262 protein-coding genes, 22 tRNA genes, 3 rRNA genes, 1 pseudogene, 2 riboswitches and 1 other annotated feature (2 of these 291 running past the window's edge) are annotated in these 227,475 nt (G+C 41.4%); of the genes and pseudogenes, 65 read left to right on the forward strand and 223 right to left on the reverse strand.

Translation table 11 applies throughout. From position 1 onward, the window contains the following. A protein-coding gene (locus NSU11_RS14070) for a winged helix-turn-helix transcriptional regulator (RefSeq protein ID WP_003217763.1) crosses the window boundary here: on the reverse strand, positions 1-191 show its 5' portion. The gene continues 181 nt to the left of window position 1, outside the view; the window shows 191 of its 372 coding nt (coding positions 1-191); the start codon lies at positions 189-191; its stop codon lies beyond the left edge, outside the window. A 155-nt stretch (positions 192-346) separates the two neighbouring features. Here NSU11_RS14070 and NSU11_RS14075 point away from each other — a divergent pair, with 155 nt between their 5' ends. Both NSU11_RS14075 and NSU11_RS14080 read left to right on the forward strand, forming a co-directional pair. After that, entirely contained in the window at positions 347-1,534 is a 1,188-nt protein-coding gene (locus NSU11_RS14075; RefSeq protein WP_342493643.1) for an MFS transporter, read from the forward strand. 10 nt (positions 1,535-1,544) lie between these two features. Continuing rightward, on the forward strand, positions 1,545-2,387 hold the full coding sequence (locus NSU11_RS14080; RefSeq protein ID WP_024426204.1) for an aldo/keto reductase: 843 nt from the start codon (positions 1,545-1,547) through the stop codon (positions 2,385-2,387). Between the two features lie 45 nt (positions 2,388-2,432). Here the strand turns inward: NSU11_RS14080 and NSU11_RS14085 are convergent, their stop codons facing one another. From NSU11_RS14085 to NSU11_RS14110, 6 genes are all read right to left on the reverse strand, one after another. Continuing rightward, the gene (locus tag NSU11_RS14085) at positions 2,433-3,932 is read right to left on the reverse strand and encodes an extracellular solute-binding protein (protein ID WP_024424889.1); all 1,500 of its coding nucleotides are present in this window, start codon (positions 3,930-3,932) and stop codon (positions 2,433-2,435) included. Positions 3,933-3,957: 25 nt separating this feature from the next. Continuing rightward, on the reverse strand, positions 3,958-4,818 hold the full coding sequence (locus NSU11_RS14090) for a carbohydrate ABC transporter permease (protein ID WP_087976618.1): 861 nt from the start codon (positions 4,816-4,818) through the stop codon (positions 3,958-3,960). Positions 4,819-5,037: 219 nt separating this feature from the next. Next, entirely contained in the window at positions 5,038-5,790 is a 753-nt protein-coding gene (locus NSU11_RS14095; protein WP_024424891.1) for an NAD(P)-dependent oxidoreductase, read from the reverse strand. A 46-nt stretch (positions 5,791-5,836) separates the two neighbouring features. Beyond that, positions 5,837-6,739, reverse strand: coding sequence for a dienelactone hydrolase family protein (locus NSU11_RS14100; RefSeq protein WP_342493644.1), 903 nt, complete (start codon positions 6,737-6,739; stop codon positions 5,837-5,839). A gap of 130 nt (positions 6,740-6,869) precedes the next feature. Then, positions 6,870-9,284: a leucine--tRNA ligase gene (gene leuS, locus NSU11_RS14105; protein ID WP_024424893.1), complete on the reverse strand. Its 2,415-nt coding sequence runs from the start codon at positions 9,282-9,284 to the stop codon at positions 6,870-6,872. A 97-nt stretch (positions 9,285-9,381) separates the two neighbouring features. Next, positions 9,382-9,603, reverse strand: a binding site (T-box leader). A 103-nt stretch (positions 9,604-9,706) separates the two neighbouring features. Next, complete coding sequence (locus NSU11_RS14110; protein ID WP_008343006.1) at positions 9,707-10,036, reverse strand: DUF4257 domain-containing protein; 330 nt, start codon at positions 10,034-10,036, stop codon at positions 9,707-9,709. A 422-nt stretch (positions 10,037-10,458) separates the two neighbouring features. Between NSU11_RS14110 and NSU11_RS14115 the strand changes: the two genes are divergently transcribed. Continuing rightward, positions 10,459-11,262 carry an STAS domain-containing protein gene (locus NSU11_RS14115; RefSeq protein ID WP_024424894.1) on the forward strand — a complete coding sequence of 268 codons (804 nt, stop codon included), beginning with the start codon at positions 10,459-10,461 and terminating at the stop codon, positions 11,260-11,262. Positions 11,263-11,348: 86 nt separating this feature from the next. Further along, positions 11,349-12,047 (forward strand): hypothetical protein, encoded by a 699-nt coding sequence (locus tag NSU11_RS14120; RefSeq protein WP_024424895.1) that lies wholly within the window; start codon positions 11,349-11,351, stop codon positions 12,045-12,047. A gap of 65 nt (positions 12,048-12,112) precedes the next feature. Here the strand turns inward: NSU11_RS14120 and NSU11_RS14125 are convergent, their stop codons facing one another. The 7 genes from NSU11_RS14125 to NSU11_RS14155 form a co-directional block, all read right to left on the reverse strand. Beyond that, positions 12,113-13,423, reverse strand: a complete 1,311-nt coding sequence (locus tag NSU11_RS14125; protein ID WP_024424896.1) for an ABC transporter permease — start codon at positions 13,421-13,423, stop codon at positions 12,113-12,115. Then, positions 13,413-14,111 (reverse strand): ABC transporter ATP-binding protein, encoded by a 699-nt coding sequence (locus NSU11_RS14130; protein ID WP_024424897.1) that lies wholly within the window; start codon positions 14,109-14,111, stop codon positions 13,413-13,415. Before NSU11_RS14130 ends, NSU11_RS14125 begins: the two co-directional genes overlap by 11 nt. Positions 14,112-14,132: 21 nt before the next feature. Further along, the gene (locus NSU11_RS14135; protein ID WP_024424898.1) at positions 14,133-15,119 is read right to left on the reverse strand and encodes an ABC transporter permease subunit; all 987 of its coding nucleotides are present in this window, start codon (positions 15,117-15,119) and stop codon (positions 14,133-14,135) included. After that, positions 15,113-15,991 carry an ABC transporter ATP-binding protein gene (locus tag NSU11_RS14140; RefSeq protein ID WP_024424899.1) on the reverse strand — a complete coding sequence of 293 codons (879 nt, stop codon included), beginning with the start codon at positions 15,989-15,991 and terminating at the stop codon, positions 15,113-15,115. Before NSU11_RS14140 ends, NSU11_RS14135 begins: the two co-directional genes overlap by 7 nt. Continuing rightward, a complete protein-coding gene (locus NSU11_RS14145; protein ID WP_024424900.1) occupies positions 15,984-16,376 on the reverse strand; it encodes a GntR family transcriptional regulator in 393 nt (130 codons plus the stop codon). Before NSU11_RS14145 ends, NSU11_RS14140 begins: the two co-directional genes overlap by 8 nt. A gap of 17 nt (positions 16,377-16,393) precedes the next feature. Further along, positions 16,394-16,573 (reverse strand): hypothetical protein, encoded by a 180-nt coding sequence (locus NSU11_RS14150; protein WP_024424901.1) that lies wholly within the window; start codon positions 16,571-16,573, stop codon positions 16,394-16,396. Between the two features lie 142 nt (positions 16,574-16,715). Continuing rightward, on the reverse strand, positions 16,716-16,991 hold the full coding sequence (locus NSU11_RS14155; RefSeq protein WP_024424902.1) for a YtzC family protein: 276 nt from the start codon (positions 16,989-16,991) through the stop codon (positions 16,716-16,718). Positions 16,992-17,143: 152 nt separating this feature from the next. Here NSU11_RS14155 and NSU11_RS14160 point away from each other — a divergent pair, with 152 nt between their 5' ends. Together NSU11_RS14160 and NSU11_RS14165 are read left to right on the forward strand one after the other, a co-directional pair. Then, on the forward strand, positions 17,144-18,109 hold the full coding sequence (locus NSU11_RS14160; protein ID WP_024424903.1) for a TIGR01212 family radical SAM protein: 966 nt from the start codon (positions 17,144-17,146) through the stop codon (positions 18,107-18,109). Then, complete coding sequence (locus tag NSU11_RS14165) at positions 18,106-18,678, forward strand: class I SAM-dependent methyltransferase (RefSeq protein WP_024424904.1); 573 nt, start codon at positions 18,106-18,108, stop codon at positions 18,676-18,678. Before NSU11_RS14160 ends, NSU11_RS14165 begins: the two co-directional genes overlap by 4 nt. Positions 18,679-18,857: 179 nt before the next feature. On the opposite strand, the gene NSU11_RS14170 is transcribed toward NSU11_RS14165, so the two are convergent. After that, positions 18,858-19,937 (reverse strand): tetraprenyl-beta-curcumene synthase family protein, encoded by a 1,080-nt coding sequence (locus tag NSU11_RS14170; RefSeq protein WP_024424905.1) that lies wholly within the window; start codon positions 19,935-19,937, stop codon positions 18,858-18,860. Between the two features lie 30 nt (positions 19,938-19,967). After that, entirely contained in the window at positions 19,968-20,747 is a 780-nt protein-coding gene (locus NSU11_RS14175; RefSeq protein WP_024424906.1) for an alpha/beta hydrolase, read from the reverse strand. Positions 20,748-20,792: 45 nt separating this feature from the next. Here NSU11_RS14175 and NSU11_RS14180 point away from each other — a divergent pair, with 45 nt between their 5' ends. Continuing rightward, complete coding sequence (locus tag NSU11_RS14180; protein WP_024424907.1) at positions 20,793-21,308, forward strand: gamma carbonic anhydrase family protein; 516 nt, start codon at positions 20,793-20,795, stop codon at positions 21,306-21,308. A gap of 142 nt (positions 21,309-21,450) precedes the next feature. On the opposite strand, the gene asnB is transcribed toward NSU11_RS14180, so the two are convergent. Both asnB and metK read right to left on the reverse strand, forming a co-directional pair. After that, entirely contained in the window at positions 21,451-23,349 is a 1,899-nt protein-coding gene (asnB, locus tag NSU11_RS14185) for an asparagine synthase (glutamine-hydrolyzing) (RefSeq protein ID WP_024424908.1), read from the reverse strand. A 148-nt stretch (positions 23,350-23,497) separates the two neighbouring features. After that, positions 23,498-24,700 (reverse strand): methionine adenosyltransferase, encoded by a 1,203-nt coding sequence (gene metK / locus NSU11_RS14190; protein WP_024424909.1) that lies wholly within the window; start codon positions 24,698-24,700, stop codon positions 23,498-23,500. A gap of 195 nt (positions 24,701-24,895) precedes the next feature. Further along, a riboswitch (SAM riboswitch) is annotated at positions 24,896-25,030 on the reverse strand. Between the two features lie 226 nt (positions 25,031-25,256). Between metK and pckA the strand changes: the two genes are divergently transcribed. After that, positions 25,257-26,843, forward strand: coding sequence for a phosphoenolpyruvate carboxykinase (ATP) (gene pckA / locus NSU11_RS14195; protein ID WP_151863318.1), 1,587 nt, complete (start codon positions 25,257-25,259; stop codon positions 26,841-26,843). Positions 26,844-26,884: 41 nt separating this feature from the next. On the opposite strand, the gene NSU11_RS14200 is transcribed toward pckA, so the two are convergent. From NSU11_RS14200 to NSU11_RS14225, 6 genes are read right to left on the reverse strand one after another with little or no spacing between them, the layout of a single operon-like run. Next, on the reverse strand, positions 26,885-27,127 hold the full coding sequence (locus NSU11_RS14200) for a DUF2584 domain-containing protein (protein WP_025092385.1): 243 nt from the start codon (positions 27,125-27,127) through the stop codon (positions 26,885-26,887). Between the two features lie 39 nt (positions 27,128-27,166). After that, positions 27,167-27,961, reverse strand: coding sequence for a prolyl oligopeptidase family serine peptidase (locus NSU11_RS14205; RefSeq protein WP_149126357.1), 795 nt, complete (start codon positions 27,959-27,961; stop codon positions 27,167-27,169). 26 nt (positions 27,962-27,987) lie between these two features. Then, on the reverse strand, positions 27,988-29,469 hold the full coding sequence (gene crtI, locus NSU11_RS14210) for a phytoene desaturase family protein (protein WP_149126356.1): 1,482 nt from the start codon (positions 29,467-29,469) through the stop codon (positions 27,988-27,990). Beyond that, positions 29,466-30,593 (reverse strand): glycosyltransferase, encoded by a 1,128-nt coding sequence (locus NSU11_RS14215; protein ID WP_024424914.1) that lies wholly within the window; start codon positions 30,591-30,593, stop codon positions 29,466-29,468. The genes crtI and NSU11_RS14215 overlap by 4 nt, the downstream gene beginning before the upstream one ends. Beyond that, positions 30,578-31,324, reverse strand: coding sequence for a lysophospholipid acyltransferase family protein (locus NSU11_RS14220; RefSeq protein WP_197172588.1), 747 nt, complete (start codon positions 31,322-31,324; stop codon positions 30,578-30,580). The genes NSU11_RS14215 and NSU11_RS14220 overlap by 16 nt, the downstream gene beginning before the upstream one ends. Next, positions 31,293-32,021 (reverse strand): carotenoid biosynthesis protein, encoded by a 729-nt coding sequence (locus NSU11_RS14225; protein ID WP_149126354.1) that lies wholly within the window; start codon positions 32,019-32,021, stop codon positions 31,293-31,295. The genes NSU11_RS14220 and NSU11_RS14225 overlap by 32 nt, the downstream gene beginning before the upstream one ends. 174 nt (positions 32,022-32,195) lie before the next feature. Between NSU11_RS14225 and NSU11_RS14230 the strand changes: the two genes are divergently transcribed. Genes NSU11_RS14230 through NSU11_RS14240 form a run of 3 tightly spaced genes read left to right on the forward strand, consistent with a single transcriptional unit; the run spans position 32,196 to position 34,764 of the window. Beyond that, entirely contained in the window at positions 32,196-33,197 is a 1,002-nt protein-coding gene (locus tag NSU11_RS14230; RefSeq protein ID WP_024426224.1) for an ABC transporter substrate-binding protein, read from the forward strand. Positions 33,198-33,212: 15 nt separating this feature from the next. Beyond that, positions 33,213-33,983: an ABC transporter ATP-binding protein gene (locus NSU11_RS14235; RefSeq protein WP_024426225.1), complete on the forward strand. Its 771-nt coding sequence runs from the start codon at positions 33,213-33,215 to the stop codon at positions 33,981-33,983. Then, positions 33,970-34,764 (forward strand): ABC transporter permease, encoded by a 795-nt coding sequence (locus NSU11_RS14240; protein ID WP_024424919.1) that lies wholly within the window; start codon positions 33,970-33,972, stop codon positions 34,762-34,764. Before NSU11_RS14235 ends, NSU11_RS14240 begins: the two co-directional genes overlap by 14 nt. Before the next feature lie 33 nt (positions 34,765-34,797). On the opposite strand, the gene ytkD is transcribed toward NSU11_RS14240, so the two are convergent. Next, positions 34,798-35,274: an RNA deprotection pyrophosphohydrolase gene (ytkD, locus tag NSU11_RS14245; RefSeq protein WP_025093666.1), complete on the reverse strand. Its 477-nt coding sequence runs from the start codon at positions 35,272-35,274 to the stop codon at positions 34,798-34,800. Positions 35,275-35,522: 248 nt separating this feature from the next. On the opposite strand from ytkD, the gene NSU11_RS14250 reads away from it, so the two are divergent. Further along, a complete protein-coding gene (locus tag NSU11_RS14250; protein WP_056766999.1) occupies positions 35,523-36,134 on the forward strand; it encodes a TerD family protein in 612 nt (203 codons plus the stop codon). 22 nt (positions 36,135-36,156) lie between these two features. After that, the gene (locus NSU11_RS14255; protein ID WP_024424922.1) at positions 36,157-36,942 is read left to right on the forward strand and encodes an AIM24 family protein; all 786 of its coding nucleotides are present in this window, start codon (positions 36,157-36,159) and stop codon (positions 36,940-36,942) included. 28 nt (positions 36,943-36,970) lie between these two features. Here the strand turns inward: NSU11_RS14255 and NSU11_RS14260 are convergent, their stop codons facing one another. From NSU11_RS14260 to NSU11_RS14275, 4 genes are all read right to left on the reverse strand, one after another. Next, positions 36,971-37,279 (reverse strand): hypothetical protein, encoded by a 309-nt coding sequence (locus NSU11_RS14260; protein ID WP_024425787.1) that lies wholly within the window; start codon positions 37,277-37,279, stop codon positions 36,971-36,973. A gap of 43 nt (positions 37,280-37,322) precedes the next feature. After that, entirely contained in the window at positions 37,323-37,727 is a 405-nt protein-coding gene (locus NSU11_RS14265; RefSeq protein WP_149126353.1) for a phage holin family protein, read from the reverse strand. Between the two features lie 151 nt (positions 37,728-37,878). Beyond that, positions 37,879-38,070 carry a hypothetical protein gene (locus NSU11_RS14270; protein WP_024424925.1) on the reverse strand — a complete coding sequence of 64 codons (192 nt, stop codon included), beginning with the start codon at positions 38,068-38,070 and terminating at the stop codon, positions 37,879-37,881. 127 nt (positions 38,071-38,197) lie between these two features. Beyond that, a complete protein-coding gene (locus NSU11_RS14275; protein ID WP_024424926.1) occupies positions 38,198-38,635 on the reverse strand; it encodes a Dps family protein in 438 nt (145 codons plus the stop codon). A 131-nt stretch (positions 38,636-38,766) separates the two neighbouring features. On the opposite strand from NSU11_RS14275, the gene ytzI reads away from it, so the two are divergent. Next, positions 38,767-38,913, forward strand: coding sequence for a YtzI protein (gene ytzI / locus NSU11_RS14280; protein ID WP_003217544.1), 147 nt, complete (start codon positions 38,767-38,769; stop codon positions 38,911-38,913). A gap of 8 nt (positions 38,914-38,921) precedes the next feature. On the opposite strand, the gene NSU11_RS14285 is transcribed toward ytzI, so the two are convergent. Continuing rightward, positions 38,922-39,359, reverse strand: coding sequence for a FixH family protein (locus tag NSU11_RS14285; protein WP_024424927.1), 438 nt, complete (start codon positions 39,357-39,359; stop codon positions 38,922-38,924). 118 nt (positions 39,360-39,477) lie between these two features. Further along, complete coding sequence (locus NSU11_RS14290; protein ID WP_003217624.1) at positions 39,478-39,951, reverse strand: S-ribosylhomocysteine lyase; 474 nt, start codon at positions 39,949-39,951, stop codon at positions 39,478-39,480. 126 nt (positions 39,952-40,077) lie between these two features. On the opposite strand from NSU11_RS14290, the gene yidD reads away from it, so the two are divergent. Beyond that, a complete protein-coding gene (yidD, locus tag NSU11_RS14295) occupies positions 40,078-40,302 on the forward strand; it encodes a membrane protein insertion efficiency factor YidD (protein WP_024424928.1) in 225 nt (74 codons plus the stop codon). A gap of 1 nt (position 40,303) precedes the next feature. Here yidD and NSU11_RS14300 read toward each other — a convergent pair whose 3' ends face one another. Continuing rightward, a complete protein-coding gene (locus NSU11_RS14300) occupies positions 40,304-40,870 on the reverse strand; it encodes a carbonic anhydrase (RefSeq protein ID WP_024424929.1) in 567 nt (188 codons plus the stop codon). Positions 40,871-41,084: 214 nt separating this feature from the next. Between NSU11_RS14300 and NSU11_RS14305 the strand changes: the two genes are divergently transcribed. Next, positions 41,085-42,068, forward strand: a complete 984-nt coding sequence (locus NSU11_RS14305) for a zinc ABC transporter substrate-binding protein (RefSeq protein ID WP_024424930.1) — start codon at positions 41,085-41,087, stop codon at positions 42,066-42,068. A 76-nt stretch (positions 42,069-42,144) separates the two neighbouring features. On the opposite strand, the gene NSU11_RS14310 is transcribed toward NSU11_RS14305, so the two are convergent. Continuing rightward, positions 42,145-42,387: a type B 50S ribosomal protein L31 gene (locus tag NSU11_RS14310; RefSeq protein ID WP_024424931.1), complete on the reverse strand. Its 243-nt coding sequence runs from the start codon at positions 42,385-42,387 to the stop codon at positions 42,145-42,147. Positions 42,388-42,563: 176 nt separating this feature from the next. On the opposite strand from NSU11_RS14310, the gene NSU11_RS14315 reads away from it, so the two are divergent. The 4 genes from NSU11_RS14315 (at position 42,564) to NSU11_RS14330 (ending at position 45,408) form a co-directional block, all read left to right on the forward strand. Further along, positions 42,564-43,895 carry a cytochrome ubiquinol oxidase subunit I gene (locus tag NSU11_RS14315; RefSeq protein ID WP_024424932.1) on the forward strand — a complete coding sequence of 444 codons (1,332 nt, stop codon included), beginning with the start codon at positions 42,564-42,566 and terminating at the stop codon, positions 43,893-43,895. 22 nt (positions 43,896-43,917) lie between these two features. Further along, on the forward strand, positions 43,918-44,964 hold the full coding sequence (locus NSU11_RS14320) for a cytochrome d ubiquinol oxidase subunit II (protein ID WP_197172732.1): 1,047 nt from the start codon (positions 43,918-43,920) through the stop codon (positions 44,962-44,964). A 68-nt stretch (positions 44,965-45,032) separates the two neighbouring features. Next, positions 45,033-45,191 carry a DUF1540 domain-containing protein gene (locus NSU11_RS14325; protein ID WP_008360682.1) on the forward strand — a complete coding sequence of 53 codons (159 nt, stop codon included), beginning with the start codon at positions 45,033-45,035 and terminating at the stop codon, positions 45,189-45,191. A 25-nt stretch (positions 45,192-45,216) separates the two neighbouring features. Next, complete coding sequence (locus NSU11_RS14330; protein ID WP_024424934.1) at positions 45,217-45,408, forward strand: hypothetical protein; 192 nt, start codon at positions 45,217-45,219, stop codon at positions 45,406-45,408. Positions 45,409-45,514: 106 nt separating this feature from the next. Here the strand turns inward: NSU11_RS14330 and menC are convergent, their stop codons facing one another. The 6 genes from menC to NSU11_RS14360 form a co-directional block, all read right to left on the reverse strand. Next, entirely contained in the window at positions 45,515-46,639 is a 1,125-nt protein-coding gene (gene menC / locus NSU11_RS14335; RefSeq protein ID WP_056766985.1) for an o-succinylbenzoate synthase, read from the reverse strand. Beyond that, positions 46,626-48,086, reverse strand: a complete 1,461-nt coding sequence (locus tag NSU11_RS14340; protein WP_197172586.1) for an o-succinylbenzoate--CoA ligase — start codon at positions 48,084-48,086, stop codon at positions 46,626-46,628. Before NSU11_RS14340 ends, menC begins: the two co-directional genes overlap by 14 nt. A gap of 71 nt (positions 48,087-48,157) precedes the next feature. Next, positions 48,158-48,976 carry a 1,4-dihydroxy-2-naphthoyl-CoA synthase gene (gene menB / locus NSU11_RS14345; protein WP_024424937.1) on the reverse strand — a complete coding sequence of 273 codons (819 nt, stop codon included), beginning with the start codon at positions 48,974-48,976 and terminating at the stop codon, positions 48,158-48,160. Between the two features lie 14 nt (positions 48,977-48,990). Further along, positions 48,991-49,818, reverse strand: a complete 828-nt coding sequence (gene menH / locus NSU11_RS14350; RefSeq protein ID WP_197172584.1) for a 2-succinyl-6-hydroxy-2,4-cyclohexadiene-1-carboxylate synthase — start codon at positions 49,816-49,818, stop codon at positions 48,991-48,993. Further along, complete coding sequence (menD, locus tag NSU11_RS14355) at positions 49,800-51,545, reverse strand: 2-succinyl-5-enolpyruvyl-6-hydroxy-3-cyclohexene-1-carboxylic-acid synthase (RefSeq protein ID WP_197172582.1); 1,746 nt, start codon at positions 51,543-51,545, stop codon at positions 49,800-49,802. The genes menH and menD overlap by 19 nt, the downstream gene beginning before the upstream one ends. Beyond that, on the reverse strand, positions 51,538-52,956 hold the full coding sequence (locus NSU11_RS14360) for an isochorismate synthase MenF (RefSeq protein WP_197172580.1): 1,419 nt from the start codon (positions 52,954-52,956) through the stop codon (positions 51,538-51,540). The genes menD and NSU11_RS14360 overlap by 8 nt, the downstream gene beginning before the upstream one ends. Before the next feature lie 380 nt (positions 52,957-53,336). Here NSU11_RS14360 and NSU11_RS14365 point away from each other — a divergent pair, with 380 nt between their 5' ends. From NSU11_RS14365 to NSU11_RS14375, 3 genes are all read left to right on the forward strand, one after another. Beyond that, positions 53,337-54,275: a 1,4-dihydroxy-2-naphthoate polyprenyltransferase gene (locus tag NSU11_RS14365; RefSeq protein WP_024424940.1), complete on the forward strand. Its 939-nt coding sequence runs from the start codon at positions 53,337-53,339 to the stop codon at positions 54,273-54,275. A 118-nt stretch (positions 54,276-54,393) separates the two neighbouring features. After that, a complete protein-coding gene (locus NSU11_RS14370; protein WP_342493645.1) occupies positions 54,394-55,128 on the forward strand; it encodes a TraR/DksA C4-type zinc finger protein in 735 nt (244 codons plus the stop codon). A gap of 86 nt (positions 55,129-55,214) precedes the next feature. After that, positions 55,215-55,691, forward strand: coding sequence for a tryptophan-rich sensory protein (locus NSU11_RS14375; protein WP_197172578.1), 477 nt, complete (start codon positions 55,215-55,217; stop codon positions 55,689-55,691). Positions 55,692-55,768: 77 nt separating this feature from the next. Here the strand turns inward: NSU11_RS14375 and NSU11_RS14380 are convergent. The 24 genes from NSU11_RS14380 to NSU11_RS14495 all read right to left on the reverse strand — a co-directional run bounded on the left by NSU11_RS14380 (position 55,769) and on the right by NSU11_RS14495 (position 63,052). After that, positions 55,769-55,840 (reverse strand) — tRNA-Glu (locus NSU11_RS14380). A gap of 7 nt (positions 55,841-55,847) precedes the next feature. Continuing rightward, a tRNA-Ser gene (locus tag NSU11_RS14385) sits at positions 55,848-55,938 on the reverse strand. A 3-nt stretch (positions 55,939-55,941) separates the two neighbouring features. Next, positions 55,942-56,016 (reverse strand) — tRNA-Asn (locus NSU11_RS14390). A 6-nt stretch (positions 56,017-56,022) separates the two neighbouring features. Next, positions 56,023-56,099, reverse strand: a tRNA-Ile gene (locus NSU11_RS14395). Positions 56,100-56,116: 17 nt separating this feature from the next. Then, positions 56,117-56,190, reverse strand: a tRNA-Gly gene (locus NSU11_RS14400). Positions 56,191-56,201: 11 nt separating this feature from the next. Beyond that, positions 56,202-56,277: transfer RNA gene (locus NSU11_RS14405), tRNA-His, on the reverse strand. A 25-nt stretch (positions 56,278-56,302) separates the two neighbouring features. Further along, positions 56,303-56,375: transfer RNA gene (locus NSU11_RS14410), tRNA-Phe, on the reverse strand. A gap of 18 nt (positions 56,376-56,393) precedes the next feature. Next, positions 56,394-56,470 (reverse strand) — tRNA-Asp (locus tag NSU11_RS14415). Between the two features lie 4 nt (positions 56,471-56,474). Beyond that, positions 56,475-56,551: transfer RNA gene (locus NSU11_RS14420), tRNA-Met, on the reverse strand. Between the two features lie 22 nt (positions 56,552-56,573). Next, positions 56,574-56,666 (reverse strand) — tRNA-Ser (locus NSU11_RS14425). 7 nt (positions 56,667-56,673) lie between these two features. Beyond that, positions 56,674-56,750: transfer RNA gene (locus NSU11_RS14430), tRNA-Ile, on the reverse strand. A gap of 4 nt (positions 56,751-56,754) precedes the next feature. Beyond that, positions 56,755-56,828 (reverse strand) — tRNA-Met (locus tag NSU11_RS14435). A 25-nt stretch (positions 56,829-56,853) separates the two neighbouring features. Then, positions 56,854-56,926, reverse strand: a tRNA-Ala gene (locus NSU11_RS14440). Between the two features lie 8 nt (positions 56,927-56,934). Further along, positions 56,935-57,011 (reverse strand) — tRNA-Pro (locus tag NSU11_RS14445). 7 nt (positions 57,012-57,018) lie between these two features. Then, a tRNA-Arg gene (locus NSU11_RS14450) sits at positions 57,019-57,095 on the reverse strand. A 10-nt stretch (positions 57,096-57,105) separates the two neighbouring features. Next, positions 57,106-57,191: transfer RNA gene (locus NSU11_RS14455), tRNA-Leu, on the reverse strand. 12 nt (positions 57,192-57,203) lie between these two features. Beyond that, a tRNA-Gly gene (locus NSU11_RS14460) sits at positions 57,204-57,275 on the reverse strand. Between the two features lie 30 nt (positions 57,276-57,305). Beyond that, positions 57,306-57,388 (reverse strand) — tRNA-Leu (locus tag NSU11_RS14465). An 8-nt stretch (positions 57,389-57,396) separates the two neighbouring features. Beyond that, a tRNA-Lys gene (locus tag NSU11_RS14470) sits at positions 57,397-57,472 on the reverse strand. A gap of 37 nt (positions 57,473-57,509) precedes the next feature. Beyond that, positions 57,510-57,585, reverse strand: a tRNA-Thr gene (locus NSU11_RS14475). Between the two features lie 33 nt (positions 57,586-57,618). Next, positions 57,619-57,694, reverse strand: a tRNA-Val gene (locus NSU11_RS14480). A 519-nt stretch (positions 57,695-58,213) separates the two neighbouring features. Continuing rightward, positions 58,214-58,329, reverse strand: a 5S ribosomal RNA gene (gene rrf / locus NSU11_RS14485). Between the two features lie 61 nt (positions 58,330-58,390). Further along, positions 58,391-61,321: ribosomal RNA gene (locus NSU11_RS14490) — 23S ribosomal RNA — on the reverse strand. A 182-nt stretch (positions 61,322-61,503) separates the two neighbouring features. Continuing rightward, positions 61,504-63,052 (reverse strand): 16S ribosomal RNA (locus NSU11_RS14495). The 16S, 23S and 5S rRNA genes sit together here, the layout of an rRNA operon. Before the next feature lie 434 nt (positions 63,053-63,486). Further along, positions 63,487-63,588, forward strand: a riboswitch (TPP riboswitch). Between the two features lie 97 nt (positions 63,589-63,685). On the opposite strand from NSU11_RS14495, the gene thiT reads away from it, so the two are divergent. Beyond that, positions 63,686-64,261 carry an energy-coupled thiamine transporter ThiT gene (gene thiT / locus NSU11_RS14500; protein ID WP_024423228.1) on the forward strand — a complete coding sequence of 192 codons (576 nt, stop codon included), beginning with the start codon at positions 63,686-63,688 and terminating at the stop codon, positions 64,259-64,261. 240 nt (positions 64,262-64,501) lie between these two features. On the opposite strand, the gene NSU11_RS14505 is transcribed toward thiT, so the two are convergent. Further along, positions 64,502-65,056, reverse strand: a complete 555-nt coding sequence (locus NSU11_RS14505; protein WP_024423230.1) for a GNAT family N-acetyltransferase — start codon at positions 65,054-65,056, stop codon at positions 64,502-64,504. 171 nt (positions 65,057-65,227) lie between these two features. Between NSU11_RS14505 and NSU11_RS14510 the strand changes: the two genes are divergently transcribed. From NSU11_RS14510 to ftsW, 3 genes are read left to right on the forward strand one after another with little or no spacing between them, the layout of a single operon-like run. Further along, positions 65,228-65,866, forward strand: coding sequence for a helix-turn-helix domain-containing protein (locus NSU11_RS14510; protein WP_024423231.1), 639 nt, complete (start codon positions 65,228-65,230; stop codon positions 65,864-65,866). Between the two features lie 14 nt (positions 65,867-65,880). Then, entirely contained in the window at positions 65,881-67,035 is a 1,155-nt protein-coding gene (rodA, locus tag NSU11_RS14515) for a rod shape-determining protein RodA (protein WP_171464622.1), read from the forward strand. Then, positions 67,032-68,174 (forward strand): putative lipid II flippase FtsW, encoded by a 1,143-nt coding sequence (gene ftsW, locus NSU11_RS14520; protein WP_342493646.1) that lies wholly within the window; start codon positions 67,032-67,034, stop codon positions 68,172-68,174. The genes rodA and ftsW overlap by 4 nt, the downstream gene beginning before the upstream one ends. 30 nt (positions 68,175-68,204) lie before the next feature. Here the strand turns inward: ftsW and NSU11_RS14525 are convergent, their stop codons facing one another. Together NSU11_RS14525 and NSU11_RS14530 are read right to left on the reverse strand one after the other, a co-directional pair. Further along, a complete protein-coding gene (locus tag NSU11_RS14525) occupies positions 68,205-69,752 on the reverse strand; it encodes a flotillin family protein (protein WP_024425881.1) in 1,548 nt (515 codons plus the stop codon). Between the two features lie 11 nt (positions 69,753-69,763). After that, complete coding sequence (locus tag NSU11_RS14530; protein WP_171464624.1) at positions 69,764-70,294, reverse strand: hypothetical protein; 531 nt, start codon at positions 70,292-70,294, stop codon at positions 69,764-69,766. 207 nt (positions 70,295-70,501) lie between these two features. On the opposite strand from NSU11_RS14530, the gene NSU11_RS14535 reads away from it, so the two are divergent. Further along, positions 70,502-70,981: a DinB family protein gene (locus NSU11_RS14535; RefSeq protein ID WP_034624515.1), complete on the forward strand. Its 480-nt coding sequence runs from the start codon at positions 70,502-70,504 to the stop codon at positions 70,979-70,981. 40 nt (positions 70,982-71,021) lie between these two features. Here NSU11_RS14535 and NSU11_RS14540 read toward each other — a convergent pair whose 3' ends face one another. Together NSU11_RS14540 and betB are read right to left on the reverse strand one after the other, a co-directional pair. Then, entirely contained in the window at positions 71,022-72,230 is a 1,209-nt protein-coding gene (locus NSU11_RS14540) for an iron-containing alcohol dehydrogenase (protein WP_342493647.1), read from the reverse strand. A 27-nt stretch (positions 72,231-72,257) separates the two neighbouring features. After that, the gene (gene betB, locus NSU11_RS14545; RefSeq protein WP_149126344.1) at positions 72,258-73,727 is read right to left on the reverse strand and encodes a betaine-aldehyde dehydrogenase; all 1,470 of its coding nucleotides are present in this window, start codon (positions 73,725-73,727) and stop codon (positions 72,258-72,260) included. 206 nt (positions 73,728-73,933) lie between these two features. Here betB and NSU11_RS14550 point away from each other — a divergent pair, with 206 nt between their 5' ends. Continuing rightward, positions 73,934-74,491 carry a GbsR/MarR family transcriptional regulator gene (locus NSU11_RS14550; protein ID WP_034624521.1) on the forward strand — a complete coding sequence of 186 codons (558 nt, stop codon included), beginning with the start codon at positions 73,934-73,936 and terminating at the stop codon, positions 74,489-74,491. Between the two features lie 435 nt (positions 74,492-74,926). Here the strand turns inward: NSU11_RS14550 and NSU11_RS14555 are convergent, their stop codons facing one another. The 22 genes and pseudogenes from NSU11_RS14555 to NSU11_RS14660 form a co-directional block, all read right to left on the reverse strand. Next, positions 74,927-76,045 (reverse strand): aspartate phosphatase, encoded by a 1,119-nt coding sequence (locus tag NSU11_RS14555; RefSeq protein WP_256688615.1) that lies wholly within the window; start codon positions 76,043-76,045, stop codon positions 74,927-74,929. 165 nt (positions 76,046-76,210) lie between these two features. Then, the gene (gene brnQ / locus NSU11_RS14560; protein ID WP_256688616.1) at positions 76,211-77,533 is read right to left on the reverse strand and encodes a branched-chain amino acid transport system II carrier protein; all 1,323 of its coding nucleotides are present in this window, start codon (positions 77,531-77,533) and stop codon (positions 76,211-76,213) included. A gap of 87 nt (positions 77,534-77,620) precedes the next feature. Continuing rightward, positions 77,621-78,082, reverse strand: coding sequence for a hotdog fold thioesterase (locus tag NSU11_RS14565; protein ID WP_256688617.1), 462 nt, complete (start codon positions 78,080-78,082; stop codon positions 77,621-77,623). Between the two features lie 27 nt (positions 78,083-78,109). Beyond that, positions 78,110-78,436: a branched-chain amino acid transporter permease gene (locus NSU11_RS14570; protein ID WP_256688618.1), complete on the reverse strand. Its 327-nt coding sequence runs from the start codon at positions 78,434-78,436 to the stop codon at positions 78,110-78,112. Further along, positions 78,433-79,125: an azaleucine resistance protein AzlC gene (gene azlC / locus NSU11_RS14575; RefSeq protein WP_256689360.1), complete on the reverse strand. Its 693-nt coding sequence runs from the start codon at positions 79,123-79,125 to the stop codon at positions 78,433-78,435. Before azlC ends, NSU11_RS14570 begins: the two co-directional genes overlap by 4 nt. Before the next feature lie 72 nt (positions 79,126-79,197). After that, on the reverse strand, positions 79,198-79,671 hold the full coding sequence (locus tag NSU11_RS14580; protein ID WP_256688619.1) for an Lrp/AsnC family transcriptional regulator: 474 nt from the start codon (positions 79,669-79,671) through the stop codon (positions 79,198-79,200). Positions 79,672-79,853: 182 nt separating this feature from the next. Then, positions 79,854-80,666 (reverse strand): N-acetylmuramoyl-L-alanine amidase, encoded by an 813-nt coding sequence (locus NSU11_RS14585; RefSeq protein ID WP_256688620.1) that lies wholly within the window; start codon positions 80,664-80,666, stop codon positions 79,854-79,856. Positions 80,667-80,722: 56 nt separating this feature from the next. Continuing rightward, on the reverse strand, positions 80,723-80,986 hold the full coding sequence (locus NSU11_RS14590) for a phage holin (protein WP_256688621.1): 264 nt from the start codon (positions 80,984-80,986) through the stop codon (positions 80,723-80,725). A 12-nt stretch (positions 80,987-80,998) separates the two neighbouring features. Further along, the gene (locus NSU11_RS14595) at positions 80,999-81,211 is read right to left on the reverse strand and encodes a BhlA/UviB family holin-like peptide (protein WP_025092921.1); all 213 of its coding nucleotides are present in this window, start codon (positions 81,209-81,211) and stop codon (positions 80,999-81,001) included. 61 nt (positions 81,212-81,272) lie between these two features. Further along, a complete protein-coding gene (locus NSU11_RS14600; RefSeq protein ID WP_106156812.1) occupies positions 81,273-81,461 on the reverse strand; it encodes an XkdX family protein in 189 nt (62 codons plus the stop codon). Further along, positions 81,451-81,798, reverse strand: a complete 348-nt coding sequence (locus NSU11_RS14605) for an XkdW family protein (RefSeq protein WP_106156813.1) — start codon at positions 81,796-81,798, stop codon at positions 81,451-81,453. Before NSU11_RS14605 ends, NSU11_RS14600 begins: the two co-directional genes overlap by 11 nt. A gap of 10 nt (positions 81,799-81,808) precedes the next feature. Further along, positions 81,809-83,002: a hypothetical protein gene (locus tag NSU11_RS14610; protein ID WP_335350964.1), complete on the reverse strand. Its 1,194-nt coding sequence runs from the start codon at positions 83,000-83,002 to the stop codon at positions 81,809-81,811. A gap of 17 nt (positions 83,003-83,019) precedes the next feature. Further along, a complete protein-coding gene (locus tag NSU11_RS14615) occupies positions 83,020-83,403 on the reverse strand; it encodes a phage tail protein (RefSeq protein ID WP_106065091.1) in 384 nt (127 codons plus the stop codon). A gap of 495 nt (positions 83,404-83,898) precedes the next feature. Continuing rightward, positions 83,899-84,339: pseudogene (locus tag NSU11_RS14620) on the reverse strand (YmfQ family protein); the annotation flags it as partial. Continuing rightward, the gene (locus NSU11_RS14625; protein WP_216889111.1) at positions 84,326-85,372 is read right to left on the reverse strand and encodes a baseplate J/gp47 family protein; all 1,047 of its coding nucleotides are present in this window, start codon (positions 85,370-85,372) and stop codon (positions 84,326-84,328) included. The pseudogene NSU11_RS14620 and the gene NSU11_RS14625, both read right to left, overlap by 14 nt. After that, positions 85,365-85,793: a DUF2634 domain-containing protein gene (locus tag NSU11_RS14630; protein WP_335350969.1), complete on the reverse strand. Its 429-nt coding sequence runs from the start codon at positions 85,791-85,793 to the stop codon at positions 85,365-85,367. The genes NSU11_RS14625 and NSU11_RS14630 overlap by 8 nt, the downstream gene beginning before the upstream one ends. Continuing rightward, positions 85,793-86,074: a DUF2577 family protein gene (locus NSU11_RS14635; RefSeq protein WP_335350963.1), complete on the reverse strand. Its 282-nt coding sequence runs from the start codon at positions 86,072-86,074 to the stop codon at positions 85,793-85,795. The genes NSU11_RS14630 and NSU11_RS14635 overlap by 1 nt, the downstream gene beginning before the upstream one ends. Further along, entirely contained in the window at positions 86,071-87,168 is a 1,098-nt protein-coding gene (locus tag NSU11_RS14640) for a phage portal protein (protein ID WP_335350962.1), read from the reverse strand. The genes NSU11_RS14635 and NSU11_RS14640 overlap by 4 nt, the downstream gene beginning before the upstream one ends. 11 nt (positions 87,169-87,179) lie before the next feature. Next, the gene (locus NSU11_RS14645; RefSeq protein WP_144491118.1) at positions 87,180-87,842 is read right to left on the reverse strand and encodes a LysM peptidoglycan-binding domain-containing protein; all 663 of its coding nucleotides are present in this window, start codon (positions 87,840-87,842) and stop codon (positions 87,180-87,182) included. Then, positions 87,835-92,787, reverse strand: coding sequence for a transglycosylase SLT domain-containing protein (locus NSU11_RS14650; RefSeq protein ID WP_342493648.1), 4,953 nt, complete (start codon positions 92,785-92,787; stop codon positions 87,835-87,837). The genes NSU11_RS14645 and NSU11_RS14650 overlap by 8 nt, the downstream gene beginning before the upstream one ends. Before the next feature lie 3 nt (positions 92,788-92,790). Further along, the gene (locus tag NSU11_RS14655) at positions 92,791-92,943 is read right to left on the reverse strand and encodes a hypothetical protein (RefSeq protein WP_226650603.1); all 153 of its coding nucleotides are present in this window, start codon (positions 92,941-92,943) and stop codon (positions 92,791-92,793) included. A gap of 23 nt (positions 92,944-92,966) precedes the next feature. Beyond that, positions 92,967-93,416, reverse strand: coding sequence for a phage portal protein (locus tag NSU11_RS14660; protein WP_144483253.1), 450 nt, complete (start codon positions 93,414-93,416; stop codon positions 92,967-92,969). Positions 93,417-93,602: 186 nt separating this feature from the next. Here NSU11_RS14660 and NSU11_RS14665 point away from each other — a divergent pair, with 186 nt between their 5' ends. After that, positions 93,603-93,659, forward strand: a complete 57-nt coding sequence (locus NSU11_RS14665; RefSeq protein WP_234712501.1) for a putative holin-like toxin — start codon at positions 93,603-93,605, stop codon at positions 93,657-93,659. A gap of 287 nt (positions 93,660-93,946) precedes the next feature. Here the strand turns inward: NSU11_RS14665 and NSU11_RS14670 are convergent, their stop codons facing one another. The 47 genes from NSU11_RS14670 to NSU11_RS14900 form a co-directional block, all read right to left on the reverse strand. After that, positions 93,947-94,390 (reverse strand): phage tail tube protein, encoded by a 444-nt coding sequence (locus tag NSU11_RS14670; RefSeq protein WP_034282378.1) that lies wholly within the window; start codon positions 94,388-94,390, stop codon positions 93,947-93,949. A gap of 1 nt (position 94,391) precedes the next feature. Further along, positions 94,392-95,738 carry a phage tail sheath family protein gene (locus tag NSU11_RS14675; RefSeq protein ID WP_335350960.1) on the reverse strand — a complete coding sequence of 449 codons (1,347 nt, stop codon included), beginning with the start codon at positions 95,736-95,738 and terminating at the stop codon, positions 94,392-94,394. 2 nt (positions 95,739-95,740) lie between these two features. After that, a complete protein-coding gene (locus NSU11_RS14680; protein ID WP_335350968.1) occupies positions 95,741-95,923 on the reverse strand; it encodes a hypothetical protein in 183 nt (60 codons plus the stop codon). A 25-nt stretch (positions 95,924-95,948) separates the two neighbouring features. Then, positions 95,949-96,404, reverse strand: a complete 456-nt coding sequence (locus NSU11_RS14685) for a DUF6838 family protein (RefSeq protein ID WP_335350959.1) — start codon at positions 96,402-96,404, stop codon at positions 95,949-95,951. Positions 96,405-96,408: 4 nt separating this feature from the next. Then, the gene (locus tag NSU11_RS14690; RefSeq protein WP_335350958.1) at positions 96,409-96,915 is read right to left on the reverse strand and encodes an HK97 gp10 family phage protein; all 507 of its coding nucleotides are present in this window, start codon (positions 96,913-96,915) and stop codon (positions 96,409-96,411) included. Beyond that, positions 96,912-97,268 (reverse strand): DUF3599 family protein, encoded by a 357-nt coding sequence (locus NSU11_RS14695; RefSeq protein ID WP_125586417.1) that lies wholly within the window; start codon positions 97,266-97,268, stop codon positions 96,912-96,914. The genes NSU11_RS14690 and NSU11_RS14695 overlap by 4 nt, the downstream gene beginning before the upstream one ends. Further along, positions 97,265-97,657 (reverse strand): DUF3199 family protein, encoded by a 393-nt coding sequence (locus tag NSU11_RS14700; RefSeq protein ID WP_284385250.1) that lies wholly within the window; start codon positions 97,655-97,657, stop codon positions 97,265-97,267. The genes NSU11_RS14695 and NSU11_RS14700 overlap by 4 nt, the downstream gene beginning before the upstream one ends. A 5-nt stretch (positions 97,658-97,662) precedes the next feature. Further along, a complete protein-coding gene (locus NSU11_RS14705) occupies positions 97,663-98,052 on the reverse strand; it encodes a YqbF domain-containing protein (protein WP_268414247.1) in 390 nt (129 codons plus the stop codon). Positions 98,053-98,057: 5 nt separating this feature from the next. Then, positions 98,058-98,987, reverse strand: a complete 930-nt coding sequence (locus NSU11_RS14710; protein ID WP_178897055.1) for a phage major capsid protein — start codon at positions 98,985-98,987, stop codon at positions 98,058-98,060. Between the two features lie 23 nt (positions 98,988-99,010). Beyond that, positions 99,011-100,171, reverse strand: a complete 1,161-nt coding sequence (locus NSU11_RS14715; protein WP_335350957.1) for an XkdF-like putative serine protease domain-containing protein — start codon at positions 100,169-100,171, stop codon at positions 99,011-99,013. Between the two features lie 15 nt (positions 100,172-100,186). After that, positions 100,187-100,738, reverse strand: a complete 552-nt coding sequence (locus tag NSU11_RS14720) for a hypothetical protein (RefSeq protein WP_335350956.1) — start codon at positions 100,736-100,738, stop codon at positions 100,187-100,189. Between the two features lie 42 nt (positions 100,739-100,780). After that, entirely contained in the window at positions 100,781-101,698 is a 918-nt protein-coding gene (locus NSU11_RS14725) for a phage minor head protein (protein WP_335350955.1), read from the reverse strand. After that, complete coding sequence (locus NSU11_RS14730; RefSeq protein WP_335350954.1) at positions 101,695-103,215, reverse strand: phage portal protein; 1,521 nt, start codon at positions 103,213-103,215, stop codon at positions 101,695-101,697. Before NSU11_RS14730 ends, NSU11_RS14725 begins: the two co-directional genes overlap by 4 nt. Then, entirely contained in the window at positions 103,215-104,513 is a 1,299-nt protein-coding gene (locus NSU11_RS14735) for a PBSX family phage terminase large subunit (protein WP_335350967.1), read from the reverse strand. The genes NSU11_RS14730 and NSU11_RS14735 overlap by 1 nt, the downstream gene beginning before the upstream one ends. A gap of 11 nt (positions 104,514-104,524) precedes the next feature. Continuing rightward, positions 104,525-105,409, reverse strand: coding sequence for a phage terminase small subunit (gene terS / locus NSU11_RS14740; protein WP_335350953.1), 885 nt, complete (start codon positions 105,407-105,409; stop codon positions 104,525-104,527). Positions 105,410-105,456: 47 nt separating this feature from the next. After that, a complete protein-coding gene (locus NSU11_RS14745; RefSeq protein ID WP_061419691.1) occupies positions 105,457-105,705 on the reverse strand; it encodes a hypothetical protein in 249 nt (82 codons plus the stop codon). 138 nt (positions 105,706-105,843) lie between these two features. Then, on the reverse strand, positions 105,844-107,121 hold the full coding sequence (locus NSU11_RS14750) for a site-specific DNA-methyltransferase (RefSeq protein WP_335350952.1): 1,278 nt from the start codon (positions 107,119-107,121) through the stop codon (positions 105,844-105,846). Positions 107,122-107,171: 50 nt separating this feature from the next. Further along, entirely contained in the window at positions 107,172-107,636 is a 465-nt protein-coding gene (locus NSU11_RS14755) for a hypothetical protein (protein WP_256688645.1), read from the reverse strand. 67 nt (positions 107,637-107,703) lie between these two features. Next, entirely contained in the window at positions 107,704-108,048 is a 345-nt protein-coding gene (locus tag NSU11_RS14760) for a structural protein (protein ID WP_256688646.1), read from the reverse strand. A gap of 91 nt (positions 108,049-108,139) precedes the next feature. Then, positions 108,140-108,322, reverse strand: a complete 183-nt coding sequence (locus NSU11_RS14765) for a hypothetical protein (protein ID WP_176966944.1) — start codon at positions 108,320-108,322, stop codon at positions 108,140-108,142. A 475-nt stretch (positions 108,323-108,797) separates the two neighbouring features. Beyond that, entirely contained in the window at positions 108,798-109,202 is a 405-nt protein-coding gene (locus NSU11_RS14770) for a hypothetical protein (protein WP_256688647.1), read from the reverse strand. 12 nt (positions 109,203-109,214) lie between these two features. Next, the gene (locus tag NSU11_RS14775) at positions 109,215-110,921 is read right to left on the reverse strand and encodes a T7SS effector LXG polymorphic toxin (RefSeq protein WP_335350966.1); all 1,707 of its coding nucleotides are present in this window, start codon (positions 110,919-110,921) and stop codon (positions 109,215-109,217) included. Between the two features lie 91 nt (positions 110,922-111,012). Continuing rightward, a complete protein-coding gene (locus tag NSU11_RS14780; protein WP_148960592.1) occupies positions 111,013-111,396 on the reverse strand; it encodes an ArpU family phage packaging/lysis transcriptional regulator in 384 nt (127 codons plus the stop codon). Positions 111,397-111,467: 71 nt separating this feature from the next. Then, complete coding sequence (locus tag NSU11_RS14785) at positions 111,468-111,671, reverse strand: hypothetical protein (protein ID WP_106032704.1); 204 nt, start codon at positions 111,669-111,671, stop codon at positions 111,468-111,470. A gap of 154 nt (positions 111,672-111,825) precedes the next feature. Further along, positions 111,826-112,236: a hypothetical protein gene (locus NSU11_RS14790; protein ID WP_256688649.1), complete on the reverse strand. Its 411-nt coding sequence runs from the start codon at positions 112,234-112,236 to the stop codon at positions 111,826-111,828. 14 nt (positions 112,237-112,250) lie between these two features. Beyond that, a complete protein-coding gene (locus tag NSU11_RS14795; protein WP_256688650.1) occupies positions 112,251-112,517 on the reverse strand; it encodes a hypothetical protein in 267 nt (88 codons plus the stop codon). Positions 112,518-112,519: 2 nt separating this feature from the next. Continuing rightward, positions 112,520-112,975 (reverse strand): YopX family protein, encoded by a 456-nt coding sequence (locus NSU11_RS14800; RefSeq protein ID WP_256688651.1) that lies wholly within the window; start codon positions 112,973-112,975, stop codon positions 112,520-112,522. Continuing rightward, a complete protein-coding gene (locus NSU11_RS14805) occupies positions 112,975-113,187 on the reverse strand; it encodes a hypothetical protein (protein ID WP_256688652.1) in 213 nt (70 codons plus the stop codon). Before NSU11_RS14805 ends, NSU11_RS14800 begins: the two co-directional genes overlap by 1 nt. Before the next feature lie 20 nt (positions 113,188-113,207). After that, complete coding sequence (locus NSU11_RS14810; RefSeq protein WP_216099088.1) at positions 113,208-113,408, reverse strand: DUF6877 family protein; 201 nt, start codon at positions 113,406-113,408, stop codon at positions 113,208-113,210. A 110-nt stretch (positions 113,409-113,518) separates the two neighbouring features. Further along, on the reverse strand, positions 113,519-113,743 hold the full coding sequence (locus NSU11_RS14815; RefSeq protein ID WP_047946039.1) for a hypothetical protein: 225 nt from the start codon (positions 113,741-113,743) through the stop codon (positions 113,519-113,521). A 32-nt stretch (positions 113,744-113,775) separates the two neighbouring features. Beyond that, positions 113,776-113,979, reverse strand: a complete 204-nt coding sequence (locus NSU11_RS14820; RefSeq protein WP_034282417.1) for an XtrA/YqaO family protein — start codon at positions 113,977-113,979, stop codon at positions 113,776-113,778. Positions 113,980-114,052: 73 nt separating this feature from the next. Then, on the reverse strand, positions 114,053-114,334 hold the full coding sequence (locus NSU11_RS14825; protein ID WP_256688653.1) for a hypothetical protein: 282 nt from the start codon (positions 114,332-114,334) through the stop codon (positions 114,053-114,055). A 287-nt stretch (positions 114,335-114,621) separates the two neighbouring features. Then, on the reverse strand, positions 114,622-115,323 hold the full coding sequence (locus NSU11_RS14830) for a hypothetical protein (RefSeq protein WP_256688654.1): 702 nt from the start codon (positions 115,321-115,323) through the stop codon (positions 114,622-114,624). Beyond that, positions 115,311-115,760: a RusA family crossover junction endodeoxyribonuclease gene (locus NSU11_RS14835; RefSeq protein ID WP_125586462.1), complete on the reverse strand. Its 450-nt coding sequence runs from the start codon at positions 115,758-115,760 to the stop codon at positions 115,311-115,313. Before NSU11_RS14835 ends, NSU11_RS14830 begins: the two co-directional genes overlap by 13 nt. 202 nt (positions 115,761-115,962) lie before the next feature. Then, positions 115,963-117,255 carry a replicative DNA helicase gene (gene dnaB, locus NSU11_RS14840; protein WP_335350950.1) on the reverse strand — a complete coding sequence of 431 codons (1,293 nt, stop codon included), beginning with the start codon at positions 117,253-117,255 and terminating at the stop codon, positions 115,963-115,965. Continuing rightward, positions 117,227-117,514, reverse strand: a complete 288-nt coding sequence (locus NSU11_RS14845) for a replicative helicase loader/inhibitor (protein WP_256688656.1) — start codon at positions 117,512-117,514, stop codon at positions 117,227-117,229. The genes dnaB and NSU11_RS14845 overlap by 29 nt, the downstream gene beginning before the upstream one ends. After that, positions 117,511-118,365 (reverse strand): hypothetical protein, encoded by an 855-nt coding sequence (locus tag NSU11_RS14850; protein WP_256688657.1) that lies wholly within the window; start codon positions 118,363-118,365, stop codon positions 117,511-117,513. Before NSU11_RS14850 ends, NSU11_RS14845 begins: the two co-directional genes overlap by 4 nt. A 201-nt stretch (positions 118,366-118,566) precedes the next feature. After that, positions 118,567-119,271 (reverse strand): MBL fold metallo-hydrolase, encoded by a 705-nt coding sequence (locus NSU11_RS14855; RefSeq protein WP_256688658.1) that lies wholly within the window; start codon positions 119,269-119,271, stop codon positions 118,567-118,569. Then, a complete protein-coding gene (gene bet / locus NSU11_RS14860; RefSeq protein WP_256688659.1) occupies positions 119,268-120,008 on the reverse strand; it encodes a phage recombination protein Bet in 741 nt (246 codons plus the stop codon). Before bet ends, NSU11_RS14855 begins: the two co-directional genes overlap by 4 nt. Then, complete coding sequence (locus NSU11_RS14865; RefSeq protein ID WP_256688660.1) at positions 120,001-120,246, reverse strand: hypothetical protein; 246 nt, start codon at positions 120,244-120,246, stop codon at positions 120,001-120,003. The genes bet and NSU11_RS14865 overlap by 8 nt, the downstream gene beginning before the upstream one ends. Next, positions 120,243-122,225, reverse strand: a complete 1,983-nt coding sequence (locus NSU11_RS14870; RefSeq protein WP_256688661.1) for an AAA family ATPase — start codon at positions 122,223-122,225, stop codon at positions 120,243-120,245. Before NSU11_RS14870 ends, NSU11_RS14865 begins: the two co-directional genes overlap by 4 nt. Positions 122,226-122,326: 101 nt before the next feature. Continuing rightward, positions 122,327-122,545, reverse strand: a complete 219-nt coding sequence (locus NSU11_RS14875) for a hypothetical protein (RefSeq protein ID WP_256688662.1) — start codon at positions 122,543-122,545, stop codon at positions 122,327-122,329. Beyond that, positions 122,542-122,739, reverse strand: coding sequence for a hypothetical protein (locus tag NSU11_RS14880; protein WP_256688663.1), 198 nt, complete (start codon positions 122,737-122,739; stop codon positions 122,542-122,544). Before NSU11_RS14880 ends, NSU11_RS14875 begins: the two co-directional genes overlap by 4 nt. A 358-nt stretch (positions 122,740-123,097) precedes the next feature. After that, positions 123,098-123,373, reverse strand: coding sequence for a hypothetical protein (locus NSU11_RS14885; RefSeq protein ID WP_256688664.1), 276 nt, complete (start codon positions 123,371-123,373; stop codon positions 123,098-123,100). Positions 123,374-123,375: 2 nt separating this feature from the next. Further along, positions 123,376-123,633, reverse strand: a complete 258-nt coding sequence (locus NSU11_RS14890; protein ID WP_234712496.1) for a helix-turn-helix transcriptional regulator — start codon at positions 123,631-123,633, stop codon at positions 123,376-123,378. A gap of 96 nt (positions 123,634-123,729) precedes the next feature. Beyond that, entirely contained in the window at positions 123,730-123,927 is a 198-nt protein-coding gene (locus NSU11_RS14895) for a helix-turn-helix domain-containing protein (protein WP_061409410.1), read from the reverse strand. 45 nt (positions 123,928-123,972) lie between these two features. Further along, positions 123,973-124,170 (reverse strand): helix-turn-helix transcriptional regulator, encoded by a 198-nt coding sequence (locus tag NSU11_RS14900; protein WP_256688665.1) that lies wholly within the window; start codon positions 124,168-124,170, stop codon positions 123,973-123,975. Between the two features lie 167 nt (positions 124,171-124,337). On the opposite strand from NSU11_RS14900, the gene NSU11_RS14905 reads away from it, so the two are divergent. The 5 genes from NSU11_RS14905 (at position 124,338) to NSU11_RS14925 (ending at position 127,438) form a co-directional block, all read left to right on the forward strand. Next, a complete protein-coding gene (locus NSU11_RS14905; RefSeq protein WP_256688666.1) occupies positions 124,338-124,703 on the forward strand; it encodes a helix-turn-helix transcriptional regulator in 366 nt (121 codons plus the stop codon). A 59-nt stretch (positions 124,704-124,762) separates the two neighbouring features. Further along, the gene (locus tag NSU11_RS14910) at positions 124,763-125,389 is read left to right on the forward strand and encodes a hypothetical protein (RefSeq protein WP_256688667.1); all 627 of its coding nucleotides are present in this window, start codon (positions 124,763-124,765) and stop codon (positions 125,387-125,389) included. A gap of 98 nt (positions 125,390-125,487) precedes the next feature. Further along, positions 125,488-125,991, forward strand: a complete 504-nt coding sequence (locus NSU11_RS14915; RefSeq protein ID WP_256688668.1) for an ImmA/IrrE family metallo-endopeptidase — start codon at positions 125,488-125,490, stop codon at positions 125,989-125,991. Next, positions 125,984-127,267, forward strand: coding sequence for a site-specific integrase (locus NSU11_RS14920; RefSeq protein WP_165379112.1), 1,284 nt, complete (start codon positions 125,984-125,986; stop codon positions 127,265-127,267). The genes NSU11_RS14915 and NSU11_RS14920 overlap by 8 nt, the downstream gene beginning before the upstream one ends. A gap of 98 nt (positions 127,268-127,365) precedes the next feature. Next, a tRNA-Ala gene (locus tag NSU11_RS14925) sits at positions 127,366-127,438 on the forward strand. 356 nt (positions 127,439-127,794) lie between these two features. On the opposite strand, the gene NSU11_RS14930 is transcribed toward NSU11_RS14925, so the two are convergent. The 39 genes from NSU11_RS14930 to NSU11_RS15120 form a co-directional block, all read right to left on the reverse strand. Next, positions 127,795-128,598: an N-acetylmuramoyl-L-alanine amidase gene (locus NSU11_RS14930; RefSeq protein ID WP_149126343.1), complete on the reverse strand. Its 804-nt coding sequence runs from the start codon at positions 128,596-128,598 to the stop codon at positions 127,795-127,797. A gap of 19 nt (positions 128,599-128,617) precedes the next feature. Next, a complete protein-coding gene (locus tag NSU11_RS14935) occupies positions 128,618-128,881 on the reverse strand; it encodes a phage holin (RefSeq protein WP_024423242.1) in 264 nt (87 codons plus the stop codon). Between the two features lie 12 nt (positions 128,882-128,893). Continuing rightward, positions 128,894-129,106: a BhlA/UviB family holin-like peptide gene (locus tag NSU11_RS14940; protein ID WP_008344062.1), complete on the reverse strand. Its 213-nt coding sequence runs from the start codon at positions 129,104-129,106 to the stop codon at positions 128,894-128,896. 56 nt (positions 129,107-129,162) lie between these two features. Next, positions 129,163-129,309 carry an XkdX family protein gene (locus tag NSU11_RS14945; protein ID WP_134817523.1) on the reverse strand — a complete coding sequence of 49 codons (147 nt, stop codon included), beginning with the start codon at positions 129,307-129,309 and terminating at the stop codon, positions 129,163-129,165. Continuing rightward, positions 129,310-129,657 carry a hypothetical protein gene (locus NSU11_RS14950; protein WP_024423243.1) on the reverse strand — a complete coding sequence of 116 codons (348 nt, stop codon included), beginning with the start codon at positions 129,655-129,657 and terminating at the stop codon, positions 129,310-129,312. It abuts the gene before it with no gap. Between the two features lie 2 nt (positions 129,658-129,659). Next, the gene (locus tag NSU11_RS14955) at positions 129,660-131,072 is read right to left on the reverse strand and encodes a hypothetical protein (RefSeq protein WP_024423244.1); all 1,413 of its coding nucleotides are present in this window, start codon (positions 131,070-131,072) and stop codon (positions 129,660-129,662) included. A gap of 121 nt (positions 131,073-131,193) precedes the next feature. Continuing rightward, complete coding sequence (locus NSU11_RS14960; RefSeq protein ID WP_034624530.1) at positions 131,194-131,337, reverse strand: XkdX family protein; 144 nt, start codon at positions 131,335-131,337, stop codon at positions 131,194-131,196. Continuing rightward, on the reverse strand, positions 131,334-131,654 hold the full coding sequence (locus NSU11_RS14965) for a hypothetical protein (protein WP_034624531.1): 321 nt from the start codon (positions 131,652-131,654) through the stop codon (positions 131,334-131,336). The genes NSU11_RS14960 and NSU11_RS14965 overlap by 4 nt, the downstream gene beginning before the upstream one ends. A gap of 12 nt (positions 131,655-131,666) precedes the next feature. Continuing rightward, entirely contained in the window at positions 131,667-133,052 is a 1,386-nt protein-coding gene (locus NSU11_RS14970) for a hypothetical protein (protein WP_024423246.1), read from the reverse strand. 21 nt (positions 133,053-133,073) lie between these two features. After that, positions 133,074-133,373 carry a hypothetical protein gene (locus tag NSU11_RS14975; protein ID WP_024423247.1) on the reverse strand — a complete coding sequence of 100 codons (300 nt, stop codon included), beginning with the start codon at positions 133,371-133,373 and terminating at the stop codon, positions 133,074-133,076. Between the two features lie 11 nt (positions 133,374-133,384). Then, positions 133,385-134,527, reverse strand: coding sequence for a hypothetical protein (locus NSU11_RS14980; RefSeq protein ID WP_024423248.1), 1,143 nt, complete (start codon positions 134,525-134,527; stop codon positions 133,385-133,387). A 13-nt stretch (positions 134,528-134,540) separates the two neighbouring features. Next, positions 134,541-134,924: a phage tail protein gene (locus NSU11_RS14985; RefSeq protein WP_024423249.1), complete on the reverse strand. Its 384-nt coding sequence runs from the start codon at positions 134,922-134,924 to the stop codon at positions 134,541-134,543. Positions 134,925-134,935: 11 nt separating this feature from the next. Then, positions 134,936-135,859: a YmfQ family protein gene (locus NSU11_RS14990; protein WP_024423250.1), complete on the reverse strand. Its 924-nt coding sequence runs from the start codon at positions 135,857-135,859 to the stop codon at positions 134,936-134,938. After that, entirely contained in the window at positions 135,843-136,892 is a 1,050-nt protein-coding gene (locus NSU11_RS14995; RefSeq protein WP_024423251.1) for a baseplate J/gp47 family protein, read from the reverse strand. The genes NSU11_RS14990 and NSU11_RS14995 overlap by 17 nt, the downstream gene beginning before the upstream one ends. Continuing rightward, positions 136,885-137,307 (reverse strand): DUF2634 domain-containing protein, encoded by a 423-nt coding sequence (locus tag NSU11_RS15000; RefSeq protein WP_024423252.1) that lies wholly within the window; start codon positions 137,305-137,307, stop codon positions 136,885-136,887. The genes NSU11_RS14995 and NSU11_RS15000 overlap by 8 nt, the downstream gene beginning before the upstream one ends. Before the next feature lie 14 nt (positions 137,308-137,321). Further along, positions 137,322-137,588 carry a DUF2577 family protein gene (locus NSU11_RS15005; RefSeq protein ID WP_024423253.1) on the reverse strand — a complete coding sequence of 89 codons (267 nt, stop codon included), beginning with the start codon at positions 137,586-137,588 and terminating at the stop codon, positions 137,322-137,324. After that, complete coding sequence (locus NSU11_RS15010) at positions 137,585-138,595, reverse strand: hypothetical protein (protein WP_024423254.1); 1,011 nt, start codon at positions 138,593-138,595, stop codon at positions 137,585-137,587. Before NSU11_RS15010 ends, NSU11_RS15005 begins: the two co-directional genes overlap by 4 nt. Positions 138,596-138,606: 11 nt before the next feature. Then, on the reverse strand, positions 138,607-139,275 hold the full coding sequence (locus NSU11_RS15015) for a LysM peptidoglycan-binding domain-containing protein (RefSeq protein WP_034282467.1): 669 nt from the start codon (positions 139,273-139,275) through the stop codon (positions 138,607-138,609). Continuing rightward, complete coding sequence (locus tag NSU11_RS15020; RefSeq protein ID WP_342493649.1) at positions 139,268-143,395, reverse strand: transglycosylase SLT domain-containing protein; 4,128 nt, start codon at positions 143,393-143,395, stop codon at positions 139,268-139,270. The genes NSU11_RS15015 and NSU11_RS15020 overlap by 8 nt, the downstream gene beginning before the upstream one ends. Further along, positions 143,396-143,533 carry a hypothetical protein gene (locus tag NSU11_RS15025; protein ID WP_095357030.1) on the reverse strand — a complete coding sequence of 46 codons (138 nt, stop codon included), beginning with the start codon at positions 143,531-143,533 and terminating at the stop codon, positions 143,396-143,398. Positions 143,534-143,574: 41 nt separating this feature from the next. Further along, entirely contained in the window at positions 143,575-144,015 is a 441-nt protein-coding gene (locus NSU11_RS15030; RefSeq protein ID WP_012011040.1) for a phage portal protein, read from the reverse strand. Positions 144,016-144,540: 525 nt separating this feature from the next. After that, entirely contained in the window at positions 144,541-144,984 is a 444-nt protein-coding gene (locus NSU11_RS15035) for a phage tail tube protein (protein WP_024423257.1), read from the reverse strand. Between the two features lies 1 nt (position 144,985). Next, on the reverse strand, positions 144,986-146,332 hold the full coding sequence (locus tag NSU11_RS15040; protein ID WP_024423258.1) for a phage tail sheath family protein: 1,347 nt from the start codon (positions 146,330-146,332) through the stop codon (positions 144,986-144,988). A 3-nt stretch (positions 146,333-146,335) separates the two neighbouring features. Next, positions 146,336-146,548 (reverse strand): hypothetical protein, encoded by a 213-nt coding sequence (locus NSU11_RS15045; protein ID WP_003212736.1) that lies wholly within the window; start codon positions 146,546-146,548, stop codon positions 146,336-146,338. After that, positions 146,535-146,990, reverse strand: a complete 456-nt coding sequence (locus tag NSU11_RS15050; protein ID WP_039180991.1) for a hypothetical protein — start codon at positions 146,988-146,990, stop codon at positions 146,535-146,537. Before NSU11_RS15050 ends, NSU11_RS15045 begins: the two co-directional genes overlap by 14 nt. Before the next feature lie 4 nt (positions 146,991-146,994). Beyond that, positions 146,995-147,492: an HK97 gp10 family phage protein gene (locus tag NSU11_RS15055; protein WP_024423260.1), complete on the reverse strand. Its 498-nt coding sequence runs from the start codon at positions 147,490-147,492 to the stop codon at positions 146,995-146,997. Beyond that, entirely contained in the window at positions 147,489-147,845 is a 357-nt protein-coding gene (locus NSU11_RS15060) for a YqbH/XkdH family protein (protein WP_149126338.1), read from the reverse strand. Before NSU11_RS15060 ends, NSU11_RS15055 begins: the two co-directional genes overlap by 4 nt. After that, positions 147,842-148,225 carry a DUF3199 family protein gene (locus NSU11_RS15065; RefSeq protein WP_024423261.1) on the reverse strand — a complete coding sequence of 128 codons (384 nt, stop codon included), beginning with the start codon at positions 148,223-148,225 and terminating at the stop codon, positions 147,842-147,844. Before NSU11_RS15065 ends, NSU11_RS15060 begins: the two co-directional genes overlap by 4 nt. 13 nt (positions 148,226-148,238) lie before the next feature. Then, positions 148,239-149,162 carry a phage major capsid protein gene (locus NSU11_RS15070; protein WP_342493650.1) on the reverse strand — a complete coding sequence of 308 codons (924 nt, stop codon included), beginning with the start codon at positions 149,160-149,162 and terminating at the stop codon, positions 148,239-148,241. A gap of 22 nt (positions 149,163-149,184) precedes the next feature. Beyond that, positions 149,185-150,273: an XkdF-like putative serine protease domain-containing protein gene (locus NSU11_RS15075; RefSeq protein WP_058838048.1), complete on the reverse strand. Its 1,089-nt coding sequence runs from the start codon at positions 150,271-150,273 to the stop codon at positions 149,185-149,187. A gap of 38 nt (positions 150,274-150,311) precedes the next feature. After that, on the reverse strand, positions 150,312-151,769 hold the full coding sequence (locus NSU11_RS15080) for a phage portal protein (RefSeq protein ID WP_039181005.1): 1,458 nt from the start codon (positions 151,767-151,769) through the stop codon (positions 150,312-150,314). Continuing rightward, positions 151,766-153,067 carry a PBSX family phage terminase large subunit gene (locus NSU11_RS15085; protein ID WP_180272438.1) on the reverse strand — a complete coding sequence of 434 codons (1,302 nt, stop codon included), beginning with the start codon at positions 153,065-153,067 and terminating at the stop codon, positions 151,766-151,768. Before NSU11_RS15085 ends, NSU11_RS15080 begins: the two co-directional genes overlap by 4 nt. Positions 153,068-153,075: 8 nt before the next feature. Beyond that, positions 153,076-153,720 (reverse strand): phage terminase small subunit, encoded by a 645-nt coding sequence (terS, locus tag NSU11_RS15090; protein ID WP_024423266.1) that lies wholly within the window; start codon positions 153,718-153,720, stop codon positions 153,076-153,078. Positions 153,721-153,871: 151 nt separating this feature from the next. Beyond that, positions 153,872-154,390: a sigma-70 family RNA polymerase sigma factor gene (locus NSU11_RS15095; RefSeq protein ID WP_044332523.1), complete on the reverse strand. Its 519-nt coding sequence runs from the start codon at positions 154,388-154,390 to the stop codon at positions 153,872-153,874. A 130-nt stretch (positions 154,391-154,520) separates the two neighbouring features. Continuing rightward, positions 154,521-154,727, reverse strand: coding sequence for an XtrA/YqaO family protein (locus NSU11_RS15100; RefSeq protein ID WP_024423268.1), 207 nt, complete (start codon positions 154,725-154,727; stop codon positions 154,521-154,523). Next, positions 154,724-155,125, reverse strand: a complete 402-nt coding sequence (locus NSU11_RS15105) for a hypothetical protein (RefSeq protein ID WP_024423269.1) — start codon at positions 155,123-155,125, stop codon at positions 154,724-154,726. The genes NSU11_RS15100 and NSU11_RS15105 overlap by 4 nt, the downstream gene beginning before the upstream one ends. Positions 155,126-155,175: 50 nt before the next feature. Next, on the reverse strand, positions 155,176-155,418 hold the full coding sequence (locus NSU11_RS15110) for a hypothetical protein (RefSeq protein ID WP_029706250.1): 243 nt from the start codon (positions 155,416-155,418) through the stop codon (positions 155,176-155,178). Continuing rightward, a complete protein-coding gene (locus NSU11_RS15115; protein WP_162860191.1) occupies positions 155,396-155,548 on the reverse strand; it encodes a hypothetical protein in 153 nt (50 codons plus the stop codon). The genes NSU11_RS15110 and NSU11_RS15115 overlap by 23 nt, the downstream gene beginning before the upstream one ends. Further along, a complete protein-coding gene (locus NSU11_RS15120) occupies positions 155,545-155,808 on the reverse strand; it encodes a helix-turn-helix transcriptional regulator (RefSeq protein WP_034624558.1) in 264 nt (87 codons plus the stop codon). Before NSU11_RS15120 ends, NSU11_RS15115 begins: the two co-directional genes overlap by 4 nt. A 159-nt stretch (positions 155,809-155,967) precedes the next feature. Between NSU11_RS15120 and NSU11_RS15125 the strand changes: the two genes are divergently transcribed. The 3 genes from NSU11_RS15125 to bioB all read left to right on the forward strand — a co-directional run bounded on the left by NSU11_RS15125 (position 155,968) and on the right by bioB (position 158,071). After that, complete coding sequence (locus NSU11_RS15125) at positions 155,968-156,345, forward strand: helix-turn-helix transcriptional regulator (protein ID WP_024423272.1); 378 nt, start codon at positions 155,968-155,970, stop codon at positions 156,343-156,345. A gap of 217 nt (positions 156,346-156,562) precedes the next feature. After that, on the forward strand, positions 156,563-156,916 hold the full coding sequence (locus NSU11_RS15130; protein WP_024423273.1) for a hypothetical protein: 354 nt from the start codon (positions 156,563-156,565) through the stop codon (positions 156,914-156,916). 159 nt (positions 156,917-157,075) lie between these two features. After that, complete coding sequence (gene bioB, locus NSU11_RS15135) at positions 157,076-158,071, forward strand: biotin synthase BioB (protein WP_342493651.1); 996 nt, start codon at positions 157,076-157,078, stop codon at positions 158,069-158,071. A 35-nt stretch (positions 158,072-158,106) separates the two neighbouring features. On the opposite strand, the gene NSU11_RS15140 is transcribed toward bioB, so the two are convergent. The 4 genes from NSU11_RS15140 to NSU11_RS15155 all read right to left on the reverse strand — a co-directional run bounded on the left by NSU11_RS15140 (position 158,107) and on the right by NSU11_RS15155 (position 161,312). Then, on the reverse strand, positions 158,107-158,580 hold the full coding sequence (locus tag NSU11_RS15140; protein WP_268428856.1) for a stress protein: 474 nt from the start codon (positions 158,578-158,580) through the stop codon (positions 158,107-158,109). A gap of 170 nt (positions 158,581-158,750) precedes the next feature. After that, positions 158,751-159,584 (reverse strand): undecaprenyl-diphosphate phosphatase, encoded by an 834-nt coding sequence (locus NSU11_RS15145; protein WP_025094210.1) that lies wholly within the window; start codon positions 159,582-159,584, stop codon positions 158,751-158,753. Positions 159,585-159,711: 127 nt separating this feature from the next. Then, positions 159,712-160,854 carry an AI-2E family transporter gene (locus NSU11_RS15150; protein ID WP_048237280.1) on the reverse strand — a complete coding sequence of 381 codons (1,143 nt, stop codon included), beginning with the start codon at positions 160,852-160,854 and terminating at the stop codon, positions 159,712-159,714. A gap of 65 nt (positions 160,855-160,919) precedes the next feature. After that, the gene (locus NSU11_RS15155; RefSeq protein ID WP_342493652.1) at positions 160,920-161,312 is read right to left on the reverse strand and encodes a hypothetical protein; all 393 of its coding nucleotides are present in this window, start codon (positions 161,310-161,312) and stop codon (positions 160,920-160,922) included. A 197-nt stretch (positions 161,313-161,509) separates the two neighbouring features. On the opposite strand from NSU11_RS15155, the gene NSU11_RS15160 reads away from it, so the two are divergent. Next, the gene (locus NSU11_RS15160) at positions 161,510-162,502 is read left to right on the forward strand and encodes a Gfo/Idh/MocA family oxidoreductase (protein ID WP_342493653.1); all 993 of its coding nucleotides are present in this window, start codon (positions 161,510-161,512) and stop codon (positions 162,500-162,502) included. Between the two features lie 72 nt (positions 162,503-162,574). On the opposite strand, the gene NSU11_RS15165 is transcribed toward NSU11_RS15160, so the two are convergent. From NSU11_RS15165 to NSU11_RS15185, 5 genes are all read right to left on the reverse strand, one after another. Next, positions 162,575-163,099, reverse strand: coding sequence for a type 1 glutamine amidotransferase domain-containing protein (locus NSU11_RS15165; protein WP_024423278.1), 525 nt, complete (start codon positions 163,097-163,099; stop codon positions 162,575-162,577). Between the two features lie 90 nt (positions 163,100-163,189). Beyond that, positions 163,190-165,181 carry a methyl-accepting chemotaxis protein gene (locus NSU11_RS15170; protein WP_024423279.1) on the reverse strand — a complete coding sequence of 664 codons (1,992 nt, stop codon included), beginning with the start codon at positions 165,179-165,181 and terminating at the stop codon, positions 163,190-163,192. A 370-nt stretch (positions 165,182-165,551) separates the two neighbouring features. After that, positions 165,552-167,528, reverse strand: coding sequence for a methyl-accepting chemotaxis protein (locus NSU11_RS15175; RefSeq protein WP_185853801.1), 1,977 nt, complete (start codon positions 167,526-167,528; stop codon positions 165,552-165,554). A gap of 173 nt (positions 167,529-167,701) precedes the next feature. Continuing rightward, the gene (locus tag NSU11_RS15180; protein ID WP_185853802.1) at positions 167,702-169,693 is read right to left on the reverse strand and encodes a methyl-accepting chemotaxis protein; all 1,992 of its coding nucleotides are present in this window, start codon (positions 169,691-169,693) and stop codon (positions 167,702-167,704) included. A 125-nt stretch (positions 169,694-169,818) separates the two neighbouring features. Continuing rightward, entirely contained in the window at positions 169,819-171,810 is a 1,992-nt protein-coding gene (locus tag NSU11_RS15185; protein ID WP_122632091.1) for a methyl-accepting chemotaxis protein, read from the reverse strand. A gap of 156 nt (positions 171,811-171,966) precedes the next feature. On the opposite strand from NSU11_RS15185, the gene NSU11_RS15190 reads away from it, so the two are divergent. Next, entirely contained in the window at positions 171,967-172,707 is a 741-nt protein-coding gene (locus tag NSU11_RS15190) for a protein-glutamine gamma-glutamyltransferase (RefSeq protein WP_024423283.1), read from the forward strand. A 21-nt stretch (positions 172,708-172,728) separates the two neighbouring features. Here the strand turns inward: NSU11_RS15190 and NSU11_RS15195 are convergent, their stop codons facing one another. The 6 genes from NSU11_RS15195 to NSU11_RS15220 all read right to left on the reverse strand — a co-directional run bounded on the left by NSU11_RS15195 (position 172,729) and on the right by NSU11_RS15220 (position 176,883). Further along, on the reverse strand, positions 172,729-172,977 hold the full coding sequence (locus tag NSU11_RS15195) for a hypothetical protein (RefSeq protein ID WP_024423284.1): 249 nt from the start codon (positions 172,975-172,977) through the stop codon (positions 172,729-172,731). A 25-nt stretch (positions 172,978-173,002) separates the two neighbouring features. Continuing rightward, positions 173,003-174,031, reverse strand: a complete 1,029-nt coding sequence (locus NSU11_RS15200) for a nitronate monooxygenase (RefSeq protein WP_206534359.1) — start codon at positions 174,029-174,031, stop codon at positions 173,003-173,005. 16 nt (positions 174,032-174,047) lie between these two features. Continuing rightward, positions 174,048-174,449, reverse strand: coding sequence for a secondary thiamine-phosphate synthase enzyme YjbQ (locus tag NSU11_RS15205; protein WP_342493654.1), 402 nt, complete (start codon positions 174,447-174,449; stop codon positions 174,048-174,050). 113 nt (positions 174,450-174,562) lie between these two features. After that, complete coding sequence (locus NSU11_RS15210; protein ID WP_024423287.1) at positions 174,563-175,855, reverse strand: hemolysin family protein; 1,293 nt, start codon at positions 175,853-175,855, stop codon at positions 174,563-174,565. A gap of 48 nt (positions 175,856-175,903) precedes the next feature. After that, a complete protein-coding gene (locus NSU11_RS15215) occupies positions 175,904-176,578 on the reverse strand; it encodes a zinc metallopeptidase (RefSeq protein WP_024423288.1) in 675 nt (224 codons plus the stop codon). 80 nt (positions 176,579-176,658) lie between these two features. Further along, complete coding sequence (locus NSU11_RS15220) at positions 176,659-176,883, reverse strand: hypothetical protein (protein ID WP_024423289.1); 225 nt, start codon at positions 176,881-176,883, stop codon at positions 176,659-176,661. Between the two features lie 126 nt (positions 176,884-177,009). On the opposite strand from NSU11_RS15220, the gene NSU11_RS15225 reads away from it, so the two are divergent. Beyond that, the gene (locus tag NSU11_RS15225) at positions 177,010-177,996 is read left to right on the forward strand and encodes a potassium channel family protein (RefSeq protein WP_206534358.1); all 987 of its coding nucleotides are present in this window, start codon (positions 177,010-177,012) and stop codon (positions 177,994-177,996) included. On the opposite strand, the gene NSU11_RS15230 is transcribed toward NSU11_RS15225, so the two are convergent. From NSU11_RS15230 to NSU11_RS15250, 5 genes are all read right to left on the reverse strand, one after another. Further along, positions 177,993-178,394, reverse strand: coding sequence for a YugN-like family protein (locus NSU11_RS15230; RefSeq protein ID WP_024423291.1), 402 nt, complete (start codon positions 178,392-178,394; stop codon positions 177,993-177,995). The two genes, NSU11_RS15225 and NSU11_RS15230, sit on opposite strands and share 4 nt — an antisense overlap. A 30-nt stretch (positions 178,395-178,424) precedes the next feature. After that, positions 178,425-178,643: a spore germination protein gene (locus NSU11_RS15235; protein ID WP_024423292.1), complete on the reverse strand. Its 219-nt coding sequence runs from the start codon at positions 178,641-178,643 to the stop codon at positions 178,425-178,427. Between the two features lie 111 nt (positions 178,644-178,754). Beyond that, positions 178,755-180,110 (reverse strand): glucose-6-phosphate isomerase, encoded by a 1,356-nt coding sequence (locus NSU11_RS15240; RefSeq protein ID WP_024425924.1) that lies wholly within the window; start codon positions 180,108-180,110, stop codon positions 178,755-178,757. Positions 180,111-180,236: 126 nt separating this feature from the next. Next, complete coding sequence (locus NSU11_RS15245) at positions 180,237-181,409, reverse strand: iron-containing alcohol dehydrogenase (protein ID WP_024423294.1); 1,173 nt, start codon at positions 181,407-181,409, stop codon at positions 180,237-180,239. 121 nt (positions 181,410-181,530) lie between these two features. Continuing rightward, on the reverse strand, positions 181,531-182,694 hold the full coding sequence (locus NSU11_RS15250; protein ID WP_024423295.1) for an iron-containing alcohol dehydrogenase: 1,164 nt from the start codon (positions 182,692-182,694) through the stop codon (positions 181,531-181,533). A 144-nt stretch (positions 182,695-182,838) separates the two neighbouring features. On the opposite strand from NSU11_RS15250, the gene NSU11_RS15255 reads away from it, so the two are divergent. Continuing rightward, a complete protein-coding gene (locus tag NSU11_RS15255) occupies positions 182,839-183,075 on the forward strand; it encodes a DUF378 domain-containing protein (protein WP_003212952.1) in 237 nt (78 codons plus the stop codon). 239 nt (positions 183,076-183,314) lie between these two features. Here the strand turns inward: NSU11_RS15255 and yugI are convergent, their stop codons facing one another. From yugI to NSU11_RS15270, 3 genes are all read right to left on the reverse strand, one after another. Continuing rightward, entirely contained in the window at positions 183,315-183,707 is a 393-nt protein-coding gene (gene yugI / locus NSU11_RS15260) for a S1 domain-containing post-transcriptional regulator GSP13 (protein WP_008345795.1), read from the reverse strand. A gap of 198 nt (positions 183,708-183,905) precedes the next feature. After that, entirely contained in the window at positions 183,906-185,099 is a 1,194-nt protein-coding gene (locus NSU11_RS15265; protein WP_024423296.1) for an aminotransferase, read from the reverse strand. Continuing rightward, complete coding sequence (locus tag NSU11_RS15270; protein ID WP_003213765.1) at positions 185,100-185,600, reverse strand: Lrp/AsnC family transcriptional regulator; 501 nt, start codon at positions 185,598-185,600, stop codon at positions 185,100-185,102. It abuts the gene before it with no gap. Between the two features lie 175 nt (positions 185,601-185,775). Here NSU11_RS15270 and NSU11_RS15275 point away from each other — a divergent pair, with 175 nt between their 5' ends. After that, a complete protein-coding gene (locus NSU11_RS15275; RefSeq protein WP_044332465.1) occupies positions 185,776-186,600 on the forward strand; it encodes an alpha/beta hydrolase in 825 nt (274 codons plus the stop codon). On the opposite strand, the gene NSU11_RS15280 is transcribed toward NSU11_RS15275, so the two are convergent. After that, positions 186,597-186,857, reverse strand: a complete 261-nt coding sequence (locus tag NSU11_RS15280) for a YugE family protein (RefSeq protein WP_024423298.1) — start codon at positions 186,855-186,857, stop codon at positions 186,597-186,599. The two genes, NSU11_RS15275 and NSU11_RS15280, sit on opposite strands and share 4 nt — an antisense overlap. A gap of 83 nt (positions 186,858-186,940) precedes the next feature. Between NSU11_RS15280 and NSU11_RS15285 the strand changes: the two genes are divergently transcribed. Both NSU11_RS15285 and NSU11_RS15290 read left to right on the forward strand, forming a co-directional pair. Further along, positions 186,941-188,116 (forward strand): MalY/PatB family protein, encoded by a 1,176-nt coding sequence (locus NSU11_RS15285; RefSeq protein WP_056765917.1) that lies wholly within the window; start codon positions 186,941-186,943, stop codon positions 188,114-188,116. A 133-nt stretch (positions 188,117-188,249) separates the two neighbouring features. Then, a complete protein-coding gene (locus tag NSU11_RS15290; RefSeq protein ID WP_075621907.1) occupies positions 188,250-189,542 on the forward strand; it encodes a HAMP domain-containing sensor histidine kinase in 1,293 nt (430 codons plus the stop codon). On the opposite strand, the gene NSU11_RS15295 is transcribed toward NSU11_RS15290, so the two are convergent. After that, positions 189,543-189,719 carry a hypothetical protein gene (locus NSU11_RS15295; protein ID WP_171464640.1) on the reverse strand — a complete coding sequence of 59 codons (177 nt, stop codon included), beginning with the start codon at positions 189,717-189,719 and terminating at the stop codon, positions 189,543-189,545. Between the two features lie 91 nt (positions 189,720-189,810). Between NSU11_RS15295 and NSU11_RS15300 the strand changes: the two genes are divergently transcribed. Continuing rightward, positions 189,811-190,203, forward strand: coding sequence for a kinase-associated lipoprotein B (locus NSU11_RS15300; RefSeq protein WP_025094193.1), 393 nt, complete (start codon positions 189,811-189,813; stop codon positions 190,201-190,203). On the opposite strand, the gene kapD is transcribed toward NSU11_RS15300, so the two are convergent. Further along, positions 190,200-190,817 (reverse strand): 3'-5' exonuclease KapD, encoded by a 618-nt coding sequence (kapD, locus tag NSU11_RS15305; protein WP_025094192.1) that lies wholly within the window; start codon positions 190,815-190,817, stop codon positions 190,200-190,202. The two genes, NSU11_RS15300 and kapD, sit on opposite strands and share 4 nt — an antisense overlap. 218 nt (positions 190,818-191,035) lie before the next feature. Between kapD and NSU11_RS15310 the strand changes: the two genes are divergently transcribed. The 3 genes from NSU11_RS15310 to NSU11_RS15320 all read left to right on the forward strand — a co-directional run bounded on the left by NSU11_RS15310 (position 191,036) and on the right by NSU11_RS15320 (position 194,653). Continuing rightward, positions 191,036-192,214, forward strand: coding sequence for an MFS transporter (locus NSU11_RS15310; RefSeq protein WP_220396324.1), 1,179 nt, complete (start codon positions 191,036-191,038; stop codon positions 192,212-192,214). A 108-nt stretch (positions 192,215-192,322) separates the two neighbouring features. Next, complete coding sequence (locus NSU11_RS15315; protein ID WP_051170126.1) at positions 192,323-194,224, forward strand: transglycosylase domain-containing protein; 1,902 nt, start codon at positions 192,323-192,325, stop codon at positions 194,222-194,224. Between the two features lie 18 nt (positions 194,225-194,242). Next, entirely contained in the window at positions 194,243-194,653 is a 411-nt protein-coding gene (locus NSU11_RS15320) for a thiol-disulfide oxidoreductase DCC family protein (RefSeq protein WP_024423304.1), read from the forward strand. Positions 194,654-194,900: 247 nt separating this feature from the next. Here NSU11_RS15320 and NSU11_RS15325 read toward each other — a convergent pair whose 3' ends face one another. Continuing rightward, a complete protein-coding gene (locus NSU11_RS15325) occupies positions 194,901-195,458 on the reverse strand; it encodes a YufK family protein (RefSeq protein WP_024423305.1) in 558 nt (185 codons plus the stop codon). 185 nt (positions 195,459-195,643) lie between these two features. On the opposite strand from NSU11_RS15325, the gene malK reads away from it, so the two are divergent. The 7 genes from malK (at position 195,644) to NSU11_RS15360 (ending at position 204,624) form a co-directional block, all read left to right on the forward strand. After that, positions 195,644-197,242 (forward strand): malate sensor histidine kinase MalK, encoded by a 1,599-nt coding sequence (malK, locus tag NSU11_RS15330; RefSeq protein WP_024423306.1) that lies wholly within the window; start codon positions 195,644-195,646, stop codon positions 197,240-197,242. After that, entirely contained in the window at positions 197,235-197,942 is a 708-nt protein-coding gene (locus NSU11_RS15335) for a response regulator (protein ID WP_024423307.1), read from the forward strand. The genes malK and NSU11_RS15335 overlap by 8 nt, the downstream gene beginning before the upstream one ends. 391 nt (positions 197,943-198,333) lie before the next feature. Beyond that, positions 198,334-199,416, forward strand: a complete 1,083-nt coding sequence (locus NSU11_RS15340; RefSeq protein WP_024425935.1) for a BMP family protein — start codon at positions 198,334-198,336, stop codon at positions 199,414-199,416. Between the two features lie 159 nt (positions 199,417-199,575). Next, complete coding sequence (locus NSU11_RS15345; RefSeq protein WP_024425936.1) at positions 199,576-201,111, forward strand: ABC transporter ATP-binding protein; 1,536 nt, start codon at positions 199,576-199,578, stop codon at positions 201,109-201,111. Beyond that, positions 201,104-202,150 (forward strand): ABC transporter permease, encoded by a 1,047-nt coding sequence (locus NSU11_RS15350; RefSeq protein ID WP_342493655.1) that lies wholly within the window; start codon positions 201,104-201,106, stop codon positions 202,148-202,150. The genes NSU11_RS15345 and NSU11_RS15350 overlap by 8 nt, the downstream gene beginning before the upstream one ends. Continuing rightward, complete coding sequence (locus tag NSU11_RS15355) at positions 202,151-203,110, forward strand: ABC transporter permease (RefSeq protein ID WP_024423311.1); 960 nt, start codon at positions 202,151-202,153, stop codon at positions 203,108-203,110. It begins immediately after the preceding gene. Between the two features lie 176 nt (positions 203,111-203,286). Continuing rightward, positions 203,287-204,624, forward strand: coding sequence for a 2-hydroxycarboxylate transporter family protein (locus tag NSU11_RS15360; protein ID WP_024425937.1), 1,338 nt, complete (start codon positions 203,287-203,289; stop codon positions 204,622-204,624). A 74-nt stretch (positions 204,625-204,698) separates the two neighbouring features. Here the strand turns inward: NSU11_RS15360 and NSU11_RS15365 are convergent, their stop codons facing one another. After that, complete coding sequence (locus NSU11_RS15365; RefSeq protein ID WP_024425938.1) at positions 204,699-204,908, reverse strand: hypothetical protein; 210 nt, start codon at positions 204,906-204,908, stop codon at positions 204,699-204,701. Between the two features lie 219 nt (positions 204,909-205,127). Between NSU11_RS15365 and NSU11_RS15370 the strand changes: the two genes are divergently transcribed. The 7 genes from NSU11_RS15370 to mnhG are packed head-to-tail and all read left to right on the forward strand — an operon-like array spanning position 205,128 to position 210,898. Continuing rightward, complete coding sequence (locus NSU11_RS15370; protein ID WP_342493656.1) at positions 205,128-207,533, forward strand: Na+/H+ antiporter subunit A; 2,406 nt, start codon at positions 205,128-205,130, stop codon at positions 207,531-207,533. Then, positions 207,530-207,961, forward strand: a complete 432-nt coding sequence (locus NSU11_RS15375) for a Na(+)/H(+) antiporter subunit B (protein WP_024423315.1) — start codon at positions 207,530-207,532, stop codon at positions 207,959-207,961. Before NSU11_RS15370 ends, NSU11_RS15375 begins: the two co-directional genes overlap by 4 nt. After that, positions 207,961-208,302, forward strand: coding sequence for a Na(+)/H(+) antiporter subunit C (locus NSU11_RS15380; RefSeq protein WP_048237322.1), 342 nt, complete (start codon positions 207,961-207,963; stop codon positions 208,300-208,302). The genes NSU11_RS15375 and NSU11_RS15380 overlap by 1 nt, the downstream gene beginning before the upstream one ends. Continuing rightward, a complete protein-coding gene (locus NSU11_RS15385; RefSeq protein ID WP_024425940.1) occupies positions 208,295-209,773 on the forward strand; it encodes a Na+/H+ antiporter subunit D in 1,479 nt (492 codons plus the stop codon). The genes NSU11_RS15380 and NSU11_RS15385 overlap by 8 nt, the downstream gene beginning before the upstream one ends. Positions 209,774-209,779: 6 nt before the next feature. Then, positions 209,780-210,259, forward strand: coding sequence for a Na+/H+ antiporter subunit E (locus NSU11_RS15390; RefSeq protein ID WP_024425941.1), 480 nt, complete (start codon positions 209,780-209,782; stop codon positions 210,257-210,259). Continuing rightward, on the forward strand, positions 210,259-210,540 hold the full coding sequence (locus NSU11_RS15395; RefSeq protein WP_024425942.1) for a Na(+)/H(+) antiporter subunit F1: 282 nt from the start codon (positions 210,259-210,261) through the stop codon (positions 210,538-210,540). The genes NSU11_RS15390 and NSU11_RS15395 overlap by 1 nt, the downstream gene beginning before the upstream one ends. Continuing rightward, positions 210,524-210,898 carry a monovalent cation/H(+) antiporter subunit G gene (gene mnhG / locus NSU11_RS15400; protein ID WP_024423320.1) on the forward strand — a complete coding sequence of 125 codons (375 nt, stop codon included), beginning with the start codon at positions 210,524-210,526 and terminating at the stop codon, positions 210,896-210,898. Before NSU11_RS15395 ends, mnhG begins: the two co-directional genes overlap by 17 nt. 92 nt (positions 210,899-210,990) lie before the next feature. Here mnhG and NSU11_RS15405 read toward each other — a convergent pair whose 3' ends face one another. The 6 genes from NSU11_RS15405 to degQ form a co-directional block, all read right to left on the reverse strand. Beyond that, positions 210,991-211,380 carry a hotdog fold thioesterase gene (locus NSU11_RS15405; protein WP_024423321.1) on the reverse strand — a complete coding sequence of 130 codons (390 nt, stop codon included), beginning with the start codon at positions 211,378-211,380 and terminating at the stop codon, positions 210,991-210,993. A gap of 23 nt (positions 211,381-211,403) precedes the next feature. Beyond that, positions 211,404-212,045 carry a response regulator transcription factor gene (locus NSU11_RS15410; protein WP_024423322.1) on the reverse strand — a complete coding sequence of 214 codons (642 nt, stop codon included), beginning with the start codon at positions 212,043-212,045 and terminating at the stop codon, positions 211,404-211,406. An 80-nt stretch (positions 212,046-212,125) separates the two neighbouring features. Beyond that, complete coding sequence (locus NSU11_RS15415) at positions 212,126-214,438, reverse strand: ATP-binding protein (protein ID WP_270127242.1); 2,313 nt, start codon at positions 214,436-214,438, stop codon at positions 212,126-212,128. A gap of 62 nt (positions 214,439-214,500) precedes the next feature. Further along, complete coding sequence (gene comX, locus NSU11_RS15420; RefSeq protein WP_080696376.1) at positions 214,501-214,668, reverse strand: competence pheromone ComX; 168 nt, start codon at positions 214,666-214,668, stop codon at positions 214,501-214,503. Next, a complete protein-coding gene (locus NSU11_RS15425; RefSeq protein WP_025094184.1) occupies positions 214,665-215,579 on the reverse strand; it encodes a polyprenyl synthetase family protein in 915 nt (304 codons plus the stop codon). Before NSU11_RS15425 ends, comX begins: the two co-directional genes overlap by 4 nt. 151 nt (positions 215,580-215,730) lie before the next feature. Continuing rightward, complete coding sequence (gene degQ, locus NSU11_RS15430; protein WP_003213123.1) at positions 215,731-215,871, reverse strand: degradation enzyme regulation protein DegQ; 141 nt, start codon at positions 215,869-215,871, stop codon at positions 215,731-215,733. Positions 215,872-216,376: 505 nt separating this feature from the next. On the opposite strand from degQ, the gene NSU11_RS15435 reads away from it, so the two are divergent. Continuing rightward, positions 216,377-216,733 carry a hypothetical protein gene (locus tag NSU11_RS15435; protein ID WP_024425946.1) on the forward strand — a complete coding sequence of 119 codons (357 nt, stop codon included), beginning with the start codon at positions 216,377-216,379 and terminating at the stop codon, positions 216,731-216,733. Positions 216,734-216,768: 35 nt separating this feature from the next. Here NSU11_RS15435 and NSU11_RS15440 read toward each other — a convergent pair whose 3' ends face one another. The 9 genes from NSU11_RS15440 to NSU11_RS15480 all read right to left on the reverse strand — a co-directional run bounded on the left by NSU11_RS15440 (position 216,769) and on the right by NSU11_RS15480 (position 223,146). After that, a complete protein-coding gene (locus NSU11_RS15440) occupies positions 216,769-217,995 on the reverse strand; it encodes an HDOD domain-containing protein (protein ID WP_342493908.1) in 1,227 nt (408 codons plus the stop codon). A gap of 137 nt (positions 217,996-218,132) precedes the next feature. Beyond that, complete coding sequence (locus tag NSU11_RS15445; protein WP_024423327.1) at positions 218,133-219,605, reverse strand: nicotinate phosphoribosyltransferase; 1,473 nt, start codon at positions 219,603-219,605, stop codon at positions 218,133-218,135. A gap of 17 nt (positions 219,606-219,622) precedes the next feature. Then, the gene (locus NSU11_RS15450) at positions 219,623-220,174 is read right to left on the reverse strand and encodes an isochorismatase family cysteine hydrolase (protein WP_024423328.1); all 552 of its coding nucleotides are present in this window, start codon (positions 220,172-220,174) and stop codon (positions 219,623-219,625) included. A gap of 60 nt (positions 220,175-220,234) precedes the next feature. After that, a complete protein-coding gene (locus NSU11_RS15455; protein ID WP_024423329.1) occupies positions 220,235-220,642 on the reverse strand; it encodes a YueI family protein in 408 nt (135 codons plus the stop codon). Positions 220,643-220,669: 27 nt separating this feature from the next. Then, on the reverse strand, positions 220,670-220,918 hold the full coding sequence (locus tag NSU11_RS15460; RefSeq protein ID WP_024423330.1) for a YueH family protein: 249 nt from the start codon (positions 220,916-220,918) through the stop codon (positions 220,670-220,672). A gap of 96 nt (positions 220,919-221,014) precedes the next feature. Then, positions 221,015-221,236: a spore germination protein gene (locus NSU11_RS15465; protein WP_024423331.1), complete on the reverse strand. Its 222-nt coding sequence runs from the start codon at positions 221,234-221,236 to the stop codon at positions 221,015-221,017. 98 nt (positions 221,237-221,334) lie between these two features. Further along, positions 221,335-221,556 carry a spore germination protein gene (locus NSU11_RS15470; RefSeq protein ID WP_342493657.1) on the reverse strand — a complete coding sequence of 74 codons (222 nt, stop codon included), beginning with the start codon at positions 221,554-221,556 and terminating at the stop codon, positions 221,335-221,337. 66 nt (positions 221,557-221,622) lie between these two features. Continuing rightward, complete coding sequence (locus NSU11_RS15475; protein WP_041088455.1) at positions 221,623-222,726, reverse strand: AI-2E family transporter; 1,104 nt, start codon at positions 222,724-222,726, stop codon at positions 221,623-221,625. A gap of 183 nt (positions 222,727-222,909) precedes the next feature. After that, positions 222,910-223,146, reverse strand: a complete 237-nt coding sequence (locus NSU11_RS15480; protein ID WP_024423334.1) for a YuzF family protein — start codon at positions 223,144-223,146, stop codon at positions 222,910-222,912. A gap of 176 nt (positions 223,147-223,322) precedes the next feature. Here NSU11_RS15480 and NSU11_RS15485 point away from each other — a divergent pair, with 176 nt between their 5' ends. Beyond that, complete coding sequence (locus NSU11_RS15485; RefSeq protein WP_235354773.1) at positions 223,323-224,810, forward strand: alpha/beta hydrolase; 1,488 nt, start codon at positions 223,323-223,325, stop codon at positions 224,808-224,810. Here the strand turns inward: NSU11_RS15485 and NSU11_RS15490 are convergent. From NSU11_RS15490 to esaA, 4 genes are all read right to left on the reverse strand, one after another. Then, complete coding sequence (locus NSU11_RS15490) at positions 224,807-225,340, reverse strand: HD domain-containing protein (protein WP_024423336.1); 534 nt, start codon at positions 225,338-225,340, stop codon at positions 224,807-224,809. The genes NSU11_RS15485 and NSU11_RS15490 overlap by 4 nt on opposite strands. A 299-nt stretch (positions 225,341-225,639) precedes the next feature. Further along, complete coding sequence (locus tag NSU11_RS15495; protein ID WP_342493909.1) at positions 225,640-226,383, reverse strand: (S)-benzoin forming benzil reductase; 744 nt, start codon at positions 226,381-226,383, stop codon at positions 225,640-225,642. 99 nt (positions 226,384-226,482) lie between these two features. Beyond that, on the reverse strand, positions 226,483-226,968 hold the full coding sequence (gene essA / locus NSU11_RS15500) for a type VII secretion protein EssA (protein WP_342493658.1): 486 nt from the start codon (positions 226,966-226,968) through the stop codon (positions 226,483-226,485). Then, positions 226,958-227,475 carry the end of a type VII secretion protein EsaA gene (gene esaA, locus NSU11_RS15505; RefSeq protein WP_342493659.1) on the reverse strand. 2,392 nt of this gene lie beyond the right edge of the window, so 518 of the gene's 2,910 nt are visible here — the last part of the coding sequence; its start codon lies off the right edge, out of view; it ends in the stop codon at positions 226,958-226,960. The genes essA and esaA overlap by 11 nt, the downstream gene beginning before the upstream one ends.

Here is a 227,475-nt window from a genome sequence, read left to right on the forward strand (position 1 = left end):
ATGACCCCATCACTTTCAAGCTCTCTCAGCTGCTGCGTCAGCATTTTTTGTGTGATGTTTGGCATGAGCCGCTTCAATTCGCTCGTCCGTTTTTTCCCGTGTGTCAAATGACATAAAATCACACACTTCCACTTCCCGCCTATGACCTCAAGCGTTGCTTCCACAGAGATATTATATTTTTTCTTTTCCATCGAATGTTCACTCCTCTTTGTACGAACAGGCACTTTTTAGTACCTATATTACAAAAAAGTACGTACTTTTTTTTTCGTCATCTATGTTAGATAATAACTCTTGCCGATCGGCTTCGTCTATCAAAATTTCATCACAGAAGGATGTGAACTTACTTATGAAAAAAAAGCAAAACCATTTTGCTCTTCTCGCACTAGCGATTAGTGCTTTTGCTATAGGAACAACTGAGTTCATTAGTGTCGGTCTTTTGCCAATGATCTCAGAGGACTTTGGAGTGAGCGTCAGTCAGGCGGGCTGGACTGTCTCTTTATATGCACTTGGTGTGACATTTGGCGCGCCTATATTGACTTCCCTTACTTCCACGATGAAAAGAAAGACATTGCTTTTGCTCATTATGCTCGTCTTTTTGATTGGTAATACACTTGCCACCATTGCCCCGACTTTTTCAGTGCTGTTAATCGGCCGGGTGATTTCAGCCTTGTCCCATGGAATCTTCATGTCCATCGGTTCTACGATTGCTGCAAGCCTTGTCGTGAAAGAAAAACGGGCAAGCGCGATTGCCTTTATGTTCACTGGTTTAACAGTAGCGACTGTGACAGGTGTGCCATTCGGGACATTTCTTGGTCACGAGTTCGGCTGGCGGACATCATTTGGTGTGATTGTGATCATTGGTCTGATCGCACTGATATCCAACTATTTTCTTGTGCCGTCTCAATTAAAGCAGGGTGTGAAAACATCTTTTAAGGATCAAGCTGTCCTATTAAAAACAAAAAGAATTTTGCTTTTATTTGTCATTACAGCCACAGGGTATGGAGGAACATTTGTCGTCTTCACGTATCTATCTCCTCTCTTGCAGCATGTGACAGGTCTTGCGCCTGGGGCTGTGGCCTTGATCCTTCTTTTATACGGAATCACGATTGCAGCCGGAAATGTCATTGGCGGAAAAGCTGCTAATGCACAGCCAATAAAAGCACTGATCTATATGTTTATTATTCAAAGCATCATCTTGTTTATCCTAAGCTTCACTGCAGGATTCACAGTATTAGGCATTGGAACCGTCATGCTGATGGGGCTGTTTGCTTTCATGAATGTGCCTGGGCTGCAAGTAGCTGTCGTTGATTTTGCAGAAAGATACACACCTGGAGCGGTCGACGTCGCATTAGCTATGAATATCGCTGCCTTTAATGCCGGTATTGCCATTGGATCATTTTTAGGAGGCATCGTGACAGATACACTTGGTCTTGTGCATACAGGATGGGTCGGCGGCATCATGGTCCTCATCGCAGCCATTCTTACGATGATCAGCTATCAAATGGAACAAAAAGAACAAACACAAACCATTTAAAGGAGTTTTTATGATGGAACATTTACAAAGTACAAAAACATTAAACAATGGGGTCCTCATGCCAGGCTTTGGCCTTGGTGTATTCAAGGTGGAAGATGGAGCTGAATTAGTTGATGCTGTCAAAACAGCCATTCAATTAGGCTATCGCAGTATTGATACAGCGGCTATTTACGGAAATGAAGAAGGTGTTGGACGAGGCATACAGCTTGGTTTAGCAGAAACAGGACTGCGCCGTGAGGACATCTTTGTCACCTCAAAAGTGTGGAATGCCGATTTAGGATATGAATCTACTCTAAATGCATACGAAGAAAGCTTAAAAAAGCTTCAGCTTGACTACCTTGATCTGTATTTAATCCATTGGCCGGTTGAAGGAAAATACAAAGAAGCTTGGCGTGCACTGGAAACCTTGTATCGTGAAGGAAAGGTCAGAGCCATCGGAGTGAGCAACTTCCAGCCGCATCACCTAGACGAGCTATTAAAAGATGCAGACATCAAACCAGCGATCAACCAAGTAGAATTTCATCCAAAACTAACGCAGGAAACACTCTATACGTATTTGAACTCTCATGGAATTCAAATGGAAGCTTGGTCACCGCTGATGCAGGGTGAACTGCTGCATCACCCGCTGATCACAGAGCTCGCAGACACATACGGTAAAACACCTGCTCAAATTATTTTGCGCTGGGATGTACAAAAAGGTGTCATCACCATCCCAAAATCAACGAAAGCACATCGTTTAAAGGAAAACGCTGATATATTTGATTTTGTCTTATCTGATGAAGATATGAAACGTCTTTCTGACTTAAATGAAAACAAACGTATCGGTCCAGATCCAGATAACTTCGACTTTTAATGAAAACACCCCCGCTTTTTTTCTTTGCGGGGGTGTTCCTATTGGTCATTTTGATTTTTTAAAGGAAGCTTCATATTCTTCTATGATTTTATTCCCACCATTTGATTTCCACTTCTCTACATCTTTCTTAAATTGATCTTCACTGATGTCACCAAGGATGAACTTATACGTCGCATCATCGATGATTTTCTTCAATTCGTTCCCACGCTCTGATGCTGTTTCTGAATACAGGCTTTCAGCAGGATTGGCAACGATGATGTTTTGATTGTCTTCTTCTAGCTCTTCATATTTAGAACGAACTGCATCCCCTTTATTTTTCAAGTAACGTTTATCAATTCCTACAAGACTGACAAGCGGCTGTACGTCTGTCTGCCAGCCTTTCACTTGGCTTTCTTCCCTGACAAATGTATTCCCTTCTTCTTTCTTATAATGCTTGCCATCTATACCGTACGTCATGAGACCATATACATCTTCTTCGGCAATACGGTCAAAGAAGGCCAAAATCCGCTTTAATTCCGCCTCTGATTTCACGCTTGTTTTAGGGAATGCGAAGATGCCATTATGCCCCCCTGATGCCCACACACGTTCTTTGCCATCTGGGCCTTTGATTCGGTTGATAATATCTACTTTCATGTTTTTATCTGTCGCATCATCTCTCAAGTTCACGGCATCTACCATATTTCCAACATAGATACCTGCTTTTCCTTGTGAGAATAATTCCTGCTGCTGTGTTTTGCTTGTCACTGGGAAGTCTTTGTTGATATAGCCATTGTCGCGCAGCTTTTTCATGTATTTCATTGTATTCATGTACTCATCTGTCATAAAGTCAGGCGTGAATTTCCCGTTTTCTTCTTTCCAGTCTGTCGGCATTCCTTCATATGAACCAAGCGTTTTAAATGCGCCATAAATTAAATCGTTCCGATCCGTAAAGCCAATTGTATCGGCTTTTCCGTTTTGATTCGGGTCTTTTTCCGTAAAGGCTTTGGCTACTTCATACAGATCATCCAATGTTTTTGGTGTATCCAAATTTAAATTTTCAAGCCAATCCTTTCGAATGACAATCCCTTGTCTTGAAAGTGGTCTTTCTCTATAGATCCCATAAAGCTTACCGTCTATAGAAGCATTTTTATTAATCAGTTCGTTCATCTTACTTAAATTTGGATAATCCTTTAAATACGGACCGACTTCCCAGAACATGCCTGATCTGAACGCATTAATCGCAGACGAATTTTTAATGTCTTGAATCGTCACAATTTGTGGCAAATTCCCTGCTGCAAGTGCGGAATTTAAACGATCTTCCTTCACAGCATCAGGTACCCATGTAATATCAAGCTCTGTATTTGTGAGCTTCTCAATCTCTTTTAAAACGGAATCCTTCGGCGGCTGCTGATGATACAAAATCGCCATCCATGTCAGCTTTACCTTTTTGTCTAAATCAACCTTCTCATCTGATGAGTTTGCCCCTTTACTTGAACATGCTGACAGAATACCGCTTGCTGCAAATAACAGAACAAACACAATCAGCCATAATTTCTTTCTCCCCATAAGATCCCTCCGTTGTTCCATCTTTTTAACCCTTTACAGAACCTAGTAATGCCCCTTTGTTGAAATGCTTTTGAATAAATGGATAGACAAGCAGAACCGGAATGGTTGCCACAACAATGACAGCCATTTTAATCGTCTGGTCTGGCGGTGGTGTGGATGAGCCCATATCCGACATATCTCCCTGCATTCCGCTTGAGACAATGACAATCTGTCTCAGCAGCACTTGAATCGGCCACTTCACTGAATCATTTAAATACAGAATGGCAGTCATGTACGTATTCCAATACGTCACGGCATAAAAAAGTGAAATCGTAGCAATGGCAGGCAAAGAAAGTGGGAGCACAATTTTAAAGAAAATCCCTAAATCGTTACAACCGTCCATCTTCGCTGATTCCTCAAGGCTTGCCGGTATGTTTTGAAAGAAGTTTTTCAAAATGATTAAGTTGAACGCATTGATTGCAACCGGTAGAATAAGTGACCAATACGTATCAAGCAGACCAAGTGTTTTCACCACAATAAACGTCGGAATCATACCTCCGCTAAACAGCATCGTGAAAACAACGAGAAACATCAGTGTTCTTCGGCCTTTTAGCTCCTGACGAGACAGCCCGTATGCCATAAGCGAGGACAAAAACATGCTGACAGCTGTTCCAACGAGTGTCACAAGAATGGACACAATGAGGCTGCGATACACAATATCTGTAGAGAAAATGTATCGATATGCCTCTAGAGAAAACGTCGTCGGGAACAAGATAAATTTCTTCGTGATGACCTCTTCTACTGTTGCAAAAGAGGCGGCAATGACATGGATGAACGGAAGCACACATATTAATGCGAACATGAGTAGAAAAGAGTAATTAAATAAATTGAACAATCGGCCTTTAATAGAACGATCTATGTTCATCACGCCCTTTCTTTGAAAGCGTTATCATTTCATCTGAAAGTAAGCTGCAGCCTGTGACGATATCGTGATTAAAATGTAACAAACGGGGGAAGAAAGCGTCTATAATCATTTTGACAGACCAACTGGATAGATCATATCAGCCGTGCTTTTATGCTCATGAAACAAAAGAATAAGATCATTAGCTCATGACATGATTATGCCTTATGCTCGATCATTTTCTTCGAGGATTTCCGTCGTATTGACATCTGGTTCATAGCCTAACTCCAGCTTCGTTTTCTCAGTAGACCACGGCTTTTCTTCATTCTCTGATACTGCATAATAGGTCCCAAAGGGAATATCCGATTCAACCGCTGCCTTTATCATACCTGTAAGATCCTCATGTGACAGCAGAGTTCTTTTTGTTCTTTGCTTTTTGTGCAATGCCTTCATCTCATCTGTTACAACTGTTCCAATTCTTAAATTGATGACAGACATTCCCGATTGATCGTGGAACAAACGTCCCAGCTGTTCGGAAGCAAACTTTAAAATGCCATAGACATTTTTAGTCGCAGGCACATCGTCAGTTGTAATCTGCCGTCCAAGTAAGGAGCGTCCATCCTCTTCATAACGATCCGTCACATGGTTGCTGCTTGCAAAAATGACTTTTCGTATGCCAAGCCGCGCGGCTGAACGAAACATATAATAGGTACTCCTCCAAAAAATATCAGTCATTTTTGCAAATTCTTCATGATCCATCACATCATGCGTCATGTGCATGTTTAGAAGATGCAAGATCACATCTGTATCCCGCGGAATTGCCTCATATACATTCTGTTCATTCGCTGCATCGGCTAAAATGACTCCTTCTACACAGCTTGTTAGATCAATAATCGTGACGCTGTACTCAGCAGAGAGCGCTTTTGTTAAAAGACGTCCAATCACACCGCATCCGCCAATGATGGTGATTTTTTTCATCTGTCTCCTCCTTTCTTTTGACGTAGTATGTCCAAGCGTTTCTTGATTACAGCCACTTTTTCAAAAATCGTGTCGCCTCGTGACGCATAGCGGCTGTTTCAAAATGACCTGCATGAAGACGGGTAAGCTGATAACGTTCTTTCAATGAAGCAGCTTGATAGGTTTGATTCAATACCTTTTGAATCCTTCCAACGCCTTCAGCAGGCGTGAGCTGATCAAGTTTTCCAACTAAGCTTAAATGCGGTCTCGGAAAAATCATTTCTTGAATGTCCGCTGCTGTAAAATGCTTCGCCAAGCTCGGTACATAGTAATAATAGCCATGTCTGTCCAAATTGTTCGTTTCAATTAATGTATGATGGTCCACCTGTGCACAAAGATCAATACACACACTGACCCTCTCATCAAGTGCAGCTGTCCACCAGGAAAGAAGACCGCCCATTGACATCCCAAAGACAGCTAACCTGTCCGCCAGCACATCAGATCGAGACAGCAAATAATCAATCGCACACATACTTTCATACAGCATCATGCCCCACATCACTTTTCCTGTTATAAGCATTTCCTTAAAAATTTCACTTTCTGTTCTCCCTCTTCTCTCACCAAACCCTGCATGATCAATGGCCAGTACACTATATCCTTTAGACGTAAACTCTTTTGCATATGAAGGCGTTTGCAAATAATGAGCACCTTTGAACAACTCTTCCTTCCCATTCACGTAATTCCCGCCATGAGAGTGCTGGAACAGTACTACGGGTCTTTTTTTCACTGTATCCTTCGGTTTCACAAAATATGCAGGGACTTCCTCTACACCATTCATGGAGAGAATGAGAGTTTCCACTACATATGATTCACGTTCTTCCATTTTTAACGTATAAGCCTCCACGCGATGACGTTCTGGCATTTCTCCTAACAGACTGAGCAGTTGTTCACGTTTGCTTTCCTTTTCCATTGACGTCACTCCTCATTTTCTTGATCACCTGTTAAAATACGAGACCGATGCGGGAATCACCTTGTTTTCGACAAAATTATGTCCCGGGAAATAAAGAACACCCACCGGTTCATACCGATGGGTGTCATCATTAGTTCGCAACAATATTGACAAGCTTCCCAGGAACTGCAATCACTTTACGAATGGTTTTCCCTTCAAGCTGTTCTTTTACACGTGCATCATTTTTCGCAAGCTCTTCTAACTGCTCCCTTGTTGCATCAGCAGGAACGGTTAATTTTGCTTTTACTTTACCGTTAAGCTGTACAACAATTTCTACTTCATCGTCGACAAGCTTTGACTCATCATATTGAGGCCATGCTTCATAAGAAATAGATCCTTCATGACCAAGTTTATTCCAAAGCTCTTCTGCTAAATGCGGTGCAATTGGAGAAAGAAGCTTTACAAAGCCTTCTGCATATTCTTTCGGCAGTGTATCCGCCTTATAGGCATCGTTGATAAACACCATTAATTGTGAAATTCCTGTATTGAAACGCAAGCCTTCATAATGATCCGTTACCTTCATAACTGTTTCATGATAGCTGCGTTCTAATGCGCCGCCAGATTGCTCTGTCACTTTATCACTGAGTGAACCATCTTCATTTGTAAAAAGACGCCATACACGATCAAGGAAACGACGAGCGCCATCAAGTCCTGTTTCAGACCAAGCAATTGATGCATCTAAAGGTCCCATGAACATTTCATAAAGTCGTAATGTATCCGCACCATGAGATTCTACGATATCATCTGGGTTGACCACATTTCCTTTTGACTTACTCATTTTTTCATTGTTTTCCCCAAGAATCATACCTTGGTTGAACAATTTCATGAAAGGTTCTTTTGTTGGAACAACACCGATATCATACAAGAACTTATGCCAGAAGCGTGCATATAGAAGATGTAGTACAGCGTGTTCTGCTCCGCCGATATACACATCAACTGGAAGCCATTTCTTCAACTTTTCAGGAGAGGCAAGCTCTTCTGTGTTATGAGGATCAATATAACGTAAGAAATACCAGCAGCTGCCTGCCCATTGCGGCATTGTATTCGTTTCGCGGCGGCCTTTTTTACCTGTAACAGGATCTACAACCTCAACCCAGTCTTTAATATTGGCTAATGGTGATTCACCTGTCCCACTTGGCTTAATCTCTGTCGTCTTAGGCAAGATCAGTGGAAGCTCTTCTTCTGAAACAGCTGAAGATGTTCCATCCTCCCAATGAATGATTGGAATCGGCTCACCCCAGTAGCGCTGACGGCTGAACAGCCAGTCTCTTAAACGATATGTGACTTTCTTTTCACCTTTTTGATGTTCTTCAAGCCATGCAATCGCTTTTTCAATCGCTTCTTCTTTTCCTAAGCCATTTAGGAAATCAGAGTTAATGTGCTTTCCATCACCTGTGTAGGCTTCTTTTTCAATGTCTCCGCCTTCTACAACTTCTTTAATTGGAAGATCAAAGGTTTTGGCGAATTCATAGTCACGTTCATCATGGGCAGGAACCGCCATAATGGCTCCAGTTCCATAAGTCGCCAGCACGTAATCGGCAATCCAGATCGGCATCTTTTCACCATTTAAAGGATTGATGGCATACGCTCCTGTGAAAATACCTGTCTTCGTTTTAGCAAGATCTGTCCGCTCTAAGTCACTCTTTGATTGAATCTCTTTGATATACGCTTTGACAGCTTCTTTTTGAGCATCTGATGTAATTTTTTCAACAAGTGCATGCTCTGGTGCAAGTACTGCATATGTTGCGCCAAATAGTGTATCAGGACGCGTTGTGAAAACCGTAAACTGTTCGTCATGTCCTTCTACTTCAAAATGAACGTGCGCACCTTCAGAGCGTCCGATCCAGTTACGCTGCATATCTTTTATGCTTTCAGGCCAATCAATGTCCTCTAAATCTTCTAACAGCCTGTCCGCATATGCTGTAATCTTTAGCATCCACTGCTTCATAGGACGTCTTTCAACAGGATGGCCTCCGCGTTCACTTTTTCCATCAATGACTTCTTCATTTGCAAGCACTGTGCCAAGCGCTGGGCACCAGTTCACTGGTACTTCATCGATATAGGCCAATCCTTTTTCGTACAATTTTAAGAAAATCCATTGTGTCCATTTGTAGTAATTCGGATCTGTCGTGTTGATTTCTCGATCCCAATCATACGAGAACCCTAGTGATTGAATTTGGCGGCGGAAGTTATTGATGTTCTCTTCTGTAAAGGCCGCCGGGTCATTTCCTGTATCAAGTGCATACTGTTCTGCCGGGAGACCAAATGCGTCCCATCCCATTGGATGAAGAACATCATATCCCTGCATACGTTTCATGCGTGATAGAATATCCGTTGCTGTATAGCCCTCAGGGTGCCCGACATGAAGCCCTGCTCCTGATGGATATGGAAACATATCAAGTGCATAAAACTTCGGTTTATCTTCCGAGTCAGATGTGGCGAATGTTTTATGTGTCAGCCAATAATCCTGCCACTTCTTTTCAATTTCCCGATGCTGAAAACTCAATGTGAAAACCTCCTTTAATATGTACGGCTTTATCTGCTTAGATGACCACTGCAAGAATTCAGATTTTTCTAAAATCAACAAAAAACCCTCATCCCTGGAAAGGGACGAGAGATTTTTTGGTTCCCGCGGTACCACCCTTGTTAGCGTAACATGCTGTTCATACGCTCACTTAATATCTTTAACGCAGACATGCGACAGAAGCTTTAACGCAACTGCAACTCTGAGGCGAGTTCAGAAGCAGATTTGATTGACTTTCACCAGCCGTCAATTCTCTAAAGACAAATACTGCTTTCCTACTACTCCTCTTCACTGTTCTTATCGTAACCGTCATCTAAGTAGTATTTTATAGAATTATGATCATAAGTGCAAGCAGGTTTGTATACAATGGGAATGTACCCTAGACTAGGGTAAAGTAGAGGATATTATTCGTGTGGAGATCGGTTATGACGGTTGGAGCCTGCATCCTGTGAACGTTCTTCTCTCACAAAATCGAAGCTTCGCAGAACTGCTTCTCCTCCGTAACCTGAAATAATGGATAAGATGATCAAGTGCAGACTAGATTCGGGATTTGAGGATAAGACAAGCAGTGTAGCGGCAATCATCCCAACGAGCCAATCTTCAATAAACCCTAAGTAAATAAACTTTTTTGTCATTCTGGGCTTCTCTAGCCTGCCTTTTTTCTTTACGTGACCGAGAATGCCCATGACCCCTCCAATGGCGCAAGCAATAATGACTTGTTGCAGCATTTTCATCACCTTCCTAAAGCCCTTAGAATAGTAAAGCGACTTCAGGCTGTCCAGCCCCCTGTAATGCCATTCTGCTGTTCCGTCATAATCCATGTAAAAGGTCTATTCTCTCTAACGAAGAAAAAAAGCTTGTTTCTTCCATTATATGTGAATGACCTAAAAACAATCTTGATGCATTGGAATCATTTTCATCTAATCCATATTAACTATTTTTGTCATTTTATGAATGATGAGTAATTGATTCCTTCTTTTTCTAATGAAAAGTCTTCTTACTTACTCTATTCTAATGGAGGACAAACTATGATGACAAATTTAACAAAGCGTTTGCAATCGTTGAAACAGAACATATGTTATGTTACGTTTAAAAGGATTCATTTGGTTGAAAAGACAACCATTTGATATGTCTTATAGCAGCAAAGGAGGGTAATATGGTCAGCTCGAACATTTTCGGCTTTCAAAAACAGCTTGAACTCATCAAAAAAGCGCTGGATCATGCGCGGATCGGTGTTGTCATTACAGACCCTTCCTTAGAGGATAACCCTATCGTTTATGTGAATCACGGCTTTACACAAATGACTGGATACAAACCAGATGAGATTCTTGGTCGTAATTGTCGATTCCTTCAAGGAAAAGACACGGATCAAAAGCAGCTTGCTTTAATTCGTCATGGAATTCAAAACAAAACACCTATTACCACACAGCTAAAAAATTATAAAAAAGACGGTACTTTTTTTTGGAATGAACTCAATATAGATCCTCTATACATTGAACAAGATGACAAAACATTTTTCATTGGTTTTCAAAAGGATATTACGAAACAGAAAGAATATGAACAGCTCCTAGAAGATTCCTTACAGGAAGTCACCTCTCTTTCGACGCCAATCGTCCCAATCAAAAATGGTGTATCTGCTCTTCCGCTTATCGGAAAATTATCTGAAGAACGCTTTGATGCCATTGTCGCTAAGTTAACCTGTATATTAGATGATTCAAAGGATGATTATTTAATTGTCGACCTTTCTGGTTTAATCGATGTCGATGATTCCGTCGCAGCACGCATTTTCAAACTGCATCATCTCCTCAATTTAACTGGAACCGAACTAATCATCACTGGGATCAAGCCGCAGCTTGCACTGAAAATGAAAGACCTCGATACAGATTTCCAGAATACGATCACTTATTTGACAGTAAAAGAAGCCATAAAAGGATTACCATTAGCTGAAAACCCTGTGTAAACAGGGTTTTTTTAATTGAACCGCTCCCCAAAATGGAAAAATGAGGTATGATAGGTGTAAATAGCAATTTAGGGGGGCTGTTAGATATGTTTTTACTCATATTAGGTCTTTTATGTGTTTGTTTTGCCATCGGGTATGCTGTCAATTTCTTCTTACTCAAACGCAAGAACGAGCTGATTTTTTCAAAGAAACTTTTTTATCCTTTTTTGATCATTGGTCTCTTCTTTTCCATTATGTCATTACCGCTTACTGCTGGAAATGCGCCAAAGGCACAAGCCGATCCATCTTCCGAACAGCTGTTAAAGGATCAAAAGGAACTCTCATCTGACATTTCGCGCTTAAAAGCTGATAAAGAGTCGCTTACCTCCTCTTTAGAAGAAACGGAGAAGGAAAAAGAAAAGCTGGAAAAAAAGCTAGAAACCATCACCTCAGAAAAAGAAACGGTCAAGCAGCAAGAGAAGACCATTCAATCGCTTGAAGAGAAAATAGACAAGATCACCTCCAGCAATGAAACACTCAAACAAGAAATCAAGAATAGCAGCAGCGATACGAAGTCTTCCACCGTCCAGCGCTCCGCACCTAAAGATGAAGGAAAAAGCACAGGCGGTCATGAATCACAAAAGGAAACAAAAAAAGAATCGGCTGCCTGTAACATTAAAGGGAGTGTCAATGGTATTTACCACACACCAAGCAGCAGATACTACTCTAGAACAAAGAATGTAACCAAAATGTTCTGCTCAGTAGAAGAAGCAGAGCGTGCCGGATACAGGGCACCTAAGCAATAGCAATGTTTAATTAAGATAAAAAAGAACCTCCTGAGCGCCCAATCGGGTTTACAGGAGGTTCTTTTTTAGATTTCTCTTCTTAAAGCTGCTAATACATTCGTTTTTGTTGCCTTACGTGCCGGGTTAAGCCCTGAAATGATCGCTACCCCTGCGCTGATCACTGTCGCTGTAATGACAAGGCTGAGTGGAATATAGGAAAAAGTAATCGAGAATTGATCGCTTGATCCTCCCTCAGACATGGACGACAAAATGGCTGGGATGATTAAATTAACGGCGAAACTAATCAAATATGAGATGATAATACCGATGATTGATCCGATGACTCCAATATAAGCACTTTCCATTAGGAACATCCGCTTGATAATGGATGGATTCGCGCCAATGGCTTTCATAATCCCAATCTCTTGTGTTCGCTCTGTTACCGCCATGGTCATCGTATTGAAAATTCCGATGGCAGAAATAATGACTGCAATACATCCGACAAAAATGAGTCCAATTTTGAAGACCGTAAAGAACATATCCATTCCTTCAAGCTGGTTCGTCACAGAGATAACTTGATAGCCCTCATCTGTCAGTTTATTCGTGAGCGTACCGACATTGTCGAATTTATCTGCATAAACAGAAGTCATTTTCTCGACATTTCCTGCTTCAGGAGACAGGTCGAGTATTTGACCAAATTCTTTTTCATAAGCATTCGGAATCAGAATTTTATGATCCTCCTGCCACTCCAAATTCGGCTTTTTCAAAACACCTACTACACGGAAATCAAATGTTTTTTCTTTAACGACTTCACCTTCTTCATTTAGTTTTGGCACTTTGATTTGAATCACTTTATTTAAAATATCCTTCGTGTAGCCTTTTGGCTCCTTCGGTGTTTCTTCCCCATTTGACGTCTGGTTTAATTCTTTTTCATAGGCTTCGCGTTCTTTTTTTGTCCACAGTTGCTGCGCCATATGATACCCAACCACAATTTCGTTCGCTGATGTTGGGACTTTTCCTCGGTCTAGCTCAAGCCCTGCTTCTTTTTCCTCTTTCATATCAGTCAAAGCAGCCTGCGTTTCACTTGAACGGTTATCGAGCTCGACGTTAACCGATGGATTGATTGCCGTTCTTGAGACGACAGATTTCACATGATCATATTTCTTTAAATCATCAATCTTAACGTCTCCTTTTTCTTTTCCTAACACTTTAATTTCAGTGATGATTTGCTGTTTCATAATTTCATCTTGAGCTGATTTTTGCAAACCAAAACCGACAGACGCTAGAACGATTAAGAAAGAGCATGCCATTGTCGTCGCAAGAATGGTCATAAACACACGCAATCTATTTTTCTTCATATTTCTTCTAATGAATTTGACCTGATCTCTAAATTTCAATGGATTGTTCCCCTTTCTTTAATACACCGTCGTGAAGCTGGAACGTTGTGTCTGCGATTGAAGCGACTTCATCGTCATGTGTAATGATGACAAATGTAATTCCTTTTTCGCGATTGAGCTGCTGGATAAAGGCTAAAATTTCTCCTTCAGTTTCTGAATCCAGACTCCCAGTTGGTTCATCCGCTAAAATAATAGATGGATTTAAAATCAAGGCTCTTGCAATACTCACACGCTGCTGCTGTCCGCCTGACAGCTCATTTGGGTAATGTCCTGCGTGATGTTCAAGTCCTACTCGCTTCAGCATTTCTTTTACTTTCGCCTTTCGTTCAGACGGCTTCACACCTTTTAAAGTAAGCGGAAGTTCAACATTCTCATACGTTGTTAAGCTCCCGATCAACTGAAAGCTTTGAAAGATAAAGCCAAAGTGATCTAAGCGAAAGTCTGCCCATTCTTTTTCATTAAAGCCGGTCACATCGGTGCCATCAATGACAATTTTTCCGCTCGTTGGCGTAATATAGCCTGATATTAAGTTTAATAAAGTCGATTTCCCCGAACCACTTCGTCCAACAATACAAGCAATATCGCCTCTTTTGATGGACAGGTCAATCCCTTTCAGTACAGGAATTTCATTTTCCCTGCCCTTTTTACCAATTTTAAATACATGATCTAATGCTTGAATCTGAATCATCTCTACTCCCCTGCTCTCTGTTTATCTTTTTCTATAGATTAAAAAATAACTCGTTAAAGCGCCTACGACTCCACCGATGAGCATACCAACGATATAACCAAATATGGAATTATCTGAAGAAAAACCAAACCATCCAAACCCTAGAACACCGAAGACAATGACCATAATCTGAATAGGTCTATCCATACTTGAGTAAAGGAAGAAGCGGCCATTTCTTTCAATTGGATGTTTTATAAAGCTAATTAAGCCAATTAGATAAAACAGAACCACCATGACAATAGGTATAATGATTTTTTCGCCTGAGAACCAAAGAGGATAATCAGATCGGAAAGGTTCATCTATAATATAGTTGATTGGAGATATAGGCGATATCAAATAAGCGAAGCTCTTATCTAACCAACTCCCACTTGTCTTTATAATAAAATCTACATGAACAAGCGGTAATCCGATCACTAAAAAGGGTAAAATAGCTGTGCTGAACCCAACGATTGCTTGCGAAATGGAACTTCCGGTTAAAGTACCCGCTGCAAAAAACAAACTATAAAACATCAAAGAGGACACAAGCGAAATGATATAACCGTTATGAAAGCCTGGTGTCTCTAGTGGATTAAGTCCTAAAATAAGTAAATAAGTAAGAACATAAGAAACGGCATGAGCGACTGCAATGATTCCAGCACCTAAGAAAAACTTTGTGTGATAGATTGTACTCCTGCTAAATGGTAAGGATAAGGTAAAATCCATCTGCCCTTTATTTCTCTCAAATCCAAGCTGCATGACAGCAAAGAAAATTCCCATTAGCCATGAAAGAGAGAGGAAAGGATCCGTCTTAAAGATATAAGAAAAACGTGGTGCATCCGTAATACAATCTGTATCATTTAGGCACGTTTGAAAAGAAGAATATTCCATTAAGAATGCGAAAGGCGTCGCAAGCGCAGCAACAAGCATCACTAAAATGAATGTCAGCTCAGATTGCTTCCACTCCTTATATAATAATTGCCGCTTTACCATCTGCGTTTCCCTCCAAACTTCGCAATGAATACTTCTTCTAAATTCACAGGCAGTTCATGCCATACTTTTGGCTTCAGTGACTTCAAGTACTCTTTAGCTTCTTCGTCGGTTTTTAGAACAAGCGCTGTATAGAAAACGCCCGCTTGATCCAAAATCGCAACGCCATTTTTTCGAATACTTAAGTTCATATCTTCTTCAAAGGCCATTTGGATTTTGACATAGTCATTCTTTAATTCATCTAAATCCATGACACTTGTGAGTTCATTTCCTTCTAAAAATCCAATTCGATTACACATACGCTCAATGTCCTCTAAGCGGTGAGATGTAATTAAAATCGTTGTTTGTCGTTCTGCCACCTCGTCAATCATCAGCTGAAGAACGTCATTTCTTGTGACGGCATCAATACCATCAGTCGGCTCATCTAATAAAATGACCGCTGGTTTGATGGCAAAGCTTAAAATTAATGACAGCTGTTTCTTTAACCCTGTCGACAATTCACGATACTTCACTTTTTCCGGAATTTCATAGCGGTTCACAAGCTCATTGGCATAGGTCACGTCAAACTTTGGATATATATGCTTTAACAGCTGGACAAGCTGTCCGTAATTGTATCTGTCAAAGTAAGGATTCACGACTGGCATGAATACAATATTTTGCTTTACTAAAGGGTGGTCTTTCACCAGTACGTCTTTAAAATAAATCTCTCCTTCATCCGGAAGAAGAATTTGCTGAATCAATCTGAGAAGTGTTGTTTTCCCAGAGCCATTCCGACCAAGCAGACCGAAGATCTCACCTTCGCCTATTTTGAAGGAAACGTCGCTGAGTACTTCGCGTCCATTTAATTTCTTCGATACATTTCTGACCTCAATCAACTTGTTTTCCTCCTTTTAGACTTGAGCCGATCTCTTCCAGCCATTCCTTAAGCTGATGAATATCAATACCAGCATGATGAGCTTCTATGATGAGTTGTCTTAACTGTTCTTTCATCTCGAGCACCTTCCCTTCATTCAGCTTTAACTGGGCACCTTCTGTTACATACGTACCGCGGCCCCGCAGAGTTTCAATAATCCCTTCCCGCTCCAGCTCTTTATACGCTTTGCTGACGGTGTTTGGGTTGGCAATAATAATGGTGGCGAGCTCTCTGACAGAGGGCAGTTTGTCACCTGGCTTCATCACGCCTTTTAAACATAAAATTTTGAGCTGCTCAATGATTTGTTCATATATTGGCGCAGCGCTTCTTGGATCTATTTGAATCATGATGACTCCCTCTTTCCTCATTCATGCTTTTGCAGTCCTATCGCTTGATCATGTCCTTGCATTAAAGGAACTGAATTGGGTATCAAATCTTTTTGAACTTCAAAACCAATGAAAACAAGAACGAAAAAAAATGTACATGCTAACGCAACAGCCAGCACCATCCACTTCAAATTGATTGGCTTTTTTTCTTTTTTCATGGTTGAACACCTTTCTTCACTTTTTAAGTGTCTGTAGTGTATTAGTTGATGTAGTACACTTAATACAATAAAGACACCCGGTATAAAAGTCAATAGCTTATTAAAAAATAAAAAACAGACCCTTAAAAGAAGGATCTGTTCATCATTCATTATCGTAGGAAATCCCTAAAATCATTTGATTTTGCAAGCTCTGAATTTGAACACGCGCCCTGTCTAACCGTTCTCTTTGCTGGTCATTGGCGACATCTTTTAATTTTTCTAATTCGTTGACCGTATTCTCAAGCATGAGCTGTGCTTTTGAAAACTCTTCCTCATTATAATGTTCCTGACGTGAGCTCAAATCAAATTGTTCATTTGCAAACTCAAGGGTTTCCGTACTTTTTTGGATAAATTCATCGATCGACTGCCTTGTTGCCATCTTACATTCCCTCCATTTCATCATCGCTCCCGCCTATTTTGCCCATGTAACGCTTTTTCACTAAAGAAAATGTTGGACAGATTCAATTGTCCTCCTTCGTGATTTTTGTTAAACTTTAAGGATGCCTATTATTATGCAAGGAGGTTACTGACTTGGATCAGCATAACCCTTTTTTATATTCAAACAGCGAAAAACGTTATCACACGTGGAACTACCATTTGCGTGAACACTTTGGTCATAAAGTATTTAAAGTAGCCTTAGACGGCGGCTTTGACTGCCCAAACCGGGATGGTACTGTAGCCCACGGCGGCTGTACATTTTGCAGTGCCGCTGGATCTGGTGATTTTGCAGGAAACCGGGCTGATGATCTCATCACACAATTTAACGAAATCAAAGACCGGATGCATACAAAATGGAAAGACGGAAAATACATGGCGTATTTCCAGGCGTATACAAACACACACGCTCCGCTACCTGTCCTAAAAGAAAAATATGAAACCGTCATGAATCTGCATGGTGTCGTAGGTCTATCCATTGCAACAAGACCTGACTGTCTGCCGGATGACGTAGTGGAGTATTTAGCCGAATTAAACGAACGCACTTACCTGTGGGTAGAGCTTGGTCTTCAAACGGTACACGAACGGACAGCTATGCTCATCAACCGTGCTCATGATTATGAATGCTACGTTGAAGGTGTAGAAAAACTGAGAAAACACGGAATTCGTGTCTGCTCACATATCATCAATGGATTGCCTCTTGAAAATCGGGACATGATGATGGAAACAGCAAAAGCTGTTGCGGATTTAGATGTGCAGGGAATTAAAATTCATTTGCTTCACCTTTTAAAAGGGACTCCAATGGTCAAGCAATATGAAAAAGGAAAGCTTGAGTTTTTAAGCCAGGAGGAATATGTTCAGCTTGTTTGTGATCAGCTGGAGATTCTGCCGCCAGAAATGATAATTCACCGTATTACAGGCGACGGCCCAATTGAATTAATGGTTGGTCCAATGTGGAGTGTTAATAAGTGGGAAGTACTCAATGCCATTAATGCCGAGCTCGAAAGACGTAACAGCTACCAAGGGAAACGTTTCGTCAGATTGGAAGAAGCAGCCAAATGATTTTGAAACGCATGCTTCCTTTTAGTAAAGAGCTGTTAGAACGCGCTTGTCAAAAAGGCGACATCGTTATAGATGCAACAATGGGCAACGGCCACGATACACTCTATTTAGCTGACCTTGTAGGAACTGATGGACAAGTGTTTGCATTCGACGTGCAAGAGGAAGCCTTGCAGCAGACAAGCAAAAGGCTTGGCGATCAATATCCTTACGTTCACCTCATCCATGATGGGCATGAAAAACTGGCGGATCATCTTCCGAAGGATGCTTATGGACAAATAGCCGGTGCAGTGTTTAACCTTGGGTATCTGCCCGGAGGCGATAAAGCCGTCACCACTCAGGCTCATACAACCATTGAAGCCATCAAGCAGCTCCTCGAATGGCTCAAACCCGGAGGTCTGATCGTCCTTGTGATCTACCACGGACATCCCGAAGGAAAAAGAGAAAAAGAAGTGCTTCTCGACTATTGCAGATCACTGCCTCATGAAGAAGTACAAGTTTTATCATATCAATACATGAATATTCAAAACGACCCGCCTTTTGTGGTCGCTATTGAAAAAAAGCTAAAATGATGTGCATTTTAGCTTTTTTTCTTCTTTTCAGCGTGATAGAAAACCTTTGCAGCCCTAGGAAGGGCAAGCACCGGAACGGAGCGAATTTGACATTCGTGAGTACCGGCGCGCAGACCTGACACTGAATGCGAGGGTTTGTCTACATGCTAAAGCTCAAATCCTAAAGGATTTGAGCTTTTTTATGATGATTTCATCCAAGGCATTTTCTGATAGGTCCGATAGGCTCTTCCGTTAATATAGAAAAAGAACGATGTTTTCCCGCTTGATTTGATCAGCCGCTTTGCCAGCTTGTTCATCTCTTTTTGGGCTGTCACTTTTTCATCGGACAAATAGACCGCCAGTAACCCTCTGTTAATCAATTTGTGAAAGTTTTCATGCGGAATACCTTTCAGCTGCTCATCCGCTTTTTCGATAAAATGCTGAAGTCTATCCATCATCTCATGATGAGAATCATAGTATGAGCAAAAGTTCAGATCTCCCCCAAGCCGGTCCTCTTCTTGGTCTATTAAATAATCGAGTAAAATGTGCAGACCTTGAATATAAGGGAAATAGCTTTCGTAAATTTGCTTCGCCTGCTTTTCTGTAAAATCAGGCTGCAGCGCATACGCCACAAGACAGAATATTCCTAACGTTGATCCCGCACAAGCTGAAAACTCATACCATTCCATCTTCGGCAAATCTTTTTCATATTGGCGGAACCATGACTCTAGCCGTGGTACACGCTCATGGGGAACGACGTGCTTATGTACTTGCAGGTCACTATAGTAATCACACAGCGTGTGTAAATATGGCTGAATGATCGGATAATGCCGAACGCGCGTAAGCACGTCTTGACATGTGCGGACAAGCGCATGTAAATATCCATGATCCTCTTGATCATCACGGAACTGATAGTATGGCTTGAGCTCAGCATGAATATCAAGCGCATCTCTCATCGCTTGATGCAGCATATGAAAATCCTTAGGATCAAGCGACGTGCTGCGGTCACATAGGTTATCTAAGTAGTCACTGATGGTTTGATACGCCACAATGAATTCAATGCACGTTTCTTTCTCTTCGCCTGCTAGAAGAGATAAAATGCCTCCGCCTTCACAGTGAAACGTTTTACTCGATATGCTCGCTAGTGCCTGCGTTCTCAGTTCTTCATTTTCAATCATTTCTGCATGAGCCCGCCACTTTTTCAGCTCCTGATGAACAAGCGGAAAAATATCTTTATACACCTTTGTCATCAGTGCAAAAGGACGCTCTGGTACTGACAAATCACTCCACCCCCAACTTAAAGCTCACAATCAAATATATTGATCTGTAAAGGCTCTTGCCGCCTTAAACACATCTTCTCTTTCTGGTTCATTAAAAATTTCGTGATACAGCTCTTCCCATTCACGGTATGATTTATTGGTTGATTCTATGCCATTGAACCATTTAATCACCCTCGTTTTATCGACGATCTTATCATCTCCCGCCTGCATTAAAAGGAGCGGGATCGATTTAAAGACATTCGTCGGCTGCATCGCCGCATCGATATTTTTGATCAGCTCTCTATACCAGCGAACCGACACCTTTGTCACGTAAAGAGAGTCATTTGAGTCTGCCTCAATGACCGCCTGATTTCGTGTCGCTAGTTCAATCGACAGACCAGACTCCACTTTAAAAGACGGTGCCAGCACATTTAGACCTTTTGACGCAAAATCCATCAGCTTCTTCGGTTTAAATTGCAGACCTAAACAAGGTGATGATAAAATAAGGCCATTCAACTTCGTATGGGTATACTGCTTCATCCACTCAATTGAAATGAGTCCACCCATACTGTGTCCAAGTAAAAAAGTAGGAAGTCTGAATGATTTCGCATGTTCGATCCATTCATCGACTGTATCAATGTATTCTTGAAACGAACGAATGTGGCCTCGCGCACGTGTCGATGTGCCTTGTCCAGGCAAGTCACCCATGACGACGTGATAGCCTGCATTCCGCCACATTTCAATCAGCCATTTATATCGGCCGTGATATTCACTCGCACCATGTACAATCACAATTGTACCAACTGGTCTTTCAGCATGCCAAGTCCACAAAGTAAACACCTCACAAATGTTGTATTAAGAAAGGAAGTCGAAAAAGTGATTTATCCATATCATCAGTTTACACCTGAGATTCATGAATCGGTCTTTGTCGCAGATAACGCCACCATTACCGGTGATGTCATAATTGGAGAATATTCGAGCGTGTGGTTTCAAACCGTCATCAGAGGCGATGTTGCACCTGTGAGAATTGGAAAGAACGTCAACATTCAAGATTTATCGTGCCTGCATCAAAGTCCTGGAAAAACACTTCTTATTGAAGATGGTGCTACCATTGGACACCAAGTCACATTACATAGCTCAATCATTCGAAAAAATGCCCTCATTGGCATGGGGTCTATCATTCTCGATGGTGCGGAGATTGGCGAAGGCGCCTTTATCGGTGCAGGAAGTCTTGTCCCTCAAGGAAAGGTCATTCCAAAAGGATCACTCGCTTTTGGCCGTCCAGCCAAAGTCGTTCGGCTGTTAACAGATGAAGATATCCAAGACATGGACCGAATCCGCAGAGAATATGTAGAAAAAGGACAATACTATCGTTCCCTTTTATCTCGTTAACATCATACGTGTATCTTCACTTTATCATGTTTTTTTCAGGATATTAAGCAATAACTATGAACCGCTAGTTATTTTACCCTTTTCCACCCCTTTCTATCATGACAAAAAAGGTTTTCAGCACAAAGCTGAAAACCTTTTTTCATTAACTGAAGATGACTTCTTTCGGTTGATGATTCAATTGCTCTGGATCAATACTGCGCTCGACATAAATGCTGTGCCAAATCATAAAGATCAGGACAGTCCAAATCTTACGGCTATGATCTGCTTTACCAGCACAATGTTCATTTAATAAATCAAGCACATACGCTTTATTAATATATTCGTCAGTTTGACTGTTTTTAATGATGTCTTTCGCCCAAGCGTTCATCTCATTTTTCAGCCAATGACGAATTGGAACAGGGAAGCCCAGCTTCTTGCGGTTTAACACATGGTCAGGCACAATGCCTTCTGCTGCTTTACGCAATAAATATTTCGTTGTGCCATCTTTTGTTTTCAGCTCTTCTGGAATTTTAGAAGCCGCTTCAAATACGACCTTATCAAGGAAAGGAACACGAAGCTCAAGAGAATTCGCCATTGTCATCTTATCTGCTTTCAGTAAAATGTCCCCGCGCATCCACGTATGAATATCAACATATTGCATTTTGTTAATATCACTGTAGCCTGCACTTTCCTCGAAGTATGTCTTCGTCACATCACGATACGTAATGTTCGGATCATACTGCTTTAAGAGGTTTTTCTTTACTGGCTCTTCAAAGATTTTCGCATTACCGATATAACGTTCCTCTAATGGTGTACAGCCGCGGACGATAAAGCTTTTTCCTTTCATTCCTTCTGGCATTAAGCGCGCCAGACGAAGAAGAAGCTTTTTCAGCATAGATGGAACAGATTCAAATGGTTTAAGAGAAAGCGGCTCACGGTAAATATTATATCCACCGAACAGCTCGTCTGCTCCCTCACCAGAAAGAACAACCGTCACTTGTTTCTTCGCTTCCTTTGCCACGAAGTACAATGGAATCGCCGCCGGATCAGCTAAAGGATCATCTAAATGCCAAACAATTTTCGGAAGCTCATTCATATATTCCTCAGGAGAAATCACCGCGCTGAAGTTTTGTAAGCCAAGCTTATCAGCCGTTTCCTTCGCTACATCAACTTCACTAAAGCCATCCTGCTGGAAACCAACAGAAAACGTCTTCAGCTCAGGATGAAATTCCTTTGCAACAGATACGATGAAAGAAGAATCGATACCACCTGATAGGAATGAACCAACAGGTACATCACTTCTCATATGAATTTTCACAGAATCATAGATTGCATCGCGGACTTCTTCAATCAGCTTTTGTTCTTGTGTTTGCTCAGGCTTGAATTGAACTTTCCAGTAAGTCTTAAATTCAATCTCCTGTCCTGGGCGTAAAGTAAACTGATGACCTGGCTCTACTTTGTGCACCTTTTGATCAAGTGTATTTGGCTCAGGTACGAACTGGAATGACATATATTGCTGTAAGGATGTCTCATCAAATAAAATGTTCTCGCTTACTGCCATCAAGCTTTTGCGTTCAGACGCAAAGTACACTTGCTCATCCATTTGTGTAAAATAAAGCGGTTTGATGCCAAAAGGATCTCTTGCGCCATATAATAATTGCGCTTCCTTATCCCAAATTAAAAATGCAAACATGCCGCGAAGCTTTGAAGCCGCTTCTTCTTTATAATGACGGTATGTGGCAAGAAGTACTTCCGTATCAGAATCTGTGCTGAACGTATAGCCTTTTTTCACAAGCTCTTCCTTCAGCTCCACATAGTTATAAATTTCTCCGTTGAAAATAATCCAATACTTTTCATCTTCATAAGAAAGCGGCTGCTTTCCGTGCTCAACATCTATAATACTTAAACGTCTAAATCCAAATCCTACATGCTCATCATGAAAGTAACCCTCATCATCCGGACCACGATGAACGATGAGACGATTCATTTGTTTAATTAGCTCTTCCTGTTCAGTAGTTTCGGACAATGGACGGTGATTAAATACACCAACAAACCCACACATATTATTGCCTCCACGTTATGTTATTTCTTAAAAGTAGACCTATAATTAGACAGTATTTTGTCCGATTTTGTTTCACATTTTTTCGCTTTTTGCATATTTTTTTTTAATCAAAAGGAAAACCGCTTAAAATAAGCGGTTTTTTATGTTGTTATTGTCCCAATGCTTCTTTGCGAAGTGTATCGGCTTTATCCGTTTTTTCCCAAGGAAGATCTAAGTCGTGACGGCCGAAATGCCCGTATGCAGCTGTTTGTTTGTAGATCGGACGGCGCAGGTCAAGCATTTTAATAATGCCAGCTGGACGAAGATCAAAGTTTGCACGAACCACTTCAATTAATTTTTCTTCAGAAGCTTTTCCTGTTCCGAATGTATCAATTGAAATCGATACAGGCTGTGCAACACCAATTGCATAAGCAAGCTGTACTTCACAAGAATCTGCAAGGCCGGCAGCTACGATGTTTTTCGCTACGTAACGTGCAGCGTATGCCGCAGAACGGTCAACCTTCGTTGCATCCTTACCTGAGAAAGCACCGCCGCCATGACGAGCGTATCCGCCATACGTATCAACGATGATTTTACGTCCAGTTAAACCAGCATCCCCTTGAGGTCCACCGATCACGAAACGGCCAGTTGGGTTAATAAAGTATTTTGTCTGTTCATCAATCAGTTCACTTGGAACGACAGGACTGATGACATGTTCTTTTAAGTCACTTTGAATTTGTTCAAGCGTCACTTCTGGTGCATGCTGCGTAGAAATAACCACTGTGTCAATACGAACTGGTTTGTTTTGCTCATCATATTCAACTGTGACTTGTGTTTTTCCGTCTGGACGAAGGTATGCAAGTGTTTCATTCTTGCGTACTTCTGTTAAACGGCGAGATAATTTATGCGCTAGTGAAATTGGCAGCGGCATGAGCTCTTCGGTTTCATTATTGGCAAAACCAAACATCAATCCTTGGTCACCTGCACCAATCGCATCAATTTCTTCTTCAGTCATTGTTCCTTCACGTGCTTCAAGCGCTTTGTCTACACCTTGCGCAATATCAGCAGACTGTTCATCAATTGATGTAAGTACCGCACATGTTTCCGCATCAAAACCATATTTCGCACGTGTGTAGCCAATTTCCTTAATTGTGTCACGCACCGTCTTTGGAATATCGACATAAGTAGACGTTGTAATTTCACCGCTTACTAATACGAGACCGGTTGTAACAGAAGTTTCACAGGCAACACGTGCATTTGGATCTTTCTTTAAAATTTCATCCAAAATGCTGTCTGAAATTTGGTCACAGATTTTATCTGGATGTCCTTCTGTCACTGATTCTGAAGTAAATAAACGACGATTTTGACTCATAATGGCTATTTCCTCCTGTACAAGACCACATCATCCCAAGATGAGGCCTCCAATATGATACGGAACTCGTTCCCTCTTATATTTGAAAACGTTTATATTAGAGATGTTATTGGCAATTTGTTCATATGATATCCCAAAAATAAAAAAACCATTTCCTTCATTGCGAGGAAAGGGTCTGAGATCGCATGCCTTTCACTCTTATCGCTCAAGGTGTTCTTGTACCTTGCATCAGGTTAGCACCTTGGTTTCTCAGCATTTTCATGCCTTTTTCATAAGAAACCGGTTGCTGGGCTTCATCGGGCCTGTCCCTCCACCAACTCGGGATAAGAGTATCCGTTCAATAAGATATCTTATCTTAAACCCTTGCGTCATGTCAATGCTTCATAAGAATTATCTCCCTCTTTTTTCTCCTCACCATTAGCATCACCAAAAAGCATATTTTCATAGCAGAAATGAAAAAACACACACAAAAATTTTTAAATAGTATAGACTATTATTATTAATGTGTTATACTAATCGAAACAAACAAATTCAACGGTAAAGGAAGGGTTTTTTTATGAACTCAGTGGATTTAAAAGAAGATTTGCAGTCATTGCTCTCATTAGAAAATACGCACCAAAATTTATCTGTTCCGAAACTTGTTGAAAAGATTTTGGCACGTAATGAAGGCGTTTTAACATCAACAGGAGCTGTCCGCGCCACAACTGGAGCCTATACAGGACGTTCGCCTAAAGATAAATTTATTGTCAAAGAAGAAAGCTCTGAACATAAAATCGATTGGGGTCAAGTCAACCAGCCGATCTCCAAAGAAGCATTTGACCGTTTATATACAAAGGTTGTGTCATACTTAAAAGAACGTGATGAACTATTCGTCTTTGAAGGGTTTGCAGGCGCTGATGAAAGATATCGTATGCCGATTACAGTTGTAAACGAATTCGCATGGCACAATCTTTTTGCCAAGCAGCTATTTATCAGACCTGACGGGTCAACACCTTCTTCAAACGAAAAACCTTTCACCATCTTATCTGCACCGCACTTTAAAGCAAATCCTGCAACAGATGGCACAAACTCTGAAACGTTTATCATCGTTTCTTTTGAAAAACGCACGATTCTTATCGGTGGAACAGAATATGCAGGAGAAATGAAAAAGTCCATTTTCTCTGTGATGAACTACCTGCTTCCTGAGCAAGACATTTTATCCATGCACTGCTCAGCAAACGTAGGTCAAGAAGGCGATGTGGCCCTATTCTTCGGACTTTCAGGCACTGGGAAAACGACGCTTTCTGCAAGCGCAAGCCGCAAGCTGATCGGAGACGATGAACACGGCTGGTCTGGCACAGGGGTCTTCAATATCGAGGGCGGATGCTATGCGAAATGTGTGAACTTAAGTGAAGAAAAAGAACCGCAGATCTACAAAGCGATCAGCTTCGGATCAGTTCTTGAGAACGTTGTGCTTGATGAAGAAACACGTGAAGCGGATTATGATGATACCTTCTTTACTGAAAATACACGCGCAGCTTACCCAATCGAAATGATTGATAACATCGTGAAACCAAGTATCGCAGGACACCCATCTGCCATTGTCTTCTTAACAGCTGATGCGTTTGGCGTCTTACCTCCAATCAGCCGTTTAACAAAAGAGCAGGCAATGTACCATTTCTTGAGCGGGTACACAAGTAAATTAGCTGGAACTGAGCGCGGTGTCACATCACCAGAAACGACATTCTCTACTTGCTTCGGTTCACCATTCCTTCCACTTCCAGCTCACGTCTATGCTGAAATGCTTGGCAAAAAGATTGATGAGCACGGTGCAAAAGTATTCCTTGTGAATACAGGCTGGACTGGCGGAGGCTACGGTACAGGCAAACGAATGAATCTCGCTCATACAAGAGCAATGGTGCAGGCAGCAATCGAAGGTGACCTTGACAATGCCGAGATGATTACTGATGACATCTTTGGCTTACACATCCCGCTTCATATTCCTGGTGTACCAGATGAAGTGCTTCAACCTGCTAAAACATGGGATGACCAAGAGGCTTATCAAGAAAAAGCACACTTCCTTGCCAATGAATTTAAAAAGAACTTCCAAAAATTCAGCCACGCGGCAAGTGACATTGAAGCCAAAGGCGGACCACTCGTATAACCAAATGAAAAAAGCTGAGGAGATTCAATCCCTCAGCTTTTTTAGTTGGTTGAATGCAATGACACAAGACGGTACGTCACCTTCGTGACATTGTCTGTCAGCTCCAGCTTTTCAACATGTGCTGTCCCAGTTTTTTCTCCGTCTTTCGTTTTGCGCACCTCAAGTGGAATATTTAACGGATAAATGCGGTATCCATCCTTCATGAGTTCAAATACATTTTCTTCAATTCTTGTCTCTTTTCCCTTTGTGACAATCATTGTATTAAATTCAACAGGCATTCCCATAATGAAAATCCCCCTACTTTCTATATTTCGTTATACTGCTTATTTTACCACATTTCCGCTTTTTCGGCTGTGCATCCATGTGGTCAGCCTTCTCACAATTTCTCGATTATGCTGCGGCGGGAAGTAGTGGTTGTATCCGTGGAAATACCATGTCTCCACGGACTTTCCGTGCTGGCGCAGCGCATCTTCTAACAAATACGCATGCTCAATCGATACATTTTGATCTTCTTCTCCGTGGATGATGAGGACAGGTGCTTCAATTTTATCCACATCATTTAAAGGGGTTCTGTTCTCATATGCCTCTGGCACCTTATGCGGCGGTCCGCCAATCACACGCTTCATCATCCGTCTCATATCCACCCGCTCTTCATAAGTCAGTTTCATGTCACTGACGCCTCCCCATGTGACAAAGGAAGCCGCCTCTTGTTTCATTTCAACAGCGGTCCAAATGCCCATAATACCGCCTCGCGAAAAACCAAAGATATGAATGCGGTCCTTCTTCACTTTTTTGTGCTGTTTTAACAGCTGAAAGGCAGCGAACGCATCTTTTCGATCTTCTCCGGCAAAATCTTCGTTCCCTTCGCCTCCTTGGTTTCCTCGGTAAAAGGGAGCAAAGACGACAAAACCCTGCGCGGCAAATTGCACAATCCGGCCTGGTCTGACCATCCCCACATTTTTAATGCCGCCTCGTAAATACAAAAAGCCGTCGTAGAAACCTTCTCCGGCCGGTTCAGCGAGCAGCCCTTTCATCCGAAGTCCATCTGCCTCATAGGTCACTGTATATAAGTGAATATGCTGATGGGGCGACGGAAACCTTCTTTTTTCCACAATCACTCGATTTCTCTCCTTTTCATCTTTGATTACGTCCATTGCTTCAGCATCGCTTCTGCGACAAGCTGGCCTGATTTTGTCACCATCGGCGTGCCGCCGCCTGGATGACTTGTTCCTCCAACAAACCAAAGTCCTTCAATATCTTTTGACTGATTATTGATGCGAAAAAACGCCTGTTTGAACGAGTTTGAAGACATGCCATAAATAGCTCCACGATATGCCCCCGTTTTCTGCTGCAGATCGAGCGGGGTTTGAACCGCTTCATATTCAATAAGCTCATCCAAATCAAAAAGACCTTTTTCCATTAATTTGTTTTTTACATGCTGACGATATGTCTCCTTTAGCATGTCCCAATCTTGCTCATTTGTCACATAAGGTGCATTGGCCAGTACAAACAGATTGCTTCTTCCCGGTCCTCCGCTTAAAGCTGGTTCTGAATGGCCTGAATAGCATATGTAAAGTGTCGGGTCTTGAGGCAGTTGTTTTTTCTGAAAAATATCCTTGAATTCTTGCTCATAATCCTCAGGGAAAAACACATTGTGATGGACCAGCTGTTCATAGACTTTAGGTACCCCTAATAAGAGAACAAAGCCCGACAACGACGGTTCAATGCCAGACAGTTTTTGATTTAAAAAACGAGGACGGTCTTTTTCATCTATGAGTTGACGGTATACAGTCAGCGCATCTGCTCCTGCAATGACTTGATCTGCCTCATACATCTGCTGATCCGTCTCCACTCCTTTGATCCGCCGATCCTTCACATGAATCTTGTTCACTTGTTCATTGAGGTAAATCTGAACGCCTAATTCTTTTGCCAGTGTCTCAAATGCCTCAACTAAACGATATGTACCGCCTTGTATTCCATAAATCCCTTTCTCTCCTTCTAAATACGCCATCATATTAAAAATAGCCGGCGCCTCGTAGGGAGAAGAGCCAATATAAGTGGCATACCGTCCAAACATCGCCAATGTATGGGGATGACGGAAATATTGACGCAGCAGGCGCTGAACCGATGTGAATGGTTTGACAGCAAGAAGTGCTTTCATCAGCTTTACATCCGCCTTATCCTTCCAGCTCAATAACAAACGATTTAAAAACTGCTCCTCTGCCTTTTGAAAAAGCACCTTTGATTCCTGCAAAAATGCACGGTATTGCTTCGCATCTTCAGGACTGAATGCAGCAATTTGTGATTCCATTTGCTCAATATTCGGCGTAAACTCGACCGTATGTCCATCTGGAAAAATATTTTTGGTAAGCGGTGAAATCGGATAAAAAGTCACATAATCCTCCATCCGTCTATGACAGGATGTAAACACTTCTTCAAAATAGGCCTTCATTGTAATGGTGCTCGGTCCTAAATCAAAAGAGTAGCCTGCCTCGTGATGGCGCTGCAATTTCCCCCCTAAAGCCGCTTCTTTTTCTAAAATGGTGACCTGAACCCCGTGTGACTGTAGACGGATCGCGGCTGATAATCCGCCAAGTCCGCCGCCGATGATGATCACTTTTTTCATTCGTACCTTCTCCCTTTCCATTCATACCCTTCTTTTTTCAGACCGATTTTCATTGAAGCAAAGCCAATGGCAATCAGGCTTAAAATACTGACCGGCAATAAAAAAGCCATCGCAGATGTCCGCCCATTTTCAGTATCTATTGCCGCTTTAATCGATACGCCCAGCCCATAGCAAAGAATGGCTAAGCATATGCTCAAAACATCCAGCTGAAACAATGCGATCATGAAACAAATGACAGGAACCAAATAAAGGAGGGTGTATAAACAAAAGACACTGCTTAATAAAGCAATGCTTCGATTCACACCTGGGAATAAATTTTTCCGGAAACCTTCCCAAACCTCTTGTCCACTTTCATACATTCTCATATACACAAATGGATGAATGCTTGCAAGTGTGAACGGAAAGCCTTTTTCCTTCACCCGTCTAGCCAAGGCCATATCATCAACGAGTGAATCCTTGATCGCTTCATGCCCGCCAATGTCGTGATAACAATTCTTTTCAATGGCCATAAAACCACCATGTGCTGCGGCAAAAGCGGGGTTCTTAGATTTTCTTACCCATTTCACTGGCAGATGACAGCCAATGGTAAACATCATCATAGGAACGACAAGATGCTCAAAAAATGTACCTGTTTTTTGTTCTGGAAAACCTGACAGCATGCCCGTTTTTTGCATACATAACTGCTTGTATACTGATTCAACTGCCCCTTTTTTTAACCGGACATCCGCATCTAAAAATAGCAGCCAGTCAGAATCTGCTGCCTCTGCGAGCTGAGAACAGGCATATGATTTACCAAGCCAGCCCCGCTTTAATGGCTGACCTGACTGGACTCGAATCCACGGATATGTTTCTGCGAAGCGCTCTACCAGCGCTCTTGTCTGATCTGTCGAATGGTCATCAAGGACGATAAGCTCTTTCGGATAAAGACGTTGATCAACGATCGACTGAAGACAAGCTTCTATTCGGTTTTCCTCATTTCTCGCTGGAATCAGAATTGATAATGAAATAGGTTCACCCGGCGAAAAGGGTACTGGCTTTAAAACAGGAAGCTGCTTCATATTCCATATGGTGAAAATAAACTGACAGAGCAAGAGTACACTGATTACGATTAAGAAGACCGCCATGTTTTCACCCACTTTTTAAAGGAATCAAACGCATCACTTGTTGACTGACTTGTCCTCGTCACCTGTCTAAATTCTTGATTAGTTGAAAAATCAGGATCTGCGATGACCTGTGCTTGATGTGCGTTTAGCTGCGTTTCAAGCAGATCTCTAAGCAGATGCGTCACGTCCTTGCTTCGAAGTTCTCCGCCAGATACTAAGGTATCTTCACCAAACACAGCAGATACTGTCGGTTTTTGAAATTGATTAAATGTATAATGCAAGGTCACAGGCTTCACGACAACTTGCTCAAATTGTCTCACTAAAAATGAAGCCCCGCCCTCCAATTCAAGCGGCCGCATATCCTGATGCATGATTTCCCCCTGTGGAAAAAGCCATACAGCCCCGCCAGCCTGCATGTTCTCTTTTGCCGTCATTAATGCTTGCTTCACACTTTTCAGATTCTCTTTCTGAACCGGAAACGCACCAAGCTTTCGGAAAAAGGCATATTGCTTCAGCTGTTTCTCTTCCATCATCATATAGTGATCGAGTTCGGACGCTTTTTCTGTTAAAAGAAAGATGATCAGTCCATCCCACCATGAGCTATGATTGGCGATATAAAGAACAGGCAGCTTCTCGTTTGGGTCCACAGTGCCTTTCATCATCACAGAGCGGAAATGTTTATGAAGTAAATACCGCTCAAGATAAAAAGAAAATATACGTCTAAACGATCGGCTTTTGTCGCTTTCTTTCAAATTGAACCCTTCCTTCACACAAAATAACAATGATCAGTGCTAAATAAAAAATGACATCGAGCCCTCCCTTTAATGCCAGCACACCAAAAAAGAACACCATTGCCTGATAAATACGGCTCGTCCAGCTCAGGGCCTTTTGACCAACCTGAACAAGCGGGAAGAGAAAGGAAAGTCCTGCTCCAATCATACCCCAGCTCACAAAATTCTCAAAAGGAATACCATAAAAACCACCGCCGTCATACCACACCCAAAATTTCCGTTCAGCCGCTACTGGGTCTAATATGAGGTCAAGCAAGACAATCCATATCCCCGTTTCGACAGCTCGTTTCCATTTCGACTGCTGATTGGCTAAAAAAAGGCTGTTTAAAAACACACCAACCCACGCAAAAGCAATGGTTAAAGGCACCCCTGCCACTAGAAAACCTAACGTCGGATAATAGTCATAGGCCCCGAAAGGAAAACCGGTTGTGATCCCTATCCATTCAATCGTAAATGTCAGCACCCCGACAATAGCAGCCCTTTTGATCACAAACCCCCATGATCCATAAATATTTCGCCCAATTTCTATCACACAGCAGGCATACAGCACAAGGAAAATGCCATTTGCAAACTGAAGCCATGCTGGCACTTCAAAAGAGACCATTAATATGAGTCCTACTAAATACCATCCAAGAAATACCCAACTCACTCTATACACGAAACCGCCCCTTTATTTCTGCCAAATTCAAGAAAGTATTCATGCTTCTAGTATAGAAAAAAAGACACGTTCTATAAATAAACAATGCGCTTCTTATTTTCATCTAGGCACTCACCAAAAATCCCTTTTGACATACTTTAATTAGTGATCTAGAACAAAGGAGGCGAATTACTCTTGAATCGTTCCATCAAAGTCAGACTGGCATTCATCGTCGTTGTCCTGCTCTTTATTCCATTTGTCGCCTGTAAAAAAGAACAAGAGCAGACCGTACAAGTAGCCGAGGTGACCCATTCGGTTTTTTATGCTCCGCTATATGTTGCCTTATCTGAGGATTTCTTCAAAGAAGAAGGGCTAGAGGTTGAATTAAAAACGACTTGGGGCGGCGATAAAACGATGACAGCTCTCTTATCCGGCGGTGCAGATATCGCCCTGACCGGATCTGAATCCTCTATCTATGTAGAGGCTCAAGACACAAAAGACTCTGTCATCAACTTTGCACAGCTGACACAAACAGACGGTACATTTCTTGTTTCAAGGGAGAAAGTGAGCGAATTCTCTTGGGATCAATTAAAAGGAAAAGACTTTCTTGGACAGCGGAAAGGCGGCATGCCGCAAATGGTCGGTGAATATGTCCTGAAAAAGGAAGGCATTGATGTAAAAAAGGATCTCCGCATGATTCAAAATATTGATTTTGCCAACATTTCAGGTGCTTTCTCCTCTGGAACTGGCGATTTTGTGCAGTTATTCGAACCGACAGCATCCTTAATTGAAAAAGAAGGCAAAGGGTACATTACCGCCTCCTTTGGAGAAGCTTCCGGAAAGGTGCCGTATACCACCTTCATGGCAAAGAAGAGTTACTTAGAGGAAAACAAAGAAACAGCTGAAGCCTTCACTCGCGCCATTTACAAAGCGCAGAAATGGGTAGAAGCCAAGCAGCCGGAGGAGATTGCCAAAACCATTCAATCTCATTTTCCTGACACAGAACTTGATGTTTTATCAACTGCCATTAAACGCTACAAACAGCAGGACTCCTATGCAACAGATCCCCTTCTGAATGAAGAGGAATGGAACAAATTGCAAGAAATCATGAAGGAGAGCGATGAATTGCCGAAATTTATCCCGTACAAACAACTTGTCAATTCATCCATTGCAAAGAAGGTCACAGAACATAAATAGAATAGGAGGTAGCACATGTCTTTCCTTCAAATTGACCATGTGACCCACACGTACTTCTCTTTAAAAGAAAAAACAACGGCCATACAGCATATCAATATGGAGATAGACCAAGGAGAATTTATCTCATTTATTGGTCCCAGCGGCTGCGGAAAAACCACCCTGCTGTCTATCATTGCAGGAATCACGCCGCCCTCTGAAGGCCGAATTTTAATCGAAGGAAAAGAACCGAATCAAAAAGAGCATCAAATCGGCTACATGCTCCAGCAAGATTATTTGTTTCCTTGGAAAACCATCAAGGAAAATATCATTCTCGGGTTAAAAATCACCAAGCAAGATTCACATGAAGCCACCTCCGCCGCTCTTGGCTTACTGCCTAAGCTTGGCCTTCATGATGTAGAGGAAAAATACCCGAAGGAGCTGTCAGGCGGTATGAGGCAGCGTGCGGCTCTCGCCCGAACGCTTGCAGTGAATCCCGGTCTGCTTTTACTAGATGAACCCTTTTCAGCTCTAGACTATCAAACCAAACTCACTTTAGAGGATCTCGTCTTTCATACACTCAAAAACTATCAAAAAACAGCGGTCCTTGTGACACATGACATTGGCGAAGCCATTGCGATGAGTGACCGCATTTTCTTATTCTCTAAGCATCCTGGCTCAATCAAGAGAATTTTTACCGTTCCAGATGAACTGAGGACTCTTTCTCCTTTCGATGCAAGACAGACCCAGAGTTTCCAAGAGCTCTTTCAAACGATTTGGAAGGAGCTGAAAACAGTTGAAACACAGTGACCTTTTGCATGAAGCCTATCGCAAAAAATACCGAATGGAAAAACGCATGACCCGAATCTATCAGTTCATTATTTTCGCCAGCTTCTTTTCGCTTTGGGAGCTTGCCAGTCATTTTCGTCTTATCGATCCACTGATATTTAGTTCACCATCAGCAGTCTGCCAATTGTTTGTACAAAAAATATCCGATGGATCTTTAATGAATCATATGAGTATTACATTATTTGAAACGGTGCTCGGATTTCTACTCGGTACCTTTTGCGGCATTTTGCTCGCTGCCGCCTTATGGTGGTCCACCCGCCTGGCAAACGTTCTTGATCCTTATTTAGTCATTTTAAATGCCATGCCAAAAGTTGCCCTCGCCCCGATTTTAATTGTTGCCCTTGGGCCTGGCATGATCAGCATCGTTGCCATGGGCGCAATCATTAGTGTAATCATTACGACGATCGTCATATATACAGCCTTTCAAGAGGTCGATGAGAATTATTTAAAGGTGATGAAAACCTTTGGTGCGAAAAAAAGCGTCGTCTTTCGCGAGGTCATTTTGCCAGCTAGTATTCCAACAATGATTTCTGCCATCAAGGTCAATGTCGGCCTTTCTTGGGTTGGGGTTATTGTAGGGGAATTTCTTGTTTCCTCAAAAGGGCTCGGCTACATGATCATTTACGGCTTTCAAGTCTTCAACTTTACACTCGTGTTCTTAAGTCTTTTCATTATTGCCGTGTTTGCGACCATCATGTACCAGCTTGTGGAATGGCTCGAACGCCGTTTTCTTCAAAAATAAAAAAGCACAGGGATTGTCACCCCTGCGCTTTTTTTAACGAATCAAGCCGTTCTTTTCTAAATAAGCAAGACTTTGTCTTAACACATCATCTTTCATAATAAAACTGAAATTCTTATTTTTGGCGATGGATCTTGGCAAGTCTGCGAAAAGAACGGGTCCTTTCGTTTCAAAATACGTGTCTTGCTTCACTAGCTTTTCAATATCAGCGAAATAAATATTTTTGACAATGACCTTTTCTCTGCCCAGCACCTGATATTGACCAATATACGTTAATTCACGAACAACAGCACCCGTCTCTTCTTGAATCTCCCGTATAGCGGCTTGGTCTGCTTCTTCATCCGGCTCAACTTTCCCTCCTGGAAACTCATAGCCCCGATCCTCATGTTCAGTGAGCAGCCATTTCCCTTGGTAGCGGCAGATGGCCCAAACATGCTTAGGATGACTTGAAAAAGGCTTCTCCTCAAAAGAGAGCTTGACCGTATTATGATAATAGTCTTTAAATACATGCATGTGAAATCCCTCATATCCTGTCCTTGCTTCTTGTAAAACATCATACCACAGATCACATTTATCTGAAGAATTTTTATCAAAAGTGAAACAAACGAGTGGTTCCAACTCGTCTGTATCTAAAATGAGGTATTGTTGCTAAAACCTTTTTATCATCTCCAACTTCACCCAATTTTAATCATGAAACCTTTTATCCCTATATGACGTAAATGAATCAGTGTTTGTCCTATGACAACGAGGAGGAAATCAGCATGAGTATAAAAAATGGGTCAAAACAAGACGCACCCCATGAGGTGATCAAGAAACACCTCGTGAAAGGGCAAAAGTTAGATTTAACAAAAGACAATCCAGCGGTCGACCAAATTCATATCGGGCTTGGCTGGGACCTGGCTGGTCAGCCAATTGATTTAGATACGCAAGTCTTTCTTTTAAATGAAGAGGACAAGCTGTTGTCTCCTAAGCATCTGATCTATTATCACCAGCAGCAAAGCTTAGATGGAGCTGTTCGTCATCTTGGTGATCATCAATTTGGCGGAGGGTATCGAGACAATGAAATGATTATTATGCAATTAAGCAGAGTCTCACCTGATATTCATAAAATTGTCGTCACAGCCACGATACATGATGCACACGAACGCCAGCATCATTTTGGACAAGTCACCAATGCCTACGTGCGACTTACGGATCAAATCTCGCAGCAAGAGATTTGTACCTTTCAGTTAACAGAGGATTATTCGTATTGTACATCCATTATATGCGCTGAACTCACGAGAGATCAGGAGGAATGGAAAATCACAGCGACCGGGCAAGGGACTACTCTAGATTTAAATGATTTATGCCGCATCTACGGATTTACATCTTGACGCAGGAAAGGAGCCGGCACCTATGGGATTTCATTTCAACACGATAGAAGAGCTTACCTTACAAGCAGAAGGCAGCGGAATCTTTTTTGCCAAAAAAGGCGCCATGATTGCTGATCAAGGAAGTTTTCAATACCGCAAGCGATTACTTGGAACGAATAAAGGAAATATGGTCAGCCAAGTATTTAACCATATCAGCAGGAAATTCACAGGTGAAAACCTTGAGATGATGGAAGTGAGTGGACAAGGTACTTGCTACTTGGCGGATGCAAGCGAGCATGTAACAGTGATTAATCTTGAGCCAAGCGGTCCTTGGCAGCATGTAAGTGTAGAAAGTGAAGATTTACTTGCCTTTACTGAGGAATGCCATTACGGCGTCACACCAGTAGGCGTTGGTATTTTATCACAGAAAGGACTGTTTACATCAAAACTCTCTTATCAAGGGCACGGAGCGCAAGTCGCCATTAAAACGAATGGAAATCCGCTCATTTTAAAAGCCCCCTGCCGTGTAGACCCTGACGCAATTGTTGCTTGGACAGGCAAAGCACCGAAGGTCAAACTAGATGTGAACTGGAAAACTTTCATTGGACAAACATCTGGCGAATCCTACTTATTTGAGTTCCAGGAACAAGATCAAATCGTCATTATCCAGCCATCTGAGCGCACATCTGGCTTACGGGTGGGCTTAGATGATAATCGCTACAAACCTCAGAGCCAGAGCTCCTCTCATGAATTCACCAATTCACAGCAAGAAAATAGAGGCGGCGGGATCAGTGATTTGATCGGAGGCATTTTACAACCGCGAAAATAAAGCATGTAGAGATTCTCTACATGCTTTTTCAATTCATCAAACCATTTGTCTCAATAAAGCTCCTTGTTTCTTCATTGCCGAGCTCATAAATCATTGTGTAAATCTCTTTTCTTTTTCTATCCATTTCATCATTTGGACTATCATAATGATATTCAAGAAACGGAACATGCGCCCGAAAAAAGCCTTTCCAATCTGTCATATACTGTTCATCGAAGTAGTCTCTCAGCTGCAAAATTTGATCATCATCTGCTTCTATTTGAAATTGCCAAGCCGCTGCATCTCTATGCTGCGATATTGATCCATCTTGTACGGATACATAGTATGTGTGTCTCGCCATCTGAATCATCCTTTTTTCTTTAGTATGACCAGATATGAGGAAATTACGGCTTTTTGCGCAATTTATTTTTCAACATGTCCAATACATCAATAAACAACTGTGGAATGGGAACTCCAAGGGCTCTGGCTGTCGAGACGATTTGGTAAGATTCATAAATAATATAAAAGATGATCGCTAAATCCTTAATCGTCCCAGTGGTCTTCAGCATGACATCGAAGAAATGTGCCATAGATATTAAGGAGACTGTCACGACCTTTCGAACAAGCCGCGTTAAAAACCGCTTCATTGTGAGCTGCCCAGTCAAAGATTCTCTTAGGCTTGAACAAATTAATTCAATAGCCATCAACGTCACTAAAATCATCAGTAAATATCCTGCTCCACCAAACAGAAAGCCCATCGCCGACAAACTCACTGTAACCAACGAAAAGATGCCTAAATCCTTGCTCACTTGGCATCAACATCCTTTCAAAGTGGAACTCCTTACCTCAATAGTATATGCCGAATTCTCGCAATAGCTTGGACGACAAAAAATAAAGGCGCTGTTATGTATTCAGGGAGACGAATGAGACCAAAAAAGCCGCCCATGAGGCGGCTTCTTTTTAGACTCTGACATCAATAAATGAAGCATCTGAATCCTTTGGCTGAACAGCTTGAGGCTGCTGCTGCACTTGATCCAGCATCACCATAGCTTGTGCTGTATTCGTAGCAAGCTGTGAATTCAACAAACTAATATTGAGTGTCTTTTGAATGCTCGCTACTTGCTGACTCATCATTCCTGCAATAGAAGACATCTTCTTCCCTCCCTTCTCTTTTCTCTTCGGCTGAAAGCCCTATGATTTCAATGGGCTGTCTGTCCCGATTCCAATAAAAAAAGAATGTCGGTCTATTGATGACCGACATTCTTTTCACATACGTGTATTATCCTAAATATGCTTTAAGCATCCAGTTGTGTTTTTCAATGGATTGATGAATCGCAAGCAGCATATCACCTGTAGTTTCATCGCCAACCTCTGCAGCCAGCTCCATTCCTTGCTTTAATTCCTCAGCGATATTGGAGAAATCATCATATAGATTTTTCACCATTTGCTCCGCTGATTCTTTGCCTTCTGCTTCTTGAATGCTGGAAATTTCTAAGCACTCTTTCATTGTCGCAACAGGCTGTCCATTTAAAGCAAGCATACGCTCAGCCAAATCATCAATATATGTAGCTGTTTCTGTATATAGTTCCTCAAATTTCTCATGGAGTGTAAAGAAATCTTTCCCCTTTACATACCAATGATAGTTATGTAATTTCACGTAAAGCACAGTCCAATCAGCTACTTGTTTATTGACGACGTTTAATAATTGTTCAGACATATTTATTCCTCCTTATGTAATTGCGTTTAGTATGAGAATACCCTTTTCTTATTATACTGAAACCTGCCGTCAATTTCTTCTATTTTGACTGCATGAAATATATGTTAATATGGAAATAAGGAGGGAGTTAGATGCTGTTACTTGGGATTATCAGTTTTATCATTATCTCAATCGTTGTCTTTTTATCATTGTGGACGACATCGAAAGCTTATGAATATAAGCATAAAGTCGATTCACCACAGGATGCAGAACCAAATCAACGTCCTAATCCAAAATAAATCCGCTTTTAATGATGTGAGGTTTCTTCTTCTGCAGTAGTTGAACTCTCTTTTTTCACCTCACCTACGTGGATGTTCGTTTTCGGCATATTATGCTGCTGTTTAGCTGTCACATGGACTTGTATGATATAAAGGCCATCTTTTTTGAAGGCTGTGTGCAATTCGTATACACCTTTGTTTTCTTTCTTTGGCTGAATCATCTTGCTGTTATCCTTGTCGCCATCTTTCCACACTTCAAATTGAACATCATCTGCATCATCAACAGGCGTATCACCGTATGTGACAGCTGCTTTTACTATAACGCTTTCATTTTTCTCCACTTGCTCAGGTCCTGTGAGCTTTACTTCTAACAGCTCAGGCACTTCCCCTTTGCCGCTATTTGCTGCAGAGTTTCCACATGCACTCAATAACGTGAGCATCAGAATCATTCCCAACATTTTTCGCATCCTGCGTTTCCCCCTTCTTTTACTGACATGTCCATTTTAACAAATATCCCCTATTTTGACATCTCTGTTTGAATTCAAATAAAAAACCGGACATCTCAATGTCCGGTTCATCATTCTATTAACCAAATACTTTTAAAAGCTCTTCTTGATCCTGAGAAAGCCAGAAACGCATTAAACGTTTTGCCCCTTCAAGATCATGAAGCTTCGCTTGGCCGCATTGCTCTTCGTTTGCAGCAGGAATTTCTGTTACTTCAACCGCATCCTTGAATGTTGCATCAAGAAGTTCAACGATCTCTTTTGGAGTTGGTGCACCACTGACAACTAAATAGTAGCCTGTCTGGCAGCCCATTGGAGAAATATCGATGATATCAAAATGATCATATTTCTCTGAGTGTGTTCTAATATTAAACGCAAGCAAATGCTCTAATGTATGAATCGTATCAGGTTTCATCGCCTGCTTGTTGGGCTGACAAAAACGAATATCGAATTTATTTACTTCCCCATCTGATCCCACTTTATGAACGCCGCAATGACGAACATATGGCGCTTTTACAGCATTATGATCAAGTTCAAAGCTTTCGACTGAAGGCATAATCACCACTCCTATAATTGCAATTTCCTATATTATAACATATTTCTCCGACCAGTTTAGTTTATAAAACTTTCCTTCCTTGTTCTTTTTTCTTATACTGTGAAAGACAGACAAGGAGGAACCTCTATGAAACAAATTTTTATCGGCATGATACGCTTTTATCAAAAATGTATTTCCCCTCTGACACCGCCAAGCTGCCGGTTTTATCCAACATGCTCAAACTATGGACTAGAGGCAATCAAAACGCATGGCGCGGTCAAGGGCGGCTGGCTCACCATAAAACGGATTTTGAAATGTCATCCGCTTCACCCTGGCGGCATCGATCCTGTTCCGCCTAAAAAAGAAAAGTAACTTACTTTTCTTCATATCCGTTGACAACTAAGTCAAGCTTCCCTGTTCCAGGGTCAATGACAAGCCCGTGTACAGGTACATCTGATGGAAGAAGCGGGTGATTTTTTACTACAGACACACTGTCCTTCACGCTCTCTTCAACTGAACTAAAGCTTTTGAGCCACTGTTTAAAATCAATTCCTGAGTATTCCAGTACTTCAATACGTTTTTCTGGAATACCGCGCTCAACGGCTTTATTTAAAAGTGTCTGGCTGTCTATTTTGCTCATCCCGCAATCATGGTGCCCAATGACATATACCTCGTCAGCATTTAATTCGTAAACAGCAACTAAAATGCTTCGCATAATACTTCCAAATGGATGAGAAACAAGCGCCCCAGCACTTTTGACAATCTTAATATCACCATTTTTCATGTTCATGGCACGCGGAAGCAGTTCAACAAGTCTTGTATCCATACATGATAGAATGACAGCTTTTTTCTGTGGAAACTTTGTTGTTGTAAATTCTTCGTATTTCTTTTCTTCAATAAATTGTTGATTATATTCGATGATTTCATCTAAAAGTTTCATACGTTTGTCCATTCCTTTATCTTTTTTTAAAAATAAATATAGCACAATGTAAGAAATTTCGTCACGTGTTGCTGCTTATTTTTTTAGAGGAAACATCTGCTGACGAAAATTTTTTATTTTCCTCTTTTCAAATCGTAATTATTACGATACAATAACTCAGGACATTAAATCGTAATCATTTCTATCTATTAGATTGAGAGGAGACATTTTCTACATGAAAAAAATCTTTTTTATTTTAACAGCTGCTTTATTCGCGATCGGTCTTGCCGCTTGCTCAAGCAGTGCGGGCACTAATGCTTCAAAAGGAAAGGCAGACGGGAAACTAATCATTTACACCACGATCTTCCCAATCCAAGATTTCACTGAAAAAATTGGCGGCTCTCACGTTCATGCTCAAAGCGTGTATCCTGCAAATGCAGATGCACACAGCTTTGAACCAAGTTCAAAAACAATGGTTGAAATGGCTGAAGGTGATGCCTTTATCTACAGCGGCACAGGGGCTGAAGCATTCGCAGACAAAACTGCTGCCACTTTAAAAGACCAAGGTGTGAAAACAGTCAAAGCAGCCGAAGGCATCAAATTGTTATCGACAAATGAAGAACATGCACATGAAGAAGGCGAAGATCATGACCATGAAGGTGAAGACCATGATCATGACGGGCACGATCACGGAGATAAAGACCCTCATGCATGGTTAGACCCGGTTTATGCACAGCAAATGGCGAAAAACATTAAAGACACACTCGTCTCTTTAGATCCAGATCATAAAGACGAATACACAAAAAACTATGAACATCTAAAAAAAGATTTGCAATCGTTAGATCAAGAATTTAAAACAACGTTATCTAAAGCGAAACATAAAGAAATTCTTGTTTCTCACGCAGCTTATGGTTATTGGGAAAAGCGCTATGGCATTGAGCAAATCAGTGTTTTAGGGTTATCCGCTTCTGAGGAGCCATCACAAAAACAGCTCGAAAACATTGTACAAAAAGCAGAAAAGCATCACATTCAATACGTTATTTTTGAAAACAACGTCAGCAGCAAAGTATCAGATACAATCCGCAGTGAAATTGGGGCAAAAAGCTTGACCCTTAAAAATCTAGAATCCATTACTGAGGATGATGTCAAAAATGGCGAAAGCTACGTCAGCTTAATGAAACAAAACTTAAAGACCTTAAAAACTGCATTAAATGATTAATGCTTTGAACCCCGGTTGATCAACCGGGGTTTTTTGCTGTAAAAAAAGCACACCGTTATCAGGCGTGCTTTTTTGATTACATTTGATATTTTTTCTTAAACTGCTCAGCTCTTCCGCCTTTTTCTCCGAATTTTTGACGTCCTGTATAAAAAGGATGCGTATCAGAGCTTGTTTCTACTTTAATGACAGGATACGTTTTCCCATCTTCCCACTCTACTGTCTCGTTTGATGTCTTTGTTGATCTACTCAAGAAGCGGTAACCGCTGTTTACGTCCATAAATACAACTTCATGTGAGGTTGGATGAATATCTCTTTTCAATGTCAAAACTCCTTTCGTTAACAAAACGTAATTGTTACGTTTTATATTTATATTCTACTCCCTCTTTTACAACTTGTCAAAAAACAAGCTTTCTTAGTCAGGAAGAATAATCTAAAAATGGTGGAGAATAATAAGCATCATGAAAAAGAGAAGCGATAAGAAAGGCGGAGAAAAAATTGACTGATCTCGTTTTAGCTAGAAGCCTGTTCGGCACAACCATGGGCTTTCATATTATTTATGCCTCGCTCGGCGTTGGCATCCCGCTAATGATTTTGTTAGCTGAACTCATCTTTCAAAAAACGAAGGACCCGCATTATGCCATCATGGCCAAGCGGTGGACAAAAGCACAGGCTGTTCTGTTAGGGGTCGCCATTCCAACAGGTACTATTGCTGGTACGCAGCTTGCCCTTTTATGGCCAGGTTTTATGGAGGTCATCGGAAAGGTCATGTCACTGCCATTCCAGATTGAAATCTATGCGTTCTTTATAGAAGCATTATTTATGTCTATTTATGTGTACGCAGCGGATCGCCTATCAAATGCAATGCGCATCATTACGGTTATTTTTATCGTCATTGGTGCAGCTGCATCAGCGATTCTAATTACAAACGTACATGCTTTTGAAGGGACACCTGCCGGCTTTCAGATGGTGAATGGAGAAATCACAAATATAGAGCCTTGGAAGGCCTTTTTCAATCCAAGCTTTGCTGTAACTGCTACACATGTTGTGCTGTCTGCTTTTACAACAGGTGCTTTTGTGATTGCTTCAGTTGCAGCTTTTAAAATGCTCAAAACGAGAAAAAATGAGAAGCTCTATACATTTCATCGAAAAGCCCTTTTTCTTGGACTCATTGTAGGAGGACTTTTCTCTTTTCTAACAGCCTTAAATGGCCACGAATCCGCTCAGCTTCTGTATGAATATCAGCCTGAAAAGCTGGCTGGAGCTGAAGGTTTATTTGAAACGCAATCACATGCGCCTCTTGCAATAGGTGGTTTTACGGATGCTGATTCACAGGAAATTAAAGGTGCGATCGAAATTCCTTGGGCGCTCAGTTTTCTGGCAGGAAATAGCTTCGATACAGTGGTCAAAGGCTTAAATGATTTTCCTCGTGACGAGTGGCCGCCTTTATTTATACACACATTATTTAACGGCATGGTCATTATTGGATCGGTGCTCATTCTATTTGCGGTATTAGCGCTGCTTTACCGTAAAATTTTAAAACGGGACAAATTTCCGAAGTGGCTTCTTTTTCTTTACTTATTCGGCGGGCCTCTTAGTCTTTTGGCTATTGAATTTGGCTGGATTTTTGCTTGTACAGGCCGCCAGCCATGGGTTATTTATCGAATGCTCAAAACCTCAGAGGTTGTCACATCATCAGGCTCGATCGGGACACTTTTTATCCTTTTTGCCATTGTCTATCTCATCTTAGGCATAGCAACCGTCATAGTGCTGACTTACTACTTTAGGAAACATACGATTGAAGAAGACCTACGGTTAACAGAATCTTAAAAAGGGAGCGATCTTGATGCAAATGGATGTTACAACTGATGCGCTCATTGCAATCACCATCTTATGGGGATTCGTTTTTATCTATGCAGTGATGGCATCAATGGATTTCGGCGCAGGATTTTGGTCGATGATTTATATGAATAGAGAACAAACAAAGGCAGCTAATATCGCGAATAAGTATCTTTCTCCAACATGGGAAGTGACAAACGTCTTTATTGTCGCCATCGTTGTCGCATTGTTCAGCCTGTTTCCAGGTGCGACCTTTGTACTTGGTACCGTTTTATTAATACCCGGCAGCATTATTTTATTGCTTCTTGCACTGCGAAGCGGGTTTCTCGTGTTTTCTCATTCACTGCCTAAGAAATACCGAAAAGCGGTGACGTATATTTCAGGGATCAGCGGCTTTATCATTCCGTCCATCCTGATCATGGTTCTCCCAATCACCCATGGTGGCTTTATCTTTCAGGAGAACAACGTCTACTCATTAGATCTTGGACTAGTCTTTACAAGTGCAAATGTCTATTCTTTTATCGGCTTTGCCATTTTCAGCACCCTTTTTCTTTCGTCCTTGCTTTTAGCTGATTTCTCTAATGTTGCTGATGAAGATGAAGCTTACAGCATTTATAGAAGAGGAGCGCTCATTACGGGTCCACTTTCACTCATGATGGCCTTTTTTATCATGCTGACATTACGAAGCGAGGCCAATTGGCTGTTCACAAAAATGATGCAGAACATTCCTATTCTTCTTGTATCTCTCTTAATGTTTTTGCTCGCAGGACTGGCTCTATTTTTACCAAACAGCCGGTTTAAGCATCGGAAAGGGAGACCACGCCTTGCCGTCATTGCGATTACCATTCAATATTTCTTAGCAAGCTATGTGTATGGGCGTGCCCATTTGCCTTACATGGCTTATCCAGATATTACAATCATGTCTGGATTTACAGACCCTGTCACATTTAGGGCATTATTTATCACCTATATTGTAGGGTTTATCATCTTGTTTCCCGGATTTTATTTCTTCTGGAAATTATTTATGAAGGATAAGCGCTATATTCGTCAGGAAGATTAACATGAATGGACGAGCTTCATTTCGGTTACATTATAGATGAAAGACATACTCAAAAGGAGGTCATCTGTATGAGTCAAAAAATCCTTTGTGAAGTCAATAACTGTTCCTATTGGAATGCTGGAAACCGCTGTGGTGCAGATGCAATCTATGTCGTCAGCCACACAGGAAATACGGCTGAGAAAAGTGAAGAAACGGATTGTAAAACGTTTAAACCACAAGACCTTTAAGTCTCATTAAAGGAGGCGCTTCAATTTGAAACACGATCGGCTGCTTCAAACGTTTTTTGACGAAATTCATGACGCGGATGAAGCCGCATTCCACCAAGCCGCTCACTCCTTTTTAAATCTTTGGGATTATGAATATGGACATGCATCAAACATGCCAAGTGAAATTCATCAGTATATCGGACAGCTTGCTTATGACAGCGAGCTGGTTGAAGAGTAAGAAAGAGCGGATCACCGCTCTTTCTTTTTTGTTCAGACAGGAAGGAAAAACTTTCTCTCACTATACCTAGATTCTATTTGGGATGCAAAAGGTGATTGCTTCGTTTTTATCTCACAAAATCATGTTTTGTAAACACGTCGATTTTATCAGAAAACGAACGGAGCGCTTGGTAATCAACTTCCACGCCCATTCCTGGTGAACGAGGCACCTCAATAAACCCATTTTCAACCTTAATTTCAGGAAAAATGATATCCTGCTCCCAAAATTTTGACGAAGCTGAAATATCACCGGGAATCGTAAATTGAGGAAGCGAAGCAAGTGCTACGTTCTGCGCTCGGGAAATACCTGTTTCAATCATTCCTCCGCACCATAACGGAATTTGATGCTCCTTACTGAACGTATGAATTTTAAGAGCCTCTGTCAATCCGCCAACTCGTGAAGGCTTCACATTAATAATTTGACAGCTGCCAAGCTCTACAGCTTTTCTAGCATCATCTAAAGAACAAATACTTTCATCTAAACAAATCGGCGTTTTTAAATGCTTTTGCAAATGGCGGTGGTCCACAATATCATCTGCTGCTAAAGGCTGTTCAATCATTAATAAACGAATATCGTCGAGCTGCTTAAGCTTGCTAATATCTTTTAATTCATAAGCAGAGTTTGCATCTGCCATTAATGGCAGATCAGGAAAAGACTCTCTGATCTTTTGAAGAAGTCCAATATCTTGACCTGGTTTAATTTTCACCTTCACCCGCTGATAGCCTTGGTCAACAAATTGCTGAATTTGCTCAAGCATATCGTCAATAGGGCCTAACCCCGCCACAACACCAGATGGTATTTTATCTTTTGTACCGCCTAATACATCGCGTAAAGACTTATTCTCACGCTTCGCATAAATATCCCAAACAGCCGCTTCAATGCCTGCTTTCGCCATCCTATTGCCTTTAAATTGATACAGACTGTCAGGGATTTCTGAAGGATGTGTAAAGGTGCGCGTCAGCACGTTCGGGATAAAGAAAGCCCTCAGCATATGATAGCAAGTCTCAATTGTTTCTTCTGTATACCACGGAGAAGAAAAAGCAGAGACTTCTCCCCATCCAGTCAATCCTGTCTGATCTTTGACTTCAACAATAATAAACTCACGCTCTGAAATGGTTCCAAGACTTGTTGTAAATGGCTGTTTAAGCTTCATCGTGACATGATATAAAATTACTCGTTCAATTTGAATCATTTGAAAACCCCTTTGATCTGAGTCTGTGCCTTTGCAATTTATTCGACGCATTTCTTGGCAGCTCGTCCACAAAGTGAAAAGCGGCGGGCCATTTATATTTGGCTAAATGCGACCCACATAAAGCATAGAGCTCATTCTCCGGTATCTTATCATCTGTTACAAGGAAAGCAGCAGGTACCTCTCCCCATCTATCATCATACATACCCGTTACTCCGGCTTCCTTGACATGCGGATGTGTTAGCAGAACCGCTTCAATTTCCGCAGGATAAATATTTTCTCCGCCAGAAATAATTAAATCTGAACGGCGGTCAAGCACAAATAAAAACCCTTCCTCATCCACATAGCCAATATCGCCCGTTTTCAGCCAGCCCTCATCAAAGGCAGCCGCAGTCGCTTCTTCACGGTAAAGGTATCCTTTCATCACATTTGCACCTTTCACCATAATTTCGCCATGCTCAAAAGGACGGCAAATGCGATCACCGTCTTGAATTTTCAGCTCACACCCAAAAAGAGGTTTTCCCGCTGACCCAAGCTTCTCTACACTAAATTCGGGCGCAAGGGTCACAATTTGTGAACAGGTTTCCGTCATCCCGTACGATTGAAAGACAGGAAAGCCCTTCTCTTTGCTTTCTTGAAGCATCGCATAAGCCGCAGGTCCTCCGCCTAATAAAAGACAGCGCAAAGAAGACGGACATTCTGCCAATCTGCTTAACAAACGAGATAACATCGTCTGCACAACAGAAATCATCGTTACACGATGCCGTTCAATAGAATGCTTTACTTCATCGACGTCAAACTTCTGATGAAGCACGACTGTCATTCCATATATCACAGACTTAAATAAAGCAGATAAGCCGCTAATATGAAAAAGAGGCAGGGCAATGAGCCAGCGGTCATCCTCTCTGAGACCCAGATTCAGTGCAGAGGAAACAGCACTATGAAAATGATTGCCAAACGTTTGCTCTACCCCTTTTGGACGTCCTGTTGTCCCAGATGTATACATGATGGTCGCTGTTTCATTCAAATCAAATTCACTCTCGATCTTGTTGACATGGCCTTCCCCTGGTTCAGGTAAAGTTTCCATTGTATAAACGGGTAAATCACCCTCATGGTCGCTTGCATAACTAGATTCTGTTAATAACGCCGCGGCTTTTGCATCTTCTAGCTGATAGCGCCTTTCAGCTTTTGTCAGCTTATTATTCAATAGCACAATTTTTAACCCTAATAAAAAACAGGCATGTACAAGCATCACCATATGAGGATGATTGTTCATCAAAAGCGCAACCGTTTCCCCTTTTTTCAATGATGTCTGAGCAAGTCTATTTGAAAGCTCTTCCGCTTCTTGAGTTAATTCGTGAAATGTCCACTCTTTCTCTTGATAAATGAGTGCGACTCGATCTGGCGTTAAATAGGCACGGTGCAGCAGCCAATTAGGTTGCTTCATCATGACACCTCCTTTTCGTAAAAGAAAACAGCTTAGTCTGATGCACTAAGCTGTTGTTCATTGATATCATTGAATCAAGGGAAACGCGGGAACTGGCCGAAGTCCGGCTTGCGTTTTTCCTTAAAGGAATCGCGTCCTTCTTTTGCTTCATCTGTTGTGTAATAAAGAAGTGTCGCATCTCCTGCAAATTGCTGAATTCCAGCTAATCCATCCGTATCTGCGTTAAATGCAGCCTTCAAGAATCGTAAAGCAGTCGGGCTCTTTTCTAGCATCTCCTCACACCACTTCACCGTTTCCTCTTCAAGCTGATCTAATGGGACAACTGTGTTAACAAGTCCCATATCAAGCGCTTCTTGTGCATTGTATTGACGGCATAAGTACCAGATTTCTCTTGCTTTCTTATGACCAACAATACGTGCAAGGTAGCCTGAACCATAACCAGCATCAAAGCTGCCTACTTTTGGACCTGTTTGTCCAAAAATCGCATTATCTGCTGCAATCGTCAGGTCACACACAACGTGAAGAACGTGGCCTCCGCCAATCGCGTAACCTGCTACCATTGCGATAACTGGTTTTGGAATGACACGAATCAAACGCTGCAAGTCTAATACATTTAGACGTGGAATTTGATCGTCTCCTACATAACCGCCATGGCCGCGAACTTTTTGGTCTCCACCAGAACAGAATGCTTTTCCGCCAGCACCTGCAAGTACGATCACACCAACTTCTGAATTATCACGAGCCCGTGAAAATGCATCAATTAATTCACTAACAGTCTTTGGGGTAAACGCGTTATGTACGTGCGGACGATTAATCGTAATCTTTGCGATCCCATTGTACGTTTCATATAAAATTTCGTCATACTGACGCTCAGTTTGCCATTCAATAGCCATCAATATTTCCTCCTCTAATCTTGCGCTAAAATAAACTCACTTACTATTTTACCAAAAAAATGTGGTTGTTCCACATGAACTGTATGCCCAGCATGCTCAGCCACTATAAATTGACTTCCTTTCAGCTCCTGCTGCATACGTTTGCCGATATGGCAGAACTTTTCATCAAGCGTTCCGCAAATGAACAAAGCAGGCAAATGAATATGCTTTAACGCCTTCCAAACAGACGGCTGTGAACCTGTTCCAATTCCCTCTAAGCTGCGAGCCAGTCCAAGAGGATTGGCTTTTAGTCTTCCCTCTCTCAGCTCAGTCTGCCTTTCCGCTGATAAAGTTTTCTGCGACGCAAACAAAGGAATGCTTTCCCAAAAATCCACAAACTTCACTAAGCCTTCATGTCTAATCTTTTGAGCAAGCTGATGATCATGCTTTAGTCTTGCCATCCGCTCTTTAAAAGTGCGAAGCCCAGGAGATGTACTCTCAAGAATCAATTTATTGACACGATCTGGATAACGAGCGGCAAATGATAAAGCAATACGTCCTCCCATAGAATATCCGAGAATATTCACTTTGTGAAGCTTTAATTGGTTTAAAATCTCCACAAGATCTGCCAGCTGCTGAGACATGGCATATCTTCTCACACTTTCTGGCGAGTCCGTACGCCCATGTCCAAGCAAGCTGATCTGAATCAGTCTTGTATTCTCCAAATAAGCATTCAAGAACGTCCAAGACGCTGCACTTCCAGTGAAGCCGTGTAAGCATAATGTGGCGTTTGCTGCCGAAGGGTTCTGGTCCACCACTTCGTACGCTACCCCATCACGCATTCTTATGATGAGAGAAAGCATTCTTTTTTCACTTCTTCCAATATGTCATCCATCATTTGACGATGCTTGTCTACACGGGAATGACGATCTGTTTCAATTTCAATTAAATGAAGCCCTGGTTCATCGATATGCGCCATGTACACATCATGTAACTCTTGTTTCGTTGACGGTTTCGAATAGGTTCCCCCATATAACTTCGATGCATACTCAAAATTCAGTCCTGTCGGCGTACCGAAGAGCTTTTCATAATAAGGTTTATCAGACGCCTGCGGAAGGAAAGAAAAGATACCTCCCCCATCATTGTTTATCAAAACAACTGTCAGCGGAATGTCCATCAGCTTAGCTGCAAGCAGACCGTTCATATCATGGTAAAATGATAAATCTCCAATGACTAAAGTGACTGGCTGCTTCAATGCTGCATACGTGCCAAGTGCTGTGGACACAACGCCGTCAATGCCATTTGCTCCGCGATTCGCCATCATTCGAAAAGGCTTGGACTGAGTTTCAAAAAATGTATCTACATCACGAATCGGCATACTATTTCCGATAAAAAGGACACTCTCCTTTGGCAAGAGGTACTGAAGCTGACGGTACACATTCCCTTCAAAGGACAAATCCTCATCTGAATAGCGGGCTGCATGCGTTCTGAATGAAGAATTAGCATTCTGCCAGCAGTTTAAGAAACTTGTCTCTTTACGCTGTACTACTTGATTTAATGCTGCTTCTACAAAAGCAGAGACAGTACTTTCAATGACGTATGAAGCACTTAACCCTGGATCACGAAAACCTCCGGCAGCATCTACAACAATCTGCTGCACTTCCGCATGTTTTTCCAGCCACTTGAATAAGGGCTTAGACACAGGCATCGGTCCAAAACGAATGACCATATCCGGCAATAGGTGCTGCTGCAATGCTTCATCTTTCAATAAAGAATCATACGCATCGATGATCAGATCTTCATTTTCATGTCCGTTGCGCAAAAGAGACAGCGGGTCAGCTAAAATAGGTAAATGCAGAGCTTTCGAAAGGCGTAAAACTGCCTCTTTTTCTTCCTGTGTATGAAGTTCACCAGCCACAATCAGTCCCTTTTTTGATTGATTCATGACGGTTACGATTTCAGACATCACTCGTTCATTTGGGAAAGCATGACCTGATGCTAATACCTTTTTCGTGTCTGATTCTTCTCGCGCGAAAGGGTCAATAGACAGATCAGGAAGCAATGGTTCTCTCAGAGGTACATTGATCTGAACAGGCCCCTTTGGCTCCTGCATCGACATGTGATTTGCTCTCGCAGCTGCTGTCTGAACATAACGCAGCATCGTTTGACTTTCCTCTGGCAATGCTAAGTCTGTGAACCATTTAACAAACTTACCGAATAAGAATTGCTGATCAATCGCTTGAGGTGCCCCCACTTCCCTCAATTCGTGCGGCCGATCAGCAGTTAAAACAATAAGAGGTACACGAGAATAATGCGCCTCTACAATGGCAGGATAAAAGTTAGCAGCTGCTGTACCTGATGTACAAATGAGCAGCACTGGTGATTGACTTGCTTTTGCAAGACCAAGCGCATAAAAAGCAGCAGACCGTTCGTCCACTAAAACATGGACATGGATGTCTTGATGAGCAAGGGCCAGCATCGCAAGCGGAGTTGAACGAGAACCAGGACAGACAACTGCCTCTTTCACACCACCTTGGACGAATTCATCCATCAATCTGCCTATATATGTTGTCATGATGTGATTATTCAATAGGATGACCTCCAAGAGCAGACAGCATTGGTCTTAACTTCACTTGTGTTTCCTCATACTCCTGCTTTGCAAGGGAATCCTCTACAATTCCGCAGCCAGCGAACAAACGAACACGATCTTCCTCAATAAGACCTGACCGAATGGCTACAGCAAATTCTCCATTATCCTGAGAATCAATCCAGCCTACCGGCGCTGCATACCAGCCGCGCTTAAGCGGTTCGATTTCACGAATCACTTCAACCGCCTTTTCCTTAGGATATCCGCCTAATGCCGGCGTCGGATGAAGCTGCTCAATTAATGAAAAGAGGGAACAGCTGCTTTTGATTTCTCCCACAATCGGTGTAAACAAATGCTGAATGTTTTTTGTTTTATAAAGACTTGGTTGATTTGGTTTATGCACATGAAGGCAATTCGCTTTAAATGCTTGCTCAATCATATTGACGACAATTTGATGTTCAATCAAATTCTTCTCATCATGCAGCAGTTCCTCGCCTAATGCCTGATCCTCCGCTTCATCTTTTCCACGAACAATGGAACCTGCTAAACAGGATGAAAAGACCTCTCCGCCGCTTTTTTTCACTAAGCGTTCCGGCGTGGCTCCGACAAATGCTTGTCTTCCCTGTTCAACCGCAAATACATAACTCGTTGTTTGGTGCTTTAATAATTCTGCTAATAGTGGAGCAAGTTCAATTTGATTTTTATAGTGAAGCAAGACTTCTCTTGCTAAAACAACCTTTTCATATTCGTTTGCACGAATGTGGTCTGTCGCTTCTTGGATCGCCTTCATCCATTCGTTCACATCCAGCTCTTCCATATGAACAAGTTCAGCTTGTCCACCAGTCCGTACTGGCAATGTCTCGAAACGGGAGGCTTTTTGTTCTAATTCTTGAATAAGCTGATGAACATTCCCGTCCACCTGCTTCCACTCATTGATCGTAAGAAAACTGCCTTCTTTTGAGACAGTCAGCATGATCGACGGCACAAAAAAATGAGCTTCGCCAAATGCTTCCCAATGGCGCGCCTTCTCTTCGTGCGGATCAAACGAGAATCCTCCAAATAAAAGGGGACCAACAGCCGCTTGCTTTAACTCCTTCTCATCATGAAAATGGAACATGTGCTGTTTTAGCTGTTCCCATTCTTGATGGACTATATCGAATCGTTCCTTGCCTTGCTCAGATGATTTAATGACGGCCGCTCTGCCAAGTCCAGAAAATATCATTTGGCTTTCTGGATCAGACCAAAAAAACCGCTCGCCTAAAAAATCCGCTTCGCCGCTTTGGAAAAAGGCAAGAGGATCCAGATCGTCAACTCTTCTGGAGTAGCTTATCAAAACAGCATGGTTGACGTTATTCGCTTCTTCTAATGTCGCGAGCGCTTCCTGCCGGAAAGTACTTTGCACTGTTGTCACCATGATACATTCCTCCAAAATCCATGAAATAACATAAAAAATAAAACCATAACAAAAAAATACATGAACATTCGAATATGTCGAATGACCTGCTTTTCTATTATAAACCTTAACAGATGAACTTAGTAAAGAAAACAGCTTTTAAAACCTCGAATCCTTATTATATCACGCTTTCAAGATTTTTTCGCTCCTGTTTATTGAAACGAGAGCATCAAAGGTAAAATGGCAGGTCCTGTTCTAAAATCAAGCTTTCCTTCGATATGGCAACGATTAGCAAACATCTTTTTCCCGATTCATCGCATCAATATATTGACACCTTTTTGAACTTTGCTAAACTGGAATTTGGACGTGTACGTATTTTTTTATTTAAAGGAGTATATTTTATGCAGCATCAATCGATATCAGATCAGCTTTCACCAATAAAGCCTGATAAAAACTGGCGAATTTGGTGGAATTTACTACGACCGCATACACTAACAGCGGCATTTATTCCCGTTACTTTAGGAACTGTTTTAGCACTTCCAAGTGGTCAAATACATGTTGGGCTGTTTTTAGCCATGCTGTTTGCATCTATGTTTATCCAAATCGCAACAAACATGTTTAATGAGTACTTTGATTATGTTCGCGGGCTTGACAACGAGAAATCTGTCGGCATCGGCGGAGCCATTGTAAGAAACGGTGTGAAGCCAAAGACAGTCCTCAGCCTCGCTTATGCACTATTTGCGCTTTCTTTATTACTTGGGGTATATATTTGCATGATGTCTAGCTGGTGGATTGCACTAATAGGACTTATTTGTATGGCAGCAGGCTATTTCTATACTGGCGGCCCTGTACCAATTGCATATACACCGTTTGGAGAACTTGTTTCAGGTGCTTTTATGGGATTAGGAATCATCTTGATTAGTTTCTATATCCAAACAGGCACACTGACGTCTAAAGCGGTTCTCATCTCACTACCAATTTCTATTTTAGTTGGTGCCATCTTACTATCGAACAATATCCGTGATTTAGACGGGGATAAGGAAAATGGACGAAGAACACTTGCCATTCTTGCTGGACGCAAAGCTGCAGTGAACATTTTACTTTCCATGTTTTTGGTATCATATGTACTCATTTTTGTTTATATCTTCACAGATATCGTCGGTCTTTGGAGTCTTCTTGTTTTACTGAGTGTGCCAAAAGCCTATACAGCCATTAAAGAGTTTAAACAAAAAGAAAAGCCGATTGAATTAATGAATGCCATGAAATCTACAGCTCAAACCAATACATTTTTTGGTTTTCTGCTGACGATCGCTTTGATCTTACAATACTATATCGCGTAACAAAGAACGCCTGCAGCCGCAGGCGTTTTTTTAATAAGGAATTGCTTCAAATTGGAACTAGTCTTACATACAAAATTGCTCATACTAACAATATGTTTGATATGAAAGGATGATCGCTTTGTTGTCTAAAGACGAATTACATCATTTGAAGCAGCGCCTTCTCGATGAAAAGAAAGAACTTGAAGCCAAAAGCCATGACGATGAACAGAAAGTATCCTTTCCTTACGATTCAATCGGTGAATTGTCTGCCTATGATAACCACCCTGGTGATCAAGGGACAGAGCTGTTCGAACGTGGGAAAGATATTGCTTTAAACAGCTTGGAACATGAACATATGTTAGACATCAATGAAGCACTCCAAGCCATTGCAGACGGCTCTTATGGTCTGTGCAAGGTCTGTAAAGCCCCTATTCCAAAGGAACGCTTAGAAGCCTTGCCTACTGCCGTCACATGCACAGAGCATTCAAAAGAACAGACCGTTTCACAAAACCGTCCGATTGAAGAGGATTTATTAAGTCCTCCCGCGGGACAATTTGAAAATGAAGAAAGTGCTGCGTACGATGGAGAGGATGCCTACCAAGACGTAGAACGCTACGGAAACTCTGAGACCCCATCTGATATGGAATTCCCTCCTCTGACATACGATGATGTATATACACAATCAGAAGATGAAGATTATGTGGAGGACTACGAAGGATTCGCAGCTGCTGATATTGAAGGAAAAGCAAGCAAGGTGTATCCGAACAAAGCACACGAGGCCTATGAAGAAGCACTAGACGACGAAGGTGTCATGACGGTATTTGGTGACTTGAAACCGTACGAGGAAGAACCTTATACAGAAGAAAATCATTAGTCCCCTCATATTGGGGGCTTTATGTTTATATCATGTAATTATTGGGAAATCATTTTAAGAGTGAATTTGATTGGAGGAGATTTTTGATGGCTAGAAAAAGTATCATTTGGGCGATTGTCGTCTTCTTTATTACATACGCACTGTTCTCTATTGCCGGATTCTTGTTCCCCATCGACAGAGAATGGTATGACGCATTGAATAAACCAGAATGGACGCCTGGTGGCGGTGTGATTGGTGCTGTATGGGCTGCCTTATTTGCACTCATCTCATTGTCCGCAGCGATCATTTATGGAAAATATGGATTCCAAAAAATTACTTTACCATTTTGGATTCTTTTCCTTTTAAATTATGTTTTCAATCAAGCCTTTAGCTTTTTTCAATTTATACAAAAGGATTTGTTTGTAGCTACAATCGACTGCCTTCTCGTCGCACTGACAGCACTTGCACTTGTCATCGTCTCACGTAAACTAAGCAAAGTCGTTCCAATTTTACTGATTCCTTATGTCTTATGGGGCTTCTTTGCCACATACTTGTCTTATACGATCTATTCCATGAATATGTAAAAAAAAGACCGCCATGATGCGGTCTTTCGTTTTGGAGAAAATAAAAAAGAGATCTTTAACAAGATCTCTTTTAAAAATGACCCGTACGGGATTCGAACCCGTGTTACCGCCGTGAAAGGGCGGTGTCTTAACCGCTTGACCAACGGGCCAGATCAATGGCGGAGAAGGAGGGATTTGAACCCTCGCGCCGCTTACGCGACCTACACCCTTAGCAGGGGCGCCTCTTCAGCCACTTGAGTACTTCTCCATTTGGCTCCGCAGGTAGGATTCGAACCTACGACCGATCGGTTAACAGCCGATAGCTCTACCACTGAGCTACTGCGGAAGATCATGGTGGGCCTGAGTGGACTCGAACCACCGACCTCACGCTTATCAGGCGTGCGCTCTAACCAGCTGAGCTACAGGCCCATGAACAGATATACAAATGGAGCGGGTGATGGGAATCGAACCCACGACATCAGCTTGGAAGGCTGAGGTTTTACCACTAAACTACACCCGCAAAAATATGTATGGGGCGATTGATGGGAATCGAACCCACGAGTGCCAGAGCCACAATCTGGTGCGTTAACCACTTCGCCACAACCGCCATACTATGAATATTTTTATAAAAGTGGCTCGGGACGGAATCGAACCGCCGACACACGGATTTTCAGTCCGTTGCTCTACCAACTGAGCTACCGAGCCAAGTATTCTTTTGAAAAATGGCGGTCCGGACGGGACTCGAACCCGCGACCTCCTGCGTGACAGGCAGGCATTCTAACCAACTGAACTACCGGACCATTTTGGTTGCGGGGGCAGGATTTGAACCTGCGACCTTCGGGTTATGAGCCCGACGAGCTACCGAACTGCTCCACCCCGCGATGATATGGGTTTTAAAAAATATGGCGGAGGAAGAGGGATTCGAACCCCCGCGGGCTTTGACACCCCTGTCGGTTTTCAAGACCGATCCCTTCAGCCGGACTTGGGTATTCCTCCGTATAGATGGTGGACCTTGTAGGACTCGAACCTACGACCGGACGGTTATGAGCCGTCTGCTCTAACCAACTGAGCTAAAGGTCCTTTATAGCGGCGGAGGGGATCGAACCCCCGACCTCACGGGTATGAACCGTACGCTCTAGCCAGCTGAGCTACACCGCCATGATCAAAATAATCTTTTAAAAAGTGGAGCCTAGCGGGATCGAACCGCTGACCTCCTGCGTGCAAGGCAGGCGCTCTCCCAGCTGAGCTAAGGCCCCATAAAAGATGGTCGGGAAGACAGGATTCGAACCTGCGACCCCTTGGTCCCAAACCAAGTGCTCTACCAAGCTGAGCTACTTCCCGATCTTAATGGCGCGCCCGAGAGGAGTCGAACCCCTAACCTTTTGATCCGTAGTCAAACGCTCTATCCAATTGAGCTACGGGCGCTTATTTATAATGCCGAGGGCCGGACTTGAACCGGCACGGTAGTCACCTACCGCAGGATTTTAAGTCCTGTGTGTCTGCCAATTCCACCACCCCGGCGTGGATGGTATAAGCGGAAGACGGGATTCGAACCCGCGACCCCCACCTTGGCAAGGTGGTGTTCTACCACTGAACTACTTCCGCATTACAGGATTTTTTCATTTTATTTGGCAATGCGGGTGAAGGGACTTGAACCCCCACGTCATAAAGACACTAGATCCTAAGTCTAGCGCGTCTGCCAATTCCGCCACACCCGCATGAAACATGGTGAGCCATGAAGGACTCGAACCTTCGACCCTCTGATTAAAAGTCAGATGCTCTACCAACTGAGCTAATGGCTCGCTTTAAAAGCGACTTGTCTATCTTACCATATGAAAGTGGTGCCGGCAAGAGGACTTGAACCCCCAACCTACTGATTACAAGTCAGTTGCTCTACCAGTTGAGCTACACCGGCTTTATCTATCCTAACATTATGTAAGAATAAATATGGTGGAGGATGACGGGCTCGAACCGCCGACCCTCTGCTTGTAAGGCAGATGCTCTCCCAGCTGAGCTAATCCTCCACTATGTAGGAATCTCTCGATCCGACAAAGATTATTATATACAGGTTTTAATCATTTGTAAAGGCTATATTAAAAAAATTTTATTTCAATTTTCATTGCGTATTTCTTTTAACAAATGATCGTCATTTCACCTATTCAAACAGCTGCTGTTCCACGTTCAGCAGCTCAACTTCTCTCTTCTATATTCTCTTTTAAAACGTTCGATTCCTTCAGAAATATTAGCAGTCCCTCATTTTTATACTTTAATGATATATGTAATCTCTTTAGCCGTAAGCATTTATAAAAATCATATAGGCTTACACATCTTTAATTTCCCTATATAAGCTGATACTCTATCTCTCTATTGTTTTTTATAGATATGTTTTATGCGATAGGCTCATTTTCTCTTTATATCCAAGTATTTTACACGCTGCTTGTGGACATAAAATGAAGCCACGATCTTTTATCAAACAAGTGAATGTATGTACCCTCAACTTGCACAAAAAAGACCAGTTCCGACTGGAACTGATCCTTATAAAAGCTTGGCGGCGTCCTACTCTCACAGGGGGAAACCCCCAACTACCATCGGCGCTGAAGAGCTTAACTTCCGTGTTCGGTATGGGAACGGGTGTGACCTCTTCGCTATCGCCACCAAACCTGATGGAGAGAATGTTCTCTCAAAACTAGATAACAATGTTCATGCTTCACATTAGAATATAGGTTAAGTCCTCGATCTATTAGTATCTGTCAGCTCCACGTGTCACCACGCTTCCACCTCAGACCTATCAACCTGATCATCTTTCAGGGATCTTACTTCCTTGCGGAATGGGAAATCTCATCTTGAGGGGGGCTTCATGCTTAGATGCTTTCAGCACTTATCCCGTCCGCACATAGCTACCCAGCGATGCCCTTGGCAGAACAACTGGTACACCAGCGGTGCGTCCATCCCGGTCCTCTCGTACTAAGGACAGCTCCTCTCAAATTTCCTGCGCCCGCGACGGATAGGGACCGAACTGTCTCACGACGTTCTGAACCCAGCTCGCGTACCGCTTTAATGGGCGAACAGCCCAACCCTTGGGACCGACTACAGCCCCAGGATGCGATGAGCCGACATCGAGGTGCCAAACCTCCCCGTCGATGTGGACTCTTGGGGGAGATAAGCCTGTTATCCCCGGGGTAGCTTTTATCCGTTGAGCGATGGCCCTTCCATGCGGAACCACCGGATCACTAAGCCCGACTTTCGTCCCTGCTCGACTTGTAGGTCTCGCAGTCAAGCTCCCTTGTGCCTTTACACTCTGCGAATGATTTCCAACCATTCTGAGGGAACCTTTGGGCGCCTCCGTTACATTTTAGGAGGCGACCGCCCCAGTCAAACTGCCCACCTGACACTGTCTCCCTGCCCGATAAGGGCAGCGGGTTAGAAGGTCAATACAGCCAGGGTAGTATCCCACCGATGCCTCCACCGAAGCTAGCGCTCCGGTTTCCAAGGCTCCTACCTATCCTGTACAAGCTGTACCAACATTCAATATCAGGCTGCAGTAAAGCTCCACGGGGTCTTTCCGTCCTGTCGCGGGTAACCTGCATCTTCACAGGTACTATAATTTCACCGAGTCTCTCGTTGAGACAGTGCCCAGATCGTTGCGCCTTTCGTGCGGGTCGGAACTTACCCGACAAGGAATTTCGCTACCTTAGGACCGTTATAGTTACGGCCGCCGTTTACTGGGGCTTCAATTCGCACCTTCGCTTACGCTAAGCGCTCCTCTTAACCTTCCAGCACCGGGCAGGCGTCAGCCCCTATACTTCGCCTTACGGCTTCGCAGAGACCTGTGTTTTTGCTAAACAGTCGCCTGGGCCTATTCACTGCGGCTTCTCGGGGCTTTAACACCCTAAGAAGCACCCCTTCTCCCGAAGTTACGGGGTCATTTTGCCGAGTTCCTTAACGAGAGTTCTCTCGATCACCTTAGGATTCTCTCCTCGCCTACCTGTGTCGGTTTGCGGTACGGGCACCTCTCACCTCGCTAGAGGCTTTTCTTGGCAGTGTGGAATCAGGAACTTCGCTACTAAATTTCGCTCGCCATCACAGCTCAGCCTTTACGGGAAACGGATTTGCCTATTTCCCAGCCTAACTGCTTGGACGCGGATATCCAATACCGCGCTTACCCTATCCTCCTGCGTCCCCCCATTGCTCAAATGGTGAGGAGGTGGTACAGGAATATCAACCTGTTGTCCATCGCCTACGCCTTTCGGCCTCGGCTTAGGTCCCGACTAACCCTGAGCGGACGAGCCTTCCTCAGGAAACCTTAGGCATTCGGTGGACGGGATTCTCACCCGTCTTTCGCTACTCATACCGGCATTCTCACTTCTAAGCGCTCCACCAGTCCTTCCGGTCTGGCTTCACAGCCCTTAGAACGCTCTCCTACCACTGTTCGTAAGAACAGTCCGCAGCTTCGGTGATACGTTTAGCCCCGGTACATTTTCGGCGCAGAGTCACTCGACCAGTGAGCTATTACGCACTCTTTAAATGGTGGCTGCTTCTAAGCCAACATCCTGGTTGTCTAAGCAACTCCACATCCTTTTCCACTTAACGTATACTTTGGGACCTTAGCTGGCGGTCTGGGCTGTTTCCCTTTCGACTACGGATCTTATCACTCGCAGTCTGACTCCCAAGGATAAGTCATCGGCATTCGGAGTTTGACTGAATTCGGTAACCCGGTAGGGGCCCCTAGTCCAATCAGTGCTCTACCTCCGAGACTCTTACCTTGAGGCTAGCCCTAAAGCTATTTCGGAGAGAACCAGCTATCTCCAGGTTCGATTGGCATTTCACCCCTACCCACACCTCATCCCCGCACTTTTCAACGTGCGTGGGTTCGGGCCTCCATTCAGTGTTACCTGAACTTCACCCTGGACATGGGTAGATCACCTGGTTTCGGGTCTACGACCACGTACTCATGCGCCCTATTCAGACTCGCTTTCGCTGCGGCTCCGCATCTTCTGCTTAACCTTGCACGGGATCGTAACTCGCCGGTTCATTCTACAAAAGGCACGCCATCACCCGTTAACGGGCTCTGACTACTTGTAGGCACACGGTTTCAGGATCTATTTCACTCCCCTTCCGGGGTGCTTTTCACCTTTCCCTCACGGTACTGGTTCACTATCGGTCACTAGGGAGTATTTAGCCTTGGGAGATGGTCCTCCCGGATTCCGACGGAATTTCACGTGTTCCGCCGTACTCAGGATCCACTCTGGAGAGAATGACATTTCAGTTACAGGGCTGTTACCTTCTTTGGCGGGCCTTTCCAGACCTCTTCGCTTATATCATTCCTTTGTAACTCCGTATAGAGTGTCCTACAACCCCAAGAGGCAAGCCTCTTGGTTTGGGCTGTTCCCGTTTCGCTCGCCGCTACTCAGGGAATCGCATTTGCTTTCTCTTCCTCCGGGTACTTAGATGTTTCAGTTCCCCGGGTATGCCTTCTCATACTCTATGTATTCAAGTATGGATACTACTCCATTACGAGCAGTGGGTTTCCCCATTCGGAAATCTCCGGATCAAAGCTTGCTTACAGCTCCCCGAAGCATATCGGTGTTCGTCCCGTCCTTCATCGGCTCCTAGTGCCAAGGCATCCACCGTGCGCCCTTTCTAACTTAACCATTTCTTACTTTAGAAAGAATCACTATGTGTGATGAACTTTGCATTGCATTCAATGTGAATGTATTACTTATTGTTATCTAGTTTTCAAAGAACAATCCTGTCTCGCTAGAGACATGTTTTGAAGGAATGATCCTTCAAAACTAAACAAGACGAAAACGTACGCTGCTCCATATATCCTTAGAAAGGAGGTGATCCAGCCGCACCTTCCGATACGGCTACCTTGTTACGACTTCACCCCAATCATCTGCCCCACCTTCGGCGGCTGGCTCCATAAAGGTTACCTCACCGACTTCGGGTGTTGCAAACTCTCGTGGTGTGACGGGCGGTGTGTACAAGGCCCGGGAACGTATTCACCGCGGCATGCTGATCCGCGATTACTAGCGATTCCAGCTTCACGCAGTCGAGTTGCAGACTGCGATCCGAACTGAGAACAGATTTATGGGATTGGCTAAACCTTGCGGTCTTGCAGCCCTTTGTTCTGTCCATTGTAGCACGTGTGTAGCCCAGGTCATAAGGGGCATGATGATTTGACGTCATCCCCACCTTCCTCCGGTTTGTCACCGGCAGTCACCTTAGAGTGCCCAACTGAATGCTGGCAACTAAGATCAAGGGTTGCGCTCGTTGCGGGACTTAACCCAACATCTCACGACACGAGCTGACGACAACCATGCACCACCTGTCACTCTGTCCCCGAAGGGAAAGCCCTATCTCTAGGGTTGTCAGAGGATGTCAAGACCTGGTAAGGTTCTTCGCGTTGCTTCGAATTAAACCACATGCTCCACCGCTTGTGCGGGCCCCCGTCAATTCCTTTGAGTTTCAGTCTTGCGACCGTACTCCCCAGGCGGAGTGCTTAATGCGTTAGCTGCAGCACTAAGGGGCGGAAACCCCCTAACACTTAGCACTCATCGTTTACGGCGTGGACTACCAGGGTATCTAATCCTGTTCGCTCCCCACGCTTTCGCTCCTCAGCGTCAGTTACAGACCAGAGAGTCGCCTTCGCCACTGGTGTTCCTCCACATCTCTACGCATTTCACCGCTACACGTGGAATTCCACTCTCCTCTTCTGCACTCAAGTTTCCCAGTTTCCAATGACCCTCCCCGGTTGAGCCGGGGGCTTTCACATCAGACTTAAGAAACCGCCTGCGAGCCCTTTACGCCCAATAATTCCGGACAACGCTTGCCACCTACGTATTACCGCGGCTGCTGGCACGTAGTTAGCCGTGGCTTTCTGGTTAGGTACCGTCAAGGTGCGAGCAGTTACTCTCGCACTTGTTCTTCCCTAACAACAGAGCTTTACGATCCGAAAACCTTCATCACTCACGCGGCGTTGCTCCGTCAGACTTTCGTCCATTGCGGAAGATTCCCTACTGCTGCCTCCCGTAGGAGTCTGGGCCGTGTCTCAGTCCCAGTGTGGCCGATCACCCTCTCAGGTCGGCTACGCATCGTCGCCTTGGTGAGCCATTACCCCACCAACTAGCTAATGCGCCGCGGGTCCATCTGTAAGTGACAGCCGAAACCGTCTTTCATCCTTGAACCATGCGGTTCAAGGAACTATCCGGTATTAGCTCCGGTTTCCCGGAGTTATCCCAGTCTTACAGGCAGGTTACCCACGTGTTACTCACCCGTCCGCCGCTAACATCCGGGAGCAAGCTCCCTTCTGTCCGCTCGACTTGCATGTATTAGGCACGCCGCCAGCGTTCGTCCTGAGCCAGGATCAAACTCTCCGAGGTATGCAGGATGCATATCACACATGCGCTGCTACACGATGTAGCGAACTTAGCATGTGATCATTTCCTGCCTCGCCAGTTTGACTGACTACCTATGAAGTATCATAGGATTTTTTATAAAAAATCGAATTAACAGGTACGTTTTGTCTTGTTTAGTTTTCAAAGATCATCTTCGCCGTCTCTCAGAGGCGACTTTATTAATATAACATTCTATCAAGATAAAGTCAACAACTTTTTTCTTAATGTTATTTATCAACCGCGCTGTTTCAGCGGCGAATACAAATATAACACCTTTTGAAAGAAGAAACAAGTATTTTTTCTAAATAATTTATTTTTCCTTATCTCTTCCTATATATTGATACAAATGCTGCTTATCTCGGGAATTATCTATTGTTGATCCTGCAGGTCTTTAGTATATTTATAATAGATTGAAACTAAATAACCGCAGGGGGAGCTTTGTGCTGAGAGTGAACATTCGTTGTTCTGACCCTTTGAACCTGTCAGTTAATACTGAAGTAGGAATGTGGAATCACTTGAATACATACGGTGTATTCAAATCGATATGTTTTCTATGAATAACATACTCATCCTTACACGGTCTCTCCTTGCTCAATTCATGAAAAAGGAGATTTTTTTATGCAGCAATCAAATCAATTGGTACGACTGATGGAAATCGCAATTATGACTTCACTTGCACTTGTATTAGATTACTTATCAGGTCTCTTTTTAAGAATGCCCAATGGCGGTTCTCTTGCGCTGATTATGATTCCCGTCATTCTCATGTCTATTAGATGGGGAATATCTACCGGATTTATCATCGGTGTGTTAATCGCAGGTCTTCAGCTGATGAATAGCCCGATCATCGCTACACCTGTTCAAGGATTCCTCGATTACTTCGTTGCATCTGTTGTCATTTCTTTAAGCGGCCTGTTTTCTGGACTGATCAAAAAAGCCATTCAGGATCAAAAGCGAAAACAGCAATTCTTCTATATTACCCTAGCTGTTTTTATTGCTAGTTTCTTCAGGCTGCTGACGTTCTTTATTTCTGGCGTCGTTTTCTTTTCTCAATATGCACCGAAAGGAACACCAGGATGGGTTTATTCTTTAGTTTATAACAGCACATATATGGTTCCTTCATTTATTATTTGCAGTATTGTTCTTTGTATACTTATCCCAAGTGCATCCCGTTTGGTTTTTCCTCATCAAAAATAACCGGCTGATTTCAGCTGGTTATTTTTTTATGCATAATTTGCTGCTCTATGGAATCTATTAATAGTAGAAGATTTCATGCTGGAGGTACGACAATGAGCCCTTACTCCATTATGCTGTGCTGTTATATTCTCAGTCTTGCTTATTTTTTGGCAGGCTTCTATGAAGCTTTAAAAATAGCAGGCGTGAAAGGAAAAGTAGAAGCTTCACCGTTTATTTCTTACATGTTGCTTGCTGTGCTCTTCACTTTTTTCTCTCATTATTACTGGAAGCTGACGATTTAATTCGCTGTACATGGTTATTCAATATAGACAGCTCCCATCCATACCCTATTTCATTATGGTTCTCGCCAGCCAGCTCGAACTGGCTGGTAACGACAAAACTAGGTTGAAGTTTTTGATAAAATTGTTTTGCCGAATTTTGTTCAAACACCCATAGCATCAACTTCTGATACCCTTTTTCTATTAAATAATCGACACCTTTAGCAATTAAGGCAATACCCGCACCTGATTTCTGTTTCTGTTGTAATAAATAGATGGCATACAGCTCTCCATCATATGTAGAATAACGTTCGTCACGTTGTTTTCCGAAAGAAGCAAAACCAAATACGCCATCCGCATCTTCTGCGACAAACGTCCCTTCAAGTGACCTTCTTCTCCAGCTCTCTTTCCGATCTTCAATGTTTAAACCATCTAAATACTCCTGCGAAATAATCCCCTGATAAGTCGTCTGCCAGCTTTTCACATGAATCTCAGCGATTTTTGGAATATCTTGATGTACCGCGTGTCTCACCTTCATCCGCGCCACTCCTACTCACTGTTTTTATCCTATTTATATTATGATAAATTCTTATTTTTTAAAATTCAATCAATAAAGGATATCCGTTGACATTTTGTCAACACACCTTTATATTGGGTACGACTTCTTCTATAGAAGAGTTGATACATAATGAAAAGGATGGCGTAGAAAATGGATATTAAGACAACAGAGCTTGGGCAAATTTTAAAGGAAAAATTGCAGCAACGCTCTTTATCTTTAAGAGAGCTCAGCACATACACAGGAATCGATAAAGCGACACTGTCCAGAATCATGAATGGAAAAAGAAAACCCACTTTGAATCATCTGCAGCGGCTTTCAGAATCTCTGAACATATCATTAGATCAACTATTGACTGCTTCAGGGTATCCAATTAAAAACGAAAAGGCGCACGGTGATACGTTCATTCAAGCGGTAGAAGAGATTGAAAAAACCCTAAAAGATCAAGAGATCTACGACGGTACGTTTAGTCAGACCAAATTGGAACAAAAGTTAAACGAATACGAAGTCTACAGCCAAACAGCTGAAGGAAAAGAAACGATTACGGCAAAGTTTGAAAAAAAGATGAAGACGCTAAGCGGCGTCGGGCCATTTCTTGAGCAGTTGAAAAACATGTACAGTTTATTCATAAATGGACGAGGAACTCCTCGAGAATTGATGCTGATGGGAGGCGCACTCCTTTATTTCATTATGCCTGTTGATTTAATACCAGATTATATTTTTCCGATCGGCTATATTGATGACGCTGCCGCGGTGCAAGTCATATTAAACCAACTGACAAATAGGGCATAGCAGGAAAAGAAGCCATGAAAAAACAGTACAGCATTGACTTCGCACTTTTACTCACTGTTATTTGTTTATTTGTCATCAGCCTACTAGCTGTTTATAGCGGATCGGGACAGTATGAAACGCAAGATATGCTTTATTTCGTCAAAAGGCAAATTTTCTGGTATATCGTCGGTTTCGGTCTCATGGCAGCAGTTGCCTACTTTGATTATGAGCTGCTTGAACGTTTATCTTTTCGGTTATTTGCAGGGGGTATTTTTCTCATTATTCTTGTGCATTTTTTCGGAACGAGTCAAAATGGTTCCCAAAGGTGGATCAGCTTCGGTTCAATCAAAATTCAGCCATCAGAGTTCATGAAAATTTTTGTGATCCTGCTGCTTGCGGCTGTCTTGAACCAATACAAGCATCAGCGATTTACTTTTCAAGAAAGCATCATTCCTACAACTAAAGTCATTTGCTGGATTATCGTCCCTTTTTTCCTCATCTTAATTCAGCCTGATTTAGGAACAGCGCTCGTGATCTTATCCATTGCCTTTACACTGATGCTTGTATCAGGGATTTCGAGCAAGATGACGGCTGCATTAATGGCTGCTTTTCTTGCACTTCTTGCCTTTTTGATCTATCTGCACAATCATCATTTTGAGCATTTTACGAAAATCATTAAGCCTCATCAGCTTGATCGCATTTATGGGTGGCTCTCTCCTGATGAATTTGATTCAACATACGGGTATCAGCTGAAACAATCGATACTCGGCATTGGATCAGGTCAATTATCAGGGACCGGTTTTACAAAGGGGCAACAAGTACAAGGTGGCAATATCCCTGAAGCCCATACGGATTTTATATTTGCCGTCATTGGTGAGGAGTTTGGTTTTATTGGCGCCTCTCTTTTGATGTGTCTGTACTTAATGATGATTTACCGAATCATTCACGTGGCTATGCACGCTAATACACTCTATGGATTATACATATGTGCAGGTGTCGTTGGGCTGATCATGTTTCAAGTTTTCCAAAACGTAGGGATGACAATCGGTTTAATGCCTGTGACGGGACTTGCACTTCCTTTTATCAGCTATGGAGGCAGTGCGCTTTTGACCAACATGATCGCCATTGGTCTCGTGTTTAGTGTCAATCTTAGATCATCATCCTATATGTTTGGTCGCAATTGGGGTTGAAGATGATGACATTCCTTTTATCCCATCTCAAAAGAATCGACCGCATTCTTGTTGGTACGATTGTGTTTCTCTGCTTATTTGGTTTACTGATGGTCTACAGTGCAAGTTATCCTTTAGGAGAAGTTAAGTATGAACAGGGCAGCTATTTCTTTATCAAACAATGGCAATGGCTCGTGATGGGGGGATTCTTTTTCTTCATTGCCGCTCTTCTCCCTTATCAGATTTATCGCAAATGGATAAAGTGGCTTGTCTTACTGTCATTGCTATGTCTCATCCTTGTCCTGCTTCCTGGAATTGGTGTTGTCAAAAATAATTCACAGCGGTGGATTCATCTAGGTTCTCTCATGCTCCAGCCTTCAGAAGCTGTGAAACTAGTGATGGTGATCTATTTTGCCTATGTGTATGCGAAAAAACAAGCGTACATTACATCTTTTAAAAAAGGTGTAATGCCGCCACTCATTCTTTTAGGGATTGTTTTTTTATTGATCTTAAAGCAGCCAGATTTAGGCACAGCTGTGTCTATTTTATTAAGCTGCGGCATTATTTTATTATGCGCTGGACTGAAAACGCGCCATCTTATTTTGCTGGGATGGACTGCCGCAGCGGGAATCACTTTTTTTGCTGTGACAGCTCCTTACCGTTTAAAACGGCTGACTTCTTTTCGTAATCCTTTTCAGTATGAAAATGGGGATGGATATCAGCTGATTCATTCGTATTTCGCGATGAATTCAGGCGGACTGACGGGAAATGGCTTAGGCGGAAGCATTCAAAAACTGGGCTTTCTTCCTGAAGCCCATACGGATTTTATCATGGCCATCATCAGTGAAGAACTGGGAATCATGGGGATTTTGCTTGTGATTGGTGCATATCTCCTCATCATGTATCGAGCCATGCGAATTGTGCAAGCTTTACACGACCCATTTGGAAAACTGTTAACGATCGGGCTCACGTTTCAAATCATGCTCCAAGCAACCTTTAATCTAGGAGCTGTCTTCGGGCTTCTCCCCATTACAGGCATACCTCTTCCCTTTATTAGCTATGGCGGCTCCTCCTTAATGTTTATGATGATATCGGCTGGTATTCTCGTGAATCTTTCTTCATATGTAAAAAAGAATCCATATCGGGCGCATGCCAAATAGACACCTTCTGCTGGAAGGTGTCTTTTGATTTTATTCTTCTATTTGATGATTCGCTTTTTCGCTTTTTCTTGGTTGTTTGATCTCGTTTGTCAGCTCTTGAATGCTTTGCTTCACATTGCCTTTACCAGAAAAGTTCTCAATAATTTCTTTCACATCTATTCCAGAGGATGCTTTCAGACTTTCTTGCAGACTGGACATGAGGTTTGTGGCATAGCCAGTGACTTTATTAGCACCGCTGCCTTCCCCGTTACCGCCCGTATCCACAACAGTAATTTTATCAATGTTAGAAAGTGGTGCAGATACTTGCTTCGCATATTCAGGTAGCATTTTCACAATCATATCAAGAATGGCTGCCTGACCATACTGTTCGAATGCTTCAGCAATTTTCTCTTTCGCTTCGGCTTCTGCAAGTCCTTTTAGTCTAATGACTTCCGCTTCTGTTTCCCCTTTTGCACGATCCGCTTCCGCTTTGGCAAGCCCGTCAATACGGACTTTCTCAGCTTCTGCTTTGGCCATTGCTTCGATGCTGTATTTCTTCGCATCTGCTTCAGCGAGGCGTTTCGCTTTTTCCGCCGCAGCTGACTGCTCAACCGCATAACGGTCCGCATCTGCTTTCTTTTTCACTTCAGAATCGTATTGACGTTCACGACGCTGAATCTCTTTTTCTTCTAATTCAATTTGTTTCTGACGCTCAATGATTTTGACTTGCATTTCTTGTTCAGTTACGTGCTGTCGGTTACGAGCTGTTTCTAGATCGTACGCTTGGTCAGCACTTGCTTTTGCCGTATCCTGTTCACGTCTGAATTCTGCTCTTTTCAGCTCATTGATCTTTTCTGCTTCAGCGATTTCAGTAGCACGCTCAAGCTCAGATTTCTTCGCATCTTTATCTGCTTCCGCACGTTTAATACGTGTTTCTTTATCTGCTTCAGCTGTTGCAATATCTGCATCGCGTTTTACTTGGGCAATTCTTGGTTTACCTAGAGATTCTAAATAGCCATTTTTATCACGAACATCTTTGATCGTAAACGATACAATGACAAGACCCATTTTCGCTAAATCTTGAGAAGCGACACGTTGTACTTCTTGAGAGAATTTCTCTCTGTTTTTATAAATCTCTTCAACTGTCATTGATCCTAAGATGGAACGAAGATGGCCTTCTAATACTTCTCTTGCTTCGTTTTCGCGGTCTTCTTTTGTTTTCCCTAAAAATTGCTCTGCAGCAGTCGCGATTTCTTCAATCGATCCGCCAATTTTAATGATGGCTGTTCCATCCGCCATTACCGGTACACCCTGTTCGGTATAGACTTCAGGTGTTGAAACGTCTAGCTTGCTAGATAGTAAGCTGAGCGGCTCTGCTTGTTGAAAGACTGGAAGTACAAAGGTACCGCCGCCTCTCACAATCTTAATCTTGTTTCCACCTTCATCCACGTGGACATTTTTACTTCCTAGGTAACTTCCTGTGACGATTAATGCTTCATCTGGACCTGCTGTCCGGTATTTAGAAACAAATACACCAATAAGTGCAATAAGAATCACAAGCACAATTCCAATGATCACTAAAATCGTTGTTCCTGGCATAGCATTCCCTCCTAGATTTCTTCATTTGGTATAACAGATAAGACGCCTTTGTTCACTTCGACAACTAGCACACGGGTTCCATATGGAATCTCCTCTTGATCGAAACTGACAGCTGGCTTTGAGATTTTCCCGCTATTACTGATTAACAGCACTTCTCCAAATCCGTCTTTTGGAACAGATACAATGATCTCCCCAGTTCTTCCTTTTAAATCGGCCTCCGTATAAGAGAGGGATTCTTCAGCAGAGGAAAGCGGGACTAATACAAATACATTCAAACAGGTCACAAGGATCACTGCGAGGATGGCAGATAATACTGCGCCAAGTCCACTTCCTACAATTGCCGTTTTTTCAGAGATAAACCCTCCAGCCGAGAAAAAGGTAAGAAATGCGAGGATCAATGTTGGTTGAAGGAATGGAACAGGGATCGCTTCAAACAATCCATCAAATACATCGCCGAAAAAGACGAAAACAAGTGTCAGGATTCCTGATATCATTAATATGTATAAATACAGCGTCTGAAGAGGCAGCCCTAACACATCCATCTTCCTCACCCTTTCTTCATGAAATGAACATCTTTTGTTTCATTTAGACCACACTCACCTCCAATGTATTCCTTCTAACAGGTAATACGAACCACTTTTGTAAAGGTTTCATATTTCATCACAATTCTTCAAAGGGATTTTCGGATAGCTCAAGAATGATTGTCATGTACCCTTATGTTAAAATTTGATCTTGAGGTGATGAAGAAAATGAGTTTATTACATGAAGCAAGACAAGAATTGTGGCACGAGCTGCAAGGTTTGAACGAAGAACAATTGAACCAAAAATTATCTGATGATACTTGGAGTATTCAAGAGGTAGCAGATCATTTAAAGAAAATGGACCTAGTTGCAGCAAAACATCTAGCTGCTGAGGGGAAAAAAGCACCGATCAAAGAATATGAACCAAAGCCGGTGGAAATGGCAGAGGACCGTTCAAAAAAAGCCACTGCGCCTAGTATTGTTGCGCCTGACCGCAAGCATGTCACACCTACACATTTAAAGGATGAGCTGGATACAGCTCGTGAGCAGCTCAATCAAATTTTATCAACATTTACTGAGGAAGATTTCAAACGCGTCATTGCACACCCTGTGTTTAAAGAGCTATCCCTTAAGCAATATCTTGATTTTATCGGCGCACACGAAAAACGCCATATTCATCAAATCAAAGAAATTAAAGAACAACTATAAAACATAAAAAGGACTCCCTTTAGGGAGCCTTTTTTCATTGTTACACTGTTTTAGGTGTTAACTCAAAGCAGCGAGCATAAATCCATTTGTACGCTTTTTCGTTTAAATCTCTTGGGTTTCCAACTGTTTGCGGATCTTTCATCGCTTCTTTAGATAAACGATCAATCATATCTTTTGATACACCTTGTACTTCTAATGAAGGAACTTCTAAATCCTCCACTAAATCATACATCCAGTTCACAGCTGCTTTGGCTGCTTCCTCTGTTGTCATTCTGCTTGTATCAATCCCAAACGCTTGCGCAATTCGAGCGAATTTTTCCGGATACCCTTTCCAGTTATACTCCATCACTGGTCCCATCATCGCTGCAACACACTGACCGTGCGCTACAGGAATAATACCTCCGAGTGTTTGACTCATCGCATGTGCAGCTCCAGCTGATTCACTTCCATAAGAAAGCCCGGCAAGCATCGCAGCTTGTGCCATTCCATATCTGGCTTCTAAGTCCTCGCCATCAGCAAAGGCACGGCGAATATAATGAGCAGCATATTCAATTGCCATGAGCGCTACCGCATCTGTAATCGGCTGAGCAAATTTCATCGTATAGCATTCAATCGCGTGAGCAAGCGCGTCAATTCCAGTCATTGCTGTCACATGAGGCGGCATGGATACATGAAGCTCTGGATCAATTACTGTTAGATGAGCTGCAATGAGAGGTCCACCAGTATTGAATTTGAATTCTCTTTCTTCATCAGTAATGACCGCCCACTGCGTTACCTCTGAACCTGTACCAGCTGTTGTCGGAATAGTGGTTAAAGGAGGGATTCTGTTTTCTAGCGGTTTTTTTCCCTCTGCCGCTTCGTAATCAAGGACTGAGCCTTCATGAGTCGCCTCTACTCCGATTGCCTTTGCTGTATCCATTGAACTGCCGCCGCCTACTGCGACTAATCCATTACAGCCTTCTTTTTCATATAAAGCAGATCCTTCGTTCACTAGACGGACTGGCGGATTTGGCTCTACTTTATCAAATAGAACGACATCGATTTGTGCTTCTTTTAATGAAGCAATTACTGGGTCCACCACGCCGGCTTGATAAATACCAGGGTCTGTTACAAGCAATACTTTTGAAACGCCGTATGCTTTTACTTCTTCCCCAACATGTTTCACTGCACCAATGCCATGTTTGATGACAGTCGGAATTTCAAATGTATGGAATTTCTGCATGCTTTCAATTTTCATATTTAGTGTCATATAGAATCTCCTCCAAATGCGTAATTTTTATTTAAACCAATGAACTGCTTCAGGTTTTGTATTTCGATATAAATGCTTCAGCTCGGTATATTCTTCAAGTCCCGTGCGTCCTAATTCGCGCCCAATGCCTGATTGCTTGTAGCCACCCCAAGGTGCTTGAGCAAAATAAGGATGGAAGTCATTGATCCAAACCGTGCCCAATCTTAATTGCCGAGCCACTCTTTCGGCCTTGCTGATATCAGAAGACCACACAGCTCCTGCTAATCCATAAATCGTATCATTTGCCAGCTTGATGACTTCTTCCTCTGTATGGAAGGTTTCGACTGTCAGGACAGGTCCAAAGACTTCTTCCTGCACAATCCGCATATCTGACGTGCAGCCTGAGAATATGGTCGGCAAGTAGAAGAACCCATTTTGCAGCTCCTCTGCGTCAGGTCTTTTTCCGCCTGTCTCTAACTTAGCGCCTTCTTCTAAACCGATGCTGACGTATTTTTCTACTTTTTCTCGATGCTCAGCTGAGATGAGCGGCCCGCTCTGGGTGTCTTCATCAAAGCCGTTGCCTAGCTTGATTTTTTTCGTACGCTTCACCAGTTCTTCTAAAAATTCATCATGAATAGATTCTTCCACCAGTAAACGTGAACCTGCTGAACACACTTGCCCTGCATGGAAAAATACAGCATTCATTGCCTGGTCAACCGCTACGTCTAAATCAGCATCTTGAAACACAATATTCGGATTCTTTCCGCCAAGCTCAAGGGCTATTTTTTTCACATTCCCGCTGGCTCCCTGCATAATTTTCTTCCCTGTTTCAATACCGCCTGTAAATGAAATCAGATCTACTTGATCATTTACAGCAAGCTCATCACCAACGGTTGCCCCAGGTCCAAGCACTAGGTTTGCAACGCCTGCTGGAACGCCCGCTTCTTCCATGAGTTTAAATATTTTTATTGTGGTGAGTGGTGTGATTTCACTTGGCTTTAGAACGATTGTATTTCCCGCCGCAAGTGCAGGAGCGATTTTCCAGCTTGCTTGAAGCAATGGATAGTTCCAAGGAGTGATTTGTCCGCATACACCGACAGGCTCTCTGACTAATTCACTTTTCGAGTTTGAAATTGGTGATGCAATGATTTCCCCGCCATCTTTATCAGCCAGACCTGCGTAATATTGGAACACGTTCGCAATATCGTCCATATCTGCTTTGCTTTCCTCTAATGTTTTGCCTGTATCAAGCGATTCCAATTTGGCTAGTTCATCAAGATCACGTCTAATCAATTCAGCTATCTTAAACACAATATTTCCTCTTTCAAGTCCAGGCAGGTTTGCCCAGTCCCCTTGATCGAAGGCTTTTCTCGCTGCTTTAATGGCTAGCTGCGCGTCATTTCTAGATCCTTCGCTGACTGTCGCGATCACTTCTTGATTGAACGGATTGATGATATCCCGTGTGTCGCTACTTTTAGCGCCAACCCATTGTCCGTCTATAAATAGTGTTTGACTCATAGAAGGAACCTCCTCTGATTCTCTTTGGTAAGTTCGTTAAATAAAAATTTAACGTTTTGAACATAATTAACTTATCATGTTCAAATTTTTCTGTCAAAGGGAGATATGCTTCATTTATTTTGACATTTTGTATTCTTTCGTTAACATATAGTCCATAAAGATTTTTTTGAACGGATTGAATTTTCTTAATAGAAAGCAGGGACAAAATGAAAAAGCAGGAAAAACCGCAAGCAGAAGATCGTATTTTAGCTGCTAAAGATCTAGTCATTGATTCCATAGCTGAAACGATGGATCTCTATGGCATTACAAGAAGTGCAGGTATTCTATATGGAACGATGTATTTAAATGAGGAAATGACACTGGATGAAATGCGTGAAGAGCTGCAAATGAGTAAGCCGAGTATGAGCACGGGTGTGAAAAAGCTGCAAGACATGAATATTGTCAAAAAGACGTTTCACCGTGGCCGAAGAAAACACAGTTTTGTCGCGGAAAAAGACTTTTTTAAGTTTTTCACGAACTTCTTTCCGCAAAAATGGGAACGTGAGGTCGAGGTCAATTTAGCGGCAATTGAAGAAGCGCAAGAGCAGCTTCAAGAGGTGTCGCGTGATGATCAGCTGGAGGAACATGTAAGAGAAGAAGCGCAGCAGCTCATTGAGCAGCTTGAAAGCTCAAAAGCCTATTATGACTGGCTGAGACGATTAGCCCATTCTGTTCATTCTGGTGAAATTTTTGACTATATTCCGATTGAACAGAAAGAAAAATAGACGATGTGTTTACGTTTTACAGCTTGAATTTCAGAGGAGGATTGATTATAATAAATTATGTCGTCATACCTCGGGGCATTAGCTCAGCTGGGAGAGCGCTACGCTGGCAGGGTGAACGACATCACCCGAAGCAAACAGACGTTCTCTGAAAAAGACTGATTTAACAAGGTTCTATGATGAGCCTTTCTGAATAAATATTTTCATTTCTGAACAAAACTGAAAGGGTTGGTCCCCAATCCGTCCCCATAAAAAAACAGACCATGCAGGGTCTGTTTTAATTTTGCCTATACGTTTTGAGAAGTTGTGTTTCGATCGATCATAGTCGTGTTTCGATCGATTTTTTGTATTTCTATAGATTTCGTGTTTCGATCAGTTGCAATAGTGTACAATCCTGCAGCTGCAACCACAGTAAGAGCAATCATCGTAAAACCCTTCTTAAAACTCATACAAACAATCCCCTCTCTGAATTTTGAGTTGTGTTTCTAATACCTTTTGATAAGCAGCTGTTGCTTCTTCAAATTGACCTTGTTTCCCATACTCATCTGCATACACTATATAGCATGCCTCAGCGTAAGCGAAAAGCTGTTTCTGTTCTAGATACTGAAACACTTCGGCCAGCTGCTCCTCATTTATATTATTAACATAAACCGCTTCTAAGAAGGTAAATAGATTTTCATAAAGCTTATTAGGGGCTTCCTCAAGTATATTAGTTCCTTGTTTTAAAGATGCTTCTCCTTCTTTAAGTCTTCCTGCTTTAAATTGCGTACAGCTAATCGCAAAATACAATTTGGTAAGAAGCTCCGAATCATCATCTGCCTTTTGAATAGCCTTCTCAAAATAATTGATAGCTTCATCCCATTGACCGTCTCTATCAAATGTATGGCCAATATTCAAAAATGCTTTAGTTAGGATTTTTTGATCTCCAATTTCCTCTGCAATTTTAATTGCATTCTTTAGATGAGGAATTGATTTATCTTGTCGAGCCAAATCATCATAATTTCCTGCAATTACAAATAAGCATTGAATTTTTCTAATCTTGTATAACTCATACTGATCGTAAATTTCAAGCGCCTTAATGATATGATGCATGGAAATATGAGTTTGTTTCATAATATAGTAGGCTTCAGCCACCTTGAAGTGAAACTCGGCTTGCTCAATATCATCTATAACTAGCGTAAGTTGTTTCTCGGCTATTTTATAGTATTGGATTGCCTGTACATATTCTTTTATACTGAACTCATACATTCCGCGAAAAAACGCGTTGTAATACTGCAGCATGCCGGACAATTTATGATTGGAGTTTTCTATTTTATCAACTAAGTCTGCAATGGATATAGAGCACTGCTCTGAGGGTTTTATATAATCAAGCATAAGTTGATGGCGAAAGCACATCAATTGATAGTAAATCAGTAAATCCTGGTCTTCTTCCATTCGTTCAATTTCTTGTTCTACCTCAGCTTTCAAAATCTCAGCATCTGGAACACTGAATTGCCGAATCATTTTATACCATTCATTTATTTTCACACCAACATGTGAAGAAAGAACTTTCTCCATCCATTACTCCCCTTCCACAAAATTTCCTTATATTACATATATTATTACATACAGGATTTTACAAAGCACCGAAAAGATACCGCAAATAGAACAAAAAAAGAGCTCCTGCAAAGGAGCTATCTAAGTTATAAAGGGGACGTTTAAAATCATATTAGTCCAATAAATTTAAAGTCTTTGTCCCAAAATGTTGCTATAAATATAACCCGTTATTCCACCAAGGATAGCTGGAAGGAACCACCCAATTCCCATGTTATACATAGGTAAAAGCTGTGTAAAGAAATGATCTATTATTTCAATTTTTATCCCAGCTGAATTGAAACCTTCATATAGACTAACTATAAATGTAAAAAACAAACTAAATTGATATACTTTAGTTCTTCCTTTAAAGAGTGGATGTAAAAGTGTTAAGAAAATTAGAGTTATAGCTATTGGATACATAGTCGTTAAAATCGGAATTGATACTTTAATTAATTGAGTTAACCCTATATTTGAAACAAACGTACTAAATAGCGATAAAATAATTGCTATTTTTCTATAAGAAATTTCAGGAAATAATTCATGAAAAAATGAAGAACACGCTGTAATTAATCCAACGCTAGTTGTCAGACATGCTACCGTTATCATTAAACCTAAAAAGATTGAACCATAAGATCCGAAATAATAAAATGACACATTAGAGAGAACCTCTGCACCATTTTCTAAAACACCGAATTTTTCAACGCTAGAAGCTCCCATATAAGAAAGAGCAGTATAGATAAGCGCTAAAAGCACAGCTGCAATTGTAGCTGCTTTTGCACAAATAATCATTAACTGTTTTTTTGTAGTTGATCCTCGATCTTTAAGTGCATTTACTATAATAATCCCAAATACAAATGCTACAAGGGCATCCAAGGTCAGGTATCCTTCCTGAAACCCTTTAAAAAATGGATTTGTTGCATACTCTTTTGATGGTAAATGAATGTTTCCGATTGGGTGAATAAAAGTTATAACTACAAGTGATCCTATAAAAGTTAATTTTATTGGTGTCAAAAACTTTCCAACTACATCAATTATTTTTGAAGGATTAAGTGATAGCAAGCAAGCCAAGGAGAAAAACACTATTGTAAATAATAACATAGATAAAGTTTGCGCATCATTTGACAAAAAGGGTTTCAGCCCTATTTCAAATGATACATTTCCTGATCTTGGTATAGCGAAGAAAGGGCCAATGGCCAGATATAGTAATGTTGTAAAAACCACTCCAAATATTGGATGTACACGACTTGCCAGTGATTGCAAATTTTTTTTACCAGAAAAAACAAATGCCATTATAGCAAGTAATGGTAAACCAACACCGGTAACTAAGAAACCGGCGTTAGCACTCCAAACATTTTTTCCAGCCATTTGACCTAACATGGGAGGAAAAATGAGATTTCCTGCTCCAAAAAAAAGAGCAAATAGCATTAACCCTATAATTACGATATAGGAAGAAGAAATTTTCTTTGACATCATACATCCTCCAATAATTACTGTAAATACTTATTTGAACGATCAGTAAAAAATACCATGCTATTTGCATATTAGTTGTACTGAGCCTCAATTCAGTTTATTTTCATTCATTTCAATAAAATAATGATCTTTGCGATAAGACACAGCATCCATAGTTGCAATCAAATTTTCCCCATGTAAAATATCGATTCGATAGAAACCAGTACGATAGTTTCGTTTCACTTCTGTTGCGCGAGCGATAATTTGGTCACCTGCTTTTGCTGACTGAATAAACTGGATGGTTGTCGAAATTCCTAACGATGTTTTTCCATACGCATTGCATGCTACGGAAAACGCATGATCTGCTAGAGCATAAATCACAGCTCCATGAACAGTGCCATAAGCATTCACCATATGACTTTGAACCTCAAGCCTTGCCTCCGCAATATCAGCTTCGAAAGTGATCAATTCAATCCCCAATGACTGGGCATACGGATCATTCTTTACCTGCTTGTAAATCTCTTCACGATATTGTTTAAAAATTTGATTCTCGTCAATTTTTTTATTCATTAGTCCCAACCCCTTATAAAAATATGTTTAAAAAACCAATTGCACTAAAACCATATAAACAACAGTTCCTCCTGCTATCGATAGAAGCATACTTTTTTTCCAAAAATGGAGTAAGATCACTGTAGCCGCTCCTATCAATTCAGGAACACCATGATTATCAGAATATAAATTGACATCCTTGAAACAATAAATAACTAGAAGTCCAATAACTGCTGCTGGTAGCACTTTCCCCAAATATTGCACATATTTTGGAGTAGGATTACCAGAAGGAAATATTATAAATGGAAGGAACCGTGTAATCATTGTTCCAAAGACCACCATAGCAATGATCAACATTTGCTGCGTCATCGTCATACAGAAACCCCTGCTTTCTCCAAAGGTTTCCTAAGGATCGTCAAAAATCCTAAAATCCCCAACATTGCAGGAATGATAAATTGACTTTCTCCAAATAACATAAGACTGACTACTGAAAGCCCAAGTCCTGTAAGAGCACTGTAATGTTTTTTTTCTTTCATCCATTGTTCTATGAAAATGACAATAAATAAGGCGGTCATTACAAATTCAAGTCCTTCTGTATTAAAGTTTACGTAAGAACCAAAAATCCCTCCAATTGCTGCTCCTGCAACCCAATACAAATGATTAAATAGCGTCACGAAAAACATAAACCATCCTTTGTCAACATTAGCCGGAATTTCAGCTGTATAATTTATAGCAAAAGATTCATCACACATCCCATAAATCAAATAAAACTTTTTCTTTCCAGTTCCTCTGTATTTATCAAGCATGGAAATACCATAGAACAAATGCCGAGCATTTATCATGAGTGTTATAAAAAGAACATTCATAAGATGAAACTCACCAAGCAAAAAATTCGCTGCAACAAACTCCATTGATCCTGCAAAAATCAAAAAGCTCATGATGATTGGATAAATAGCGCTAAATCCTAAAGAATGCATAAAAATTCCATAAGCTATTCCCAAGAAAATAAACCCAGCTAAAATAGGAAGAGTATGTGGAAATGCAGCATAAAAAGCTGTTTTCATTTTACTTTTATCCCTATTTTCAAGAGATATATTAGTAAATATTTCATTCGTTTTTCTCACATTATGCACCTCCTACATTTCATCAATTGGCACACTAACAGTTCTCTTTTCTGTGCTCATAACCATACTTGTATCTACTCGACTGATGGCAGGGTTCTGCATTAATGAATCAATAATGAAATCCCTATAACTTTCCATATCTTTTGAAACAATCTTTAGCAAATAATCATGACTTCCTGTCAGGGTGTAGCACTCTTGAATCTCTGGAAATTTGCCTATATCCTCTAAAAATGAATGAATTGTTTCTCTATTCAAGGGCGATAAGTTAATGAGAGCAAATGCTGTGACTTCGATTCCAAGTTTTTTCTCATCAACAATTGTCGTAAATTTTTTAATAATCCCGGCTTCAACTAGACCTTTTGTTCTTGAAAGACATGCAGAAGGCGAAAGCCCAATTTTTTTAGATAATTGTAAATTTGATATTGAAGCATCTTCCTGTAATTCCCTTATGATTGCTTTATCTGTATTATCAAGTATAATTGCCATAGCACACCTCGTAAAATTATATTTCATTTATTTAAATATTAACAGATTATTATTTTTAAATAAACCCGAATTGCAAAATTTAATTCAAAATAATCCTTATACAGTATAATTTCATTCAAAATAAAAAAATCCCTAGTCAATTAATTGACTAGGGCGGGAATTCTTTTACTTATAGGGCTTTTTCAATTCAAAGCTTTTTCTAAAGTCTGTTTTGTTTTTGGACCATAAATTCCGTCTGCAACCAGACCATGCATGAGCTGGAATCGTTTAACTGCATTTGCTGTCTTTGGCCCATAGTAGCCATCAATCCCGTTATTTTTTGCGCCTTTGTCCGGGTAATAATACACAGCAGCCAGAGCCTCCTGCAATGCTTTTACTCCAGCGCCCTTTGTCAAAGGGTTGGTTACTTTAATAATGCCAGATGGTAAGTTAAATGATTTTTTAGGCTTACTCGCTTTTGGCTTGGATGGTGTATTTTTGACAGGTGACGCTTTCACAGGCTTTGCTGTTGCCTTTTTTCCTGTATGGGCGGTTGCGATACCCGCTTTGAAGCTGTCCCAACGATTAAGCAGTTTACGAGGGCATTCTTTGCCGCTCCATCTCTTGTGCGGTACAAGGTTGGCCAATGGAATGCCTTGCTCTGTCATGAGCTGACGAATGAGCCATTGAGCATTTTCAACCGCTTTTTCAAAATTGCCGTCTGCGTTTTCGCAAATCTCAATTCCAATTGACTTCATGTTCCCGGTTCCTCGTCCATCTCCTGCATGCCATCCGTTTTCATTTAGCGGCAGATGTTGATAAATACAATTTTCATCCACCGTATAGTGCCAGCTTACACCTGTACTAGATCGTTTCACAAAAGATGCGTGACTCGCTGCGTTTGCCCCTTTTGCTGTGTTAGCTGTGTTATGAACCGTAATATACAAAGGCTTCATATAGTTTCCTGGTCTGTTGCGGTTACTCTTTGGAATAAAATCTTTAATGATTTTCACCATGTCCATCGTCTCCTCTGATCAATTTAATATAAAAAGAGCTACCTCGTGGCAGCCCTTCATTTCGTTAATCCTGTTTGTTTTAGGACTTCTTTCTGCTTCTGTCCTTTAGGTGTCACATAGTTGTTTTTGAACCATGCGACAAGGGTTGTTGCGATTGTGAAGATCATTGAACCAGCAAGGTACAATGTTTCAGCCAACGAAGTGACTTGATCCTCACTGATCGGCAAGATTGGCTTGCCAAATATAATTAATGCTTGGTTGATCAATGCCATAAATAGAAGCACCGTGCGGATCACCGTGCCTTTGTCGAAGTTTTTCATAAATGTTCCCTCCTATTTTAAATTCCGTTCAATTTTATCGAGCTTGTCGATCACGACATCATACTTTTCACTGAACTTTGCTAACACTTCATTTTGCGCTTCGATTTGTTCATTGAGCTTGTTTTCTCTTTCCTTTGTCGTGTTGAGAACATAAAACAATACCCAACAAAAAAGAACCGCAAAGGGTCCTTGCGTCATCAAGTATTGCGCCAAATCCATTTCCACCATACTCACCTACTCCTTCACTTTGTCCACCTCCTTAAAGAAGGCAAAATAAAAAGCCTTTCTACTCGGCTTCTGGCGTTTTATATACTTCACCGGTTATTTCTTTGTATTGATCATGTGTAACATATTCCTCTTGAACGCCCTCTTCTAGTTCTTCAATTGAACAATCCTTAAACGACATTGCTTGTTTAACCATTTCAGTAGTGGCCCATTTATAAAATAACGCTAACACCCAGAAATTAAGATTCATCTGTAAACCCTCCCTTCAATTTAAGGATTTCTATTCGCATTTCTGCAAGCTGCTGCCCTAACGTTGCATTTACTCTTTCTGTCTGTTGGCGAGCGATTTTTTCTTTCGCTAACTGTTCTCCAATAAGAAGCAATTGTTTTTCAACCTGAGTCATAGGCTGTTCATTGTCTAATTTCAAATACTCTTGCCATGCAGCATCCAACTCTTCATCTGAAGGTATAGGTTCGGCTAATAACCACTTGTCTATAAATTGTCCTTCTCCATCATCTCGAACCGAATAATCCTCACCTAGTTCCGCATTTGGGTATAAATATTTGATCGCTAGCGCCTTATTCATTTTTTCCCTCCTATCTCAACTGAGACATGGTAACGTAAGCTGTGGTTATTGATACTGTTTTGTTGGTCCCTCTTGGGGTTATATAAAAGGTTACCTTATCTCCAGCTTTAAATTTTTGTAATAAATAAAGCACGCACGTATTTGATGATGTCGCTGGATTCCAGTTTCCAAACCTTTGATACTCTGATCCATTGACATAACAGGCTAAAATATTATCTGATCCAACTGTAATGTTATTACTAGTGACATAAAGTCTGATCAAATAAAGCCCACTGTTTTTCAGTGTGATTTCAGCACGAGAGCGGTTATACTCTGATAATTCATCCGCTCGTGTTGCGCCAAAAACAAGCTTTGTTGCAACATTTTCTGCGGCTGAAATAGATGAATTATCTTGATCATAAGTATCAACAAAAGTGCTGTTTGCCATATCCTCCACTGTTAAAACTTGTTTCCACCCTTTAAAGACGCCGCCAGTATGAACGGTTCCGAACCAGTACAGATTGTCAAAACTTCTACATAAACGAATGTCTTTTCTTGTTTCTGCGCCCTCAACATCAATATTGAAGTACGATGAATCGTTTGTCGTCGGTTTGTTTGTAAGGTATTGACCTGCTGCATAATAACGACCAGGTGGTAAAGACAAGATATCGGTTCCATTCAAAACAGTTGGAAGCGGCTTGCGATCCCCGGAATCTTGCGTCAGTTTATAGAGTTGGCCACTGTTCCATTTATCTTTTTCAGCTGCTGTCGGAAGCTGCGTCCAAGTGATAGATATATGGGTAGAATTATAGTAGAAGTAATAGGCATTACCTGACGTGTCTACCGCAAAACCGGTTCCGATGTTGTTTTGGCCAACAGTCTGTATTCCTCTCAAATAGGCGTTACTAGGCGCTGGAGAATCCTCTACACCTGGGGCTGCAATGAAAGTACAGGTCCCTTTGTCTTTAATAGCATCATAAATATTTTTGTCAGCTGGAACAGAAATCAAGTATTTGCCGTCATCAGCTGTGATCTTATATATCTGCGATTCATTCCATTTCTTCTTCTCTGCTTCAGATGCATGCGGCTTAGTATCTTCAATATGGCCAACGAATTGTTCTAACAGCCCGGCATCATTTTCAAGTAATACCTTCACCATGTCATTGAACAGATCCGCATGAGCTTTGTCGCTTGTTTCAAACACTTTAGGAGATTTAATATCCATCGATGAGCACTCCTTTCCTAGTAAATATCATCAATCTCAAAGATGAATTCAATGTCACCATCTTTTTGCTTGTCTGTCATGGTACGGATGGCCGTAAACTTTCCATCTTCATCAACAAGAGCCAATTCGTTGATGACTTCTCCAGCAAGCTCTCCTTCAGCAATGGTGCAGGTGTAGCGAATTTTGGCTGGTTCCATAAATTTATAGGAATCAATGTCCTTTTGAACAAGTTCACTCTTTAATTCTTGTTCTGTGCCATCCAAGGAGATTGGTTTCCCGTCCTTCGTTCCGCCATTCCCAAAAGCCATCTTGACCACTTTCGTGAGCTTAGTTCCCTCCGCTCTAGCCTTTGCCATTTGTTGGCGAGCATAAAGCGTTGTAACGGTTAATTGATCAGCCATTATGATCCTCCTTTATAAATCTATTTTTTTGGACGTGGCAGCTAGATATTTTGAACCGTCTAGCGGTACCGATCCATCAAGCGTCCAATATTTCTGCTTAATGGTTACACTTCCGCTTTGCTCATTTGATACATAAGCAACCATACGGAATGTCATTTTCTTTTTTTCTTTCAGTACATTTTTTAAACATGATCGAAGTCTAAGAGACGCTTGTTGATTAGTTTCGTGTTTGGCTCCTACCATGACATATTTTGTACGTCCAAGAACTTTCATTTCTTTTTTCAGCTTCATGGCCATCTTTAAAGATTGTCTAAAACGTACTGGAATATATGTTGAATTGCGCGATCCACTAAGATAAAACGTACCATTTAGTAAAAATTCACCATTGAGTAAAATGGGAATGTGATCAAAAAAGCCCACTCTGCTGCGCAGTGTGAGCCTGTTATGATAGTCTTTAATTTCTTTTACATCCGTATGATGAACGCTTGTGAATTTGTAAGCCAAATGAGCCGGCTTCAAGTTTTCAAGCGTCTCTACAATGTATCTGGTGTTCTGCAGGTCATCCAAATTAACACGAAGGGAGAAATGATAGCGGCCAGTTGTTAGACGAACCACTGCGCTAGGATTCTTCAAGAACCGGTTGACTGCCCTCTCTAAAGAAGCATAAGTGATCGGTGGAATGTTGGACATGAGATTCAAAATACGTGCCCTGCGCAGCTCAATTGAATCACCTGACTCCCGCTGCACTTTCAGCATCCTTTCCCATCGATTAAGCCCCCACGTGGCAGTGAGCGGAAACAGTTGATCAGTCATATCAAAAATAGAATCATCTAGCCTTTCCATCTCTGGAGCCTCTGATTTCATTAATTCATCAAATTCAGTGATCTCCGTTAGATAGGAAGGTAGATAGGCTTTCATTTCGTCAAGCTTGCTCAATAACGTTCACCTGCCCTAGACGCGGAATCTCAATGTCCTGAAGCGGTAAGTTTTTTGCCTCACCGTTGATCAATACATCCGCATAATCAGACACACTATCCGCATGATACAAAATGTCATTGATCGCTGACATTCTGATCACATTTTCTTCAAAGGCAAGTGATTTTAGAAGCGCTTTGACCTTCTCTTCAATTTCCTCTTGTGCATCCTCAATGGAGTAATCCATTTTAAGCTCCACAGATACGGACACCTCAACATCTTTCCACTTGGCGCTTTCAATAGTGGCAGTAGCCCCGATCGGTGCTTGCCCTTCTCCTTCTCCTGGAACCGGATCAATGTACTCTTTGACCTTATTGACGAGCAGATCCGTCGCAACATCAAAATTCCCATCTGTGATGACAACTTTTACTGTGCCTTCCCCGTTCCAAAGCGGGAACACCTTCGCCCTGCCAACTCCTTCAACTTCTTCAGCCCACTTTTTATAGTGAGCTTTGTTGGCACTGACAGCTTCACGTCTTGCTCTCATTAAGTATCGTTCATACAGAGCTTCATCGTCTTCTTCCTCTTGACCTGGTATCTTCAATTCTTCAAAGATGACAGACTCTAGTCCTGGTATGTTATCAAGTGATAGAAGCGGCAGTTCTGCAAAATTCCCATTGCCTACAGCACCAGTCGTTTCACACTTCAAAGTGCCGTCAGATTGATATTGAAAGTACAGATTGTCGATATAGAATCTTGATCCCGTTGGTATTCTGATAGTTTCAGGTGTCACCTCAACAGACCATACAGCACTTGTGGCCGCTTTACGAGTGATCCCCACTTCAGCGGCTCGTCGATCTAAAAATTCTCCCTGCGCTGTATCCGCAAAAACAAGATCGAATACTTGGTCAAGCCATATATAAGATTGAGCAAGTTCGGCAGCTGCAGGAGCCAACGCATTCCATATGACGCTGTTTTCACGTTTATCAATATCATCGGGTATACGTTCCAACATGCGTTCCATGATGGCTTCATAAGACTGTTCTTCAAACATCTTCGCCAATCACCTCCTCGATCTCCAAGGTTCCTTCATCTGTCACAACATTGAAGACCACTTTAAAAGTTGCCCCTTCTTTCGTAATCTCGAAATCTTGCACACTTTCAATTCTCTCATCAACAAGAAGTGCTTCTTCTATTAGACGCGGAATCTCCATCTCCTTGTATTCGTCCGTTGATTCTTCATCAGACACAGCTTCTTGAACCTCACATCCTACGTCATGGCTATAAACGGCATGCGAATATCGTTCCGTTCGCAAAGCCATATAGACGAATTGGCGAATGGCATCAAGACCATTAATCTTTTCATTAGTTAATCGACCAGTTGTGAAGTCAATACGATAGGTGGTCGAAGGTTCAATAATATCCTCTTCATCCTCCTCGAAATCTTCAATTTCTTCTTCTGGAGAGAGTGCCATCATGAACCACCTCCTACTACTTTATCTAAGATGTAAAACGTCTGGCCGCCTGTCATCGCAAGGACCATGACACTATCGCCTTCTTCTAGCTCATCATCTTCTCCCTCGTCCAATCGAGCAGGCCATATAAGCAGATCCTCCGGAATGATAAGTTTGTCATTCTCATTGAGTCGAACACTAAGAGGGGAAACAGACACCACATCACCAAGTATCAATTCCATTGGCGATTGTGCATCAACCGCATTGACAGCCAATCGCTTAATTGCATCGCTTAGTTTCATGACTGATTCCCCGTTGGGATTGTATTCTTTTCAACGACATCGATCGTCATGGTGTGTTTAACTCCTTTGAATTCATGGCTGTCCTGGTCGATCCAGTACGTTTTTTTGATACCGATATCAGGAATGATGATGCGTATTGGCATGCCGCTTTGTAATCCAGGAATACCTAGAGCTTGGATACTTTTGAGTTCTTTTTTCACGCCCTTTTTCTGTGAGAGACGAACATCAGCCCTCTTTTGCAGCTGTGCTTGGTTGATCTCCCCTGAAACTCTTTCAACGTGCTGCAGGATGCCGTATTTGCTTCTAGCAGCACTATCATTCGCCACAGCCAGCATCTCAATCTCTTTCTTTTGCGTGACAGTTTTCGGCTTCGTAGGTTTGGTCGTTTTCTTATCTTTTTCTTTATCTTTGTCAGTAGTCTTAGATTTCTTTTTTTCCTTCTTCAGCACCTTAATTTTTTCCACATGTGTCGCTCTCATCTTCACACGTGTGGCTGTTTCCTCAATCGAGGTGCTGTACTGATAATCAATGAGATTCACGCCTGATTCAATGACCCATACTTCGGACGGATCAGGCCAAGCTCTCAGCCCCATCTTGCCTTTAGCAGAATAGATTTGATAGTTACGTCCTGTTTGCTTCTTTGTTTCCCTTAGAGCCTGCAAGATGATGTCATAAAGGCTTGTATCGTTTTTGAATACAAGCGATTTAATGACATGGCCAGTGTTAGCGATTGACGTCATCGGGATCTGAAAATCTTGACCAAGCCGCTTCATTATCTGATCAGCCCGCTTGTTTGCAAAGACATATACATCCTGGTTCTTCACCAAATACTGAAGCATGTCATAAGCGGTAAAAGTGAGCTTTTCGTCCTTCGGTGTTCTTGCAAACACTGTTCCTCTGAAAAGTTCTTTTCCCTTCCACTTGAAAAGAACAGTGTCACCCTCTTTGATGCTGTAATATTTTTGACTGCCTTGCTTTGTAATAATATTTGCCTGAATAGAGCGGGGGGCCTGATACCTTTGCCCCCGAAGTGTCACGCTCTCTGTCACAAGCTCGTACATGGTGCCGCTTCTGATGGCAAAAAGCTCAATCAAAGTCAGCCCCCCTATTGTGGTATTTTTAATTTTTGACCAGGGAAAATCCAATGCCCTGGTTGTCTAATATTGCGTCTACTTCGTTTGATCATAGCGGCTTTATTCGCATTCCAAATGCGGCGCCATTTTGTACTATCACCATAGAAACGACCAGAAATATCCCACAAGGTATCACCCTTTTTAACGGTGTATACTTTTGGTGCGCCTTTTGAGCTGCGCTTTTTGCTGCTCTTTTTGGCTTTCCGTTTAATTTTTCTAGGTGAAGCCGTTTTGTATTCCTTCAGCTGCAGCGTGAATTCACGATCACCGACGTCATACGTACCTTCATTGTGATTGAAGCTTTCAATGCTGCACTGCATATTGATTTTGGTCCCTGTGACAATAAAGCGTACAGGCTTCTTTGAACGCATCATTCGTTCAATTTTCGCAATCGCATTCTCTGGTGATGGAATGCTTTTATATTCAGCGATCGGTGTATACTTCTTCGGAAAAAAGGCTGTAAATGAAATTTGACGAGCCCCTGGTACATCCAAGAATGTGAGCTCGCCAAATTTTGATACTTTGATAGATTCATTTTGTACGTTGTTGTTCAGTTCAAGTTTTTCAGGAAGAACAGGGAATCGCAGTTTGTCCTTCCCTTGCGAAATCCACAATTGATATTTTGATTTAGCCATCGATCACGACTCCCTTCGTTCCTGTGTTGATCTCTACTTCTAGTTCTTCGACTAATGATCGCTTGATTTTTTCAACCAATGAATCTTCATCATGGCCGTTATGGAAGTGCTGATCGCCATTAAAATTAATGATGACCTGTTTTGATCCACTAGAAGCAGCCGGCGCATTCGATGTGCCAGCTGTTACTGTTTGCACCTGACCTTGTGAAAGCTCGGATGATGTAGCATTGGCCGGATCGTATACGTCCATTCCTAAAGCCTGTGCAGCTTGCGCCAACAAGTAGCGGCCACGAATCCCACGCTCTTCAGGAATAATCCATTCACGCTTGTTTCCTTCACCGACTCTAGCTATCTGTTCCTGCGTGATTAGACCACCGTTTGCATAGCCTTTATATGGTCCACCGTTTCTGATACTTCTAAGACCAGGCGTATTATAGACACTTCCATATCTCCCTTTGATGTAGTTGATAGCAGCTGCAGCATTATGGATCGGGTTCCAGATGTCGTTCATGCCGCTTGCCTTATTAGAATTAAAGGTCGGATCAATGGTCTGCATCAATCCTTTAGACGGCGTTCCTCTTTTGGCGTTTGAATCCCATAGGTTGATCGCTTTCGGGTTTCCACGTGACTCATTCTGTGCGATCGTCATCAAACCAGGTAGCCAGCTCATTGATGTGCCGGTTGCCATTAGAGCAGCCATGAGCCATTGTTGAACACTCAGGTTAGATGCACCCATGCCACTAAATGCAGCGATTAAGGAACCGGCTTGATTCTCTGCGAATTTCTTCACATCAACTGAATCAAGACCTTTGACGACACCGATTGATGCGAATTTTCCAAGACTCATCATGACACGTGAAGGAGAATGAATGTCTAATTCTTCGCGGAAGGCTTGTTCCACTTTCTTGGCCATGTCCTTGGCTGCTTGTGTCACTTCACTTCCTTTTGACCTCATGCCGCTGTTAAATGCGTCAATTAACCCAGCTCCCCAGGTAGGAGACTCTTGGCGAGCGGATAAGAAAGGTTGTCTTACATTTTGATCTAAGAACTGACCTGTGCCAGTTGGTGTCATGTTTTGACCTGCCGCAAAGCCGGTGACAGTTTGTGCTCCATACTGCGGAGTCGCTGCCTGAATTTGAGTAAATGGCTGCTTAATATTAGCTTGTTTCCACTGTTCAAGTGAAACGACTTTGCTGTTTAACCCTTTTTCAAAGTCAGTGCTAAACTGTTCCCCGTATTTTGATGCGTTGGCCGCGTCTCCAATTGATACCGATCCACTTGTAGAAGTAGAAACTGATGAAGCAGCTGCCGGTCTCATTGGAGACGATGAGCTTGCTGGAGAGGTTGGTGATGCACCGCTTGGCACAACAGACATTCCAAGGTGAGAAGCAGCCTGAGCAAGTAGCATCTTCCCTCGACCTTTGTTGTTTTCAGTCGGGATGACATACTCCTTGCCCGCCTCGCCGATCCATGAAAGTGTCGGCTTTGTGATATAACCACCGGTGGCGTTATTTGCTGCTTTCTCTTTCTTTTTCAGTCCTGTTTTTTCTTCTCCTTTTTTCTCAAAGATATGAAATGCCTTCCCACTAAATTCTTTAACTTTACCGACAACATTTCCAACAATGTCAAATAAGCCTTTCCATGTGCTTGTTAACTTTTCTGCATGATCTTTTAACGGGTTGAAAACATATTTTTCAAACCATCCACTTACTGTTTCCCATATACCCTTGATCGTTTTCCATGCTTCATCAAATTTTTCCCACACGAAGGTAATCGCTGGCTCCGCATACTTTTTATATGGTTGCCACACATACTCATCAAACCATGCTGCGAGCACCACCCATGATGTTTTAATCCGGTTCCATGTAGTGTTAAACAGGTTCCAAATAAACATGATTGCTGGCAAAGCATATGTTATAAACGGCTGCCAAACGAAAGTATCAAACCATACCGCAAATGCGCCCCATACGATTTGAACCCAATTCCAGAATTCGGTCAACTTAGTCCACACCCAGACAATGGCTTCAATTGCCACTGATCCAAATGGTTCCCAGACGTAAGTCATGAACCATGCTGAGAAAACGGACCATGTGATTTGTATCCAGTTCCATAATTCGGTGATCTTGTTCCAGACAAGGGTGATCGCAGCCACCGCAACTTGTCCGTACGGAGTCCATACATTGTCCATGAACCATGTTGATGCAGCTCCCCATACTGTACTAATCAATTCCCATCCCACGACAAAAACACCAACTACAAAGTTGATGATTGGAACTGCAAAGTTATAAATCGGCAGCCAGACGTTATTCATAAACCAGGAAGAAAGCTGACCCCATTTCTCTGTGATCCATGTCCACGTATCTTCGAAGAACGTTGTGATAGGTGTTAGAACATTATCATTGAACCAACCCGAAACGGTGGACCATGTGTCTTTAATCCACTGAACTGCATTCTCTGCACCTTTGACAATTTCATCCCATTTCTTTTGGATGGTTCCGTTGTCAAACATCTTTCCTATCCAATTGCCGAGATCACCGCCAAAGATGCTTCCTAATACTCCACCGATAGCTGTTCCGATACCAGGGGCGATCATTGTTCCGATTGCCGCTCCACCGATACCGCCACCTAGATTCCCGACAAATCCACCGATCTTCTCGCCTTTATTGTCATTATTCATGCCTAGCAGTTCTGTACCTGCTATTGCTGTACCGAGAATAGGGATACGTTTTCCGATGCTCTTTGCACCTTTACCGACTTTACCTAACAATCCACCGCCACGCCCTTGGTTTGGCGTTGTTGGTCGTACCGGCTCACCTCTATTGATCCAAGGCTGACGATATTCAGGAGTTCGTGGGTTCCTCGGCGGTCGCCCTGCTCCTCCAGCTCCACCGATCGTTCCTGCTCCCATCCCGCCTCTTAAACCTTTGCCCCATTTATAGACAGCAAAGGCTCCTGACAAAATGGATTTGAGCGGCTTTAATAAAGTGGCCACTTTTCCGAGGAATGCGAGCGCGAATGCATTGGCAATCAAAGCACCAGCAATTGATCCTTCTCCAGTAAGGGCATTCCAATTGATCTCACCAATCTTCTTGGCGATCCGAATGCCTAATTGTGCAGGATCAAGGGCTTCTAAAAATGATTCTATGAAAATACGCCCTGCTTTGGCTCCTGCATCAGTGAAACTGTCCTCGGATGATTTGTCATCAATACCAAGTAGACCGTTGATCACACCGTTTATGATGCCACCGTAAGTCTTCCCGACATTCTCGGCCATTTTGAAAAGACCAGGCTTTCCTGTCTTTTCCCACCATTGGCCAAAAACGTCTTTCGTATTATCCAGGACGAGCTTCCACCGAGTTTCAAAGTCCATTTTTCTGTATTTTTCTAGCTGTTCAAAGTGCTTCTTCAGCTTAGGGTTGTCTTTAAACTTGACCTTCAGTTCTTGTGTCTGCTTTTTGGTTAATTTCTCACCAGGAAACAAGATTTTGAACTGATCACCAATAAATCCGAATACGCTTTTGGTCGGATCAAGGAAACTGTTAGCAAATTTCTTACCCGCCTTTTCAGCTTTATTGGAAAGGTCGGTCAGCACAAAGGAGTATTCCCCACGCCACGTTCTAAATGCTTCTAGCGCAGGTTGGAACGCAGCTGCAAGTCCTTTACCCCAAGGCATCAAAATAGAGTTGTTGATGAATGATTTGACACCGAGGAATAAGTTGGCCAGGTTGTCGGACATTTTGATCATCATGTCGTTGTATTTGCCGAATTCCTTCGTGACTTCTGGCCAAGTCTTAGAGATGTCTTTTCCGCTCTTTGCAAGATTCTCGAGTTTACCCCTGGCATCACCAGAGATCGCCCCCATTTCTTGCAGAGCTGCCGTTGCGTCACCGATAGGACGCCCCGATTTAATGCCGTCATATAAACGCCCCATCCATAGCGCAACTTCGGAAAATGGCCGTTGAACACCTGCGGCAACGTCCCCAACTAGCTTCATACCTTCAGTCGTAGAAAGGGCATTGCCCGTAAACACTTGAAGAACTCGACTTGACTCGAAAATTTCATCACGAGTAAATGGCGTTTGACCAGCAAAGGCTGTCAGCTCGTCCAGACGTGCATCTGCTTTTCCTCTGCTGCCGAGCAGTGTTTCAAAAGCCGTGGTCATGTTCTGTCGATCCGCTACCATTTTGAGCGGCACGACAATACCACCTGTTGCACCGGCACCGACTCCAAGCAAACCAAGCGTACTGGTGACGGCTGACACGATCCCTCTCAATGGCTTTGTGATAAGATCAAGGACCTTAATTGTGGTTGTGTATGTCCGTCCCAAATGGGTATTCGCAAATGAGACAGCCCCACGTACTGGAGCGGTAAAACGATCAATCGCATTAATCGCCACCCTGTATTCAGACCCTAACGTGTTCCGAGTATAAGACGCTATACGGCTGACTGTACGCCGTACCATATCAACGGCTCTAATGGTGTAGCTGTAGCCTCGACCAAGTTGACGTGCTGCATATGATGCAATACGTCTGATCCCTGCGGTCGCACGATCATTTACGGTTATGGCAAACCGCTCTACTTTGCCGAATTTCCGATCGATGTAACGACGAAGCCTAACAAGCCCTGGTGTTGCCTGATCCTTAATACGCATCAGCACACTATGAGTACGCGGCATCTTACGTTGTATGAAACCATTGAACTTTTTCAATGCTTTTGTGGCCAGATCATTGACATCAAGAGTCAGCTGATAAGTTCGCGCAAGATCACGCAATACGAAACGCTGCACACGTCTTAATGCGATTGTGGCATTGTCTCGTACTCTCAATGTGATTGGCCGCTCTGATCTGCGGCGCAATCTATCAAGCCGTTCCATATCTCCTCTGATCAAACGCAATTTACGCGTGATCCGGTCTTGTAAATCAAACCGAGCGGTTAAACGAGCCATGTCTTATCCCCCTTTCTTTGATTCTTTTTCTAACACTTCAAGTTTGTGGGCTATCAACCCAAATAAAAAGGCCTTGAATTGCCTTGGCGCTTCATAGACCTCTAAGAGTTCAGACGGGGAGTAATGAAGCTCATGCATGCAGTAATAAAGATACACAGCCTCTTTGTTCCCGTCTTTTATTAGTTTTTTGCTTCTGTTTCAAGGTCCTCAATTTCATCTTCAAACCCGTTGACCTCAATGGCTTTGTTTAACCAGTTCGCATATTCACCACCGACAGACAGGACACGCTTTGCCACTTCGACCGGATCTTGTGTGCCGTATGCCTCACGCAATTCCTTTGATTTGAAATCCGGATAGATAGTAGATTCAACCGCAATACGTGCATAGAAACGTTGAGAATCCAAGTCTTTTACACGTCCACGACCTTTAACATTTTTGAAAGTCGTGTTTTCTTTCTCCAGTTCATCGATGCGCTCTGTTGTGATCGCTTTGAATACGAATGGAATCACTTTCCCTTCTTTATCGACGAAACGTTTTGAAATGATTGATTTGACCTCTTCCGCTTCTGTTGTTTGTCCTGGCATGAAGAATGAAAGATCATATACGTTGTTTGTTTGTTTTTCGCTCATGTTTAAAAACTCCCTTTGATTTGTTTTTTTGAATACAAAAAAGCACATCCATTTTTCGAATGTGCTTTCCAATCTTTTCATGTATAATAGACATCGTACAATTGAACGGCTTACTCAAGGGTGGTCTGGCTCATCCCCGTTAGAAAGGGGGTGATGCTTATGTCAACGTTTCAAGCGATTTCGCTCATGCTTTTATTTGGGATGTTTATCCTTGCATTGTTGACTTACGTAAAGAAAAAATAGACCTCCCTTGAGCTCTGGACAAGTTAAAGGGTAGAGTCTATTTTCAAAATACTTTATCTAGCTTTCGGATTAAGCCAGCCCCTTGAAGGGCCTCATTGTACATTGCCGGGATGTTAGCGCATCCTGGCTTCTTTTTATTTTATGCAAATCGCTTTGCATGTAAACATAATTTTGTGTGTCATTGAATGCAATGTGCATTACAAATGCATTCATTTTTCATTACAATTGCATTATAGCATATTCGGTTTTTATTTAGCTAATTAATTAGCTAATTCCCTCCACATTTCTTAGAAAGAATCCTTCAGCTTCTCAGGAAGATCAAAGTCCTCAAACGTGAAAGGAACCTCTTCTTCCAGTGCTTCTGAATCCACATCAAGCCCCGCGATCTTTGCAGAATCAAAGTTCACATCAAACAATGTGACACGCTCGGTGCCGCGGCCGGATGATTTGTCATCCAGTACAGCTTGAATAGTGAAATACGGATCTTGTCCCTTCTTCACGTAATTTAACATCAACTGTACGAAACGTGATGTGACTTTATAGAAAGTCGCTGTGCCAGTACCATTCGCACCGGTTGTCTTGTGACCGGTCATACGACGGCCCATAACGTTAACTTCTGATTTATTCTTCTCTACGTTTGCTTCAAACGTTTTGATGAACGCCAATTCCTCACCATCGAGGAATAAGCGTCCTTCCTTACCTGAAATGGTATTCTGCGCTTTAAAAGCCATCTTATTTCACCTCTACATTGAAATAGAATTTTTCAGCTGCATCAACAGGTTGAACAGCTAGATCAATCAAGAAACCGTCACGATCTTCATTCAAAGCGATCGTAATATCTGTTTCAGAATCAAAGCCAGTGATTCCAGATCCATCTTGGAGCTGCGTGAGATATTGCGTGATGAGTGTTTTCACCAGCTGCAGCCCATCATCAGATGCCGGAATGTCATTCCCGTTGGCTTTGCGTAATTTAATCAGATTCTTCAATTCACGAGTGAGATCGTTGTTGATCGCATCGAGCACTCGGACGATCTTGTTTTTCCCGAATGTCTTGTTCTTCTCGGTTGTGTAGCTTGTCAGAGAGTTGATATCTTTCTCGACGCTCACTGTCCGATCACGCGCATCAAACGTGAACAAGAATTCGCCTTGTGACAAGCGGTATTCAACTTGATCATTATCAAGACGCTCTAATGTATCCACAGCACCTTCATATTCAACAAATGTCAGTGACTGATTGAAGTTGGCTCCTGCAGATGCACCGGCCACCCATGCAGTTGCTTTGGCTGGCGTGATCTCTGTACCGTCTTCTAGCAGCACACCGCTTGTGACATTGATAATTCCTTCGTGATCAGCTGCGTAGTTTGGCAATACGCCTTGTATCTTCCGACCTTGATCATCACGCAAACGCTTGACGAAGGCCACAAATGTCGCTTTTAACTGCTCACTAGTGTTATTAGGCAGCGCGATCACGTCAAAGTATTCTGTTTCAGCTGCTTCAAGGAATGCTGTGTAATCTGCCACGCTTGGCACACCGTTTTTCCCACCGCTCAGTGTTACACCAGCAGTGATTGTCACTTCACCTTCACCAGAGAATGAAACATATTTGTTTTGCTTCAGCTCTTTGACATCAGTGACAACCTGCTTATCAACAATGTCTGTACCAACGTAAGTCACCACATCACGCTTGGAGCTGTCCAATACGTTTTCAGTGACTTGGATCGTGACCTCATTACCTTTCTGTCCGCCATAATTGGCAAGAACGTTGAAATTCTCGCTGATCTGAGCCTTTGCAGGTTCACCCTCATTCAAGCGATATAAAAGAACCGTCTGTGCTTTTTTCTTCGCTTCTCGGAAAAGAAGCAGTGATTTGTCATCGATGTTTAACCCGACTTTTTTATTTAAGTCCTCGATGCCTGAGATAGAGATGAACGTCTTAGGCTCTCCCCAACTCATCGTGATTGGAAGCGCAACGGTGCCGCGATCGCCTAAAGTAATTCGCTGCTGTGCTGTGGTTTTGAAATTGAAGTAGATACCAGGACGCTTTTTCTCTGTACCTGGTGTAAAAGTACCTCCATTCATGCTTAAACCTCCTTAGACAAAAAAGCATCAATCTGCTTCTTTGCTTCTGTTTTTGTAATTGGTTGATCTTTGATATAAAAAAGAGCACCTTCAAGAATTTCTGGCTTTACGCCAAAAAGATCCTTACTGTGCTCCTTTAAGGCTTCAAATGAGAACCCCGGTTCCTTTGGAACAACTGGTGTCACTTTCTCTTCTTTCACCGGCTCGCTTTTATTCTTGGCCACTTTTTATCACCCCATCTGAAAAATTTATGTCGTCTAGGCTTGGCTGCTCATCTCGGTTGTACCAATAAGCACTATCCCATGTGAGGACAATCGTTGCCACACCTTGATCTGCAATCCTAGTTTCTGCTCTTTTAATGCGGACATAATCATCAAGCGGTCCACCGTCTTCAGCAACCATTTGAATGATATTCCGATCCGCTGATAAGGCATCCACAATCGATTCAGCTGCATCATGAGCTTGTCCAGAATCCTTGTGAAACACTTTAATATGCAGCGTGTAGGTTTTAAGAAACGTTGAAACAGTATCGTTTCTTGTATTGACCCACGCTGCTGGAAAGTACATCGATGGGATTTGAAACTGTTCAGGAATCTCTTTTTCATATACTTTCACCGGAAACCGCTTGTAACAATAATTCATGATGGCGCCGACTTCTTGATTCATCTAATCACCGCCCAAATTGTTCATCGATCCATTGCTGCAGCTTGCGTTCCAATGAATGTTCAAACATCTGTTCAAAAATTGAAAATGCATTATCCCAATAGCCGCTCCCCTCAACCCATTGAAATTTCAGGAGCATTCCTGTTTCAGCGTTTGGATCGTATTCAAACCGATCACCAACCCACCTGCCAGGAACCCAACGTCTGTCCTGATTCTTGGAAGGATCAATGGTAAAGTAACCATCGTTTGTGTACGATGCGTATTCTAGGTTTGTCCCTACATCCAAGGTCAGACTGCCGCTACTCATCGAAAAGACGTTTTCTTGGTCGCCTTTTTGGAATGAGTTGAGCAAGCGGCGAGCATCAACCGTTTTTGTACGGATAACTTCATCTTGAACGATGTCTAGGAACTTGTAACCCATTCCTTCAAGCCACTCTTCATATTCTGCTTGCAAGCCACCATTAACAGCTGCATTCAAATCCTCTATGAACTGGTCTAAACCATCAATTCTCAAAGGCTTTCACTCCTCATCGCTACCACCTCAATATGATGGTTTTTGATCCGTCTGGGCTTTTGCAGTTTCAATGTCACACCTTCCCATACCACTTTATCGTTCAGGCGGACATCGGTATTACTAGGAAAATGAACAAGGTACGATTGATGAATGGTTGCGTTTGGCTCCTGCTGTGTGATGGATTGGTTTTTCTCCGTAAAATAACATGGCTGCGCAACTTGATCAGGCTCATCAGGATATGAAAAGACCGGCTGCGCATCGTGGACAGGTATTCCATAGTGATTGCCTGTTTTTTGCTCTTCCTGCAGGTGATATATATCGCATCGATCCGTTAATAATGATTGATAGCTCATAGCGATCTCAACCTTAATTTGATGCTGCCTGGATCTTCTGGCGCTTCTCCTGGCTCAATGAAATCTATCAACAGGTTATACACATCTGGCTTTGAAACGGCGTTACCATCTGCCAACGTGTATGAATAGTCGCCAATCTTTTCTGACTTGTACCCTTTGATGATTGATTCATCCCCGTTGATCAGTGCGAAGAACTGCGCCATTTTAATCAATGCGATCTTCGCCTTTTCAGGAAGTGGCTGATATTTTTCACTTGTGAAATCATGACCTACGATCTTAAATACCTCAGCTTCAGCTTCGATGATGTCACTTTCCAATAGTTCATCCGAGCGGTTTTTCACACTCTCGAATACGGTATATGCCCTAACATCTTCAGGAGAGATCAGCATGAGCCTTACTCTCCTGCTTTTTCTTGATGCTCGAGGATATAGGCAATTCTTTCACTCTTATCTTTGAGTTGAGACGGATCGCCGCCAAGATCAATAACAATGGCTTCTTGTTCAGTTTTGTTCATGCCCTTCAGTTCTGATTCAGTGTAGATTTTTTGTTCTTGTTGCGGTTCTTCTTCGGCCTCTTTTGGTTCTTCCTCTTCCGATGGCTTTTCTTTTGTTTGATCATCCGTTTTTGGATCATCAACAGGAGCTTTCACTTCCTTACAAGAAAAAAAATCATTGCCATTGAGATATTGAAAGACCTTTTTCTCAATCTCTTTTTCCTGATTTAAAAGAAAGACATGACCCATTACAGAGTATGTCTTTCCCTTGATCAATTCAGCTGTATACATATTGATCACTCCTTGACCTTAATGATCTTAGCAACAGCATCCTCTTCCTCAAATTTGCTGTCGAGCTTCGCAGTAAGGACGATAATGAACTTACGATTACGGATGTCTTTATCAACCTCAATACGGATATTACGAGAGAAGCCCAAGATGATGTTTTTTGGATGAGTCAATAAAATGTCTGAAACATCTGTGCCGTCCTCTCCCATTTCATATGGCTGCATGTTTGCAATACCTTTGACCGGCACACCGAATGCAGAGGACAGCCCGCCTTGTACAGCTGCATCTCCGAGACTTGTCTGACGCTCCGCTACTTTGTCTTTCCATTCAACTTCTTGTCCTGGAGACGTATAGAAACGGAACTCTTGTGGAATACGCAAATATTTAGATGGAACAGCTTTGTATCCTTGTTTGAATACTTGGCGTGTAAGTGGTTCACCAGCAACATCTACGATATGGGATTCCGCTTGTTTGCGGATACCATCAAGTTGAGCAAGGTAAGTATCCTCAGATTTTGTATCACCATTTAGGATCAATTCTTCAATATCAACGGCTGCACGCTCAGCAAGCATTTGCATGATCGTGTTCTGTAAATTATCGCCCTCGATGTTATTTTCAAGTGTGTCATACGTAATATTCACTTCTGCGATGACTTCTTTTGCATTAAGCTCCACAGTGCTTGTTGTTGGTGCAACTCGATCACTTGCTGGAACTGCTTTTCCTTCCACACCAGGACGCAGAATGCGCTGACCAAAACCGATTTTTTCGATTTTTTGTGCATCGCTATCCATCGGAATGACACGTGCATCTTGTAGCAGTGTTGGTGCATTTTGCACCATACGAATAAATGTGCTAGATTGGGTTGGATTCATTAAACCGCCTGTTTTTAACGTCCCAAGCGTCACTTCCGCTTTGTTAATTACCTCTTGATTTCTCACTCTAGTTCCTCCTTTTTCTCAGCTTAAAGCAAGCCGCCCCATACCGTTTCAGATTTTTGTAAGTCTTGTTGTTGATCTCCTACTCCATTACCTTGCGGACGTGCTTTTTCAAGGGCTTCGACTCTTTCAACAACTGGAGCCAGTGCCTTTTCTACAGCTGCGGCCATTTCTTTTGCGACCTCTTCATCAATTTGTTTTTCTTGCGGATCAGTTTGCTGCTCGCCTTCTCCTTTTTCAATGTCTTCCAGTCGTTTTACTACTGGTGCAATTGTTTCATCTAGCATCTTTTGCAGATCTTCTTTGTTCACTTCTTCTTCCTCCTTCTCTTCCGCTTGACTCAACAGATTGTCGATAGCGGCTCTGGCATTTTTCAATTCAGTTAAGTTAGCAGCTGAAAACTTCCGGCCAGCTTTTGCGACTTCTTCAGGTGGATCAGTTTGGATCCCCGCTAAGTCATCAGTAAGCAAAATCTCTTGTGTGATTTCCACAAAATCTTGCAATGCTGCCCTCACCTTTTCAGGATCAGTCTCCAAGTCTTCATCGTCGTAAGAATCCCATTTATACAAAACGGAATTCAGTGCATCTTGCGCCGCCCAAAATTCACGACGCATGCGGCCTTTGTCGTATCGGTTTTTTACTTCTCCTTTTGATAAAAGGAAGTTTTTGAGCAAAGAAAAAAGCCCCTTCTCTTCAGAAGCTGGCTTGTGATCCTCTTGTTTTCCTATATCCGCTGTTCCGGCCATTGAGTATCCGGTGATCTCACCCTTTTGAATCTGTTCCCAGATTTCATCAGATGCTTTTGTCACAAGGACCCACGATCCTTTCTTTATAACTTCATCGCCCATTTCAAAGTCGGAAGGAGCGATATAAGATTCAACGACTTCTCCGACACCGCCTTGGAAATCATGCTGCTTGTCGATCTCACGTGCATCCTTCAGGAACCCATGAGCGGCTTTCTCAATTTCTTCTGGTTTCATGTAATCCCCATGTGCATCAGCTACGTTTGGTTCGTATACAATACCGTACACAAGACGCTGCGCATCATCAGCCTTCGCAATGACCTTGATTTCTTTTTGAAAGTCTGGCTGCTTTTCTGATTTCATAAAAAAGAACTGCTTTTGATTAGCAGCCTTGTCTACGTATGAAACGTGTGTAATTTTTGCATTTATCAATTCGCGTGGCAATTCATTCACCTCCTTTCAGAGTATTTCTAATTGTAGGGAGATAACCTCACTTGCATCTAAAAACTTAATAGCTTGTGATTCAGATATTTGATCATAATTTGATAATATAGAAAACAATTCATGTAAATGAATAAGTGAATCTCTTGTTTTCAGGTCAATAATTCCATATTCAAAAAGATCATCAGCTAAATCTCGCGAATCGTGATAAGAAACATCAATATTGTGCTTCTCACATAAATCAACTAATCTACTTGTGACGTATCGATATGCTAACACGACGGGGAATCTCGGACCTTTTAAATTAATTTGTTTTCTTATTACATCGAAATCATCTTTCGCTGCTTCCAGGTTTTCCATTTCCAATTCTACGTTTGATGGAACTGAACTAATTGTAAACTCGTTCAATTTTTTATCAATCAATTCAAGTTCGAAATCTTTGTATTTTATCTTTGCTATGTTTTTAATAAGTTCAGTAATTGGTGTCTTCAATATTAGGATTGCAACAAAAATAAATATTGGCCAAATGATCGTGTTAATAATTGATGAAATGAATTCTAAAACATTCATGTATTCCCCTCACTCCCAAAGTAATGAGGATATTATACTATTTCATTCCATGTTTTGTAAGACTCTTCTTCTAATCTCTTCTTTTTCCTCAGCTGATAAGCCGAGAATAACAGGATCAACCACAGGACCAACCGCACAATGACAGTTTACTCGCTCTTTGGGAGAAAGCTTGGTATCTCTCGGAAACATGCATCGCTCTCCGCTGCCTGGTATCTCAAACTCTTCATCAAGCGGGATGATTGTGCCATCCAGCTGCACATGACTTTCTCTCGACTGATTCTTCTTCCCACCGCTGTGCTTCCACTTCTTCCCCGTTACTGCCGGGGATTGGACGTAGGATTCATGTTGAGCGACGGAAGAAGCGGTCAACACCTCTGTAATGGCTGTTACACGTGCGCGTTTCCGGCTGAATTCAGGAAGGTCCTTCAGCTCCAGTTCAATCTCTTGGATAGAGCGACCTTCTTTTATACCCTCTTTCAGCGTTTGTTCAATGGCCGTATGAGTATTCAGCTTCATCAGCTGCGCCAACTCCTGCGACCATGATTCAATCCACTGTTCAGTTTTCTCAGAAAGCACCTTGAATGGAATATCTGCATCGATGGAATGCATGATCTTCTCAGCCAGCTGCGTGACGGTAAGTGTTAGAAAAACAGCAGTTTCTTTTCCGAATAGCTCTGCAAATTCATCTGAAGTGAATAGATCATTATTAAAAAACGCTAGAATTGATTCTAAGGTGTCTGAATCGTCCTTGGATATAAAACCATTCAGAGCATTCAAGAAAGTCCTGCGTTGCAATCTGAGAAGTTTTGCGGTGGTTTTCTCATACTCTTCCACCAAAGAGGGAACGTCCTTCAGTTCAGGGAAATCAGCTACAGCTGCTTCTAGTTCTTCAACCTCATCCGATTCCGCTTTTTGGACAAAGGTATTGATGTTTTTTATCAGCTGATCAATCTTGCTCATTTGCGGATCTCCTCTAGTTCATCCCTAAGGTCTTTAAGGATCGATACCAATTCATTCTGAGAACCTGCTGACTTCTGAAAAACCGTATCAAGCAAGCTAGTGGATGCCTTTGGCTTTGATTCAATTGGTCGGTGATATTCTTCCTCTGGCCATTCTTCTAATGTTTTCCCAAGAATACGACCAGCTAGATCACGTAGGTCGTTTGGTGAAACCGCTCCTGCTTGAATAAAAGGTGTAAGAACCTTTGCAATTTCGAGCGGATCACGAAAGTCAGGACCATTTAATATGAGTCGCACATGCCAGAGATCGAGATCAGGAAGAAAGAGTGTGTTGAGCTTGCCAGTGATGATCATTCTTTCCGGCTGAAATACCTGCTCTTCAGTTGTCTTCCGAGCGGTGTCAGCTGTCGCCTTGTTATAATCCTGTGATTCGCCTGTGTAGATCGGCGGCAGCCGGAAAGAAGAACGTATCTTGTTTCTCGTCTTCTCATCATATTCAAGGAACAGCGCATCCTCCTGAAGAATCTCGGCAAGTGATTTTATATCCACCTTTACATTCGCCGGCTCTTCATCGTTTGATATCTCATCCTTCTTCGGAATCCCTTCCACTTCGAGTAACAGGAATTTATGTGCATTGTCTGAGCCCTCGATGCCGTTCATGTATTCCTGCAGCTGTTCATACGAGGATTCAGAAAGCATTCCATTCTCTACAGTAATTGCAGCCGGCACATGCCGCCCTTGCTTAAAGTACAGATAGTTCAGCTCTTCTGCCTTGCGTGCGCCATACATATTGACGATGTTGCCAATCCAGCGGGGAATTCCATACGTTCCACTGCCGATTTTAAAATGAATTACTTCTGTTGCGCGCAGCGGCTCTGGGGTGGTGTCATCGTATTTACCTGTTTCACAATGTAAAATGCGCGGATCACCGTACTCCTTGAAGAATACTTTTTTAGTGTTGACCTGCTGCACATACTTCCTGAATCTCTTCTTTCGCTTCAATGATTTCACTTGGCCGTTTTCTGTGTATCGGAAATCGACTTCAACGGGATCGCCCAATTTACAGACTCTCAAGTATTGTGCATCCAAATACTCAATGCCTGCAGGCTTCCCTGTACCTTCTCGAAGCACTTCCACAAATCCATTACCTGTTTTCTCTCGGTCTTCGATGACATAACCAAGAACCACTTCGGCTGACTCATCATAGTTCATATATCTGGCGAACTCTTCAAGTTGGGTCCATTCTTTCTCAGCTGCAGCTTTCTTTTCTTTCGGTGCGTTCTCTGCGTTGAAATCGAAAGTATACTCGATTCCTAAGCCGAAACCTAGAATATTCGTTTTATAAGCATCGATGCATTGCTGAAGAATGGTAGAATACTCGGCCATTTGTTTGAGCTCTTTGATATTGTATGGCGGCTCGATCACATCATCAGCATCGTAATTAAATCCATCCTCATAAATCTGCTTAGTGGTTTCAGACACATTGGCCTTCATCACTGTTGCTCTGACCGTTTTCATCAGCGTGACCTCCTTTCTCTGTTCGGGCGTGTCCGCTCTTTTGGTTTTTCTTTCAGATCGGTGACCTCATAATCATCTAGCGCATACCAGATGGCCGATAAGGTGTGGGGATCAATCTTAAACTCGTCTTCTATGATATTGCCATTCTTGTCTGTCTTGTATGTGAGCGGCTGAAGCTCATAGATCGTGTTCTTACATGAGTCGGAACAAATGATTTTCTTAAACCGCTTGATCTTCTTAGTGTACTGCAAGCGTGATCCTTGGAACTTATGAGCGGCCACCATGTTGTATCCCATCTTGCGGAAATATGCGATGGTTTTCGGTTCAGCTGCATCCGCTTTGATCAGCTCTTTTGTTTTGGTAAATTCGATGAGCTCTTGTACAGTTTCATCATCGGTTGTGCCCTTTTGATAATACTCCCAATAGATATATAGATATTTCTTCTCGTGATCGACGGCCAGTCGAATCAAAGCGTTATATGACTCTACGAAACCAAAGTCCATTCCCGCTCTAAGCAAAGGCCGATTGATATTTGAGATGGCCAACATGACATCATCATGCGGCTGCACCTCGAATTGAGGAAGAACACGAATTCCGTTAATGCCAAAATGACCTTTTCGGGCTATGCGATAAAGGTCTGGATCGTATTCCTTTAGTTCGTCCAGCTGCTTAATGTAACTGACCGGAAGGAATAAGTTGTCTTCAGCTGTAGAATGATGATAGTACGTATCGTTGATTGCGATCGTTCGCTCTTTGTATAACTTTTCATCATCTAGGATGAAGCGGTTGTTCTGATCGTCCTTAAAGAAGTGACGGTATGTCCAGTTATCTTGGCCGACAGGGTTCGTTGATAATATCATGTGCAAATCCAAAGTCGGATGACGCAAACGACCGAGCAGCTCCTTGAATCCCTCGTACTTAACCTCGGAACATTCCTCAATCCATATGATCGAGATGTTGTTGATAGACTTCAGCTTGGCAGGCTTGTCCAGACCTTTGAAAATGATCCGGCTGCCGTTATGGAATTTAAGCATGAGCGGTGATGTCCGGCACTGAATAACATGATCGAGTCCAAGATCATTCACGATCTCTTCAAATAAAGAAAACGTGGAATCTCTGTGCGTGTCATAGACTTCACGAATCACAAGAGCGGTTCGCTTTTCATCCAGCAGCTTTAAGATGAGTTTCAGTGCAATGTGATAGCTCTTAGACGAACCGTAACCACCCACTAGGAACTGAAACTTCTGATCCCAATCAAAAAGAAAGTCCTCAAAATGTGGATTGACTTCCTTCTCCATCATTTGAACCATCAGCCATCACCTTTATTCTTCCGCTTAATCGTTATCTGTACTGAGTCATCAACAGGTCGAGCGGTGATCCGCTCCAGCTCTGCTTCTCGTGTTCTATTAGCAAGATCGAGTCCACGAAGTCTCAATTCATATTCAGACATAGTTTTCATTATGTCGACTTTCTGCCTAATGGCTTTATCACGTTGTGCGGTCACACGTGTCAGAGCATCTTCTATGCTCAATATCTTCTCTAGCAGCGGTGAGTCTGTCTCCTCAATTTGGACCACTGCTAGACGTTCATTAGTTATCGGAACAGCTTTAATCAGACCATTTTTATCTGGAGCCTGTACAACGTCTTTCATCTTCCGCATTTGCTGCAAGACTGTCCGCTGCTTATCAGTCAATCCATTCTCGTATTTAGTGATCAAGCGCATCATTCTTGTTTCACGAACGCTCAATAATCGAATTGATAAATCAATTTGGTACAGAGGATCAGTCTCAACTTCAGTAAAAAGCTTCTGTTCCTTTTCATCCATGTACTCAAACATGATCGTTTCATATTCACCGGTCTTGAATGAATTCTTGTTCCCTTTAGGAGCTGCGCCACCCCTATTGCCTTTAGCATTTTGGTTACCAGGTGGCGCTTTACCTCCTTTATTCCCTCTGGCGTTTTTACTCCCTTTCGGAGCGCCAGGACGTTTAGTAACGTTACCATTGGATTTCTCTTTTGGTTTAGTAACGTTACCATTCAATTTCTCATCCCAAGAGTCTTGGTTCTTCCATTTGCGGATAAGCGTTTGAGAACACTCTAATTCTTCAGCAATGTCTTTCAGGAAGCGGGTTCCATTGCTTTCTTTCCACAATTGGAATGCCTGATCTCTTTTAGGATTTCTCGGTCTAGCCATTACATATCACCCACCTCCGAGCTGTTGAATTAAGTTTGAGTTTGTTTTCAAATATCGTCATGCTTCTGTAGATCGATGTCGAGTTCTATGAGCTTCTTCAGATCTTCCACAGTAGACAATTTGATATTTCCTGCTTTAAAGTCTCTGACCCATTGAGAGATTCCAGCTTGAGCGATTTTACGATAGTTTTCTTTTGATTTATCTATACCTTCAGCCTGTTCAGCTTGAAGGATCATAAGCATTTCTTTCTTTTCTTCGTCAGAAAGGGAACGTGTGTTTGTATTATCTATTGTCATTCTCCCTTACCTCCATTACAATAGTGGATGAGAGCGTGATATTTTCCCACAAACGCGGCCGCGTCTTGATCACGCTCTTAGGCAGGGAGGTTCTTTCTGTCTTTGAAGGGAGGGTGTTGTCAGCACCCTCTTTTTTATTTATAAAGAAGAAACCAACTCAGGTTCAATTCCAGTAAATTCAGCGAATCTCTTTTTAATTACATCGCAAAAATAAGGATCAAGCTCCAAAAGAAGGGCCTCTCTGTTCGTTTGTTCACACGTCATCAGAGTTGATCCGCTACCTCCAAAGAAATCTACCACCCGATCACCTTTTTTGCTGCTGTTACTTAATGGGATATTAATAAGATCAAGCGGCTTTTGTGTGGGATGAACATATTTTGTAGTATCACCGCGGGAAACTTCCCAAATTGTTGCTGGTTCTCCTTCTTCAGAGGTATCCGCTCTCCAAACAGTAACTTGTTTTCTATCTCCATACCAATTAGGTGAATAGCCTTTTTTGAATGCATAGAAAACCGGTTCGTGCATGTATTTATATTGCGCCCATCCGAATGTTGGTGAGTTTTTCACCCAGATACACTGCGATCTTATATCAATATCTGCGTGACGCATCTCATTCTCAAAAGCTCGTTGATATGAAGCAGCATGAAAAACATATATAGCTGCCTTTTCGTTCATGATTCTTGAATAATTCAGGAACACTTCTCTTAAAAATAAATCAAACTGACCATCATCCATAGAATCGTTTAATATCGATGCATGGCCATCATCATTTAACTTTTTACTATCACTTTTCACCGCTACATTATAAGGTGGATCAGTTATGACTAGATCTGCTTTATGGCCAGACATCAATCGGTCAACATCCTCTATCTTTGTCGCGTCTCCACACACTAGGGTATGCCGGCCAAGCCGCCAAACATCCCCATACTTTGTTTCAGGTTCTTTTATATTGTCTAGTGCCTCTTGCACATCAAAATTATCTTCCTCAACAATTACGATCTCATTTTCAATAGAAACACTGTCTAATAGATCTTCATATTCTTCTTCAGTAAATCCAATAGTTTCTAGATCAAGATTGTTATCCTTTAGTTCTGTTAGAAGTTTTTCAAGTTTATTTTCATCCCAATGGCCACTGATTTTGTTTAATGCTACGTTCAGAGCCTTTTCATCCTGGTCATTTAAAGAAACTACTGACACTAGAATTTCAGACGGTCTATCTTCCATTAATATTTTGAATCGTTGATGACCTCCAACAAGATGTCCTGTTCTTTCGTTCCAAACTAACGGATCAACGTATCCAAATTTCTTCATGGAATTTTTAAGAGCATCGTACTCAGGATCTCCTGGCTGCAGATCAATTCGGGGATTATATGGTGCAGGGTTAATTTTATGTACGGGGATTGTTTTGATATTCATGATGGCTCTCCTCCAATTAAAAAACACCTTATCTCTAAGGTGTCCGGTACTTATTTAAAACTTCTATTTGGAATTTCATCTAAACATTCTTGTAGTAATCGTTCATATCTAATCAATAATTTGTTCTCTTTTCTATCAACAAAGTTTTGCATGTACCAAATTCCCAAAGTTAAAAAAGAAACATACAAGATCATAAATGTAGGCGCATGTACATTTAATTTTTCAACTATAGTGATACCATGATTCATCATAATTCCAAATAAAAAAGACATGATTGAAAAAAGTGCTGTAATGTAATGCTTATTAGATTTCTTATTCTCTATAATATCTTGAGTCCTACCCAAAAGCATTTGAATCTCTTTTCTATTATGCTGCTTTTTTATTTTCTCTTTAAATGCTATTTGTTGATTAATAGTTGTTTTATGCATCTTTTCCCCAAATTGTTTCAAATAAATCCCGATGTATTTACTCTGTTCAAATGATGTAAATTCGTTGGTTTCGTTAATCTCATTCATAAGAAATCACCTCCTAAACATATATCGGAGGTGATTTGGAAATTTTCAGGTGTTTACTGAATTAGTTCTACTTAACGTAAAATTCGCTAGTGTAGAATGTACCGACAGTTTCAACATGGTTGCCATGTTTGTCGTATCGCTCTACATCCACCTTGAATCGATACGTACCTTTTTTGTTCTCTAGTGATTCCTTGATATCGAATTCATCATACTTTTTCTCTGCTGGGTTAAGCGGGTTAGGTGAATTCGTTTTGATTGTGACCCATTTTCCTTCAACCTTTCTTTGAGGAATAAGGTTTGGCCCACAAATGTAATCATTGTGATTCTGAATCGCAACAACCACAACCTTGTCCTTTCCTAAAGTATGATTCGCCTTTTTCGGATTAGCAGATACACCAAACTTTGATGCCATGCTCATCATCTCCCTTTTTATATTTTTGCGCTCCTATCCCTCACCAAAGCACCTGCAGCCATACACCCAAAAGACGACTGTTCCCATCAAATCATCGTTTCCTCCGGATACGGCCGCCTTGTCTTTGGTACGTTTCGCGTCTCGTTCCCATGATTTCTTCCCACTCCCTTTTCGTAATGGGATCAGCATCGTTCTCCTTCTTTCTATTAGAACCAGGAGCAATGCTTTTAAATTGCTTTAATGTCTCTTTAGAAACAGAATCCCTGATCTTCATTTCACTCGCTCCTTGCCGAATAAGCACCACCTTACGCTATTCGCTTAAATAGATTTTGAAATGATGACTACACTCCGAGAGGATGCCAAGTACAGTCAATCATCAATTAAAATGAAAAACTGTCCTCGATACGGCCGCCGCAGACCAGCTGCTATCCAGGCTCAGAATGTCCCTCTCGTATGGCCACATTCCTCATCACCTTTGTTCCGTATCCAGATACGCCATTGATAAGGGAAAGACGCGTCTCCCAATAAAAAAGCGGACACCAATCAAGGCACTTAGAGTGCTCAATGATCAGCGTCCGCAGGTTCTTCCTTCTGGACAAAATATTCACGTTCGTTTTGCTTGTCTCTATCATACGATGATCCACTTAGGAAAAAAGGTCCCCTTTTTATCCCCCTTTTTGTCGGCTTTTTCTCGGTTTTTTCTCGGCAATGCAAATAAAAAAGTGCCCATAAAGATGGACACTCTAGTTTTAAAAATCATGTTCAAAATCGATGTCATATAAATCAACCCATTCAACAAAATCAGGCATAGTTTTTGTACTTAAAAAGTGTTGAACAATTCTATATGCTTCTTCTCGACTTACATAACTGCATGATGGTACTTTCATTGGTTCTCCACCAACCAAATGCTCTATTGTTTCTATTTCAACATCCTTTTTCAAAGGGACTAAATAATCAGGATGTCTCATGATAAAGAATCCATATGGCTCATCATAAAAGAAAATAAGCCATTCATTTTCTCCTTCTACCTCAAAACAAGAATCTCCACTTCCTTGTTTCCAATAATCCGCTTCTTTTTCAAAGAAAATATTTTTAATAAATTCTTCTCCTGGGTTTTCAATTGGTTCTTCAACTGGTCCATTATATACAATCACGAAATTTCCTCCTTATTTAGTTGCTTTGATAACTAAAGGTTTTTCTAATCCACCACTATAAACTTCTAATTCATCAACCCCCAACCTTTTTAGCAAGGCTGGCATTTCCCCTCTACAAATATTGCAAGTCTTCCTATCTACAAACATAGTTACTTTTTTCGGTAATTGACCTTCCTTTTCAAAAGCTCTAATTAATGAATGAGATTCTGCATGTGTCAATGACTGAGCATGGCCTAAATGTTTAGGGGAACTCTTTTTAGGTGGAACCCATTGTACCTCTTTTAACCACTTTTGTCTTAGCTCCCTTGTTGCTTTTTGAGACTCTTTAGTGATCGTGGAATTCACTCCAAAAAATGTCCTATCGTTAACTTTAACTGCTGCTACCGTATCACCAGAATCAATAGCATAAGGTTTTAATCCTGCTTTTTCCCTGAATCTCTTTATTTCATCATAGCTTTCACTAATTTGTTTATTTGACTTTTGGATAACTCCTGGAGTTTTCTTTATAGTTCCTTTCATACCAAACGGTAAAAGCATTGCAAGCGCAGCATTCATACTTGCTTCCTGCTGTTCTTTCGAGACCTTGTTTCCAAACATGTCTCGGCCTGTAATCGCTTCGCTGAAGCCGTTGGTCGCGGTGAGCCCGTATAAACCTTTTTGGGATGTCTTTAGGGCATCAAAAGATTTTTGTGACGTCTTATAGATGTCGACCGCTCTGACTGCGGCTGACGTGGCTTGGGTGGTTTTATAGACGGCTTTCCCGCCTTTAAAAATGCGTCCTGCCCAGCCGACGATAGGGATATAACCGGCTGCTGCCATGCCACCTGCAGCGACTCGTTGGCCTGCCGTAAGCTCTTCACCTGTGATTGGATCGACGCCCGTAGCTGCACGTTTAGCATCATTCACACCTGTTAGCTCATTGACAATGTTTCCCCCATAGTCAAGGGCTTTTTCATACCAAGAACGGTTGGCGAGCGCTTCTTGTTCCTTTGCGATCTCGCGGGCTTCTTCTTGTTCTTTTTTGATTTTGAGATATTCAGCAGTTTGCTTCTCAATATCGCTTTTCGCCTTGTAGATTTCACTATCTTGAAATGCTTTTTTGTCAAAATTCATAGGTGAAATGGATTTCCCGTCATTCGTGGCATTCATCATTTCTGCGTACAATGCCATTGTAGCTTGCTGCTCCGTCTCTGACAAAGCATATTCATCTTTTAAATTTTGATCAAGCTCTATTAAGTCTTTTACTGTCTTTTTTCGTTCATCTTCCGCATCTTCTATTTTTTCATCAAAGGTTTGGCTATCAAATACCTCCAAAGAAATAAGGTCATCGATATCTTCAAATATGGTTTTGAGTGCCTTTTTTTGATCCTTTACAATGCTTTTGGCATTTTTGATACCCATATGTACAGCGTTGTCTAAAAAGTGCTCTTCTACAAAAGTATCACCGCCAAAGCTCGTATCATCAAGTGTCCCAGACACACCTTCATGAAAAGCTATTTGCTTATCAATGAAGCTGATAAACATGTCCACATTCCCAGCTAGCTCTTTATAAAAGCTTTTTATATTATCGGCACCTTTACCAGTGAAATCATCACCGAGGTTTGCCACACCTTGTAATGCCTTTTTTAAATCTACCATTTGTTCGCGGAGTTCCTGATAGTGTTTCGCTCTTGTATCCATGGCACTTGTTAATGCTTTAGCATCAAGTATCTTCCCCAGAAGAAGTCACTCCCTCCTATTCATTGACAAGGTCAATTTTACCAACACAAAACTTGTCATTAAATAGGAATAAAGATACAAAAAACAGCACTCATATGATTCCGAGTGCTGTTGAAAGATTAAACGTGGCTTGCTTCTTCAATTTGTAATATCGATCTTTCTTTAACCCGAGCTCTTCACACACCTCCAAATCCTTCACCACACGTGATGTCAGGTATTTCATCCGGATGATGTCTTGCTCAATTTCATCTAGGCTGTTTTCAAGAGCTCTTTCTATCTGACGGACCTTCAGTTCATTTAAAACTTCCTGGTTCCTGAGAGAAGGGAAAAGGCCTGTTGCACCATTTGCCTCCTGTTCCTTTCTGTTTTCCTCCTTCACCTTCAGGGCTCTATAGACCTTCAGCTCCTTGATCAGAGCATTCCGGACTTGTTTCTCATCGATCCCTGGCAGTAAACACAATTGTTCAGCTCCCATATTTCACAACCTCCTATAAACAATGAAAGACATAGACCAGAGCAATTTTGCACCGATCTATGTCATATGATTTATTCTTCTATTGGAAAGACTCTGATCTCAAACGCATTCTCCAATGGCAGATAGATAGCTGATTCGTATTTATATTTATCCCCATCTAAATCAGCAATCCCATACTTTGCAACTAAACGAATCAAGTTATCAACCTTTTTAATATCAATCGGTTGAGTAGATATTTCTTTAAAATTGTCATCAACAATTCGTACATTCATCATTTCGTGACCTCCTCGGCATATTCTTGCAGCTGCCTTTCAATAGTTTCTACAGGTACAAGAGGAAAAGCAGTCTTTTCCCACAAGATAAATTCACATCGCTTATCATCAGCGTCAGGGAAATACCTTTTTATTAAGTCATGCCATGTTCTGATTGTCATTTCCGCACCTCGAATGACGGCGTATAGACATGGCCTTTTACGCCTGTCCAGTTTTTGTTTTTGTAAATCGTCATTTTGATACGGTGCGTGCCAGCTGTATGGTTGACGATGTAAAACTCTTTTGCTGGCGTGGCTCTCTTAAATGACCCAACTAGACTAAAGCGCTGATCTTTCCATTTGCCGCTCACCTTTTTTTGTAGCGTGAAGCGGTAATAGACCATTTCACTTCCTGTTTTACGTGCTGTGACATCAATGCTTCGGGCTTTTGGCGTGTACGAATTGGCATCAGTTGATACGCTGATTGTGTGTCCGGCCACTGTTTTATGTCCGCTCGTTACTGCTGCGGCTGCCGGCGCACAAAGCACCGCAGCCACAATGATAGATAGTGTGATTAGTAGTTTTTTCATAACGTTCCCCTTCCTCATAGCAAGCTGCCATCCATAACGATTACTCCTTCTTCTTTGTCCTTTAGACCGTTTAAAATCTCATCTTGAAAGAAGCAACCTTGCTCAAAGCCAGTTTTATGGATATATGCTTTAACGGCATGTTCAATTGAAATCTCTTTCATATCTTTGTCAAGAGTTCCCTCATCGTTAGCTACTTCTTCTATATAGATTTTCATGGCACTTTCTTTTGTGTTTGCTTTAATAAGCGCAGAATACGGATTTGTCACATTAAAAAATTTCATCTTTATTCACCCTCCGTTTTTAACAGTTCAGGATTTTGATAGATGTTTCCGATGCGTTGATATGAATCTAAATCATTCAATGATCTTTGAACATAACATTCATATAAGATTCTAAGTCCGAACTCATCAATATCGTTCGGATGTAGTGCTTCAGCATAGAAACCTACGCATTTTGATGGGGTGTATTCTCCACCACTGTTATCCTGGTCAAACTCACCAAATTTCACAATTGCAACATAATCCCCACGAAAATTAGGAACTTTGATTAAATCACCTGCAAAGATTTCTTTCTCTTCATCTGCACAAAGGTTCCGTGCGATCAACTCATATTCTGTTTCATCAAAGCAGGGTGTCAGATTCTTCGCTGGCTGCTCTTCTAATTGGCTGATTGAAAATACCTTAGTTTCAATGATTCCAGTGGCTCGGTGCTTGAAAACGTACCTGATTACAATATCCATCAGAAGCCCTCCTGCAAATCTTGTATATCGCCTTGATAAAACGTGTTTTGCTTAATGACTTCAAAAATAATTGGCCGTTCTCCTAAGTGAGTACAAGAGCCGTACATATTAATTAATGCGTTTCGCATTTCGTCCTCACTAGGGTAGTGATCCCACCCTCCCAAAAGTCTTATGCCTTGTACGTTTAAATAAAAAATGCTTCTCAGTTTCATAATGATCTTCCTCTCTTTTTTCATTCTGCTTGCTTGGCCTGTTGATCAAACCGGCGCAGCAGCTCATCTTTAATTGTTTCAGCTTTTTTTCTTTGTCCTTTGATGTAAGGGCTATTGATGCGATCACCAGACAGCACCGCATCCCCTATTCGTCGTTTGATGTCATCCAGAGCCATCCAAAGCCCTTCATATGACATGTTTTCAGATGGTTTAAACTCCATATGATCCTCCCTCAGAACAGATACATGAGCGGAACCAAGAGGAAAGAGAAAGTATTCTACGCCCTTTTCTAACGGTGTAAACTCACTAGTGAGACATATTCCCTTCAAGGTCATGCCACGATTTCCCATGGCAACCGCTCGACCCTTTTCATACTTCCAGCACAGCCGACTTTACCAAGATTCCGACGTGCTGCTGGATAGGATTGATATGTGTCATACTCGCTCCATTTTGCATCTGTTAAGAGATCAGAACGCCAATAGGCAACGTATCCGCTCGCTGTATTGACAATACAAAATTCAGCAAATGGTGATTTTGAATACCAGATTTCTTTCATTTTGACTGCCTCCCTGCAGGAGGAAGCTCCTGCTATTTTATTTTGTGTGAACTTGAGTAATTTAAGTTTGTGAATTGGCCGTCACGTGTAGTGATTTCCGTTTTACCGTAAATAGGTGCTTCAGCTAAAAACGCTTCGTTGGAATGGCCATCTAGGATGATGACTTTAACTTCTCCTTTTTCAAAAAGCTGATTAATTGAGATGTTAGAGTCTATATGTTTGTAAGGATTATTCATGCGCACAAGGCCTCCCATGTTATAATGAATTGTCGAGATTCATTAGAGCCGGAGCCTTGTGCTTTGGTTCTTTTTATTTGCTCTGTAGAGCTTGTAAATCACGCGTATACATTTCAAATAGATGCTTGTCCTTTATGTCTAAGGCCAAGTTAATAAGATCCTTTAAGCCAGCTTCAGTGACCGTTATATCCATGTTTTTAGCCCAATCTTCAGGATAGACACCTTTTCGTCCGAAACGTGACTTTATTAAAAGCTCTCCCTCAGCAATTTCAAGAACGTAACCCTGAACGCGTAAATGTTTGTGATCACCTTTACCTACAACTTCCACCCAATCTCCTTTGACGATCTGTTTCATTTTCTGAAACTCCTTCCACACTTCGAGCAGTAAGGACCATTGAAAACCCGTGTGCAAAATTCCAACTCATAGCCTCGCTCAACTGAAACAAGGTTCCTACACTTAAAGCAAAAGAAGTGCTTATGTTTGAAGAAAAACTTGATTTTATTAATCATCTGACAAGCCTCCATCCTTTCCTGATTCGACTTTGCAGTTCATATTTTTTAAGTGGTTCATAGAGGTGGACGTGCTGTCCATCCTCTTCGCGATAAAGCAAGAACCACCGTTTTGAGCGTTTGCGTGCCATCTTATGCAGCCCCGTCTTCCTCATCTTTTTGATCATCTTCAGGAAGATCATCTTTATCTGGAACGCTATCATCTGAACCCTTTTCGCCTTCAGCTGCTTCTTCTTCAGCATTTTCCTTTTGCAACGGTTCAGCTTCGTTGGCTTGATCCTCTTTCCAATCCCACCATGCTTCAGCAAGCGGAGCCACTGCTGCTCGGTAGTCATTGATCAGATCAACGACGGCGCCAGATGACATCTCAAGCTCTGTTGCCAACCTACTGTAAGATTCTCCTTCAATACGTCGCTTGGCGATCTCTGCCATATTCTCAGGGAAACCTTCCTGTTTTGGAGCCATACCTTCAATGATGAATTGATCCACCACTTCACGCTTAATCTCCATCGGTTTTTCTTCAATTTTTGGTTTTTCTGCAGGTAAGCCCAATTCAGCCTCTAACTGTTCCGGCTCAGGATCAGCTATGTGAACCACGCCGCTCTGGTCTACTTGATAATTTACGATCGGTCGCTCAGTGTTCGCATTGATTTGAACGTTATAGCGGACAATGTCACTTTCAATCTCTACTTTCACGTCCTTATCAATCATTTCTGCAAGATTTTGAATTCTGTTGCCTAGCTCCTTAGTTGGCACTTCCAACACTACTTCTGTGATCCCTTTAGGCTTGTGATTCATTTTTTTAACCGTTCCATTGAAATTTATAAAAGACATATTTGTTCCTCCTCGTGGGTTGGTATTAGAGTTGAGACTTCGACTTCAATTCTCGGTGTGCTGCTGTAAAACTTGCTTACATGCAAATCAACAATTTGACTATCATCCTGCCAAATTACTTTATTCAGGCCATCTTTTATCCCTTTGATGTAGTTATCAACATCCGGCTTCTTAGCTGGACGCAATTCGCCTCTTTCGGCTGCTGCTGCTTTTTTCTTGCTGAAGCTTTTCAATAATGATTTATAGACTTTCACCTTCAATTCAAGAGGACCAGTCAGGAGTTGATCAGGTCGGTGATCGCTCGCAGCCAGCTTCACATAAGACTTAAAGTCTCTTGATTTTTTTGGATCATACAGCCTAGTCATGCCATTTACACTCGTAGCCCGCGGTCTTCCTTGTGCAACAGGTTCTGCGTAAATGGTGAATGCTATTTTCATTCGAATGCCTCCATCCTCGCGTTGTATGTTAAAACCTTATTTCCTCGCTCGCTCTTTTTCGTGATTACTAGCATTTCGAGATCATAGAGTGATAGGTTTTCGAGATTTTCATTCTCACTTGGTTTATATCCGATGCGCTTCAGTTCATTGAGAAGGAACTGTTTACGCTGATTGCTATTGATTGACATGTTCATTCCTCATTTCACATTGCGGCTTCCATTTGCCGCGATAGATTTAAAAACTTCCCGTACTCTTTCACAAAGGCAACGGTTATTGTTCCTGTTGATCCATTCCGTTGTTTTGCAAAAATGATTTCAACAATGTTTTTAGCTTCGCTTTGTTTGTTGTAGTAATCATCCCGATAAAGGAAAGTCACTATATCAGCATCCTGCTCTATACTCCCTGAATCTCGCAGATCAGACATCATGGGGCGTTTATCATTTCGACTTTCTACGCCGCGTGAAAGCTGTGATAACAAGATGATCGGAACGTTGAAACTTCTAGCCATATTTTTAAGTTCTCTCGTGATCTCACCAACCTCATGGTTTTTGCTCTCAGCTTTACCAATCGGTGTGATAAGTTGAAGATAATCAATGATGACTAAATGATCTTGGTCAGGGTGATCTTTTTTTGTCTTACGGATTTTAGAGCGAATGTCTGCGACGGTTTGAGTGGGGTGATCATGAATATAAATGTCTAATTTTTCGTATTCACCCATAGCTTTGTTGGCTCTATCATAATCATCCTCACTAAAATATTTCCTTGGATTCCTCCACTTTGTCCCTTCAATACTCCCTACGCTGCTTAACATACGGTGAGTCAATTGTGTATCTGACATTTCTAGTGAAAATATGTCGGTTACTCCACCATTTTGCGCGTTATTATAACCAAGGTTGAGAGCGAATGCTGTTTTCCCCATCGATGGACGAGCAGCTACGATAATCAAATCGCTTTTTTGCCAACCACCTGTCATATCGTTCAGGTCCGGAAGGCCAGTGTCGACTCCTGTAAGATCACCATGATCTTCTTCCATGCTCATGAAAATCTCGGTTAATACATCCATTTTCGTACGAGTCTCTTTTACACCAACTTCTTGTGCTTCAATGGTTTTTTGATAAAGCTCAGTGATGCCCTCATCAGTAGGGGAGCTGGCAAATGCTAAAGCAGCACTTTGCACATCTCTAAGTCTAAAAGCCTCGTAAATTAATGTTTCATAGGTTTCAAATGAATGAGTAGATGGAACAGCGCTTGCTAGGTTGGTTAAGTATTCGAAACCCCCAACTGCATTTAAAGTGTCCCCCATAGATGCAGCGATATTGGCCATTTCTACTTGTTTACCTAGCTTGTCCACTTCCCTCATCGCGGCAAAAATTTTCTTGTGACGCTCTTCAGCAAAATGCTTAGACTCTAAAGCTGTTTCCTTGATTAGATCGCCTTCAAGGATGATGCAACCCAGTAGAAACTGTTCAGCTTCGCTGTTTCGCAAATTTTGCATTCTTTTCCCACTCTTTCTGCTGCTCTAGAAACTCGTTTTTCTCTGGTTGATGTACTTGTATCTCCGCAATAGCAGGAGGGAAACGTTTTTCAGCAATATGTTGATCAACTTTTTTTGAAACTGCCTCATACGGCAGTGCAGTTAAATGCTCTAACCAAAGCCTGATTCTTTCTTTTCCAACGGTGTCAGTAGTAAGTTCAAATCTCGGATACGCAGCTGCTACCCTGGTTAAGATGATCATCGCTTGTTCTTCAGTCATGCTAATCCTCCTCCAAATTTAATGCCTTTTTCTTTGGCGTATTGAGCTAATGCTGATAAGTTGTCTTGTTGTTTCTTAGGTTTAAATTCAGATATGTTGCTAGGTTGATTGTTTTTGGCATGCCATCGATCAAGAATGCCCTTCTCCAGATATGCAAATGTTTTAATGCCGTCCGCTCTATGTCTTGGTCGGTATTGATCAAATATCTCGTCGATCCACTTCATTATGTCTTCAAGTGGTATTTTTTCATGAATAACTCTTTCGATGGCCTGTGCATCAGCAGGAGTTATCATCAATCCACCTTTTCGAGACAAGTATTTATCTTCGATTTGTTGGAAAGGAGTTAGATCATTTTCTACTGGCGATCTCTCTTCTTCCTCTTCTTTAAATTCTTTAATTCTTGAATTCTTTAATTCTTGTTTTGGTTCTGCAATCGTTCCGCAATCGTTCTGCAATCGTTCCGTTGAAGGTTCATTAGCCGTTCTGTAATTAGAATTGTTTTGACCGTCTAAGCCTTGGTATGACTCGTATTTCACTATGGTGAATAGTGTTCCAATATCCGTTTCGCAAACGGTGACCATACCGTTCTCTACAAGTTTCTTTATGGAACGTAAAATTGTACTTTTAGATACTTTTTTTAGGGCTCTTCGTTCCTTGTAACAAAGGTCCTCACACAACTTAGAATAGGAGCGGATATACTGACCCTTCTTCAATTCAATGCCGTTAATTTTGATCCCGTCTTGATGGCTCGCTTTCAATAACAACAATGTAAAAAGTCTAAAAGTAGTAACATCATTCCAGATTTCATGATCAAATATCTTGCGATGTAGTTTTATCCATCCAGTAGACAAACAAATTCCTCCTTCCCAACTATTTGCTTTTGAGTCTGCAAATAGCGTATTTGCCTTCAATTTTCACGACTTCAAGATGCGGTTCATACTTAGCCATATAAGTGCTTATGTACATGGCCAATACCTTTTTCCGCATGTCTGGAGCTACTGATCTAGCCATCGTAATAAAACAATAGGGATAAGCTGTTTTAAAAAGCTCGCTCATTTCGGAACATAGACAACCTTTCCTGTTTGTTTTGCTATTTCTTGTTTGAATAGTTGCTCATCACTGTTTGTGTCAGATAGGTGCAACAACCATATTTCCTGCACTTTTGACAAGTCATTTGCCGCAAGGAATGTCTTTACATTCTCTAAGCTGAAATGCGACTGGATGAGCCGGTTACGCATGCTTTTATGGATGCTCCCATTTTCGATATTTGCATCCAAGATCGATTCAGAGTAATTGCACTCAACCATAATGTGCGTGAGTCCAGGAAACTTATATTTGATGTAATAGGTGTCAGTGGCAAAGAGCAGCTTGTCTCCGTCCTCATTAGCCAACAGGAAGCCATATGGCTCTGATACGTCGTGTTGAACATCAAAGGGCATAATTAGCCACGTGCCGATCCTAAACGCCTGCCGAGCTTTTACAAGATTGATTCTGTGATGATTTTCAACTCCAAGAGCTTTTGCCGTTCCATGAGACATATAAGAATCGATTCCTGAACGTAGGACATCTTTTAAAGCCTTGCAGTGATCACCATGCTCATGAGTGATGAGACAACCAGCAAAGCTCATATCGAAATCAAAAGCACGTTGCATCTCTTTGAAAGTGATACCACACTCCAAAAGGAGCGGGGTTTTACCATCAGTCACCCGATAGCAATTCCCCTTACTGCTTGACGAGATAGCTTTGATCTCAATCAAAATGGTGGCTCCTCGGATAAAGCTGAAGGTTTTGAGTCAGATGGCTGCTGCTTCTCTTCTGGCTCCTTTATCGGCTCGTCAGAAACGGTATAATCCATATCAATAGTTTCTGAATTTGCATTTTCATTTACTTCTCGAGCAACTGTTTCAGTTGTGTCAGGTGTTTCTTCGTCCGTATACATGTTTCCAAGAGAATTAGGAAAGGCTTCCCTTAAAGCATTAACAATGGCTGTTTTGCGGATCATGTTCATCGGCATCGTTTTCCAAGTTGATTGACCTTTGCTGAACTCATCAAAACTTATCCGAACAGGTGTAGGTGTTTCACGATCTTTTCGATAAACGGTGGCCCATCCACCTAACAATTTGTCATTTGGTAGTTTGATAGCACCCTCTATATCCACCATTTCACCGTCCCGTTCAACAATAATTCCTGCACGTATTCCGGCGAATTCTTCATTGTTTTCAGCACGCTTCATAAATGCTTCTTTTCCAACAATAATTTGTGCTGGCGATCCCTTAAATTTCACCAGATATGCCTCATTCAAAAATGGATTGAGTTTCTGGTATTTGCAGAGGTTGATAAACATGACCACTTCTTGATCCGTTACATCTGCATTACCGCGTACTAAATAGGTTTTCACCGTATTCCCTGTGAGTTTTACCTCTTCTCCATTCACAGCAAATACTGATGGTTTTTCCATCAATTTTGTGTTTGGATTTGATTGTTGATTACTCATCCGTATCCTCCTCATAAATAAATCTGACCTTTTTGCCTTTATGCTCTCTTAGAAATGTCTCTAGCATTTCAGCAAAATCCGTTGGACCTTTTAGGTCTCTTTCCAAAATTGCATCTTCTGGACATTCAGAGAGCGGACGAACGTCCATGACCTGTTTACCATCAATCAGAAGTCTTTCACGTCTGCAATCTTCCCAACCTATACCTGAAAGAACTTTCACCTCTACCACTTCACTCATGCGATCACCTCACAATCTACAGTCAGCAAGTTGTCATCAGTTTTAACTCGCAGCTGCTTGTCCTTCTCGGATACTATCAAGCTAATAACTTGAGCATTCACATCGATTAGATTCGTGACCGCCTCGCTGTTATCAACGAAGATCGGCGCAGAAATACCATAATGCTCATTTAACGTATTAATGATGTCTAAACCGACATTAATACGTGCCGCATTGTTCAACCCTTTAGAGTAAGGCACGCCTTCATAAAGCGTTTCACAGGTTTCTGTTAAACCGCCGTTGACTTGCTCTTCAAAGAGCTTGAAGCGGGCAAATTTGAATTTGCTGTTTATCTGTTCTTCCATAAGATTCATCTTGGTTCTGATGAACTCTTCAATAAGAAATGACTGCTGTTCTACCTCGTTATATTCATCAGCCATTTTTCGTTCTTCTTCCTTCAGCTCATCAATTCGATTGAGAGCCTTTTGAGCTTGATCGATGCGAGAAAGATCATTGCGGATCAAGGTCATTTCCTGCTGCTTCTCCTTGATCTGTTCATTAATGGCTTGCACAGTTCCACTTGTCTCCTGCTCATCTGACTGGATCTCGTTTTTGATTTTTTCGATCTCCTCGACCTTTTCTATATATGTTGGATTATTGGAGAGCGGAGCAATGGATGCTTCAGCTTTCTCCATATCTTCTTTCAGTTTTTCTAAATTTGAAGCCTTAAATTTCTCTTCCAAATTCAACTTTTGAATTTGCTCATCAACTTCATACAGCTCATTTTGCTTTTTGTCATATTCAATTCCTAATTGTTTCCCCTTATCTACTATGCGCTCTAGGGATTCACTTTTTTGTAAATTGAATTTCTCAATAGCAGCATTAATTTCACTTTCAGGAAGTGCTTGTCCGCAAGTCGGACATTCTATTTGATGATCCTCAAACGTTTCTTCATTTTTTTTAGACCATTCTTCCCGCAACTCAACACGTTCTTTATCGATTTGTGATAAGAAAGATGTTAAGTGCTCCTTCTTCGTAATCAAGTTAATGAGATCATTTTGGGTTTGAGTAAGGCTGTTTTTCGCTAGGTAGTAGGCTTCTTTTTTCTCATTCACTACTTGAAATCTTTTTGAGTCATACTCATTCATGATTTTTTGCAGATCGCCTTCGAGCTGAAGCATACGCTTTTTACGATCTGCACCTGCATCCGCTTTGATAGAGCGGGCTTCTTTCTCCATATCATCAATTGATGCCTGTATTGCTTTTAAATCTTCTTTCAACTGCTCCTGGTCAAGAGCAGTTACATCTTCAATAGATCGATTGATCTCATCAATCCTGACCGGAAATTGCTCCAGAAGTTTAGTGATCTTTTTGCGTTTTTCAGTAAGGATGCGCTTTTGCTCATCCAGACTTTTTCCATCTAAGATGGATTGAAGCTTTGACAATGAATTGCTTTTTGAAATAACGTCCTCATCAGTCACAGCACCACCGATCTCCATGAGTACGTCTAAACGCTCCTGCCACTTCATTTGTTCATTGAAATAAGAAGGAGAAGTTATCAGTTTGAAAATATCCTCAGAGATGATCTCATTGACCTTCTCAGCAAACTCTTTTTTCTTAACTGGCACGTCATTGACATAATAGTCAGTGGTATGGCCAGAAAAGACTTGCTTTGCTGATCCCCGTTTCTTGGTCCATTTCTCTGAATAGACCTTTTTCAACTCAATCGACTTTCCATCAATTAGTAAGACAGCCGATACCTCATGATCCACGCCGCTTACTGCTTTGTTATCTTTTGAGAGAGTCTTGATCTCAAAATCTTTTTTGTTTTGGCTGTCTTTATCAAAGAGCAGCCACGTGAAAGCGTCAAACAACGTTGTTTTGCCTGTAGCGTTATCACCATAGACCTTTGCGCTGTCTCCACCTGTTTCAAGGGTGAATGATGTTACACCCTTGAAGTTTGATAGATGGAGTTCTGCCAACCTGATATTTTTGGTCATGAACAAGCCTCCATTGATTTACAGTGCCAACCTGCTATAATAGGGGTTGACACTTTTATTTTCTTTTTTTGTAATTGGTTCACTTGTGGGAGTGGACCTTTTTATTTTGCATTCACAAAGGTGAAATCCAGTTGCTCCTTCAGATAGCGTTCCAAGTTATCAACTAGAATCATTTCCCCAACATTCTCATCAATGACATACTCATCATTAGAAAAAATCTCATCCCCAAAGTAGTCAGTTCCAACGACATCAACCACTTCAATTCCTTTTGGATAACCAGTAGCATTTATTTGAGTAATTATTGGATGTTCAATGTTCATGCTAAAACACCAACCTTTCTTCGGATCGCGTCGGCTTTGAGCTTTTTGAATTTCTCAAAAGCCTCTTGATTAGGGAAATAGAAGTGAGGTTTTCCGTTGTTGTCCATGAGAATGGAGCCATTTACTTTAGATAGTCTTACTTGATCGCCAGTGTGATCACTGAATGGTTGTATAACCGCTTTTTCAAAAAACATAATCTTCTTCCTCCTATTATTTATTGATGCTTATTCGCATCGTCCGACTGCGGATGGTGCATGATTTGAGGGGATGGGGTGTGTGCGTAATGCCCATCCGCAAGCCGGACGACAAGAATAAAACTTGTCGTGCTCTTTAAAGAGCGATATAATTCATATTGATCAATTCGTTATTCATGAACTAAGCAGTGAGTGTAGGAGCTTGCTGCTTTTTTCTTTGTCCTAAACCTAGTTGAGACTTTAAACGGGTTTCAGTTTGAAAATTAGAGATCTTCACATCCTCGTCATCGCGTAACTTACACATTTCCTTTACTTCCTTAGCCTTCATCAACTTGCTTGCAGTGAACATGTATTTCATTTAAATCAACCCTTTCATTTTGTTTTTTAATGATTTTGGATATGTTACTGGCGTAATCTTTGCAACTGACATCAACAATTGCACCTTTGCTTGTTTTTCATACCGCTTGATTTCTTTTAAAGATTTAGATATATCTTGATGAGTCGCTAATGCCGTATCGGTATCACCTTTCTTTAAAGCTTTCATCAATCGTTTTTGCAGTTCTTCGATGCAAATCATTTCTCTTGTTATTGCATCGTTATTGATATTTTTGAAAATCGAATTTCGTTTCTTCATCTTCATCCTCCGAACAGGGCCATGATGGCCGTTATTTGCTGTGTGACTGCCAGTGGATCAATGCCGCATAATGTTGCAATCATTGCCTCTTTTGCATTTGTCGCTTCCATCCACCGTACATATGTAGGTACATCAAGTACCTTCTGATCATTTTCAATCTTTGAGATGCAACTGCGAGAGCGGCTAAGCATTTCCGCTAACTTCTCTTGGGAAATGCCTGCTTGCACTCGGGCTTTACGAAGCACCACACCCAACTTCAAAACCTCTCCACCCCCTCTCAATGTTCCTATCTGGAACATGTTCCGAATTGGAACAGCAAATCTCATATATCCGCTGTATTCTAAGGTGGTAAATTCTTAATCATTCACTGGCTGAAAGTTGGATTCCATTTGTGACATTTGCCATTCTTCTAGAACTTCTCGTGTAAAGAAAATTCTTTTCCTTACTCGGAAGAATGGTATTTGCCGCTCCTTCACCATTGTGTAAACCGTGTCATGATGGACTCCAAGAAAATCAGCCGTTTCTTGAACACTCATAGTTGATTTTGTTGGCATATCTTATCTCTCCTAGTCATTAAATTAGATTTCTATTTCAGAAATTTATTTCCGAAAGAAATCCTTAATGTCACAGTCTAATTCTTTAGCCAAGATTGGGAGATGGTTTGCTTTAAAGGCATATTCTCCTGTCTCATATTTCATATATGTTGAGGCATTTTTGAATCCTAAAGCCCTGGCCATTTGTTGTAAATTAATTTGTTTGACATTACGTCTCGATTTGACAAATTTTAAATCTAACATATTTCCCTCCTCTCGATTTCTGTTTTAGAAATCTTGTTGTTGATTCAATAATACATTTCTAAAAAAGAAATTTCAACTGTTTTATTTCTAATTTAGCAATTTATTTTTTTCTACATTGGAAAAATGTTAAGATTTATATTGCTAATATAGAAAGTTGGTGATTAAAGATGCTGGCTGTAGGCGAAAGAATAATAAAATTAAGAGAACAAAAACAGTGGAACCAAAAAGAGTTGGCTCAAAAAATCAATATGAATGTCAGTGTAATGAACAGAATAGAAAAAGGAACACGTCCTTTAACTGATATTGAAATTGTGAAGATCGCTGAGATTTTTGGGGTATCTACAGATTATTTGCTAACTGGAAAAGATTATCGGTATGAAGCAGAACAACTTCTGAGATCAGGCAACGCGTCTACTGCTGCAAGTGATGGAAATACAGATATAGAAAAGAGAATTGAAAGAATTGAAAGAGCACTAAGACTCCAGGAAGGTCGTAAACCAGGGGATAAGCAAAATGACTTCAATGGTGATTAAATAAAAACACTTCAATTACTTTCATACTTGCATGATATTTCTTGAAGGGGGTTCTTATTTTGAAAAAGACTTTTTTTTACTTACTCATTGTTTTAATATCAACTTCTTTAGCTGCTTGTAATGCACAAAGTGCTAAAGTAAATGAATCAAATGAAAAGAGCGATAAACAGGAATCAAATGAGGGGTCATCTGCTAAGAAGAAAACTAAAAAAGAAGCAGATGGAACACGAACCGCTCCTATACCTATTAAAGAGCCAATATATTTCAACGATTACATAAGTACTTCAGATAACGAATTTGCTGCTGAATTAAAAATGAACGTAGAAGAGGTTATACGGGGAGATAAAGCATTTGATGTTTTATATGACAGGAATAGCACAGTTGATAAACCTAAAAAGGGTTTTGAATGGGCACTTGTTAAGGTCAAAGTGAAGATGACAGATTCTGAAACTGATGATGAACCTCTTCTATTCACCCCGATCCTTAACTTCGATTTTTTTACTAGTGATGGATCTCCTTACACACAGGAATTAGGTTTTGTAGCTCCACAGGACTTTAAAGGAGAAGTTTATAATGGCGGTTCTCTTGAAGGTTATATAGTGAACCAAGTGAAAAAAGGAGATGACTTTTTAATAGCTTATAAAAGTATATCTACTACAGGTAAACTATTCTTTAAAACTAAATAAAAAATGCCCTTATTGGGCTTTTATTTTTAAGCAAAAACAGAACATACGTTTCTAATTCATTCAATTGTATTCTCATTATAGAAAGGGGCTAATTCACATTGAGGTATATAAATAGTCATCTAGAAGATTGGATTGAGTCATTCCTTAGTAATATTGGCATCACTGATCCTTCACAATTAGATAAACACAAAATAGCTAATGACCTAGACATTTGGATATTTTATGTTAATGATACGAGTCATTATGTAGAGATTAACAACCTGTACACTATTTTTCTAAATAAAAATCTATCTAAAGTAGAACAATGGCAGGATTTCGCTCATGAACTTTGCCATATTGTTAGACAATCTAGCAAATTCTCTAATTTTCATCTGACTAAAACTTTATGGAATATCTATCAAGAAAGACAAGCAAATTATTTTGCTTATCATTTTTGCATTCCAACATTCATGTTAATAGATTTGGATTTACCCAAAGAACCTGAACTAGCTATCTTGAAAGTTTCTAATATTTTTAAGGTTACTCCTGAATTTGCAAGTCACCGTTTAAACCATTATTATCAAAAAATTTTTTCTCAGACAAGGAGCGTTTTATATGGCTAGCATTGAAAAAAGAGGAAGTAATTCTTTTAGATTAGTTGTTGAAACTGGATATGATGCTAATGGAAAAAGGTTAAGAAAATATAAAACTATTCGTATAGAAGATCATAAACTGTTAAAAACAAAAAGAAAATTACAGGAGTACCTCTCTGATCAGCTTTATCAGTTCAAGATGGAAGTCAATTCTGGAGAATACATAGAACCTGAAAAATTAACATTTGAATCTTTTATAGCTAAGTGGAAAGAAAAAAAGCTCTATCAAAAGAGCGGAAAACCGTATTCTCTGACAACATCAGACGTTTATTGGCGTCACTTAAAAAATCATATCCTCCCCGTTTTTGGACATATGAGGATAGAACGAATAAAGAGTTTACATATCGTAGACTTTTTAGATGATTTATCAAAGGATGGTGCGAGAAAAGATGGTAAGCCAGGGGGGTTAGGAGAAAGAACAATATTAGATATTTTTAAATTACTACAGGTGGTTTTTAAAACCGCAGCTGAAGAATGGAAGATTATCAAGATTGATCCAATGAAGGGATTGCCCTTGCCAATTAACGAGAAGAAGGAAATGAACTATTTTGAAGCTGATGAAGCTGCTCAATGTATTAAGATTCTATATGAAGAAGTTGATATTAAATGGAGACTTTATTTCTTAGCAGCGATGATAGGAGGATTGAGACGAGGCGAAGGTCTAGCGCTTGAATGGCATTTAGACGTGGATTGGGATGCTGGTGGATTTAGAATAAACCGATCTCTTTCAAAGACCATTCAAGGTAAACCGCATGTGAAAGACCCTAAGTCAAAAAGTTCAAAACGATTTGTTCAGATGCCAGATTGGTATATGAATGAATTGTCTCTATACTATCATATGTGGAAAAGAGAGAAGGAAAAGCTAAAAGATGCCTGGGAGGGTGGAGATCATCAATACATCTTTCACAGTGGGTTTGGAAAGCCCTATTACTTTACGACACCAACGACCAAATGGAATCGAATTACACAAAAGTATAGAATAAAAAATATCCGTTTACATGATTTGCGTCACACTATGGTTGCTTTATTGATGGAAGCCGGTGAGAGCATAAGTGCTATTCAAAGACGTGCAGGACACGCTAGCGCCCGAACAACATCTGATATATATGGCCATGTAACAGATGAAATGAAAAAGAGTGCAGCGAATCACTTTAACAAGTTTGATCCTAAACATCTGAGAAACACAAATTCAGAGATAGGAAATTTCCGTCCCCAAGTCGTCCCCAAGGTTAAAAATAATGCATAATACAAATTTGAGGAAGTTTTCATCAAAAATAAAAAAATAGCCTTCCCCCTTGTATTCTAAGGGGGAATTAAATATAATAATATTTGTTGAAACATCCCGGGGCATTAGCTCAGCTGGGAGAGCGCTACGCTGGCAGCGTAGAGGTCAGCGGTTCGATCCCGCTATGCTCCATACGAAAAACCATTCTTGTAAAATCAAGGATGGTTTTTTTATGTACATATCTGTTACAGTTCTGTTTGTTTTTTGTTTTTTCTTCATAACTTTATGATGCGGTATGTAATCACAGAAAGATAAGTTAGGATGAGAATGATTGTGTAGGACACAGAGAAATCGCTCGTCATTCCCTCCGTGATAAATGAAATAGATGAGCAGCACTGACAGCATGATGATCTGAAACAGTTCTTTTTTCATTTTTCTCCCCTCTTATGATATTGATTTGGTTGATTATATCACAAAAGATGTTATTTTTTGTTAGCTATCAGCAAGGTGGCATTTCCTCACTTGCTGATAGCTCTTTTACCAAATCATTACTTCTTCAGCAATTGTTCGATTTTGTTCTTCGTCTTCGGTCCGTAAATTCCGTCTGCAGCTAAGCCGTTCATGAGCTGGAACCGCTTGACCGCATTTGCCGTTTTCGGTCCATAATAGCCGTCAATCCCGTTGTTTTTTGCCCCTTTGTCTGGGTAATAATAGAGGGATGATAAGGCTTTTTGCACGGCAGTGACTTGAGGGCCTTTTGTTAAGGGCTTGGTGACTTTTAAAATGCCTGATGGCAGATTTGACGATTTCTGTTTGGAAACGGGTGCTTTGTGGCTCAAGCTTTCTGTCTGAACTGGTTTTCTTGTGCTTTTGCTGCCGGTATGTGCTGTGGCTATTCCAGCTTTAAACTGATCCCATCGTCCAAGAAGTTTCCTTGGACACTCTTTCCCGCTCCAATGTTTATGAGGCACTACATTTGATAAAGGAATTCCGAAATCTCCCATCAGCTTTCGAATGAGCCATTGGGCATTTTCAACTGCTTGTTCAAAGCTGCCGTCTGCATTTTCACAAATTTCAATTCCAATTGATTTCATATTGCCGGTGCCTCTGCCATCCCCTGCGTGCCAGCCGTTTTCGTTTAACGGTAAATGCTGATAAATCACCTGATCATCAACGGTGTAATGCCAGCTCACCCCGGTACTTGAACGTGCAACAAATGCTGCATGACTGGCCGCATTAGCACCTTTTGCACTGTTAGATGTATTATGCACTGTAATATAGAGCGGCTTCATCGTGTTTCCTGGTCTGTTGCGATGTTGTTTTGGAATCAATGCTTGAATGATTTTTACCATGTTGTTTCTCCTTCAAGTATTATTTTGTTAGCCCTCTTTGTTTCAGAGCATCTTTTTGTAATTTGCCTTTGTAGGTCACATAATTGTTTTTAAACCAAGCTATTACCGCTGTGACCATAGTGAAAATTGTAGAACCTGCCACATATAGTGCCTCACCTGCGGTTTGTACTTGCTCCTCACTAATCGGCAGCACCGTCTGTCCAAACATGACAAGCGTTTGATTGATCAGAGCAATAAAAAGAAGCACTGTGCGAATCACAGTGCCTTTGTCGAATGTTTTCATGATATTTACCTCCTATTTTAAATTCCGTTCAATTTTGTCAAGCTTGTCGATCACGACATCATACTTCTCACTAAACTTTGCTAACACATCATTTTGTGCCTCGATTTGCTCATTGAGCTTGTTTTCTCGTTCCTTTGTTGTGTTTAATACGTAAAACAGCACCCAACAAAACAACACCGCAAACGGTCCTTGTGTCATTAAATATTGAGTCAAATCCATTTCCACTGCACTCACCTACTCCCTCACTTTGCGCATCCTTAAAGGAGGCAAAATAAAAACGCCTATTCAGCGTTTGTTGGATATTCTTCTTTTGTTATTTCTTTGTATTGTTTTGGCGTAATCTTCTCGAACCGAACAAATTTTGCTACGTCTTGATTTTCATAACACTTCCATTGATAGAACAATGAAATACTACGGAACCAATCCAATTAAATGACCTCCTTTTCATTCAGCAACATGATAAGTTCTGATATTGTTTTTGATTGTTCTTCTACTCTCTTTTCTGACTCTGCCAGCTGCTGAAGCAGATCAGCATTTTGATGTTTTAATAGGTCAATTTCTGATGGTGGCAGCGGTTTTGGCTGTAAACTATCAATGTATGCTTGTGTTGCTGACTCATACCATGCCCTTTTCTCTTCATTGTATTTACCGTTGTACAAACCATCTTGAGGTCTTACATCTGTATATCCTTTTGGGATGTCTGCTTCCTCTTCAATTTCTATTTCTTCCCCTGGAAGGTAATTGAATTTTCCGTCGTATTTATATATCCATTTCACTTTCATCCCTCCTGTGCAGCCATGAATTTAAAGCCGAAAGTGATAAATTCATTTGGGTTTGTTGAATTGGAGACACTTTGTATATACACATTACCATCAGTATCAATATGTGTTCTGTGTGTTTGTGGTGTTGAACCACCACCTATACTAGATGCTACCCCTATAAAATGCATTCCCTGTATAGGACGATAACCACTTGGTAATGTAAAAGCAGGTACCTCAAAACCGATAGTACCCCCTGTAATTGAACCAATTAACTCTACCTCTCCAAATGCATTCTTATAAAATTGCACTTTTTGAGTCCCGTATTCTTTCCATCCGTTTATTATTTTTGTCGGGGACTTCCATTCTATTGGCTCTGCGCTGGTTAACAAACGTTCCCATTTTGACCATACGCCATTCGCTATTGTCTTACGCCACGTGCGGTTTAAGTTGTCAAAGCCAATTGCCTGCCCGTACGTACTTGTGCTATTACAAGTCCAGATCCCCCTTAACGCAGTACCAGGTCCATTGATTGGCGCATTTGCAGATACAAAATGAACTAAACCTCGATACTTTGGTAATATTTCATGGAAATCGTCCGTATTACTGATATAAACCTTCCCCTGTCCATTATTATCAGTAATAGGGAATGATTGAATAGCATTTAAATCTGTAGATGTGAGCTGCCTTTCCCATTCGGTCCATGTATAGTCAGTCTTCCTAATTCTATAAAAAGAGTTCAGACCATTAACTGCATCATATATAGCTTGCAGCAGAGTATTCCCATAACTGATCACGGTCATAAATGCCCTTTTGATTTCTTTTGGACCATTAAGACCAGTATTATAAACGAGATACATTCCTGTTTCTGTCATTTCGTTATAGTCGGTGGTTTCACTTATGCTTTTGTAAAAGGGTTGACCGTTATCTCTTGTTATTTTATGGAGCTGACTGTTGTTCCATTTATCTTTTTCAGCTGCTGTCGGAATCTGAGTCCAAGTGATAGATAAATGGCTAGAATTATAGTAGAAGTAATATGCATTACCTGAAGTATCTATCGCAAAACCTGTTCCAATGTTATTTTGTCCCACTGTCTGTATCCCTCTAATGGCAAATTGTGAAGGGCTATCCTCTATTCCACTGGGCGCATAAAATGTACATGTCCCTTTGTCTTTAATTGAGTCATAAATTTTTGTGCCGGCAGGAATATTTATAAGATGTACTCCGTCATCACCTGTAATTTTATACAGCTGCGACTCATTCCATTTCTTTTTTTCTACTTCTGAAGAGTGCTGTCTCGAATCATCGATATGATTAGTTAATTGTTCTGATATACCAGTGTCGTTATGAATCAGTATTTTCAACATATCGTTGAATAGATCAGCATGAGCTTTATCACTCGTTTCAAAAGAACGAGGAGTTTTTATATCCAATGTGTTCTCTCCTTTCTACAACTCCATAAATTGTTTCAATGAGATTGAGGATAATTTATGACTTAATGGTTGATTAACCTAAGCCGCCGGAATCACCTTTTTACGGTAAAAAAATAAGCCATTAGGCTTCGTATTTGTCTCCTGTTATGTCTTGATAGTCATCTGCCGAGATCCAGCCGATGCTTACATAAAATGCAATGTCCTCTGGGCCGTAACATTGCCAGTCCCAAAATTGTTTGATATCTGCTACAGTTGGAAACATCATTCTAAAGTCCCCCCTGTCTGCATAGCCAATAGCTGCGTTAATTGTTTAGATAATAAAGCATTTTGTTTCTTTAAAAGTTCTATATCACTTGGCGGGAGAGGGGCTGGTTTTAGGCTATCTATATACTCCTGTGTCGCTGATTCATACCATTGTTGTTTTTCCACATCAAAAGCTGCTTTATAAAAAGAGGGATTATTGGGTGGGGCAATTGTTGTGCATTGATCTGGAATGACATAATTACCTTCCTCATCCCTTTCGAACACTTCGATAGGTCTGACCAATTCATTTTGATGGTTGTACTCATAAACTTGTATCATACTATCACTTCCTTAATTTAATGGGACGACTGTGTCTAAATAGTAGCCAGTTACCCCACTGTTATTCACTGCATGTAAACCAGTTAGTTTTAGCTCTCCTGTCTTATATATATATAGTTTACTATGACCCGTTGTGCCTGATACTGGGACTGATACTACTATGCCTTTATCGGGTAGGCCTGTATTTGGAATACTTCCACAGATCACTTCTCTATTTGCTATCAGATGGCCCCTCAACAATAATAAGTTTCCCCATTTAACATATTGAACCGGTCTGTCTCCAATAGAGGAACCATTGGCTAATGTGACATCTAGCCACTTGACACTTTCAAAATCGGCATCAGTTACTATTTTTTTCCACCCTTTGAAAACACCGTCAGTATGAACAGTACCAAACCAATGAGTGTTGTCATAACTTCTAATAATATGAATGCTCTTTCTACCATTTACAGTTTCTAAAATATCGATATTAAACCAAGAAGAATCATTATCGACAGGCATATTTAAAACATTAGATCCAACAGCAAAGTAAAATCCGGATGGCAGCGTTAAAATATCAGTACCTATTGGCATTGAAAGTCTTAATCCCTTTGAGTTTAATAGGTTATGGTCATTGAGACGTTTCCAACCGCTCCACTCTTGTTGGGTACCTGTTACATCAGTTGTTGAACGGTTAATATAGACATCTCCTGTATTGTTTGCACCGATGACCCAGCCGTAGGTATTTTCACTAAAAACAGACAAAGCCCTCATGGAACTTCTTGTCGGAAGATCTGGATGTGCTTCATGGATGTACCATGAGTGAACTCCCGGCAATTTTATCAGCTTATCTAAAATGCTAGGATCATCTGCATTAATTCTTTCAAAAGCTTTTCCATCATCAGCAGTGATTTTAGACAATTGTCCTGCATCCCATTTGTTTTTTTCATTTTGAGTTGTCATCTGCACCCAGTTGATTCCAATGTCTTTTACATAATAGGAAAAATAAAATGCATTGCCTAATGTATCAATTGCGATTCCTACACCAATATTGTTTTGACCTACAAGCTGGAAGCCTCTTAATGCAGCGTTCCCAACAGCAGGAGAATCAACTACTCCAGATCCTCCTGGGGCATAGAATGAGCAGGCACCTAGCTCTTTAATTCCTTCATAAATACTGCCGCCGGCAGGGATATTGATCAAATGGGACCCGTTATCATTTGTCAGTTTATATAGCTGTGATTCATTCCATTTCTTCTTTTCTGAATCAGAGACGTGAGGGTTTGTATCTTCTGCATGATGATGAATTTGAGCTAATAGTTCTGTATCATTTTCAATCAAGATCTGTATCATCTTATTAAATAAATCTGCATGCGCTTTGTCACTTATCTCAAAAGAACGCGGTGTTTTTAAAACCATCTTTCTCCCCCTTATAAAGTTTTAAAGTGATTTCAACTCTTTTATATCAAGTAATATCTGTGTCATTTGTTTGGTTAAAAAGGCATTTTGCTCCTTTAATATTTCAAGGTCATTAGGTAATGGTTTTGTTTTTAGGCTATTTATATACTCTTGCGTAGCTGTTTCCTCCCATTTCCGTCTTTTGGGGTCAAATTTTGCAATATACGATTCAACAGGAGGAGGTACATCGGTAAAACCCTCAGGAATTTTTTCATGTTCATTGATGAGTTTCTCTTCACCAGGAACATAAATTAATTGATCATTATATTTATAAATCCACATTTTAGTACCTCCTATAATGTACTGAATTTGATTAAAAACGTAATGAATTCTGTAGGATTCGCAGAGTTAGAGGATAATTGTACACATACTCTTCCGTCGTTTGTAATAAATGTCCGATGATATTGTGGTATCCCAGATGTACCAAGACTAGAAGCAACCCCCACATAATAAACAGACTGTTTCGGGCGGTATCCCTCTGGAAGGACAAAAACAGGGACTTCACCTAAGGCACCATCTCTAACAGCACCGTTTATCTCCACTTCTCCCAAAGCATTTTTACCGAAACGTATAGGCAGCGCACTTGAACTATATTGTTTCCATCCATTTAACAGTCTAGGTGTGATCCATGTAATTTGTTGATCAGCTTCACTCAAATTACGTCTCCAACCTTGCCAGCCTAAATTTAGATCGAGATAATTCGTAAACATGTTGTTTTTGTTATCAATGGCAATAACCCATCCATAAGTTCCTTTATTATTACTATCAGACGAAGTGAAATGATAAAACCCTCTGGCAGATGACTCAGAGGGATTATCTTTTGCACCAGCCACAGAATAAAAGGTGCCGAATGTTTTACCAGTTTCAGATATTTTATCAAGAAGACTATCTGCTGCATCTACAGATACACGAACACCACCTGTGTCATTAGTAATTTTAATTAATTGACTTCCATTCCATTTATTTAAATCGTTTATACTCGGAAGAGGTGTCCAAGTAATAGTCGTATGCCCATGATTGTAATAAAAGCTGTATGCCTTCCCTGCTATGTCTACTGCAAAGCCTGAACCTATGTTATTTTGGCCTACTATTTGCATGCCTCTCAGTGATATATTTGACGATGATGGAGAATCTTCTACTCCAGAAGCTGCGTAAAATGTACATGTTCCTTTATCCTTAATTGCATCAAATATTTTTGAATCTGCTGAGACATTGATAAGCTGCATACCATTATCTGCAGTTATTTTATAGATTTGCGAGTCATTCCATTTTTTCTTTTCTTCTTCAGATGCATGTAAGTTCATATCTTGAGTGTGACTTGTAAGCTGTTCTAACAGTCCATTGTCGTTTTCAAGCAAGGTTTGGACCATTTCATTGAATAAATCAGCATGAGCTTTGTCACTAGTTTCAAATGTTTTCGGTGAATTTATTTCCATTAAAATCCCTCCATTAATAAATATCATCAATCTCAAAAACAAATTCGATGTCGCCGTCTTTTTGTTTGTCTGTCATGGTGCGGATGGCGGTGAATTTACCGTCTTCGTCGACAAGTGCTAGTTCGTTGATCACTTCTCCTGCCAGTTCTCCCTCGGCGATCGTGCAGGTGTAGCGGATTTTTGCTGGTTCCATGAAAGTAAACGAATCAATATTTTTTTGAACTAGTTCTTTTTTGAGTTTTTGTTCAGTGCCGTCTAGTGAGATCGGTTTTCCATCCTTCGTTCCCCCATTTCCAAAGGCCATTTTGACGACTTTTGTGAGTTTTGTTCCTTCGGCTCTTGCCTTTGCCATTTGTTGACGTGCATACAGTGTTGTTACGGTTAATTGATCAGCCATTGTGATCCTCCTTATAAATCTATTTTTTTAGAAGTTGCTGCTAGCATTTTTGATCCGTCCAGTGGAACAGATCCATCGAGAATCCAGTAATGATCCTTGATCAGTAAGCTTCCATCCTGCTCAGTTTGGACATGTACTGGCAGACGGAACGTCATCTTCTTCTTGGTTTGATGCTGGAGATGATTTTTTGTGCGTAAAGTCAATGCCGCTCCTTGCTTCGTTTCATGTACCGCTCCAGTCATGACATAGTTCATGCGATATGCTGTGTCTGACTGATGTTGAAGCGGCATTCTCATGTTTAATGAGTGCTGAAAACGAGCAGGCACATCCGTTGTCCCTCTTGTTCCGCTGAGATAAAACGTACCATTTAAGACAAATTCACCATTGAGTAAAATGGGGATATGATCGAAAAAACCCACTCTGCTGCGCAGTGTGAGCCTCCCGTGATGATCATTTTTTTCTTGTACATCAGTATGATGAAAAGCCGTGAACGTATAAGCCAAGTGTGCGGGTTTTAACGTTTCAAGTATTTCTACAATATATCTCGTGTTTTGCAAATCATCTAGGTTCACACGTAAAGCGAAGTGATAGCGATTGGTTGTGAGACGGATGACAGCACTAGGATTCTTGAGAAAGCGATTGACTGATTTCTCTAATGAAAGGTACGTGATTGGGGGAATATTTGACATCATATTGAGTAAGCGTGCCCTGCGCAGTTCAATTGAATCATCTGATTCCCGCTGCACCTTCAGCATTCTTTCCCATCTATTCAATCCCCATGTCGCTGTTAAAGGAAAGAACTGATCCGTTAAGTCGAAAATAGATTCGTCCAATCCCTCAAATTCCGGTGCCTCTGTCTTGAGCAGGTGATCAACTTCATAAATCTCTGTAAAATATGGCGGCAGGTAGTTTTTCATTTCATCCTGTTTGCTCAATAACCTTCACCTGCCTAAGACGCGGAATCTCAATGTCCTGTAATACTAAGTTTTTCGACTCTCCATTCAATAACACATCTGCATAATCTGACACACTTTCTGAATGGTACAGAATATCATTTAAGGCGGACATTCGAATGGTACTCTTTTCAAATGCGATTGATTTCAACAGTGTCTTGACCTTTTCTTCTATTTCTTTCTGAGCGCCTTCAAGGGTCCAGTCCATTTGAAGTTCGACAGCCACTTCTATGTCGATATCCAGCCATTTGGCGCTTTCAACGGTTGCTTTCGAGCCTATAGGCGCTTGTCCTTCTCCTTCACCTGGCACTGGATCGATATATTCCTGTACCCTTTTGACAAGAAGGTCTGATGCAACATCTAGATTGCCATCTGTGATGACAATTTTGACTGTCCCTTCTCCGTTCCAAAGCGGGAACACTTTCGCTCTGCCAACACCGGGCACTTCCTCAGCCCATTTTTTATAATGCGCCCTGTTGGCACTGACAGCCTCCCGCCTCGCACGTATTAAATATCGATCATATAAAGAAGCGTCATCTTCCTCCTCTTGACCTGGTATCACCAGTTCTTTCATCTTAATCGATTCAAGTCCTGGAATTGTATCAAGTGACAGCAGCGGCTGATCTGTTAATTGAACATTGCCGGCTTTACCAGGTGTCTCGCATTCTAGCGTACCATCCTTCGAATACTGGAAATAAACGTCTTCAATAAAAAAACGTGAGCCAGCTGGTATGTTGATATTGTCTGGCTGAATGACCGCTGACCAAACCGCTTTAGTGGCTGGTTTTCTTTCGATCCCTACTTCAGCAGCCCGCCGATCTAGAAACTCTCCTTGTGCTGTGTCTGCAAAGACCAGCTCAAACACTTGGTCAAGCCAAATATAAGACTGGGCCAGTTCAGCGGCAGCAGGTGCCAAGGCATTCCAAATGACGCTGTTTTCTCTTTTATCTATATCATCTGGCAGTCTGTCCAGCATTCTTTCCATTAATGCTTCGTACGTCTGTTCCTCAAACATCGCCCTCCATCACCTCCTCTATTTCTAATGTGCCCTCATCTGTGACTATCGCTAGTTTGACATGAAACGAGTCATTTTGTTTTGTGACCTCTAACTCTTCAATATGATCAATCCGTTCGTCAACGAGCAGTGCTTCCTCTAGCAGCCTTGGAATCTCCATTTCTTTGTATTCATCCGTAGCTTCTGTATCCGTCAACAGCTCCTGAATTTCAGTGCCAATGTCGTGACTGTAGATAGGATGTGCATACCGCTCTGTCCTAAGTGTCATATAAATGAATTGCCGGATTGCCTCAATACCTGAAATGGTTTCGCCTGTCAGTCTGCCAGTTTCAAAATCTATTCGATACGTTGTTGAGGTTTCGACCTCTTCATCTTCTTCTATTTCCTCGATTTCTTCCTCTGGTGAAAGTGCCACGTTCATCACCTCCCTTACAATTTGTCGATGATGTAAAAGGACTGGCCTCCTGCCATTGCAAGCACCATAATACTGTCTCCCCTTTTCAGCTCATCATCCTCACCCTTATTTAAGCGCTTCGGCCAAATCAGTAATTCTTCTGGAATGATCAGCTTATGATTTTCATTTAATCGGATGCTCAGAGGGGAAACTGCCGTGACTTCTCCGATAACAAGATCAATTGGCGATTCTGCGTCTACTGCATTCACTGCTAATCGTTTAATCGCTTCACTTAATCTCACGCTTGATCACCCTTTGGCATGGAATTTTTCTCAACAACATCAATGGTCATGGTGTGTTTCACCCCACTGAATTCATGTTTGTCTTGATCGATCCAGTAAGTTTTTTTTACGTTGATTTCAGGAATTTTCAAATAGATCGGGAGACCGCTTTGCAGCTCAGGAATTCCTAGGGCTTGGATGCTTTTGACTTCTTGTTTGACGCCTTTTTTCTCTGCCAGCCGTACTTTGGCTCTTTTTTGCAGCTGCGGCTGGTTGATTTGCCCAGTGACTGTCTCAACATGCTGTAAAATACCGTATTTATTCTGACCGGCTTTATCCTGTTCAATCACCACAATCTCGGATTTACTGCCTTTTTTCTTATTCTTCCCCTGTTCATCAGCTGACGTACGCATCTTAACACGAGTGGCTGTCTCTTCGATCGAGGTGCTGTATTGATAGCTGATGAGATTGACGCCTGATTCAATGACCCAGACGTCCTCTGGATCAGGCCAGGCTCTCAGTCCCATCTTGCCTTTAGCAGAATAGATTTGATAGTTTCTTCCTGTTTGCCGCTTCGTTTCTTTCAATGCTTTCAATATCATGTCATACAAGCTTGTATCATTTTTAAACACTAGTGATTTTATGACATGTCCTGTATTGGAGATGGAGGTCATTGGAATTTGAAAGTCAGCTCCAATCCGCCTTAAGATTTGATCTGCTCTTTGATTTGAAAAAACATAGACATCTTGGTTTTTTACCAAATATTGGAGCATATCGTATGCGGTAAAGGTCATCTTCCCTTCAACAGGTGTACGGGAAAAAACAATGCCTCTAAACAGCTCTTTTCCTTTCCATTTAAAAAGAACCGTGTCCCCTTCCGAGACACGGTAATATGTTTGACTGCCTTGCTTTGTGATAATATTTGCCTGAATTGAGCGAGGGGCTTGATACCTTTGGCCCTGAAGTGTCACACTCTCTGTGACAAGCTCATACATGGTGCCGCTTCTGATGGCAAAAAGCTCGATCAATGCCAGCCCCCCTATTGTGGTATTTTTAACCTTTGTCCAGGGAAAATCCAATGCCCCGGCTGCTTAATATTGCGTCTGCTACGTTTAATCATCGCTAATTTATTGGCATTCCAAATACGCCGCCATTTTGTACTGTCGCCATAAAACCTGCCAGAAATGGCCCATAGCGTATCCCCTTTTTTGACGGTGTACATTTTTGGTGGTGTTTTTGAAGGCCGTTTCTTTTTCGTTTGTTTTGCTTTTTTCTTCCGTTTGATTTTCCTAGGCGATGCAGTTTTGTATTCCTTTAACTCGATCGTAAATTCACGATCTCCAATATCATATGACCCTTCCTTGTGGGTGAAGCTTTCAATGCTGCACGTCATATTGATTTTTGTTCCAGTTACAATCAACCGCACGGATTTCTTTGAACGCATCATTCGTTCAATTTTCGCGATCGCATTCTCTGGTGATGGAATGCTTTTATATTCAGCAATCGGCGAATATTTCTTAGGAAATAATGAGGTGAATGATACTTGTTTCGCCGATGGTACGTCAATAAAGGTCAGTTCTCCAAAAGAGGCGACCTTTACCGTTTCATTTTGTACGTTATTTGTGATTTCGAGTTCGGATGGAAGGACAGGGAATCGCAACTTGTCCTTTCCTTGGGAAATCCACAATTGATACACTGATTTACCCATCAATTACGACCCCCTTCGTTCCTGTATGAATCTCTACTTCTAGTTCATCTACAAGCATTTGTTTAATTTTTTCGACTAGCGATTGCTGATCTTGTCCATTATGGAAATGCTGATCTCCATTGAATTGAATCGTGATTTGTTTATTACCTGGCGATGTTGTACTGCCAGTAGACTGAACTGAGGTAACTTGCTGCATCTGTGCTTCTGGTAAAGGAGCAGATGCATTTGATGGATCATATACTTGCATCCCAAGTGCTTTAGCTGCCTGCGTCAATAAATACCTTCCGCGAATGCCTCTTTCCTCAGGAATAATCCATTCGCGTTTATTTCCTTCACCGACTCTAGCAACCTGCTCTTGAGTAATCAATCCGCCATTTGCATAGCCTTTATAAGGGCCGCCTCTTCTCATACTTCGTAATCCCGGCGTGTTGAAGACTGTTCCATATCTTCCCTTAATGTAGTTAATGGCTGCTACGGCATTGTGAATTGGGTTCCAAATGTCATTCATGCCTTTGCCTTTATTGGAATTAAAAGTCGGTCCAATGGTTTGCATTAAGCCTTTAGAAGGTGTTCCCTTTTTGGCGTTGGAATCCCATAAGTTGATCGCTCTCGGGTTTCCATTTGATTCATGCTGCGCGATGGTCATCAAACCAGGTAGCCAGCTCATAGATGTGCCAGTTGCCATGAGAGCTGCCATAAGCCATTGCTGAACACTAAGACCTGAAGCCCCCATCCCGCTGAAGGCACCAATCAATGAACCAGCCTGATTTTCAGCAAATTTTTTCACATCAACTGAGTCAAGCCCTTTGACGACACCGATCGATGCAAATTTCCCAAGACTCATCATGACGCGTGAAGGGGAATGAATGTCTAATTCTTCTCTAAACGCCTGCTCTACTTTCTTCGCCATTTCTTTGGCCGCTTGAGTAACTTCGCTTCCTTTGGAACGCATGCCGCTGTTAAAGGCGTCAATCATTCCTGAACCCCAGCCTGGTGATTCTTGTTTCGCTTGCAGGAATGGTTGTTTAATGTTTTGATCTACGTATTGGCTCGTGCCAATTGATGTAGCATTTTGACCTGCTGCAAAACCACTAACCGTTCCAGAACCCCAAGTGGGTGATGCTGTCATGACTTGTTGGTAGGGTGCTTTTACACGACTTTGTAAAAAGCTATCTGTTCCTGTTGGTGTCATCTGCTGACCGTTTGCAAAGGCAGAAACCGTTTGCTGACCATACTTTCCTGAGTCTGATGTCAATTGACCAAAAGGCTGATGAATATTCTTTTGTTTCCATTGATCAAGAGAGATAACTTTACGATTTAACCCTTGTTCAAAATCGTTATTAAATTGCTCGCCAATGCTAGAGGCTTGAATGTTCGCATTCAATGAGACTGATCCGCCTCCGCTCATTGAACCTACAGAAGATGATGGAGTTGTAGGAGCTGGGGAGCTTGACACTTGAGTTCCTGCCGCTCCGCTCGGTACAACAGACATTCCAAGTTGAGAAGCGGCCTGTGCAAGAAGCATCTTTCCGCGTCCTCGGTTATTTTGAGTTGGAATAACAAATTCGTTACCTGCTTCACCGACCCATGATAAGGTTGGCTGGGTGATATAACCGCCTGTGGCGTTATTATCAGCACCTCCAAAGACATGTTTCAATACAAAATTAACCCCACCGCCAGCCTTATCAAAAATCTTTTTGACCCAGCCAAACGCTTTAGAAAACCCATCACCAATAGCTTCTGCTACTTTTACAATTGGCTTTTGAATGTTGTCCTCAAACCATTTGGATAATCCATCCCATATATCTGTCACGACTTTATACGCTGCTTCAAACTTTTTACCGAAACTGTCTTTAATGGTTCCTACCGTATCTACAAGTGGATTCCACACATTTTCCATAAACCATGTCGATACAACTCCAAAGATTGATTGTATCTTTTTCCATGCATTTGATAATGCTGTCCAAATTCCTGTAGCGACTGTAACAACTGTGCTGCTTAGTGGCGTCCAGACGTTCTCGATAAACCAGCCTGCGACTGCACTGAACGTTTCTTGAATCCATGTCCATGCATTGACTAGACTTGACCAAATGGTCGTGGCTACTGTAACGACTGTACCGCTTAACGGCGTCCAGACGTTCTCGATAAACCAGCCTGCGACTGTACTGAATGTTTCTTGGATCCATGTCCAGGCGTTGACTAGGCTTGACCAGATGGTCGTGGCTACCGTAACGACTGTACCGCTTAACGGTGTCCAGACGTTTTCGATAAACCAGCCTGCAACTGTACTGAATGTTTCTTGGATCCATGTCCAGGCATTGACTAGATTTGACCAGATGGATGATGCTACTGTGACAACCGTACTGCTTAATGGTGTCCAGACATTTTCTGTGAACCAAGTCGCAACTGTTGACCAAACTTCAACAATTTGGTCTTTGATTTCAATGGCTTTTTGACCAATCTTTTCAAATCCGCCGCCATCAAACCATTTTCCGATCGTTTCACCGATAGATTCGCCGCCCATACTTCCAGCGATGCCGCCTACTAGACCACCGATGGCTGTACCTACTCCTGGAACTACGCTTCCAATAGCTGCACCTGCTGCTGCACCTGCCATTCCGCCGGCAATACCGCCTCCAGTCGTACCGATCTTTTCACCAGCATTCTCTTTTTTCATACCGATTAAATTTGTTGCGCTAAGTAAACCACCTAGAATAGGTACTTTCTTTAATAATTTACCGCTCCCTTTACCGATATTTTTCACCGCATCTCCTAGTCCACTTAACCCCTTGCCACCTTTCATTAGACCCGTAAGTCCGCCAACTGAAGCTGCGATACCCGCACCTTTCTTTAGACCACTAGGGATTTTTCCAAATAATTTACCTGCATTTGATTTCAGTTTCCCTAATTTACTTGGAGGCCTTCTATTCATTTCGGTTCTTGATGTGGCATTTGGATTTGTTGATCGTCTCGATGAACGGCCATTTTTCGCTTTAGTAGATCCTCGGCTGCTTATACCTCTTGCACAACAAGGGCAACAACTACTGCGAAACAAACCTTTTCCGCCTCGCGGCTTAGGCTGCGTTTTAGGAGCCGAATTAGATGGTGTTGATGTTGGTGTTGTTGTTGGTGCTGTTGTTGGTGCTGTTGTCGGTGCTGTTGTTGGTGCCGGAGTGGTACTGTTGTTTTCACTTGATTGATCACTTGTACCAAAGAGGCGATCTAATCCAGTCTTCACCCATTGATCTAGTTTTTCTTCAGGATTAAATTTAATCTTCTCTTTAATTCTTCCGATCACATCTTGTTTGTACTCTTCTATTTTATTTTCAACCCAAGGAAGTGCTTTTTCATCCCAAAACTTTCTAGGACTCAATTTTTCCTTCACTTTGTCTGCAACGTCACCTGCATATTTTTGAATTTCATTTAATCCTTTATTGGCAAAGTTCTGTAGCAAACTCTGTTTAGGTTCATCCGTTTTAGCTGACGGACTAGCAGCCTCAGGCTCTTTTTTTATGGTTTTTTCTTTCACAACAGACTCTGCCTGATCTCGTTTTTTCAGCTTACTCTTTGCATTGTCTTGAACTGACACTCTGATTTCGTGTTTGGACATCGTCAAGCTTTTGAGTGTCTTTTTGATTCGTTGAATTGCTGCGGTGGCTTGGTCAACCATGTTTAATCTCATATAGTACGTTCTGTTGATGAGCTGAAGGATTGATTTTTTGATCGATGACATTTTCGCTGACAATTGATCGTTTAGTTTAAACGTCAGCATAATGGGACTTGTCCCCATTTGTTTCAAACGATCTATGTTGGATTTAATGACATCCAGCCCCTTCGCTTGAAAGGATATGACCAGATGATTTGGAATCATATTTAACTGATTGTTCAATGCTTTTAGATCCCGATAGATTCCTTGATCCAGCCTCATAGAAAATACTGAAACTTTCCGCAGCGATAAAGTGAGGTTTCTTAATTTCTTTTCATCCATTTCCAGACTTATTTTCACTGGTTTTCTAAATGGTTTAAGCTGCTTCTCAAACGTTTGAAATCGTTTTTGAATGCGTAATAACTTCTTCGACACCCGGTCTTCTAATTCAAATCGTGCTGTAAGTTTCGCCAATTATTTACCTCCTTTCTTTGCTTCTTTTTCTAGCATGTCTAGCTTGTAGCTGATGAGTCCGAAAAGGAATGCTTTGAACGGTCTTGGTGATTCGTATAATTCCAGGAGTTCAGATGGGGAGTAGTGAAGCTCGTGCATCGCGTAATATAAAAACACCGCTTCTTTATCCCCATCTTTTATTAGTTTTTTGCTGCTTCTTCTAAATCTTCAATTTCATCTTCGAATCCGTTGATTTCGATCGCTTTGTTTAACCAGTTCGCATATTCACCGCCGACTGACAGGACACGTTTTGCTACTTCAACTGGATCTTGTGTGCTGTAGGCTTCTCTTAATTCCTTTGAGCGGAAATCTGGATAAATCGTCGATTCAATCGCAATACGTGCGTAGAAGCGCTGGCTGTCTAAGTCTTTCACGCGTCCTCTGCCTTTGACATTTTTGAAGGTTGTGTTTTCTTTTTCCAATTCATCAATACGTTCAGTTGTAATAGCTTTAAAGACAAAAGGAATGACATTTCCTTTTTTATCAACAAAACGCTTAGAAATCGGTACTTTGACTTCTTCCGCTTCTACTGTTTGTCCTGGCATAAAAAATGAAAGATCAAATGTTTGTTTTTCACTCATGTTTAAAAACTCCCTTTGTTATGTTTTTTTGAATGCAAAAAAGCACATCCATTTTTGAATGTGCTTTCCAATCTTTTCATGTATCATTTAAATTGTACAAGTGAACGGCTTGCTCAAGGGCGTCTGGCTCATCCCCGATAGGAAGGGGGTGATGCATATGTCAACATTTGAAGCGATTTCCCTTATGCTTTTATTCGGGATGTTTATCTTTACTTTGTTGACGTATATAGACAAAAAATAGACTCCCCCTTGAGCTGTGGAAGGTTAAAGGGAAGTCTACCTAAAGAACCTATTCGATAAGCCAGCCCCTTGAAGGGCCTCATTGTACATTGCCGGGATGTTAGAGCATCCTGGCTTCTTTTTATTTTATGCAAATTGCTTTGCAAGTAAACATATTTTAATGAATCGAATACAAGACGTTACCAGACGAAATGAAGACGGCATCAAGACGGTTGTATTACAACTGCATTATAGCATATTCAGCTGTTATTTAGCTAATTAATTAGCTAATTTCCTCCACTTTTCTTAGAATGTATTCTTCAGTTTTTCAGGCAGGTCAAAGTCCTCGAATGTGAAAGGAACCTCTTCTTCAAGCGCCTCTGAATCAACATCTAATCCAGCGATTTTAGCAGAATCAAAGTTGACATCAAATAACGTCACACGCTCAGTGCCACGGCCTGATGATTTATCGTCAATTACCGCTTGAAGAGTGAAATATGGATCTTCTCCTTTTTTCACATAATTGAGCATTAATTGAACGAAACGGGACGTAACTTTATAGAATGTTGCCGTTCCTGTTCCATTTGCTCCCGTTGTTTTATGGCCAGTCATTCGGCGGCCCATGACGTTGACTTCTGATTTGTTTTTCTCCACGTTTGCTTCGAAGGTTTTGATAAATGCAAGTTCCTCACCTTCTAAGAAAAGACGACCTTCTTTACCTGAAATTGTATTTTGCGCTTTAAAAGCCATCTTACTTCACCTCCACATTGAAATAGAATTTTTCTGCTGCATCTACTGGTTGAACCGCTAAATCGATGATAAATCCATCACGATCTTCATTGAGGCCAATTACGATATCTGTTTCTGAATTAAAGCCTGTAATGCCGCTGCCATCTTGAAGCTGTGTGAGATACTGGGTAATCAGTGTTTTCACAAGCTGCACTCCATCATCTGATGCTGGAATGTCATTGCCATTGGCTTTACGTAATTTAATCAGATTTTTTAATTCGAATGTTAAATCATTGTTGATCGCATCAAGCACACGAATGATTTTGTTTTTCGCCATTTGCTGGTTCTTTTCAGCTGTGAAGCTTGTCAAGGAGTTAATATCTTTTTCAACACTCACGGTACGATCTCTCGCATCAAAGGTGAAAAGGAACTCCCCTTGAGATAATCGGTATTCTACTTGATCATTGTCAAGGCGTTCTAATGTATCGACCGCTCCTTCGTATTCAACAAAGGTCAGTGACTGATTGAAATTTGCTCCGGCACTTGCACCTGCGACCCATGCTGTTGTTTGAGCAGGTGTTAGTTCGGTTCCATCTTCGAGTACAACACCGCTTGTCACATTGATGATTCCTTCTTGGTCAGCTGCATAATTCGCCACCACCCCTTGCACCTTACGTCCTTGCTTATCACGCAAACGCTCGATAAATGAAGCGAAGGTTGCTTTTAATTGCTCACTATTATCGACTGGAAGGGCAATGACATCGAAGTATTCTGTTTCTGCCGCTTCTAGGAAAGCTGTATAATCTGCGACACTTGCCACCCCGTTTTTACCGCCGCTTAGTGCCACACCAGCTGTGATAACAGCTTCACCTTCACCAGAAAATTGAACGTATTTGTTTTTCACAAGGTCTTTGACATCAGTGACGATTTGCTTATCCACAATATCCGTTCCAAGATAAGTGATCACATCGCGTTTTGTGCTATCAAGTACATTTTCGGCGACTTGTACTGTGATCTCATTCCCTTTTTGGCCGCCATAATTTGCTGTGACGACAAAATTTTCAGCAATTTCGGCTTTGGCCGGCTCTCCTTCATTGAGGCGGTAAAGCAAGACTGTTTGCGCTTTTTTCTTTGCTTCGCGGAAAAGAAGAAGTGACTTATCATCAATGTTGAGTCCAACCTTTTTATTTAAATCTTCCATATTTGAAACGGAAATAAAGGTTTTTGGTTCTCCCCAGCTCATCACAAGGGGAAGTGCCACCGTACCTCGATCGCCTAAAGTAATTCGCTGCTCTGCTGTTGTTTTAAAATTAAAGTAAATACCAGGACGCTTTTTCTCTGTACCTGGTGTAAAAGTGCCTCCGTTCATCCTTTAAACCTCCTTGGACAAAAAAGCATCAATGTGCTTTTTCGCTTCTGTTTTTGTAATTGGTTGATGTTTGATATAAAAAAGAGCCCCTTCAAGGATTTCTGGTTTGACCCCAAAAAGATCCTTACTGTGCTCCTTTAAGGCTTCAAATGAAAAGCCAAATTCTTTTTCTTCGCCGGCTGTTTGAGCGGGCTCTGCTTTTTTAGTCTTGCTCACGTTTGATCACCCCATCTGAAAAGTTGATATCTTCAAGGCTTGCCTGTTTGTCACGGTTGTACCAATAGCTGCTATCCCACGTCAGGACAATCGCTGCTACGCCTTGATCTATCATTCTTGTTTCCACTCTTTTTATGCGGACATAATCATCAAGCACCTCTCCGTCTTCACTCATCATCTGAATGATTTGACGATCAGCAAGCAATGCATCAACGATTGTTTCTGCCGCATCATGTGCTTTTTCTGTATCAATATGAAAGACTTTCACTTGCAGCGAATAAGATTTCATAAAGGTAGAGACCGTATCTGGACCACTGATTACTGTCACAGGCGGCACATAAACCGATGGCACTTGAAAGCGTTCTGGCAAAAGACGATCATACATTGTCACAGGAAAGTGTGTGTAGATATAATGCATGATTGCCCCGACTTCTTGATTCATTCCATCACCTCCCAAAATGTCGATCGAACCAGCTTTGCAGCTTTCGATCCAGCGACTGTTCAAACATTTGCTCATAGAGCATGACAGCATGATCCCAGTAGCCATTGCCATCAATCCATTGAGAGGCAAGCATCATTCCTGTACTTGCATTCGGATCATATTCAAAGCGGCTGCCAGTCCATCTGCCAGGCACCCATCTTCGCTCTCCACTTGAAGAAGTGGCATGTCCGTCATTGACATAGGAGGCATATTCAAGCTGCGTTCCCACTTCAAGTGTGAGACCGCCTTTTGAAATGAGAAAATGATTCTCCTTATCGCCTTGTGTAAAGGATCTAAGAAGCCGGCCTGTATCGACAGCATTCTCCTTGATTAATTCATCCTGAATGATGTCTAAAAACTGCAGGCCCATGTCCTCCAGCCAATCTTGATATTCTGCCTTTAAGCCGCCATCACCCGCTGTCTGCAGCTGTGAAATCAGCCGGTCAAGTCCATCAATTTTCATAGATTTTCCTTCCTGACTGCTATCACTTCGATGTGATGATTTTTCACTTTTTTAGGCTGTTGTAATTTGAGTGACACGCCATTCCACACCATTTTGTCATGCAAGCGAATATCACTTGCTAAAGGAAAATGGACAAGATAGGATTGATAAATGACTGTATTCGGCTCTTCTTGCACAAGTGACTGGTTTTTTTCTATGACATAACAAGATAGATCGGCTATGCTGGGAGCATCGGGATAGGAAAGTGTTATTTGTAAATCATCAGCTGGAATTCCAAATTTCCCGCGGGCAGACTCCTGCTGTTCAAGGTGAAAAAGATCACAGCGATCTGTTAATAGAGATTGATAGCTCATAATGACCTCACCTTTAACTTGGCACTGCCGCCGGTCAATGTTGGTTCAATATAATCTACAAGCAGGGCATATACATAGGGTCTGCCTTTGACTTGATCAGCTGCCTTCGCATATGAATAATCGCCCATTTTTTCTGACGTAAAGCCTTTCATCATAGATTCGTCATCATTCAGCATGGCAAAATATTGGGCCATTTTTAATAATGCGATTCTTGCTTTTTCAGGGAGGGGCTGATATTTTTCGCTTGAGAAATCGTGACCTACGATCTGAAATACCGCAGCTTCTGCTTCGATAATATCTGCTGTCAGTCTTTCCACAGATCGATTTTTCACACGATCAAAGACAGAATAGGCTTGCAGTTCTTCAGCAGAAATGATCATGGCCTGCCGTCACCTACTCTTTCACTTTCATCACTTTTGCTACAGCATCCTCTTCCTCAAATTTGCTGTCTAGCTTCGCTGTGAGGACAATAATAAATTTACGGCTGCGAATATCTTTTTCTACTTCAATTCGAATATTTCGAGAGAAACCTACGATAATATTTTTAGGATGTGTCAGCAAAATATCTGATACATCTGTTCCCGCTTCGTCATATGGCTGCATATTGGCAAGACCTTTGACCGGCACACCGAATGCAGAAGAAAGTCCGCCTTGAATGGCCGCATCTCCAAGGCCCGTCTGACGGTTTGCTACTTGATCCTTCCATTCAACTTCTAAGCTTGGGGATGTGTAGAAACGGAAATCCTGAGGAACACGTAAATATTTTGACGGCATCGCTTTATAAGCTTGCTTAAACATTTGGCGGCTGATTCCCGCTCCATTTGCATCTACGATATGAGATACTGCTTGTTTTCTCACGCCATCCATTTGAGCTAGAAATGGATCTGCTGAAGTCGTATCGCCATTGACGATGAGCTCTTCAATGTCAACCGCTGCTCGTTCAGCGAGCATTTGCATAATCGTCTGCTGAATGCCGTCTTTCTCAATATTGTTTTCAATGCTGTCGTAGGTCATGTGGATCTCTGCGATGACCTCTTTCGCATTTAGCTGGACAGTGCTTGTCGCTGGGACAACACGGTCTTTCGCATCAAGCGCTTTGCCTTCTTCTGCTGGGCGCAAAATACGCTGGCCAAAGCCGATTTTTTCGATTTTTTGTGAATCACTTTCCATTGGAATGATACGTGCATCATTTAAAACGGTTGGTGTATTTTGCATCATTCTAATGAATGTGTTGGATTGGGTTGCGTTCATGAGACCGCCGGTTTTTAAGCTGGCAAGTGTCATTTCGGCCTTGCGAATCAACTCTTGATTTCTCACACTATTTCCTCCTTATTTAGGCTTATAGTAAGCCATCCCATATGGGCTTTGTACTGTCGTTTTGTGTATCGTGGATTGTTTGTTTTGACATGCCGCGCGCTTTTTCAAGCATGTGAATCCGCTCTGAAATAGGCAAAAGCTGCTGCTGAAGCACTTGCTCAAGCGCAGCTTTTTCTCTGCTGGCTGATTTCTCTAAAGAAGAAAGCTGATGACGAATTGGTGCTACGGCTTGCTCAAGCACCTTTTGGACAGGTTCTTCTCCAGTTTGATCTGTTTCCTGCTGTTCAGCATGCTGTAAGACGTTTTCGATGGCCATTTTTGCTTTTTCAAGCTCTCGTACTTGCTCCGTCGTCAAAGCGGCGTCTTGTTTTTGTACGGAGGCTGGCCTTTCACCAATCGTTTGAAGCACATCTTCTGTCTTCAAAATCTCCTGCACGATTGGCAGCAATTGCTCAAGCGCTGATCTTACACCCGCCTCATCACCATCACTTGACTGTAAGGTTTCCAGCAGGTGGTCTAAAACGCTCCAAAATTGTTGTGACATGTTTGCACCTTCCTCTTTCAAAAAGAAATTTTTCAGCAAAGAAAAAAGCCCTCTCTCATTCGTGCTTTGAGATAGGAGCTGATCTTGTTCTTCAATTGCTACGATGTCCGCCGTTCCTGCCATTGAATATCCTGTAATGTGGCCTTTCTGAATTTGATCCCAAATCTCTTGAGAAGCCTTTGTTACAAGCACCCAAGATCCTTTTCGAATCAGCTCACCGCCTACTTCAAAATCAGCTGGTGCAATGTATGATTCAACCACTTCTCCAACACCATGTTGAAAATCATGCTGCTTATCAATGTGGCGGGCATCCTTCATAAAACCATGTGCTGCTCTTTCAATTTCTTTGGCAGACATAAAGTCTTGGTGTGCATCAGGTGTATTCGGTTCATACACGACACCATACACAAGGCGATGAGCATCTTCTGCCTTTGTCAGCACACTCACCTCTTTTTGAAAGTCAGGCTGGCTTTTCTTTGCCTTCATCAAAAAGAATTTCTTTTTGTTTGCGGCTCTGTCCACGTAGGAAACATGCGTAATTTTTGCGTTTTTTAATTCTCTTGGCATATGTTCACCCCCTTTCAAAAAAGCGCACGCGCTTCGGTTTATTCTTTCAACTGATCTGGCTCTCGTTGAGGCTGTTGTTCAGCTGATGTCATGCGGCTTTCTAAAGGTCTGTGATAGAGATCCTCCGGCCATTCCTCTAACGTTTTCCCAAGGATACGTCCCGCCAGATCTCGCAAATCGTTTGGTGACACTGCCCCAGCCTGAATAAATGGTGTCAGAACCTTGGCAATCTCTAATGGGTCTCTAAAGTCAGGACCATTTAATAGGAAACGGACATGCCAAATATCAAGATCCGGCAGGAAAAGGGTATTGAGTTTCCCTGTGATGAGGTGCCGTTCAGGCTGAAATACCTGTTCTTCTGTTGTTTTCCGCGCCGTATCGGCTGTCGCTTTGTTATAGTCTTGAGACTCACCTGTATAAATAGGCGGCAGTCGAAAAGCAGAGCGGATTTTGTTTCTTGTTTTTTCATCGTATTCTAAAAAGAGTGCATCTTCTTGCAAGATCTCTGCTAAGGATTTGAAGTTCACTTTGACATTTGAAACATCTTCTTCTCCAGTTAACCCTTTTTCCGTCGGGAGACCTTCGACTTCAAGCAATAGAAACTTATGTGCATGATCAGAGCCTTCAATATCGTCCATATAATCTTGAAGCTGCTGATAGGATGACTCAGACAGCATTCCATTTTCGACAATGATGGCACCAGGTACGTGCCGCCCTTGTTTAAAATAAAGGTAGTTCAGTTCTTCTGCCTTGCGTGCCCCATACATATTGACGATGTTGCCAATCCAGCGGGGAATCCCATACGTTCCACTGCCGATTTTAAAATGAATCACTTCTGTTGCACGCAGCGGCTCTGGGGTGGTGTCATCGTATTTGCCTGTTTCACAATGTAAAATGCGGGGATCACCATACTCCTTGAAGAAGACTTTCTTTTCATTGATCACCTGCACATATTTACGGAATCGCTTCTTTCGATTCATTGTTTTCAATTCGCCGTTTTCTGTATACCGAAACTCGACGTCGACTGGCTCACTCAGCTTGCAAATGCGGATATGGAGCGCATCTAAATACTCGATTCCTGCCGGCTTTCCCTGGCCATCTCGGAGAACTTCTAAAAAACCATTCCCTGTTTTCTCCCGGTCTTCGATGACATAGCCAAGCACCACATCAGCAGACTCATCATAGTTCATGTATTTCGTAAACTCTTCAAGTCTTGTCCATTCCTTCTCTGCTGCCTTCTTTTTTGCCGGTTTCACGCCTTCTGCATTAAAGTCAAAGGCATATTCTACACCAAAACCAAAGCCTAAAATATTGGTCTTATACGCATCAATACATTGCTGAAGAATGGTTGAATATTCTGCCATACTTTTTAATTCATTAATATTGTAAGGCGGGGGAACAATGTCATCCTTTTCGTAGGAAAATTCATCTGCATACATTTGTTTTGTATGATCAGACATGTTTGCCTTCATAATGGTTGCTTTCAATTGTTTCATTGTATGGACCTCCTCTCTCTGTTTGGACGGACACGCTCCGAGGCAGTCTGTTTCAAATCTGTCACTTCATAATCATCCAGCGCATACCAGATGGCTGATAATGTGTGTGGATCGATTTGAAATTCATCTTCCTCTAGACGTCCATCCTTATCTGCCTTATAGGTTAGTGATTGAAGTTCATAGATGGTATATGGACATGCATCAGAACAAATAATTTTCTTAAACCGTTTGATCTTTTTTGTATACTGTAAACGTGAGCCTTGGAACTTATGTGCCGCCACCATTTGAAAGCCGCGCTGCCGAAAATAGTGAATGGTTTTAGGTTCGGCTGCATCGGCTTTAATCAGTTCTTTTGATTCAATGAACTCTTTCAAGTCAAGGGCTGTTTCATCATCTGTTTTCCCGCGGTCGTAATATTCCCAATAAATATATAAGTACTTTTTTTCATGATCGACAGCTAGCCGAATGAGCGCATTGTATGATTCAACAAATCCAAAATCCATGCCTGCTCGTTTCAGCGGTCTGTCAATCTGCTGAATGGCTTCTAATACATCAGAATGGCTTCTCACCTCAAACTGAGGAAAAACCTTTGTGCCATTGATCCCGAAATATCCCTTCCTCGCAATGCGATAGAGGTCTGGATCATACTCTTTCAGCTCATCCAGCTGCTTCACGTAGCTTTTAGGAAGGAATAGATTATCTTCTGCCGTGGAGTGATGGTAATACGTATCCTTGATAACAACGGTTCGCTTTTTGTATAAGGTTTCATCATCTAAAACAAAACGCTTCAGCTGTTCATCTCGAAAAAAATGTCTATACGTCCAATTATCCTGACCAACAGGATTGGTCGATAACATCATATAAAGCGGTAAGGATGGATGCCTTAGCCTTCCAAGCAGCTCTTTAAATCCTTCATAAGAAACCTCTGAACATTCCTCAATCCAAATGATCGAGATGTTGTTGATTGATTTCAATTTTTCAGGTTTGTCCAGCCCTTTAAATAAGATGCTGCTGCCGTTTCGAAACGTCAGTGCAAGCGGCGAACTTCGGCACTTCACCACATGGTCGATGCCGAGGTCGCTGACGATCTCTTGTAATAAAGAAAAGGTTGATTCGCGGTGCGTATCATACACGTCTCGAATGACAAGTGCTGTCCGCTTTTCTTCCAGCAGCTTTAAGACGAGCTTTAAAGCAATGTGATAGCTTTTAGAGGAGCCATAGCCTCCAACTAAAAATTGAAACTTTTGATTCCAATCGAATAGAAAGTGTTCAAAGTGAGGATTGACTTCTTTTTCAATCAATGGCGTCATGAGTCGTCCTCTTTTCGCTTGATCATGATTTGAAGATCTTCCTCTTTTTCTTCACGCACTGCTTTTTTTGTTTTTTCGATCGTCAGTTCAATTTGTTTCAGCCTTAATCTTCGTTCATCCTTCGCATGTGCGAGCTCTTCAAACTGTTTTATTAAACGCCTGAGTTCACCCATTGCACGGGATTGTGCATTTAGAAACGTCGCATGCCGATCCCATGAAAATTGAAACGAATATTCTTCTGAGGTGATGTCTAGTTCTGGCTGAATGCCTTCTCCTGTTTCTTCTAATGAAGAAGGCATGTATGCCGCCTTTTTCAACTCTTTGATCATGTCCTCTTGATCTGCTACATACATGATTCGCTGCGCCCGAATAATGGCTGCATATTGAATTTGAATTTGATCCCAGATTAAATCAAGCGATGTGCGTCCATCCATTTTCTCCATGATTTCAATCGTTTCATCTGAAAGAAATTGATTGAAGATTGAGTGTGCTTGCTTTGACGAAGTTTTTTGTCTTTGCCATCCGTATCGCCTTTTCCACGATTTGACGGTATGGATCGAGACATTGTAATGATCAGCAATTTGCTGGTACGTCATCCCCTTCATATAATCCTGCTTGGCCTCTATCCGTTTATCTTTCATTTACATTCACCTGCCGCCTCCTTTTAATTCGAATGATTCCCTTTGAAGGAATCATTTGTGTAGGGCTAGCAAACATTCGTTTGGTCTTTCTAACTATAGGTGGCAACTGTAAGACAAGCTTTAGCTGATTTATTTTGGATAGAAAAAACGCCTATTCAGCAGCTCTGAATAGGCGTTCTTGTACTTTTTTGGACATCTTCGTCCGCGCTCTTTCCATATGTTTTTGCACAGTTCCTTTTTTGACATCCAGCATGACCGCAATCTCGCTAAACGATAATCCTTGTGTTGTGTGCATAAAGAATACATCCTTTTCTCGATCTGTTAAAACAGACAAAGCTTCATCAATTCGTCTTTTGTCTCTCTCACTGACTTCTCTTTCTTTCTCTTGAATAAGGGTATATTCATGTGATAAAGCCTCTAACACTTCTGGATTTGCGAGAATGGTACGCTGATAGACTGAACGTCTGTCTAATCCTCTGCGCGCACCTGGCTCTCTTCCGTTTTGAAGCCATTCTACTACGTATTCCAGATCGCTTACCATACTGGCGATCATTTTTTTATCATGCTTGTCTTGAACGGACAGCTGATGTTCTTCTTTTTCTTTAAATGGTTCATATTGTTTTCTAGCATTCTTTAAAGCTCTTTTATATTCAATGAGTAAATCTTGCATATTGGCTCTCTCCCTTTTTTAAGAAAATAAAAAACGGACACCAATCAAGCCCCCTTTTAGCAGGGTCTTGATCAGTGTCCGCAGGCTTTCCGTCTTGGACATAATATTGTGCTTTGATGTGTTCAGTCAGTTAGCTGATTTTAAAACCAATCTCGTGATCTACTCTTGCAAAATGACCTTTTGCCGTTTGAATAATGGTTTTTCCATGTTCAGGTACATCCATTTTATAAGCCGTTCCTACATTCCCATCTAACACGATGACTTGAATTTTTCCTTTTTCCATCTCACCGACAAATGTTTGGTTTTCTTGAATGAATAGTTGTTTTGGCTCGTTCATATGCTTGTCTCCTTTTTTGGTGATGGCCTCGTGCCACCACCTACCGTATTGATAATGATTTCAACTCTTGGACACATACTATAAAACTGGGAAACTCTTAAATCGACCATCTGCAGAGGGACTTCATCAGCTATAGAATGAAGTGCTTCTTGAATATGCTGTAGATTCGGCTGAAAGATACTGACGTGTACTGGGCGTATCAACCCTTTTTCTGCGTATGTACGCTTTTTTTGGCAGTCAGCTATGTCAAACGGCATGTGATCAAATAAACGAATTTCAAGTGATAGTGCGCCTTTTAATTTTTGCGGGCATTGCCCTTTTGCAGCTGATCGTATTCTTTTCATCAATGTCTCTTTTGTTAACAAATGCTCATGTTCAATCATTAAATGGATGACCATGTTATGATCTCCCGTCATCCTTTGACCACTGGCGGATGTCTTGTTCGTTTTTACTCGCTTTGAGCAAGCATTTCAAAAATGTCATGATTTGCTTCCATCGTTTCACGTTGCCCTGATTCCTCCTTTTTTGTATCATCGACCTTAGCCTCCAGGAGGGTCATATATGTCTCTTTCTCTTCTGCTGTGGCAAAAACAAACATCGGTTTCTGACGATGAAAGGCGATCCAGCCGCCAGCTTGGTCTAAACAAAGCTGCGCTTCTTTTCTAGCATCAAACGTCAGCTGATGTCTCATCTTCTTCAGCTCCCTCCAAGCTGTCCTCAATTTCTGTTTGGTATCCATATCGTTTCATGTCATATAACCAATAGCTTTTTGGATAACCAAAGTCACTCATCTGAGTCACCATTGGATGTTCAATATTCATTCTGCTCGTCTCCCCTTTTCTAAGAACCGATCTTCTCTTAAAGAATTACTCTTTTCGTGTAACTTTTGGCCAAAAAAAAGCTCTTGAACCCCGGTATTCAGCAGATCTGCAATATGCTTTGCTATTTCTAAGCTAGGCTTCGTTCTGCCCATTTCGATATTCGCATAGCCGCTTGTGTACTTATATCCCAATTTTTTCGCCATATAGGTTTGTGTTTTACCTTGCAATATGCGCTCTTCTCGTAAATTTTCAAGTTTCATCTGTCCACCTCTTACTCAATATGTGTAAGTTATATTCATTATGATAATATACACGTAACGAGTAAGTCAATCACATTTTTATTCTTTTTGTGTATTTATTTATCTTTTCCGTGTAATTCATGATAAAATTTACTCATAACATGAAAAAAGGTGTTTCTGATGGATAATTTGACTGGGAAGATTCTAACTGAATTAAGAGAGAAGCATGGATGGAGCAAGTCAACAGTTGCTAAAAAACTCGGATTAAAGGCAATGTCCACTTATGCAAACTGGGAATACGGCTTGAGAAAACCCGACGGTGAAATGATTGTGAAAATTGCCGAGTTATATGGGGTCTCAACCGATTATCTTCTCACAGGTAAGGACAAAGGCAGGCCCGATGACGATCTTGCAGACGATCCTGATTTGCAAATTGCGTTTAAAGCAGCCTCAGATTTTTCCGAAGAAGCACGAAGACAAACCATCGATTTTATTAACTACATTAGAGAAAAAGAGAAGCAAAAAGGTCGTCAGCCAAAAAAGCGTGACGACCATTGATCATCTCTTTTCATCTGCTTTACGCTGGGACGCACCCAGCTTTTTTTATACCTCTTTTTCCCTTAAAAAAGAAATAGCATATGAATAAAAAATCGTATTTTTTCCAACAAATATGTGACAATTTTAGCCATAATTACTCTTTTTTTCATATATTTTAATTGACAAATAATTCTATTATTATTAATATATGTATATACCAAAAAAAGGAGTGTTACCGATGAAAAAATTCATGAAAGCTTGTATATTGTCTTTAGCTGCTGTTGGTGCTCTTACGTTCTTCCAAACTGAAGGTGCCCATGCAGCTGCACAACCTAAAGAACCAGTTATAGAAAAAGCTCCTATTATGAATAAAGTAATTACGATCGACCGTAAAGTTAAGGTAGGATGGTCTGGTGCTTTTTCAATTCCAATCAGTAAAATAACTTTGTCCGGTAGTACAGATGCTGTTGAACTGAAACAAACTGCTCCAAATTTCACTTGGATTTACTTTTTAAAACCTGGCTTTGTTAAAGTATCTTATCTAAATTCAGATGGTGAACTTGTGATTAACAATTATACAATTACCTACTAAAACTCTTTTAAATTTATTAAGCTTAAGGCGATGACATCATATCATCGCCTTTAATAATGCGACAATTCTCTAAAACGAACTAGACAATCAATTCTTGCTATAGACTAACCAATATGTTAACTTTTATTTATAATAAGTTGACATATTAAGGGGCTGATGATGATAAAACACATATCTTTGTCTTGGGAAGCAATAGTGGAGAAGGCGATGAAAAATGAACCGATCACGGTGCAAGAGGGTCTAGACATTCTTGAAGCTGACGATAGAGAATTGTTACCTATTATGCATGCAGCCTATCAAGTGCGATTTCATTTTTTTCAAAAAAAGGTGAAATTAAATATGATTTTTAACGCGAAAAGTGGATATTGCCCTGAGAACTGTGGATATTGTTCACAGTCGATGATTTCAAAAGCACCAGTTGAAAGATATACAATGCTTGATCAAAACACCATTGTAGCTGGTGCGCGTGAAGCTCTCAAAAGAAAAGCCGGGACTTATTGTATTGTGGCAAGCGGGAGAGCGCCTTCTCATAGGGAATTAGATGAAGTCACAGCAGCAGTCAAGGAGATCACTGAAACGATGCCTTTGAAGGTGTGTGCCTGTCTTGGGTTATTAAATGAAGAAAAAGCGAAGCGGCTGAAGGAAGCGGGTGTTCATCGGTATAATCACAATATCAATACACATCATGATCATCATGCTCATATTACGACAACTCATACATACGATGACCGCGTATCGACCATTGAGCAGGTCAAACAGTCTGGCATGTCACCTTGCTCAGGGGTCATTATTGGAATGGGTGAAACCAATCAGCAAATTGTTGAAATGGCTTTTGCGCTCAGAGCACTTGATGCGGATTCAATTCCAGTCAACTTTCTTCATGCCATCGAAGGAACACCGCTTGAGCATCAAAAACGAACACACCCAATCAAAGCATTGAAAGTGCTGGCAATGATGAGATTTGTCAACCCAACAAAAGAAATTCGGGTATCCGGAGGCAGAGAGTTTAATTTACGGACACTCCAGCCGCTCGCACTTTATGCCGCAAATTCCATTTTTGTTGGTGATTATTTAACAACTAAAGGCCAGCAAGTCCAAACGGATCATCACATCATTGAAGATTTAGGGTTTGAAATAGAAGAATGTGCGTTATAAAAAAAGTCTGCCGATTCACCGGCAGACTTTTAAGATTAGAATCTTTTATGAAAATCGACAGTTCCGCTTCCATCTTCTCGGTCAAAGCTGCCAACAAACGTCCAGTTAATATATCCACCGTCGCCATTATTGACAAACGTACCATCTTCAAATACCCAAATACCAAACGTAATACCGTCATATTCAACACTATCATAGTAAACAACATTGTTCAGACCGCTAAAGTCGTGGTCTTGGCTTAAGTTTTGGACAACTACGTTGTAGTTTTGACCTGCTTCATAGAACGCACTGTATGCTGCATTTTTTACGAATCCATCACGATTTTGAGATGACTTTACTGCTTGTTCAATTTTATCGGCAATGGCTACTGGATCAATTGAGACACTTCCATCAACACCTGTTGTTGTAGCAGCTTCAGCCGTTTGACCAAAAGTCGTAAGAGATAGAGGGGCAGCAATCATTGACGTAGCGATGACAGAACCAACAAACAATTTGCTTGTTTTTCTCATTATTTCTAACTCCTCCTTTAATTGGTATGTTTATGTACTACCCCTTTATCTGTCTCTTAAACACTAATTTATGAAAAAAATTCTTATTCTACCAATTAAGAGGGTGTTTTTACTGTTTAATTAGGCGAAATAACAAAAAAACTACTCTTATAAAAGAGTAGTTTACAGTATTACATGAACAGGATAAATAAAATCACACCTAGGATAATTCGGTATATCGCAAAAGGCACCAGTTTGATTTTATTGATCAGTTTTAGGAAGAATCGAACAACAAAGAGAGCCACAACAAACGCACTCACAAAGCCGACGATAAAGAATGGCAGCATGTCTGGTGTTAAATATTCGGCATTTTTCACAAGGGTTAACAAGCTTGCTCCTGCCATAATCGGCATCGCCATGATAAATGTAAAGTCTGCCGCAGCACGGTGATTCAAACCAAGAATAACCCCGCCCGCGATCGTCGAACCTGAGCGCGAAAAGCCTGGCCATAATGCTAAACATTGAAACAGTCCAATATAAAGCGCTTGTCTGTACGTCATGTTATCGACAGAGCTTGTTTCTGTTTTTCGTTTATTGATCCAGTCAGCGACAAGCATCAGCACTGCCCCTAAAATCAAACCGACAGCGACCGTTCTGACGTCAAATAAGTATTTATCAATATAATCTTCAAATAAGAATCCTAAAATGACGGCTGGAACAAGTCCAACTGCAATTTGGGCGATGGTCAGTTTATGCCCGCTGCGCTTTTGCTCTTCGGTGATATTTTTCTTTAAGCCCAATAAGTTTAAAATACGATCTTTAAACACGATCATAACAGCTAAAATTGAGCCTAACTGAATCACGACTTTAAATGTGTTAGCCGCTTCTGGCGTAATAATTTCCTTTGATTTTAGCCAAAGATCATCGACAATAATCATGTGACCTGTAGATGAAACAGGTGCGTACTCTGTTAATCCTTCGACAATTCCTAAAACCAGTGCCACGAATAAATCCCATAGATTCATGATTTTCTTTCCTTTCAATTCTGATCTTTTGAACACGCCAAACATCTATGTCCACATAAAGACAAGCTTCCTTCATCGAAAGCTCGTCTTTATGATACTATATTTTTTTCAAAAAAAGATTATGACATCAAACCTTTTCTTCTTTATACAAATTGGACCGCATTTTGAACCAATCAAATAAGTGAGTCGTGATGACCTTCAGAACAGCATACGTCGGAATAGCGACAATGATGCCGACCACGTTGAACAATTTACCAGCTGTTAATATAACAAAAATAATCGTAATGGGATGAATATGAAGGTTTTTCCCCATCACCTGAGGAGAAATGAATTTCCCTTCAACTAGCTGAACCACTGTCCAGACTATAATGAGTTTTAACAGCATTACTGGTGACGTCACAAGTGCAATCACAATTGCTGGTGTAATCGCAATTGTTGGACCAAGGTAAGGCACTATGCTTGTACATGCAGCAATGATAGCGAGCAGCAGCGCATAGTCAAGTCCAATGATCATATAACCGATTAACAGAAGAACACCGATACAGAAGCTGACAATGATCTGTCCGCGAATATACGAGCTCAGACGGTGGTTCATTTCGTGAAGCATGATATGTGTATGTTCCCTCATTTTACTTGGGAAAAATTTCAATAGATAGTCAGGGAGCTTTTTGCCGTCTTTTAAGAGATAAAACAGAATAAACGGCACAGTCACGATCGAGATGATGACTTCTGTGAGCGCCCCTAAGAATGTTCCTACACCGGTAAAGGTGCTTTCCAAAATCTTCGTCGCTTGACTAGATGCTTTACTTACCAATTCAGACACGTTAAAGTTCATCGAGTTTTGCACTTGATTAATAAAGTTACTTCCTGTTAATTGTCTAATTTGATCTTCTACCGTATCGACGTATTTCGGAAGATTATGAAATAGGCTCATGGTTTGAGCTTGTAAAAAAGGAATAATGGACACGATGGTCACTGTAATAATCCCAATAATGACAATATATAAAAGCAAAATGGAATAGATCCGCTTGATTCTTGCTTTCTCTAACAAGTTGACAATTGGATTTAATAAATAATACACGACCCCCGTTAAAATAATCGGTAAGGCAATGGTTTTGACGAGTACAATGAGCGGTGTGAAAATAAATGATGTTTTCATGAAAACAAGGATATTCAATCCAATTAATAACAGAACGAGTAAAAAGAGAACAAACTTGTTATCAAGAAAAATTTTTTTAAATCGACTGCTCCACATTTGCATAGAATTCATATCGTTCCTCCAAACACGGGCTATTTTATGAGTAAATTGTACACTACTTGATCATGATATGGTGGTCATTGTTTCAGCTTTTTTTCCCATTTTGCAATAGACATCACCCATACAATGAGAATCGGCTGTCCAATAAGCCTTATCCATAGCAAGGCTTGTTCTGTATTTTCTTGACCTGGAAATGGTATTCCCTCACGTGCAGCAAATAAGTTTGCGGGGAAAATGAGTACAAGATAGACAGCAATGGATTTTGCCGCTGCAATCCTGACATTCGGCAAAAGCAGCAGCACGGCCAGCAGCCATTCAAGACAGGCAGTCGCATAGACCATTACATATGGAAATGGCCAGCCTGGCATCATGCGGGCAAAGCCGCTCGGCTCTATCACATGAAAAATACCAGCTGCTATGAATAAAAGCGCAAAAGTGTATGTACTTCCTATATGCAGGACGCGCTTCATGTTTCCTCCTCTCCCTTCTATCCTGAGTATTACCCGAAGAAGGAAGAAACTACCCACTTTTCGTACATTTATATCCTTTATGTAAGACGCATCAGCCTATATAAAGGTTTCATCGGCTTTTCAATAAAAAGAATATTCTTTCATACAAACGCTTTCAAAGCATGTATAATCAGAGAAAAGCAGAAGGAGGGAATGACATGATTCGATTTGCTGTCATCGGAACGAACTGGATTACAGATCGATTCTTACAGGCTGGTGAAGGAATTGCTGATTTTACATGTACAGCCGTCTATTCACGGTCCGCTGAAAAAGGGCAGGCCTTTGCCGAAAAATATGGGATTGATACGGTTTTTACGAACTTACAACAAATGGCGGAAAGTGATACGTTTGATGCCGTGTATATTGCGAGTCCAAATGCCCTTCATAAAGAGCAAGCCATGTTGATGATGGAGAATCAAAAGCATGTTTTATGCGAAAAACCGTTCGCCTCTCATCGAAAAGAAGTGGAAGAAATGATTGCTGCAGCGAAAAAACATCACGTTTGTTTGATGGAAGCGATGAAAACGACATTTCTGCCTAATTTCCTTCAAATCAAACAGCATCTTGATCAGCTTGGACCTATCAGGCAAGTGGTCGCGCATTACTGTAAATATTCTTCAAGATACGATGCCTATCGAAGCGGCGTGCTTCCAAATGCCTTTAAGCCTGAGCTATCCAATGGTTCTTTAATGGATATCGGGGTGTACCTCGTTTACCCAGTCATATCCTTATTTGGTCTGCCGAATCAAATCACCGCGAGAGGCTATAAGCTTTCTTCTGGTGTGGATGGGAACGGTTCAGTCCTTTTACAGTATGACGGGCATCAAGCACTTCTTTTTCATTCTAAAATTTCAACGTCTCATTTATCGGCTGAAATTCAAGGCGAGGATGCCACGATGGTGATTGATCAATTCCACCGTCCTTCACAAATTACGATACATGACCGTGACGGACATCAAACTGACATCTCGCTCAAAGATGATCAGCCAGCTATGTCTTATGAGATTAATCATTTTATTGAGTGTATTCAGCAGGGAATGGGGCAGTCTCCGGTCAATACATTTGCCTTATCTGTTCAAACCATGTCCGTCATGGACGAAGCGAGAAGACAAATGGGCGTGATGTATCCTGCCGACAGACAAAATGTATAGGGCATGAAATGAGGAACAAAGGGCGAATGATTGATTTGTTCGCCCTTTGTTTTTACGTTTCGTGTCGGTCATTTATTTTGCCGCTAACACATCCGCAAATGCTTTCACATACGGCGGAAGGTCAGGCGGGCGTCTGCTGGAGATGAGGTGGCCATCTGTGACGACTGCCTCATCGAACCAGTCCGCACCAGCATTTGTCATATCATCTTTAATACCAGGTGTACTTGTCACTTGTCTGCCTTTCAGGATTCCTGCTGATATCAGCACCCAGCCAGCATGACAAATCTGACCGATTGGTTTTGCCTTCGCATCAAATGTACGAACGATGTCTAATACTTCTGGATAACGGCGCAGTTTATCAGGCGCCCATCCACCAGGGACAAGCACAGCATCATAATCATCAGCTTGAATGGAATAAAAATCTGCATCGGATACCGCCGGCACACCATACTTCCCAATGTACTCATGATTTGCTTTTTCACCTACAAGATGGACAGTTGCTCCCTCTTCTCTTAATCGCAGAACCGGATACCACAGCTCTAAATCTTCAAAATCATCGCTGACAAACGCAATGACCTTCTTATCTGATAAACGCATACTATCTCTCCTCTTCTTTCGATTTCCTCTATTGTACGAGATGTCCTGTTAAAAAGAAAAGCGGTTCCCCTTGAGGAGAACCACTTAACCTTATTCACTAATCTTGAATTTTTTAATTAAATCACGTAATTCTTCCGCCATTTGGGAAAGAGTTGTGGATGAAGAACTAATCTCTTCCATAGAAGCAAGCTGCTCTTCAGCAGATGCTGCGATATCTTGGATACTTGCTGAACTCTCTCTTGATACATCTGCAATTTCATTCACTGCTTTAGAAATTTGCTCAGACCCTTTCGACAGCTCGCGCACCGTTGTATTCATTTCGTTAATTCTTGCTGCGATTTCCGCTGTTTGTTCATTTATTTGTGAGAAGCTTTCTTTCGTTTGATCTGTAATTGTAAGACCATTCTTCACTTCTTCATTCACTGCTTTGAACATATTTTGAGATGTTTCAATTTCAGTGACGATTTCATTTACAAGCTTTTCAATCTCTTTTGCTGAATCCGATGATTGAACCGCTAGTTTACGCACTTCTTCAGCAACAACAGAGAATCCTCTGCCTGACTCGCCTGCGCGTGCTGCTTCAATGGCGGCATTTAGTGCAAGTAAATTCGTTTGATCCGCAATACCGTTAATCACGCCTAAGATGTTTGTGATATCTTTTGATTTATGCTCTAGCCCGTTGATCACGCCTTCAGCTTCTTTCACTGAATGGTCAATCGTCTTCATTTGGCCAACAGTTTGCTCCACAAGCTGTCCGCCTGTTTCCGCAACTGTTTTTGATTGAATAGATGACGCTGTGATGACATCAGACGTTTCGGCAACTTCGTTCAGACCCTCATTCATTTGTTTTAAATGAGCCGCGCTTTGCTCCACCATTTCGCTTTGATTTTCGTTGCCGTTTGAAAATGTTTCAATAGATGATGTAATATGTTCGGTTGCTTTTGTTGTTTGACCTGCGCTCGCCGTCAGTTCTTCAGATGATGAAGCGACATTCTCAACAGATGTTTGTACAGCTTGAATGACATCTCTTAGGGACTCACTCATTTCATTAAAGCTTGTGCCAAGCTGTCCAATTTCATCTTTTGAGCGAACATCAATTTTTTCTGTCAAATCTCCCTGACTGATCTTCTTCGAAGAAGAGACAAGAGTGGAAAGTGGTTTTGTAATGGAACGGATGATAAAGAAGATTAGAATCCCGCCAATGATAAGCGCGCCTGTTAAAATAATAGCGGCCATGTTAAAGACTGGCTGTGCTGCTTCTTCTACTTCACTGACAAACATCGTCCCGACAATCTTCCAGCCAGTCGCCTTGTTTGTGGTGAACTCCATTTGCTTTTCTTTTCCTTCAAACATATAACTCGTAGATCCTTGATCTTGTGAATACAGCTTTTCTAACCATTCACCACCAGATAATGTTGTTCCAGCTTTTTTCTTTGGATGTGCCACATATTTGCGATCTGGACTTGAAATAAAGGCATAGCCTTGTTTTCCAATATTAATACTATTTGATTCTTTTACTAGATTCGCAATGTCTAGGTTCATCGCAATAACGCCTGATCCATCCTCTAGTTTTTTAGAGATTGTGATTACAAGCGTACCAGTTGATGCCGTTGGATATGGTGCTGAAACAGACAGCTCACCGTTTTTCGCCCAGCCGTCTTTATACCAATCCCGCTCAGTTGCGACATAATCGGCAGGCATTTTTTGATTAGGATATCTTGAAAACACTTTACCGTCACTTGAAGCGACAAAAATGCCTTCTGTGTCATCATTCATACTCATGAACTGCTCAAAGCGTCCTTGAATATCGGTCGTTCCTTTTTGCTTGAGCTTTTTCTCCGTGATCCATTTGCTAAAGAAATCGGCTGCGTCTGTTTTCACTTTTACAACCTTCGTTATATTTTTATCTAGCTGCTCTACGTTTTCCTTAGCACTTTGCATAATTTGATCATTTAAGGAAGTGCTTGCCGTATGGTATGAAGAGAATGCCAATACGATGATTGGGCATAAAAGAATAAATAAGAAAGAGAATACGAGCTTTTTTGAAATAGATGGCTTTCTGAAATACTGTATGAATTTCATAAAAAAGAAAACTCCTTTTAGTAAGATAGTATATATATCGGAAGTACTACTAGGTTCTTTACTTTTTTAACTTATTAAAGTCTAAATAAGTCCAAATTACCCAATTTATATGCATCGAATGGAAAAACACCTGACGTTTTGGCGTCAGGTGTTTAAGATTGTTGACAAAGGGCTAAAATGTTCTTGATTTTAGCCCTTTGTCTTCTTTTCAGTGTGATAGAAAACCTTTGCAGTCCTAGGAAGGACGAGCACAGGAGCGGAGCGAATTTGACATTCGTGAGCACCGGAGCGCAGACCTGACACCGAATGCGAGGGTTTGTCTACACGCTGAAACACCTGACGTTTTGGCGTCAGGTGTTTCGCTACTCTCTTACATTTTAAATTGTTTAATGAGCTCCCTTAGTTCTTCTGCCATCTGAGATAAAGTGGCAGATGATGAACTGATCTCTTCCATAGATGCAAGCTGTTCTTCTGCTGATGCTGCGATATCTTGGAAGCCTGCTGAGCTTTCTCTTGAGAGCTCTTTGATTTGATTCACCGCATGAGAAATATCATTTGAGCCATGCGATAACTCTTTGGCTGATCCGTTCATTTGTTTCATTTGTTCTGTCATTTCTGATGTTTTATCAGTGATTTTCTCAAAACTCACTTTCGTTTCATCTGTAATGTTTAATCCAGATTGTACTTCACCTGCTACTTGTTTAAACATTTTCTGCGATTTTTCTATTTCCTCCACAATTTCGTTCGTCAGGCTTTCAATTTCTTTTGAAGAGCTTCCTGACTGCTCTGCCAATTTGCGAACTTCTTCTGCGACAACAGAGAAGCCTCTGCCTGCTTCACCTGCTCGTGCGGCTTCGATCGCAGCGTTTAAAGCAAGGAGATTCGTTTGATCCGCAATACCGTTGATGACCCCAAGAATGTTTGTAATATCCTTTGATTTCTGCTCCAAGCCTGCAATGACAAGCTCTGCTTCTTTTACTGCCTGCTCAATCGTTTGCATTTGACCTGCTGTTTTTTGAACGAGTTCTCCTCCAGCCTGAGCGGTTTTGCTCGATTCGATCGACGATTCCATCATATGAGAGGTTGTGTCGACCATATGCGATAAGCTCCGATCCATTTCGTTTAACTGGACTGAGCTTTTTTCGATCATATCATTTTGATGTTCAGTGCTGTTTGAGAACTGTTCAATAGATGATGTGATATGCTCAGTCGCTTGAGCTGTCTGTCCTGCACTTGCCGTTAACTCTTCAGACGAGGCAGCCACATTCTCAATGGAATTTTGGACAGCTTGAATGACTTGTTTCAGCTTAGCTGACATGTCGTTAAAGCTTTGCGCAAGTTTACCGATTTCATCGTGTGTACGAACTTCAATATGCTGGGTCAAATCACCTTGACTGATTTTCTCAGCCGATTCTGAGAGCTCTATCAGTGGCTTACGAATCGATTTAATAATAAAATAAATCGCGATTCCACCAATGGCAATTGCAGCCGCAAGGATGATCATTGTTAAGTCGAGCACTGGCTGTGCGGCTTCTTTTACTTCATTCACATACATCGTTCCAGCTAGCTTCCAGCCGGTTGCTTCATTTGTGTCAAAAAACATTTGCTTCGGCTGGCCATTGTATTCATATTCAAAGCTGCCTTCTTTTTTATCATATAGTTTTGAGATGAAGTCACCAGTCAGCTTTGTCCCAGCCTTTTCGGTTTTATGGGCCACATAACGCTGATCTGATGTGGCGATAAACGCATAGCCTTCTTGGCCAATTTTGATGCTGTTTGTATCTTTTACAACCGTATTTAATCGTACATTCACCCCAATCACACCAGATCCATCTGCTAACTGTTCTGATATTGTGATGAGCAGGTCATCTGATGACTTGTCGGTGAAAGGATCTGAAATGATGAGTTTCTTCTCTCCCATCGATTGCTGAAACCATGGTTCATTTTTTGCGCTCTTTGCATTACCTTTGTGAATCTCGGAATATTCAGTTAGTTTACCATTTTGATCTGCAACAAATACTTCTACTACATCGTCATCTGTTTCCGATAATTGCTCTAATTTCACTTTGAGTAAATCTTTGTTTTTAGCAGTCAATTCTTCCTTTTTGACCGATCTGGATAAATATGAAACAATGTCAATTTTAGGCTGTATATCTTTATTAATGAGTTCGTCTAATTGTTGAACACCATTTGCAGCACTAGACATAATCTCATCATTGAGAGACTTTGATGCCACTTCATAAGAAAATGCGGCCAATACGAGAATTGGCACTAGGAGAATCGCTAAGAATGCAGTAATTAATTTCTTCGACATCGTAAAGTGCTTAAAAAAGTTGATTTTTTTCATGACTCTACTCCTTTTGATTTATGATTTGTGGTCTTCCTCTTCTATTCTTAGGTAATATGAATTATTTTTCAAGGAATAATGTTCAAGAAAAACAAAAAATAAGTATAATTACCCACTTCTTTTGGTTTATCCAATAAAAAAGAGCCTCTAGCTGGAGGCTCTTTTCTTCATGTCTATTCAACTTTAAATTTACTAATTAAATCGCGTAATTCTTCTGCCATCGAAGAGAGAGTGGCAGAGGACGAGCTGATCTCTTCCATTGATGCCAGCTGTTCTTCTGCTGAAGCCGCAATGTCTTGAATATTTGCCGAGCTTTCACGTGATACGTCTGCAATCTCACGAACAGCCTCTGACACATGTGCAGAGCCTTTTGAAAGCTGGACAACGGTTTGATTCATTGCTTGGAGCTGGTTAGAAATTTCTTTTGTCATGTCGAAAATATTGTGGAAGCTTACTTTCGTTTGTTCAGTGAAGCTTAAGCCTGATTGAACTTCTCGATTCACCGCAGTGAATACTTCCTGTGATACATCGATGTCTTGCACGATTTCTTTGATCAAATTCTCAATTTCTTTTGCTGAGTTGGCAGATTGAACCGCCAGTTTTCTTACTTCTTCTGCTACAACGGAGAAGCCTCTGCCAGATTCACCAGCTCTTGCTGCTTCGATTGCTGCATTTAGCGCAAGTAAATTCGTTTGATCGGCAATTCCATTGATGACACCGAGAATTTGGGTAATGTCTTTCGATTTACTTTCAAGTGCACTGATGACATTCTCTGCTTTTTTCACGGACTGATCAATGACATTCATTTGAGAAGCGGTTTTTTCAACAAGCTGCCCGCCTTCCCCTGCGATATCTGTTGATTTGATCGATGAAGCCGTAATAGATTCAGCCGATTCATTCATATTCTGAAGGCCTCGGTTCATTTCCTCTAACTCTTCTGAGCTCAATTCCACTTTATCATTTTGGCTTTCATTTCCGCTGGAGAATTGTTCAATGGCTAGTGTAATATGCTCTGTTGCTTTACTTGTTTGTCCTGCGCTGGCAGTCAGTTCTTCTGATGAAGATGCGACATTCTCGACTGAAGTTTGAACAGCTCCAATGAGGGATCGCAATGAATCAATCATCGTATTAAAGCCTTTACCAACTTGTCCAATTTCGTCATCTGACTGAATCTGAAGCTTATCGCGTAAATCACCTTCGCTGACTTTTTTCGAGAAGCGGGCAAGATTGGATAACCTTTTTGAAATAGAGCGGACGATAAAGAAAATGAGGGTTCCTGCTACAATGAGTGTGACACTGAATACGATAATGGCAGTATTGAAAACGGGCTTTGCCGCTTCTTCTACTTCAGATACGAGCATCGTTCCACCAATTTTCCAGCCGGTTAATTCATTGGTGACATATGCAACCTTTTTATCTGTTCCTTTGAGGGTATAGCTGCCGCTTCCTTCTTTGTTTTTATAAATAATACTGGCCAGATTTTCATTGACCTGACTTCCTGACTTTTGGGTTGGATCTGCTAAAACCGTTTTATCTTTCTCCATCATGAAAGCATAGCCTTTTTGCCCAATTTTGATTTCTTTTAGTTTTTGGAGCAGGCTGTCAATTTCCATATCAAGACCAATGACACCAGAACCATCTTTCGTTTTTTGGGCAATTGTGATAACCATTTTGCCTGTAGATGCTGCTACATATGGTTTTGTGATGACTTGTTTGCCGTTTTCTGCTTTCAATGCCTCTTGATACCATGGACGTTCTCTTGGATCGTAGCCATCTGGCATCTTTTGAACTGGGTATTGCATAAATAATCCCTTTTCAGAGCCTGCATAGATCGCAGAAACATCCTTTTCATTAATTTTACCAAATTGCTGTAATTCTTTAATGGTCGCATTTCTATTTTTTTCTTGAAGATTAGACGCTTTGAGTGAATCTGAGAACAGTGTCACAGCATCTGATTTGTTGCCAATATTCTCATTGATTAAGGTATCAAATGCATTGACCTGACTCATCGCACTGCGCATAATCTGTTTGTCTAGTTCTGTCTTTGATGTAAAAAACGCACTAATTGTCAGTGCCACAGTCGGCAGGATAAGAACTACCAAGAAGGCAATGATTAATTTTTTTGAAATGGATGGTTTTTTGAACCATTGGATCATTTTTCCCATTTTAACTTTCCCCCTTTACTTCTCTAAAGTTAATATCGGATGAAAGGTGTATTTTTAGAGACTGGAAATGAGGTTTAAAAATAAAAAAAATACCCAGACAATTCTGGATACTTTTTCATCATTATTTAATTAATTTTAAATTGACTTGTGAGCTCTTTTAGTTCCTCCGCCATGTTGGCAAGTGTCACAGAAGAAGATGTGATTTCTTCCATAGATGCTAGCTGCTCTTCTGCAGAAGCCGCAATGTCCTGAATGTTTGCTGCGCTTTCTCTTGAGACTTGGCGCATCTCCTGCATCGCTTGTGAAACAAGCTTTGAACCGCTCGATAGGTCAATAGCTGTATCGTTTAATTGCGACAGTTTTTTCGACATTCCTTCTGCCGCCTCATAAATGTGCTGGAAGCTTTCTTTTGCTTCTTCTGTCATACCAAGTCCTGCATTTACTTCTCGATTGACTGCTTTGAACATATCTTGAGATTTAGCAATTTCTAACACAATTTCTTGGATAAGCTTCTCAATTTCTTTCGCTGAATCTGCGGATTGGACAGCTAGTTTTCTCACTTCTTCTGCAACGACGGAGAAGCCGCGTCCTGATTCACCTGCTCTTGCTGCTTCAATTGCTGCATTAAGCGCAAGTAAGTTTGTTTGATCCGCGATGCCGTTAATGACATTTAAAATACTCGTAATATCTTTAGACTTGTATTCTAATTCTTTCATGACCTGTTCTGCTTCTTGTACAGATGTATCAATATGTTTCATTTGGTTCGCTGTGCTTTCAACAATGCGTCCGCCTTGACCAGCCGCCTCTGTTGATTGAAGTGAGACAGCAGCCACTTCAGATGAGGTTTGTGACATATCTTGTAATCCTTCGTTCATTGCCACAAGCTGATTCGTACTGGATTCGACTTTCTCGTTTTGTGCTTCATTTCCATTTGAAAATTGTTCAATTGACATCGTGATATGCTCTGTTGCTTGACTCGTTTGGCTGGCACTTGCCGTCAGCTCCTCTGAAGCCGAAGCCACGTTGTCGACAGATTGCTGTACAGCGCGAATGACGTCACGAAGAGATTCACTCATCTTGCTGAAGCTTCTTGTGAGATCTCCTATTTCATCCTTCGATTTGGTTTCCAGGGTTTCTGTTAAATCCCCTTCACTCACCTTTTCTGAGAAATCAACAAGCCTTCTCAGTCCAATGGTAATCGAGCGAACAATGAAGAAGATAGCGACACCGCCAAGGATAAATGAAGAAATTAAAAGAATAATGGCAGAATTCCAAACTGGCTGTGCTGCTTCTTCTGTTTCTGATACAAACATCGTTCCAGCAATTTTCCAACCTGTTAAATCATTTGTGACAAAAACGATACGTTTTTGTTCTCCTTTATTCTCATAAGTTGATGTTCCTTCTTTGCCGCTGTAAAGGATTGATGAAATATTTCCAGTGACTTCAGATCCTGATTTTTCTTCTGGATGGGCTACAATTTGTTTGCTTTTATTTGCAATAATTGGATATCCTTCTCGTCCAATTTTAATTTCTTTGATTTTATCAACAATGTCTTGCACATCAATGTCGATTCCGATTGCTCCCGACCCGTCCTTCAGGCGCTGGGCAATTGTGACCACCATGCCGTTTGTTGTAGCAGAAATGTATGGATTGGTGACAACTGGCTCACCTTTTTCATCCTGCATCGCTTGCTGATACCAATCGCGTGTTGTTGGGTCATAGCCTTTTGGCATGTCTACTTTAGGAAACTGAATGAAATCACGATTTTTACTTGCTGCATAAAATCCAACTACATCATCTTCGTTGATTTTGCTGTATATTTCGAAATGCTCATACAGTTCGTCCTGGTTTTTCTTTTTAAAGTCTGCAGCAGTAGTTGTTTGAGTAAAAAGTTTCACCGCGTTTTCTTTATTCAAAAGCTTTTGCTCGATCATGTCATTCATATCATTGACTCTTGCTTTTGCTCCGTACATGATTTCATGATCTAATTCTTCTTTGGCAATCTGATATGAAATTGTACTAAGTGTAATGATTGGCAAGACGAGAACAAGTGTGAATGAAATAATCAGTCTCTTGGAAATCGATGGTTTTTTCAACCATTTTATTGCACTTTTCATGTTTTTCCTCCTTTTAAACGATATGTTTTATATCGGACATCTTCATAGTATTTTCATGTTTTTCAAATAAAAAGGATGCTATTTTGTTTATTTTCACAAATTGATTCCTTGCCCAAGCACCCTGCATACGCTAATACAAAAGGGGGCGCTTTTCATATGATTATCCTTTCAGGACAGCCAGTGACAAATGAGCAGCTGGCATCGTTTCAGCTAGAGGGACAAAAGCGGAGCATTTTGATGCAGTTACAAGCCTCAAATGATACGTTCCGCTATAGGCAAGCATCTGATTTGCTATTTGAGGTCACTTTAAGATCGAACATTATGAATGCTGCAAGAGATTTGAATAAAAGCGGTGCCTCATTTGCCATCTTTCAAAGATCGCGTGCAAATGATGCGTTTTGGCGAGTATCGGAAGCAGGAGCACTAGAGCTGCGCTATCAAGTGGAGCCATCTAGAGGCATTAAAGACATTTTTGAAAATGGTTCAAAATATGCATTTGAATGTGCAACGGCAATTGTCATTGTGTTTTATATGGGGGTCTTGCAAACAGTAGGAGAGGAGAAGTTTAATCGGAGACTTCGCAGTTTAACACTGTATGACTGGCACTATGATACTTTGTCGATTTATACAGAGCGCGGGAATGATTTTATCTATGGGGATTGTCTATATTTCGAAAATCCAGAGTTTAGCTATCAGCAGTCGCAATGGCGCGGAGAAAATGTGATTTACTTAGGAGAAGATCAATATTACGGTCACGGGCTTGGAATTTTAACAGCGGCAGAAATTATCGACAAACTAAATAAGAGAAGACGGCCAGGTGCGGTTCAATCCGCTTATTTATTACCGCAGACTACACGAATGGATGTCATTTATCTCAGGCAAATGTTTGGCAGCTAAAAAAAGCCTCTTGTCTCTTGGTTATGACAAGGGGCTTTTGTATGCCTTGCGTTTACGATAATTTTGGAGTGTGCCAAGCATCGTGTTCGCAAGGACCTCCATTTCTTCTAAATCTTTTCTTGTAACCGGCGAGTCGTGCCGGCTCCATTTCACGTAGCGAACAAAATAGTAATGACGAATGGGCGTAAGGACAGCAGGAGAATGAGGGAAATCATCAAACCAAAATTCAATCTGGCCTTTTTTTCGGTAGGAATGTTTTAAGATGTCCATCCTGTCACACCACCCATCATGATTTTTATATCTGCGTCAGTTCGTGCATGATGTCTTCAACGCTTAAAATCGAGTGAATACGTCCAACCCCCTGTCCTGCCCACAAAGCCATTTGATCAGGGTTACCGCCGGCAGCAGCTGCTTTTCGCATCGGTGTTGTGCATACATGCTGAACTGGATAAGGAAGAACCCGATCTTCATGCAGGCTTTCATCCTCCATCCACTGATTCACAATACCTCTCGCTCTTTTCCCAGAAAAAAGTCTGGTCACCTTTGTTTCACTGCCTTCTGCCTGTAAAATAGCCTTCTTATATACTTCTGCCGCAGCACTTTCCTTGCTGGCTAAAAACCGTGTACCGATTTGAACCGCATCTGCTCCAAGCGCCAGCGCTGCTTTGACACCTGATCGGTCCGTGATGCCTCCTGCGGCAATCAAAGGCAAGCGGCAGACCCGTTTGACATCTGAGATCAGGCTGATGAGTCCCAGCAGAGCGTCTCCTTTTGCACGTAAAAATGTGCCGCGGTGCCCCCCTGCTTCACTTCCTTGCAGAACAATGGCATCCATTCCTTTTTCCTCTAAAAGCAGTGCCTCCTCTTTTGTTGTGGCCGTTCCGATTAAAAAGATCCCCTTTTGTTTTAGGCGGTGAATCGTTTGTTCTTTTGGACAGTCGAATGTAAAGGAAACAATCGGAACGTCTTCTTCCAGAAGAATGTTGATTTTCTGTTCAAAATCATCCCACAATTCTTCTTCGCTTGGCATCCTATGAGCTTCGGGCCATACAGGCAGTCTCTTCTCCCAAAATGCCACATCCTCTTTTTTCACATCTGGAATTGGCTCTGGTACAAACACATTGACCTGAAACAGACGAGATGTCAGCTGTTTGATCTGTCTAATCTGCTGTCTCAAATCGTCAGGCTGCACATATCCACTTGCCAGGCTGCCAAGCCCTCCGTAATTTGAAACAGCGGCTGCCAGCTGCGGTGTCACAGCTCCTCCTGCCATTGGCGCTTGGATGATTCCATGTTCGATTTGCAACTTTTTGATATCCCCCATTTATTTCCCCCATCTCTTACTCGTTTGACATCACTTGTACATAAAAATGACGCTGCCTCGGCCCGTCAAACTCACAGAAATAGATTCCCTGCCACGTGCCTAGCACAAGATCTCCATCATGAATGAGAACATGCTGAGACGCCCCCATATAACTCGCTTTCATATGTGCTGCCGTATTTCCTTCCATATGGCGATCCTTTGGATGTTTCCACGGAAAGACTTCATCCAGCCGGCGAAGCATATCCCGTTTCACATCTGGATCCGCATTTTCATTAATGGTGATCCCAGCTGTCGTATGTGGACAATAGACGATGACAGTTCCGTTTTGTATGCCTGTTTCCCTGACATATTGGAGAACCTCGTGTGTGACGTCGATCATGTCATCGCGTCTGTCTGTTTGTACATTGATTTTTTCCATATGAGCTGCTCCTTTTTGACGTTTCTATAAAAACCATACCCTTTTTATGTGAAACAAATCTTCTTATCTAAAGTTTACCAAGCAAAAAAACCTCGTCAAGCAATGCGAGGTTTTTAAGAAAAGTGAACCTTTTTGACTTCAATGGTTCGAATATGGTGGTCTTCAGCATCAATGATCGTAAATTCACAGCCTTCTGCTTCAATCGTATCTCCAATGTCAAAATCAAATTTATGTGTCATCATCCAGCCTGCAATTGTATCAACATCATCATTCTCAATGGCTAAATCCAATAAATCATTTACTTCATCAATCAATGCTTTCCCATCCATCACATAATGAAAATCACCTTTTTTAACGATATGAGGTGTTTCATCCTGATCATATTCATCTCGAATCTCTCCGACAATTTCCTCTAATATGTCCTCTACTGTGACAAGTCCCGCTGTACCTCCGTATTCGTCTACAAGCACTGACATATGGATTCGTTCCTTTTGCATCAAAATGAGCAATTCTTGAACAGGGGTGCTTTCAATGACTCGGATCACCGGACGCATTAAGTCTTCAATCGATACATCTTGATTTAGGAAGCTGGCCTTAAATACATCTTTGCTATTAATAACACCAATCACATGATCTTTGTCTTCTTTAATAACAGGGTAGCGTGTGTACCTTTCGTTCAGCATATAATGGGTCACGTCTTCTAAGGTCTGTTCAATCTCTATGGCTGAAATTTCTGTACGCGGGATCATGATCTCTCTCGCCACTCGGTTATCAAATTCAAAGATTTTATTCACATATTTGTACTCAGATTGGTTAATCTCACCCTTCTCATAGCTTTCAGATAAAATGAGTCGCAATTCCTCCTCACTGATCGCCACTTCATGTTCTTTGACAGAATGATAACCAAATAATTTCACGATGCTTCGTGCAGCCCCATTTAATGCCTTAATAAACGGGTACATGACTTTATAGAAAAAGATGAGTGGTTTTGCTGTCACAAGGCTGACGGCCTCTGCCTTTTGAATGGCAATTGTTTTAGGCGCGAGCTCTCCCACCACGACATGTAAAAACGTAATGATCACAAATGCGATGATAAACGAAAGGATGTCAGTCAATGCAGAATGAAGCCCGATTTTTTCAAACAGCGGATGCAGAAAATGCTCCACCGTCGGTTCACCAAGCCACCCTAGGCCTAAGGCCGTGATGGTAATGCCAAGTTGGCAGGCGGATAAATATTCGTCGAGATTTGATATCAGCTTTTGAACATGGATGGCTCTCTTATCACCGCTTTCGATCAGCTGGTTGATTTTAGAGCCTCTAATTTTCACAATCGCAAATTCAGTGACAACAAAAAATGCTGTCGCAGCAATGAGTAATATGACTAAAAATACGTTTAAAATATACAAAAAAACCCTTACCTAACACTGGTAAGGGCTCACCTCCTCTGGCATCAATTAATCATTACGGCCATTTAGGAAGATCATTACAAAACGGAGCAATTCAAACAGGGAGACAAGGGCCGCTGCTACGTACGTCAGAGCTGCAGCATTTAACACCTTGTTCACGCCTCTTTCTTCACTGCTTCTAATGATTCCTTCTGAAACAATGATATCTTTTGCACGAGAACTTGCATTAAACTCGACAGGCAATGTCACAAGCTGAAAGAATACAGCTGCTGAGAACAAAATAATCCCAAGCCCGATTAAGTTAAGGCTGCTGAGCAAAATTCCACCAAGGAAAAGAAGCGGAGCAACACCAGATGCAAAGTTCACGACAGGAAAGATCTTATGTCTCAAAACAAGCGCACCATAGGATTCCTGATGCTGCAAGGCATGTCCAACCTCGTGTGATGCGACTGAAATGGCCGAAATGGAATGGCCGTAGTACACAGGTTCAGATAAACGAACCACACGCTGCGTCGGGTCGTAATGATCAGTCAAAGTTCCTCTTACCGGTTCAACAGGCACGTCGTATAACCCGTTGCGATCTAAAATATATCGAGCGGTTTCAGCACCTGTTTTCATACTGGATGCTTCAACCTTTGAATACTTTTCAAAATTATTCTTCACTTTAAATTGTGCCCAAAATGATAATCCCAATGCGGCAAATGTTAAAAAATAAAAAAACAGCATGCTCATCAGCTTCCTTTTATTTTATATATTTATTTACAATTTTAATGACTTTTATGTACCATGTACAGCAAAAAGCACTAGGTCTTTTTCAGGGGGATAACCGCACCAATGAAAAAGAAGAACACACCTAAGCAAGCTGTATAAAAGGTTCCCGTACCATAAAGGTCTTGAAAAAAGTGCAGCCATGAAAAATCATTCATAAAATGATTCACAGCATTTAAATCAAACACGAGTAAGATGACAGCTGATGATAAAAAGTGCACACCAATAAAAAGAAGTACGGTCTTTTGAACAAACGACATTCGAATTCCCTCCTTCTTCTCCCTTATTTTAAGATATGGGTTCTATTTCAATACATGACAAAGATGAAAAAATGTGTTCCCAATCGGGCATACTGACATTAGCAGTCTCCTGAAAGGAAGAGTCCGATGAAATCAAACCGTATCTTTATTGCTTGGCTAAGGTGGCCGCTTTATCTTCGAATTGCCATCATCATCTGTTTCTTGCTTCTCTTTTTTGGACAATTAATCGTTTTACTTGAACCGAAGCAGTATCATACGATCTTTGATGGGATCTGGTGGGCGCTTATTACAGTCTCTACGGTTGGTTACGGAGATTTTGTGCCGCAAACCACGCCAGGGCAGGTGGCAGGTATGGCGCTCATTTTTATCGGAGCCAGCTTTGTCACCGCTTATTTTGCCACACTTGCCGCCGCTGTGTTCAGTAAGCAGCACCATTATGTGGAGGGCAAGGTAGCCTTTAAGGGAAAAGGACATCTCATTATCGTCGGCTGGAATGAGAAAACGAACAAACTGCTTCAGTCATTTCAAACGATTGATCCAGCTATGCCGATTGTGCTGATTGATGATTCCTTGAAAGAGGGGCCTCTTTTAGAGAATGTTCATTTTATTAAAGGACACGGGACCGAAGACGTCACACTGCGCAAAGCCAACATTACCAGTGCAGATGCACTCATGATTACCGCAGATCAGCATGAAAATGAAGTGACAGCCGATATGCAGAGTGTTTTAACCTTGCTTGCAGCAAAAGGATTAAATCCTTCGCTATATTGTTTAATTGAAATTTTAACAGATCGTTACGTGAAAAATGCCGAGCGTGCTGGTGCCAACCAAGTCATTCATACCTCTGATGCTGTCAATCATTTAATGGTTGAACATTTTCTAATAAAGGAACAACTCACGGCATTAACAAAAAAACGACAAATGACCTTGCATAAAAACGTTACCATCATACCTGTACCGGCTTCATTGGCTGGAGAAACCTTTTTAACAGCGCTCCATCATTTTTTAGAGCATCATGTGATCATCGTCGGCGTACAAAAAAAAGAAGGACCCATGATGAATCCTCCCTTTGGCTATGAGCTTCATCCAGAGGATGAACTGATCAGCCTTTAAAGCAGTGCGTCTTCTAATTCCTTGACGAGCGAAAAGCCAATCTCAGCATAAGCCTTTGATACATCCCCATCTTTCTCTTTTGGTTCTTGGAATTGGTTAAAGGATGCGCCCACATTTCCAACCATCGCATGATCATCTAACTTGTCTTGATATACATGCTTTAAGAGAAATGGATGTCCCATTTTCACCACAACACCAGGCTGATCGAGCTGGCCTTTCTCGGCTGTAAAAGGAACTCTGAGAAAGGTATAGCCATCACGGTTATCAATTTTATAATCAAAATACCCGTGATCATAATCCCAGTTCCCATTAATGACATAACCGAGCGGCTTCATCGTTTCTTCTAAATGGTAAAGTGAAAAGCTTTCACCAGGCAGCCTGGATGGTACATGAATCATACGAAACCCTCCTTTTTGTATTAGGGTTCGTTAAAGAGAGGAATTCATACATTTGCCTCTCGTGATTTGTACATTGTTTGTAAACGCGGCATCAAATAAGCTTTGATTGGTTGATTGATTCGTCTCGTTATCACTGCCGGAACCTGCTGTTTCCTTCGTAGCACTCTTAGAACAAATGCGTCCGACATTGCCAAAGTTCACGATCGCCTGACCAGAAATATCATGAATATAAATATGGTTCGTCCTCATTTTTCACCCTCCTCCATTCATTATTCTATGTACAGAACATAGGAAAGCTTGCACAGGAATCTGAAGAAAACAAAAAAGGCACACCTTTATGGGAAGGTGTGCTTTTTGTTCTTATGATTGTTTTAAACGGCTTTCAAGCTCTGCTTTTTTCTCTTCGAAGCCTGGTTTTCCTAGTAAAGCAAACATATTCACTTTATAAGCTTCTACTCCAGGCTGATCAAATGGATTGACGCCTAGTAAATATCCAGACATCGCACATGCTTTCTCAAAGAAGTACACGAGGTATCCGAATGTATAAGCATCCATCTCAGGAATTGTCACGATAAGGTTCGGTACTTTTCCATCTGTATGGGCAAGCATCGTTCCTTCAAATGCTTTTTTATTGACGAAATCAACCGTTTTTCCTGCTAGATAGTTCAAGCCATCAAGGTCTTGTTCTTCTGCTTCAATTACAAGCTCATGTCGAGGCTTCTCTACATTGACGATTGTTTCAAACAAGTCTCTTCTTCCTTCTTGAACATATTGGCCAAGTGAATGAAGATCTGTTGAGAAGTTAGCAGATGAAGGATAGATTCCTTTTTCATCTTTCCCTTCACTTTCACCAAATAATTGCTTCCACCATTCTGCGAAATATTGCAGGCCTGGCTCATAGTTAATCAGCATTTCAATCGTTCTGCCTTTATTGTAAAGGACATTGCGGACGACAGCATATTGATAAGCCGCATTTTCAGAAAGCTCAGATGAAGCGAAGTCTTCGCTTGCTTTTGCCGCACCTTCCATCATCTGATCAATGTCTGCACCGCTCACAGCGATTGGCAAAAGACCGACTGCTGTTAATACAGAATAGCGTCCACCAACATCATCAGGGATGATAAATGATTCGTAGCCTTCTTCAGTTGCTAATGTTTTTAATGCACCGCGTGCCTTGTCAGTTGTCGCATAAATACGTTTTTTCGCTTCTTCAGCACCGTATTTTTCAATGAGGAGCTTTTTAAAGATGCGGAACGCAATGGCTGGCTCTGTTGTTGTACCAGATTTTGAAATCACATTAATGGAGAAATCTGCATCTTCCAATAGATCCATCACATCTGTTAAATAAGAAGAACTGATGTTGTTTCCAATAAAAATGATTTGCGGTGTCTTGCGCTTGCCTTTTGGCAAAGTGTTATAGAAAGAATGGTTCAAAAATTCAATCGCCGCACGTGCACCTAGATATGACCCGCCGATTCCCACGACGAGCAGGACGTCAGAGTCAGACTTAATTTTGTCTGCACTTTTTTTAATGCGGGCAAACTCTTCGCGGTCATATTGCTTCGGCAAGTCCACCCAGCCTAAATAGTCACTGCCTGCACCCGTTTGTTCATGAATATTATGATGGGCTACCTTCACAAAATCTTTTAAATATGTAAGCTCATGTTCTTGAAAGAAAGGTAACGCTTTCGAGTAGTCAAATTGAATATGTGTCATCGCTTGTAAGCCCTCCATTACGTTAGTTCTGTCCCTTTCACTTTAGCGGAACTAGCTATTGAAATCAAGTGATCGTCACTGGCATAGCAAAAAGCCGCTTCTCTGGATGAAAAGCGGCAATCTGGATTATAAAGAAGCTTTCAAAATCGCTAGAATATCATCACGGTTAAGTTTCATAAAGTTTCCAAAACCACCGTATTCCATTTCTTTTGCTGCAATGTCGGCAATTTTGTCCAGCTGATCCTCACCAATGTCATAATCAGCTAAACGGCTTGGTGCACCAAGGCTAGTCCAGAAAGCTGACAGTTTGTCGATTCCTTCTAATGCGATGTCACGATCTGATTTTCCTTCTGTTTCGATGTCAAACATGTTCAGCATAAGGTTTTTAAAGCGTTCCACATTATGATCGAGCGTGTGGCGCATCCAGTTTGGGAAGAGAATAGCAAGCCCACCTGCATGCGGAATGTCATAGACAGCCGATACAGCATGCTCAATCGTATGGGACGCCCAGTCGCCAAAGTAACCCATTTGCAGCGTGCCATTTAAAGCAATCGTTCCTGCATAGAGAATCGTTTCACGATGCTCATAGTTTTGTAAGTCTTCCAGCAGTTTTGGTGCTGTCTCGATGACCGTTTGAAGAACAGCAAAACACATCCGGTCCTGTAAAGGCGTGTTTTTCACATTATGGAAGTATTGCTCAAAAACGTGGCTCATCATATCGACCATACCATACACCGTCTGGTTTTCTGGCACAGAATACGTATGCTCAGGGTCTAGAATTGAAAAAGCAGGGTGAGTGACAGAGCTGCCCCACACATATTTTTCATTCGTTTCCCAGTTTGTGATGACTGAATCCGGGTTCATTTCTGAACCAGTTGCTGCAAGTGTCAGCACTGTGCCAAACGGCAGCGCTTTTTGAGCGGTTGTTTTCTTTGAAATAATATCCCACACATCACCGTCATACTCTGCTCCGGCTGCTATCGCTTTTGTACAGTCGATCACACTGCCGCCGCCAACGGCTAATAAGAAATCAATGTTCTCCTTTTGGCAGATATCAATTCCCTTTTTCACTGTTGTGAGGCGCGGGTTTGGTTCAACGCCAGACAGCTCAAATACTTCAGCATCTGCTTCTTTTAACGCACTGATGACTTTGTCATAAAGACCATTTTTCTTAATGCTGCCGCCACCATATACAAGTAACACTCGTTTTCCATAACGAGCGAGTTCGCTTTTGAGTCCTTCTAACTGTCCTTTTCCAAACATCAATTTTGTTGGATTATAGTAAATAAAATTCTCCATCTGTTGAAACATCTCCTTACAACGAATATATCCAAAAACATGAAAGACTACTGTAACATATGTACACGATGAACTCAAAAAAAGATAACTGCCCGCAAGCAGCTATCCCTTTGTTGTTCAATTATAAAGAAGCGTTCAAAATGGCTAAAACATCTTCTTTGTTCAGCTTTTTAAATTGACCAAATTCACCGCGTGCCATTGCACGGTCTGCAATTAAATCAATTTTCTCATCGTTGATGTCATAATCCGCCAAACGGCTTGGTGCACCAAGACTTGTCCAGAAAGCTGACAGCTTGTCGATTCCTTCTAAGCCAACTTCTTCGTCTGTTTTGCCCGCAGGATCTACATCGAATACACGCACCGCTAATTGTTTAAAACGGCCTGGGTTTTCTTGAATCACATGTTTCATCCAGTTCGGGAACAAGATCGCAAGACCGCCTGCATGAGGAATATCATAGACAGCAGATACTGCATGCTCAATGTTATGAGATGCCCAGTCACCACGTGCCCCCATTGAAAGCATGCCATTAAGTGCAATTGTGCCAGTGAATAAAATCGTTTCACGCAGCTCGTAGTTCTCTAGATCGTTGATCAACTTCGGTGCCGTTTCAATGACAGTGCGAAGAAGTCCTTCACACATACGATCTTGATAAGGTGTATTTTCTGTGTGATGGAAATATTGTTCGAACACATGTGACATCATGTCAACCATGCCATAAATCGTATGGTTTTTAGGCACAGTGAATGTGTTAACTGGATCAAGAATAGAGAATTTCGGGAAAACTGCTGGACTTCCCCAGCCATACTTCTCATTTGTTTCCCAGTTTGTGATAACTGATCCTGAGTTCATTTCAGAGCCTGTTGCCGCAAGTGTTAACACTGTACCGAACGGAATAGCTTCCATTGGGACGTGTTTGCGTGTCACGATATCCCAAGCATCTCCATCGTACTTCGCACCAGCTGCGATTGCTTTTGTGGCATCAATGACACTGCCGCCGCCAACTGCCAAAATAAAATCAATGTTGTTCTCTTTGCAAAGCTCTACCCCTTTTCTTACTGTTGTTAAGCGCGGGTTAGGCTCTACACCAGCAAGTTCAGTGATTGCAGCTCCTGATTCTTTTAGGATGCTGACAACTTGGTCATAAAGGCCGTTTCGTTTAATACTGCCTCCACCATATACAAGTAATACGTTTTTTCCGTAGTGTTTGAGTTCATCTGAAAGGGCTGATACTTCTCCCTTTCCAAAAATTAATTTCGTTGGGTTCCAATAAGTAAATCGATCCATGTGATCTCCTCCTCGCGCTACATTATGCGCCTCATTCATTCCAAAAGTAAAGTAATTTGCTTTCATCCATTTTCTTACGCATAGTTTGGCTAAAAATCTGCAAAATATAAATGTATTGATGCTGTAGCGAAAGGAGGAATCACGATGAGTGCTATTCAGCGTATTGCCCTCGTGCTCACGATTATCGGTGCTATTAACTGGGGACTAATCGGCTTTTTTCAATTTGACTTAGTAGCAGCGATCTTTGGCGGACAAGGTTCTGCATTATCACGTATTATTTATGGTCTTGTTGGAATTGCAGGTCTTGTCAACCTTGGTCTGTTGTTCAAACCAAGCGAAGAAGCTGTTCGCCGTGACGAGCCGAACCCAGAAGTTCGTTAAATAAAAGGACATAAAAAAGGCTGCCTACATGAGGCAGCCTCAGCGTGTAGACAAACCCTCGCATTCTTTGTCAGGTCTGCGCGCTGGTGCTCACGAATTCTAAATTCGCTCCAGTGCCCGCCATTCCTAGACTTCAAAGGTTTTCTATCACGCTGAAAAAAAAGACAAAGGGCTAAAATCAAGATCATTTTAGCCCTTTGTCTACAATCTAAGGCACCGTTTGAAGCGGTGCTTTTTTATTATTTCTTGATAAGGTCTTTACGGTTTGATTGCTCAATCCACTCTTCAAGTTTATCTTTAAGCGTATTGAAACCTTGTGGTGCAGCAGCTTCTTCTTTCACTTGCTGTGGTCTTTGTTTCTTTGGTTTGCTTTCTTTTCTTTCAGGTGCTTCTTGTGTCGCACGGATAGAAAGGCTGATTTTACCTGCATTTTCATCAACAGAAAGAACTTTTACTTGTACTTCGTCACCAATTGAAAGGTGCTCGTTGATGTCTTTTACAAAGCCATGTGTTACTTCAGAAATATGCACAAGTCCTTGAGTTTCTTCATCTAATGCAACAAACGCACCATACGCTTGTAATCCTGTTACTTTACCAGTGTAAACACTGCCTACTTCAAACTTTGTCGCCATGATAACAACTCCTAAATAAATGTTTTAATATTCGTTTATACGCAATTAAAAACTATATCACAGAACGGGCAGTTACGCAAAATATTTTTTAAATGGGTTTAGATGAGAACAAAAGGGGGAATACCTGAAAACAAGAATGCTTTCTAGTATTCCCCCCTAATTTGTGAGGCATGAGTCCATTTGGATTGATGCCTTTTTTTATTTTAATATGGCTGATGCTTCTTCCTTCACTTGTCGAGCCTGCAAAAAGCGCTGAATTCTTGAAAGTGATTCCTGAAGATGATCAAGTGACGAAGCATATGAACAGCGGATATGACCCTCACCGCTCGGTCCGAATACATTCCCAGGAACAACAGCGACTTTTTCACTTAGGAGCAGCTCCTCAGCAAATTGTTCTGATGTCATGCCTGTGCTTTTAATCGATGGGAACGCGTAAAACGCTCCGTTTGGCTGATGGCATGTGAGTCCTAGTTCATTCAGGGACCCGACAAACAAATTACGGCGTCTTCTGTAGCTTTTCTTCATTTTCTCTACATCTTCAAGCCCATTTTTTAATGCTTCTTCTGCCGCATATTGTGCCATCGCCGGTGCGCACATCATAGAATATTGATGTATTTTCAGCATGGCATCCCGCAGTACAGGTGGTGCGGCCACATATCCTAAACGCCAGCCCGTCATGGCAAACCCTTTGGAAAAGCCTGAAATCAAGATCGTTCTTTCCTTCATATCTTGAATAGCTGCGACGCTTGTAAAAGCTTCATCGTACGTCAGCTCTGCATAAATCTCATCCGTAATAATGAGCAGGTCATGCTCTTTCGCAAATTGAGCAATATCTTCAAGCTCTTCCTTTGAATAAACAGACCCAGTCGGATTTGATGGCGAGCAAAGCAAAATGGCTTTTGTCTTCGGCGTCAGCTTTGTGCGAAGATCAGCAGAATCTGCTTTGAAATCTTTTTCAGCGGTTGTACTTAAATAGACAGGCACTCCGCCTGCTAGTGTCGTAAGTGCCCCGTATGCTACGAAACAAGGCTCTGGAATGATCACTTCATCCCCGCTGTTTAAAATCGCACGAAAGGCCAAATCAAGTGCCTGGCTTCCGCCAACTGTAATAATGAGTTCTTCTTCTGGACTGTAATCAATGTGAAACCGCTTATATAAATAGTGGCTCAGTTCTTTTCGCAAAGAAATTAAGCCTGCATTCGCCGTATAAGAGGTCAGCCCTTGTTCTAATGACATAATACTTGCTTCTCTGACATTCCAAGCTGTCACGAAATCCGGCTCGCCGACACCAAGGGAGATAACCCCTTCCATTGTGGCAGCCAAATCAAAGAATTTCCGAATACCTGACGGCTGAATGCTTTGTACCGTTTCAGATAAATAAGACTTTTTCATTTAAGGAGACACCACGATTCTTTTGTCATCGTCTCCTGTTTCAAACACTTTCCCATCATGTTTATATCTTTTCAAAATAAAGTGGGTAGTTGTTGAAACAACGGAATCAAGTGTCGATAATTTTTCAGATACGAAGCGGGCAATATCAGACATTGATCTTCCGCGGATCACAACGGAAAGATCGTAAACACCTGACATGAGATAGACAGACTCCACTTCCTGAAACCGATAAATCCGTTCAGCAATTTCATCAAATCCGACGCCTCTTTTTGGTGTCACTTTTACATCAATCATTGCTGTAACGCCTTCATGACCATCCACTTTTCGCCAGTCAATCATGGTTGAATAATCAATAATAACTTTTTGATCTTCAAGTTTTTGAATGATGGCTTCGGCTTCTTCTGTTGTCACGCCTGCCATTTTTGCAATTGTATTTAAATCGGCGCGGCTGTTTTCATCTAAAATCTCTAATATTTCAGTTTCTTTTTCTGTTAGTTTCATTTGATTTCACACCTCAGATTATAAAAGCTAGTTTTAAAAAATCTTCTGAACATTATAGCACGTTTTTCCCATTATGCTAAGCAGGGAAAAGATTCTAATGATAGCTTAAAATCCACTTTTTAGGGTACAATACAGTCACCTAACAGAGAGAGTATCAAGTATCGGAGTGAAGAATGTGGACATTGTTCAGCCAGCTTATATGAAAAGTGCATTCGGTTTAGATATCTATTACGAGCACTATCCAAATGAAGGCAAGAAGACATTGATCTTAATTCACGGTCTCTTCTCTTCTACCTTCAGCTATCGAAAGCTCATCCCGCTTCTGAAACAGGACTTCAATTTAATTGCGATTGATCTGCCGCCATTTGGACAGTCCGAGAAGTCGAATACGTTTATTTACAGCTATCGCAACATGGGGAAAATTATTATAGAGCTAGCTGGTTATTTACAGATTCAGCATGCAATTCTAGTGGGCCATTCAATGGGCGGACAAATCGCCTTATACGCTGCTACTGAACGGCCGGATCTATTTGAAAAGGCGGTTCTATTGTGCAGCTCAGGCTATTTGAATAAGTCAAAAAGATCACTTGTTTACAGCACATATATTCCTTATTTTTATCTGTATCTAAAAAGAAAGCTTTTAAAGCAGGGCATTATGAAAAATTTAACGGCTGTTGTGCATGATCATTCCATCATTGATCAAGAGATGGTCGACGGATATTTAAAGCCATTTTCAGATGATCAAATCTTTCGGGGGATATTTCGTTTGATTCGGCACCGGGAAGGAGATTTAACCTCGGACGTTTTAAAGAAAATGGAAACACCCGTGCTGCTCATTTGGGGCGAGGAAGATCGAATCGTTCCCATTCAAATAGGCGAAAGACTGCACAAAGATCTGCCAAATTCGACCTTACATGCATTAAAAAAAACCGGGCACCTCATTCCTGAGGAAAATCCGGTCTTTGTGTCTGATCAAATCGGACATTTCAGCCTGTCTTAGCGTGAACAGGAGCTGCTGTCTCGTATGACAAAAAGCTGATTTGCTATATGCTGACAGCTCTCTATCGGAAGAAGCTGTTCAAATGAGTGATGGTAGATGGCTTGAATCTCTTTTGCTAAAGATAACGGGTCTTCTGCGTCGTATAATGCACTGATGACGTCAGCAGGCTCCGTTTCATAAAAATCCTCTCCATAATGAAAAGGGTCCCATGCCTTAATGAATTGAATCATCTCTTCTACAGCTTGACTATCTTTCATCGGTATCACCGCTTATAATAAATTTTGTGATGTTTATTTTAGCACAACCAAGAATGGTTGAAAAACAGCTAGAGGTGGGTTTCATGAATTTCGACGAACAGATCATACGTAAAGGTTCAAAATCAGTGAAATGGGATCAGGCAGAGTCTTTGTTCCTGACAACAGATGCCCTTCCGATGTGGGTGGCCGATATGGATTTTAAAGCACCGCAGGTCGTCCTTGATGCATTGAAAGAGCGATTAGATCACGGTGTATTTGGCTATGCATTTCAGGATCAGGATACGCAGCAGGCAGTCGCTGGCTGGCTCAAAAGAAGACATGGATGGACAATCCAGACAGATGCCGTCACCTTCACACCAGGAATCGTAACGGCACTTAGTTTTGCTGTTCAAGCCTTTACAGCACCGCACGACGAAGTAGTTATACAGTCACCAGTGTATACACCTTTTTATCAAATGATTGAGCGAAATGGACGTACAGTCTCAACCAATCCTTTAAAAATAGAAAACAACCGCTATATGATGGATTTTGATGATTTAGAGAAAAAACTGAGCAGACCACAAGCAAAGCTCATGTTCCTTTGCCATCCGCATAATCCGTCCGGAAGAGCATGGTCAAAAGAAGAATTAAAGCGAGTCGGAGACCTATGTGTAAAACATGGAGTCACAGTCGTTTCAGATGAGATTCACTCGGATTTGATGCTTTACGGAAAGCAGCATGTGCCCTTCGCCAGCCTTTCTGACGACATTGCACATATCACGGTAACGTGTATTGCGCCGAGTAAAACCTTTAATCTAGCGGGGCTCCAGGCCTCTGCTATTATCATTTCAGATGAAGAAAAAAGAACTCTTTTCAACAATGAAGTGCAAAGAAACGGACTGTCCAAACTGAATGCCTTTGCGATTCCAGCGATGGAAGCAGCATACCGCCACGGGGATGAGTGGCTTGATGCCCTTGTTCTTTATCTCGAAGGCAATATGAAGACGGCGATGGACTATATCGATGAAAATCTTCCAAATATGCGTTATATGAAACCAGATGCTTCTTATTTATTGTGGCTGGACATTCGGGATTATCAATTCAGTCAAGCGGAATTGAAACGGAATCTGCTGAAAAAAGGGAAAGTAATCCTAGAGCTTGGCCACGTGTACGGACACGAAGGAGACGGCTTTATTCGGATGAATCTCGGCTGTCCTGCTGCAACAGTCAGAGAAGGACTGAAACGTCTCCACCAAGCGTTCACGCTATCAGCTGAATAAGACCTATACGATAGAAAGAACATCCTAACGGGTGTTCTTTTTAAAGAAAAAAACCCTCCTTTTATCATATCTACTTTGTACATGAAATGATATAATGAGAGGAATTACAATTATTTACGAGGAGAGCATTTAAATGGAAATGTTCAAGGATTTTCTGCTCCATGTATCTTTTATTCTATTTCCAATCTTTTTATATCATGCGCTATGGTTAAGCCGGACCCCTGCTCATTTCCCAAAAACGAATAAACTGCTCATCACAGTATTCGCATCCATCTCTTCAGCACTATGTATTATGTATCCAGTTGGTTCGATTTTAGATTTGCAGACTGGGCTTCAATCCATTCCCCTTGTGCTTGCTATTTTATACGGAGGATACATGGCGGGGATCGTTGCCATCTTGATAAGCATCATTGTCAAATTCGTGATGTACGGCTCTTTCTTATGGATTGGACTCATCGTTGTCCCAATTTACTTTTTTATCCCATTCCTGTTCTACCGAAAATGGCATCAATATTCGAAGCCAAATAAGCTGTTTTACGGAGTGCTTATCGGTTTATCCAAAGGATTCTTTATTTACATTGGACTGCTTGCGGTCAGCTTAATGGCATACAGCCCAGCTTTTATTATGCAGCAAAAGCTCCTTGAGTTATTTTTCTCAACTCTTTACTACATATTCTTTCTTGTGCTCAGTATCTATTCCATTGAATTCGTTAAGGAAAATGCGGAAATGAGATCACAGCTTGTCCAGTCAGAAAAACTGACCATTGTAAGTGAACTTGCTGCAAGCGTTGCCCATGAAGTACGCAATCCGCTGACAGTTGTGAGAGGCTTTATTCAATTGCTCTTTTCGAGTGATCATACAAAAGAGCCACCTGCCAATAAAGATTATAAAAATCTCGTTCTGTCCGAATTAGACCGGGCGCAGGACATTATCACGAGTTATCTTGACATTGCAAAACAAAACTACTATCAAATTGAATCTCTCAATCTATCTAAATTACTTGAGGAATGTGCATCACTGATGACATCCTATGCGAATTTTAAATCGGTCACGATTCATCAATCCATTGAACCTGACTTATACATTCAAGGTGACGTAACGAAGATCAAGCAAGTCATGATTAATTTAATCAAAAATGCAATTGAAGCAGCTCCTGAACATGAAGGGAAAATTGAACTTTTTGCTTCAAAAGAAAATCATAAAATCTGCCTTTATTTCGTTGATAACGGTGTAGGTATGACAGAAAGTCAGATGAAAAAACTTGGCGAACCCTATTACACCTTGAAAAATAAAGGGACTGGACTTGGGCTGACAGTGACTTTTTCAATTATTGAAAATCACCATGGAACGATTCGTTTCAAAAGCTCGCTGCAGTCTGGAACAACCGTCACCGTGAAATTTCCTGAAGATACAAGAAGAAAATGATTAATCCATTTTTTTTGTTCTTTTTTCATCTATCTGCTCCTGCTTCTTAGACGCACGAACGATGAGACGAAAACAAATAAACGCAGCAATAAAGAAAATCACCGTGGTGATAGCCGCTGGGATGTACTCCCTTTTATCTTCAGGAAAATATAGTAGAAAAAGTACGATGAATGACATCTCGCCATTCCCCCTTTTGCTCGTTTACTTCACTATATTGGCTAAAAGAAATGAAATACCTTCCTATGAGAAGGAAATGGAGGAATTTCACATGACAGACATTCAAATTGGACAAGTTGTGAAAGGTTTTTATAAAACAGGTGTATACGTTGGGGAAGTGACAGCAGTGAAACCATCGACCTATCTCGTTCAAGTAAAAGCCGTTCTGACACATCCCACTCAAGGCGACCTGCATCATCCGAAAGAAGCAGACGTGCCTTTTTTCCAAGAGAGGCGGGCTTTGGCCTATAGAGAACAGACAAATATCCCTCATCATATGGTGAAGCCTTATGATGGCGATATCCCTGATTATGAAGAGTCACTGAAAGAAGCTGTAGATAAATTGAAACAAGCACTCCGTGCGGATGATTCCAAATGGGCTGAAAAATCAAGAGCGTGCCTATCTTCTCTTGAGAAAGATTATTTTCCAGAAGACGTCCGCTAATCAGCCGAATCAAAAAAATGTGAGAAATCGATCAGCTCACCAATTTTGGTTGTTTGCGGATTTTCCACATAGGCTCTGTCTTTTTCAAAAAGGGTTAACAGCTGATAAGTCGTCATGGCATCATCGAGTGCTTTATGATGCTTACCAGCTCCTTCACTGCCGTATTCCTTTGCTGCTTTTCGAAGCCCTGTCAGTGTGCGGTCACCAAAAAAGGTTTTATATTCAAAGGCCAGGTCCCTCAGCTTCCCCTTAAAAGGAAAGGCAATGTGATTGAGCATACAATTTTGCTTCAATACCTTCATGTCCATGTTGCCCCACGTAATAATTTCACAATTCTCTCCCCCATCAAGTGACACGAGCTTCTCGATAAATTCCTCAAATGAAATTCCGCTCTCTACATCCTCCTGCGTAATTCCGAGGAAAGATTTACAGCGCTTCGTCAGCTTCGGGAACTTTTTCGGTTTGACGTAGCTAGAGAATGTGTCTATGATCGTTTCATCTGCTGCTTTCACTACCCCAGCTTCAATAATTTCAGGAAAAAAATTTTGCGGATGATATTTTCCATCAGGCATCGTAAATTCAAAATCGACCACAAGCACCGTCTTCTGTTCCACCAGTTTCACCTCACTTTTTCGTCAGCTTTTCATTCTCATACCATTATATTAAGACGGACCTTGAAATCACTTCATTTTTGTGAAAATAATGCAGATTCACTATGCCCAACCTATTCATCTGATGAAAGATCGTTTATTTTCCTTTATAATTATTAAGGAACACGAAATAAATAAAGAAGGTGATCTCTATCACAAACAGGAAGAAAAACTTGTACATCATGTGGTTTGTGAACTTTTTTGTATCTGCGAGCATTACAATGATCGTCCCTTTTTTATCACTTTACATAGAATCTCTTGATAGCAGCTATTCAAATGAATTTGTTCAAAGATGGAGCGGCTATGTCTTTGGGGTCACGTTTTTAACAGCCTTCCTGATTTCTCCGATTTGGGGGCGGATTGGCGACCGGCATGGCTATAAAAAGATTTTATTAATTAACGGAATTGGCATCGCCACAAGTATTCTACTAATGGGGCTTGTGCACACTGTGTATCAGCTATTCGCACTAAGGCTCTTCATGGGGCTTGTCACAGGCTTTATCTCGACTTCAATGGCACTGATTTCTGCACAGACCGAAAAGGCAACTGCCGGTAAAACCCTTGGAACGATGCAGATGAGTAATGTTGCCGGAGGATTGTTTGGTCCATTAATGGGTGGATTCATGGCAGACAGCGTCGGATTTATTTATACGTTTTTCCTGACAGCGGCTGTCATTTATGTGTCAGCTATTGTGATTATCTTCGGAGTGAAGGAACAGCCGATCCGATCAAAAGAAGCAAAGCGTGTTTCTTACTCACGGAAGGATGTACTCTTTCACATTTTCAAACAGCCTTTGCTTGTCGTCACGATGCTTTTAACGTTTATTACACAAGTAGGGAACTTTAGCATTCAGCCGCTTTTGGCTTTATACATTCATGATTTACATGGTCCTGTCAATCTCGCTTTTTATGCGGGGCTAGCATTTTCTGCAACTGGACTTGGCAATTTGCTGTTTACGAGAAAATGGGGAGATCTCGGAGATCGAATTGGTCACGACAAGGTGCTGCTTGCCCTTCTCATCCTCTCCTCTATTTTATTCATCCCGCAAGCGATGGCGGATTCGTACGTCATGTTAGTCATTTTCCGTTTCCTATACGGGATGGCACTTGGCGGAATTATTCCGTGTACGACGGCGTATATCCGGATTAAAGCACCTGCTTCTATGCAAGGGGAAGTGCTCGGATACAATGTCAGCTTCCGCTTTCTTGGGAATGTCGTCGGTCCGGTAATCGGCGGCATTGTGGCGAGTCATTACGGGATTCCAGCTGTCTTTTATGTCACTGCCGGCATTTTTCTGTTTGGCGCGTTATTTTTATGGGCGGTCCGCTCGCATGCGAAAACAAAGGAAAGGAGTGTCTGATCATCTTCAGATACTCTTTTTTTCTTGCGGAAAAGCCTGATTCACTAGACTTCACGCCCTTTCTTTTCTAAAAATAACCTTCTCGTATCCGCAAAAGAATGGTACGATATGGCTAGAAAATTGAAGAAAGTGAGTGACCTCATGTTTCGTGCAATCATTGGTTGGTTATTACTTGCTGCCCTCATCCCATTATTTGCTCTGACTTTTTATCTATCAAAGGAAGAAGCTGCAAGTGTAAAGCCTGTTAACGAAGTGCTTGATCAAAAAATCAAGCTGGAAAAGATAGATTTTTCCCAAAACAGTTATATGTATGACCGGGATGGTTCTCTTATCTCCGAGATCGTCTCAAACGATGAGAACCGAGTGTTCGTGAAATACGATAACATTCCTGAACCTGTGAAGGAGCTGTTCCTTCGTTCAGAGGACCGCAACTTCTATGACCATAAGGGAATTGACTTTATGGGAGTTGTTCGTGCCCTTGCTGCAAATGTCAAAAACCATGGCATCAGCCAAGGAGCGAGTACGATCACACAGCAGCTGTCCCGCAACTTATATTTAAGCCATGAACGTTCGTTCAGCCGAAAGTTTACGGAGCTGCTCTATTCCTATGAACTTGAGCGGAAATTCTCGAAGGATGAAATTCTCGAAAGCTATTTAAATACGATTTATTTCAGTAATGGTGTTTACGGTGTCGGTTCTGCGGCTAATTACTATTTTGATAAGCCGCTTAGTTCTTTAACACTTGCCCAAATGGCATTTATCTCTGCAATTCCAAACAACCCAACACTGTATGACCCATTAAAACAGTTCAAGCACACAAAGAAACGCCAAGAACGACTGCTTGGTATTTTGAAGAAAGATGGCGTCATCACCAAAAAACAATACAAAAAAGCTGTCAAAGAAAAAATCAGCCTTTCTTTAAGTGAAAAGAAAAACCTATACCCTGACTATGTGACATATGCCAATGAAGAGTTTACCGATCTTGTGTCTGATCAGGAGGGCTTTACAAAACGATTGAAAAAAGCCAAAACAGCTGAAGCGAAAAAGGCGATTCAAAAGGAATTATCTGAAAAGGTCAGTGCCCTGCTCCAGGATGGTGTGAAAATTTATACGGCGCTTGATCCTTCCTTACAGCAAAGAGCCGTCTATCAGCTCAATGCTCAATTGCCTTACCAAGGTGTGGAAGGCGGATCAGCCGTCATTAATCATGAAACGCATCAAATTGTTGCACTTGCTGGCGGGAAAAACTATAAGAAATTTGATTTTAACTACGCTTATCAAGCGCAAAGACAGCCTGGTTCTGCGATTAAGCCGCTTTTAGACTATGCGCCTTATATTGATCAAACCGGTGCAACGGCTTCAAGCACCATCAGTGCCGGCAAGTTTTGCAGCAGTGGATACTGTCCGCAGAACTATAATCATAAAACGTATGGAACAGTCACACTTGAAACAGCCTTTAAAAATTCTTACAATACCCCTGCGATCCGAATGCTGGATACAGTAGGTGTCAAAAAAGGCTTCAGCTATTTAGAGAAGTTCTCATTCCAGCATATCGTAGCGGATGATTACCGCCTTCCTTCTGCACTTGGCGGATTTACGAAAGGCTTCTCACCGCTAGAAATAACAGATGCATATACTGTCTTTGGCAACCAAGGAGCCTACACACAAAGTCATTCGATCACAAAAGTGACAGACTTAAACGGTAAGACCCTTTACAAGTGGAAAGAGTCGCCAAAGCAAGTATATTCTCAGCGTACAAATGAAACGATGCGTAAGCTGCTTACCTCTGTTGTGAAGAGTGGGACAGGGAAAAAAGCGAATTTCAACGCCCCTTACATCGGTGGGAAAACAGGGACATCCAATGACTACAAAGATATTTGGTTTGTGGGACTGACAGATCAGTACACAATGGGTGTCTGGGTTGGAAGAGATAGAGGAACGGTGGAATCGATTTATCATTCAAGCCCGCACTTACGTATTTGGAAAAATACGATGCAATACGCCAGATAAACAGGAGGTTTGATTGCGATGCATTCAACACATCCACCCCATTTAATCTTATTTGACGGTGTCTGCAACGTGTGCAGCGGCGCGGTTCAGTTTGTGATTAAGCGCGATCCGAATGAACGGATGATGTTCGCTTCCTTACAATCAGATACAGGGCAGCGTATTTTAAAGGAAAACGGTTTGCCTTTAGATGAGTTCAATTCATTCATTTATATTGAAAAAGGGACCCTTTATACGAAGTCGACAGGCATCTTAAAAGCCGCGCGGCATTTAAAAGGGATATACAGATGGAGCTTTTTACTCCTTGCCATACCTCGCCCAATCCGTGATTGGTTTTATCAGTTGATAGCAAAAAATCGCTACAAATGGTTTGGTCAAAAAACATCTTGTATGATGCCTACACCCGATATTCAAAAACGGTTTCTTTCATAAAAAAAAGCATCCTCCATTATTGGAGGATGCTCAGATTGTTGAAAAAGAGCTAAAATGATCTTTATTTTAGCTCTTTTTCTTCTTTTCAGCGTGACCTGAAAACCTTTGCAGTCTAGGAAGGACGAACACCGAAGCGGAGCGAATTTAACATTCGTGAGCATCGGCGCGCAGAACTGACAACGAATGCAAGGGTTTGTCTAAACGCTGAAAGCATCCTCCATCATTGGAGGATGCTTTCTTTGTCTGCTTATGAAGGCAGACTTGCCATCACACTGTTATAAAGCTTAATAAATAAGTACAAAATACCGATCAAAAACGTCGCCCAAAACAGCAGAATAAACATCATAAATCCAATCAAATTCAGCATAGAAAGCGATTGATAAATGCGAACCACAACCCAGATAAAATAGACAAGACTTGCTAATGCAAAAAGTCCGACTAGCAGAATGAGCTGCTGCGTCAACAGAAAAGCTAGCAAGCTGGCAAATAAATAAACAACGGATGCAATCCGAATTTTCTTTAAGTTCTCCCCTTCAGGGTCCTTAGCGAAAAAGAGTAACGCCAGCTCTAATACCGTATCTGCAATCAGTTTTAAGGCAGATAAGATCATAAAATAAACAAGTGCAAAAGCAGCAAAGAGAGCAAGACGAATGCCCTGTTCTGAGAAAAATTCAAGCATTCCTTTTAAAATGCCTGCTTGAGTCAAGAAATCAGTTGTGATACCTACTGTGAAAATCGAAAAAGCAGAGCTGAATAGTAAAATTGAAATCAGCGGAAAATATCCAGTCAAATATGTATTTTTCATAAATAGATCCTTTCTCATAAGCTCACATTTATTATGGCTCACTTAAAACGGATTGACAAGATGCTTTCAAAGTAAACCGACAGCAAAATCAAATTTATGATTTTGCACGTACATTCCTTCACAAACTTACATTTTCCCGTTAAAGTATTACTGTTACGAAAAAATCGTGCGTTAGGGGTATACTCGTGAAAAAAACTTTAAGATTGCAAACACGGCTGACGATCTTTGTGTGCATCGTTGTCCTGATCTCCCTTTGTATCACATTCTTTACAATATGGTCGGAAACAGCCAAGAACATCCATCAGCAGGAACGTGACATTGCTCTCTCTACTGCCAAAATGGTCGCAGAGGCACCGATCACAGCACAATCATTAGAAGATCATTCGTATTCCGCATTACGAAAATATACAACAAGTGTTCAGCAAATCACCAAAACCGAATTCGTTGTCGTCATGGATATGAACGGTATCCGCAAAACACACCCAAATCCGCAGAAAATTGGAAAGCGGTTTGCCGGCGGTGATGAAAAAGCAGCATTACAGGGAAAAGAACATATTAGTACGGCTTCTGGAACACTCGGCAGATCCATGCGTGCTTTTGTTCCTGTTTATGATCAAAATGGAAAGCAGCTTGGGGCTGTGGCCGTAGGGATTACGTTAAAGGAAATTGACTTGATTATTCATCAAAGCTTACTTCCACTCTACTTCGTCACATCACTCAGCCTTCTATCTGGTATCATCGGAGCACTCATTGTGGCAAGAAAAGTGAAGAAGATTATGTTTGGACTTGAGCCGGATGAGATCGCCACATTGTTAAAAGAACGAAGTGCCATGCTAGAATCAACAAAAGAAGGGATTCTGGCCGTCGATCAGCACGGTAAAATCAAGCTGGCCAATGCAGAGGCCAAACGGCTCTTTCATAATATGGGCATTATGGTTGATCCTAGAGAACAAGATGTTCAAACTCTCCTCCCTTCAAGCGGCTTAAAACAGGTCATTGAAACACGCAAGCCGCTGCTTGATCGTGACGTGAGAATGAATGGACTGGAGCTCGTCTTTAATGAAGTGCCAATTACGGTAAAAGGTGAAATTGTCGGAGCCATCGCCACCTTCCGTGACAAAACAGAAGTGAAACATCTGGCTGAGCAGCTTAGCGGGGTCAAAATGTATGCGAATGCGCTCCGTGCCCAGTCCCATGAATTTATGAACAAGCTGCATGTCATTTTAGGATTGGTTCAGCTCAAAAACTACGATGACCTTGGCACCTATATCAAAGATATTGCGATCTATCAGCAAACGGAAACAAATGAAATCATCAACCATGTGAAAAACTCTGTTTTAGCAGGATTTTTACTAGGAAAACAAAGCTATATCAGGGAACAAGGCGCTGCCTTAGAGGTTATTTGCAGCACACAAGTGCCAAATACGGAGGACCCGGCAGTGACGCATGATCTCATTACCGTGATTGGCAACTTGTTAAATAACGCACTCGATGCTGTTTCACATACTGACACGAAAAACATCTCGATCTCCTTCAGATACGTCCATGAGCAGCTTCACATTGAAATCACGGACACAGGTGTTGGTCTCACGAAAGAAGAACAAGACATCATGTTTGATCAAGGCTTTTCAACTAAAGGAGAAGACCGAGGATTCGGACTCTACTTCGTTGACCAAAGCATCAAGAAATTGAACGGACATATGATTGTCACGAGTGAAAAAGGAGAAGGAACGACCTTTAGTCTCCGCATTCCGTATAAACAAAAGGAGGATTCACATGATTAATGTGTTAATAGTAGAAGATGATCCAATGGTTGGGGAGCTGAACAAACGCTACCTGACCCAAATCGACGGCTTTGAGTTAAAGGGGATTGCCACCTCCTTTCAGCAGGCACTTGAAGTGTTAAAAACAGAAGTCATACACCTCGTACTGCTCGATATTTATATGCCTGGACAAAATGGACTGGCATTACTAACAGAAATTCGCCAGCAAAATCATGCCGTTGATGTCATTGTCATTTCGGCTGCAAATGAAGTCGATGTTGTACAGCAAACGATGCGAAACGGAGCAGTTGATTATTTAATTAAGCCGTTTGAGTTCGAACGATTCCAATCAGCACTGGCAGAGTATAAACGGAAACACGCCCTGTATCAATCCATGAACAGCATTTCGCAAAATGATTTAGATGCGAAGCTTTTTCATAAAAAAGCAGAGGCGGAAAAAGTCCTCTTGCCAAAAGGACTGACCAAAAGCACACTTAAACTCATCTGGACAAGCATTCAATCATTTGGTCAGCAGGCTTTCACAACCGAAGACCTAGCCAATCATACAGAAATCTCTCAAGTCTCCATTAGAAAATACTTGAAATTCCTTGAGGATATCGAAGTGGTGGATGTTGAAATGGCATATGGGACAATAGGACGTCCTGTTTTCCAATATAAACTGAACACGAGCAATATGAATTTGATTCAGCAATATCTTTAAAATACTACATCTGACCTTTCACAAAGGCCAGATGTTTTTTTATGGCATACGATGTAACAAACCCCTTGATATCAGTGGTTCTGCTGTAGCGGAGCACATCACAAAAGCGGCATTATATCATATTTCAGCAGATAAAAAGACATCAAATAAAGCCATTTAACATTTTTTTAAAAATAAAACAAATTTCTATTTATTTATTCGATCGGAAATGATAAATTATGATTGATTAGTTCAACGAGATATAAGTCTGATGTCTTACATCTTCTCTCCTGCCCTCCATAAGTTTCATGAGAAAGCAGGATAAAATACCCTCTTTAGGGTGAGAAGAGATAGATCGGTCTTTTTTCGCGAGACTTTTCTGAAACTTTTAAATTTTATAGGGGGTTATGTTTTGAAGAAGCGCAAAATTGGACTAGCATTGTCCTTAGTCGTAGCAGCAGGAACCATCCTTGGAGCATGCGGCAACTCTGGCTCAAACAGCGGTGAAAGCAAAAAAGATAAAGATCAATTCACTGTTGCAATGGTAACTGATGTCGGTGGTGTCGATGACAAATCGTTTAACCAATCAGCTTGGGAAGGTTTACAAGCATTTGGGAAAGACAACAATCTAAAAAAAGGTAAAAACGGCTTTGATTACTTACAATCTAAATCAGATGCTGACTATACAACAAACTTAAATACACTTGCTCGTGAGAAATTCGACCTGATTTACGGAATTGGTTTCTTAATGGAAGATGCAATTTCTGAAATTGCGGATCAACGTAAGAAAAACCACTTTGCGATCGTTGATGCAGTCGTGAAAAAAGACAACGTAGCCAGCATTGTATTTAACGAAAACGAAGGATCATTCCTTGTGGGTGTTGCGGCTGCTCTTTCTACAAAATCAAACAAAATTGGATTCGTCGGCGGCGTTGATTCTGAATTAGTCAGAAAATTCGAAGTTGGCTTCCGCGCAGGTGTTGAAGCAGCTAACCCGAAAGCAAAAGTTGAAGTGAAATATGCCGGTGCATTCGATAAGGCTGACATCGGGAAAGCAACAGCTGAAAGTATGTACAAATCTGGCGTCGACATCATCTATCATGCTGCTGGCGGCACTGGAACTGGTGTCTTCACAGAAGCGAAAAACCTGAAAAAAGCAGATCCTAACCGTAAAGTTTGGGTTATCGGTGTAGATAAAGACCAGTATGACGAAGGAAAAGTACCTGGAACAAAACAAAGTGTCACCCTTACTTCTATGGTTAAGAAAGTAGACACAGCGGTACAAGACTTAACAACGAAAGCAAAAGAAGGTAAGTTCCCTGGCGGCGAAGTGATCACATACGGTCTGAAAGAAGGCGCTCTTGACATCTCTCCATCTAAGGAAAACCTTGATAAAGATGTATTAAAGAAAGTTGAAGAATGGAAACAAAAAATCATCAAGGGTGAAGTGAAAATCCCTGCAACACGTGATGAACTAAAAGATTTTAAAGCTTAATTTGAGCAGCGGGATAAGCGCGCCTTATCCCCTTGCCTCTCCTTTACCTCCTCTTTATTCGTAAAAGGTGGTAAAAGAAAAGCTGCAGCCTCGTTTTGCAGCTTTTCTTTTGCTAGTTTTTATCTTCATCAGCACCCTAAAAAAGGAGCGGTTAAACCTGTGGATTATGTCATTGAAATGTTGAATATACGCAAAGAATTCCCTGGCATTGTAGCAAACGACAACATTACGCTGCAGCTAAAAAAGGGCGAAATTCATGCGCTGCTTGGTGAAAACGGCGCTGGAAAATCAACGCTCATGAACGTGCTTTTCGGACTGTACCAGCCTGAAAAAGGTGAAATCAAGGTACACGGAAAACCTGTGACCATCTCTAGTCCAAATGATGCTAGTGATTTAGGCATCGGAATGGTGCATCAGCACTTTATGCTGGTCGATACCTTCACTGTCGCTGAAAACATCATTTTAGGTAAAGAGCCCAAGAAGTTTGGAAAGATTGACAAAGAACAAGCCATACAGCAAGTACAAGAGCTTTCTGACCGCTATGGTTTGAAAATAGATCCTGCCGCAAAAGTATCTGACATCTCTGTCGGCATGCAGCAGCGTGCAGAAATCTTAAAAACACTTTACCGCGGCGCTGACATTTTGATCTTCGACGAACCAACGGCCGTTTTAACACCTCAAGAAATCAAAGAACTCATACAAATTATGAAAAACTTAATCAATGAAGGAAAATCCATTATTTTAATCACCCATAAGCTGAAAGAAATTATGGATGCCTGTCATCGCGTGACCATTATCCGAAAAGGCCAAGGCATTCGTACACTTGATGTGGCAAGCACAAATAAAGATGAACTTGCAAGCCTCATGGTTGGTCGTGAAGTGTCATTTAAAACAGATAAAAAAGCTGCTTCTCCAGCTGAGGAAGTTCTTCAAATTCAAGACCTCACAGTAAAAGACGCCAGAGGAATTGAAGCGGTCAAACAGTTGAACCTCTCAGTGAAGGCTGGCGAAATTGTCGGAATTGCTGGGGTAGATGGCAATGGCCAGTCTGAATTAATTGAAGCCATTACCGGTCTAAAGAAATCAGAATCTGGCACAATCATGCTAAACGGGAAAGCCATTCAAAATCTCCCGCCTCGTAAAGTGACCGAATCTGGGATTGGACATATTCCTCAGGATCGTCATAAACATGGACTTGTACTCGATTTTTCAATTGGAGAAAACATTTCCTTACAAACGTATTATCAGCGTCCTTATTCAAAATTCGGCTTATTGAATATGAAAAATATTTATCAAAAAGCAAAACGAATCATTGCGGAATATGACGTCAGAACACCGAGTGAATATACAGAAGCGCGCGCTCTGTCAGGCGGTAACCAGCAAAAAGCCATTATCGGCCGTGAAGTTGACCGCAATCCTGATTTATTAATTGCCGCTCAGCCGACACGAGGACTTGATGTTGGTGCGATTGAATTTGTTCATAAACGTCTAATCGAGCAAAGAGACGCAGGCAAAGCCGTTTTGCTCATCTCCTTTGAGCTTGATGAAATTATCAATGTCAGTGATAAGATCGCTGTTATTTTCGAAGGCAGCATTGTCGCCATTGTTGATCCAAAAGAAACAACAGAGCAAGAGCTTGGTCTATTAATGGCTGGAAGTACGCAACAGGAAGTGGGGAAAGAAGCAAATGTCTAATCGCTTAACAAATCTGCTGATTCCGCTTATAGCCATTGTACTTGGTCTTTTGGTTGGGGCCATTATTATGCTGGCAAGCGGTTATAGTGTCACCGAAGGCTATAGCGCCCTTTGGAATGGCGTTTTCGGTGAAACTTATTATATGGGAGAAACCATCAGGCAAGTGACACCTTATATATTATCAGGTCTTGCTGTTGCCTTTGCATTTCGGACAGGCCTGTTTAATATCGGTGTAGAAGGTCAAATGCTTGTTGGCTGGGTAGCTGCTGTATGGATTGGAACAACTGTCCATGCACCTATGTATATTCATCTGCCGCTTGCACTCATCACCGCAGCTGCTGCAGGTGCTTTATGGGGCTTTATTCCTGGTTTTTTAAAAGCTCGTTTTTATGTGCATGAGGTCATCGTTACTATCATGATGAACTACATTGCCCTTCATGTCACAAACTATTTAATCTCAAATGTCTTAACAGATAATAAAGATAAAACAGATAAAATCGATGCCACTGCCTCGCTCCGCTCTGGATTTTTTGAGCAGATCACTGATTTTTCCCGAATGCATAACGGTATTTTTGTTGCCATTATTGCTGCGGTCGTGATGTGGATCATTATTCAAAAAACGTCTAAAGGGTTTGAATTACGAGCAGTTGGAATGAACCAGCAGGCATCACAGTATGCTGGTATGAACGTTCGCCGCAATATCATTTATGCGATGCTCATTTCAGGTGCTTTTGCAGGTCTTGCAGGCGCTATGGAAGGTCTTGGTACATTTGAATATGCCTCTATTAAAGGCTCGTTTACAGGCGTAGGTTTTGATGGAATTGCCGTCGCTTTATTAGGTGGAAATACGGCTGTTGGTGTTGTCCTTGCTGCATTATTGCTTGGTGGATTGAAGGTCGGTGCATTAAATATGCCGCTTGAATCAGGCGTACCGACTGAGGTTGTTGATATTGTCATTGCGATCATCATTCTTTTTGTCGCCTCAAGCTATATTATCCGTCTTGTGATTCAACAAATGAAGAAAAAGGGGGGAAAATAAGTGGGATTTCTGCAAATACTTGAAATCATCGTCCCAGCTACACTTGTTTATGCTGCACCACTTATTTTAACCGCTCTTGGAGGCGTCTTTTCAGAAAGATCAGGTGTTGTCAATATCGGTCTTGAAGGGTTGATGGTCGTCGGAGCATTTTCCAGTATTATCTTTAACTTATTTTTTGCTGATACGTTTGGAGCCTTGACCCCGTGGCTTGGGCTTCTCGTCGGAATGGCCGTTGGCGGATTGTTCTCACTGATTCATGCAGTGGCGACCATTACCTTCCGAGCTGATCAAACGGTCAGTGGTGTGGCGATTAACATGCTGGCACTTGGCGCTACATTGTTTGTCGTCAAACTGATTTATGGGAAAGCACAAACTGATAAAATTACAGAGCCTTTCTATAAAGGAGATATTCCCCTTTTAAGTGACATTCCGATCATTGGTGATATTTTCTTTAAAGATGTTTATTATACGTCTATACTCGCCTTAGCTCTTGCGGTTGTTGCTTGGTTTGTTTTATTTAAAATGCCGTTTGGTCTCCGTCTTCGTGCAGTCGGAGAGCATCCAATGGCAGCTGATACAATGGGTATCAAAGTGTACCGTATGCGTTACATCGCTGTTTTCATTAGTGGACTGTTTGGCGGTCTTGGCGGAGCTGTTTATGCCTCAACGATCGCGCTTGATTTCTCACATGCCACCATTACTGGACAAGGCTTCATCGCACTAGCTGCGCTTGTATTCGGTAAATGGCATCCATTTGGCGCAATGGGCGCTGCTTTATTCTTTGGATTTGCTCAAAGTTTAAGCATCATTGGCTCTCTCCTGCCGCTGTTCCAAGATATACCGAATGTGTATATGCTCATAGCACCATATGTGCTCACCATTTTAGCACTTACTGGCTTCATCGGACGTGCCGATGCACCGAAAGCACTTGGTACGCCTTATCTAAAAGGAAAACGATAAATACGATGTATGATCAATCCCCTGAAGGACAAACTACTTTCAGGGGATTTTTGTATGATAAAAAACTCAAAAACTCCTGTTTATTTTACTTTTATTACACTTATTTTAGTTTAATAAATAGATGAGTGTCACAGAATCTTCTACAATTGAGACAAATAGCATTTGGGGGTGTTTATGTGGCTAATGCACAACAATTGAAATCGATTACAGACGATTCTGACAATAATAAAAGCGTTTTCCGTAAGATCATGTCTTGGAAAATTGGTGTTATTGATCTACCTGTGTATTTAGTACTTGCAGCGATTATTTTAACTGCCGCTTATTTTAATAAAATTCCAGCAAATATGCTTGGTGGTTTCGCTGTTATTATGATTTTGGGGATTTTCCTTGGAGATGTAGGACAACGTATTCCAATCTTAAAAGATATTGGTGGACCGGCGATTCTTTCTTTATTCGTACCATCGTTCCTGGTCTTTTTTAATGTTCTGAATCCGAACTCATTGGAAGCGGTTACGTCTCTTATGAAAACGTCGAACTTCCTTTACTTCTATATCTCTGCTCTTGTAGTAGGTAGTATTCTAGGGATGCAGCGAACTGTTTTAGTACAAGGCCTTATTCGTATGTTTGTTCCTCTCGTTGCAGGTACAATTGCAGCTGTGAGTGCTGGTATCCTTGTTGGCCTTTTAGTTGGCTTCACACCGCATCATTCATTCTTCTTTATTATTGTACCGATTATTGCCGGTGGTGTTGGAGAAGGGATTCTGCCATTATCTATCGCTTATTCACAAATTCTTGATGTATCAGCAGAGTCATTAATTTCTCAATTAATTCCTGCGGCTGTCATCGGGAACGTCATTGCCATTATCTGTGCTGGCGCATTGAAGAAGCTTGGTGAAAAACGTCCAGAACTAAACGGGAATGGCCGTCTTGTGAAATCTAAAGAAGCAAACGAAATTTTCGAGCAGCCAGATTTGGATGCAAAAGTTGATTTCGGGTTAATGGGTGCTGGTGTACTCGTTGCTTGTACAACCTTCATCTTTGGTGGTTTGTTAGAAAGCTTTGTTCATATTCCAGGTCCAATCTTAATGATTGTTCTTGCCGCTTTAATCAAATACTTAAACGTGATGCCTCAGCATCTTCAAAACGGCTCACAGCAGTTCTACAAGTTTGTATCTAAAAGCTTTACATGGCCGCTGATGGTTGGTCTTGGTATTCTATACATTCCACTTGATGATGTAGCAACTGTCATCTCCATTCCATTCGTATGCGTATGTATCGCTGTTGTACTCGCAATGGTTGGTTCTGGTTACTTCGTTGGAAAACTAATGAACATGTATCCAGTAGAATCTGCTATTGTCACTGGCTGTCACAGCGGACTTGGCGGTACTGGCGACGTTGCGATTCTTTCAGCTTCTGGAAGAATGGGTCTTATGCCTTTCGCACAAGTATCTACACGACTTGGCGGAGCAGCAACTGTTATCTGTGCAACGATCTTACTCAGAGTGTTTAGTTAAACTGCCACACATAAAAAGCATGGGCTCTCACATGGGCCCATGCTTTTTTTATATTTCTTTTCTCCTATAGGATCTTATTCATCAGCTAATACAATTCGTAAATATTCCCTGGGCTGAAAAGGATACAGCTTGGTTTCTTGATAGCTCATGTGAAGAAGATGCTCAGAAAACAGCGGCCATTCACTCCCGGCCTGCCACCTTTTTTGATCATTTCGGTCAATCAAGAATGCTCCTCCTAAAATCGTGCAGAATAGGCTTAAGCTGATGACGATCTTTCGTTTCATTTGATCAGCTCCTTTAAGAAAAGCATGTACGAAAAACAAAACAATATACAATGAGTATCATTTTTGATAAAATTATTTTTGTGGTCAAAAGAACCTAAAACAAATACAGTTTGCTTGAAATCGTTTCAAACCAATGCACTATGGCTGTATTTACGCTATAATTTTAATTACCAGTTCTTTAGAACGTGAATTTATATTGATCAAAGGAGGTTCATTTTCTTGCAGCTTATTCACTTCGCCATCCTATCACCTTTTTTACTCGCTTTTGTTGTACCTTTCCTTTACAAATATGTGAAGCGTATACATACAGGATGGTTTGTTCTCATCTTGCCGATTCTTTTATTTACCTATTTCATCCAAATGTTACACATCACTTCGAATGGACGAACGCTTTTCTCACAGGCTGAATGGATTCCATCTTTAGGGATGAATTTCACTGTGTATGTCGATGGTCTCAGCCTGTTATTTGCTTTATTAATTACAGGTATCGGCTCACTAGTGGTGCTGTACAGTATTTTCTACTTATCAAAGGAAAAAGAACAGCTTGGCTCTTTCTACACGTATTTGCTCATGTTTATGACCGCGATGCTGGGTGTCGTTCTTTCTGACAACATGGTGGTTTTATACTTGTTTTGGGAGTTAACGAGTATCTCTTCCTTCCTCTTAATTGGGTATTGGTATAAGCGGGAGCGCTCTAGATATGGAGCAACGAAATCACTGCTTATTACTGTTTTTGGCGGATTAGCTATGCTTGGTGGCTTCATCCTCATTTACCTGATTACTGATTCATTCAGTATTCGTGAAGCAGTCAATCAGCTTCAGCTCATTATGGCATCACCTTACTTTATCCCTGCCATGATCCTAATCTTACTAGGTGCGTTTACGAAATCAGCGCAGTTCCCATTCTATATCTGGCTGCCTGATGCAATGGAAGCACCGACCCCTGTGAGCAGTTATCTGCATTCTGCTACGATGGTGAAAGCCGGTATTTATCTTGTTGCCCGCTTCAGTCCAATCTTTGCTATATCAGAGGTATGGTTCTGGACCATTTCCATCGTGGGACTTGTCACATTATTCTGGGGATCATTCCACGCCGTCCGGCAAAACGATTTGAAAGCCATTCTGGCCTATTCGACAGTGAGTCAGCTCGGCATGATTATGCTCATGCTTGGCGTCGGCGCAGCTGCGATTCATGAAAACAATCCTGCCTTTTTTGGCGCAGCCGTTCTTGCAGCTATTTTTCACCTCATTAACCATGCTACGTTTAAAGGCAGTCTCTTTATGGCAGCTGGTATTATCGATCATGAAACAGGAACTCGTGACATTCGGAAATTAGGCGGATTAATGACGATCATGCCGATTACCTTCACAATTACGTTAATCGGTACATTTTCAATGGCCGGATTACCGCCATTTAACGGTTTCTTAAGTAAAGAGCTATTTTTCACAAGTATGATACGGATTTCTGATATCAGCTTTACGGACGTTTCAACATGGGGTGCCATCTTCCCAGCACTCGCTTGGCTCGCTAGTGTCTTTACGTTCATTTATAGTATGATGCTCCTCTTTAAGACTTTTAGAGGCCGTCTGAATATAGACCAATTGGAGAAAAAACCGCATGAAGCACCGATCGGCATGCTCATTCCGCCCATCATTCTAGCTGCACTTGTGGTCACCTTCTTCTTTTTCCCTAATATTCTTGCCTATTCTGTCATTGAACCTGCAATTGCGGCGATCATTCCTGAAGCGATTGAAACAGGAAGCCGTTTTTCTGTGAAAATTGAAGCATGGCATGGCTTCCAGCCAGAACTCTATATGACAATAGGTGTTGTTGTACTCGGCACAATCGGCTACTTGACGCTTTCAAAATGGCGTCCAATGTACAACATCTTTAAGGAAAAGTGGTCATTTAACGCTTTATACGACCGCTCTCTTATCGGTTTAGAAAAAGGTTCATACCGCCTGACAAACAGTTATATGACTGGTTTTCTTCGTGACTATCTTGTCTATGTGTTTGGGTTCATGATTATCGTTATTGGCGGCGTGATGTTTTATCAGCAGGCCTTTTCATTTCAAACTGATCAGGCTGCCTCAATTGGCACGTATGAGGTGATTCTTTCACTTGTGATGGTGGCGGCGACGATTGCCACAGTATTCGCAAGTTCACGATTAACAGCTATTATTGCACTAGGTGTCATGGGCTACACGCTGTCATTATTCTTCGTGATTTTCAGAGCACCTGACCTTGCGCTGACGCAGCTGATTATTGAAACGATTTCTGTCGCACTGTTTTTGCTTTGCTTCTATCATTTGCCGAAGCTGAGCTTAAAGCAAAAAACAAGAAGATTCAAAATGACCAATTTCATCATTTCATTAGGCGTTGGGGTTGTTGTCACTTGTCTAGCTCTCGCTTCCACAAGTCAGCAGTCACTTGACACCATCTCAACTTACTTTATTGAAAACAGCTACAAACTTGCTGGCGGTGACAATATTGTCAATGTCATTCTAGTAGATTTCAGGGGCTTTGATACCCTTTTTGAAATTACCGTGCTCGCCATTGCGGCACTTGGTATTTATGGGTTATTAAAAACACAAGCAAAACGGAAGAGAGGTGTGCGGCGATGAGAAAGATTGATACGAATGATATGCTTTTGCAAGTCACAACAAAAATCACAGCATTCATCATCTTGCTTTTCTCCCTTCACCTATTTCTTGCGGGACATAACAATCCTGGCGGCGGATTCATTGGCGGCCTGATGAGTGCTGCGGCTGTCGTTCTTCTGCTTTTAGCCTATGATCTGAAGACAGTAAGACGCATTTTGCCATTTGACTTTATTTATGTAACTGGAGCCGGTTTGCTCGTTGCGATCCTGACAGGTATGGGATCCTTTCTATTCGGTGCACCTTTTCTATCCCATGCATTTGATTATTTCCAATTACCGTTTTTAGGGAAAACAGAACTGGCGACAGCTGTCCTGTTTGATATCGGTGTGTATTTGGTTGTTGTCGGTGTCACCATGACCATTATTCAAATGATTGGAGAGAAGGAATAATGGAATTTCTAATGTCTATTATCGTCGGAATTATTTTTATGGCGGCGACCTATTTGATGCTGTCAAAGAGCCTTCTGCGGGTCATCGTCGGTACTGCTGTTTTGAGCCACGGCGTCCACTTGCTTCTTTTAACAATGGGCGGTTTAAAAAAAGGAGCGCCTCCCGTTCTAAAAGAGGGGATCACATCCTATGTGGATCCATTGCCACAAGCATTAATTTTAACAGCCATTGTCATTGCTTTTGGTGTGACATCCTTATTACTTGTCATGGCCTTCCGTGCCTTCCAAGAGCTGCGAACAGATGACATGGATCAAATGAGAGGAAATGATCAGCATGAATAATCTCGTGATCCTGCCTATATTAATTCCATTACTAGCTGCTACACTATTGATCTTTATGAATAAAAACATCATGCTGTCAAGAGTCTTTAGTGTCTTGGCATCTCTTTCAGCCATTATATGTAATGCATATTTGGTTCAAACGATTTTCACAAATGGGATACAAACCCTTTATTTGGGCGGCTGGAAAGCGCCATTTGGGATTGCCCTTGTGGCCGATCAATTTGCTGCACTCCTTGTGCTGACCGCTTCCGTTGTCGGGCTTGTGACAGTCCTCTTCTCCTTTCAAACGATTGGGAAAGAAAGAGAGCGGCTCTTCTATTATTCTGGCGTACAGTTTTTGTTAGCTGGCGTGAGCGGAGCCTTTTTAACGGGAGATATTTTCAACCTGTTTGTATTCTTTGAATTACTGCTGATGGCATCTTATATGCTTATTGTATTAGGCGGATCAAAGCCTCAGCTTCGTGAATCACTCAAATATATTGTGTTTAATATCATCTCGTCGGCCTTATTTATTGTTGGAGTCGCCTGTTTATATGCAGTGACGGGTACGCTCAATATGGCTGATTTAAGTGTGAAAATAGCTGAATCAGGGCAAACAGGATTAATCACTGTTATTTCCATCCTGTTCCTCATTGTATTCGGCTTAAAAGCTGGGATCTTCCCGCTTTATTTCTGGCTGCCAGGATCGTATCATGCGCCGCCAGCAGCGATTTCAGCTCTATTTGGGGCTTTGCTGACAAAGGTTGGCTTATATGCGATTGCAAGAGTCTTTACATTAATTTTTATACACGATACAGGCTTCACCCATACACTCATGGCGTGGCTTGCCGCACTGACGGTGATATTCGGTGTGATAGGCTCGATCGCCTATTCTGATGTGCAGAAGATCGTGATTTATAACATTGTCACAGCTGTTGGGGTCATTTTGTTTGGATTTGCAGCCAACACACCTGCATCACTCCAAGGGGCCATTTATTATCTCATTCACGACATGGTGATCAAAGGGGCTTTATTTATGCTGGCAGGTGCCCTCTTTGTGTATGCTGGTACAAATCAACTGAAAAAAATGGGCGGACTGATTCAATCCCAGCCCCTATTAGGATGGATGTTTTTCATATCGGCTTTATCGCTTGCAGGAATTCCGCCGCTAAGTGGCTTTGTTGGAAAACTAAAAATTGTGGAAGGTGGATTTTCTGCTGGACACATGACGTTTTCTATCCTGGTCTTACTGTCCAGTCTTCTTGTCCTCTACTCTATTATGAAGATTTTCATGTCCGCATTTTGGGGCGAGGAACAGGATATGCGAAGAAGAAAGCCGTCAATTAAAGGAATGGTGTACCCTGGCGTACTGCTTGTCGTCTTATCGCTTGCCATTGGGTTAGGGACAGAGTTCATTGCCCCTTATATCAATCAAGCAGCGGAAATGCTCTCTACACCAGAAAAATATATTCAAGCTGTGCTGAAGGAGTAGATGAACATGGCCTTTCAAATATTACTAAACGCACTCCTCGCCTTTACATGGATGTTTATGAATGATACATACAGAGCCGCAGACTTTGTATCAGGTTTTGCATTAGGGATGATCGCCATTTTCATGCTGCGTCGATTTTTCCCGCAGCGTTTTTACGGCTATGCCCTTTATGCGATTTTCAAGCTGATCATCATTTTTATTCGCGAGCTGCTTCTTGCCAATTTAAGTGTATTAAAGACCGTATTATCTCCAAAGCTCACGATTAAGCCCGGTATTTTCGCCTTTCGTACGGACTTGAAAACAGATTGGGAAATCACCATACTGGCAAATATGATTACATTGACACCAGGTACACTAGTGATTGATATTTCCGATGATCGGTCCATTTTATACATTCATGCGATGGATATTGAAGATGCTGAAAAAGCCATTCACGATATCCGGGTTTCATTTGAAAAAGCGATTCAGGAGGTGAGCGGTAAGTAATGGAACTCATTTTGCAAATGTCACTTGGCATTCTGGCACTGTCTACTTTGCTTTTTGTGATACGAGTGATCAAAGGTCCCTCTATTCCTGATCGTGTAAGTGCACTTGATGCGATAGGAATCAATTTAATTGGGATGACAGCCATCGTTTCAATTTTACTGAAAACCACTGCATTCTTTGAGATTATTTTACTGCTCGGCATCCTTGCCTTTATCGGTACTGTCGCTTTTTCCAAATTCCTTGAGAAAGGGGAAGTGATTGAAAATGATCGTCATCGCTAAAGCCATCGTGATTTTCTTTATCCTGCTAGGCGCTATCCTCTGTTTGATTTCAGCCATTGGTGTCCTTCGCCTGCCGGATGTTTACACCCGTATGCATGCTGCATCAAAAGCATCGACCCTTGGCGTTGTTCTGATTTTAGTAGGTGTGTTTTTTCACGAATGGTTTCTTGCAGGCGTTATTTCTGCAAAAATCCTTCTCGGCATCGTATTTATCTTCCTGACAGCACCAGTCGGCGCACACTTAATCGGAAGAGCCGCCTACAATACTGGTGTTAAGCTCGACAAACGCAGCGTTCAAGATGATTATGGCGGTTTCCGTAACTTTGTGATTAAGCGAAAAGAAGATTCTTATTTATAAAAAGCAAAAAAGAATGGCCTGCCATGTTGGGCCATTCTTTTTTTACCGCACAACAGCATACAAAAAAAGCTTCCGCTGCACCGGGAGCTTTTTTATATGCGATCAATGACAGCAAGTGTGCATCTTGACGTACAGATGTGCCGGTCTCGATCATCTTTTATATCGATTTGAAATACCATTGTACGACGTCCTACATGCACAGGAACAGCTGTCGCTGTCACCACTCCATCGCGTACAGATTTTAAATGATTGGCATTGATTTCAATACCTGAGCAAACTTGCTGCGTTAAGTCTAAATGAGCCGCAGCCCCCATACTCGCCACTGTTTCTGCTAGAGCAGCAGATGCTCCTCCGTGCAGCAGTCCAAATGGCTGTTTTGTTCTGTGATCGACTGGCATTGTTGCAACGCATCGTGATTTATTGCACTCTACAATTTCAATGCCTAGTGCCTCAAGCAGTGTATTTGATCCGCTCACATCCATTAAGGGCCTCTCCCTTCACACGTTTACAGCACACTTTCAGACTTGGCAATTAACACCGCTTCTGTACGAGATCCAACATTCAGCTTATTAAAGATGGATGTCAAACTGTACTCAATTGACCGTTTGCTCAAATGAAGCACATCGGCAATCTCCTGGTTCGTGTATCCTTTTTCTACTTCTCTAAGGATCAAACACTCCCGTTCGGTTAAGAGATCGTGATCAGTCTGCTGCGCCTGTTCTGGCTTTTCTTGCTGCTGTGAAATTAATTTCTTTAAATAGGACAGCTGAATGACAACTTCCCCTTGCAATGTCCGGTGTATGTACTCAATAATTTTGTCTTTCGTCTCTGTTTTGCTAATTGCACCGTGTAATCCAGCCCGAATAGCCTCTTCAAAATAATCATCTACTTCATACCCTGTATAAATGATAATTTTCACTTGATGGTTGGTTTCTAAAATTTGTTTCGCAATGTCCATTCCATTGATATCCCCGAGATTTAAATCCATTAAAATCACATCATAGATGGAAAAGTCATGCGTCTTTAAAAAGGCGGCTTCTGCATCAGGACTTAAACAATCGACTGATAGCTGCTGGTCTGATTCTAATATGCTTTTTGTCCCTTCCATGACAGCCGGATGATCATCAATGACCAATATCTTCTTCATGTCTTCCTCCCTTTAAATCACTCACTTCCATTTTATATAAAAGACTTGGCTGATGCCAAGTCTTAATCCTTAATAAATCGTTACAATTCCATTTCAATTTTCACCTTAAGCCCTTTTTCCGGGGCTGTGTGAATTTGAAGCTTTCCATTTAACGCTTTCACTCGTTCTCTAATTCCCGATAGCCCCATGCTCATTGTGTGCTGATCAAGATGACTTGCATCAAAACCGACTCCATCATCCTCATAGTGAAGAACAACCTGATCTTTAATACAAATCAGCATCACTAACACTTGAGTGGCTTTTGAATGCTTCAGGGCATTGGATAACAGTTCCTGAACAATTCGGTAAATATTCAGCTGTGAATCAATATCAATGTCCAATTCTTTATCAAAGCGTGTCGTATTCAGCCTAATATGAAACGGCGCTTCCTCCTGAATTTGAGAAGTCAGCTTCGATATCGCCTTTACTAACCCTAAATCATACAGCAGCTGCGGCCGAAGCTCATGACACGTTTCTCTCGTCGTTTGAATCACTTTGGACATTTGATCATTCCATGAGATAAGCGAATTTTCAATAGATGTCGGGCATTGGTTGTTTTGGAAATTCGTTAAAAACATCTCCGACTGCCTTTTTAGTGATATCAAGTCCTGCAGTACGGAATCATGAAGATCCCTCGCTAAATCTGAGCGCTGCTTTTCTTCCATGGCAAACATGATTTTCTTCAGCCAGGCAGGATTGGCCTCGCGCTGTTTCAAATCGTCAAGATGCTCCATCAATTCTTCGATTTTAACGACATTTTCTAAACTGACACTTGTATAAAAAGCTAATGTTTTCAGCCAAGAAATCTCATCACGTGACAATTTCGGTGTCCGTAAATTAGATAAACAGCAAATCACAAAAGAGTGACCGCCCCGCTCACCAATTTTCATCATGAATCCTTTATCAAGCGCAATGATTTTTCCAACTTCACCTAATAATTCTTGAAATTGGTCTACATACTTTTTCCATAGCTTACTGTCCTCTGTCGTTTCATCAATCTCTTCAACCTGTCCATCTGCCTTCACTTCAAGCACAAAGGCTTTGTTCACAACAAGTACTTCTAAAATGGTGTATTTTAAATGATAGAACACTTGGTGAAGTGATGACGCCTCACGAATGAGCTGCGTGAATTTAAACACGCTATCTTGATAATTATGCTTCTCTGAAAAACGCTTCAATCGAAAACGGAAATCTAGAATTTCTTTGAAATAAAAAACAGCCAGCATGAGAGTATAAGTGATTAATGCGAGCTTCAGTGTGTACTTCAAATCTTCTGGTTTTTGCAGAATGTAAAACGTGACTACAACGAAAATGGTTGGTGTAATGGCTAGAAAGCCATAGTATCTCAGTCTACTAATTAGAAAATCCATATTGTAAAGTTTGTTCGTCATAAATTGGTACACGAGTGAAAAAGGAATTAACAAAACGATAGACGTCAGGATAAAAGGATTAATCAAATACTTATCAAAAAATACATAGGGAATAACGAAAAATAAAATAAATGGACTGAACGACAAAACATTTATAATAGCAAAAAACTTTAAAACTGAACCATGTGCTGTTTTTTTATATCTCTTCATGCCTCTGACTATTAAATAAAGTGCTACTAAAACTGTTCCGAAAAAAAACAGCAAACTGATGCTTGGAACATATTTTCTCAATTCAGATGACACCGAAACTCCACTATGTACTGCAAGATTAAAAATAGGTATCAAGTATAAGCATCTGATTAGTTTTGGGTTCGTTAAGTGCACATCAAATTCTTTGAAGTATTGATAGATAAAATGAATATATAAGATGGATACACTCGATAAACACAATAAGAGAACATAATGGCTAAATCTATCACCAATTCCTGAAGTACCTGCACTCAGATATCCAACACAAATTGACAATAAGAATAAAATTAATAAAAATGCAGATTTTCGTTGTGGCTCTTTGTTGATTTTAATAATAAAAAAGATACAGAATAAGCATATTGAATATAGAAGAAGAGGGATTAAATAGATAAATAAGCTTTCTCGACCAATCAATGTTTTATTTTTAAGTGATATAATTTGGTTTCCTCTTTGGATATCAATTCTTTGTACATTTCTAAGCTTACCATTAATCATATGATCTTGAATTAAATTAGATTGTCCGTTTATTTTTAAAATAATATCTCCTTCTTTTAACCCTGACGAATAAGCTAAAGAAAGATATTCAACGTCAACAACTTCCGTTTGACCATTTTCATTCTTTTCTACACGTGCACCATTAAAAATATCAAATACATAGATATATGAAATATAGATCACAAATAAAAAAGACAAAAAAACAAGAAATGTGGACAATTTTGTATAGGTAAGCTTCATGTTTAAAACATCCTTAAGAAAAGATCATTAAATAATCATACAAGTTGGATCTTAAAATTAAATTAATACTCCCAGATGTATTTCGCACTCATGTATCCTTTTTCTACACCTTTTATAATGGCTGCGGTTGTTTGTGCATCTGCATGAATTAAACTTGCATTTCCAGATTTCAATTCATCGATCACAACTGGGTTCTTCATTAGATGTGCAATGATATTTTGAATGTTCAATCATTGCCCTCCTTTGTCATAAATGCACATAATTGTTCCTTCTTCTTCCCCGGTAAATCAAGTTGTTCAATTCCTTGCTTCATTTTTAACAGCATAATCTCTCTCATCGATACCATGTACTGAGTCAAACCAGCTTCAAGTAACTTCTGCTTCAGTTGAAACGGCTTTTGCTCTGACTCAACCAGCCGGTTAGAAAAGAAGGAAAGAAGCTCTTGACTGGCGTCGTTAAAACGTCTTTGTAAATAACTGAATGCCAGCGTTTGTTTTTTTTGAAAATCTCCGTTTGATTTTGAAAATAACGCAAAAAAATCGTTACTGATCTGTTCAGCAACACCATAATATATCGAATAAGATTCCACAGTGGCGTTTATTTTTCCTGTCGCTAAATAAACACTCAATACGCTAGAAATAGCTGTTAAAGATCCTGATTTTTTCTTTAAAACCTCTACACACTCTTCTTCTGTTCGATGCAAATGACGCAAATCCTCGTGCTGCCCTTCCATTGACATTTTAATGAAATGGAACAGTTTCTCTAATAGTTGAGAATTATTTTCACATATTAATGCGATGAATTGGATACTCACCGTATATAAATACGTAGAAGCATTGATGGCCACTCCTTGGTCGACGTTCATCCAAGGATACGAATCATTGTCCTGATCTTCAATATCATCTAATATATCGGCAGATAAAATGAGAAGTTCAATCCCTGCTGCCAGTTTTGTAATCGCTTGCTTGTCTTGTCCGCCAAATGCCTCATAATGCTGGTAAGCCAATTGACCAAGAGGAAATTCTTTTTTTCTATCTGTAAATTCCAGAAGCAGCTTTTGTAAATCATTCTGCCTGACTGCATGTTGAATAAAATCAGACATATTCTGCTTGATTTTTGTATTCTCTAGATAGTTTAGCATACTCGATCTTGTACCTCACCCTTTCGTCTTTTATTTTACTAAAAAGACATGAGCAAATGTCCACTGACATCACTATTTAACAATTATATAATAATATATCCTTTTTTTGTATGTATTTGGATAAAAAAAAGACTTGAGGATTATCAAGTCTTTAAGAAATTTTCACATATTCATATTTGTCGTATTGATCAATGCTTTTGTTAATGTTATGAAGAGAAGCCGTTGTTTCTCTGATTTCGTTTTCAAGTTTCCATAATAATTGTTTAAGTTCTTCGATTTCATACTTTTCCATCGATTCCACTCTCCTTTTTTGGAAGATCAATGTATTTGTGTATGGTGATTGGGTCATAAGTATTTGATCTGTTACTAACAGTGTAAATGTAATTGAGTATTTTTTCACCGAAAAGTATGCACAAAACGTGTGCGTGATACCGCAAAATTCAATAGGTCTTTTTTCATCATTTTCTGACTTTTCAAATCATACTTTTATCTCAATTTCAAAGGAATTGCGTCATTTTTGCGACAGGAATAGGCATCATTCGTCACACTTCTCTCCCGATAGAACGTACGATCCCCTCTGTATCTTCGGTTTTGCGTGTCATAGGCCAGACGACAGACGCTATTGTGGACACCGCAATTTTTTGGCGACATTCACCGAAATTGACCGCAAAAGTACCTATTTTTATGCTGGAATTACAAAGATAGAAAGATCATTTTGATTCTTTATTCTGATTTTCTACATACATTTAGAACAGATATCCGTCCAATTTCACGTCAATGAGAGAAGAGGTGACCATGTGTTTTACTATGTTCCTTATCCTGCTTTGCAGGTTCCCGCAATGAGCCACGCATACCCGCCGCGCACGCCAATGACTTTTCCTCCAGTAGATGCCCACTCATTTCAACGAGCCGCAAAGGAATCGGCCCGTCTCGTTGCTGATGCTTCACTCATCACGCAGCAAATTTCAAGCTCCCTTCCGTTTGCGCAGCGCATCATGGAGGCTGCTGAGCGCTCTGATTCCACAAGTGTGAGCCGAATGCTGAAGCAAATTGGTGTGAAAAGCGGCATTGATATCCGCTTTAGTCCAGAAGGCATTCGAATCTACTTGTCTCTTGCCTCCAGCAGACTTTTTCTTCTTTTAAAGTGGGCATGACAAAGAAAAAGCCGCTCTCACACGAGCGGCTTTTCTTAAGATTCAAACATTTTATGGCACCATTCAATGGCTTCTATATAACACCCATAGGCTTCCTGTTTCGGGAGATTTCCATCTAACATTTCATCATCCCATTCATTTCGTTCAATACGTTTGGCCACACCTAGCACAAAAGAATAATCATTTTCATAGCCAAGCAGTGCCTCGCCAACTTCATCAGAAAGCGGCAGTTCCTTTACAAGTTCTGTGATATCTGCCCTGACAAGCGTATCAATGAGAGAAAACATACCTGTCAGCATATAAGAGGCGGGGTGCTCTCGTTCAGTACGAGAAGCAATCAGTTCACACGTTTTGGCACGAATGAATGACATTTTGATAATTTCTTTTTGGCTTGAGTTAGCTTGAACATTCAGTTCTTTAAATGAAAGGATAAAGATCCAGCGCCGAATTTCATTAAACCCAAGCAGGATAATCGCCTGCCGGATACTTTTAATTTGATAAAGACGTCTCATGCCGCCTGAATTCAGCATTTTTAATAATTGATATGATAGCGAAAGGTCACTTTCAATAAAATGGGTCACGGTCTGGATATTCGGCTGGTCCTTGCTTAACTCATTTAAAAGCTGATGGTACGCATGGAAGCTGGTCGATAATGCTCGTCCCGATATCACATGCGGCTCACTAAAGAAATACCCTTGAAACAAGTGGAAGCCCGCTTCTAGTGCCTCTTCATATTCTCTTCTCGTTTCTACCTTTTCTGCTAGGAATCGAAGGCGATACTTTTTATACGAATGCAGAATATCTCTTCGTTCTTGCGATGTGGTTTTCAGAAAGTCAATTTTTAAAATATCTATGCAATAGAGGAGTTCCTCAAGCAGCTTGTCACTATAATGTGTTCCGTTTAGGAAGAAATCATCGAGTGCAATCGTATATCCCCATTTTTTTAACTGCTTACATCTCATAATAAGTGCCGGGGTAATCGGTACATTTTCTAATATCTCGATCACAAGCTGATGCGGATCAAAATAGGTGAGCAGATCAGATGAAAGCAAGCTTTCGGTGAAATTAATATAGCATCGTTTTCCTTCTGTCAGTGTTTCGATGCCGATATTTAGAAAACTATTGATAATGAGGTCCGTTGTCGCTTGATCACCGTCTTCAGCGCTATATGTATTGGTTTCACTATCTCTATAAAGCAGCTCATATGATACGACTTGTTCTTTTCTGTTAAAAATAGGCTGTCTCGCAACAAACACCCTCAACTGCTCCAATCCTCCTTTATGCCATGACAAACAAGATGTGCTTTCAGTATACCAAATGATTGCGCTTTTAGTTCAATTTCAATCGGTCAAAATAAAAAAAAGAGACCACCTGGCTTGATGGTCTCCCTTTCTTCAAATCATTCGCTTTCATAAAGCTCTTTTTTGATTTTATTTTTCACATCATGGATAAACTGCATTTTATTATCCCAGCATTTTTGACTCAAATCGACTGGATATTCTTCTGGTTTGCTGATTCGTTTGTATTCCTCCCAGAAGAGTCCAAGACTGTCCTGCACGTAGGCTTGAATCGTTTGAATATCTGGATTGTCATAGACAAGTTTTCCTTGCTCAAAAATCGGGACGTGAAGATCTTTCGCCACAAAGTTTGTCACGAATTTACTAATAAATGTATGCACAGGATGGAACATTTTTAGTTTATCCTCACTATGAACATCTTCCTCTTCAAGCGCAATGTAGTCACCCTCAGAATGATGATTCAATTGATTGATAATGCGGTACACACGTTTACGGCCTGGTGTTGTCACTTTCTCTGGGTTGGATGAAATTTTGATGGTATCATTCATTTTGCCGTTTTCTTCAATGGACACCAGTTTATACACTGCACCGAGGGCTGGCTGATCGAATGCTGTGATCAGTTTTGTTCCAACACCCCACACATCAATTTTGGCGCCCTGTGCCTTTAAGTTCATAATGGTGTGTTCATCAAGATCGCTTGATGCAATGACTTTGGCATCATGGAATCCTGCTTCATCCAGCATTGTTCTAGCTTTTTTAGACAAGTATGCAAGGTCTCCGCTATCAAGTCTGACACCAATGAAGTTGATTTTGTCTCCAAATTCTTTCGCTACCTTAATCGCATTCGGAATACCTGATCTGACAGTATCATACGTATCGACTAAAAAGACACAGTCTGTATGTGTTTCAGCATATTTTTTAAATGCTGTATATTCATCGCGGTATGCTTGTACAAGTGCGTGAGCATGTGTTCCTGATACTGGAATGTTGAAGCGTTTCCCAGCACGAACATTACTTGTCGCCTGAAAGCCGCCGATGAGTGCCGCTCTTGCTCCCCACATCGCCGCATCCATTTCATGCGCACGTCTTGTTCCAAATTCTAATGCTGTCTCATCTTCAATGATTCCTTTAATTCGAGCCGCTTTTGTTGCAATCAGCGTCTGGAAATTCACGATATTGAGCAATGCCGTTTCAATTAACTGAGCTTCAACAAGCGTTGCCTCGATGCGCATAATCGGTTCATTCGCAAAGACAATTTCCCCTTCTCGCATTGAATGAAGTGTACCTGTAAAGGACAATCCGCTTAAATAGTCAATGAAATCGCTTTTATAACCGAGCTCATCTTTTAAATACGCCAGATCGCTTTCGGTGAAGGAAAAGTCCGATAAATATTCAATCGCTTTCTCTAAGCCAGCAAATACAGCGAAGCCATTGTCAAATGGAAGCTTTCTAAAGAAGAGTTCAAAGACTGCCTTCTTCTCATGAATGCCGTCTCTCCAATACGTTTCTGCCATGTTAATTTGATAAAGATCTGTATGTAGTGATAAACTGTCGTCATTAAACCGATGCTCCAACTTCCATTCTCCTTCCCTTACTTAACCACTTTCGCACCAAGCGACTGCTCAAAGTGAGAAAGTGCCCACTCGTGCCCCGCTTCATTAAAACTCGCCACAGCATTTTGGTGAATCACAAGTTCGAAGCCTTTATTGTACGCATCAACAGCTGTATGAAGTACACAAATATCGGTACATACGCCGGCTAAGTGAAGTTCCGTGATGCCGCGCTCGCGCAGTTTCATTTCTAATTGAGTGCCTGCAAAAGCAGAGTATCTTGTTTTTTCCATATAGTAGACATGTTTTAAATGTTTTGACGTGTGAAATAGTGAACTTAGTTTTCCATAAAGTTCAATACCCTCTGTTCCGCGAATATTATGGGGCGGAAATAACTTTGTCTCTGGATGATAAGGGTCCTCTTCTTCATGATGATCGACAGCAAAGACGACAAAGTGGCCTTCATCAATAAATGAAGAAGTGATCTCTGTGATCTTAGACTCAATCGCCTGTCCAGGCTTTCCGCATGTCAGTTTTCCATCGTCTGCAACAAAATCAACTGTATAATCAATACAAATCAACGCTTTGCCCATCCGCATCTCTCCCATATGCTCTTTTGAATCATTATAGCTTATTCATTTCACTAGGGAAACCTATTCAACAGATTCATGAGAAAAAGCTTTTTGAAACAGCTCATCCTCTATATAGATATGCTCCTGATTGACCGCACCAGGCATCTCGATGACAAGACCAAAAGGAGAGTGTGCTTCGTGATGATTCACCACTTTAAAGGAACATCCAGCGGCATTTGCCATTTTCACATATTGAGAATAAGAAGCATAAGACAGTTCACCATTTAAAAGAAGGGAGGCCTGTCGATTGGCCTTTAATACTTGTTCCACCTCTTGATACGGTTTATTTCTTGATACCTGTCCCTTTGTCAGGGCGAGAAGCGCTCGTTCCCTTAATGAACCAAGAAACATCCTTCGTTCATCAGGTTTTGTTTCAGCATGTCCAAATATCCCTTGCTGCAAATAAAAGTCTACGGATTCTTCTTTCATCGCTGTTTTCACTCCTGGTTTCTAAATTTACATTTCTGTGACCCAGTGCACAATTTTGAGTGCGAGGTCACGGGCTTCGTCTGTTTCTACTCTTTCCATTAAGGATTGTTCAAGCGTATGGATGAGCTGCTCCTTTTCGTCCTCATACGCAATGGAAATACTCCATTCAATGTCAGGTACGGCTACAAGCGTTTTATATTCTTTTTTATTTTCATGTAAATATACATTGTAGGTCTTTGGTTGTCCGCTTGTGATGTGTGCTTTTCTAATTTTCATTTGACTCAGTTCACACCTCTTTTTTCTTCTTACATCCATATCTATTGTACCATAAAAAAAGACAGCTTCTGAAAAGGAATTCCCTTTCAAAGCTGGCTATGCATTAAAGCTCTTTTGCTGGCTGATCAGGTTTATATCCCACATAAACGTAACGTTTGGACTGCTAAAAAATTGGACAAAGTCCCCTGCATTATAGGTACCTGATCCACCGGCGGAGTGATCGACACTTTTTGGCGAAATGGCAAAAACATCACCGAAATGTGCAGAACCATTTCCAATCACACGGTCAATATGAATAGGCCCAACAATCGCTGGCATCTTTCCACCACCTTTTCTCCCCACATCATATGCCCAGCTTAAAAATACGTGTATGAAAAATAAAAAAGACAGCTGATCTGTGAGTATCAGCTGCCTTCCTATGCGTTTAATGATTGAGGCTGGCCAAACAATGTAAAGTCCCAAAGCATCGTGGCATTCGGATTACTTGTAAGTGACATATAATCACCTGAATTAAAGGCTCCCGCACCGCCAGTAGAGTGGTCTACAGCCAAAGGGGCAATGGCCAGGACATCACCGAAAGTAGCTGCACCGTTTCCTCCTAACGACTCGATATGAATAGGTCCAACGATTGCAGGCATCAGAATCTCCCCCTATCTGCTTATCTCAATCATCTTATGCAAGAAGGGAAAAGGTGTGCATCTGTCCTAGACGTTTAAATGCTGTTCCTTACGAGATCGCTGACGCAGCTGCACCAATCTGACAATATTCAAGGTGATGGCTTTGAGCAGTGCATAAACAGGAACCGCAAAGATCATACCAAGGATCCCGCCAAAGCTTCCTGCCCCAATTAATAAAAGAATAATGGTCAAAGGATGTGTGTTGAGGCGTTTCCCAATAATCAATGGAGAAATAACATTTCCATCAATTTGCTGAACGACAAGAATGACAATGACTGTCACCACCGCTTTTCCAGGCGAATCAAGAAACGCAATAAGCACAGCTGGTGCCGCGCCAAGATATGGCCCAAGGTAAGGAATCACATTTGTGACCGCAATGATAATACCGAGAATGAGCGCATATTTCACACCAATTAATAAGTACCCGATAAAACAAGCCACTCCAACAAATAAACAGACAACAATCTGCCCTTGTATGTAAGCCGCAAGCGTATCGTTTAATTCTTTAAAGATTTTCAATCCTTCTTTACGGTAAGGCATTGGCAAAAATTGAACAAGCTTGTCCGGAAACTTATGTCCGTCTTTCAACATATAAAACAAAATGAACGGAACTGTGATTACAGCTAAAGCAATATTGGCAATCACGCCAAACACAGCAGACATGCTTGAAGCAATATTTTCCGGCAAATCTTTTAATGTCGAAACAATTGTCTGTTCAAACTTCGAGACGGAGACATAATCTTGGTTCATCATCCAAGTAAATGTTTTAGAATGCGAGAAGTCATTCATAAATTTCTGCATATCCGTCACATAACCAGGGAAGCTTTTGACAAGTCCACCGACCTGCGTGACAATAATCGGTCCCGCAGCATTCACAATGAACGTGATGAGTCCGATGAACAAAAGATAAATGATCAGGATAGCCAGTGTCCTAGGAATTTTCTTGGACAAAAATCGAACAATTGGATTAAAGATGAAAAAGAGAATTCCAGCCAGTAAGATGGGAACAAACAAGGTTGAAGCAAATAAAATAATCGGCTGAAATAAAAACGAAACCTTTGTTGATACATAAACAATGAGTAAAACAAGTAATATTTGGAATGTCCAGAAATGAACTTTAGATTTTAACAAAGATGCTCCTCCTGTTACGTATTGATCTTATTAAAAAACTACTATTCAACCCACCTTCTGTCAACTGCTTCTTGTTTTAGAACCTTATTTTTTGTAAAAAAAAGAACAATTGGTATATCATGCACTTTTTCCAGATATACATTCTGTAAGCATGAAAAAAGCAGACACCTTTGCGTCTGCTTGCTACACTCTTTCACTGTGATCAGGCATCACCGATACAATTTGCTGGATCCGCACATAAAAAACTGATTTCGCCCCCGCCTCAATGACAATATGATCCGGCATGACTTCTTTTAATTTTCCACGCACCGTATCTTTCACTGTTTGAACAATTAATCTCATACCGATTACTTTCTGCAATGTTTGATAAACATATGGATCAACTAATGAAACAAGCTGTGGACTTCCTTGTTGTGCCATCCTACCTGCCCCTTTACTTGTGTATTTACCCACAGCGTATGCAATGACCCATGTGAATGTCACTCAGGGCAAACCTACAACATAAATACCATATTTTAACATTTTATGTTATTTTACATCTTTTGGAAGTATAATAGATTGGTGCTGCCAACAACTTAAATCATTTGAAGAGGTGAATGATCTTGAAAAAACTCATCTGTCTCGCTGCTGTCATGCTCTTTTTTTCCTTTGCAAGTTATGCGTATGCAGGATCAATTGGAGATGAACCTGGGACACCGGGGAAGTGGTTTAAAGGAGAAGCGCCAGTTCAAAAAGACGAGTCAAAACCGCCACTTGTTTTTGTTCACGGCATTAACAGCTCCTCCTCCACATGGTTCGACCGAAACGACATGGCAAAGCAAGCTGTTCTGAACGGATACGAAAGCGCATTCATAGATTTGTATCCAGATCAGGATACGAAAAAGAATGGCAAACTATTAGCAGAAAAGCTAAAAGAAATCTATGATGTGTTCGGTCGAAAACTCATTGTGATTGGTCATAGTAAAGGCGGGGTGGATACACAGTCCGCACTCGTGTATCACAATGCCCATCCATATGTAGAGAAGGTCATCACACTTGGCTCCCCTCATTACGGGACGCCGCTTGCAGATTTAGCGTATAGCAAGGGCGGAAGCTGGCTCGCGGAAATTCTTGGACAAAAAAGCGATGCGCTCTATTCTTTGCAAACGGGGCTCATGGCGGCTTTTCGAAGTGAAACCGACAAGCTGGAGAAGTTTCCTCAAAAATACATCACTTATTCGGGATCGGAATGGGGCACATTTGGCGGGGTGCTGTACTTAGGCGGCATGTATTTAAAGAGCTTTGGTGCAAACGATGGCGCCGTCACGGTAAGCAGCACAAGACTATCATATGCAAACAATATTTTAACAGGGAAATGGGATCACAACTCCATTAAAAACGGCACAAGCATGTTCCCTGTGTTCCAGCATCAGCTGCTGGCAAATGCCGCAAGCACTGGAAGTGAAAATATAGAGAGCCCGAACTCTACTGAGCTGAATACAGATGTTTATGTGAAAGGCGGAGAAAGTGAAAAGGATAAAACAGAAGCGTTCTATGTAGAGGAAGGAACGAATGGCTTATCGATTCAGTGGTTAAATGAAAGGCAGGAGGCGCGGCCGGAAATCATCGCCCCAAATGGAGACGTCTTAACAAATCTGAAGACATCGGAAGCATCTTTCCCATATGAAGGCGCATTTTCGCACCATGTGCAAATCAATAAACCCGTTCCTGGAAAATGGACAATTCGATCAAATTCAGAAAAAATGACTCCTTATTTGCTGCTCGTATCCTTTGATTCACCACTAAATGAAGAAATCAAAGCAGAAGCAGCGAAATCAGGGGATGATGCATCAACCCATTCAAGCGGTCTGATTAAACGATTAAGCAAGAAAGTAGAAACCTTTTACTTTAAGGATGCCCAAAAAGATCATCCTCTCAAAACAACTGCTTCATCAGCTGTTCAATTGAAAAAAGAAGGTGCTTATTCTGTCACGGTTCATTACACTGGACTCACTGCATCAGGTACATCAGCATTTAACCGTACCGTTATTCGCACATTGTATGTCGATCAGCATGGAAATATTCATGGTGACATTCCATACTAAACAGAGCGTTTCATGGGCTGAAGTGCCTGTTGCACTTTCTGATCCAATTCCGTGATTTTTTTCATTGCAAGTGATTCGTCTATTTGTCTGTAATGGTGATGCCCGCCAGGCTCTTCATCCATTTCATCTGCTTTCTTAACGATTTGCTGGAGTGTGTCCTTATGAAGGTCGCCCTCTGGCAAATATGAATCCGTATGAAGCAGAATTGCAAGCGCAATATCTTTGGCTGCCTTTGGTTCCTCACCGAGGCGTATGAGCAGTTTGTGAGCACGCTCTGCACCTTTAATGGCATGAATATCATTCCGTCTATATGTCTCGTAATCCCATTCTCCGCCAGCTGTATACCATTCATAGTGGCCGATGTCATGCAAGAGGGCTGCTTTCACAGCGAGATCTGGATTAATCCCAGCCTGCACCGCCAGTTTGAATGCGTGATAAGCACAAGCAATCGCATGGGCTTTACCTGAACGATTTAAATATTTTTGAGCGACTGGATGGGTGTAAACATCCATTAATGTAACCTTTCTCATGGAAACCCCTCCTTATCTATATTTTTAGCATCCTAACATATTCTGAAAAGAAACTCAAATGTTCTGTTATATTTTCTATGAGTCTCAAAAATAGCTTATGTCAAATGAGCTGTTTTTGCTTGTACAATACGAAAAAAGCAGTCGTTATGACTGCTTTTTTTCTTCTTTTCAGCGTGATATGAAAACCCTTGAAGTCTAGGAAAGCCGAGTACTGGCGCGGAGCGAATTTGACATTCGTGAGCACTAGCACGCAGGCCTGACACCGAATGCAAGGGTTTGTCTTTACGCTGCAGCAGTCGTTATGACTGTTTTTTCACATACTCACGTGCATCGTAGACACATCCGCCAGCTGGATCACCCGCTAAAAGATCGAGCAAAATACCTGAGACTTCATCTGGACTCTTCAGTGTGCCTGTTTCATATAATTGCTGAAAACGGTCTATTTGTTCAAAGTCTTGTTTTGATGATTTCCGAATTTCCCCCTGCATATCTGTATCGATCGTGCCGGGTGAAAAGGAAAACGTGTTGATCGGATGCGCCTCGTCCTGTTGTTCCTCATGAAAAGTCCTCATAAACATATCGAGTCCTGCCTTTGAACTGCAATACGCACTCCAGCCTTTGTATGGGTTTTTCGCCGCTCCAGAAGAGAGATGAACGATCGTTTTCTTTCCGTTAAATGATTGAGTCTGCTTGGCAAACACATGGCTCAGCAAAACAGGAATGACAAGATTCAGCTTGTAATGCTGATGAAGTGTATCCTGTCCGCCTTGTCCAACGCGCTTGATCGGTGTGACCATTCCTGCATTGTTGACAAGTAAGATGTCATCAGCATCTGCCAGAGTTTGCGGCGTAAGACTATGTTGAAGCCATTTGGCCGCTGCTTCTTCATCGGTCAGATCAACCTGGGTATGTGTAAGCTTCGGATGGGATATTGGCGATGCACTTCTTGCTGCCGTGTACACATGATCCCCGCGTGAAAGCAGCCTGTTTACAAGTGCTAAGCCAAAACCTTTTGATCCGCCTGTAACGATTGAAATTCGAATGACAATCTCCTCCCTTGATATCACTATTTTACGTAGTGAAACGGTATGACAGCAAGCAATCTGCATAAAGAAAAGCCTGCCTCTATTAAAAGAGACAGACTATTTCTTTTCAGCCTTCACATTCACCTTTGGAATCAGGATGATCATCACAACGAGACCAAGGGCTATCAAGAAACCAAAGATCATCGGAAGCAGTGCTGATGTCTGCTTCTCATGTTCATCCTCAGAAGGTGCTGATACAGCCGAATCACTAAAAGAGATATTCATCTCTTTCATCATGTGAGCTGGTGTTTTGGGTGGGTTCTCTTTTAGATCACTGAAAAGCTGCGGAGAAAGAGATCCACCCGGGGCTTTAGGCGGTTCAGCAAAATGAATGTCTGTTTTGACCTTTGACGTTGTTTTACTTTGTTCATATTTCGTTTGATCCCTCAATATACTCGAGTTAATATTGAGCTCCTTTTCCTGATATTCATTCGGCTTGACATTCGTATCCGTATCTTCACCAGCAGCAAAAGCGGCAGGGATGAGGAGAAAAAGGGAAACGGCAGCGAGTGCCGCCCCTTTCACGAATAGATTAAGCTTCATGAGTCACATCACGTTCCTCTGTTTTATCTTTCCATAGCTTTTTCACAAGCGGTACGACCATGAAAAGGACAGTTAAAATCACTAACCCTGTGACGCCCATTCCAAAGGTGTCTCCATTTCCATATTGGATCGACAGGTACACGTCTGTCACTGGATTGGTAAAGTGGAAATTCGGCATCACCAAATCAATTAATGGTGCGACAAAGAAGAAAATAAGCGCCGTTGCTGCCATCCATCCGGCAATGGAACCGAAAAGGAAGGCCGTGCGAATAAAGGCAGAGCACGCCACTAATAACAAAATGGTGAAGATCGACCATTGAATGGCTTGATCATCTGCAAGCTTGTAAATGTTCAGTCCAAACAAGCTGATCATGAGTCCGACTAATAGATTTAAGATGCCAAACAGTGCACCTTTGACCAGCATCGGAGCTGACGCATAATACGAGCTGAAAAAGCCAATTAACAAACTGCTGATCATCACAATGACCAAAATGACGACCGGCGGTA

The organism is Bacillus sp. FSL R5-0712, from assembly GCF_038593285.1.
In the GTDB taxonomy this organism is placed as follows: Bacteria; Bacillota; Bacilli; order Bacillales; family Bacillaceae; genus Bacillus; species Bacillus safensis.

Bases quoted from the DNA above. Each gene is read 5' to 3' on its own strand.
- NSU11_RS14675 (WP_335350960.1), bottom strand. From the start codon at position 95,738: ATGAATGGAGGTACTTTTACACCAGGTACAGAGAAAAAGCGTCCTGGT.
- NSU11_RS14895 (WP_061409410.1), bottom strand. From the start codon at position 123,927: ATGCCAACAAAATCAACTATGAGTGTTCAAGAAACGGCTGATTTTCTT.
- NSU11_RS14135 (WP_024424898.1), bottom strand. From the start codon at position 15,119: ATGGTAAAGCGGCAATTATTATATAAGGAGTGGAAGCAATCTGAGCTG.
- NSU11_RS14790 (WP_256688649.1), bottom strand. From the start codon at position 112,236: ATGAAAAAACTACTAATCACACTATCTATCATTGTGGCTGCGGTGCTT.
- NSU11_RS14110 (WP_008343006.1), bottom strand. From the start codon at position 10,036: ATGAAAATGCTGCAACAAGTCATTATTGCTTGCGCCATTGGAGGGGTC.
- yugI (WP_008345795.1), bottom strand. From the start codon at position 183,707: ATGGCGACAAAGTTTGAAGTAGGCAGTGTTTACACTGGTAAAGTAACA.
- NSU11_RS14605 (WP_106156813.1), bottom strand. From the start codon at position 81,798: ATGAATAAGGCGCTAGCGATCAAATATTTATACCCAAATGCGGAACTA.
- NSU11_RS14875 (WP_256688662.1), bottom strand. From the start codon at position 122,545: ATGAACATTGAACATCCAATAATTACTCAAATAAATGCTACTGGTTAT.
- NSU11_RS15115 (WP_162860191.1), bottom strand. From the start codon at position 155,548: ATGAATATTGAACATCCAATGGTGACTCAGATGAGTGACTTTGGTTAT.
- NSU11_RS14235 (WP_024426225.1), top strand. From the start codon at position 33,213: ATGTCTTTCCTTCAAATTGACCATGTGACCCACACGTACTTCTCTTTA.
- NSU11_RS15130 (WP_024423273.1), top strand. From the start codon at position 156,563: ATGAAAAAATTCATGAAAGCTTGTATATTGTCTTTAGCTGCTGTTGGT.
- NSU11_RS14905 (WP_256688666.1), top strand. From the start codon at position 124,338: ATGCTGGCTGTAGGCGAAAGAATAATAAAATTAAGAGAACAAAAACAG.
- NSU11_RS14670 (WP_034282378.1), bottom strand. From the start codon at position 94,390: ATGGCTTTTAAAGCGCAGAATACCATTTCAGGTAAGGAAGGACGCTTA.
- NSU11_RS15230 (WP_024423291.1), bottom strand. From the start codon at position 178,394: ATGATTCATGTACCATCCAGGCTGCCTGGTGAAAGCTTTTCACTTTAC.
- NSU11_RS15410 (WP_024423322.1), bottom strand. From the start codon at position 212,045: ATGAAGAAGATATTGGTCATTGATGATCATCCGGCTGTCATGGAAGGG.
- NSU11_RS14270 (WP_024424925.1), bottom strand. From the start codon at position 38,070: ATGTCTTCTATTGCAGGAATGATGAGTCAGCAAGTAGCGAGCATTCAA.
- NSU11_RS14570 (WP_256688618.1), bottom strand. From the start codon at position 78,436: ATGACGATGACGCAGCAAATGTTGATCATTGCTATGGTGGTCTTTGGA.
- NSU11_RS15075 (WP_058838048.1), bottom strand. From the start codon at position 150,273: ATGCCAAGAGAATTAAAAAACGCAAAAATTACGCATGTTTCCTACGTG.
- NSU11_RS14610 (WP_335350964.1), bottom strand. From the start codon at position 83,002: ATGGATATTAAATCTCCTAAAGTGTTTGAAACAAGCGACAAAGCTCAT.
- NSU11_RS14930 (WP_149126343.1), bottom strand. From the start codon at position 128,598: ATGGTAAAAATCATTCAAGCATTGATTCCAAAACAACATCGCAACAGA.
- NSU11_RS15455 (WP_024423329.1), bottom strand. From the start codon at position 220,642: ATGAAAGAAGAATCCGTAGACTTTTATTTGCAGCAAGGGATATTTGGA.
- mnhG (WP_024423320.1), top strand. From the start codon at position 210,524: ATGATCGTCATCGCTAAAGCCATCGTGATTTTCTTTATCCTGCTAGGC.
- NSU11_RS15390 (WP_024425941.1), top strand. From the start codon at position 209,780: ATGGCCTTTCAAATATTACTAAACGCACTCCTCGCCTTTACATGGATG.
- NSU11_RS15485 (WP_235354773.1), top strand. From the start codon at position 223,323: ATGATCTTGAAAAAACTCATCTGTCTCGCTGCTGTCATGCTCTTTTTT.
- NSU11_RS15320 (WP_024423304.1), top strand. From the start codon at position 194,243: ATGCATTCAACACATCCACCCCATTTAATCTTATTTGACGGTGTCTGC.
- NSU11_RS14275 (WP_024424926.1), bottom strand. From the start codon at position 38,635: ATGTCTGAACAATTATTAAACGTCGTCAATAAACAAGTAGCTGATTGG.
- bioB (WP_342493651.1), top strand. From the start codon at position 157,076: ATGATAAAACACATATCTTTGTCTTGGGAAGCAATAGTGGAGAAGGCG.
- pckA (WP_151863318.1), top strand. From the start codon at position 25,257: ATGAACTCAGTGGATTTAAAAGAAGATTTGCAGTCATTGCTCTCATTA.
- NSU11_RS14510 (WP_024423231.1), top strand. From the start codon at position 65,228: ATGGATATTAAGACAACAGAGCTTGGGCAAATTTTAAAGGAAAAATTG.
- NSU11_RS14165 (WP_024424904.1), top strand. From the start codon at position 18,106: ATGATTTTGAAACGCATGCTTCCTTTTAGTAAAGAGCTGTTAGAACGC.
- NSU11_RS14625 (WP_216889111.1), bottom strand. From the start codon at position 85,372: ATGTTTGAAGAACAGTCTTATGAAGCCATCATGGAACGCATGTTGGAA.
- NSU11_RS14920 (WP_165379112.1), top strand. From the start codon at position 125,984: ATGGCTAGCATTGAAAAAAGAGGAAGTAATTCTTTTAGATTAGTTGTT.
- NSU11_RS15460 (WP_024423330.1), bottom strand. From the start codon at position 220,918: ATGAAAATTAGAAAAGCACACATCACAAGCGGACAACCAAAGACCTAC.
- NSU11_RS14835 (WP_125586462.1), bottom strand. From the start codon at position 115,760: ATGAAAATAGCATTCACCATTTACGCAGAACCTGTTGCACAAGGAAGA.
- NSU11_RS14100 (WP_342493644.1), bottom strand. From the start codon at position 6,739: ATGGAAAAGGAAAGCAAACGTGAACAACTGCTCAGTCTGTTAGGAGAA.
- NSU11_RS15325 (WP_024423305.1), bottom strand. From the start codon at position 195,458: ATGAAAAATACATATTTGACTGGATATTTTCCGCTGATTTCAATTTTA.
- NSU11_RS14830 (WP_256688654.1), bottom strand. From the start codon at position 115,323: ATGTCTTTTATAAATTTCAATGGAACGGTTAAAAAAATGAATCACAAG.
- NSU11_RS14885 (WP_256688664.1), bottom strand. From the start codon at position 123,373: ATGAAGAAACGAAATTCGATTTTCAAAAATATCAATAACGATGCAATA.
- yidD (WP_024424928.1), top strand. From the start codon at position 40,078: ATGAAACAAATTTTTATCGGCATGATACGCTTTTATCAAAAATGTATT.
- NSU11_RS15060 (WP_149126338.1), bottom strand. From the start codon at position 147,845: ATGAGCTATCAATCTCTATTAACAGATCGCTGTGATCTTTTTCACCTT.
- betB (WP_149126344.1), bottom strand. From the start codon at position 73,727: ATGAGTCAAACACTATTTATAGACGGACAATGGGTTGGCGCTAAAAGT.
- ytkD (WP_025093666.1), bottom strand. From the start codon at position 35,274: ATGCATGTATTTAAAGACTATTATCATAATACGGTCAAGCTCTCTTTT.
- NSU11_RS14870 (WP_256688661.1), bottom strand. From the start codon at position 122,225: ATGACCAAAAATATCAGGTTGGCAGAACTCCATCTATCAAACTTCAAG.
- NSU11_RS15205 (WP_342493654.1), bottom strand. From the start codon at position 174,449: ATGGAAAAAATCAATGTACAAACAGACAGACGCGATGACATGATCGAC.
- NSU11_RS14145 (WP_024424900.1), bottom strand. From the start codon at position 16,376: ATGATTCAAATAGATCCAAGAAGCGCTGCGCCAATATATGAACAAATC.
- NSU11_RS15110 (WP_029706250.1), bottom strand. From the start codon at position 155,418: ATGAGACATCAGCTGACGTTTGATGCTAGAAAAGAAGCGCAGCTTTGT.
- metK (WP_024424909.1), bottom strand. From the start codon at position 24,700: ATGAGTCAAAATCGTCGTTTATTTACTTCAGAATCAGTGACAGAAGGA.
- NSU11_RS14815 (WP_047946039.1), bottom strand. From the start codon at position 113,743: ATGAAAGAAATCTGGTATTCAAAATCACCATTTGCTGAATTTTGTATT.
- degQ (WP_003213123.1), bottom strand. From the start codon at position 215,871: ATGGAAAAGTATGAAATCGAAGAACTTAAACAATTATTATGGAAACTT.
- NSU11_RS15285 (WP_056765917.1), top strand. From the start codon at position 186,941: ATGAATTTCGACGAACAGATCATACGTAAAGGTTCAAAATCAGTGAAA.
- NSU11_RS14365 (WP_024424940.1), top strand. From the start codon at position 53,337: ATGCAGCATCAATCGATATCAGATCAGCTTTCACCAATAAAGCCTGAT.
- NSU11_RS14725 (WP_335350955.1), bottom strand. From the start codon at position 101,698: ATGAGCAAGATTGATCAGCTGATAAAAAACATCAATACCTTTGTCCAA.
- NSU11_RS14530 (WP_171464624.1), bottom strand. From the start codon at position 70,294: ATGGATGTGTTAGGGCTGCCTCTTCAGACGCTGTATTTATACATATTA.
- NSU11_RS14250 (WP_056766999.1), top strand. From the start codon at position 35,523: ATGAGTATAAAAAATGGGTCAAAACAAGACGCACCCCATGAGGTGATC.
- NSU11_RS14720 (WP_335350956.1), bottom strand. From the start codon at position 100,738: ATGAATGTTTTAGAATTCATTTCATCAATTATTAACACGATCATTTGG.
- NSU11_RS14535 (WP_034624515.1), top strand. From the start codon at position 70,502: ATGAGTTTATTACATGAAGCAAGACAAGAATTGTGGCACGAGCTGCAA.
- NSU11_RS15150 (WP_048237280.1), bottom strand. From the start codon at position 160,854: ATGAATTCTATGCAAATGTGGAGCAGTCGATTTAAAAAAATTTTTCTT.
- NSU11_RS15105 (WP_024423269.1), bottom strand. From the start codon at position 155,125: ATGGTCATCCATTTAATGATTGAACATGAGCATTTGTTAACAAAAGAG.
- NSU11_RS15220 (WP_024423289.1), bottom strand. From the start codon at position 176,883: ATGTCGTTTGTTCAAAAGACCGTACTTCTTTTTATTGGTGTGCACTTT.
- NSU11_RS15465 (WP_024423331.1), bottom strand. From the start codon at position 221,236: ATGCCAGCGATTGTTGGGCCTATTCATATTGACCGTGTGATTGGAAAT.
- NSU11_RS15180 (WP_185853802.1), bottom strand. From the start codon at position 169,693: ATGGGAAAAATGATCCAATGGTTCAAAAAACCATCCATTTCAAAAAAA.
- NSU11_RS15310 (WP_220396324.1), top strand. From the start codon at position 191,036: ATGTGGTTTGTGAACTTTTTTGTATCTGCGAGCATTACAATGATCGTC.
- NSU11_RS14505 (WP_024423230.1), bottom strand. From the start codon at position 65,056: ATGAAGGTGAGACACGCGGTACATCAAGATATTCCAAAAATCGCTGAG.
- NSU11_RS15270 (WP_003213765.1), bottom strand. From the start codon at position 185,600: ATGAAACTAACAGAAAAAGAAACTGAAATATTAGAGATTTTAGATGAA.
- NSU11_RS14285 (WP_024424927.1), bottom strand. From the start codon at position 39,359: ATGCGAAAAATGTTGGGAATGATTCTGATGCTCACGTTATTGAGTGCA.
- NSU11_RS15100 (WP_024423268.1), bottom strand. From the start codon at position 154,727: ATGAACGAGCCAAAACAACTATTCATTCAAGAAAACCAAACATTTGTC.
- NSU11_RS15490 (WP_024423336.1), bottom strand. From the start codon at position 225,340: ATGAGAAAGGTTACATTAATGGATGTTTACACCCATCCAGTCGCTCAA.
- NSU11_RS15240 (WP_024425924.1), bottom strand. From the start codon at position 180,110: ATGACACATATTCAATTTGACTACTCGAAAGCGTTACCTTTCTTTCAA.
- bet (WP_256688659.1), bottom strand. From the start codon at position 120,008: ATGAGTAATCAACAATCAAATCCAAACACAAAATTGATGGAAAAACCA.
- NSU11_RS14635 (WP_335350963.1), bottom strand. From the start codon at position 86,074: ATGAAACTAAGCGATGCAATTAAGCGATTGGCTGTCAATGCGGTTGAT.
- NSU11_RS15175 (WP_185853801.1), bottom strand. From the start codon at position 167,528: ATGAAAAAAATCAACTTTTTTAAGCACTTTACGATGTCGAAGAAATTA.
- NSU11_RS14555 (WP_256688615.1), bottom strand. From the start codon at position 76,045: ATGGAGAAAGTTCTTTCTTCACATGTTGGTGTGAAAATAAATGAATGG.
- NSU11_RS14150 (WP_024424901.1), bottom strand. From the start codon at position 16,573: ATGAAAAAAGAAAAAAAGCCAATCAATTTGAAGTGGATGGTGCTGGCT.
- NSU11_RS15405 (WP_024423321.1), bottom strand. From the start codon at position 211,380: ATGGATGTGAGCGGATCAAATACACTGCTTGAGGCACTAGGCATTGAA.
- NSU11_RS14075 (WP_342493643.1), top strand. From the start codon at position 347: ATGAAAAAAAAGCAAAACCATTTTGCTCTTCTCGCACTAGCGATTAGT.
- NSU11_RS14900 (WP_256688665.1), bottom strand. From the start codon at position 124,170: ATGTTAGATTTAAAATTTGTCAAATCGAGACGTAATGTCAAACAAATT.
- NSU11_RS14590 (WP_256688621.1), bottom strand. From the start codon at position 80,986: ATGAAAAACTTCGACAAAGGCACGGTGATCCGCACGGTGCTTCTATTT.
- NSU11_RS14130 (WP_024424897.1), bottom strand. From the start codon at position 14,111: ATGATTCAGATTCAAGCATTAGATCATGTATTTAAAATTGGTAAAAAG.
- NSU11_RS14880 (WP_256688663.1), bottom strand. From the start codon at position 122,739: ATGTTTTTTGAAAAAGCGGTTATACAACCATTCAGTGATCACACTGGC.
- menH (WP_197172584.1), bottom strand. From the start codon at position 49,818: ATGCTTTCTCTCATCATAAGAATGCGTGATGGGGTAGCGTACGAAGTG.
- NSU11_RS15295 (WP_171464640.1), bottom strand. From the start codon at position 189,719: ATGTCATTCATCGTACTTTTTCTACTATATTTTCCTGAAGATAAAAGG.
- menB (WP_024424937.1), bottom strand. From the start codon at position 48,976: ATGGCTATTGAATGGCAAACTGAGCGTCAGTATGACGAAATTTTATAT.
- NSU11_RS15140 (WP_268428856.1), bottom strand. From the start codon at position 158,580: ATGAGAAAAACAAGCAAATTGTTTGTTGGTTCTGTCATCGCTACGTCA.
- NSU11_RS15480 (WP_024423334.1), bottom strand. From the start codon at position 223,146: ATGGCACAACAAGGAAGTCCACAGCTTGTTTCATTAGTTGATCCATAT.
- NSU11_RS15120 (WP_034624558.1), bottom strand. From the start codon at position 155,808: ATGAAACTTGAAAATTTACGAGAAGAGCGCATATTGCAAGGTAAAACA.
- NSU11_RS14375 (WP_197172578.1), top strand. From the start codon at position 55,215: ATGGCTAGAAAAAGTATCATTTGGGCGATTGTCGTCTTCTTTATTACA.
- NSU11_RS14735 (WP_335350967.1), bottom strand. From the start codon at position 104,513: ATGGAGAAGGAAGTCAATCCACATTTTGAGGACTTTCTTTTTGATTGG.
- NSU11_RS14745 (WP_061419691.1), bottom strand. From the start codon at position 105,705: ATGACAATAGATAATACAAACACACGTTCCCTTTCTGACGAAGAAAAG.
- NSU11_RS15375 (WP_024423315.1), top strand. From the start codon at position 207,530: ATGAGAAAGATTGATACGAATGATATGCTTTTGCAAGTCACAACAAAA.
- NSU11_RS14360 (WP_197172580.1), bottom strand. From the start codon at position 52,956: ATGGTGACAACAGTGCAAAGTACTTTCCGGCAGGAAGCGCTCGCGACA.
- brnQ (WP_256688616.1), bottom strand. From the start codon at position 77,533: ATGTCAAAGAAAATTTCTTCTTCCTATATCGTAATTATAGGGTTAATG.
- NSU11_RS15055 (WP_024423260.1), bottom strand. From the start codon at position 147,492: ATGAAAATTGATGGACTTGACCGGCTGATTTCACAGCTGCAGACAGCG.
- NSU11_RS14795 (WP_256688650.1), bottom strand. From the start codon at position 112,517: ATGAAATTTTTTAATGTGACAAATCCGTATTCTGCGCTTATTAAAGCA.
- NSU11_RS14695 (WP_125586417.1), bottom strand. From the start codon at position 97,268: ATGAGCTATCAATCATTATTAACGGATCGATGCGATATATATCACCTG.
- terS (WP_335350953.1), bottom strand. From the start codon at position 105,409: ATGGCTAGACCGAGAAATCCTAAAAGAGATCAGGCATTCCAATTGTGG.
- NSU11_RS14700 (WP_284385250.1), bottom strand. From the start codon at position 97,657: ATGCTGATCTCTCCTGAAGATGTTAGGGCATATACCGTATTCGAGAGT.
- NSU11_RS14995 (WP_024423251.1), bottom strand. From the start codon at position 136,892: ATGTTTGAGGAACAGACGTACGAAGCATTAATGGAAAGAATGCTGGAC.
- NSU11_RS15200 (WP_206534359.1), bottom strand. From the start codon at position 174,031: ATGGGGGATATCAAAAAGTTGCAAATCGAACATGGAATCATCCAAGCG.
- NSU11_RS15145 (WP_025094210.1), bottom strand. From the start codon at position 159,584: ATGAATCTATGGGATTTATTCGTGGCACTGGTTTTAGGAATTGTCGAA.
- menC (WP_056766985.1), bottom strand. From the start codon at position 46,639: ATGATTCAAATTGAACGAGTAATTTTATATCATGTCACGATGAAGCTT.
- NSU11_RS14975 (WP_024423247.1), bottom strand. From the start codon at position 133,373: ATGTGGATTTATAAATATAATGATCAATTAATTTATGTTCCTGGTGAA.
- NSU11_RS15335 (WP_024423307.1), top strand. From the start codon at position 197,235: ATGATTAATGTGTTAATAGTAGAAGATGATCCAATGGTTGGGGAGCTG.
- NSU11_RS14600 (WP_106156812.1), bottom strand. From the start codon at position 81,461: ATGAATCTTAATTTCTGGGTGTTAGCGTTATTTTATAAATGGGCCACT.
- NSU11_RS15290 (WP_075621907.1), top strand. From the start codon at position 188,250: ATGGAAATGTTCAAGGATTTTCTGCTCCATGTATCTTTTATTCTATTT.
- NSU11_RS14255 (WP_024424922.1), top strand. From the start codon at position 36,157: ATGGGATTTCATTTCAACACGATAGAAGAGCTTACCTTACAAGCAGAA.
- NSU11_RS15170 (WP_024423279.1), bottom strand. From the start codon at position 165,181: ATGAAATTCATACAGTATTTCAGAAAGCCATCTATTTCAAAAAAGCTC.
- NSU11_RS14650 (WP_342493648.1), bottom strand. From the start codon at position 92,787: ATGGCTCGTTTAACCGCTCGGTTTGATTTACAAGACCGGATCACGCGT.
- NSU11_RS14645 (WP_144491118.1), bottom strand. From the start codon at position 87,842: ATGGCTAAATCAAAATATCAATTGTGGATTTCGCAAGGGAAGGACAAA.
- NSU11_RS15015 (WP_034282467.1), bottom strand. From the start codon at position 139,275: ATGGGTAAATCAGTGTATCAATTGTGGATTTCCCAAGGAAAGGACAAG.
- NSU11_RS14120 (WP_024424895.1), top strand. From the start codon at position 11,349: ATGTTTTTACTCATATTAGGTCTTTTATGTGTTTGTTTTGCCATCGGG.
- NSU11_RS15380 (WP_048237322.1), top strand. From the start codon at position 207,961: ATGGAATTTCTAATGTCTATTATCGTCGGAATTATTTTTATGGCGGCG.
- NSU11_RS14800 (WP_256688651.1), bottom strand. From the start codon at position 112,975: ATGGATATTGTAATCAGGTACGTTTTCAAGCACCGAGCCACTGGAATC.
- NSU11_RS14300 (WP_024424929.1), bottom strand. From the start codon at position 40,870: ATGAAACTTTTAGATGAAATCATCGAATATAATCAACAATTTATTGAA.
- NSU11_RS15080 (WP_039181005.1), bottom strand. From the start codon at position 151,769: ATGAAACAATTGAAAGCAACCATTATGAAGGCAAACATGTCTGATCAT.
- NSU11_RS15280 (WP_024423298.1), bottom strand. From the start codon at position 186,857: ATGAAAGATAGTCAAGCTGTAGAAGAGATGATTCAATTCATTAAGGCA.
- NSU11_RS15245 (WP_024423294.1), bottom strand. From the start codon at position 181,409: ATGGAGAATTTTATTTACTATAATCCAACAAAATTGATGTTTGGAAAA.
- NSU11_RS14305 (WP_024424930.1), top strand. From the start codon at position 41,085: ATGAAAAAAATCTTTTTTATTTTAACAGCTGCTTTATTCGCGATCGGT.
- NSU11_RS14760 (WP_256688646.1), bottom strand. From the start codon at position 108,048: ATGGCATCAAAGTTTGGTGTATCTGCTAATCCGAAAAAGGCGAATCAT.
- NSU11_RS14200 (WP_025092385.1), bottom strand. From the start codon at position 27,127: ATGGGAATGCCTGTTGAATTTAATACAATGATTGTCACAAAGGGAAAA.
- NSU11_RS15250 (WP_024423295.1), bottom strand. From the start codon at position 182,694: ATGGATCGATTTACTTATTGGAACCCAACGAAATTAATTTTTGGAAAG.
- dnaB (WP_335350950.1), bottom strand. From the start codon at position 117,255: ATGCAAAATTTGCGAAACAGCGAAGCTGAACAGTTTCTACTGGGTTGC.
- NSU11_RS14660 (WP_144483253.1), bottom strand. From the start codon at position 93,416: ATGAGCGAAAAACAAACAAACAACGTATATGATCTTTCATTCTTCATG.
- NSU11_RS15155 (WP_342493652.1), bottom strand. From the start codon at position 161,312: ATGAAGCGCGTCCTGCATATAGGAAGTACATACACTTTTGCGCTTTTA.
- NSU11_RS15050 (WP_039180991.1), bottom strand. From the start codon at position 146,990: ATGAATCAAGAAGTCGGGGCAATCATGCATTATATCTACACACACTTT.
- NSU11_RS14755 (WP_256688645.1), bottom strand. From the start codon at position 107,636: ATGAATGAGATTAACGAAACCAACGAATTTACATCATTTGAACAGAGT.
- NSU11_RS14115 (WP_024424894.1), top strand. From the start codon at position 10,459: ATGGTCAGCTCGAACATTTTCGGCTTTCAAAAACAGCTTGAACTCATC.
- NSU11_RS15030 (WP_012011040.1), bottom strand. From the start codon at position 144,015: ATGAGTGAAAAACAAACATTTGATCTTTCATTTTTTATGCCAGGACAA.
- crtI (WP_149126356.1), bottom strand. From the start codon at position 29,469: ATGAAAAAAGTGATCATCATCGGCGGCGGACTTGGCGGATTATCAGCC.
- NSU11_RS14705 (WP_268414247.1), bottom strand. From the start codon at position 98,052: ATGTATACAGCTGAATTGATCAAGGGAAAGACATACTCTGTAATGGGT.
- NSU11_RS15300 (WP_025094193.1), top strand. From the start codon at position 189,811: ATGACAGACATTCAAATTGGACAAGTTGTGAAAGGTTTTTATAAAACA.
- NSU11_RS14260 (WP_024425787.1), bottom strand. From the start codon at position 37,279: ATGGCGAGACACACATACTATGTATCCGTACAAGATGGATCAATATCG.
- rodA (WP_171464622.1), top strand. From the start codon at position 65,881: ATGAAAAAACAGTACAGCATTGACTTCGCACTTTTACTCACTGTTATT.
- NSU11_RS14780 (WP_148960592.1), bottom strand. From the start codon at position 111,396: ATGGGAGCTGAACAATTGTGTTTACTGCCAGGGATCGATGAGAAACAA.
- NSU11_RS15350 (WP_342493655.1), top strand. From the start codon at position 201,104: ATGTCTAATCGCTTAACAAATCTGCTGATTCCGCTTATAGCCATTGTA.
- NSU11_RS14095 (WP_024424891.1), bottom strand. From the start codon at position 5,790: ATGAAAAAAATCACCATCATTGGCGGATGCGGTGTGATTGGACGTCTT.
- NSU11_RS14320 (WP_197172732.1), top strand. From the start codon at position 43,918: ATGGATGTTACAACTGATGCGCTCATTGCAATCACCATCTTATGGGGA.
- NSU11_RS14580 (WP_256688619.1), bottom strand. From the start codon at position 79,671: ATGGCAATTATACTTGATAATACAGATAAAGCAATCATAAGGGAATTA.
- NSU11_RS15035 (WP_024423257.1), bottom strand. From the start codon at position 144,984: ATGGCTTTTAAAGCGCAAAATACAATTTCAGGTAAAGAAGGTCGTCTT.
- NSU11_RS14825 (WP_256688653.1), bottom strand. From the start codon at position 114,334: ATGAAACAGATCGTCAAAGGAGATTGGGTGGAAGTTGTAGGTAAAGGT.
- NSU11_RS14155 (WP_024424902.1), bottom strand. From the start codon at position 16,991: ATGGCAACAAGGCAGTCGATCGATGAATTTATCCAAAAAAGTACGGAA.
- NSU11_RS14985 (WP_024423249.1), bottom strand. From the start codon at position 134,924: ATGGCTGATCAATTAACCGTAACAACACTGTATGCACGTCAACAAATG.
- NSU11_RS14565 (WP_256688617.1), bottom strand. From the start codon at position 78,082: ATGAATAAAAAAATTGACGAGAATCAAATTTTTAAACAATATCGTGAA.
- NSU11_RS14615 (WP_106065091.1), bottom strand. From the start codon at position 83,403: ATGGCTGATCAATTAACCGTTACAACGCTTTATGCTCGCCAACAAATG.
- essA (WP_342493658.1), bottom strand. From the start codon at position 226,968: ATGAAGCTTAATCTATTCGTGAAAGGGGCGGCACTCGCTGCCGTTTCC.
- NSU11_RS14965 (WP_034624531.1), bottom strand. From the start codon at position 131,654: ATGATACAAGTTTATGAGTACAACCATCAAAATGAATTGGTCAGACCT.
- NSU11_RS15315 (WP_051170126.1), top strand. From the start codon at position 192,323: ATGGCTAGAAAATTGAAGAAAGTGAGTGACCTCATGTTTCGTGCAATC.
- NSU11_RS15190 (WP_024423283.1), top strand. From the start codon at position 171,967: ATGATTATCCTTTCAGGACAGCCAGTGACAAATGAGCAGCTGGCATCG.
- NSU11_RS14845 (WP_256688656.1), bottom strand. From the start codon at position 117,514: ATGACTGAAGAACAAGCGATGATCATCTTAACCAGGGTAGCAGCTGCG.
- NSU11_RS15395 (WP_024425942.1), top strand. From the start codon at position 210,259: ATGGAACTCATTTTGCAAATGTCACTTGGCATTCTGGCACTGTCTACT.
- thiT (WP_024423228.1), top strand. From the start codon at position 63,686: ATGCAGCAATCAAATCAATTGGTACGACTGATGGAAATCGCAATTATG.
- NSU11_RS14970 (WP_024423246.1), bottom strand. From the start codon at position 133,052: ATGGTTTTAAAAACACCGCGTTCTTTTGAGATAAGTGACAAAGCGCAT.
- NSU11_RS14325 (WP_008360682.1), top strand. From the start codon at position 45,033: ATGAGTCAAAAAATCCTTTGTGAAGTCAATAACTGTTCCTATTGGAAT.
- NSU11_RS15165 (WP_024423278.1), bottom strand. From the start codon at position 163,099: ATGCGTTTATCAGATAAGAAGGTCATTGCGTTTGTCAGCGATGATTTT.
- NSU11_RS15265 (WP_024423296.1), bottom strand. From the start codon at position 185,099: ATGAAAAAGTCTTATTTATCTGAAACGGTACAAAGCATTCAGCCGTCA.
- NSU11_RS14340 (WP_197172586.1), bottom strand. From the start codon at position 48,086: ATGATGAAGCAACCTAATTGGCTGCTGCACCGTGCCTATTTAACGCCA.
- NSU11_RS14080 (WP_024426204.1), top strand. From the start codon at position 1,545: ATGATGGAACATTTACAAAGTACAAAAACATTAAACAATGGGGTCCTC.
- NSU11_RS14935 (WP_024423242.1), bottom strand. From the start codon at position 128,881: ATGAAAACATTCGACAAAGGCACTGTGATTCGCACAGTGCTTCTTTTT.
- NSU11_RS14820 (WP_034282417.1), bottom strand. From the start codon at position 113,979: ATGAATAATCCTTACAAACATATAGACTCTAACATCTCAATTAATCAG.
- NSU11_RS14960 (WP_034624530.1), bottom strand. From the start codon at position 131,337: ATGATGTTTCCAACTGTAGCAGATATCAAACAATTTTGGGACTGGCAA.
- NSU11_RS15040 (WP_024423258.1), bottom strand. From the start codon at position 146,332: ATGAACGGAGGCACTTTTACACCAGGTACAGAGAAAAAGCGTCCTGGT.
- azlC (WP_256689360.1), bottom strand. From the start codon at position 79,125: ATGAAAACAGCTTTTTATGCTGCATTTCCACATACTCTTCCTATTTTA.
- asnB (WP_024424908.1), bottom strand. From the start codon at position 23,349: ATGTGTGGGTTTGTTGGTGTATTTAATCACCGTCCATTGTCCGAAACT.
- NSU11_RS15385 (WP_024425940.1), top strand. From the start codon at position 208,295: ATGAATAATCTCGTGATCCTGCCTATATTAATTCCATTACTAGCTGCT.
- NSU11_RS14980 (WP_024423248.1), bottom strand. From the start codon at position 134,527: ATGGAAATAAATTCACCGAAAACATTTGAAACTAGTGACAAAGCTCAT.
- NSU11_RS15450 (WP_024423328.1), bottom strand. From the start codon at position 220,174: ATGGGCAAAGCGTTGATTTGTATTGATTATACAGTTGATTTTGTTGCA.
- NSU11_RS15225 (WP_206534358.1), top strand. From the start codon at position 177,010: ATGAAATCAAACCGTATCTTTATTGCTTGGCTAAGGTGGCCGCTTTAT.
- NSU11_RS15160 (WP_342493653.1), top strand. From the start codon at position 161,510: ATGATTCGATTTGCTGTCATCGGAACGAACTGGATTACAGATCGATTC.
- NSU11_RS14685 (WP_335350959.1), bottom strand. From the start codon at position 96,404: ATGAATCAAGAAGTCGGCGCCATCATGAATTATTGTTACAAGCGGTTT.
- NSU11_RS14585 (WP_256688620.1), bottom strand. From the start codon at position 80,666: ATGGTGAAAATCATTAAAGATTTTATTCCAAAGAGTAACCGCAACAGA.
- NSU11_RS15255 (WP_003212952.1), top strand. From the start codon at position 182,839: ATGAGTGCTATTCAGCGTATTGCCCTCGTGCTCACGATTATCGGTGCT.
- NSU11_RS15470 (WP_342493657.1), bottom strand. From the start codon at position 221,556: ATGCCTGCAATCGTTGGACCTATTCATATCGAGTCGTTAGGAGGAAAC.
- NSU11_RS14865 (WP_256688660.1), bottom strand. From the start codon at position 120,246: ATGAGTGAAGTGGTAGAGGTGAAAGTTCTTTCAGGTATAGGTTGGGAA.
- NSU11_RS15415 (WP_270127242.1), bottom strand. From the start codon at position 214,438: ATGAAGCTTACCTATACAAAATTGTCCACATTTCTTGTTTTTTTGTCT.
- NSU11_RS15095 (WP_044332523.1), bottom strand. From the start codon at position 154,390: ATGCAAGATTTACTCATTGAATATAAAAGAGCTTTAAAGAATGCTAGA.
- NSU11_RS15185 (WP_122632091.1), bottom strand. From the start codon at position 171,810: ATGAAAAGTGCAATAAAATGGTTGAAAAAACCATCGATTTCCAAGAGA.
- NSU11_RS14290 (WP_003217624.1), bottom strand. From the start codon at position 39,951: ATGCCTTCAGTCGAAAGCTTTGAACTTGATCATAATGCTGTAAAAGCG.
- NSU11_RS15235 (WP_024423292.1), bottom strand. From the start codon at position 178,643: ATGAGGACGAACCATATTTATATTCATGATATTTCTGGTCAGGCGATC.
- NSU11_RS14525 (WP_024425881.1), bottom strand. From the start codon at position 69,752: ATGCCAGGAACAACGATTTTAGTGATCATTGGAATTGTGCTTGTGATT.
- NSU11_RS15195 (WP_024423284.1), bottom strand. From the start codon at position 172,977: ATGGACATCTTAAAACATTCCTACCGAAAAAAAGGCCAGATTGAATTT.
- NSU11_RS15365 (WP_024425938.1), bottom strand. From the start codon at position 204,908: ATGAAACGAAAGATCGTCATCAGCTTAAGCCTATTCTGCACGATTTTA.
- NSU11_RS14810 (WP_216099088.1), bottom strand. From the start codon at position 113,408: ATGGAGTTTAAACCATCTGAAAACATGTCATATGAAGGGCTTTGGATG.
- NSU11_RS15025 (WP_095357030.1), bottom strand. From the start codon at position 143,533: ATGCACGAGCTTCACTACTCCCCATCTGAACTCCTGGAATTATACGAA.
- NSU11_RS15425 (WP_025094184.1), bottom strand. From the start codon at position 215,579: ATGCTAAACTATCTAGAGAATACAAAAATCAAGCAGAATATGTCTGAT.
- NSU11_RS14630 (WP_335350969.1), bottom strand. From the start codon at position 85,793: ATGGCACTCTCTCCAGAAGAAGAAATTGAAGATTTCGAGGAGGATGAA.
- ytzI (WP_003217544.1), top strand. From the start codon at position 38,767: ATGCTGTTACTTGGGATTATCAGTTTTATCATTATCTCAATCGTTGTC.
- NSU11_RS14550 (WP_034624521.1), top strand. From the start codon at position 73,934: ATGAAAAAGCAGGAAAAACCGCAAGCAGAAGATCGTATTTTAGCTGCT.
- NSU11_RS14765 (WP_176966944.1), bottom strand. From the start codon at position 108,322: ATGAAGATCAGGGATTCTGTTTCTAAAGAGACATTAAAGCAATTTAAA.
- NSU11_RS15125 (WP_024423272.1), top strand. From the start codon at position 155,968: ATGGATAATTTGACTGGGAAGATTCTAACTGAATTAAGAGAGAAGCAT.
- NSU11_RS14730 (WP_335350954.1), bottom strand. From the start codon at position 103,215: ATGAAAACGGTCAGAGCAACAGTGATGAAGGCCAATGTGTCTGAAACC.
- NSU11_RS14750 (WP_335350952.1), bottom strand. From the start codon at position 107,121: ATGAATATCAAAACAATCCCCGTACATAAAATTAACCCTGCACCATAT.
- NSU11_RS14540 (WP_342493647.1), bottom strand. From the start codon at position 72,230: ATGACACTAAATATGAAAATTGAAAGCATGCAGAAATTCCATACATTT.
- NSU11_RS14085 (WP_024424889.1), bottom strand. From the start codon at position 3,932: ATGGGGAGAAAGAAATTATGGCTGATTGTGTTTGTTCTGTTATTTGCA.
- terS (WP_024423266.1), bottom strand. From the start codon at position 153,720: ATGAAAGATAAACGGATAGAGGCCAAGCAGGATTATATGAAGGGGATG.
- NSU11_RS14785 (WP_106032704.1), bottom strand. From the start codon at position 111,671: ATGATGAATGTACGAATTGTTGATGACAATTTTAAAGAAATATCTACT.
- NSU11_RS15065 (WP_024423261.1), bottom strand. From the start codon at position 148,225: ATGATCATTTCTGCTGAAGAACTGCAAGCCTATTCTGTCTTTGATCGT.
- NSU11_RS14805 (WP_256688652.1), bottom strand. From the start codon at position 113,187: ATGAAACTGAGAAGCATTTTTTATTTAAACGTACAAGGCATAAGACTT.
- NSU11_RS14215 (WP_024424914.1), bottom strand. From the start codon at position 30,593: ATGGCGGTCTTCTTAATCGTAATCAGTGTACTCTTGCTCTGTCAGTTT.